Below are 230,686 nucleotides of genomic sequence, written 5' to 3' on the forward strand. Positions count from 1 at the left end.
TGTGGAAGAACTTTGTAATGTGCAGGCAACTATTGAACTCGGAAGTGATGGTGGATTCTTAACGTATGAATTGCCTAATGATTTAGACGTTCATACAGCAGAAAAAGCACAGATACTTTTAGAAGGATTGGTTGTTTCGCTTAAGACGATCGAACTTGATTACGGAAAGTATATCCGTTTAATAGAAAAAGTGCAGGAGGTGTAACGTATGTTAAGATTAGATCTTCAGTTTTTCGCATCTAAGAAAGGTGTAGGTAGTACAAAGAACGGTCGTGACTCTCAGTCAAAACGTCTTGGTGCTAAACGCGCAGATGGTCAAACGGTTACAGGTGGTTCAATTCTTTACCGTCAACGCGGTACAAAAATTTATCCAGGTGTTAACGTTGGTCGTGGTGGCGATGACACTTTATACGCGAAAGTTGACGGCGTAGTACGCTTCGAGCGTCTTGGCCGTGACCGCAAACAAGTGAGCGTATATCCTGTTGCTCAAGAAGCATAAGAACTCACGGAAAACTCTAACCTGAGTGCAGGTTAGAGTTTTTCTATATTAAGGAGTATCTAAATGAATAAAAAATGGACAATTATAGATGCATTGCGCCATTCAAGACATGATTGGCTCAATCGTATGCAGATGGTGAAAGGAAACCTTTCCCTTGGAAAAGTGGAAGAAATTCATAGTCTCATCGATCGTTTTGTCCAAGAAGCGAGACAAGAATCCAATCTGATGGGGCTATCAATGCCTTTATTTTCAGAGTGGATTTTAACATATAATTGGAAACAGCAGCCGTGCTTATTGGAGTACGAAGTATTAGGGAATTTACATAACTTATCTCACTTAGATGAGACTGTATGTACATGGACGAATCAATTTTTCTCAATGCTTCAGCATAGTTTAGACGTATATGTTGAAAATTATGTTTGTATCACAATTGAATGTGACGCGGAGAATGCTCGTTTCTTTTTTGATTTTCGTGGTAAGCTAACGAGTGTAGAAGAACTACAGAATTGGCTTGCGAACCAAAACAATAAATGGTATTCCATTTCTTATACAGTAAGAGACGAAGAAGTCTCAGTTATATTACAACCAATTGAAAAAAGTGTGGTGAAATAATGTTTGTAGATCAGGTCAAGATATATGTAAAAGGCGGCGACGGTGGTAACGGAATGGTTGCGTATCGTCGTGAGAAGTATGTTCCAAAAGGTGGCCCAGCAGGTGGCGACGGTGGTAAAGGTGCAGATGTTGTTTTCGTTGTTGAAGAAGGCTTACGTACATTAATGGATTTCCGCTACCAACGTCATTTCAAAGCTGATCGTGGTCAGCACGGAATGAGTAAAGGGCAGCACGGTCGTAAAGCTGAAGATTTAATCGTTAAAGTTCCACCTGGAACGGTAGTAAAAGATGAAAAAACAGGCCAAATTCTTGCGGATTTAGTAACACATGGACAATCAGCTGTTATTGCAAGAGGTGGCCGTGGTGGTCGTGGTAACTCACGTTTTGCTACTCCAACGAACCCAGCGCCAGAAATCGCTGAGAACGGGGAACCAGGTCAAGAGCGTGATGTCATTCTAGAACTTAAAGTACTAGCAGACGTTGGACTTGTTGGATTCCCAAGTGTAGGTAAATCTACATTATTATCTGTCGTATCATCAGCACGTCCGAAAATTGCAGAGTATCACTTCACAACAATCGTTCCAAATCTTGGTGTTGTTGAAACTGGTGATAACCGCAGCTTCGTTATGGCTGACCTTCCTGGACTAATTGAAGGCGCACATGCTGGCGTCGGACTTGGTCATCAATTCCTGCGTCATATTGAGCGTACACGTGTAATCGTGCATGTAATTGATATGTCTGGTTTAGAAGGCCGTGATCCATATGAAGATTACGTAACGATTAATAATGAATTAAAAGAATACAATCTTCGCCTAACGGAGCGTCCACAAGTTGTTGTTGCAAACAAAATGGATATGCCAGATGCAGAAGAAAACTTACAAGCATTTAAAGAGAAAGTGGGAGACGAAGTAAAAATCTTCCCAATCTCAGCTGTAACGAAACAAGGTGTTCGTGATTTACTATTTGAAGTAGCGAACTTATTAGAAACAACACCTGAATTCCCAATACATGAAGTAGCGGATGAGTCTGATACAAGTGTAATGTACAAACTTGAGACTGAAGGTGTTAAATTTGACATTACACGTGAAAGTGATGGCACGTTTGTTATCTCTGGTTATGATATCGAGAAAACATTCAAGATGACAGACTTCTCACGTGATGAATCTGTACGTCGTTTCGCTCGCCAAATGCGCGGAATGGGTATTGATGAAGCGCTTCGTGCACGTGGCGCAAAAGACGGAGATATTGTAAAAATTCTTGAATATGAATTTGAATTTATCGACTAAGACTGCCGAAATACGGCAGTCTTTTTTTATCTCACTTTAATGGGCAGTAAGACCCCTATCTCAAAATGTAGCGAAAGCAAAGAAGTTAGGTGGAGGGAAGAAAAACCCCCCACTGATTAAAGGTTCACTTTATATCGTAAAAGTCTGATTTATACAGGAAAAAATCCCCACTAATTAAATTTTCAATTTATAATAGAAAAAGAAGTGGTTTTATAAGAACTTTTTATGGGGAGAAAGTGAACATGTATAAAATATTAATCGTAGAAGATGATGAGAAAATCGCGGGGATATTAGAGGAACATTTAGAAAGGTATGGCTATCAGTCATTTAGAGCGAGTGATTTACGGCATATAAAAGATGAGTTTGTAAAAGTAAATCCACATCTCGTGTTACTTGATATTAATTTACCGTATTTTGATGGTTTCTATTGGTGTCGTCAAATCCGCACTGTATCGAATGCACCAATTATTTTTGTTTCTGCAAGAACGGGGGAAATGGATCAAGTAATGGCAATTGAAAATGGCGGAGATGATTACATTACGAAGCCATTCCATTTAGACATTGTAATGGCTAAGGTGAAAAGTGCACTTCGTCGTGGGTATGGTGAGTATGCTTCTGCGGCAGAAAGCGATTGTTTAGGTGTAAATGGACTGTTGTTATTCCCATCTCAGCACGTTGTTGAGTGGCAAGGACAACAAACAGAACTGACAAAAAATGAATTTTACTTATTAGAGTGTTTAATGAAACAAGCAAATCAATATGTAACGCGCGAAGAATTGTTAGAAGCCCTCTGGGATGAGGTAGCTTTTGTTGATGATAATACATTAACCGTAAATGTAAAACGTGTAAGGAAGAAACTAGAGGAGCTCGGCATTAAAAATGCAATTGTAACGAAACGTGGATACGGTTATGCGCTTCTTACAGAGTGGGGAGAAGGACATGAAGGTTAAAGATTACCTTATGGACCGCTTTTCTTTAATTCTTTCTTACATTATTAGCCTCTGTTTATTTGGGCTCGTTTTGCAGTTGCAAAGTCTTTTAGAAAAGCGATCTATTGATTGGAATACATGGTTATACGGACTTTTATTAGGGATAGTTGTGTTTACTGTATACCTTATTTACGATTACCGAAAACGGAGTGTATTTTTAAGGAGGATCGAAAAATATGTTACTAGCGGAAATACATTACATGATTCCTTACTTATTGATACTTCTTATACGGCAGAGCAAGAGATGGTCGTTGAATCGTTTACGCTATTAAGACAGCAATATATGAATGAAGTTCATAAACAACATGCAAAAGAACAACAGCAAATGATATTTATGAACCAATGGATTCATCAAATGAAAACACCGGTATCTGTTATTGAGTTGCTATTACAGAAGTTTGGTAAAGAGCATCGTGAAGCAAGAGCGACAGTTGAAAGTATTCGTGAAGAAAATAATCGCATACTAAATGGTTTAGATTTAGCGTTACATATGGCAAGGCTAGAGCAGTTTGCGAAAGATTATAAAGTAGAAGTAGTAAATGTGATAGATATTATTAGAGGTATTATTAATGAAAATAGAAAGTCCTTCATTCAATCGTCTGTATTTCCGAAAGTGATGTTTGAGGAAGATACTTGTATGGTTGCCTCTGATAGAAAATGGCTTAGTATTGCTATAGGACAAATTGTTGTAAATGCAATTAAGTATACAAAAATTTCGGAAGCAGAGAAAAAGGAAATTCACTTTCAAATTGAAGAGAAAGATCAAAAGGTGTTATTACATATTAAGGACAATGGAATCGGTATTCCAGAGCAAGATGTAAAGCGTATATTTGATCCATTCTTTACAGGGGTAAATGGCCGGAAAACGAGAGAAGCGACTGGAATGGGTTTATATATTACGAAGGAAATTTGTGATAATTTACATCACGGTATGTATGTGCAATCGGCTGAAGGGGAAGGGACAACATTCACGTTCCAATTTGCAAAAGATGAAGAATATCATACATTAATGAGAAAAATGACAAAACTGTAAGATAACAAAACGTTTTGTAAGGGAAATCACTCGTTTCTTTTTCTTATTTTTCTTATAGTAAATGTAAGAAGAAAACACATAGGGGGATTAGAAATGAGTGTTCTTGAAGTAAAAGGATTAACGAAGGTGTACCAATCAAAAGGTTCAGTAGCGACGACTGCTTTAAACGATATAAATTTTAAAATAGAAGAAGGCGAATTTGTAGGGATTATGGGTCCTTCAGGGAGCGGGAAAACAACGCTTTTAAATTTATTAGCAACAATTGATAAGCAAACTTCAGGTCATGTGCTTGTAAATGGGGAAGAAATTAATCAAATGCGTGCTGCAAAATTAGCGGAGTTTCGCCGTACACATTTAGGATTCATTTTCCAAGATTTTAACTTACTTGATACGTTATCGATTAAAGAAAATATCATTTTACCACTTGTAATGGCGAAGAAATCTGTAAATGAAATCGATGCAAAAGTGCTTGAGATTGCAAAGTTTTTAAATATCGAGGGCATTTTAAATAAAAAGGTATATGAAGTATCAGGTGGCCAACAACAACGTGCAGCAGCTGCGAGAGCGATCATTCATGAACCGACGTTAATTTTAGCAGATGAGCCAACTGGAAACTTAGATTCTAAGTCGGCAAAATCATTAATGAGCGCGTTGCAAGACTTACATGAACAAAAGAAAGTGACAATTGCAATGGTAACGCATGATCCAGTAGCGGCGAGTTATTGCGAACGTATTCTTTTCATACGTGATGGAGAGATTTTCTCAGAAATACATAAGGGAAGAACGAAACAAGCCTTTTTCCAAGAAATTCTGGACGTACTTGCGATGCTAGGAGGGGAATATCATGAACTTTCGCCAGCTCGCGCTTAATAATGTAAAAGGAAATTGGCGTAATTATAAAGCGTTTCTTATAAGTAGTTGTTTATCGATAGTCGTATTTTTCATGTATGCTTCCTTCATTTATCATCCAGATGTTGTAGGCGGTAATATTAGTATGAGGGAGATGATTTCAAAAGGGTTAGAATCGATGAATTATATTGTAGTCATCTTCTCAGCACTCTTTATTTTATATGCAAATTCAACGTTTTTACGAGCAAGGAAAAAAGAGTTTGGTCTATTAACATTAATAGGCGGAACAAAATCTCAGCTTGGCCGAATGATTATATTAGAGCAACTTATGTTAGGTAGTATTGCAATTGTAGTAGGTATTGGACTTGGTATGCTTTGTTCCAAATTATTCTTCCAAGCATTAAGCGTAATATTGAAAATAGATAAAACACTTCCACTCGTATGGAATAGTAAAGCGGTTTTGATTACAGCGGGTGTATACTTTATTTTATTTTTAATCTTATCATTGTTTAGCGTTTGGACAGTAGGACGCTTGCAAATTATTGATTTATTAAGAGAAGCAAGAAAGCAAAAAGTAGAGCCTTTTGCATTTACATGGTTATGTGTAGCCGGTATAGGATGTATTATTGCTGCATATGTTCTTTGTTTCCAAGTAACCATTATGAATTTTATTATATATTTCTTACCAATTGTAGGATTGACCATTGGCGGAACGTATTTACTATTTACACAAGGAAGTACAGTTGTATTAAAAGCATTGCAAAAACGAAAACAATCTTTTTATACATACCCAAATATGTTCGTACTTAGCAATCTTATTTATAAAATGAAGGATAATGCTCGTTTTTTATTTGTAATTTCTATCATTACGGCGGTAGTATCTTCAGCAGTTGGTACGCTTTATGTATATTTTGAAAATATGAGTGCGAAAACGATAGAGCTTACGCCACATGCTATTTCATATGAGGAAAAGGGATTAAATACGCATAGCCTTATTAATGAAGAAAAAGTACAAGAGATTGTAAAAAGAAATGGGTTTGAAGATGCACGAAAAGTAACCTATGTAAAACTACCTGCAACACAGAAAATAATGTTGTTTAACAGTGAACGTGAAGTACCAATGGCGATTATTTCAGAAAAAGAATATAACGCGGAAGTGCGTAAACAAAAGAAAGAGCAAATTACAGAGGTTCATAATGCACCAGGTAGCGCGACGATGGTTATGGTTGATGCAGCAAATGAACTTATGAAAATAGATCGTACGAAACCGTATGAATTTAAGATTAACGGACAAAAGCAGTCTGTTCAATTAAACGAGCCAACGTCATATTCTGTTTTTAACGATAGCGAATATCTTATTGTGAATGATCAAGATTTTGAGAAATACGCAAAGCTCGTACCAGATGAAGAAAAGACGAAATATTACGGTTATTATATCGAGGATTGGAAAAATACAGAAAATCTTGTATTAGATTTGAAAAATGAAATTGCACCAGAAAAGCAAGGAGAATTGAGAAATTCAGTGTTTGCGTATAAGGATATAAGAGAAGGTGGAGCAATTACAATGTTCATCGGTTTCTTCGTAGCAGTACTATTCTTCTTCTTCGCTTGTAGTATGACATACTTTAAATGGTTTAACGATAAAGAGCAAGATCGTATTCAATTTAAATCGTTAAAGAGAATCGGTATGACAGATAAAGAAATTCGTAAAATTGCAATTCGACAAATGGGCGTTATCTTCTTTATCCCAATTGTAATTGGTGCCATTCATAGTGGATTTGCTCTTCATACGTTAGGAAAAATGCTTTATCTCGATTTATGGAAATCAGGTGCGCTTGTAATTGGAGCATACATTTTAGCTTCTGCGATTTACTTTATGATCGCGCAAAGAGGATATTTAAAACACGTGCAAAGCTAGAGAAACCTCTAGCTTTTTGCCTATGTAGTAAGTTACAGGAGGACGATAGATGAATATTCGGCAACTAGCGCTGCAAAATATAAAAGGAAATTGGCGTAATTATAAAGTGTTTTTCTTAAGTAGTTGTTTTGCAATATTTGCGTCTTTTGCATACATGTCTGTCATTGTACATCCGTATATGCAGGAGACGATGTGGTATCAAAACGTACGCTGGGGACTTATCATATGTAATGTTATTATCATTTCTTTTTTCGTCATATTTATTTTGTACTCTACTTCTATTTTCATAGAGGCACGTAAGAAAGAATTAGGATTATATATGTTAATGGGAGCGACGAAATCTAACGTAATTGGCGTAATTATGACCGAGCAAATGTTGATCGGAGTATTTGCTAATATTTTTGGCATTGGGCTTGGCATGATCTTTTTAAAGCTCTTCTTTATGGTGTTTAGTATGTTACTGGGGCTTCCGAAAGAACTCCCTGTCATATTTGACGTAAGGGCGATTGGTGTAACATTTATTACATATATGGTCGTTTTTATTTTGTTATCTTTTATAAGTGCTTTACGTATATGGAATATAAAAATCATTCGGTTATTGAAAGAATTTCGAGCAGATAAAAAAGAGAAGAAAACATCAATGTGGCTTTGTATATTCGGTTTTATTTGTTTAGGGATAGGATATGCGTTAGCGTTGCAAGCGACGATGCCAACGATAGCGTTATACTTTTTCCCTGTGTCTATACTTGTTTTTTTCGGAACATACTTTTCTTTTACACACGGTACAATCCAATTGTTAGAAATGATTAAACGAAATAAAAAGATTATGTATACATATCCGTATTTATTTATAGTGAATCAATTATCACATCGAATGAAGGAAAATGGTCGCTTTTTCTTTATGCTTTCTATGGCAACGACATTTGTAGTTACAGCAACAGGTACGGTGTTCTTATATTTTTCTGGTATGCAAGATATGTGGCGTGGCGGGGGCGTGCACTCATTTTCTTACATAGAAAAAGGTGCTTCTTCTCATGAAGTCTTTGCGGAGGGCACGGTTGAACAATTATTGCACCAATATGGATATGATGATTTTCAACTTATGAGTTTTGTTGGAGTGTATGCATCTTTTCAGTCCAATAAAGGAGAAACAGAAGTAGCGCCGCTTATAAAGGAAAGTGAGTACAATCAAGAGGCGCGAAAACAAAAACAGAAAACGTATCATCCTAAAAAAGGAACAGTTACACTTGTTTATTATAATAAATACAATAATTCGAATGTATATAATCAAAAAGAGATTCAATTGCAAGTAATGAATCAACCATATCAATTCGGATTTAACGGTCAGAAAGAAGGGGTTCAATTTAACCATCATCCTTCGCACATTAATGGTCTGTTCTTCGTTATGAATGATGAAGATTTTGACAGTATAGCAAATAAGGTTCCGGATTCTGAAAAAATGATATATCGAGGCTACACATTACCCAATATCGAAAATACGAAAAAATTAAATGAAGCTTTACGGAAACATATAAAACAAGATGATAATAACGCATTTCGAAGTAATATGGAGTTATATGTGAATATGAAAGAGTTCGGCGATATTACTCTATTTGTAGGCTCATTCATTAGTATATTATTCTTTCTTACTTCATGTAGTATTGTATATTTTAAATGGTTTCATAATATTTCATCAGATAGAAAGCAGTACGAAGCGCTATCTAAGCTTGGAATGACGAAAGAAGAAGTGTGGAAGATTTCTCGCTGGCAATTGTGTATGCTATTTTTTGCACCAATTATAGTAGGGAGTATGCATAGTGCAGTTGCGTTATATACGTTTCATAATACGGTCTTTATGGACGGATCATTAAGAAAAGTAGGCGTATTTATTTTGTTCTACATTGCTGCATGCATTATTTATTTCTTCTTCGCCCAAAGAGAATATAGGAAACATTTAGACTAGCAAATGCTAGTCTTTTTTTAATATTCGAAATTTGCATAGAAGAATATAAAAAAGTATGGTATAACAGTAAGAAAACGAAAAAGAGGGGAAAAGACGATGATTCGAGTAGGATATTTAGGACCAGAAGCAACATTTACAAATATGGCGGTGAGTCGTTTTTTTCCGGAAGCAGAGCATGTACCGTATCGAACGATTCCAGATTGTATGGATGCAGCTGCAAATGGAAATGTAGATTATGCAGTGGTACCACTAGAAAATGCCATAGAAGGTTCAGTGAATATAACGATTGATTATCTTGTACATGAGCAACCACTTTCTATTGTAGGAGAAATTACAGTGCCCATTCAGCAACATTTACTTGTACATCCGCAGTATGCAGAAGTGTGGGAAGAAGTATATGCAGTGCATTCTCATCCACACGCTATTGCGCAATGTCATAAGTTTTTAAATGAAGAATTAAAAGGGATAACTGCTCGAGATATGACATCAACAAGTGCTGCAGCGCAATATGTGAAAGAACATCCTGAAGAAAAAATTGCGGCTATTGCAAATGAAGCGGCTGCAGAAAAATACGGATTAACGATCGTAAGACGAAGTATTCATACACATAAAAATAATCATACACGTTTCCTAGTGCTCCATAAGAAAAAGAAAGCAATACTCTCAAATAATGGAGAAAACCGCGGAGAGAAAACGACGCTTATGATAACGTTACCTGCTGATTATGCAGGGGCACTATATCAAGTGTTATCAGCTTTCGCATGGAGAAAATTAAACTTATCTAAAATCGAATCGCGCCCGATGAAAACAGGACTTGGAAATTACTTTTTCTTAATCGATGTCGATAAAGCATACGATGACGTATTATTGCCAGGCGTAACGATGGAACTTGAAGCACTTGGTTTTTCTGTTACGGTGCTGGGGAGTTATTCTTCTTATTGGTTGTAAGAGATGATTCTTTGATAATGAATAATTGGTTTTAGTGAATTCAAAAATGTCACCTTGTACCTAATAGATTATAAAGAAAAGGAGGATGCCATATTAAATATATCATCCTCCTTTTCTTACAGGCCTAAAAAAATCTAAAATGTAATATCCAATTTCGATAAGTAGTGGGTTAAATAGTAGTGTGGGATCAGAGGTAGAGCAGAATATCAGTCATAGAGGAAATTTAGAGAGGTCTTCTTGTTTTTTACTTATATAGATTGATTTAATTCGTAAAATAGCTCTACACTCTAATAACATGTACACTTATAAAAGTACTTTGATTAAGTTAGAATGCTAATGAGGGTGGTGGAAACATGAATGTCAGCTTATCAGCAACTGGATTTTGGAGGATGAAAGATTTAGAAAAGGAATATCCCGGAGATTTGTATTTAAATGAGGATGATGGGGGAATAGTATTATATATTCGTATACCTAATAAAGGACTTATTATGAGTTTTTTGGAACTGCCTCTTAAAATTCCCTTTATTACTGGAACTACTATAAATGGTGCTCAAATTACTCTTGTTGATTGTGTAAGAATAAGTACTGAGAGTAGGATAGGTTCAGAAGAGGTATTTGGATATCAAGCGACATTTATGCTTGATGGTGCAACTTTCAATCAAGAAGAAAAAATTAATTTTACACAAATGAAAATTGAAATACCAGGAATAATTCAATGGGGAGATACTTCAAACTATGTAAGGCCAGATTTAGATGATAAACATACACTTATAGGTTTAGAGATTGCAGAACCTATTAAAATATATGAGTGTGAAGAGTACAGCTTACTTTATTACTTGGATTTTAGCTCTCCATTTCAACTGATGAAAGAGGAGATAAATTTAAAACAAATTCCATATCTTATAATTGAATCTAGAACCGTCCAAACATTAGATTGGTTTATGGGGATAGCCAACCAAATGAAAAGGTTAATAGAAATAGCTATAGGAAAACCATTAGGTTTTGATTCTTTGATTGTAGAATCACCGGAAATTTATTATGAATTTGAAGGTAGAAAGAAACATAATAAACCATTAAAAGTTATACATGCATTTAAACAAAATATCAGTAGAGAAAGCAGCTCTAAACAGATGTTAAAGCATGATTATTTATTTAACTTAAGGGAGCTTGGACAAGCAAATTTTCCGCAATGGCAAGAAATATCGACTATTATGGAACCAATAATAGAACTGTATATTGATAGTCTATATAATGAAAATTTATCAATGAGTCGACATTTTTTGAATGTGGTACAGGCCTTAGAAACCTATCATTCTCGTAGAATTGCATATTCTCTTGATGCCTTTGAGATAAGGGTAGCTAAATTACTCGAAATCAGACCTGAACCCTTTCGAGAACAAGATAATAATTTCTTATTAGGTGGTAGTTACAAATTTGTTACATTAAGAAGTCGATTGGCTGATTTATTATTAGCGGACTTCAGTTTTTTCTTTCATACAGGAGACTTTAAACTGATGGATTTTCCTCAGTTAATTGCTAGTACAAGAAATTACTATACTCACTATGATCAAAAATTAGAAGAAAAGGCCCTTAAAGGTGATGATTTAATAAATGCTTATCATGTCCTCCAAAACATCTTGGAATTCTATTTACTTAAAGAATTTGGATTTGAAGAAGGCTTTATCCACGAAAGAATAAGAAAAAGAATACAGCCCATAGTAATTAGTAATGAAATAAAGAAAGCTGATAAAAATAAAAGCTATAAATAACTTATGAAAATTTGAATAATTACTATGGTTTCATTGGTATTACAATTATGCTTAGTAGTAACTATAGAAATTATATTGAATTTTATAAAATACTTTTTTGGATTTCTGTTAAATGGAATTTTGAACTCTACACAACAATACAAGTTTCGGTACTGTTAACAAATAATTAGAAATTTATAATAGAAAAAGCTGAATAAAATTATGTCTGTAATGACAACGCTAGTAGGGGAAATATAATTAAACTTTTTCGAAATACATTTAGTACGAATATGTGAGTTGAAAATTAAACAGTATTCGTTTGCATATGCAATAAAAATAAAAAGACCGACACATATTAAGACTAGTATGCGTTAGTCTTTTTATTTTTGAATTTTTACTTTGATAATATCTATAAGTGGGATTCTTTATTTTAACTTCGCAAGACGCTCTTCTAATTGACCACGCCAAACGTCAGCTAGTGCTGGAACAGCAAGAATCTTTTCGATGCCATCTCTATCTTTTCTATTATGAAAATAAATTTCGTTAGAGAACAAGACAGAAACATTGCTCGGTTGACGCTCTAGTAATGTGATTTTTGAATCTTTACGTACAGTACCTTCCTGAAGAACGCGGCATAGGTAGCCAGTAAATCCAGTTGCTACAATGCGCGGCAGTATGCCAGGAATGCCGAGGCGTTTTGAAATCGTACTACAAGGTACTCTTGCTTGTGTCACCTGAATGATTGCTTCACCTAATTTGTATGTATCTCCGATGCATACATCACGTTCTAACATATTTGTTACGGTAATGTTTTCGCCAAATGCAGAAGCGGGGAGTGTTGTTTGGAATTCCTCTTCCCATAGTGCGTAATGCTCGTGTGGATACACGCAAACGGCGCGATCAGGTCCACCATGGTGTTTTAAATCCGCTACGTCATCACCAAGGAAGCCATCTTTTGAGAGAAAAGCTTCTTCGGTAAGTTCTTTACATATACCAGTAATCATTTCTTTATCTTCGCTATATTTCATTTGTTTCGGTTTGCCAATGCTAAAGTGAACGAGTTCAATTCCCATATTTGATCTCCTTTACGATTGATTACAATATTATAGCATTAAAAAAGCACAGAGAATGATAAAAACTCTGTGCTTTACATTAATAAACGAGAAAACCAGCTTTATCTAGTGCCTCGCAAGCTGCATCTAACTTTTCTTTTGAATCTGCCTCAATAGTATGTAAGTGAATACCGTCTGTTAATTGCGAAAGATAGGACGCATTTGTGTTTTCGATTTTTTGTAAATATTGCTCTACATCAAAGCGATTGCTTACCATGATGGATGCTGTTAAGTCACCGTATACAGGATGCTCAACTTTTACATCTTTAATTGTAACGCCGTGGTCAACAAGCATTGTAAGTTCTTGACGTACTTCTGCTGGCTTATGTTGGCATACAATTACGCGTTCGAAAGCTTGTTGTTTCTCTTGTGGTTTTAAATATAAATAGCCTTGAGCAGTTGCAATGATCGGTTCGTTTCGTGCTTTAAGCAAGGAAATATCTTGCACGATAACTTGTCTACTTACATTCGTTTTTTTCGATAGCTCATTCCCGGATAACGGTTCATTTGCAGCGAGAAGCCACTGAAGGATAAGCTGTCGTCTTTCTTCACCTAAAATCTTTTTTTGTTCATTTTGTTTCATTATGATTTAACACCTCTATAAAATTGATTTCCAATTGTGTGTAGTGCATGAATAGTAGTATCAATTTGATCTTTCGTTGTTTGTTGTCCGAAAGAGAAGCGGACGTATTGTTTTGCCTCTTCATACGTTTTTCCAATTGCAAGCATTGTTTTCGAAGGTTCTTGTTTACCAACTTGGCAAGCACTTCCGGTAGAAATGGCAATACCGCGGCGATTACATTCTAGCATTGTATATTGACCTTCTATTCCTTTTATTGTAACCCCAATAATATGTGGTAAACAAGAAGTAGAATGACCTTCTACTTCAATTTCTAGAGGAAGTGCTTGTAATCGCTCTAAAAAGTAGGATCGTAACTCTTTAAAACGTAAACTTTTTTCCTGTTGATTTTTCAATATATTCTCAGCAGCTGTTAAAAAAGCTGCGATGCCAGGAACGTTCACTGTACCTGGACGAAATCCTTTTTCGTGAGAAGTCCCCGGAAATATTTGTGTCCAGCGAACTTGCGGATTGATATAGCAAGCGCCGACACCTTTTGGTCCGTATATTTTATGTGCTGAAACAGAAAGACTATCAATCCCCATCTCAAAAACATGAATAGGAAGTTTACCAAAGGTTTGTACACAATCTGAATGAAATAAAACGTTATATTTTTTTAAAAGTGCCCCAATCTCTGCGATATTTTGAACGGTTCCGATTTCAGAGTTTCCGTGCTGTATACTTGCTAGAACAGTATCTTCTGTAATAGCTGCTTCTAAATCTATTAAATGAATGAGTCCATTTTTATCAACAGGAATTTCAGTAATTGTATACCCTTTTGATTGTAAGGATTGAAAATAACTTCGAATGGATGCATGTTCCATAGGTGTAGTAATAATATGCTTCTTATTTTGGGCATTGAGAAGGGACTGAATCGCAAGGTAGTTCGATTCTGACCCACCGCTCGTGAAGAATACTCCTTGCTCCTTTCCGCCAATCATTTCGGCAAATGTTTTTCTACAAACTTGTAATAAAGAAGAGGCCGTTCCTCCAATATCGTGTAAACTTTGTTCATTTCCGAAGTATTGCGATGCTGCTTTCATATATGTTTGTAATGCTTCCGCGCTCATAGGTGTAGTAGCTGCATAATCAAGATATATCATCATGTAAGTTCCTCTCTCTAGTAAGAGTTACATTTCTTTTATTTTTTAAATGGTAGTGAAAATAAGAATTATAAAAAAACTCTTGTCATTATTTTAAAACTATGTAAATATAGGTGTCAAGACAGTTGAAAAGTGTAAAGTAGGAGGCAACAATTATGCCAAGTGCAGATGTCTTAATTATTGGAAGTGGCGTTGCGGCACTTCGTGTTGCAAAAGAGATTTGTCACGAAAAGAATGTGATTATTATCACAAAGGAAACGAATCGTAATAATAATACATATTTAGCGCAAGGTGGAATTGCCGCAGCGATAGCTACATATGACAATCCAAATGATCATTTTGAAGATACGTTAGTAGCAGGATGTCATTATAACAATGAAGATGCGGTTCGTTATTTAGTTGAAGAAGGGCCGAATGAAATGAATCATCTCATTGAAAATGGAATGAAATTTGATGGAGATGAAACGGGCCCTCACCTTGGAAAAGAAGGTGCACATCGGAAGCGTCGTATTTTACATGCAGGTGGCGATGCAACAGGAAAGAATTTATTAGAGCATTTCATTCAAGAAGTAGTTCCGTACGTTACGGTAGTGGAACAGGAAATGGTGCTTGATTTTATTATAGAAAACGAAAAATGTGCTGGAGTTTTAACGCGAGATAGTGAAGGGAAGTTGAAGCGTTACGATGCAGATTATACGGTGTTAGCCTCAGGCGGGATTGGTGGTTTATATGCCTTTACTTCTAATGACAAAACAATTACGGGTGATGGACTTGCGATGGTGTACCGCGCGGGTGGGGAGCTTGTAGATTTAGAATTTGTACAATTCCATCCAACGATGTTATATGCGGGCGGGCGATGCTGTGGCCTCGTCTCTGAAGCGGTCCGCGGTGAAGGGGCTGTCCTTATAAATGGAAAAGGGCAGCGTTTTATGATGGATATACACCCAGACCACGATCTCGCTCCGCGTGATGTAGTGGCAAGAGCGATTCATGAACAGCTTTTGTCGGGTGAAAAAGTGTATTTGAACATTGAGTCTATCCAAAATTTTGAAGAACGTTTTCCAACTGTATCATCATTGTGTAAAAAGAATGGTGTTCATATAAATGAAAAACGCATTCCGGTCGTACCTGGTGCTCATTTTCATATGGGCGGCGTGAAAACAAACTGTGATGGAGAGACGTCCATTCCACATTTATATGCGGTTGGTGAAGTAGCTTGTAACGGTGTTCATGGAGCCAATAGATTAGCGAGTAATTCATTATTAGAAGGTCTTGTGTTTGGAAAAAGAATAGGACAACATATTTTAACGAAAGCGACAAAAGACAGATTGAACAACTTTGCTGAGAAGGAAAAGAAGTTTATCGTTCTGAATCATTTGCCGACGAAAGAAGAAATACAAGAATGTATGATGAAATACGTTGGGATTGTGCGAACAGAACAAAGTTTATCTTATGCAAAGAGATGGCTTAGTAAATACGGTGTTCGAAATATGATATTGCAACATGATGCTCTTACAAATGAAGAGATAACGATTGTGAATATGTTAACAGTTTGTGAGCTTATCGTCGTATCAGCTTTGCAAAGAGAAGAAAGCATTGGTGGCCATTATCGAAGTGATTATCCACATAGAAATAGCGTGAAAAAAGAAATCGTTCGAGTGAAAAGAAAACTACAACTTGTGTAATGAGGGGAAGAGGGGCTTTATGAATACGATAAAGGTTAAAGAAGCATTAAATCGATTTTTTCTAGAAGATATAGGAGAAAGAGATGTAACATCTCAGCTTATTTTTCCAGATAATTTACTTTCAAAAGGAACGTTTCTTGCAAAGGATACAGGGGTCTTTGCGGGACGTTTAGTCATTGAAGAAGGGTTTAAATTAATTGATGAGAGAATTGAAGTGGAGCTTCATAAAAAAGATGGAGATCTTGTAGAAAAAGGCGAAATAATTGCAACTGTCCAAGGACCAATCGCATCGTTATTAACGGCAGAGCGCGTTATATTAAACATTATCCAGCGTATGAGCGGGATAGCGACAATGACATACGAGGCTGTTCGTGCCTTAGATAGCAGCCATACACGCATTTGTGATACGCGAAAAACGATGCCAGGGCTACGCATGTTTGATAAGTATGCAGTCGTGTGCGGAGGCGGATTTAATCACCGCTTCGGCCTATATGACGGTGTCATGATCAAAGATAATCATATTGCTTTTGCTGGTTCTATTACGAAAGCTGTTACATCGGTGAAAGAAAAAGTAGGGCATATGGTGAAAGTAGAAGTGGAAACAGAAACAGAGGAGCAAGTGAGAGAAGCTGTAGCTGCTGGTGCAGATATTATTATGTTTGATAACCGTACACCAGATGAGATTCGGGAGTTTTCAAAGATTGTACCAAGTGCCATCGTTACGGAAGCATCAGGAGGCATTACAATTGAAGATTTATCGAAATACGGAAAAACAGGGGTAGATTATATTTCACTTGGATCGTTAACACATTCAGTGAAAGCACTTGATATTAGTTTCAATATTGAGGCGTAAGGAAAGTGGCTTAGAGGGGGAGAAAGGAATATGAGTATTTTAGAAAAAGTACAACCGATTGAAACGATGTTACCAGAGCGTTATTACACGATGTCAACAGAAGATATGGAAAAGCGGGTTCGTGAAATTAAAGAAAAAATGGGGGAAACACTATTTATTCCAGGCCATCATTACCAAAAAGATGAAGTGGTACAATTTTCTGATGCAGCAGGAGATTCACTTCAGCTTGCGCAAGTTGCAGCGAGCAATAAAAAGGCGAAATATATTGTATTTTGCGGTGTACACTTTATGGCAGAAACAGCAGATATGTTAACGACAGATGATCAAATCGTTATCTTACCAGATATGCGTGCAGGTTGTTCGATGGCAGATATGGCAGATATTGAACAAACAGAAAGAGCGTGGAAAGAGCTCACAAAATTATTTGGAGATACGATGATTCCGTTAACGTATGTAAACTCTACAGCTGCAATTAAAGCGTTTTGCGGTCGTAATGGCGGAGCGACAGTAACTTCTTCTAATGCAAAACAAATGGTATCTTGGGCGTTTACACAAAAAGAGCGTCTCGTCTTTTTACCGGACCAACATTTAGGAAGAAATACAGCGTACGACTTAGGTATCCCGTTAGATAAAATGGCAGTATGGGATCCGTATACAGATTCATTAGAGTACGAGGGAGATATAGAAGAAATTCAAGTGATTTTATGGAAAGGACATTGTTCTGTTCATCAAAATTTTACAGTGAAAAACATTGAGAACGTACGGAAAAATCAGCCGGACATGAACATTATTGTACATCCAGAATGTTGCTACGAAGTTGTAGCTGCTTCGGATTATGCAGGTTCAACGAAATACATTATTGATATGATTGAAGCGGCTCCATCCGGAAGTAAATGGGCGATTGGTACAGAAATGAATTTAGTGAACCGAATTATTCAACAACATCCAGATAAAGAAATTGTTTCACTTAATCCGTTTATGTGTCCGTGTTTAACGATGAACCGAATTGACCTACCGCACTTATTATGGGCACTTGAAACGATAGAAAAAGGAGAAGAAATTAACGTTATTAGCGTAGATAAACAAGTGACTGAAGAGGCAGTTCTTGCATTAAATCGTATGTTAGAGCGTGTGTAAAGCAGCGGATTCCCGTTGCTTTTTTTCGTACATATAATCATAACGAGAACAAAATGGGCATACATTGTTTTGAAGAAATCATTGCGATTATCTTATACTTATTCCGCTTCTAATGATATTGAAAATCGAAGAAGTGATACAAGTGAAAAGAGGTTAACGTTATTTAGAAAGGGTTACTTCATGAGATTTGTTACTTATAGATAAGTTATACAGGAGGGGGAAAATTTGAAAATTCATATCGTGCAAAAAGGGGATACCCTTTGGAAAATTGCGAAAAAGTACGGAGTGGATTTTGATACGTTGAAAAAAACAAATACACAACTTAGCAATCCAGATTTAATTATGCCAGGTATGAAAATTAAAGTACCATCAAACAGTGTACACGTAAAACAGCATGCTGGAGCAGGTTCAGCACCTCCAAAACAATACGTAAAAGAAGTGCAACAAAAAGAATTTGCAGCAACGCCAACGCCGCTTGGAATAGAAGACGAGGAAGAAGTTACGTATCAATCAGCACCAATTACACAAGAGCCTGCCATGCAACAAACACAAAAAGAAGTGCAAGTAAAACCACAGAAGGAAATGCAAGTGAAACCACAGAAGGAAATGCAAGTGAAACCACAAAAAGAAGTACAGGTAAAACCACAGAAGGAAATACAAGTGAAGCCGCAAAAAGAAATACAGGTGAAACCGCAAAAAGAGGTGCAAAAAGAACAGCCAATTCAAAAGGAAAAACCAGTTGAAAAACCGTCTGTTATTCAAAAACCACCTGTTATAGAAAAACAAAAACCAGCGGAAAAAGAAAATACGAAGTTTTCGGTAAATGTGTTACCGCAACCGCCGCAACCACCAATAAAAACGAAAAAAGAATATAAAATTTCAGATGTAATTAAAAAGGGAAGCGAGTTAATTGCTCCTCAAATTAATAAAATGAAACCTAATAACATCATTTCTCCGCAAACGAAAAAAGATAATATAGTGTCACCGCAAGTAAAGAAAGAAAATGTAGGAAACATAGTGTCACCGCAAGTAAAGAAAGAAAATGTAGGGAATATAGTATCACCGCAAGTGAAGAAAGAAAATGTAGGAAATATAGTATCACCACAAGTAAAGAAAGAAAATGTAGGAAATATAGTATCACCGCAAGTAAAGAAAGAAAATATAGGAAACATAGTGTCACCGCAAGTAAAGAAAGAAAATATAGGAAACATAGTGTCACCGCAAGTGAAGAAAGAAAATGTAGGAAATATAGTGTCACCAAATGTATCGAAAGAAAATGTAGTTATTCCGCAAGTAATACCGCCAAATATTCAAGTGCCAAACATAATGCCAATGTTGGATAATAATCAACCACCAAATATAATGCCAATCATGGATAACAATCAACCACCAAATATAATGCCAATCATGGATAACAATCAACCACCAAATATAATGCCAATCATGGATAATAACCCAATACCAAACATAATGCCGATCATGGATAACAACCAAATGCCGAACATGATGCCGATCATGGATAACAACCAAATGCCAAATATGATGCCAATCATGGATAACAATCAAATGCCGAATATGATGCCGATCATGGATAACAATCAAATGCCAAATATGATGCCGATCATGGATAATAATCAACCACCGAATGTGATGCCGCCGAATCCGTATTATCAACAACAAAATCCATACTATGGTATGCCGTATCAGCAAGGAGCGCCGTTTGGACCACAGTATACGTCTATGCCAAATCCAAATATGATGCCGATGGATAATAATATGCCGCCGCTTGTGCAAGGAGAGGAAGATTGTGGATGCGGTGGAGAGAGTAGGCTATATAGTCCACAACCTGGAGGGCCGCAATACGCGAATCCTTTATATTATCAACCAACTCAATCAGCATATGCACCACAGCCAGGAACGATGTATTATCAACCAGATCCACCAAATGTATTTGGGGAGCCAGTTTCAGAAGAAGAGGATGAAGAAGAAGTTTAAAAAAAGGTGGGATGATTATTCCCACCTTTTTTGTATGTAAAGTCGTTCTGAAAACGGAAGAGCTATATCAAATGTTAGAAAGTTCCCAGTGAAATATTAACAGTGTAAAAACCTGCTCTGTTACTCATCATAAGAGGGAGCTTTTCAGAAGAGAAGCTCATTCTAACAGAGGGGGTTTTTCTATTGAATACGAAAGTAAAAGTGATTGCTGCTTCTTTGTTAGTTACTAGTGCATTAGCTGCATGTGGTACACCAAAAAACAATGCAATGGATGGACGTAACTACAATTACGAGCGTACATCTTATAATGATACTCACCAGTATCGTGATAATGTGACGCGTAACGATCGTTATACAGACTATGTAACATATAGAAATGGTCGTAACGATACAGGATACAACTATTACCGTGATGTAAATTACAACGGTCAAATTGCTAATCCGCATCCAACACGTAATATTACAATGAACAATTCATACATTAACAATGATGGTAAAACTGCAGAAAGAATTACGAATCGTGTGAAACGTATGAATAACGTGGACCGCGTGTCTACAGTTGTATATGGAAACGATGTAGCGATTGCAGTAAAACCACGTAATACAGTGACAAATGAAACGGCGATGGCGAACGAAATTCGTCAAGCTGTTGCAAATGAAGTTGGAAACAGAAACGTATATGTTTCTGTAAGAAATGACATGTTTACTCGTGTCGATGCAATGAGTACACGCTTACGTAACGGTACAGTTACAAACGACTTTAATCGTGACATAGTAAATATGTTCCGAGATATTCGTTACGGTTTAACTGGTACAGTGCGATAGCAAAACAAAAGAGGAAGGGTAGCCCTTCCTCTTTATTCATCGTCGTCTTGTAAACGACGCTTTTTTATAAAATAACTAACGGAGTAAGATACTAAAAAGCATATGAAGAGAATACTGCCTGTTAAAATAGCTTCAAAGAGAGGTCTTTCTGGACTGAAAATGATATAAATAATAGCCATAACGATTCCTACAATAAGAGAGCGTAAAACAAGTTTGTAATAAGGAGTTAACTTTATTTCTTTTTCACTTTCTTCCACATCAATTGAAACGCTTAACTGTAAATAACTAAGCACAATACTCGTAAGAATAAATAATAGCCATAATGGAGATTTCGTCATTTGATCTAGTCCTTCAGTGAATCCGATATAGCCTAAAATTCCAATTATACCAAGTGATTGAAAAAGAAAGGCAATACGTATATTTTTTAATGTTTGCAGAATGAGACGTTCATCTTTTATTTTTTTCACAATATCCATCTCCTGTTTATGATGATTTTGCTGTTATATTAATTGTAACATATATATTGCATTTATCAATTTATAATTTACATATAATTTGTTTGGATGAAAGAGGAAATAAAATATTTTTATAAACATGTTGCACTTATACTTTATTAATGTTATATTAGCAAAGCGATGAGCTAATTTACGTAAGACGAGAGATATGCTTAAGTGCTAAACACGCGAATGTGGTCGCCTGGTCTCTCGCCGTAAACGCATCAAGACGCCTGCTTTGCAGGCGTCTTTCATTTTATATAAAACAAATGCTAGTGCAGATAAGGATAAAACTTTATCTGCATTTTTTTATTTTTGAGAGAAATGTAATACGGTCATTTATATGGATAAAACCCCCATTTCCGGAAAAACTACTAATGAAAGTATGATCTTGCCTAAAAGAGGTGAACGGAAATGAAATGGATACTGATTGCGATGCAAGCTTTCGTTATGATGTTTTGTTTCGTTTATGGAACGAGTGCGAAGGCGGAAGGGCCAGTACCAGAAGTAACAGAGAAAGACCCTCAAGTTACAATTTTATTAGAGCGAATGTATGTTGATGGAGAAGTAAGTGAGGAAATCTTTACAGAAAAAGTAGCAAACTTAGAAAAGTTTTTACAGCAGTATAAAGAATGGCAGCTCGTTGATCGTGATGATGTACAAATCGTATTACAAAAGAAAGTTGACGATATTTCTCCGTTATTAAAAACGAGCGGTTATTTTGGAGTGTCAGAGGAAGGGATATTACAAATTTTCAAAGGTGTACCGAAAAGCGATAATGCGATTCATTCCTTCTTTCAAATTGATATGAAAAAGCTCGAGAGTTATGAGCGTGCGAAATTGAAACGTGGTATTCGTATTAAATCAAAAGAAGGTTTTGTGAAGACGATTGAAAAAATGAAACAATATGCAGTGCAAAATAAGAAAAAAAGCAGCTCATGGTGAGCTGCTTTTTTTCTTATTTATTTTTATCTAAAATTTGTTTTGCGATTTCATCGATTAGCATATCTTTTCCGATTGGATTGAAAGCTTTCGTAGGAAAATAACAGAAGTTTCAAATAGAGAACATTTGTTGGGGCAGTCTCGCTTTTCTATCATTAAATATGTTAAAATGGAATACATGATTTAAGAGGGAGAGATCGTATTTTGTTTGAATATGTTACAGGTTACGTGGAGTATGTAGGACCGGAATATGTCGTAATTGATCATAATGGAATTGGTTATCAAATTTTCACACCGAATCCGTATGTATTTCAAAGAAGTAAGCAAGAAATCCGTGTCTATACATATCATTATGTGAGAGAAGATATTATGGCGCTTTACGGGTTTAAAACACGTGAAGAGCGTTTATTATTTACAAAGTTGTTAGGTGTGTCTGGTATTGGACCAAAAGGCGCTCTTGCAATTTTAGCTTCTGGTCAAACAGGACAGGTCGTTCAAGCGATTGAACATGAAGACGAGAAGTTTTTAGTGAAGTTCCCGGGCGTCGGAAAGAAAACAGCACGCCAAATGATTTTAGATTTAAAAGGAAAACTAGCAGACGTTGTACCAGATGCATTTGTTGATTTATTCTCAGACGAAGAACGTTTTGATGAGAAGAAAGGTTCGTCAGCTGAGCTTGATGAGGCGCTGGAAGCTCTGCGCGCACTTGGATACGCAGAACGAGAAGTTTCTCGCGTTGTACCAGAGTTATTAAAAGAATCATTGACGACGGATCAGTATATTAAAAAGGCACTTAGTCTTTTACTAAATGGTAAGAGGTGAGTATAATGGACGAACGTCTCCTTTCAGGGGAATCTGCATATGAAGATGCGGATTTAGAATATTCATTACGGCCACAGACGCTCCGTCAGTATATTGGCCAAGATAAAGCGAAACATAATTTAGAAGTGTTTATTGAAGCGGCGAAAATGCGTGAAGAAACGTTAGATCACGTGCTTTTATATGGACCACCAGGTCTTGGTAAAACGACGCTTGCGAATATTATTGCCAATGAAATGGGCGTAAATGTTAGAACAACTTCAGGACCGGCAATTGAAAGACCAGGTGATTTAGCAGCTGTATTAACATCGCTTCAACCAGGGGATGTATTATTTATTGATGAAATTCATCGTTTGCATAGATCAATTGAAGAAGTACTATATCCTGCGATGGAAGATTTTTGCCTTGATATTGTAATTGGAAAAGGACCTTCAGCACGGTCTGTACGTTTAGATTTACCGCCATTTACATTAGTTGGAGCAACGACGCGTGCAGGTGCGTTATCAGCGCCGCTTCGTGACCGTTTCGGTGTGCTTTCAAGATTAGAGTATTATACAGTAGATCAGCTTTCTGAGATTGTTGAACGTACAGCAGAAGTATTCGAAGTTGAAATTGACTCGTTAGCCGCACTAGAAATTGCAAGACGTGCTCGTGGTACACCTCGTATTGCAAATCGTTTATTACGACGTGTACGAGATTTTGCACAAGTTCGTGGTAACGGAACGGTTACGATGGAAATTACACAAATGGCATTAGAATTGCTGCAAGTAGATAAATTAGGTCTAGATCATATTGACCATAAATTATTGCTTGGTATTATTGAGAAGTTCCGTGGTGGTCCAGTTGGATTAGAAACGGTTTCGGCAACGATTGGAGAAGAATCTCATACGATTGAAGATGTGTATGAGCCGTATTTATTACAAATTGGCTTTTTACAACGAACGCCAAGGGGTCGAATTGTAACGCCACTTGCATATGAGCATTTCGGAATGGAGATGCCAAAAGTATGACGGAGATGCCAAAATTGCTTATTACAGCAGGGATCTTACTTATCGTTGTTGGCTTAGCTTGGAAGTTCATTGGAAGACTTCCAGGCGATATTTTTGTGAAAAAAGGAAACGTTACCTTTTATTTTCCTATCATTACATGTATTGTGTTAAGTATTGTATTATCTTTTATTATGTATATAATAAATCGATTCAAATAAGAAATAGGTGGATATAGTTATGGATATTAATCTGTTTGATTTTCATTTACCAGAAGAACTTATTGCACAAGTCCCATTAGAAGAGCGTGAAACATCAAGATTAATGGTGTTAGACCGTGAAACAGGCGATATTGAGCATAAACATTTTACGGACATTCTTTCTTACTTACATGAGGGGGATTGCTTAGTTTTAAATGAAACGAAAGTAATGCCTGCTCGTCTGCACGGTGTGAAAGAAGATACAGGCGCACACATTGAAGTACTTCTTTTAAAACAAGAAGAAGGCGATAAGTGGGAGACGCTTGTTAAGCCAGCGAAACGTGTAAAAGAAGGAACTGTTATCTCTTTTGGCGAAGGAAAATTAAAAGCAACTTGCACAGGAACTGCAGATCAAGGTGGACGTCAGCTTGAATTTTCATATGACGGCATCTTCTATGAAATTTTAGATGAACTTGGAGAAATGCCACTTCCTCCATATATTAAAGAGACGCTAGAAGATCGCGATCGCTATCAAACAGTATATGCGAAAGAAATCGGTTCAGCAGCAGCGCCGACAGCAGGACTTCACTTTACAGAAGAGTTACTGGAGAAGTTAAAACAAAAAGGCGTTGAGTTAGCTTTCATTACACTTCACGTAGGGCTTGGAACATTTAGACCAGTTTCTGCTGATACGATTGAAGAACACCATATGCACGCAGAATATTACCATATGTCTGAAGAGACGGCGGCATTATTAAACCGTGTAAAAGAGAATGGTGGACGTATTATTACGGTAGGTACGACTTCAACTCGTACGTTAGAAACAATTGCGACAGATCATGACGGCAAGCTTTGTGCTGCTTCTGGTTGGACAGACATTTTCATGTACCCAGGTTATGAATTTAAAGCAATTGATGGTTTAATTACAAACTTCCATTTACCGAAATCAACATTAATTATGCTTGTAAGTGCATTTGCAAACAGAGATAATGTACTTCATGCTTATAATGAAGCAGTAAAAGAAAAATATCGTTTCTTTAGCTTTGGTGATGCAATGTTCGTTGCCTCTCACGCTAAAATGGGAAACAAATAAAAGGAGTAAATTATGACAGCAATTCGTTATGAATTTATTAAAACTTGTAAACAAACAGGTGCCCGTTTAGGACGTGTACATACGCCGCACGGTTCATTTGATACACCAACATTTATGCCAGTTGGTACACTTGCAACAGTTAAGACAATGTCACCAGAAGAATTAAAAGCAATGGATTCTGGCATTATTTTAAGTAATACGTATCATTTATGGTTACGTCCAGGTCACGAAATCATTCGTGAAGCAGGCGGTTTGCATAAATTTATGAACTGGGATCGTGCAATCTTAACGGACTCTGGTGGTTTCCAAGTATTCAGTTTAAGTGACTTCCGTCGTATTGAAGAGGAAGGCGTTCACTTCCGTAATCACTTAAATGGAGATAAATTATTCTTATCACCAGAAAAAGCAATGGAAATTCAAAATGCATTAGGATCAGATATTATGATGGCATTTGATGAATGTCCTCCATTCCCAGCTACTTTTGAATATATGAAGAAGTCTGTAGAGCGTACAAGCCGCTGGGCAGAGCGTTGTTTAAAAGCGCATGAACGTCCACAAGATCAAGGTTTATTCGGTATTGTACAGGGTGGGGAGTTTGAAGAGCTTCGCCGTCAAAGTGCAAAAGACCTTGTTTCAATGGACTTCCCTGGTTACGCGGTAGGTGGTTTATCTGTAGGTGAGCCGAAAGATATTATGAACCGTGTACTTGAGTTTACAACACCACTTCTTCCAGACAATAAGCCACGTTACTTAATGGGAGTAGGTTCTCCTGACTCATTAATCGATGGTGCAATTCGTGGTATCGATATGTTTGACTGCGTACTTCCAACTCGTATCGCTCGAAATGGTACATGTATGACAAGTGAAGGCCGTCTAGTTGTCAAAAATGCGAAATTCGCAAGAGACTTCGGTCCGCTTGATCCAAACTGTGATTGCTATACATGTAAAAATTACTCTCGTGCGTACATTCGTCACTTAATGAAATGTGATGAAACGTTCGGAATTCGTTTAACGTCTTATCACAACCTTCATTTTCTGTTAAACTTAATGGAGCAGGTGAGACAAGCTATTCGTGAAGACCGTCTTGGCGATTTCCGCGAAGAATTCTTTGAACAGTATGGCTTTAATAAACCGAATGCTAAAAACTTCTAATACATAATTTAAAAGGAGGAACAAAAGATGAATCCAGGTATGATGAATATCGTTATGATCGTTGCGATGTTTGCGATTTTCTATTTCTTATTAATTCGCCCGCAACAAAAACGTCAAAAAGCAGTTGCTCAAATGCAAAGTGAGTTAAAAAAAGGTGATGCTATCGTAACAATCGGTGGCTTACACGGTACAATCGAATCAGTAGATGAGACGAAAATCGTTATTAAATCTGGTGGTTCACACTTAACTTTCGATCGTAATGCGATTCGTGAAGTTGTGAAAAACTAATGAGGAAGGCCCTGCATGAAATGTGCAGGGCTTTTTTTAGTTATTTTGTTTGGACATATTTACACCGAAAATGCCACCAAGTGTACTCGCACCCATTAATGCTAATTGGTAAAGTAACTGTGAGTTCGATAAAGTTTGAGAGAAACCTAAATAGTTAACTAGAAAAACAAGTATAGTGAATGTAAGTCCTGTTGTGAAGCCTACTAGCCAACCTTTCCCTTGTGCTTTTTTGCCGGCAGTAAACCCGGATATAAGCATAGATAAAAGTGCTAGTATAAAAATAGTAACAGCTAATGTTCCTTCATTCATATCTGTAAATTTTAATAAAAGAGCCATAATCATGCTAGTAACTGTTGCGAGAATTAATAGGATAACGATACCGAAGCCGATTGCAGTTGATAATTTTTTCGTTCCATCCATTTATACATTCCCCCTTTTTAATACAAGCATATTTTCCTTTTGCCTAAGTTAGACTATTTTCTTTTTTATAGGGGAGTCTATACGTAAAAAGGAGATGTAGAAATGGAATGGGTATCAATCATTGGCCGGACGATGCTTTTGTATATCATCATCTTAATTATTTTTCGTCTTATGGGTAAACGTGAAATTGGAGAGCTAAGTGTATTAGATTTAGTCGTATTCATTATGCTTGGTGAAATGGCAGTAGTCGCAATTGAAAATACCGATAAATCACTTTGGCACCAATTAGTTCCGATGACTTTTCTCATGTGTATACAAATTATTTTGTCAGTTATTTCGTTAAAGTATCAACGATTTCGGCATTTAATAGAAGGTGAGCCGGCTATTCTTGTAAATGCGGGAAAGATTGATGAAAAGAAGATGAGAAAGCAACGTTATAATATAGATGATTTAATGATGCAATTAAGGGAACAAGGAGTTGGAGACATCCGGGATGTAGAATACGCTATTTTAGAACCATCTGGGAAGTTATCTGTCTTTCAAAAACAAAAAGGCGGGCAGGATGTATTACAGTTTACTCTTCCTCTTATTATCGATGGCGAAATTCAATCGAATCATTTGCAAATGATTGAACATACAGATGAGTGGCTTGTTGGAAAATTAAAAAACTTAGGCTATAACGATGTAACACAAATTTTATACTGTAGCTTTCAAAATGGACAATTTTTTGTTGATTTGAAAGAAAACTAGAGGCTTACTATATGGAATAGTAAGCCTATTTACTTCAAAAATGAAAGTTTTCGAATGATAGGGAGACGACTTAACTCTTCTTTTCGAATGAGCTTGAAAATGAAGAGGAGCACAATATAAACGAGTGTTGTTAAAGCGATTTCCCATAATGTTTGTATGCCAAGTGAATGAGAGAAAACTATATACTTATGAAGGTAAAAACCGAAGGAGCCTGCGATACCGATGGCAAGTCCGCCAAAAATATAGTCTTTTGCGTAAATGGTAAATGTAATTTTCTTTAAAACAGTAGCATAATGAAGAAATGTTACCGTTACGATATTTGCTGCAATTGCAAGGGCAACCCCCATCATTTGAAACTCTGGCCTTGAAGCTAGTACGAAAATAACGATTAATTTCACGATTGCACCAATAAACGTATTCATCATGGCCGCACGTGCTAAGTTTAAAGCTTGTAAAACAGAGGTAAGTGGACTTTGAAAATAATGAAATAAAAAGCAAGGTGCAAGAAGCTGGATGAACGCTGTTGCACTATCCGATCCATACATAAGAGTTAAAACAGGAGAAGCAAATACGTATAATATAACGACTGACCACCCGCCAGTAATGAGTGAGATCCGAAGAGCTTGTTGTAAGCGGTGTTCTACTAATTTATGCTGTCTTTTTGCCATTGCCTCGCTAATAGATGGAACGAGTGCTGTCGAAAGAGCGTATGTAATAAAGGCTGGTAGTGAAAGAAGCGGGAATGCATACCCGTTTAATATACCGTATTGCTGAGTTGCGACGGAGGCAGCAACGCCGGCAATCGCTAAGCTTTGCATAACGACGATAGGTTCAAAAAAATAGGAAACGGAACCGATTAAACGACTTCCTGTAGTTGGAAGTGCAATATCCATAAGAGAATAAAATGTCCCCTTGCTTTCCTTTACAGTAGTGAAAAATCCCGAGCGTATAGATAAATGTTTTTCGCGCTGGAATAAAGTGAGTAAAAATAATAACGATGCCACTTCACCGAGAACGGCTGATAACATAGCACCAGCTGCAGCATATTCTACGCCGTAAGGTAAAAATAATTGAATACATATAGCGATAATTGTAATGCGGACAATTTGTTCTATCACTTGGGCGTAAGCGCTAGGTTTCATATTTTGTTTCCCTTGGAAATAGCCACGTAAAACAGAAGAAACAGCAATAACAGGAACGACAGGCAAAATGGCCATTAATGGATAGTACGTTCGTTCATCAGTTAATAATGTTTTTGCTAAAATAGGTGTGAGGAGCATAATTCCAATTGTTAAAATGATACTAATAACAGATGTAACAGCTAATGATACTGTTAATATTTTTTTAACTTTTTGTTTATCATTCACAGCTTCTGCTTCTGCTACAAATTTTGCGATTGCGACAGGAAGACCGATTTGTGTTAATGTAATTGCTAGAATAAATGTAGGGACGGCCATCATATAAAGGCCAACGCCTTCTTCTCCTAAAATACGTGCCATTACAATACGATTAATAAATCCTAGAATTTTGGTAATAAAGCCGGCTATCATTAAAATAAATGCGCCTTTTAAAAAGCTTTGTCTCGTCATGGTCTTCTCCTACCTTCTCAAAATCAGTGGAATGATTTACAATAATTTATATGCACGTACGAGACAAGAATGACAAGCATTTAAGAGAGTACTCTTGAAAGTAGTTATTGCTGTCCATTAGAGCGGGATTAAAAGCGACTTTTCGTGCTGAAATAAGAAGGAGATGTTATATATGTTAGATAGAGAGGCTTTGGTAGAATCATACCGCGGACAGTTACAAGTCGTTTTAGAAAGTAAAGTAGAAGAGTTCCAAATGTTCGGCTACGACCGAGTAACAGATGATGACATTTGGAAGTTTCTTAAAGTGAAAAAGTGGAAGAAGATAGACAGTGACGTTAGATTGTATGAATTAGTTAATGACGTATTAACAGTAACAGCTAATGAATATATGACGTATTTAACTGTTGAAGCATATCAAGCCCCGCTTTGGTCATTTGATGAATATGAAAATAAATAACCGACTGCAATTGGTTTGTTCTTCCTTTTGCAGTATAATGATAGGTATTGATAATGAGGAAATAATTATGTCTAAGATCATATATAAAGGAGGTAGTGAAGAGAGAAAACAAATAATGAAAGTGTAGGTAATGTGAAAAACTTACCGACACAGCTGGTGAGGAACTAGCAAAATTATAGAAAGGAAGTCTACTAACTAGGCGTATGCACACGTGTGAAGGTGAATCGTAAAAGATTTATTTGAAGTGTTAGTAGCGGAAAGAGGGTACATATGGCAAAGCGTGGTACGAGAATTGCCGCCTTTTTCCTCATCGTTTTATTAATCGGTGGAGTAATTGGTGCGGCAGGAAAAGACATAGCAAAAGGAATTAGTCTAGGACTAGACCTTCGCGGTGGTTTTGAAATTCTTTATGAAGTAAAACCAGCCAAAAAAGGTGATAAAATTGACCGAGAGGCACTTGTAAGTACAGTAGGTGCTCTTGAAAATCGTGTCAATGTACTTGGTGTAAGTGAACCGAACATTCAAATTGAAGGGCAAGACCGAATTCGTGTACAGCTTGCTGGTGTACAAGATCAGCAAAAAGCACGTGAAATGTTATCAACACAAGCGAAATTAACATTCCGTGATGTAGATGACAACCTTCTTATGGATGGAACGGATTTAAAAGGCGGCGGAGCGAAGCAAACATTTGATGAGCAAGGTCGTGCGAGTGTAGGTCTTACACTAAAAAGCGCTGAAAAATTCCGTGAAGTAACTGAAAAAATTTCAAAAATGCCACCACCAACGAATTTAATGGTAATTTGGCTTGATTTTGAAGAAGGAAAAGATTCGTACAAAGCAGAATCTGCAAAACCGAATCCGAAGTTCTTATCAGCAGCAACAGTAAACCAAGTGTTTAACCAAGCTGAAGTATCTATCGTGGGTGGAAACTTTACAGTTGAAAGCGCGAAACAACTTTCATCTTTATTAAATGCAGGTGCACTTCCTGTTGATTTAAAAGAAATGTATTCAACATCTGTTGGAGCGAAGTTTGGTCAACAAGCGTTAGAGCAAACAATTTTCGCTAGTGCGATTGGTATCGCTCTTATTTTCTTATTTATGCTTGTATTCTACCGTTTACCAGGACTTGTAGCGGTTATTATGTTAGGTTTATACATTTTCGTTACATTACTTGTCTTTAACTGGATGCATGCAGTTCTTACGTTGCCAGGTATTGCGGCGTTAGTGCTCGGGGTAGGTATCGCGGTTGATGCGAATATTATTACGTACGAGAGACTGAAAGAAGAGCTGAAAATTGGTAAGTCAATGATGTCGGCATTCCGTGCTGGTAACCATCGTTCATTAGCAACTATTTTAGATGCGAACATTACAACACTTGCAGCAGCTGGTGTATTATTCGTTTATGGTAATAGCTCTGTAAAAGGGTTCGCAACAAGTTTAATCGTAAGTATTTTAGTCGGTTTTATTACGAACGTATTCGGTACTCGTTTCTTACTAAGTTTACTTGTAAAGAGCCGTTACTTCGATAAAAAACCAGGATACTTTGGTGTGAAACAAAAGGATATTATTCCATTAACAAAAGGTGTAGTACATCCACCGACAAGATTTGATCGTATTAACTTCGTAAATGTCGGTCATAAATTCCTTATCTTCTCGCTGGTAGTTGTAATTGCAGGTGCAATTATTTTACCAATTTTCAAATTGAATCTTGGTATTGACTTTGCGAGTGGTACACGTATCGACTTGCAATCAAAACAAGCAGTTACTGTGTCTGATGTTCATAAAGATTTTAAAGAATTGAACATTGACGTGAAGGAAGAAAATATTGTACCGACTGGAGATGACAATAAAGGATTCGCAGTTCGTACATTAGGTGTTCTATCAAAAGATGAAATTGCGAAAACAAAAACATTCTTCCACGATAAATATGGTACAGATCCAAACGTAAGTACAGTTTCACCAACAATCGGGAAAGAGATTGCACGAAATGCATTTATCGCAGTATTAATTGCTTCTGCGGTTATCATTTTATACGTAAGTATTCGTTTCCGATTTACGTATGCATTATCTGCAGTACTTGCATTATTACATGATGCATTCGTTATGATTGTTATATTTAGTATTTTCCAGTTAGAGGTAGACTTAACGTTTATCGCTGCGGTATTAACAATCATTGGTTATTCTATTAATGACTCGATCGTTACATTTGATAGAAACCGTGAATTATACAAACAGAAAAAACGAGTACGTGATATAAAAGACTTAGAAGAAATCGTAAATGCAAGTATTCGTCAAACGCTTGGTCGTTCGATTAATACTGTACTAACAGTGCTATTCCCAGTAATTGCATTGCTTATCTTCGGTAGTGAGTCACTACGTAACTTCTCGTTTGCGTTACTTGTTGGATTAGTTGTAGGTACGTATTCTTCTGTTTTCGTTGCTTCTCAAATTTGGTTAATGCTTGAAAACCGTCGTTTGAAAAAGGGCAAAAACAAGAAAAAGGTTGAGAAAGTAGAATCTGAACCGCAAGTATAAAAAAGATGATGTCTCTTTATGAGGCATCTCTTTTTTCGTTTGTGGATACAATAAGATAGTGACTTTGAAATGGAAAATGGAAGAAAGTGGTGATGTTATCGCTGTTTTTGTTACAATAAAGTGAAACTTTAATCAGTGGGGGGGTTCTTCATCCCCCCCACTGATTATTAGTTGAACCAATCGGACTTTAATGGGCAGCCCGACCCCCACCTAAATTTTTTGCTTTCACTGAATTTTGAGGTAGGGGTCTTACTGCCCATTAAAGTGGGATAAAAAGATAGGTTAAGAAAAGAAGGGATTTTAATGATGGAAAAAGATGAACGTTTTAAACAGGCCGAGTTTGGTGCTATTGTCGGGATCGTTGGTAATATTATATTAGCAATCATAAAAGCGGTAATTGGTTATATTGGGAACAGTAAAGCGCTATTAGCGGATGCTGTGCATTCTGCATCAGATGTAATTGGTTCGCTAGCTGTACTGTTTGGATTACGAGCAGCAAAGCAGCCGCCCGATGAAGATCATCCGTATGGTCACGGTAAAGCGGAATCGATTTCAGCGATTATTGTTGCAGTATTATTATTTATTGTGGGAATCGAGATAGCGATTTCGTCCATAAAAGCTTTTTCACAGGAACTAGAACCGCCGAAGGGAATTACGATTTTTGCTGTTGTTCTTTCGATTATTGTGAAAGAAGGAATGTTTCAATATAAATTTCGATTAGGGAAAAGGGTAAATAGCGATGCAATTATTGCAAATGCATATGAGCACCGTTCGGATGTATTTTCTTCAATTGCAGCTTTAATCGGTATTTGTGCAGCGATTATTGGTGGTAAGTTCGGGTTAGATTGGCTTGTGTATGCCGATCCAATTGCAGGATTATTTGTTTCACTTCTTGTTGCAAAAATGGCATGGAGTATTGGGGCAGAAGCAATTCATGCAACGCTTGATCATGTTCTTCATGAGGAAGATGTTATTCCGCTTAGAGAAGCAGTACTTCAAATAGATGGTGTGAAAAAAATCGGTTCGTTATATGCAAGGGAGCATGGTCATTACGTTATTGTAGATATTAAAGTTTCTGTAGATCCATATATTACTGTAGAAGAAGGGCATCGCATTGGAAAGCGTGTGAAAGAAACGCTTATGCTGCAAGATAACGTACAAAATGTATTTGTACATATAAATCCGTATTCTCCAAATTAAACATTAGTAACATTTTAGTATACAGATATTACATCGTAGTTTGCATGATATTGTCACCCCTTAATCTGTCTTGTATAATGAACAGGTTAAGGGGTGATTTCGTGTTACAACCGAAGACGCGTTGGAAAGAAAAAGAATATAATAGCGAGCGAGTGAGTGAATTAGCAAGTAAATTACAATTATCACCACTTGTCGTTTCGTTATTCCTCGGTAGAGGACTAGATACAGAAGATAAGATTTTAGATTTTTTAAATACAGAAAATCAAGAATTTCATGATCCGTTTTTATTAGAAGGAATGGATAGAACGGTAGAACGTGTAAATAAGGCGATTCAAAATGGAGAGCAAATATTAATATTTGGTGACTACGATGCGGACGGAGTAAGTAGTACAACTGTTTTATATATTGCCTTACAAGAATTAGGTGCAGACGTAGAATTTTATATCCCAAACCGTTTTACAGAAGGTTATGGACCGAATGAAGAAGCATTTCGTTGGGCGCATAGCGCAGGATTTTCACTCATTATTACTGTCGATACTGGTATCGCAGCTGTACATGAAGCGAAGGTAGCGAAGGAACTTGGGATAGATCTAATTATTACAGATCACCATGAGCCACCACCAGAATTGCCAGAAGCACTTGCGATTATTCACCCGAAATTAGATGGCGGTGTGTATCCGTTTCACTATTTAGCTGGTGTAGGTGTTGCGTTTAAAGTTGCACATGCACTACTGGGCCGTGTACCAGAACATTTATTAGAAATTGCAGTAATTGGTACGGTAGCCGATTTAGTATCACTTCACGGTGAGAATAGATTGCTAGTGAAGCGTGGTTTAAAGCATATGCGCATGACGAAAAATATCGGACTAAAGGCGCTATTTAAAGTTGCTAACGTTTCGCAAAGTGAAATTACAGAAGAGAGTATTGGCTTCTCAATCGCGCCTCGTATTAATGCAGTTGGACGTTTAGAAGATGCTACGCCGGCTGTACATCTTTTATTATCAGAGGATCCCGAAGAAGCGAAAGAGCTGGCTGAAGAAATTGATGAGCTGAACAAACTGCGAAAAGATATTGTAAAGCAAATTACAGAAGAAGCTATCGCTGAAGTGGAAACGAATTTCCCGCCTGAAGACAATAAAGTATTAGTGCTTGCAAAAGAAGGATGGAATCCAGGTGTAATTGGAATTGTCGCTTCTAAATTAGTTGAACGTTTTTATCGTCCAACGATTGTATTATGCATTGATCCTGTAAAAGAAACTGCAAAAGGTTCAGCGCGTAGTATTGCAGGATTTGATTTGTTTGCAAACTTGTCAGATTGTAGAGAGTTATTGCCACACTTCGGAGGACATCCGATGGCAGCGGGAATGACGCTACATATGAATGATGTAGCTGAATTACGCCGCCGTTTAAATGAACAGGCAGATACAATTTTAACAGAAGAAGATTTTATTCCAATTACAGCTGTCGATGCTTTTTGCAAAGTGGAGGACGTAACACTTGCAGCAATTGAAGATATGCAAAAGTTAGCGCCATTTGGTGTTGGCAATCCAAAGCCACGTATTGCAGTGAAAGATGCGGAGCTAGAAAGTATTCGTGCAATCGGATCAGATGGTTCTCATTTAAAGATGTCTCTTCGTGATGGACAAGCAACATTGGATACAATTGGATTCGGTTTTGGTGCGTACGCGAAAGAAATTTCTCCAGTTGCAAAAGTATCTGTAATAGGAGAAGCGTCTATCAATGAATGGAATAATTTTAAGAAGCCGCAATTAATGGTACAAGATATTGCTGTAGAGGCATGGCAATTATTCGATTGGCGTAGTATGCGTAACGTAGAAGCAAATTTAGCAGAACTTCCGAAAGGGAAAATCACGATGGTGTATTTTTCTGAAGAGGTATTGAATAAATTTTCTTTAGAAGACTATAAAGAGCATATGATGCATGCATCAGAAGTGACCGAGTTAGATGATCAATACATCGTATTACTTGATTTACCAAAAGGGACAGATGAATTAAGAGAGCTATTTAAAGTAGGATTCCCGTCGCGAATTTATACACTATTTTATCAAGAGAATAATCATTTATTTAGTACTGTTCCAACGAGAGAACATTTTAAATGGTACTATTCGTTCTTGAGCCAAAAATCACCATTTTCTTTAAGACAATATGGAGAACAACTATGTCAACATAAAGGTTGGTCAAAAGATACAGTAAATTTCATGACACAGGTGTTTTTTGAGTTAGAATTTGTTACAATAAAAGATGGCGTCATTTTTATGGCAGACAAAAAACAAAAGCGTGATTTAATTGAATCGAACACATATCGTGAGAAAATGAACCACTTACAATTAGAAAAAGAATTGGTTTATAGCACATATCAGCAACTATATACATGGTTTGAAACGATTCGTAATCATAAAGAAGTAGAACAGTTAGGGTAAAGGATTTGTATTTACAAACCTTTTAGATCTGAGGAGGATTCAGAAATATGGATTTCAAGCAACATATCGCAATTGTACCGGATTATCCGAAAGAAGGTATCGTGTTTAAAGACATTACACCGTTAATGAACGACGGTAAAGCATACAAAGCAGCAACAGATGCAATCGTTGAGTATGCAAAAGAAAGAAACATTGATCTTGTAGTAGGACCAGAAGCGCGTGGTTTCATTATCGGTTGCCCAGTTTCTTATGCATTAGAAGTAGGATTTGCGCCAGTTCGTAAATTAGGAAAATTACCACGTGAAGTAATTACAGTTGACTACGGTAAAGAATATGGTAAAGATGTTTTAACAATCCATAAAGATGCAATTAAACCAGGTCAACGCGTATTAATTACAGATGACTTATTAGCTACAGGTGGAACAATTGAAGCGACAATTAAGTTAGTTGAAGAGCTAGGCGGAGTTGTAGCAGGAATTGCATTCTTAGTAGAACTTACTTACTTAGATGGTCGTAAAATGTTAGATGGTTACGATGTATTAGTATTAGAAAAATACTAATCACTATATAGGTAAAACTACGGTGATAAAAAGTACCCGTGAATCTCTTGGAGAGGAGCGGGTACTTTTGTATAATTGAACAAAAAATTATAGTGAAATGTCAGTAAAATCTTTTCCTTTTCACAATTCACAATCATTGGGTTATAATGATAGAATATAATTTATTCTATTCAATAAAGATAAAGTCAATTTTCAATAAAAGGTGATTCGATGGCAAATGAGCAGGTACTAACAGCTGAACAGGTACTCGAGAAAGCAAGTCAATATTTAGTGGATGAAGATATTGAGCTAGTAGCACGTGCCTATGAATATGCACGCGATGCGCATAGCGAACAATACAGAAAATCGGGTGAACCATACATTATTCATCCAATTCAAGTTGCAGGTATTTTAGTTGATTTACACATGGATCCAGCTACAGTATCAGCAGGTTTCTTACATGATGTAGTAGAAGATACAGAGATTACATTAGAAGATATTGAACGGGAATTTAATAAAGAAATTGCTATGCTTGTCGATGGTGTGACAAAGCTTGGAAAGATTAAATATAAATCTCATGAGCAACAACAAGCAGAAAACCATCGCAAAATGTTTATTGCAATGGCTCAAGATATTCGAGTTATTTTAATTAAACTAGCTGATCGTCTTCATAACATGCGTACATTGAAACATTTGCCTCAAGAGAAGCAGCGTCGCATTGCGAATGAAACGTTAGAAATCTTTGCACCTTTAGCACATAGACTCGGAATTAGTACTATTAAATGGGAGCTAGAGGATACGTCACTTCGCTACTTAAATCCACAGCAATATTATCGTATTGTAAATTTAATGAAGCGTAAACGTGCAGAACGTGAAGAGTATTTAGAGGAAGTAATGACTGGTATTCGTGAGAAATTAGATGAAGTTGCAATTCAACCTGAAATTTCTGGAAGACCAAAACATATTTACAGCATTTATCGTAAAATGGCACTGCAAAATAAACAGTTCAATGAAATTTACGATTTATTAGCTGTACGTGTCGTTGTAAATAGTATTAAAGATTGCTATGCAGTACTTGGAATTATTCATACGTGCTGGAAGCCGATGCCAGGTCGTTTTAAAGATTATATTGCAATGCCGAAAGCAAACCTATATCAATCTCTTCATACGACTGTAATTGGGCCGAAAGGTGATCCGCTTGAAGTACAAATTCGTACGAAAGAAATGCATGAGATCGCAGAATTCGGGATCGCGGCACACTGGGCGTATAAAGAAGGAAAAACAGCAGAAACAGCAGGTACATTAGAGAAGAAACTTACATGGTTCCGTCAAATATTAGAATGGCAAAATGAAGCTTCTAATGCAGAAGAGTTTATGGAGTCATTAAAAATTGATTTATTCTCTGACATGGTATTCGTCTTTACACCGAAAGGCGATGTAATGGAATTACCACTTGGATCTGTTCCAATTGACTTTGCATATCGTGTGCATTCAGAAATTGGAAATAAAACAATTGGTGCAAAAGTAAACGGGAAAATGGTGACGCTTGATTATAAATTAAAAACAGGTGACATCATTGAGATTTTAACATCGAAGCATTCGTATGGACCAAGTCAAGATTGGGTGAAACTTGCTCAAACATCTCATGCAAAAAACAAAATACGTCAGTTCTTTAAGAAACAACGTAGAGATGAAAATATTGAAAAAGGCCGTGAACTTGTTGAGAAAGAAGTGCGTAGCCTAGAGTATGAGATGAAAGAAGTGTTAGCTCCTGACAATTTAAAACGAGTTGCTGAAAAATTCAACTTTGCAAATGAAGAAGATATGTTTGCGGCAGTTGGATATAATGGCATCACTGCATCGCAAATTGTTACGCGACTAACGGACAAGTTCCGTAAGCAACGTGAAGAAGAAGAGATTGTTGAAGTTAAAGAAGTTCGTAAACCGATGAAAATTCGAAAATGGGACTCTGGCGTTAAAGTAAGTGGTGCAGATAATTTATTAATTCGTTTATCAAAATGCTGTAACCCAGTTCCTGGCGATGATATCGTTGGATATATTACGAAAGGCCGAGGCGTATCGATTCACCGTCGTGACTGTGTAAATGTTCATACAGAAGAAGCTATAGAACGTTTATTAGAAGTAGAGTGGGAAGGTAGCCCTGAAAAAGAAATTGAGTATAACGTTGATATTGAAATTTCAGGTTACGATCGTCGTGGTTTATTAAACGAAGTATTACAAGCTGTTACAGAGACGAAAACGTACATTTCGGCAGTTTCTGGTAGAAGTGACCGTAATAAGATGGCAACAATTAATATGTCAATCTCTATTCGTAACTTACAGCACTTGAAAAAAGTAGTAGAACGCATTAAACGTGTTCCAGAAATTTATGCAGTACGACGCATGATGCATTAATAGGGAGTGTAGAAAAGATGAGAGTTGTTTTACAACGATCAAAGGAAGCGTCTGTCACAGTAGACGGTGAGATCGTAGGACAAATTCCGTTCGGTTTAACATTACTAGTTGGCATTACGCATGAAGATACAGAAAAAGATGCAACTTACATTGCAGAAAAAATTGCGAACTTACGTATTTTTGAAGATGAGAGCGGAAAGATGAACCATTCTGTACTTGATGTAGAAGGACAAGTTCTATCCATTTCGCAATTCACATTATATGGAGATTGCCGCAAGGGAAGACGTCCAAACTTTATGGATGCAGCTAAACCTGACTATGCAGAGCGTTTATATGATTTCTTTAATGAAGAAGTACGTAAGCAAGGATTGCATGTAGAAACAGGGAAGTTCGGAGCAATGATGGATGTTTCTTTAATCAATGATGGTCCGGTGACCTTAATTGTGGAAAGTAAATAGTGTTGCTGAAGAAGAGAGGGGATGAGCCCCTCTCTTCTTTTGTGGTTTTTAATGGTATATTTTGTTAGTTATTGTTATGATAGTTAAGAAAATAAACGATATAATCGGGGGATTATGGGAGGTAAATCTTATGGAAACATTTGTACTCGTTCATGGAGCATGGGATGGCGGTTATGTTTGGACAAAACTAGCTAAACTTTTAAGGGAAGAGGGTCATAGTGTATATACTCCTACATTAACTGGACTTGGGGAACGAACACATCTTATGCAACCTAATATAGGGCTGAAAATATTTATTCAAGACATTGTTAATACTATTAAATATGAGGGTCTAAGAGATGTAATTTTAGTAGGGCATAGTTATTCTGGTATGGTAATTACAGGTGTAGCAGAAGAGATTCCCGAGTTTATTAAAGAGCTAGTATACGTGGATGCAATGCTTCCGGAAAATGGTGATTCTGTTATGGATATTTCTGGGCCGGAAATGGCCGCACATTTTATAGAAGAAGTAAAAGTATACGGGGAAGGATGGCGTGTTCTTCCTAGAAATACAATAGATGAAAAAAAATCAGCGATGTCATTGTTGGCTTTTACACAATCGGTTGAAATAAAAAACTCTAAAGCGCAACTTATACCCCATATATACGTAGAAGTAAAGGATAATCCAGAATATTGGCCAATGACGCCTATCTTTTTAGAATCAGCAAAAAAAGCAAGGGATAGAAAATGGGAAGTTTTTTCTATTGAAGTTGGTGGGCATTGGGTAATGGAAACTAATCCAGAGACGTTGGTTCGTATATTGAATCAGTGTGTAGAAGTAGTTTAATGTATGCTTTATTTCCTGTGGAAGAAAGGGAAGTGCAAGGTATATTACATGTAATGTTAGAAATGATCGTATTTGGGCTAGGTATTGCAGTGTTGTTATATTCATTTGAAGCATCATATGCTAGCGAGTGGACTGGCCAATTATTATAAATACAATACTAATGTTTATTTTGAGTCAATAGCTTTTTCGTTTATGTATAACTCTCTAATTAATATGGAACAATAAAAAGTAAAACATCCATATTGAATGTGAGGGATATACGTATGCGTATGAATGAAAAAGGGCATTCTGTTACAAATGGTGCAAATCAACTGTTTAACGTAAATTTTCATGATTTTATTTCAAAAGAGCAAAACAATACTTCGATGGAGCTTGCTTCTGAGTTTGGCATTTCTCTTCAAGATGTAAAGCGCCTAAAGAAGCAGATTGAACGCTCTTAGAGCACTTGACAATCCTACTGAACAAACGTATAGTAATTTTATATTTACATATGAATATAACCGTTGATAGAGAAGAGTAAATGAGACACACATGGAAAGAGAAGAAATGTCTTAGGCTGAAAACATTTCTACATGATGACTAATTGAATGACACTCTAGAGGTTTCAACTTGAACGGCATATACGCTTAGTAGGGATGAACGCACATTTAAGCGTTATTAAAAAAGTGGAAGCATACGTGCTTCAATTAGGGTGGCACCACGGGTATAATACTCTCGTCCCTACTGTTCAAACAGTAGAGGCGGGAGTTTTTTTATTTTTATTAAGATTAAAACAATTTGAGGAGGAACTGAATATGTCTATTCAAATCCCACGCGGAACGCAAGATATTCTTCCAGGCACTGTTGAGTTATGGCAGTATATCGAAGGGCAAGCACGCGAAATTTGCCGTCGTTACAATTATAAAGAAATTCGTACACCAATTTTTGAACACACGGAGCTATTTTTACGTGGTGTTGGTGATACGACAGATATCGTACAAAAAGAAATGTACTCATTCCAAGATCGTGGAGAGCGTAGTTTAACATTGCGTCCAGAAGGTACTGCACCTGTTGTACGTTCTTACGTTGAAAATAAAATGTTCGGTGACGCAACACAACCAACGAAATTATATTATATCGGTCAAATGTTCCGTTACGAAAGACCGCAAGCAGGTCGCTATCGTCAATTCGTCCAATTTGGTATTGAAGCAATCGGTAGTAACGACCCTGCAATTGATGCAGAAGTCATTGCACTTGCTGTAGAGTTTTACCGCGGCATGGGCTTGAAAAATATTAAAGTTGTATTAAACAGTTTAGGTGACGCAGCAAGCCGTCAAGCACACCGTGATGCATTAATCGCACACTTTGAGCCACGTATCGGCGAATTCTGTTCTGACTGTCAATCTCGTTTAGAAAAGAACCCTCTTCGTATTTTAGATTGTAAGAAGGACCGTAACCATGAATTAATGGGAACAGCACCATCTATTACAGAATACTTAAACGAAGATTCAGCAGTATACTACGAAAAAGTTCAAGAACTATTAACGATGATGGATGTTCCATTTGAAAAAGATCCGAACTTAGTACGTGGTTTAGACTACTACCAACACACTGTATTTGAAATTATGAGTGAGGCAGAAGGTTTTGGTGCTATTACTACATTAAGCGGTGGTGGACGTTACAACGGACTTGTACAAGAAATCGGTGGACCAGAAATGCCAGGTATCGGTTTTGCGATGAGTATTGAACGTTTAATTATGGCACTAAAAGCTGAAAACATTGAATTGCCAATCGAACATAGTATTGATTGTTACGTTGTGGCGCTTGGTGAAAAAGCGAAAGACCATGCTGCAAAAGTTGCGTTTGATCTTCGTAAAGCTGGATTATCAGTTGAAAAAGATTATTTAGACCGCAAAATGAAGGCACAATTTAAATCAGCAGATCGTCTAAAAGCGAAATTTGTAGCTGTATTAGGGGAAGATGAGTTAGATAAAGGTATCATCAACTTAAAAGATATGGCAACAGGCGAACAAGAAGAAGTAGCATTAGATGTATTTGCTTCATACGTAGCAGAGAAATTAATATAGGGGGAACTTACAGTGGCTGAAAGAACACATGCATGTGGAAAAGTAACAGTAGAAGCAGTTGGACAGACAGTTCAATTAAAAGGTTGGGTACAAAAACGCCGTGATTTAGGTGGATTAATCTTTATCGACTTACGTGACCGTACAGGTATTGTACAAGTTGTATTTAACCCAGAAACATCAAAAGAGGCGCTAGAAGTAGCAGAAACAATTCGTAGCGAATACGTGTTACACGTAGAAGGTACAGTTGTTGAGCGTGGTGAAGGCGCAATTAATGACAATATGGCAACTGGTCGTATTGAAGTACAAGCAACAAAGGTAAACGTATTAAACGCAGCGAAAACAACGCCAATCATTATCGCTGATGATACAGATGCATCAGAAGATGTGCGTTTAAAATATCGTTATTTAGACTTACGTCGTCCTGTAATGTTCAATACATTCAAAATGCGTCATGACGTAACAAAAACAATTCGTAATTTCTTAGATACAGAAGAGTTCTTAGAAGTAGAAACACCAATTTTAACGAAGAGCACGCCAGAAGGAGCTCGTGATTATTTAGTACCAAGTCGTGTACATGATGGTGAGTTTTATGCATTACCACAATCTCCACAGCTATTTAAACAGCTTCTTATGGTCGGCGGATTTGAGCGTTACTATCAAGTAGCACGCTGTTTCCGTGACGAAGATTTACGTGCGGACCGTCAACCAGAATTTACGCAAATCGATATCGAAGCTTCATTCTTAACACAAGAAGAAATTTTAGATATGATGGAGCGCATGATGACAAAAGTTATGAAGGATGCGAAAGGTGTAGAGATTAGTGCACCATTCCCTCGTATGACTTACGCTGATGCAATGGCTCGTTACGGTTCTGATAAGCCAGATACACGCTTTGAAATGGAACTAACAGACTTATCTGAGTTTGCAGCAGGTTGTGGATTTAAAGTGTTTACAAGTGCTGTAGAAAGCGGCGGACAAGTAAAAGCAATTAATGCAAAAGGTGCTGCGGGCAAATACTCTCGTAAAGACATCGATGCATTAACTGAATTCGTAAAAGTATACGGTGCAAAAGGTTTAGCTTGGCTTAAAGTGGAAGAAGACGGCTTAAAAGGACCGATCGCGAAATTCTTCGGTGAAGAAGATGCACACGTGTTAATGACTACATTAGAAGCTACTGCTGGTGACTTATTACTATTCGTAGCAGATAAGAAGAGCGTTGTTGCAGATAGCTTAGGTGCACTTCGTTTACGTCTAGGTAAAGAGCTTGAGTTAATTGACGAAAGTAAATTTAATTTCCTATGGGTAACGGATTGGCCACTTCTTGAGTACGATGAAGATGCAGATCGTTACTTTGCAGCTCACCACCCATTCACAATGCCATTCCGTGAAGATGTTGAGCTATTAGAAACAGCACCAGAAAAAGCACGTGCGCAAGCATATGACCTTGTATTAAACGGTTATGAGCTTGGTGGTGGATCACTTCGTATTTACGAGCGTGACGTACAAGAAAAAATGTTCAAAGCACTTGGATTCTCACAAGAAGAAGCGCAAGAGCAATTCGGATTCTTATTAGAAGCATTCGAATACGGTACTCCACCACACGGTGGTATTGCATTAGGTTTAGACCGTCTTGTTATGTTACTTGCAGGTCGTACTAACCTTCGTGATACAATTGCATTCCCAAAAACAGCAAGCGCAAGCTGCTTATTAACAGAAGCTCCAAGCCCAGTTGCAGAAGCACAGCTTGAAGAGTTAAACTTAAAATTAAGCTTAAAAGAAGAGAAGTAAGAATAGGGTCTAGATGGTTATACTAATACCATCTAGACTTTTTTTGAGAGGTTGTTTAAAAAGTCCGGTTCAGATGGCTGTCGCATCTCGTCGTTACGTATGCTAGTCCGGTGCTCGAGTAGTAACGCTACACTGCGCTCCTCCTGGCTTCAGTGCCTCGATCTGTTCGGCTCTCTGAATCCTTCTTTTTAAACGTGCATTTAGGAAGAAACAAAATCCCGGTTTACACTATGTTTTTATTTTCGAAATATGTATTTTTAGGAATTCTATAACTTTTTCTATACAAATAGTCGGAAAAACGCTAGAATACATGGTAGACCATTTTTGTAATAGGAGTGTAGAGCTGAATGTTACATCAATTTTCACGTAATGAATTAGCCTTCGGTAAAGAAGGACTTGAAATATTAAAAAATAGTACAGTCGGTATTTTAGGAATTGGCGGCGTAGGTTCTTTTGCAGCTGAAGCGTTAGCACGTTCTGGAGTTGGGCGTCTCGTATTAGTAGATAAAGATGTTGTAGATATTACAAACGTAAACCGTCAAATTCACGCTTTAGTATCTACTGTAGGACGTTCAAAAGTAGAATTAATGAAAGAGCGTATTGCAGACATTAACCCAGAGTGTGAAGTAATTGGACTAGAAATGTTTTATACAGATGAAACATATGAAGAGTTCTTTAAACACGGTTTAGACTTTGTAGTGGATGCATCTGATACGATTACGTTCAAAATTCATTTAATTAAACAATGTTTACGTCGTAAAATTAAAATTATCTCAAGTATGGGTGCAGCAAATAAAATGGACCCAACTCGTTTCCGTATTGCGGACATCTCTAAAACACATACAGATCCAATTGCGAAAGTCATTCGTACGAAGCTTCGTAAAGAGGGTATTAAAAAAGGTGTAAAAGTTGTCTTCTCTGACGAAAACCCAATCGTAATTCGTGAAGAAGTACGTAAAGAAATCGTACCAGACGAAAATGCAAAAATTCGTAAAGCGAAATTACCACCTTCATCAAACGCATTCGTACCATCTGTGGCAGGCTTAATTATGGCAAGTCACGTTGTACGTGAACGCATTAAAAACGTAGAAGTGAAACGTGTAGGGCAAGAATAAAAGAAAAGCATATATCCATTTCGGATATATGCTTTTTTATATGTGCTAAAAAAATAGGGGTATTTGCATTGCTACTAGTTCAAATGTAAGCAAGGCCAGTAAGTAATAATCATATTTGTCTGATTTATAACCTGAGGTCTTTTTTAAACTATGAATCGTAAAAAGGCCTAACGTTAGAACGAGAATACCGAGTGTTATTTTGAAGGCTACTAATGAAATGGCAATCAGCTCCTTTCAATCGTATATGTTTATAGTAACATTTAAGTAAAAAATATCCAGTTGATTCAGGGAGTTCTTTGTATAGCAGGTCTATTTATTTTGTAAATATTTGTCGGTAAATCGATATTCCTTGTCGAATAGTCGATATAATTAAAAAATCGTTGATATATTGTAAGTTACGATAGATATATTCGAAAAATCGCCGATATAATTTCATTTACCAATACGCTATCCATCGAAGAAACAAAAAAAGGATGTCACTTAGCCGGAAAATAGGGCTAGGTGACATCTTTTTTAATTCTCTGCAGAATAAATAATATCTAAATTTCCGTTTTGATCTGTCTTGAAAATGGGAGCGATCTGCTCTTCTTGTTCTTCAACTGAAACGAGTTTTCGAGCGCGGTCCATAATTCTAACGAGCATCGCATAATCTTCTTCGATTGCTTGTTGTTTTTTTGTGAGTACAGCTAATTTAGTTTCGAGCTCATCATTCGTTTTTTGCAAGGAAGTGAGCTGAGTTTGTAATACTTCATTTTCAGTTTGTAACTTTGCGAGTGAAGGATTATTGTGCTCCAAGTTTTGCAAAAACGAGATGACATTTTGCATTGTAAGTTCTTGTTTACTTGGTACAATATCTTCTGAAAACTCAGCATCGATTACGAGTTGTTTCGTTTTTGTGAACTGATCTTTTTCTATTTTAGCTTCAGAGCGCTTTAATTCTTTACGTTGTTTTTTCGCAAGCTGTACCGCATCTTCATAATTCGGTCTTACTTCAGCGTTCCATCTAAAACCGCAAGCTGCGGAAGTGCGGTTTAAAGCATCGCCGACTTCATCGAATGCTTTTATTTGTGTACTGCCGCTGCGAATATGTCGTAAAACAGTTTCTGCTAAAAGGAGATCGTCTTCTTTTGTCCATGCATCTTGACGTGTTTTCATAAGCGAAGCCTCCATAATGGTGACGTTTTCGCTTATGTTACCCTTTATTTTTCGTTTTATTCGAACTTTGTAATCTTTCATATACAGTAGAAAGTGCTTGTTCAAATTTCCCTGTCGTTTTCGGTTTATAATATTGTTTGTTTTTTATTTTATCAGGTAAGTATTGCTGCTGTACCCAACCATTTGGATGGTCGTGTGGATATAAGTAGCCAATGCCTCTTCCAAGTGCCTCTGCGCCTTTATAATGACTATCTTTTAAATGACTTGGGATGTCGCCTGTTTGCCCGTTCCGTAAATCGTGTAAGGCAGCGTCAAGTGCTTTATAAGCTGAGTTTGATTTTGGTGATAGGCAAAGCTCAATAACGGCATTTGCAAGTGGTATGCGCGCCTCTGGGAATCCAACGCGTTCAGCTGATTCTATAGCTGCTAGCGTACGCGGTCCAGCTTGCGGGCTAGCAAGTCCAATATCTTCATATGCCATAATAAGAAGACGTCTACCGATGCTTTGCAGATCACCAGCTTCAATAAGACGTGCTAAATAGTGAAGTGCTGCGTTTACATCACTTCCGCGCACTGATTTTTGAAATGCTGATAATACGTCATAATGAGCATCTCCGCCTTTATCGTGAACGAAGCTCTTTTTTTGTAAGCATTCTTCGGCGATTTCCAGCGTAATTTCCGCAGCTTTGTCATCAGTTGTAAAGCTAGATAAAACAGCTAGCTCCAGTGCATTATAAGCGGAACGCATATCTCCACCTGATGCATTTGCGAAGTGATGTAATGCTTCAGGTGTAACAGTTACATCATATTCCCCAAGACCTTTTTCTTTATCTTCAAGTGCTCGTTTTAAGCCAATTAAAAGATCATCTTCTGTTAATGCGTGTAATTCGAAGATTTGACACCGACTTCGAATAGCAGAATTAATAGCATGGAACGGATTACTCGTCGTCGCACCAATTAAGGTAAGGAGTCCACTTTCTAAATGAGGTAATAGAAAATCCTGTTTTGCTTTATCTAGACGGTGTACTTCATCTAAAATTAAAACGAGGTGTCGATGCATCTTTGCCTCTTGTACGACAACTTCCATATCTTTTTTATTGTGAGTAACAGCGTTTAATAGGCGAAAAGGGGTTCCGGTACTTCCTGCAATTGCGCTCGCGATGGATGTTTTTCCAGTGCCTGGAGGACCATATAAAATCATAGATTGAAAATGATTTGCTTGGACCATTCGCCATAAAATTTTTCCTTCACCAACTAAATGTTGTTGTCCGATAATTTCTTGAATATTTGTAGGGCGCATTCGATGTGCGAGTGGTTGTTTCATTTTTACCGTCTCCCTTAATATATAATCTCTTTCTATCGTATCATTTTTTTTAGTGGAATTTGAAATAGGATGCTGTTTTGTGGGAAAAATGAATATGAATATTTTCATTTTTCTTTCAATTGTAATAATTTCCGAGTTTTTCAATGTGATTTTATGTTATCATTTTGATACACAAGTTGAAATTTCTTATAATACTATATTATGCTATAATTTCATAGGATTTTAAATTGTGTTCTTTTATAAATAAGATATAACCAATAGAAGTGAAAATTTGAAAAGAGGTGCAAAATAGATGAAGATTTCAACGAAAGGCCGTTACGGCTTAACAATTATGATCGATCTTGCAAAAAAGTTTGGTGAAGGTCCAATTTCCTTAAAATCAATTGCGCAGGCACATGATTTATCGGAACATTACTTAGAGCAATTAATTTCACCACTTCGTAACGCGCGTCTAGTAAAGAGTACACGCGGAGCATATGGCGGGTATGTATTATCAGATCAGCCAGCTAACATTACAGCTGGGGATGTAATCCGTGTATTAGAGGGTCCGATTAGTGTTGTAGAAATGATAGAAGAAGAAGAACCAGCACAACGCCAATTATGGATGCGTGTTCGTGATGCGGTGCAAGAAGTGTTAGATAGTACAACGTTAGAAGATTTAGTACGTTATGAGGAAGAAAATCACGGGGGCTATATGTTTTACATTTAATTCCTTGTGAAACGATTTGGAAAGAAGGAGATTTAATGGAACGCATTTATTTAGATCATGCTGCGACATCTCCGACTCACCCGGAAGTGGTCGAAAAGATGATTCCATATATGACAGAAACATTCGGAAATCCGTCTAGTATTCACTTTTATGGACGTCAAACGCGCCATGCAGTAGATGAGGCGAGACGCGCATGTGCACGTAGCATTCATGCGAATCCGAATGAAATTATATTTACGAGCGGTGGTACGGAAGCTGATAATTTAGCGCTTATCGGTGTAGCGCGTGCGAACCGTCATAAAGGTAACCATATTATAACGACACAAATTGAACATCATGCAATTTTGCATACGTGTGAATTGTTAGAGCGTGAAGGATTTGAAGTGACATATTTACCTGTTGATGAAACAGGACGCGTTCAAGTTTCTGACATACAAAAGGCATTAACAGAAGAGACAATTCTTGTATCTATTATGTTTGGGAATAATGAAGTTGGGACGATGCAACCAATTGCGGAAATAGGTAAGCTGCTAAAAGAGCATCAAGCTTATTTCCATACAGATGCGGTACAAGCTTACGGTTTAGTAGAAATTGATGTGAAAGAGTTTGGTATTGATTTATTATCAATTTCGGCTCATAAAATTAACGGGCCAAAAGGTGTCGGGTTCCTATACGCTGGTGCAGACGTGAAATTTGAACCGTTATTAATAGGTGGGGAGCAAGAAAGAAAACGCCGTGCTGGTACTGAAAATGTGCCGAGCATCGTTGGGTTGCAACATGCAATTTTGCTAGCTGAAAAAACTCGTGAGCAAAAAAATGCCCAATATGAAGAGTTTAAAGATATAATGGTATCTGTCTTCAAAAATGAAGACATTACTTTCGAGGTAAACGGAAACTTAGAATATCGATTACCACATGTGCTTAATATTAGTTTTACAGGAATGAACATTGAACCGTTTCTTGTGAACTTAGACTTAGCTGGCATTGCAGTATCAAGTGGTTCGGCTTGTACAGCTGGTTCGATTGATCCATCACATGTATTAGTGGCGATGTTCGGAAAAGACTCCGATCAAATACGTTCATCCGTACGTTTTAGTTTCGGACTTGGAAATACGAAAGAGCAAGTTGAGAAAGCGGCGTACGAAACAGTGAAAATCGTGAAGCGATTAACACAAAATTAGCATGGGAGGTGACATGATGAACAAACTACCTCACGAAACACGCGTTGTCATCGGGATGTCCGGTGGCGTCGATTCATCTGTAGCGGCTCTTTTATTAAAAGAGCAAGGTTATGATGTAATCGGAATTTTTATGAAAAACTGGGATGATACAGATGAGAATGGTGTCTGCACAGCAACAGAAGATTACAATGATGTAATTGAAGTGTGTAACCAAATTGGTATTCCGTATTATGCAGTAAACTTTGAAAAACAATACTGGGATAAAGTATTTACGTACTTCTTAGATGAATACCGAGCTGGTCGTACACCAAACCCAGATGTAATGTGTAATAAAGAAATTAAATTTAAAGCATTTTTAGAGCACGCAATTGCGCTCGGTGCTGATTATGTAGCAACAGGTCATTATGCACGCGTTGCTTATATGGACGGCGAATATAAAATGCTTCGCGGCGTTGATGACAATAAAGATCAAACATATTTCCTAAATCAATTAAGCCAAGAGCAATTATCAAAAACAATGTTCCCGCTTGGTGAACTGAAGAAACCACAAATTCGTGAAATGGCGAAAGAAGCTGGTTTAGCGACAGCGGCGAAGAAAGATAGTACTGGTATTTGCTTCATTGGTGAGCGTAACTTTAAAGATTTCTTAAGTAACTATTTACCAGCACAACCAGGTGTGATGCAAACATTATCTGGTGAAGTGAAAGGAAAGCATGACGGTTTAATGTACTACACAATTGGACAACGTCATGGCCTTGGTATTGGTGGTAACGGTGATCCGTGGTTTGCTGTTGGGAAAAACTTGAAAGAAAACATTTTATATGTTGATCAAGGATTCCATAACGAACTTCTATATGGCGACGAAGTTATTGCTACAAATGTTGGCTGGGTAAGTAATAAAGCGAAAGAGAAAGAATTTAAGTGCACAGCGAAATTCCGTTATCGTCAAGAAGATAATAAAGTAACGGTTCAAATCGTTGATGAAAATACGGTTCGTATTCTTTGTGACGAGCCAATTCGTGCAATTACACCAGGACAAGCAGTTGTTTTCTATGATGGAGATGAGTGTTTAGGCGGTGCTACAATTGATGAAGTGTACCGTAGCGGTAAGAAATTGGATTATTTAGGATAAAACGAGAAGCCTCTACCGATTCGCGGTTAGAGGTTTCTTTTACATAAGGCGAATTTTCGTTCGCTTGGAAAATACATTCTTTGTTATAATTTGTTGTAGAGGTGAAGGACATGTCAAACAAACTTGAAACAGGTATTCAATATATGCAAGAAGGAAACTGGGAAGAAGCTGCTAAAAATTTCACAGAAGCAATCGAAGAAAATCCGAAAGATGCGCTTGGATATATTAATTTTGCAAACTTATTAGATGTACTAGGTGATAGTGAGAGAGCAATTTTATTTTATAAACGTGCATTAGAGTTAGATGATAAATCTGCGGCTGCTTATTATGGATTAGGAAACGTATATTACGGTCAAGAGCAATTTGCAGAGGCTAAAGCTGTATTTGAACAAGCGATGCAAGCTGGATTACAATCAACTGATGTAACGTTTATGTTAGGTATTACACATGTGCAACTTGGAAATGATCGTCTTGCACTGCCGTTTTTACAAAGAGCAACAGAATTAGATGAAAACGATGTAGAAGCTTTGTTCCAGTGCGGACTTTGCTTTGCGCGACTAGAACATATTCAAGAGGCGAAACCTTATTTTGAAAAGGTATTAGAAATGGATGAAGAGCATGCAGATGCGTATTATAATTTAGGTGTTGCCTACGTATTTGAGGAAAAAAATGAGAAGGCTCTCGCTTTATTTAAGAAAGCAACTGAAATTCAGCCAGATCACTTTTTAGCGGGTAATGGTGTTCGTTTATTAGAGCAAGAAGCTGAATAAGAAAAATGTAGTTTAATGGGTAGTTATCCCTCATCTAAATAGGTGGGGGATGTACTGCTCATTAAAGTGAAGCGAAACCGGAAAGGAGAGGAAAGATGGGAAATCAACATGCAATGGATTTGTTTGAGGAAGAGAAAAAGTTTATAAAAGCGCAAGTTCTTCATACCATTTTCCACAACGAAGAAAACCTCTATTCCGTTGTCAGTATGAAAGTCATTGAAACGAATGAAACGTACGACGAAAAAAAAGTGATGATAAACGGTCATTTTCCCCGCATGCATGAAGATGAAGTGTTTACGTTGACAGGGCATTTTAAAGACCATCCGAAGTATGGGAAACAATATTTAGTTGAAACGTTTAAGAAAGAATTGCCGCAAACAAAAGCAGGTATGGTGCAATATTTAGCGAGTGATTTATTTAAAGGGATAGGAAAGCGTACAGCTGAAAAAATTGTGGACCATCTAGGGGAACATGCTATTTCTAAAATTATGGATGATCCTGAGGCTTTAAATGGTGTTGTAAACAAGCAAAAAGCGCAAGAAATATATGAGACAATTGTTGAACATCAAGGATTAGAGAAAGTAATGAGTTTTTTAAATGGTTATGGTTTTGGAACGAAGCTTTCTATTAAGATTTACCAACAATATAAAGAGATGACATTAGAAGTGATTCGTAATAATCCATATCAACTTATTGAAGAAGTGGATGGAATTGGATTTGGAAGAGCGGATGATATAGGACGTGCGTTAGGGATATCGGGTAATCATGATGATCGTGTACGTGCGGGATGTTTTTATACGTTAGAGAATGTATCATTACAACTTGGTCACGTTTATATGAGAAAAGATCAACTTGTAAGAGAAACGATGTCACTTTTAAATAATCAAGAAGGAAGAGTGACGGAGGAAGACATTATAGGTTGTATTGAAATGATGCAAAGTGAAGGGAAAGTCATCATCGAGGAAGAACGAGTGTATTTGGCATCGTTATTCTACTCTGAAAAAGGTGTTGTAAAGTCTATTCGCAGGCTCATGAATCAGGAGGAAACACCTTCATTCCCTGAAGCAGAAGTGTTAAAGACGTTAGGTGAAATTGAAGAACAACTGAGCGTACAGTATGCACCACTTCAGCAAGAAGCAATTCAAACGGCACTTCATAAACCGATGATGTTATTGACAGGTGGACCAGGAACAGGAAAAACAACAGTTATTAAAGGAATTGTTGAAATGTATGCGTCACTTCACGGGCTATCGTTAAATCCGAATGAATACAGTGATGATAATCCATTTCCGATATTATTAACGGCTCCAACAGGAAGGGCAGCGAAGCGAATGAGTGAATCGACAGGACTTCCAGCTTGTACAATTCACCGTTTACTTGGCTGGACGCCAGAAGGGTCTTTCCAGCGTAATGAAACAGATCCGGTACAAGGGAAGTTGCTTATTATTGATGAATTTTCAATGGTTGATATTTGGCTTGCAAATCAGCTGTTTAAGTCATTGCCGACGAACATTCAAGTTATCGTTGTAGGTGATGAAGATCAATTACCATCTGTAGGACCTGGACAAGTATTGAAAGATTTATTGAATGCAGGTGCAGTTCCAACTGTAAAGCTTACTGAAATTTATCGTCAAGCGGAAGGTTCATCAGTAATTCAACTTGCTCATGCGATAAAAAATGGAACACTCCCACCAGATTTAGCGCAAAATCAAAAAGATCGTTCATTTATCGGCTGCACAGGAGCTCAAATTGTTGAGGTTGTTAAGAAGGTTTGTGAAAATGCTAAGACAAAAGGTTTTAGCGCAAGAGATGTACAAGTATTGGCCCCGATGTATCGTGGACCGGCCGGTATTAATGTACTAAACGAAGCGTTGCAAGAAGTATTTAATCCGAAAAGGGAAAAGAGTAAAGAAATTGCTTATGGTGATGTTGTATATCGAAGAGGCGATAAAGTTTTGCAACTCGTTAATCAGCCGGAGAGTCAAGTGTTTAATGGTGATATCGGAGAAATTGTTTCGGTGTTTTATGCGAAAGAAAACGTTGAGCAACAAGATATGATTATCGTTTCATTTGATGGAATTGAGGTAACATATACAAAACCAGATTTAAATCAAATTACACATGCCTATTGCTGTTCCATTCATAAATCGCAAGGTAGTGAGTTTCCGATTGTAATTATGCCGATAGTAAAAAGTTATAATCGTATGTTACGTCGTAATTTAATTTATACTGGTATTACAAGAAGTAAGAAGTTCCTTATTATTTGCGGGGAGGAAGCTGCTTTCCAGTCTGGTGTAAACCGCCTTGATGATGCAATGCGTCAAACGACTTTAGCGAGTCGATTGCAGGAATCGCAAGGAGAAGTACAGATGGTAACAGTGAATGGCGAAGAAATGGACGTGGAAAACATTTCACCGTATGATTTCATGTAAAAAGGTGAAATTATATAGTGAAACTTTCAAACGTATAACGTTGAAAGGCTCCAGCAATGTATAAATGAATGCAGTTTGGAAATAATGGCGAATAGAATCCGGGAGACTGTAAGGAGATGAACGCCATATGTTTATTTGTCCAAATTGCAAAGGAAAAGACATTGGGAAAATAGGTGTCAACCAATTTTATTGCTGGAATTGTTATATCGAATTATCGGTTTCAAAGGGGAAAATCCATACGCATCAAGTAGAAGAAGATGGTTCGTTAAGTTCTCTTGATGATTTATTTGATGAGAATGAAAGAACGATCGGATAACGAAAAGGGGGATTTACTTTGAATCTACGCAATTCATTAATCGCATTAGGTGTTGGAGCGGCAGCATATCAATATGCTCGCAAACAAGATGTCTTTTCAAAACGCAATATGAAAAAAGCACGTAAGATGATTAAATCTTATTTATAAGCGTAAAAAACTCCCTTCATCAACAAGGGAGTTTTTTTATGCATTTGTATGCAAATATAAAAGTCCAATTTCAGAGAAGAGATAAGATAGGCCGTAACATCCAACGCCAAGCATTCCGTAATGAAATAAATGCTTCGCTCTTTCTTTTCGTGAGGAACGAATAAAGAAACCTTTCCAAATACCAAACCCGATACAAATCCATTCAAGAATCATAAAAAGTGCTGATAATACGAGCATAAATAAAACCATTATGAGCCCTCCTGATTAAATTGTTTCACGCTGCGTTCTCAGGGGTGGTTGTCCTTGTTATGTATATATATGTGCGTCTTTACAAAACAGTATGGTCTGCACAAAAAGATTTTAAAACTTTTGCACATAACCTACCCTATTTATTTTCACAATAAAGGTGGAGGAGGTTTTTCGTGTGAAGAATCTTAAAATCATTTGGATATACCGTTTAGGATTATTGTTACTTGTCTTTCTTTGTTTGCTCGTCTTTTTAAAAATTAAGCCGCTATGGGCACCGATTATTTTTGTATGTAAAGTGGCCATTACACCGTTTCTTATCGCGTGTTTTATTGCGTATTTATTGCATCCTTTAATTGAAAAAATTCATAAAGAAGGGATGCCGCGCACACTCGCTATTTTGCTCATTTACATCCTTTTCTTTGGCGGAATTGGTTATGGAATTTATAAAGGAACGCCGGTTGTGATTAAGCAATTACAAGAAATCAATGAACAATTCCCGCAGTTTACAAAAATGTATGATTCTTGGATGGATGGTGTTACAGAACAAACAGCGAACTTCCCGTCATTTATTCATGAAAAGGTGAAACAAATTTTTGTTGGAGTAGAGACGAAGATACAAGCACTTTTAAATAAAGTGATGAGCACAGCTCGCGGTGTACTGGATTCGTTACTCATTATTTTCTTAATTCCGTTCATTGTATTTTACATATTAAAAGATTACGGCGAGTTTTATCATATTTTTTGGAAACTAGTTCCGAGTAAGTGGCGTAGTACGGGGCAAATGCTGGCGAAAGAAATTGATAAATCACTTGGAAGTTATATTCGAGGACAGTTATTTGTTTGTTTAGTATTAGGGGGCGTATCTGCTCTTTCCTTTTGGTTTATCGGTATGAAATATCCATTGTTACTCGGTATTATTATTGGGGTGACGGATATAATACCGTACTTTGGCCCTATTTTAGGGGCGATTCCGACATTAATGATTGCGGCAACGGTATCAACAAGTTTACTCATTAAAGCGGGGATTGCGATTGCTATTTTGCAATTCGTAGAAAGTAACATTTTATCCCCTTATATCGTTGGTAAGTCCCTTCGCATGCATCCTGTCATTATTATGCTTGCACTACTAGTTGGGGGAGAAGTGGGAGGAATTGTAGGGTTATTAATATCAGTTCCTATTTTAGCGGTTATTCGTACAGTAATCGTTCATGTAAGGCCTCTTTGGAAAAAAGAAGATATGCAATAGGAAGGCCCTCTACTTATAAGAGTAGAGGGCTATCATTATTTAGAGAGTTGTTCGTTTATTTTTTGAACGAGAGAGCTTACATCATTTGTTTGAATATGTTTTATTTTTTTCCATTCATTATCATACATAAATACAATTTGATTGCTGAAAAGTCGCTGTTTTTCTTTTAAATTAGAAATTTTCGCGAAAGCGTACTCTTCAAATAATGGGTTCTTACTTACATCTGGTCCATAAAAGAAGAGGCGTTTGTTCGTTAAAATTAACAATCCCGGCCTTGCGACGGAACGATAAATAAATATGTCTAGTGAACAGGCTACGTAAAACAATATTGTTTCATCAGTCTTTAACATATTTTTAGCTTTGCTCAATAAGGTTGTCACTATAATCGCTCCTTTATTATTAATAATTTAATTATAACAAAAATTAAATATTCGGAAAAGTACACGGGAGTAGTACAATTTAGTAATACATGCATAATATATGAAAAGGCTGTTAAGAATGAATAGTAGAATAGCTATGATTAATAAGTAATTGATATAATATAAATGATTATCTACATTGACAAACTTAAGAGAATTCTATTATATTTAGTCATATAATACATTAAATCAATGACGGAACAAGTACGTTACAGTCCATTTATAGAGAGAAGCTTCCATATGGCTGAAAGAAGCTTTAAATGAAGGGTAACAGAAAGCTAATCCTGAGAGCAGCTAATCACTGCCGTTTTGCCACGTTACGGCACCATGAGGTGATGAATTGATTCATATAGTAATCAATTCATAATTAGGGTGGTATCGCGAGTTAACTCTCGTCCCTTTTATAGGGGCGGGAGTTTTTTATATTTAAGGAGGAAAATACAATGAAACAACTAACAGGCGCACAAATTCGTCAAATGTTTTTAGACTTTTTCCAAGAAAAAGGACATGCAGTAGAACCTAGTGCATCACTAGTTCCACATGAGGATCCATCTCTTTTATGGATTAACAGTGGTGTAGCAACATTAAAAAAATATTTTGATGGACGTGTAATCCCGCAAAATCCACGTATTACAAATGCTCAAAAATCAATTCGTACAAACGATATTGAAAACGTAGGGAAAACAGCTCGTCACCATACATTCTTTGAAATGTTAGGGAACTTCTCAATCGGCGATTACTTCAAAGAAGAGGCAATTACTTGGGCTTGGGAATTCTTAACGAGCGACAAATGGATCGGATTCGATAAAGAATTATTATCCGTTACAATCCATCCAGAAGATGAAGAAGCATTCACAATTTGGAATGAGAAAATGGGTGTTCCAAAAGAGCGTATCATCCGCTTAGAAGAAAACTTCTGGGACATCGGTGAAGGACCAAGTGGACCGAATACAGAGATTTTCTATGACCGCGGAGAAGCTTACGGTAATGACTTTAGTGACCCAGAATTATATCCAGGAGGAGAAAACGAGCGTTACTTAGAAGTATGGAACCTTGTATTCTCTCAATTTAACCATAATCCAGATGGTTCATATACACCACTTCCTAAGAAAAACATCGATACAGGGATGGGTCTAGAGCGTATGACATCTATCGTTCAAGATGTACCTACAAACTTTGACACGGACTTATTCATGCCGATGATTGGTGCAACAGAAACAATCTCTGGCGAGAAATATCGTAATGGTGACTTAGAAAAAGATATGGCGTTTAAAGTAATCGCTGACCATATCCGTACAGTAACATTCGCTGTTGGTGACGGCGCTCTTCCATCTAACGAAGGCCGTGGTTATGTATTACGTCGTTTATTACGCCGTGCTGTTCGTTACTCTAAGAAATTAAACATTAACCGTCCGTTCATGTTTGAATTAGTACCGGTTGTTGGAGAAGTAATGAAAGACTTCTATCCAGAAGTACTTGAAAAGAAAGATTTCATTGCAAAAGTTGTGAAAAATGAAGAAGAGCGTTTCCACGAAACACTTCATGATGGTGAAGCAATTTTAGCTGAAGTTATTGCAAAAGCGAAAGAAGAAAAAACAACTGTTATTTCTGGAGTAGATGCGTTCCGTCTATATGACACATACGGTTTCCCAATTGAATTAACAGAAGAATATGCAGAAGAAGCTGGTATGACAGTTGATCATGAAGGCTTTGAAAATGAAATGGAAAAACAACGTGAGCGCGCACGTGCTGCTCGTCAAGACGTTGATTCTATGCAAGTTCAAGGCGGTGTCCTTGGAGAAGTGAAAGTAGCGAGCGAGTTCGTTGGTTACGGTACGGTTGCAACAGAAAGTAACGTTGTTGCACTTGTGAAAAACGGTGAATACGCAGACAGCTTGCAAGCAGGTGAAGAAGGACAATTAATGCTTGATGTAACACCATTCTATGCTGAGAGCGGCGGACAAATTGCAGACCGTGGTTACCTTCTTGCTGATGGTGTGAAAGTTCTTGTAAAAGACGTACAAAAAGCACCAAACGGCCAAAACTTGCACAAAGTTGTAGTTGAAGAAGGTACATTAACGAAAGATGCGGCTGTAAAAGCTATTATCGATACGAAAAACCGTAGTAGTGTTGTGAAGAACCATACAGCAACTCACTTACTACACCAAGCGTTAAAAGACGTACTTGGAACGCACGTTAACCAAGCGGGTTCTCTTGTAACTTCTGAACGTTTACGCTTTGACTTCTCTCACTTTGGTCAAGTACAAGCTGACGAATTAGAAAAAATTGAGCGTATCGTAAACGAGAAAATTTGGGAAAGTATTGATGTTGAGATTTCTCAAAAAGCAATCGAAGAAGCGAAAGAAATGGGCGCAATGGCATTATTCGGTGAAAAATACGGTGATGTTGTACGCGTCGTACAAGTTGGCGACTATAGCTTAGAGCTTTGCGGTGGTTGTCACGTTGATAACACAGCTTCTATCGGTATTTTCAAAATCGTTGCTGAGTCTGGTATCGGTGCAGGAACTCGTCGTATTGAAGCAGTAACTGGTAAGTCTGCTTATGAATTAATGAACGATCAAGTAGGTTTATTAAAAGAAGCAGCTGGAAAAATGAAAACAAATCCAAAAGACATTTTAACAAGAGTAGATGGTTTATTTGCTGAAGTAAAACAACTTCAAAAAGAAAACGAATCTCTTGCAGCAAAATTAAGCAATATTGAAGCTGGAAACTTAACTGATTCAGTAATGACAGTTGATGGCGTGAACGTATTAGCGGCAAAAGTAAATGTTGCAGACATGAACAACTTACGTACGATGATGGATGACCTAAAAAATAAATTACAATCTGCAGTTGTCGTATTAGCGTCTGTAAATGATGATAAAGTAAACATCTTAGCTGGCGTAACGAAAGATTTAATTAGCCAAGGATACCATGCTGGTAAACTTGTGAAAGAAGTAGCTTCTCGTTGTGGCGGTGGCGGTGGTGGCCGTCCTGATATGGCACAAGCGGGCGGTAAAAACCCAGCGCAAGTTGAGGAAGCTTTAGCATTTGTACAAGAGTACGTTAAATCTGTTTCAAAATAAAGAGATAGTAGTGTACAATGGTAGGGAGAGGAGAAGTTCTTCTCCCTATACTTACTATATAAGTGAGGTGCTTGAAATGGACGGTTTTGATAAAACAATGAAGTTTAGCATTCAAGATGAAAAACAGAGTGTCCATGTAAATGATGTACTTTTAACTGTGTATGATGCACTTCAAGAAAAAGGCTATAATCCGATTAACCAAATCGTCGGTTATTTATTAAGTGGAGACCCAGCATACATACCTCGCCATAAAGATGCGCGAAGCATCATTCGCAAGCTTGAACGTGATGAATTAATTGAAGAGCTTGTGAAGTCTTACTTGAAACATCATCGTGAGGAGTAATTTATGCGGATATTAGGTTTAGATGTAGGTACAAAAACAGTCGGAGTTGCAATTAGTGACGAAATGGGCTGGACAGCGCAAGGGCTTGAAACAATCAAGATTAACGAAGAACGAGGTCAATTTGGTTTTGACCGCATTTCTGAGTTAGTAAAACAGTATGATGTGGACAAGATAGTAGTAGGTTTACCTAAAAATATGAATGGTACAATTGGCCCGCGTGGTGAAGCATGCCAACAATTTGCAGAAAACCTACGAGAGCTGTTACAATTAGACGTTGTAATGTGGGACGAGCGTTTGTCAACGATGGCAGCGGAACGTCTACTCATTTCAGCCGATGTAAGTCGTAAGAAGCGAAAGCAAGTAATCGATAAGATGGCTGCAGTCGTAATCTTACAAGGATTTTTAGATAGTAAATAAGAGGTGACCAAAATGGAAGAACGTCAAATTACAATTGTAGACGAAAAAGGTAACGAACATTTATGTGAAATTATTTTCACTTTTGATGCTGAAAAATTTGGTAAAAAATCATACGTAATCTTCTCTCCAATCGGTGAAGTAGATGAAGATGGAGACCCAATTTATGATGCAATGGCTTATGAGCAAAATGAAGAAGAGGGCGGAGTATTACTTCCAATCGAATCTGAAGAAGAGTGGGAAATGGTACAAGAAACATTTAACACTATTGCTGATGAGCAAGAAGCTGAATAATAAGTACTGAAAAGGTGGACGGTATATCGTCCGCCTTTTTTATATGTAAAATGAAAGATTTTTTGTCGAAACTGCGTAATCCTTTGTAGTATAATGAGACGGATTGTAGAAAATAAAGTATCTGTCAAAAATGATAGGTAAATGTATTGTGATTTTTCATCGTGTTGTATAGAAAGATGTACATATGGCCTACAATTGAATAAGGAGGAAGAGTTTTGGTAGAGAATCAAGTGAAAAAGAAGCGTAGACGCATTTTTTTATTCTCGATAATTGCACTGCTTTTAGTTTGTGGTTCAGTCTATGCGTATATTTCATCCGCATTAGGACCGGTTGATAGCGGGAATAAAAAAGAGATTGAAGTAGAAATTCCAAAGGGATCATCTACTAGTAAAATTGGTGAGATTTTAGAAGGAAAAGGTGCTGTGAAAAACGGTACAGTTTTTAGTTTTTATACAAAGGCTAAATCTAAAAATTTACAAGCGGGTACATATTTATTAAATCCTTCAATGAGTGCAAAAGATGTTATTGAGCAAATGTCATCTGGTAATGTACATCGTCCAGCTCTTTATAAAGTGACGGTAAAAGAAGGGGCGCAAGTAACTGAAATTGCAGAAACGGTTGCAAACGAATTAAAGTGGAATAAAGATGATGTTGTACGTCAATTAAACGATAAAGCATTTATTCAAAAAATGCAGCAAAAGTATCCCAAGCTGTTGACGGATAAAATTTTTGATAGCAATATTAAATATCCATTAGAAGGTTATTTATATCCTGCGACGTACTCTTTCTATAAAAAGGATACGACGTTAGAAGAAATTGTCATTCCAATGCTTGAGAAAACGAATGCAATCATTGTTCAAAACGAAGCAAAAATGAAAGCGAAAAACTGGGATGTTCATCAGCTTTTAACATTGTCTTCACTTATTGAAGAAGAGGCAACAGGCTTTACAGATCGTCAAAAGATCTCTAGTGTCTTTTATAATCGTTTAGCAAAAGGTATGCCGTTGCAAACGGATCCAACGGTATTATATGCACTTGGAAAGCATAAACAACGTGTATTATACGAAGATTTAAAGATAAACTCACCGTACAATACGTACGTTGTGAAAGGATTGCCGGTGGGCCCGATTGCAAACTCTGGTAAACATTCAGTGGAAGCAGCGCTAGAGCCTGCGCAAACAGATTATTATTATTTCTTAGCTGCACCAACTGGTGAAGTGTACTATGCGAAAACATTGGAAGAGCATAATGCACTAAAGCAAAAATATATTACGAAAAAACAGTGAAATGGGGAGGGATAGCGAAAAAGGTCGCACATCCCTCTTTTTTGTGGTAAAATATATCGGGTTAAAAACTGGCAGAAGAATCGTTTTTAATATCAAAACGGGACGTACAAGCTAAGGGTAAAGCTGGCTTGTATTTTTATTGCATTCTATGTGTGAAAAGACGTCATAGAGGCACTTCTCCATGTAAATAAGGAGGACCATTATGGAGGATGCAGTTAACGAGTACCTATTATCATTTATTGATCCGAAAGATAAATTAATTCTTGAAATGGAAGACTATGCGAAAGAAAATCATGTGCCAATTATGGATCGACTTGGAATGGAATTTATGTTGCAATTTTTACGTTTAATTGGACCGAAGAGCATTTTAGAGCTAGGTACAGCAATTGGCTATTCTAGTATTCGTATGATGCAAGCTATTCCAAATTCTCGCATTGTGACAGTTGAGCGCAATCGCGATCGATATGAAAAAGCACTTGAATATATAGAACGTTCACCAGTTAAAGAGCGTATTTCCGTTATTTACGGTGATGCGTTAGAAACAGGCGAGCAAGTAGAAGAACATGGAACATTTGACGTTATTTTTATTGACGCAGCAAAAGGACAATATCGTCGCTTTTTTGACTTATATGAACCGTTATTAAATCCTGGTGGCGTAATTATTTCAGATAATGTTATGTACCATGGCCTTGTAACGACGAAAGAGAAAATTGAAAACAGACGTACACGTGGTTTAATCCGTCGTATTAAGACGTACAATGAATGGCTTATGAACCATGAAGGCTATGATACAACGATTTTCCCAATTGGTGATGGAGTAGCTGTTAGTAAAAAGAAAGGGTGACCAAGGTATGAAGAAACCAGAATTGTTAGTAACACCAAAAGCAGTGGCGGATATCGAACCTCTTGCGAAAGCAGGAGCAGATGCGGTAATGATCGGTGAGCAAAAGTTTGGTTTACGTTTAGCAGGGGAATTTTCACGTGAAGATGTGAAACAAGCTGTGAAGATTGCACATGAAAATGGTGTAAAAGTATACGTAGCAATGAACGCTATGTTCCACAACGATAAAGTAGAAGAATTAACAGACTATGTTGCATTTTTAAACGAAGTACATGTAGATGCAATTGTTTTCGGAGATCCAGCAGTATTAATGGCGGTTCGCGAAGTAGCGCCAAATATGCAATTGCACTGGAATACAGAAACAACAGCAACAAACTGGTTTACTTGTAACTACTGGGGACAAAGAGGAGCAAAACGTGCTGTATTAGCTCGCGAGCTTAGCTTAGATGAAATTGTTGAATTAAAAGAAAATGCTGAAGTAGAACTTGAAGTGCAAATTCACGGTATGACTTGTATGTTCCAATCGAAGCGTTCGTTAGTAGGAAACTACTTTGAGTATCAAGGACGTCATCTTGACATCGAAAAGAAAAAATATGAAGAGAATATGTTCTTATATGACCCAGAGCGTAACAATAAATATCCAATTTATGAAGATGAAAATGGTACTCACATTATGAGTCCAAATGATATTTGTTTCATCGATGAGTTAGAAGAGCTAATTGATGCTGAAATTGATAGCTTAAAAGTTGATGGTGTACTAAAAAGCTCTGCATACATTATTGAGGTAACGAAGAAATATCGTAAAGCAATTGATTTATGTGTAGAAGATCGTGATGCGTATTACGACGTGAAAGACGACTTATATAAAGAGATAGAAGAAATGCAACCGGTGAATCGTCCGTTAGATACAGGATTCTTCTTTAAAGAGACGGTTTACTAAACGAGGAGGGTGTAGGAAATGACTGTACAAGAAATTTCACGAGTGATCGATGGCAAACGCGTTATTGTGAAGAAACCTGAACTGTTAATCCCTGCGGGTAACTTAGAAAAATTAAAAGTAGCTATCCATTACGGGGCAGATGCTGTATATTTAGGTGGACAAGAATTTGGTCTTCGTTCGAATGCAGGTAACTTTACACTGGAAGAAATGGCAGAAGGTGTGGAATTTGCAAAGAAATATGGAGCAAAAATATATGTAACAACAAATATCTTTGCACATAATGAAAATATGGACGGGCTAGAGGAATATTTAAAAGGGATTGAAAAAGCTGGCGTAACGGGAATTATCGTTGCTGATCCGCTTATCATTGAGACTTGTAAACGTGTAGCGCCTTCTGTTGAGGTGCATTTAAGCACACAGCAATCACTATCCAACTGGAAAGCAGCACAGTATTGGAAAGAAGAAGGTTTACATCGTCTTGTATTAGCTCGTGAAGCAAGCTATGAAGAAATGAAAGAGATTAAAGAAAAAGTGGATATTGAAATTGAAGCATTCGTCCATGGTGCAATGTGTATCGCATATTCAGGAAGATGTACGCTAAGTAACCATATGACAGCGCGTGACTCTAACCGTGGTGGTTGTTGTCAATCTTGTCGCTGGGATTATGATTTAGTTCAAACAGTATCACAACATAAAGATGCAAAAGAGCTTCCTCTATTCCAAGAAGAAGATGCTCACTTTGCAATGAGTCCAAAAGACTTAAATTTAATTTTATCAATTCCGAAAATGATTGAAATTGGAATTGATAGCTTAAAAGTTGAAGGACGTATGAAATCAATCCATTACGTAGCGACTGTAGCGACAGTATACCGTAAAGTAATTGATGCATATTGTGCGGATCCTGATAACTTTGAGTTTAAACAAGAATGGTTAGATGAGCTTGATAAATGTGCAAATCGTGATACAGCTCCTGCATTCTTTGAAGGGGTTCCAGGACATCAAGAGCAAATGTTTGGAAATCATAGTAAGAAAACAACGTATGATTTCGCTGGTTTAGTGTTAGATTATAATGAAGAAACGGGCATCGTAACGATTGAGCAACGTAATCATTTCAAACCAGGACATGAAGTGGAGTTCTTTGGGCCAGAAATAGAAAACTTTACGCAAACGGTGGAGAAAATTTGGGATGAGGATGGAAATGAATTAGATGCAGCGAGACATCCGTTGCAAATCGTGAAATTCAAAGTGGATCAACCAGTGTATGTGAATAATATGATGCGCAAAAGCATACTTCAATAAGAAAGAGTGATAGTCGAATGGGGACGAATAAGCCTGTTGTAATTGGAATTGCTGGTGGTTCAGGGTCAGGTAAGACAAGTGTAACGAAAGCGATTTTTGACCATTTTAAAGGTCATTCCATTTTAATCTTAGAGCAAGATTATTATTACAAAGATCAAAGCCATTTACCAATGGAAGAGCGTTTAAAAACAAATTATGATCATCCATTAGCGTTTGATAATGATTTGTTAATTGAACATTTGCAGCAGTTGCTTGCATATAAACAAGTAGAGAAACCTGTATATGACTATACATTGCATACGCGTTCAGATGAAATTATTCCAGTTGAGCCGAAAGATGTAATCATTTTAGAAGGAATTCTTATTTTAGAAGACCCACGTCTTTGTGAGTTAATGGACATTAAGTTATTCGTTGATACAGATGCTGACCTTCGTATTTTACGCCGCATGCAGCGTGATATTAAAGAACGTGGTCGTACGATGGATTCAGTTATTGATCAATATGTAAATGTTGTACGTCCAATGCACAATCAATTTATTGAGCCTTCTAAGAAATTTGCGGATATTATTATCCCTGAAGGTGGACAAAACCACGTTGCAATTGATATTATGGTTACAAAAATTGCAACAATTCTTGAACAAAAAGTAAATTTGTAATAGCATAGTAAAAGATATACGATAGGAAGGGATTTTTTCCCTTCCTATCGAATACAATGAAACATGCAACCTCATCTATATATAGGTGAGGGCATATTTATATCAACTTTCCATACATATCTTCTTTATATAAAGAAGAATTGGGAATACGGGGTTGTATGTGACAACTCCGCTAGTACAGGCGTGCTAGAAACCTCCGCTTTACATATAAGCGGGGGAGTTTTCATATGGAACTCCTCTTTTTTTCGGGGGATTGGTATATAAAAGGAGTGGAAAATATGGCAACAGAAAAAACATACCCTATGACGCAAGAGGGTAAGCAAAAGCTAGAGAACGAACTTGAGGATTTAAAAACGGTAAAACGTAAAGAAGTTGTAGAGCGCATTAAGATTGCACGTAGCTTCGGAGATCTTTCTGAGAACTCTGAGTATGATGCAGCGAAAGATGAGCAAGCGTTCGTAGAAGGACGTATTACACAATTAGAAAACATGATTCGTAACGCAGTTATCATCACAGATAACGGTGAAGAATCTACAGTTGTTACATTAGGTAAAACAGTAACATTTAAAGAACTACCAGATGGAGATGAAGAAGCTTACACAATCGTAGGTAGCGCAGAAGCAGATCCATTTGAAGGAAGAATTTCTAACGATTCTCCAATCGCAAAAAGCTTATTAGGTAAGCAAATTGGCGAAAAGGTAGCAATCCAAACTCCAGGTGGAGAAATGCAAGTAGAGATTATCTCTGTAAAATAATTAAAAATCACTCGTGTAAAAGCGAGTGATTTTTTTATCCCGCATTAACGGGCAGTAAGACCCCCACCTCAAAAATCAGCGAAAGCAAAGAAGTTAGGTGGGGGTCGGGCTGCTTAAAGTTTCACTTTATTTGTATAAAAAATGAAACACTCCGTCCAAACTATAGTAGACGAGGTGTTTTTTTTATGAAAATAAAACAGAGAATTACAATTGTTTTAATTTGTTTTATATGTGTCATGTTTATGTTGCTTTGTCGTTTAATTCAAATACAAATTATAGATACGGAATCATTTACGGATCGTAAGATTAACTTAATTGAAAAAAGTGTTACACAACGGACGCAATCCATTACAGTAGATGATGGACGCGGCCATTTTATAGATCGTAATGGTAAGGAGATAGGTGAGAAAAAGTATCCTGTTTTAATTGTTTTTCCATTTCTACAATTAAAAAATGACATGTTGGAGAAAATTGCGCATATCATTGGTATGTCGAGACAAGAGATTGAAAGTCAAATGAAACATAAGAAAAGTGCATTTATCCTGCAAAGAGGAAATGAACCACTTCGCTTGGGACGAGAGCAGATGGAGAAGGTGAATCAATTAAATGTATTAGGCATTGTAGCAGCTGAAGTTCGTTTGCGGCAAACTAGCGTGATGAATCATTTAATTGGCAATGTGGGTGAGAATGAACGAGAATTTCAAAAACGATACGGAGAAGTTAGAAAAATTTCAAAACAAACACCGATTGGCATTTCAGGATTGCAGCAATCATTTGATGAATTTCTTTTGACCGATGGAGAGGCAAAAGTATTGTATCAAGTGGATCGGCAAGGAGAACCGATATTTGGAAAACAAGCGAAATATACATCGCCTGGAAATCCGTTTTATCCAGTGACGATTCAAACTACTTTACATAACGAGTTACAGAAAAAAGCAGAAGAAGTAGTTGAAGCAAGTGAGATTAAGAAGGGAGGAGTAGTGCTACTTGATGTAAAGAAAAATGAAATTTTAGCAATGGTTAGCAAACCATCTGTACAGGTGAAAGATGAGAGTTTATATAAAACTACACTTGAAAATCAAATGTTAACACCACACTTTCCCGGTTCTGTTTTTAAAACAATAATTGCGGCGGCAGCGATTGATCAAAATGAAAATGTTTTTAATCGCGTATTTAATTGTAATAAAGATTTATATGGTGAAGATCACCCACAAGTTAGGATGGGGACACTTAGTTTTAAAGAGAGCTTTGCTAGAAGCTGTAACAGGACATTCTCAGAGTTAGGAAATGAGCTAATACAAAAGGATAAGATGGTGTTAGAAACTTATGTAGCGGCTTTAGGAGGCGCTGAGAAGGTTGGATGGAGAGGTTCTGTATTTCATACAACTCATTTTGAGCAAATGCCAGAGGAGAAAAGTGTTACGATTTGGGGGAGTGAAGGAAATAAGAATAGTAAAAAAGCGGTAGCGCAAACAGCAATTGGACAGAAAGATGTACGTATGTCACCTCTAGCGATTGCAAATATGATGGCGACGATTGCTAGAGGGGGAGAAAAGATGGAAGTGAAAGCTGTTGAAAAAATAATGTATAAAAATGGAACGGATTTTTATACATTTGAAGACCATACATTAGGTGGAAAACAGCTTTCATATGAAACAGTGAAAACATTACAACAGTTATTAAGGAGCGTTGTAACAACGGAAAAAGGTACAGGATCAGCATTCAAGTCGTTACCACTAAGTGTCGCTGGAAAATCTGGGACAGCACAAACAGGAAAAGGAACGAAAGAGAATCGATGGTTTGCAGGTTATTTTCCATATGAAAATCCAAGGTATGCTTTAGTTGTCGTGGATATAGAAACGAATAGCGATGTAAATAAAGTTACACCTATTTTCAAATCTATCGTAGAATCAATCTATCGATTAGAGAATGAAAAGTAATCTTGCAATTTATAGTAAAATGTTTTCATTTCATGAAAATATTATTGTAAATGTTCAACCTTTCTAGATTTAATGTTACAATAGCAAGTATGAAAAACTGCATGGAGGTTTGAAGAATGGCAGGAGGATCTAGATTCCAACAGAAACAACAAAAACGTCGTCAAAACGGTGTTTTAAATATTGCAATAGCTATTGTACTAGTAGCAGTAGCTATTGTAGCATATCAATTGTTTGTTCCTGACACGAAAGAGCAAGCGTCTTCTAGCGATAAAAAGGTAGCTCAGCAAACAACGAAAGAGAATAAGTCTGAGAAAGCTAAAGGCAAAGAAGAGACGAAGAAGAATGAACAAGAGAAAACAGAGGCTAAGAAGAAAGAAGAAGAAGAGAAGCTAAAGGCTGAAGAAGAACAGAAAAAAGCTGAAGAAGAAGCGAAAGCTAACGAGAAAGTACCAGCTGAAAAAACACAGCCAAAGGCAACTGACGCTTATACGAAACCTTCTTGGAAGCCAGTAGGCACAGAGCAAGGTGCAACACCTGCGATGACGTTTAAAAAAGGTACAGCAGATTGGAATGAGATGAATCAAGCGATTTCAGCTGCAATTGACGTTCCAGTAGAGCAATTAATTATTCATCGAATCGGAAATAACGGTAAGAATAAAGCTTACGGTAACGTACAAGATAAACAAACAGGTAAAAGATATTATGTAAATATTGATTGGGTAGACAATGAAGGCTGGAAACCAGTACTTGTTCAAACTCTAAACTAAAAAAGAGAAGCTCCTAAGGAGCTTCTCTTTTTTAGTTAGCGTAATTTCTTTAATTTAAAATGAACAACCGCGCTATAATATGGTCTTTTACTTTCAGGATCCATAACCATTTGATGCGAGATGTGATGAACTTCAAGCATAAGTGCTTTATTATTATCGATTTGTTCACTGATTTTTCGTTCTAAAGAAGCTAAGTCTCCCGCTTCAAAAAATTCTACTTTATCTTCTAACATTTCAAAGGTAAATGACATGAAGACGGCCCCTCTCCTATGTAATCAACTATAGTGTAACAAAGAAAAGAAGGAAATACCATGTACATTTCAATTGACATTTTTAGAAAGAGGGAATATCATACTGATAAAACCGATAAGAAAAAGGGGAATTTTTATGGGTACAGAATTTAATGGTTTATTTGATGAGTGGGCTCATACGTACGACTCATTTGTACAAGGCGAAGATATACAATATAAAGAAGTTTTCGCCCATTATGAGGACATTCTAGAGGATGTAGTTAACAAGTCATTTGGTAACGTATTAGAATTTGGTGTCGGTACAGGTAATTTAACAAATAAATTATTACTTGCTGGCCGCACAGTTTACGGTATAGAACCGTCACGTGAAATGCGCATGATTGCAAAAGAGAAATTGCCAAAAGAGTTTTCCATTACAGAAGGTGATTTTCTTTCGTTTGAAGTCCCGAATTCCATTGATACCATAGTAAGCACCTATGCATTTCATCATTTAACAGATGATGAAAAAAATGTAGCGATTGCGAAGTATAGTCAATTGCTAAACAAAGGTGGTAAAATAGTGTTTGCTGATACGATATTTGCAGATCAAGATGCATATGATAAAACTGTTGAAGCAGCAAAACAAAGAGGTTTTCATGAGTTAGCAAATGATTTGCAAACAGAATACTATACACGTATTCCAATTATGCAGACTATTTTTGAAAACAATGGCTTCCATGTAACGTTTACGAGATTAAATCATTTCGTTTGGGTAATGGAGGCAACTAAGCAATAGAAAGAGGGATTAGATTGAGAATTGCTGTAATTGGAGCAATGGAAGAAGAAGTACGTATTTTACGTGATAAATTAGAACAAGCAGAAACAGAAACGGTTGCGGGTTGTGAATTTACGAAAGGACAATTAGCAGGACATGAAGTAATCTTGTTAAAGTCTGGTATTGGTAAAGTAAATGCAGCGATGTCAACGACAATTTTATTAGAAAGATATAAGCCTGAAAAAGTCATTAATACTGGTTCAGCTGGTGGATTCCATCATTCTCTAAATGTTGGGGATGTCGTTATTTCAACAGAAGTTCGTCACCATGATGTAGATGTAACAGCATTTAACTATGAGTATGGGCAAGTACCAGGAATGCCGCCTGGATTTAAAGCTGATGAAGCATTAGTTGCATTAGCTGAAAAATGTATGCAGGCAGAAGAAAATATTCAAGTTGTAAAAGGTATGATTGCAACAGGTGATTCATTTATGAGTGATCCGAACCGAGTTGCAGCCATTCGTGATAAATTTGAAAACCTTTATGCAGTAGAAATGGAAGCAGCAGCTGTTGCACAAGTATGCCACCAATATGAAGTTCCGTTTGTTATCATTCGTGCACTTTCTGATATTGCTGGTAAAGAATCAAATGTTTCATTTGATCAATTTTTAGATCAAGCAGCTCTTCATTCTACAAACTTTATCGTAAAAGTACTAGAAGAGTTAAAGTAATGTAACAAAAAGGCAACTGTCTCATATAAAGAAAATACATACAGTTGCCTTTTCTTTATTGGCAAATAAGGGGGAGAACACGATGAATGTATATCGTGGAGTTCATGAGTTAATTGGTCATACACCAATTGTGGAAATTACTCGTTTTTCACTTCCAGAAGGGGTCCGTTTATTTGCAAAGCTGGAATTTTATAACCCAGGCGGAAGCGTTAAGGACCGATTAGGAAGAGAATTAATCGAAGATGCGCTAGAAAAAGGGCTTGTTACAGAGGGCGGAACAATTATTGAACCGACAGCTGGAAATACTGGTATTGGACTGGCACTCGCAGCGTTACAACATGATTTACACGTTATCGTTTGTGTACCAGAGAAATTTAGCATTGAAAAACAAGAATTAATGAAAGCACTAGGCGCAACGGTTGTGCATACGCCGACTGAGCAAGGAATGACCGGTGCAATTGCAAAAGCAAAAGAGTTAGTAAATGAAATACCGAATTCATACTCTCCAAGTCAGTTCGCAAATGAGGCGAATCCTCGTGCATATTTTAAAACATTAGGACCTGAACTGTGGGACGCATTGAATGGAGAGATTAACATATTTGTTGCTGGAGCAGGAACTGGCGGTACGTTTATGGGGACTGCATCTTACTTGAAAGAAAAAAATATAGATATTAAAACAGTTATCGTAGAGCCAGAAGGATCTATTTTAAATGGTGGTAAGGCTGGTTCACATGAGACCGAAGGAATTGGACTGGAATTTATCCCGCCATTTTTGAAGACATCTTATTTTGATGAAATTCATACGATTTCTGATCGAAATGCATTTTTACGAGTGAAAGAATTAGCGCAAAAAGAAGGACTTCTTGTTGGGAGCTCTTCAGGAGCAGCATTTCATGCAAGTTTACTTGAAGCAGAGAAAGCGGCGCCAGGTACAAATATTGTAACGATTTTTCCTGATAGTAGTGAGCGCTATTTAAGTAAAGACATATACAAAGGATGGGAATAAAAAATGAGAGCAAAGACAAAGTTAATTCATGGTATTCGCATAGGAGAACCTTCAACTGGATCTGTAAATGTACCGATTTATCAAACGAGTACGTACAAACAAGAAGCAGTTGGTAAGCATCAAGGATATGAATATTCACGTACAGGAAACCCAACACGTGCAGCTTTAGAAGAAATGATTGCGGTATTAGAAAACGGCCATGCTGGTTTCGCATTTGGTTCAGGAATGGCGGCTATTACAGCTACGATTATGTTGTTCTCAAAAGGTGACCACGTTATTTTAACAGATGATGTGTATGGCGGAACGTACCGCGTGATTACGAAAGTATTAAACCGCTTCGGTATTGAGCATACATTTGTAGATACAACAAACTTAGAGGAAGTTGAAGAAGCGATTCGTCCAAATACGAAAGCGATTTATGTAGAAACACCAACGAATCCGTTACTAAAAATTACTGATATTAAAAAAATATCTACTCTTGCTAAAGAGAAAGATTTATTAACAATTATTGATAACACATTCATGACGCCATATTGGCAGTCGCCGATTTCTTTAGGAGCAGACATTGTACTTCATAGTGCAACGAAATATTTAGGAGGTCATAGTGACGTAGTTGCAGGTCTAGTAGTTGTAAATAGCCCGCAATTAGCAGAAGACCTTCACTTTGTACAAAACTCAACAGGCGGCATTCTTGGCCCGCAAGATAGTTTCTTACTACTTCGTGGTTTAAAAACATTAGGAATTCGAATGGAAGAGCATGAAACGAATTCACGTGCAATTGCTGAGTTTTTAAATAACCACCCAAAAGTAAATAAAGTATATTACCCAGGCCTTGAGTCACATCAAAACCATGAACTGGCAACAGAACAAGCAAATGGATTTGGTGCTATTATCTCATTTGATGTAGATAGCGAAGAAACATTAAATAAAGTGCTTGAGAAATTACAATACTTTACGCTGGCTGAAAGTTTAGGAGCAGTAGAAAGTTTAATTTCTATCCCCTCTCAAATGACGCATGCATCAATCCCAGCAGATCGTCGCAAAGAATTAGGAATTACAGATACATTAATTCGAATTTCTGTCGGTATTGAAGACGGAGAAGATTTAATTGAAGATTTAGCACAAGCGTTAGCGTAGTAAAGATGCACTGCTAGTATAGGCAGTGCATTTTTACTACATTATTTTGTGAAATACTTCACAAAATAGACATACACAAATAAAATGATTTCATGTATATTGAATTCATGAAGTGTTACTCACGAACAAACTTGTGAAATGTTTCACAAACAATGAAGTTCATGTAGGAAAGCAATTCTATTTTTTTACGCTAATCGGGACTAATTATGACCTATAGGGCCTTATTTAGTCCAAGATAGCAGAATAGGAGGAATTTACATGGTAGTCAAAGAGAAAATTGTAAATGAAATGCAGGAAGTAAAAGAGATGATTGATACGTTAGTGAATAACGGTCGAAAGGCTTTACAAGCATTAGAAAGTTTTACACAAGAGCAAATTGACAACATTGTTCATGAAATGGCATTAGCAGGTGTTGATCAACATATGCCACTTGCGAAGTTGGCTGTTGAAGAAACAGGTCGTGGTGTATACGAAGATAAATGTATTAAAAATATTTTTGCTACTGAATATATTTGGCATAGCATAAAGAAAGATAAAACAGTAGGGATTATTCACGAAGATCCTCATGAAGAAATAATAGAAATTGCGGAGCCTGTCGGTGTAGTAGCTGGGGTAACACCAGTAACGAATCCAACATCGACAACAATGTTTAAAGCATTAATTGCGATAAAAACGAGAAATCCAATTATTTTCGCATTTCATCCTTCCGCACAAAACTGTTCTATTGCAGCTGCGAAAACAGTATACGATGCAGCGGTGAAGGCGGGGGCACCAAAATATTGTATTCAGTGGATTGAAAAGCCTTCTGTCGAAGCAACGAAACAATTAATGAACCATGAAGGTGTTGCGCTTGTTTTGGCAACTGGAGGGGCTGGTATGGTGAAATCAGCTTATTCTACTGGAAAACCAGCGCTAGGTGTAGGTCCTGGTAATGTACCATGTTATATAGAGAAATCAGCGCATATAAAACGAGCGGTTAATGATTTGATTTTATCTAAAACATTTGATAATGGTATGATTTGCGCATCAGAACAAGCAATTATTGTAGACAAGGAAATTTATGATGATGTGAAAACAGAAATGATTGCAAATGATTGTTATTTTGTAACCGAGGAAGAGAGAAGTAAATTAGAAAAGCTTGTTATTAATGAAAATACATGTGCAGTAAATAGTGATATTGTAGGGAAATCCGCACAGTATATTGCCAAATTAGTTGGAATTACTGTACCTAAAAATACAAAAATGCTTGTAGCTGAAATACAAGGCATCGGAGCCGCATATCCACTATCTCGTGAGAAGTTAAGTCCAGTATTAGCTTGTGTAAAAGCAAATTCATTAGAAGAAGGATTTACATATTGTGAAGAAATGTTAAACCTCGGTGGTTTAGGACATTCAGCAGTTATCCATTCTGTAAATAAAGAAGTGCAAAAGCAATTTGGATTACGTATGAAAGCTTGCCGCCTTATTGTAAATGCCCCTTCATCACAAGGTGGAATCGGTGACATATATAATGGATTTATTCCATCACTTACGCTTGGCTGCGGTTCCTACGGGAAAAACTCGATTTCTCAAAACGTAACAGCGACGCATTTATTAAATATAAAAAGGTTGGCAAATAGAAAAAAGAATATGCAATGGTTCAAATTACCACCAAAAATTTATTTTGAAAAACATGCGGCAGCATATTTAGCAAATATGCCTAACATTTCACGTGCATTTATTGTAACGGATCCAGGAATGGTTGAGCACGGATATGTAGATACGGTCACGCATTATTTACGTAAACATGTAAATGATGTGAAAGTTGAAGTTTTCTTTGAGGTTGAGCCGGATCCATCAGATGAAACTGTGTTTAAAGGTGCAGAAATGATGAGAAGTTTTCAGCCAGATGTAATTATCGCACTTGGTGGTGGTTCAGCGATGGATGCCGCGAAAGGGATGTGGCTTTTCTATGAGCATCCAGAAACAACATTCTATGGAATTAAACAGAAGTTTTTAGATATAAGAAAACGAACATGTAAATATCCGGAATTAGGAAGTAAGGCGCAGTTTGTTGCCATTCCAACAACATCTGGAACAGGATCAGAAGTGACACCATTTGCGGTTATTACAGATAAGAAAAATAATATAAAGTATCCACTCGCGGATTATGAATTAACGCCAGATGTAGCAATTGTTGATCCACAATTTGTAATGACAGTACCACCACATGTAACAGCAGACACTGGCATGGACGTATTAACGCATGCAATCGAGGCGTATGTGTCTGTTTTAGCGAATGACTATACAGATGGATTAGCATTAAAGGCCATTGATCTCGTATTTAAATATTTACCAAGAGCATTTAAAGATGGAAATGATGAAGAAGCACGAGAAAAAATGCACAATGCTTCTGCAATCGCAGGAATGGCATTTGCAAATGCCTTTCTAGGTATTAATCACAGCTTAGCACATAAAATTGGACCAGAATTTCATATTCCACATGGGCGTGCGAATGCAATTCTTATGCCGCACGTAGTTCGCTATAATGCTATTAAGCCAAGAAAACACGCATTGTTCCCAAAATATGAGCACTTTGTAGCCGATGAACGCTATGCACATATTGCGAGAATGCTCGGGCTTCCAGCAAGTTCGACTGCAGAAGGTGTGGAATCACTTGTCAAAGCAATTATTGAGCTCGGAAAAAGTTTAAATATAAATATGAGTATTGCAGGACAAGGAGTTGCTAAAGACCAATTTGAAGAGGTTGTTGGATTATTGGCAGAAAGAGCTTTTGAAGATCAATGTACAACAGCTAATCCAAAATTACCTCTCATTTCAGAGCTGAAAGAAATTTATATGAAAGCATATAAAGGTGAGTAATGATTATGAAAGAGTCGCCATAAAGCGGCTCTTTTTCTTTTGGAAAACATCTCCCAGAATGGCTGTATTTACTTGTCTTTCAGTTTAATAGAATATGATACAGTGAAATGGAGGAGTGAGAATATAATGAAGGAATTACAAGAAAAGATAGAAGATTATACTCGGTTCGGACAAATTCTTCTCGCTGTAAGTACATTGTTAATGGTTGGCTTATTGATTCCGACTGGAGCAAAAGAAACGATACAATTTTTTGTTATGATGGGGAGCATCGTTATATTTTTAAGTTTATCTTTCTTTTTCTTTCAGCGTGTGAAAGTGATGCGAGACAAGTTAGAGGGAAACGAATGCGAATAATATTGATAAATAGTGCGTTACAAAAAGAAGGAATCTTTTTTGTAACGCTTTTTGTTTTTTTCTAGAAAATGTATGCGTTTTATATTGACAATGATAATCCTTATCAATTAAAGTAGAATAGTAGTTAATGATTATCATTATCAATTAGAGGTGGAAGAATGAAAAAATCTATTACGCTATTTACAGCGATTTTATCTGTTTTTTTCTTATTAATAGGTTGCAGTGCAAAAGGAGACGAAAAAGCAGCGGCAACAAAAACAGAAAAAGGAAAAGAGAAAATAGAAGTTACCGACCTGTCAGGAAGAAAGGTAACATTCGATAAAGTGCCAGAGAGTTTTGCAACATTAAGTATGGGAGACATGAATATTATTCATGCTTTAGGCGGAAAAATAGTGGGTCGTCCGGATGCAAAAATAACTCTTCCAGAGGATATAAAGAAAGTACAAGTAATCGGGAATGCACATCAGCCGAATTTTGAGCAAATTGCTAGCTTAAAGCCCGATGTACTTATTGCTAATAATGGGTTCCAAAAGAATGTTCCAACGGTTGAAGGGCAAGGAACGAAAGTAATGATTTCTTCTGCGAATTCTGTACAAGATATTCAAAAGAATATTGAACTATACGGAACGATAATGAAGAAAGAAGATAAAGCGAAAGAACTTAACCAAAAAATTACGAATCAAATGAAGACATATGAGAAAAAGAGTGATGTGAAAGCATTGCTAGTGTATGGAGCACCTGGTACTTATTTAGCAGCATTACCAACCTCTTTATCAGGTGATATTTTAGAAAAAACAGGTGGGAAAAATATTGCAGCTGATTTTCCAGAAATGAAGGAATATCCGCAATATGCACAGCTAAGTGTAGAACGCATTATTGAAGCGAATCCTGATGTAATTTATTTAATTACACATGGAGATCCAAATAGCGTTAAAAAAGCATTTGAAGGCGAAATGATGAAAAATGAAGCGTGGAAAAATTTAGATGCAGTAAAACAAAATCGCGTAGTTATTTTGCCACCAGACTTATTTGGATCAAATCCTGGAACAAAAGTTACAGAAGCGATGGACTTTATGTATAAAAGTATACAAGATGTAAGGAAATGATAAGTATGGAAAGTAGTGAAGTAGTAAGGGAAAAGGAACATCCTTTTGCGAAAAAAAGAGGGGGAATAGCAGTTACTTTAGTTGTATTAACGGTTTTATGTCTTTTTTACGGTCTTTTCGCAGGAAGCCTATCCTTTTCTTTACGAGATATTGTAACAGGGATACAAGATGAGGGTTCGACAGTTCATCGAATTGTATGGGACCTTCGTATACCGAGAGTGCTCGTTGGATTTATAGTAGGAACATGTTTAGCTGCATCTGGTGCACTGCTGCAAGGAGTGATGAGAAATCCTCTTGCAGACCCTGGTATTATCGGGGTGTCATCTGGAGCAGGCCTTGTCGCAATTGTAATTATGATTTTATTCCCTCAGCATATGGCGTTTTTACCACTTGGTGCGTTTTTAGGAGCTTTCATAACGGCGATGATCATTTATGCTTTATCATGGCAAAAAGGGGCACCACCTTCAAGAATTGTCTTAGTAGGTGTGTCAATTAATGCATTAATAGGTGCAGCGACGTCAGCATTAATGTTATTACATAGTGACAAAGTACAATCCGTGTTACCGTGGTTAGCGGGTGGTATTGGCGGTGTAAGTTGGGCACATTTAAACATGATTATTTATTATGCAATATTCGCTATTATATTGGCCTTCTTCGGTATCAAGCATATTCGAGTATTAATGCTTGGAGATGAAATGGCGAAATTATTAGGTCATAACGTGGAGAGAAGCCGTTTTTATTTAATAGTAGTAAGCACATTATTAGCTGGAATAGCAGTTAGTGTTTCTGGTCTTATTGGATTTGTCGGCCTTGTTGTACCACATATGTTACGTTTATTAGTTGGAAATGACTATAAATATTTACTGCCATTATCATGCCTTGGTGGAGGGATATTACTTGTTTTCGCGGATGCGATAGCTCGAAGTTGGTTTGATCCAATTGAATTGCCTGTCGGTATTTTATTATCCTTCTTAGGCGGTCCGTTCTTCTTATATTTAATTCATAGAGGGGGGAAACAGCGTGATTTCCGTTAATAAAGTGTTTTACGCACATTCTGAAAGATTTCAAATGCAAAATATGAATGTACATATTAAAGCTGGAGAGGTCGTTAGTTTAATTGGACCGAATGGATCTGGGAAATCTACTTTGCTTCGTTTAATAGCAAGACTACTTAAACAAAGCGAAGGGGATATCGTTTTAGATGGAAAAAGTATTCATACGATGAAAAGTGCCGATGTAGCGAAGCAATTAGCGATGTTACCACAAATGCATGATCATCAATTAGATTTAACAGTGAAAGAATTAATTGAATTTGGAAGAGGCCCTCATAAATCATGGAGAGATCGCTTAAATAAAGAAGATGAAGAAATTGTTGATTGGGCATTGTCTGTTACAAATCTTGAAGGGTATGAATATCGTCTTTTACAATCTTTATCAGGAGGGGAAAGACAACGTGCTTGGATTGCAATGACGCTAGCACAACGTACGAACGTCTTATTATTAGATGAGCCAACAACTTTTTTAGATATCGTTCATCAGTTGGAAGTAATGGAACTTGTGAAACGATTAAACGAGGAATTTGGCATGACAATTATAATGGTTTTACATGATATTAACCAAGCGGCTCAATATAGTGATCGTTTACTCGTATTAAAGCGAGGGAAGCTTCAGTATGACGGTATACCAGAAGAAGTGTTATGTCATGAAATGTTTCAACATGTATTTGGCATAGATGTAGATATTTTTCAAGGAAGCGACAAGCCATTTTTTACACCGAAGCGAATTTCTAAAAAAGGAGGAGCAAGATGCGAACAGAAGAACGTATTACCACTGAGTTAGTAAGGGAATTTGTTATGGCAGCTCACGGAGATTTAGAAAAAGTACAAGAACTGTTGGCTGAATCGCCAAGTTTACTTCATGCCTCTTACAATTGGGGCGGATCAGATTGGGAAAGTGCGTTAGGAGCAGCGGCACATGTAGGGCGTAAAGATATTGCTCTTTATTTATTAGAAAAGGGTGCTCGAATGGATATTTTCGCGGCCGCTATGCTTGGAGAATTAGAAGTTGTACAAGCTATTTTAGTAGCACAACCAGAAGCATTACGTGCATCTGGCCCTCATGGTATTTCTCTTCTTCAACATGCACGAATGGGTGGAGAAAAAGCACAGCGTGTATTTGACTACTTAATGGTGCTTTCTTAATGATCGCTAAAGTTCTTATGTGCGGTAAACTTTTCACTTTCATATAATTGGAAAGTTTACCGCCCGTTAGAACGGGATAAGTATCTAGTATATTTGAAAAGCCTACACCCCCCTCAATTGTAGTTTTCTTTATGCTAGTTATGATATGGATGCAGTAGACAATATTTGTCTACTGCCTTTTTTAAATTATTTAGAGATTGAATATTCTGTATTTCGCCTTTGGTTCCTTTATAATAGATAGTAACATTAAGTATATATCCAAAACATGATCGTGTAGGTAAGTACAAATTCGTGGGAAGGAGTGCAGAAATGTTTCATACAGATCGTTTACAAATTCGTAAATATACAATGGATGATTTACAGTTCTACGCTTCATTATGGGGAAATGAGAAGGTAATGCGCTATATTGGAAATGGGACGTTAAAAACATATATGCAGTGTAAAAAAAGTTTGGAAGAGTGGGTGATTCCTAGCTATAAAAACGGTCTCGGTTTATTTGTATTGATTGAAAAGGAAACGGGAATACGAATTGGTCATGCAGGATTAGTAAAGCAGCAAATAGATGGAAAAGAGGAAATTGAAATTGGTTATTGGTTATTACCTCGGTATTGGGGAAAAGGGTATGCGAAAGAAGCAGCGGCAGCATTTCGAGATTATGGCTTCCAAGCGTTACGAATGAATAAATTAATTTCTCTTATTAATCCGGATCACCCCGCCTCAATCTTTGTTGCTAGAAAAACGGGGCTTAGTTATGAGAAAACAACTTCATTTCATGGGATGGATGTTCTCGTTTATTCCATTAGGCGCATTGAATGAAAAAAGGTTAATTGCATCTTTTGAAGAATGGTATATAAAAATAAAGGGGGGATTACATGTACATTTATCATAATGGACTTATTATTCGTGAGGGAACGAATGGTGTACCTGCATATGCAATTAAAACTTTATTCGAAGATGCCGGTTGGAGCAATGATAATATCCCTTCTTGGCAAATTGAAAAATTCACGATAGCATTTGAAAATTCAACATGGGCATTCACAATTTGGGATGAAGAAGAGATGATTGCGATGGTTAGAGTCATTTCTGATGGAATCATGGTCGCCAACATAGTAAATTTAGTTGTGAAATGTGAATATAGAGGGAAGGGATTAGGTAAGAAACTTGTTGCTCTTTGTTTGCAAAAATTGCCACATGGTGACTGGTTTGCGCATACTTCTGCGAGTAATTTTGATTTTTATAGAAGTTGTGGTTTTGAGGTGAGAGAATTATCGAGAAATGGAACATGTGCGTACTATGGATACCAAGCTGCAAAAAGAGATGGGCATCGGTAAAGGAGCGAAAAGTAAGGAAATAGTACAGCTATAAGTATTTTTCGTTCTTTTTATAATAGAAAATGAATTGAGACTCATTTTATGATAAAATGAAAGAAAATTCTGTTTATTATTAGGGGGATAAAAATGAGTATAAAAGTTGGGGATGTATTTAAATATGAAAGAAGATTTACTGAGGAAGAGGTTTTTGAATTTGCAAATATTACAGGGGATAAAGGCAGGCATCATATGGAATATGATGAAAATGGACGTTTAATGGTTCATGGTTTATTGACTGCTAGTATTGGAACGAAAGTAGGCGAAGAATTACATTACATAGCAAGAGAATTAGTAAGTGAGTTTATTAGACCAGTTTTTACAGGAGATACGATCACTTGTGAATTAACTTTAACAAATATTGAACAAATGGAAGGATACAAAAAGGTTTCAATCGAGTCAGTTTATCGCAATCAACACGAAAAGACTGTACTAGTTGGGACAAGCTATGGAGTTATAAGAGGATAAAAAGAAGCCTGATTTACAGGCTTCTTTTTGTTTAATAAACACGTTTTCGATTTTCTGCATGACTAGAGATGAGTAATAATGCAGTTTCTTCTCCTATATTACGAACGATATGAGGAACACATGCATTCCAGGAGAAAGAATCTCCTTCTTCTACAATTGCAACATCTTCTCCATGTTGAACTTCTAGTTTTCCACGTAATACAAGGTGACATTCTTCCCCTTCATGGGCATTTGGTGTGTTTTCTTTCGGAAACCCAGCAGGAATTTCTACGAGATTTAGGCGAAGGCCACCTTGCTCTGCAACATGCTCAATTCTTTGTTCATCTTTTCCGTATACACTATATTTACGTTCTACCTTTTTGACAACTTTCAATCGATCTTTTTGTTCTAACAATAAATAGGGAAGAGGAACGTTTAAAAAATTGGAGATCGTTTCTAAAGTTGAGATAGATGGTGATGTTTTATTATTTTCAACCTGACTCATAAACCCTTTAGAAAGACCTGTTCCTTCACAAATTTGCGCGATTGTTATGCCTCTACGCTGACGAATTTCACGTATTGCAGAACCAATATTCATAAAATCAAGCTCCTTTTTATAAACAACTATTTGTATCATAGCAAAAAAAATATATATTTTCCCAGTGAAAATGAATTGACGAATAAAAAAAATTAGTGTATGTTTTGTAATGTGAATAAAAGTTTTGTATAAGAAAACTATAAAGGAGAGAAAGAAATGAATCAACATATTGGTAACTTAATTATTCGTATCGTGTTAGGGGTAACGTTCTTTATGCACGGTTTAACAAAATTCCAATCAGGGATTGACAATATTGCAGGGTGGTTCACAAGCATTGGTTTACCAGGAGGACTTGCATACGGTGTAGCAACAGTTGAATTAGTTGGCGGTCTATTATTAATTCTAGGTTTAGGTGTAAGATATATTGGATTATTATTTGCACTAGTTATGGTTGGAGCAATTGTAAAAGTAAAATGGTCAGCTGGTTTATTAGGAGATGGAAAAAATCCTGGCTTCGAATTAGAGCTTGCATTGTTAGCAATGGGTGCTTACTTATTTGTTGCGAAAGTGGATGGTTTTGTAGATAATTTCTTAAAAGAGAAAATGTCAAAGAAGAACTAATTTAAATGGGAGGCTAACAAGATGAGTTTTCAACTTCATCCCGATACAACACTTGATGTTGTTCATTTATATGTATCAAATATAAAGAAATCACTAGAGTTTTATACAGAAGTACTAAGTATGAAAATACTAAAAGAAGATGAAATGGTCGTTACATTTGGGAATGAAAATAACGAACCACTCCTGATCATTGAAGAAAAGAAAGAAGCCTTACCAAAGCAAAGAGGGAGAACGGGTTTATATCATTACGCAATTTTATTACCGAGCAGACAGGATTTAGCGAATATCCTTCGTCATCTTGTAGAAATGGTATATCCACTGCACGGCGGAGCTGACCATTACTTTAGTGAGGCCCTTTATTTAGCTGATCCAGATGGAAACGGGATTGAAATTTATCATGATCGTCAAAAAGAAGTTTGGCGTGATGAGAATGGAGAGCTACCATTTGTTAGTAACCCGTTAGCTGGTGAAGAATTATTGCAGCAAGGAAGTACATGGAACGGATTTCCAGATGGTACTGTGATGGGACATATTCATTTCCATGTAGCTGATTTGGAAGAAGCGAAACGTTTCTATGTGGATGGTCTTGGTTTTGAAGTAACGATCCCAGCTCGTAATGGGGCGCTCTTTGTATCGGCAGGTGGCTACCATCACCATATCGGTTTAAATACGTGGCAAGGTGAAGGAATACTACCGCAAATGCCAAATTCCGTTGGCTTGAAATATTTCACAATTGTATTAGCAAATGAAAAACAAAAAGAGCAAGTATGTGAAAGCTTAAAAAATATTGGCAAGATTGCTACGTACAAAGATGGAATATTACAAGTAGAGGATCCATTTGGACATTGTATCCATTTCAAAATAAAAGGAGAAGCCTAATAAAGGCTTCTCCTTTTTACTTTCTTATAATGGCTTTTTCATTTTGGACAAATAGCTCATCAAATTGCTTCGCAAGCTCAAAATCGAGTTTCGTTAAACCTTTTGCATTCCAAGATGACAAAGTAATAATGACTGCTTTATACTGGATAAGGATAAATGGGTGGTGATTATGTTCTTCTGATAGTTTGGCGGCTTCAGAGACAAATTCGACTCCTTTTAAGTAGTCGGAAAACATATATTTTCTTTCAATCCATTTTTCATCTTTTACTACCCATTTATCTAACTTCAATAATTCCTCTTGAACTTCTTCTTCAGTTAATCGTAGCATCATTTTTCACATCCTTTACTGGAAGTAGCGTAAGACCATTGTTAATAAGACGTGTCACAGCTTCATCAGTTGTGAAAGTAGAAAGTTGTTGTAATAATGCTTCTGATGTTTCATGCCCTTTGTTATGTTCTAAAAGCAATTCTAATATTTCAAGGCGAAGTAACCATTCTTTCGGATACAATTTATTTAATACCTCTTGAATTGCTACTAATTGCTCGATATGCGCGTCGTGTAAAATACCTTCATTTCGAATGTCACGAACGGTTTGATACATACGTTCAAGTTCATTCAGTACAAGTGGAGCAGGTATTTTTTGAACTTCTTCATCCGTTGGGAAAAATGCTGCAGCATCTGCGGCACCTGGGAATACCGAAGTAATTGTTGAACCAACAGCCATATCAAATGCGCCCCATGAAGCATCAAATAAAACGCGGTCGTTATAAGTAACTGTGCAACTGATAAAGGAAATAAGCGCAATTTTTTTATCGTTTTTTACAATATCAGTCACTGTTCCTTTTACATGAATACCACTTGCAAAAGTAAACTCAGCAACATTTCCAATTGTAATTCCTAATGATTGTAATTGTTCATCTGTACAATTTTCTAATGCAATATTTTCAGTGAGTAATCCAATTGGTGTTCCAAACCCGTCACTGTGTACAGACGTAGAATGATTCGCTAGCTGTTTATTGTGAATTGCTAATGCTGTTGGCGAACTCGTTCGCATGTAGATCAATTCACCTGCATCGTTTTCAATTGTCTCGGTAAATGTGCCTGTAATTTGTAATCCGCTATTTAATTCAGCAGTTGCATGATTTTCAGAGCGAATTGCTTTTTCTAATCCTTCTTTACCACCTGTTTTAAAGGCCATCGTTTCAGAGAATTTCTCAAGTGCTTCTGTTAATTCTTCAAATGATTCGCAAACAAATAGTTGTGGTTGCATTTTTGTTACGTCATAAGTTGTACTTGTACATGCCTCTATAGAGAATGGAACCTTTTCTACAGCGTCTGTTAAGCAATGTTTGCTTTCGCCAACAGAAGAAAGGAGACCAGCACCATATATTTTTGGAGCATCTATATTTCCGATTAATCCATATTCTACTGTCCACCAGAAAAGACGTGAAATTTGTTCCGCTTCTGATAAGCCAGAAACTAACTTTTGTTTTTCAAGTACATTATTCTCAGCAGCTGTAACTTCATCAGGAGTAGAAGTAGGGCTTTCTTTTACAATTGTTAATGTACGAACAGCTTCGAATGCATCATGTTCTTCTTTTGTTGAGAAAGCTTTTGCACCAATTTGTCCAAATCGTTTCACATATTTTGCATATGTAGGATCAAGTAAAATAGGTGCGTGTCCTGCTGCTTCGTGTACAATATCTGGAGCTGGTGTATACTCGATATTCTCTACCTTGCGAATATCTGTTGCGATTGGTAATAATCCGTGTCCTTGAAAATCGAAGAAGGCTACGCCAGGAATAAGCCCGTCAATCGTTACAGCACCCCAGCCGCTTGGTGCTAAACACTCATTCATTTCTTCTACCTTTGGAATTGCATCTATATTAATACCAGATGATTGTAATCCGTTCACATAGGCTGGATGAGCAACGTCTTTTAAGAAACTATGATTTTGTCTCATAATGTAACGCCACACAGCGTGATTCACCGGTGTATATTGATCATAATGCTGTGTGGATACGAATGGTTTTAAATGCGATGGAATTTCTGTTTTCTTTGTCATTTAGACATCCTCCTTTTTTTAAATAAAATTAAGTATCGGTTTCGTATAGCTTGTATCACCCCCTTTCAAAATTGTAAGCGCTTATAAAATTTTATCATAAGATTCGGAATTATTTAACATTTGTTTCTGTGAGAAATAGAAAAAGCCCCTATCGGAAAATCCGATAGGGGCGAAAGAATCGCGGTACCACCCTATTTGTAAGTGAAAATATACTTACATCTCAATTAATGATAACGGAAAAACTCCGTCTTTTCCTTCATGCCTATAAGCACTACGAAAAAGAAGCTCCAGAATTGTAATTCATACTTATATATGTGCTAATTTCCACCGACCATTAGCTCTCTGTAACAGGGATATAAGATACTACTGCGATTCTTTCAACGCGTATATTATGAAATTATGTAAAAGGATGGACGCAAAAAAGTCCCTATCGGAAAATCCGATAGGGACGATAAAAATCGCGGTACCACCCTATTTGTAAACAAGTAATTGTTTACCACTCACTTTAAGATAACGGAAAGATCCGTCTTTCTCTTCATGCATAAAAAGCATTACGGGAAAGAAGCTCCAGAATTGTAATTCACGCTTGTATATGTACTGATTTGCACCAACCATCAGTTCTCTGAGACAGGGATATAAGTCGCTACTAGTATTCCTTCAAAGCCGATATATAATTCGTTCAACTAAACTATGTTTTGTATTATAAAACTATATTAAAAAAATTGTCAACAATAATTTTTTATTTCACATCTAAATCAACATTTAAATTAGATGTATTTCCAGCTGCATCAGTTGCTACAATATGAATTGTATTCTTTCCTTCTTGTAATTGACTACGATCGAAATAAATGCTGTAATTTTTCTCCCAAGGATTTAGGAACACACTTTCCCATACACCATTTCCGTTGATTTCATATTGCATTCTCACTGGAATACCAGGTGCTACCCAACCAGATTCTGTCATCCAATCTAGCAGGATATCATCCACTTTTCCTGTAATTACAAGGTTTTCTTGGTCAACTTCGTATGTTAACTTAGGTGCAGTTCGATCAAGAAATACAGCAGCTGTTTGTTTCGTTTCCCCACCAGAATTAGAGGCAACTGCTTCGATTTGGTATAGACCGTCAGCTAACGGAGTACCATCTGTTTTTGTACCATTCCATTTGAAAGGTTTGTATCCAGCTGTTTCATTTTTAGCTTGATGGATAATCCCTTGGTACGTTACACGTTCTTTTGTAACTAAATTTGCATGCAATGTTACATCATCTACAGGTGCAACTAAATAGTAGTTGATGAGATTATCGTCTAATATTTGGTCACCATTTGGACTAAAAGTAGAATTAATAATTTCGAGTCCATCTATACGTTTGTAATCTTTAGGATCGATACTAAATGTAAATGGAATGCGAGTTTCTTCATTCTTACCTTGTTCTTTTACATACACATTTCCAGTATATACACCTTGGGGTAGCGAACTATCGACAGTGATAGTAAATGGTTTTTCGGTACTACTATTCGGCTGTATGCTAATCGATGAAGGTACAGAAGTTTTTACTTTTGTTTTTGTGTTTGCATCTAGCAATTCCACACGAGTTGAAAAACTTTTCTTTTTACTAGATAGATTTTGTAACGTAATATTTTGCGTCAGTTTTACTTTACCACTGTTTGGCTTAATAAGACCGAAGCTCACATTGTTAGGTTTGACTAATACATCTGTTTGAGCTGCTTTCGGGATGTTAATTAAACCAGATCCTTGCGCCATGACAGGATATGTATTTTCATTTACATCTTTTAAAGTTTTTGCTGTATTGGCAAGAGATGCTTTCAATTGTTCTGGCGTCCAATCAGGGTGCATTTGACGTAATAAAGCAACAGCTCCAGCTACTTGAGGGGCAGCCATACTGGTTCCGTTGTGAGACTCATAGCCACCTCTAGGTACAGTACTCGTAATTTGTACTCCTGGTGCAACGATATCTGGTTTTATAAGCCAACTACCTTGTGATGGTCCTCTAGAACTAAAGTTACCAATTAATTCAGTTGGAACTGGTTGTCCAATTTTTATATTTTTCTTGCGCTTTGTAATTAAGTTTTTTAGCTCTTCACCATTTGAATTTGATAATTGCATAACTGGAAGAGCTAGATTTTCTCGTGCAAAGTATTCAGGCATAATATTGATTTCTTTTTCGTTAGAAATTAATAGTACACCAATTGCACCAGCTTGTTTCGCTTGTTCAGCTTTTACTAACGTACTTGAAGTACCTTGTAAAACAAGTGCAAACTTTCCTTTCACATCTTGTTTTGCATAATCGCTTGGATTACCATAGCCAACATATACAAGTGGAGAATCATTACCTATTGGGAAATCCGATCTTGATAACGGTAATCCTTGATATGTTTTGGTAGAACCAGCTACTTGGAATGTTGGAAACGGGATAGAAACTGTAGATGCTCCAACTGATATAACACTACTTGCATTGGCGGGGGCATCAACAGACCACGGTTTTGGGCCATCATTTCCATTTGAAACGACTGCAGTAACCCCAAGCTTTGCTGCACGTTCTAACGTTAAAGTTACAGGTTGATCAGGTACATTTAAATCTTGTCCAAGAGACAGATTTAACACATCAGCACCATCTTGAATTGCTCGTTCAATACCTTGAATAATATCGTCTGTTGTACCAGTTCCACCGTCATTCATGACACGATAGGCTAAAATAGAAGCGTTTGGAGCAACGCCCTTAATTTTTCCATTACCAGCAATAATTCCTGCTACATGAGTACCATGTACGTTACCATCCATAGGATCATTATCTTCATCGACTGTGTCATATCCACCAATATAATTTGCTTTTAAGTCAGGATGTGTATAGTCTACGCCAGAATCGATAATTGCTACTTTCATCCCTTTTCCATCAAGAGGTTTGCCAGATGGGTCTTTTAAATTCCACGCTTCAGTTGCACCAATTGTCGGTCCGCCGATGTTTGGTGCTTCTTCATTAGTAGTACTTTTTGATGTTTCATGTAGTTTATATGTTAAGTTCGGATAGACTGCTTTTACTTCAGGTAAAGAAGCAAGAGCAGTAATTTGATCTCCAGGAACTGAAATAGAGAATCCGGAAAATAACGTATTATACACTTCTTTAATTTTTGCACCAGGTGCTTTTTCTTTTATTTTCTTAGTCGTATCTTCTTGTGCTTTTTTTAGCTCGGCATGATAAGACTGTGCATGATTACTTTGTAAATCTGGAGCATGCTGAATATTACCTTGTGCTGCGAGAGGTGCATGTTGCAATTCTACAATGACTGAAATTTCTTTTGCAGTTTTTGTTTCAACATTTTGCGCAATTTTATTTTCTCCCCACTGTTCAATCGTTGTTTTTAGTTGTGGACTAAATTGCTTCTCCTTTTGCAGTGATTCAGCATGTGCGCTTAAAGCTCCAAAACTGGAAAAGACGAGCGCCATACTTAATAGTGTAGATGTAGTTTTTTTCATTGAAACTCCCCCTAATAAAAAGTGCTAATATTCCGAAAAATAATCTTGCAAATTTATCCGACTTTAATGGGCAGTAAGACCCCCACCTCAAAATGCAGCGAAAGCAAAGAAGTTAGGTGGGGGCCGGGCTGCCCATAAAAGTCCGATTGGTTCAACTAATAATCAGTGGGGGATGAAGAAAACCCCCACTGATTAAAGTTTCACTTTATCCCGAATTACATAATCGGATGTTAGCTAAACTATATTTTCGACATAATTCATACCAATCCTCTATGAATTTGAAATTTCTTGGGAAATTTTTTCTGATTATGTCGAATAGGTATTTTTTACATATTGTAGGTGGACATTGAGGAATGCTAGGAAGGAAATGGAGGGGTGTTATGAAAAAGGTTATAGTAAGTGCCATCGTAGTATTATTTATATTTTTAAGTTCAATTACTATTATTAAAGCAGAAAATAGTGGTGTGAAAATTGCTTTTGTTCGTCATCATGACCTTTGGATTAAAATTGATGGAAAGGAAAAACAAATAACAAAAGGTGAATACATAATAGGGCCGAAATGGTCTCATGATGGAGAATGGATTGCCTATGTTAAAGGGAAGAAACAAAACACCTTGGAATTGTACCGACTGGAAGATGGAAAAAAAGTTAGGCCATTGCAATCTGAAGTATCAAATTATCAATGGTCACCGAAAGAGAATACAATTGCATTTGTATTTGCGAATACGTTAAATACGTTTGATGTTCAAAAAAAGAATGTGGATTTTGAAAATGTATCGGCAGGTGTAGGAGATTATGCATGGTATCCTGATGGAAAGAAGTTTTTTGTATCCTCTGAAGCACACTTACTTCCAACAGGATGGACAGGAGCACAGCTATATGAAGTGCAAAAAGATGCCCATATGAACCCTCATAAAATGAAACATTTGTATGCATTGCCAAATGAACATGATGATTTCCTAGCGCTAGTTGCAAGTGGCTTTAAGTGGTCACCAGATCAAAAGTGGATTTCATTTTTAGCAGTACCGACAGCTTCATGGTCAGCTGATAGTAATACGCTTTGCTTAGTTCGTGCAGATGGCAGTCGGTTTGAAAAAGTAGATCAAATGTTATTAAACGCACAATGGTTTCAATGGTCACCATCAAAAAATATATTAGCTTATATTGAAGGGAGCGGAAGAGTTGCGTTAGAGAATAAACATTTAAAAGTAAAAGAACTGCCGGCACTTCAGCAAAATACTTTTACGCCGAAAGGATATGTCGATTGGGATTTTGCATGGAAGAACGATAACATAATTATCGTCTCTCGAGCAAAAGAGGGAGGATTTGAAACATTGCCAGAAAAAAGGCCACTACCATCTTTATATGAGGTTGATAGTACAAGCAATGTACAGCATCGAATCACAAAGCCACCTCATAAGCAGGGTGATTATCATCCAATCTTTATGAAGAAGAGCAATCAATTAATATGGATACGTTCAGACCGTAAGAAAGCAGATGTATGGCTTGCTCATAGAGATGGAAAGCATGAAATGAAGTGGATTGAAAATATAGATGTACCAGAGTGGTATTATGAGAAATGGAATTGGGGAAATGTTATCTCGGTAAAAGAAGAATAAAAAATGTGCCTAAAAGATAATTTTAGGCACATTTTTTATTGGTTATTTATGCGTTTTATTTGGCTTTTTTTTCGCTGGGTTGCCGTTTCCCTGACGCTTTCTGTTCTGTTCATCTTTTGCTTGTTTTTCATGCAGTGTATCTAAAAAATCATTCGAGTTACTCATTTTTCTATCGCTCCTTTCATTTCGTCCTAATTACTATAACCATTTAGGAGGATAATCATGAGATGAAAGTTAAGCACTTAGTTTTCTTCGATAGTATACGTAAAATATACCATACGTAATAAATAGCATAAATAAAATTTGTAATTCTACATTTTCTTTTAAAATAGTTGCGATAGAAGATGGTAAGTAAGGTGATGTATCGCTCGTTCCTGCACCTAACCATTTGTTTAAGAGGTTAATGGTACAAAACATAAAAACACCAGACCAGCTTGCAATAATTGCTTTCTGTTTAATTTTTGTTTCCCGTTCATCATCTGTAATCCAAGGATTAGCAGTTTTATCACTGCTGAAAAATCCGTTTATATATCCCCATATAATCATGCCAATTAAGATGGTTATCCATTTCATATGTATGCTTCTCCTCTCCCCCTGTAAAAAGTATTTGATATATACAATTGTAATGTTTTCCAATTATTTATGTCAAATATTTTTTACATATCGGTTTTGTATATAGCAGGAATAAAGGATCAAATAGGGAAGAAATATGTGAGAGAATTTCATAGTGAGAGGAGGATGGGCATGAAATTCGTCTTTGTTCGGCACGGTGAAGGAGAACATACAAAAGATTTGCCGGCAAGTTTACAAATGTTGAATCCATCATTAACAGATGAGGGAAGGAATCAAGCTAAATTACTTCAATGCAATGTACCCTTGCAAGAAACGGATATATTAATCGCTAGCCCTACACTTAGAACTTTGCAAACGGCGGCGATATGGAGTGAGAAGGTAGCTTGTCAAAAAATTGTCCATCCATATGTATCCCCGCGTATTTTTCCTTATCGAGAAGGAGCGAAAACATTACCATGTGATCACATAGTAGATCAGGGAATAATAACAAATTCATTTCCACATTTTTCGATAGAGAAAAACACAAATCAGCAGTTATGGACGGAAGGTATAAATACTATTTCAGAACATAGCTTTCAGCAAATAGTAGATGAATTTCTTCTTTTATGTTATGAGCTCGGTGCGGAAAGAGTTTGCATTGTATCTCACGACGGGACAATTACAGCATATAGGAAATATTTACAGAAGGTCGTTTTAACTAGAGCTGATTTTTTGCAAGAAACGGGTATATATGAAATGGATGTATCCCTTAAAAGTTGGATTGAGGAGATCTAATGATAGGATGGAGGGTGTATGTTGAATGTTGAATGTTGCACTAGTAGTTGGCTTTAATTCGGATTTAGAGGCGCAATCAATCAGAGCATCACTTGAATATTTTGGGGCGAAAGTTATAACGTACTGGATCGGTAGACCGAAAGAGTTCGTCGATATTCTTTCTGGAAACGGTTTATATAATGATATCGATTATGTTGTCTTTTGCTTCCATGGTGAGGAAGGAAAATTTGTCATGGAAGAGTTAGGTGAAGATATATATGAACAAGATGAACCGCGGGGATACTTTGGTGCAGCAGAAATTTATAAATATGCAAAATTGCATAATGTAAATATTGTAAATAGTGGGTGTACGTTAGGGGAGCGAAAATTAGCAGAATCTTTCTTACGTAGTGGCGCAAAATCGTATATTGGATCAATAGATTATGTAGATGGGAATGCAGCACTTATGTTTACAATACGCTTATTTTACGGGCTTATTAACCATGAAAAAACGTTAGGAGAGGCTTTTGAAGAAGCACGGTTAATTGATAAAGAGACACATACATTTCAATTATATAAGTAGTGTGAAACACGTTTATTCTATATTCGAATAAACGTGTTTCACATTTAACTCACATTTTTTTTACATTTTCTTCAATGAAAACCATTATCACTTATGGTATGATATGTTCAAGTTTTTACAGGTAATAAAAGTTACTATATAAACGTTAGTTTTTAATGTTTTATACACATGTCACGGATTATTCATAATTAACGTTTGAAAAATAAGTAACTAATGTTATTATATTATCTGTAACTAACTTAATTACAACTTTAGGAGGAAGATATGGTTATTCAATTTTTAAGAGAAAACAAAGCAGTTTCTTTTGTGTTAGCGGTAATTCGAGTGTATCTTGGTTACACATGGTTAATGGCTGGAATCGGTAAACTACAAGGAAAAGGATTCGATGCAACTGGTTATTTACAAGGTGCAATTGAAAAATCTAAAGGAGCACAACAGGCTGTTCAATCTTGGTGGGCATCATTTTTACAAGATTTCGCAATTCCAAACGTTGATCTATTTAATACACTTGTAACGTGGGGAGAAATTTTAGTCGGAATTGGTTTAATTGTAGGCTGTTTAACAAAAACAGCGGTCTTTTTCGGTCTTGTAATGAACTTTTCCTATATGTTTAGTGGGTCAATTGGTGTGAATCCTGAAATGGTTATTTTATCAATGTTCGTTCTAGTTTCTGGTATGAATGCTGGTAAATTTGGAATAGATGGTTTCGTTATTCCGAAAGTATTAGGTTCAAAAACTCAAAAACGCCAAAAGCAAGCTGCTTAATATATGAAAGCGGGTATCTCAAAATGAGATACCCGCTTATTTTTCAGCTATTATAGGGTTTTTGTCAAAGAAGTCTTTCACATACCCTACAAACTCCTGTGGTTCCTGACGAAATGGTGCGTGATAACCTTTTTCGATAATATGGAAAGTACTATTTTTTAAAAATTGATGATACGTTTCTCCCTCTTTCCAAGAAACGCTACTATCATTTCTTCCCCATATAATTAAGGTTGGCTGTTTTATTTCATCTGCATTAATTTGAAGACGTCTCGGCCATAATTTCATTTTATTGTAATGCTCTTCATCATTACGTTTAAATTTCACTTTGCTCTCATCATAATCTGTAATAGCAGAAACGGTATTTAAATCAGTCGACAACTGTGGTCTTGGTGATCCTTGTTTATTAACGAGTGTATGAGGACCGCCTGTAGCATCAGTTAAAATAAGGTGGGTAACGGCTTCTGGATATAAATATGTTAAATTAAGAGAAATTTCTCCACCCATTGAGTGGCCCAGTATTGCAAACGAATCGTAACCTAGTTTTTTCATTAATTTATAATACAAATTTGCATGGGTTGGGAAAGAATAATAAAAATCCATTGGCTTTGATGAGCGTCCGAAGCCTAAAGCATCTACAGAAATAATTGTATGATTTTTTGCTAAGTCTGAGTAAATCTTTTGAAAACCATCTGATGATCCCCCAAATCCATGGATCATAAGTAAAGGTGGTTTTTCATTACCAATCTTTTTGAAGTAAATGGTTTGACCATCTATTTCTATCATTTTTTCCTCGGTAGCTAGTTTTGCTGTAAGTGTATTTTTAACTTGTTTTACTTGTTCTACTGGTTTTTCTGCTGCACTACATCCTACTAATAGTGTAAGAGTAAGACAACCTACCATAAAATAGCTAAATCGCCTCAATTAGGTGTCCCCTTTCTAACATAACGCTGTATCTATCATAGCAAATAGCATATTACGATTTCCAGGAAGTTGGCTACCATTTTTGATCATAAGAGGTGAAAGGAGCGTTTCTTGGAAATTTTCTGTTTGAAGCAATTTGCGAAATGAAAATTGTGAATGTGGGACATCAATCCTTACTGTGCCATTCCAACATTCACATATCTTTTGTAGTAATTGAATAGCATCTTCTTCTCGTTTGGCGATAAGTGGATTGATACATAATATATTACCTTTTTGTATGCATAAGGAAAAAGCTTCTATACAGTTATGTCTCTCAATTTTAAAAGAGTGACTTGTTCTTGGTAATAGTAATGAATACAGTAAAGAACGATCGGCACCAGTTGTACTTTGATCGAGAGAAATAAGCGATATAATGTCTTTTTCTTTTAATTGTTGCGTATGAGTAATATGTGTTTTAGTAGTTTGTTTCTCAAAACGATGAATCGTCGTTACTGTTTGAAATCCGCATGATGTATAAAGAGGCTCACCAGCTTTTGTTGCAATAAGTGCAATTGGTTGTTTTGGGTGAGTGTGTGCTAAGCAATGATTTAGCAATGTTCGCCCGATGCCCTGGCCTTGAAAATCAGGATGGACGATTAACATGCCAATAGTAGAAAAACTATCTTTAAAAGGAAATACTCCTCCAGTTGCAATCAGCTTATTGTCATGCATATAACCGATAAGTGTGCCAAGAGAAAAGTACATTTCAAATTGTTTTTTCATAAATGTTTTCTCTTGTAACCATCCAACAGCTTTACAAAGGTCGAGTAGATCGAAAATAAAAGATTCATCTAGCTGTATTGTTTTCATAAATGCTCACCACATTTCTATTAATTTTTATAAAAGTAGATGGAAAATGTTAAATAAGAGATTTACGTTAAATGAAATCCAACTTGTTTATATTTTGATTGTAAAGGTGAAGATGGTTGATATAAAAAGACAAACTTATACAAATTATAACTGATATTTACATAAGTTAACAAAAAATTTACATATAACTAATTTTCTCTTAATAGTCTTCTATTAAATTTGATAGTGGGAAATGAATAACCTAATTAGGGGGACAAGACAGTGAAAAAGTTTGTGAAAAAAGCATGGCCATTTGCAGTTGTGGCATCATTAGCAGTTACTTCGGTAGCAACATGGAATTTTACACGTTCTAATGAAGTGAGTGCAGATGAGAACGGAAGCAATGCAAAGATTAAAAATGTCATTGTGTTAATTGGAGATGGTATGGGCCCTTCATATATGACAGCTCACCGTTATATGAAAGATAATCCAAAAACTTTTGAGATGGAATCTACAGAGTTTGATAAGCATCTTGTAGGAACACAAAAGACATATCCAGAAGATGAACATGAAAATATCACAGACTCTGCATCTGCAGCAACAGCTATGTCAGCAGGAATTAAAACATATAATGCGGCAATTGCAGTTGATAATGATAAAGCAGAAGTGAAAACTGTTCTTGAACAAGCGAAAGAAAAGGGGAAATCGACAGGACTCGTTGCTACTTCTGAAATTACACATGCTACACCAGCTGCTTTCGGTGCGCATGACATTAGTCGTAAAAATATGGACGCAATTGCAAATGATTATTTTGATGAGAAAATCAAAGGGAAGCATAAAGTAGATGTTATGCTTGGCGGCGGCGTAAAAAACTTTGTTAGAAAAGATCGCAATCTTACAGAAGAGTTTAAGAAATCTGGTTATAGCTACGTAACAGATCGAGATCAATTGTTAAATGATAAAAATGATCAAATCCTTGGTTTATTTGCACCAGGCGGTTTAGATAAAATGATTGATCGCACTGATAAAACACCTTCATTAGAAGAAATGACAAATGCAGCAATTGAGCGTTTGAACAAAAATAAAAAAGGTTTCTTCTTAATGGTTGAAGGAAGTCAAATTGACTGGGCAGGACATGATAATGATATCGTTGGCGCAATGAGTGAAATGGAAGACTTTGAAAAAGCATTTAAAGCAGCGATTGAGTTTGCGAAAAAAGATAAAAATACGTTAGTCGTTGCAACGGCAGACCACGCTACTGGTGGATTATCTTTAGGTGCAAATGGTGAGTATAACTTTAAAGTAGATCCAATTAAAGCTGCAAAACGCACACCAGACTTTATGGCAAATGAGATTGCAAACGGTGCAAATGTAGAAGAAACATTGAAAAAGTATATTGATTTACAATTAACACCGGAAGAAATTAAAGCGGTAAATGATATTGCTCCTTCAAAAGATGTAACAAAGATTGATAATGCGATTGAAGATATTTTCAATAAGCGTTCGGTTACAGGATGGACAACAGGTGGACATACAGGTGAAGATGTAAACGTATATGCATTTGGCCCTGGTAAATACTTGTTCTCTGGCGTTCAAGAGAATACAAATATCGCTAAGCGTGTCTTTGATATTGTTGGCGGTGGCGACCCGAATAAAGGAAGACGCTAATTATAAACGAAAGTGAGGCGAAATGCCTCACTTTTCTTTTTAGGAGATGGGAAGATGAGAGCTTTTTTCATAGGGATAGTATCCTTTCTAATAGGTGTATTATTGCTAGTTGGATGTCAATCCAAAGAGAATCAGATAGAACAAAAAGCTACTACTACAAAAGCTGAAGGAAAGGTACAAATAACGAAAGAAGAAGAGAAAACGATTCAAGGTGTGATAGAGAAATTTGTACGGACGACAAATGAAAAAAATCTTACTGAACATATGGAGTTATTTTCAAAGAACATGCCTAGTGCTGAAGACTTAAAAACGCAAAAAGAAGCAGCTTTTCAAAAGGGAAATAAAAAAATTGAATTGGAACATATAGACATAAAAGCTAGTAAAGCAGGATATGTTGTTGTTGAAACAAAAGAAAAGGAAATAGAAGGAGAGGTCACTATTCAGAAGAAAGTACAGTATGCACTTGGAAAAGAAGAGGATGGCTGGAAAATTGAAGAGGTTCGCACGATAGAGAAGAAATAAAGTGAAACTTTCCGTAAATAGCGCAAAAAAGGTTCTCATTGGCGAGAACCTTTTTTTATAGTGGTAACATAATTTGATCTGAGCATGCCTCGATATCATCAATATCTTGGCGAATGGTTGCCATTTTATTATCAAGATCTTCAGCTTTCATTGCGGCATCATGTAGTTCATCTTTTAAATACTCAGGTATTTTCCCTTCATATTTATAATAAAGTTTATGTTCTAAACTTGCCCAAAAGTCCATTGCGAGCGTACGTAACTGAATTTCTGCAAAGACTTCTTTTGTACCAGAATTCAGTGATAAAGGATATTTAATAATCATGTGTAAACTTTTATATCCATTTTGTTTTGGATTAGCGATATAATCTTTTACCTCTATGATTTCCATATCTTCACGCTTTTGAATAACTTCTTTCAAATGATAGATATCTTCTACGAAGCAACATGTAATACGAATGCCGATGATGTCTTGTAAATGCGTTTGCGCATTTTCAACTGTCGGTAATAAATTTTTACGTTCAAGCTTTTTAATAATACTTTCAGGTTGTTTTAATCTTGTTTTTATATGTTCAAACGGGTTGTAATCCTCTAAAAATTGGGCTTCCCGGTTCATAATTTCAAATTTAGTTTTTAACTCTTCTAAAGCAAATGTATATGGTAGTACAAAAGCTTTCCAGTAGTTAACTGTTGATTGATTATATTCCATTTATATACACACCTTTTCCTATTTACAAGTGAGGTTGTTATTATACTAAACACCAAATCATGTAGGCGCAAGCAGCAAATGATGAGATCATAAAACGATATTTAGTTTTCATACTTTCAACTCCTTTCAAATAAAATTTTATATAAATAAACGTGATTGTTAATAAGTTCACTATGTACAATTTCTATAGTAATAGATTCGTGTGAATTTCGTATGAACTAATTGTTTCAGCTTTTTGTCTTTTTTTGCAATTGACAAATAGAATGAAGTTATATAATATTTAAATCGTAATCATTACGTTTTAGTTTGCGATCTTTAAAAGAAAGGAGAATTACATATGCGTGTAAATATTACATTAGCTTGTACAGAGTGCGGTGATCGTAATTATATTTCTAAAAAAAATAAACGAAACAATCCAGAGCGCATCGAACTAAAAAAATATTGTCCACGATTAAAGCGAGTAACGTTACATCGTGAAACGAAGTAGAAGACTAGAGATATCTCTAGTCTTTTTTCGTTTATCCCGCTATTTGCCGGACAGTAAGACTCTTACCTCAAAATTCAGCGAAAGCAAAGAAGGTAGGTGGGGGTCTTACTGCCAGTAAAATCCCGATTGGTGAGGGCTGATTAAAGTTTCACTTTATATTTCTTTTGTTTGTTATAATTACCTTAAATTGTAATAAAGGGAGCGGTATGATGAATCAAAAAGATAAAGAAAGAAAAGAGCAAGTGGCTCATATTATTGACATTCCAGATGATTATAGGCTTGTTGTAGATGATCAAGAAGGTGTGGATGACCCATATCATCTATTATGGTGGGAACATAAAGGGGATGGGGAGAGAACAATACAGATTACGTTGAATAGACATACTGGTAATTTAATTGACTTTAGGATAGAGGATGAAAAAGCTTTTTCGAGCGGTAAGGAAGCGATAGAAGAGAATAAAGCAAGAGAGGTTGCAAATACATTCTTAAAAAAATATACAAAAGAAGGATATGAATTTTATACATATGTAACTGTTAAGGATGATTGGCGCGGTTGGAAAGAAGTAAATTATATGCAAGAAGTGAATGGCTATCCATTGCCGAATACGGGGTGTGTTGTGCTAGTACATCCATTAGGTGATGTGATGCATTTTCATTATAATGGACAAAAAGCTATCGAGAAAAAACCGTTATGGCCAAGTGATATTGTTGAGGAGAACGTCGTCTTAGAAAATTTGAAGGCTAGACAAGATATGAGACTTGCATTTGTAGATTTAACACACTCCTCATGTGAGTATGAAAATGGAGAAGAAGTAAAAGGGTACCATCTTGTATATGAACCAGATCCAAGTCATGCGTTTATTGATGCGCATACTGGGGAGAAACTTTGGAGTAAATAAACTTTTAAATAGGGAAAAAAGGTCTTCGAGAGAAGACCTTTTTTTAGAAAGAACGATTATTCTTCGTATGTATCAATTTTATATAACCACTTCTGTACACTAGCAGGCGGTCCTTCTGTTCTCCACTTTATTGTACACATTCCACAAGAACAGTGAACTTTTCCTTTTGCAAAAATACCGGCAATTTCAGGAGTATATCCCCATGCGTGTTTTGCAATATTCATTTTTCGACGCATTGTACGTTGACGTTGGTGTCTTGTATAAGCACGTGTTCTTTCAAATTTCATATTTGTAATCCCTCCTTGTAGTACAAGTAGCTTGCAAGAGCGTACAAGGAGTTCATCTCTTACAAGCTACTCAGGTACAAGAGGGAAATGAAATATTTCATATTTCACTCTCCAATCTTTTGTTTAAGTATACGTAGTGAAGCTTTATGAAACAACTATTATGCTTAAAAACATATGGGAATGATATCGTACAGACACAAACAACCTCACGCCCACATACACTTAGTAAAGACCACTATTTTGGCGGAGGTGAAAGGTTTGAGTCTATTCGCCGCAATTGGATATATGGTTCGAGAAGTGTTTGTTTTTGTTTCTTATGTGAAGAACAATGCGTTTCCGCAGCCGTTATCATCAGACGATGAGAGAAAGTACTTAGAGTTAATGGAGCAAGGTGATGCTCAAGCGAGGAATCTGTTAATTGAACATAATTTACGGCTTGTAGCTCATATCGTTAAAAAATTTGAAAACACAGGGGAAGATGCAGAAGATTTAATTTCAATTGGTACAATCGGGCTCATTAAAGCAATCGAGAGCTATTCAGCAGGAAAAGGCACAAAACTTGCGACATATGCAGCACGCTGTATTGAAAATGAAATTTTGATGCATTTACGTGTACTAAAGAAAACGAAAAAGGACGTTTCACTTCATGACCCAATCGGGCAAGATAAAGAGGGGAATGAAATATCGCTTATTGATATATTAAAATCAGAGTCTGAAGATGTAATTGATATGATCCAGCTGAGTATGGAGTTAGAAAAGATTAAAGAGTATATCGATATTTTAGACGAACGAGAGAAAGAAGTTATCGTGAAGCGTTTTGGACTGGGGCTTGATAAGGAGAAAACACAACGAGAGATTGCAAAGGCGCTTGGTATTTCCAGAAGCTACGTATCAAGAATTGAAAAGCGCGCTTTAATGAAAATGTTCCATGAATTTGTAAGAGCAGAGAAAGAGAAAAAAGCAAAAGAATAATGTACATTGCAAGCAGCCGTATTTTAAAATGGGCTGCTTTTCTTTTTGTAAATAAGGAAAGAAAAAGAGTTGTGTTCAGAAGAAATCCATGTTCACTGTTGAAAATGACGGATTCTATCTGTAATATTAGAAGGTGCTAAACAATTTAAGAATAATACCATACTTAGCTTTCTGCATCTATACTGAAACAGTTCTATATGATATGTGGGAATAAGAACCAATTTTACATATGATATAGGAGGAAAAGAAGGGAAAGCTAAAGTTATAGACTAATTAGGAGGTTCCGCAATTTGCGACGTACATTATATCGACTTATGATCGAACTTACAAATGGTCGTTTTACTTCTTATATATTACGTAAATTTGCACAATCTCGTTTAAGCTCTATCATTATTCCATCGTATGCGAAAGTGTTTCAAATTAATCAAGATGAGATGGAAAAGGGTTTGAAGGAATATAGAACATTGCATGAATTATTTACGCGTAAGCTAAAAGAAGGAAAGCGTAGTATTGATACAGCTGCATCGAGTATTGTTAGTCCTGTTGATGGTGTTTTTGCTGATCACGGTCCTATTGAGGAGACAAAAACATTTGATATTAAAGGCAAGCGTTATTCGATTGTGGATATGCTAGGTAATGAAGAACGTGCACAGCGATATGCAGGTGGTACATACATGGTTATTTATTTAAGCCCAAGTCATTATCATCGTATTCATAGTCCGCTTTCTGGTTCTGTGACTGAAAGATTTGTACTCGGTAGAAAATCATATCCGGTAAATGCAGCTGGTATGGAATACGGGAAAGAACCATTGTCAAAAAATTATCGTTCTGTTACAGAAGTGAATAGTGACGGTGAACATATGGCGCTTGTAAAAGTAGGAGCTATGTTTGTAAATAGTATTGAGCTGCTGCATGAAAGAGACACTGTTCAAAAAGGTGAAGAAATGGCATACTTTACATTCGGCTCAACGGTTGTGTTATTGTTTGAAAAAGATATGATAGAAGTAGCGCAAGAATTGAAGAGTGGACAAGAACTTCGCCTTGGTGAAAAAATTGCTACTCGATTGGCTCATAAGTAAAAAAGATTTTATAACTGTAAGCAAGATTTATGGACAAAGATGCGTAATGATGAAATTCCCTAGATGGGAGTACTTGTTTATTCGAGAGCCATCGCAGGATGGCTCTTTTTACAAGTTAGTTACTTAAAATTTCACTTTATATGTAATCAAGACGATTTGACGAGCTTGTCCTCTAATGAGCGTCTAATAATTTCTTGTTTTATAAGTAAAATGAAGTCGGGATTTAATTTTAGTTCTTTTGCTTTATAATAAGACTCAGTGAGTAACTCAGTAGATAACTGTTCCATATGTTTTGTTTTCAAGGTGAGTCACCTCCTAATAATATAAGGATTGATTCGTTGTTGCATTTAATGTACCAAAAAAATATGACAGTCACAAACGAGTGGTTATCCACATACCTAGGTGGATAAAATGTGTATAGATTGTTAGTAAATTCCAAATTAACTGAAAAATTAATGTGGAAAATGTGTACAATTTTATCCACAGGCCATATATCGAAATATGTTGTCGAAAAATTTTTATGAAAACTCCTCAAAGAGGTGAAAGAAATTGAAACTATTTTTACCAAATGAATATGTGAAAAATGTATATCATGTTCAACCAGAAGATTTGAAAAAACGTGGAATTAAAGGTGTTATTACTGATTTAGATAACACTTTAATTGAATGGGATCGTCCAAATGCAACGCCACAACTTGAAGAATGGTTTTTGAAAATGAAAGAGCAAGGCATTCAAGTAACGGTCGTTTCAAATAATAATGAGCAACGAGTGAAAGACTTTGCTGATCCATTAGGCATTCCATTTATTCATAGTGCACGTAAGCCATTTGTCCGTGCGTTTAAGCGTGCGATACAAGACATGCAGTTGCAGCCAGATGAAGTTGTAGTAATTGGAGATCAATTACTAACGGATGTGCTAGGTGGAAACCGAGTTGGACTTCATACAATTTTAGTTGTACCAGTAGCACAAACGGACGGATTAGTAACGCGCTTTAATCGAAAAATTGAACGAAGAATCATGAGAAACATGAAGAAAAAAGGTTTAATTAACTGGGAGGAATAAAGTTTGACTGAAACAATTAAATGTATTGGTTGCGGTGTAGAAATTCAAACAGAAGATAAAAATGAAGTGGGATATGCTCCTGCCTCATCTTTAGAAAAAGAACAAGTCATTTGTCAACGTTGTTTTCGATTGAAACATTATAACGAAATTCAAGATGTATCATTAACAGATGATGATTTCCTACGTATTCTAAACGGTATTGGAAAATCAGATGCGTTAGTAGTTAAGATTGTAGATATTTTTGATTTTAATGGTAGCTGGTTACCTGGCTTACATCGTTTCGTGGGAAATAATAAAGTATTACTTGTTGGGAATAAAGCTGATTTAATTCCTAAGTCAGTAAAACATGATAAAGTAAAGCATTGGATGCGCTATAGTGCAAAGCAGCTAGGATTAAAGCCAGAAGATGTCTTTTTAATTAGTGCAGCAAAGGGACAAGGGATTGCTGAGCTGGCAGATGCGATTGAGTATTACCGCGGCGGAAAAGATGTTTACGTTGTTGGATGTACAAATGTAGGGAAATCAACATTTATTAATCGTATGATTAAAGAATTTAGTGATGAGACTGAAAATGTAATTACAACATCTCATTTCCCAGGAACAACGCTTGATTTAATTGATATCCCGTTAGACGAAGAATCTTCTTTATATGATACGCCAGGTATTATTAACCACCATCAAATGGCTCATTATGTTGGAAAACAAAGCTTAAAGCTTATTACACCAACAAAAGAAATTAAGCCGATGGTATTCCAATTAAATGAAGAACAAACATTGTTCTTTAGCGGACTGGCACGTTTTGATTACGTAAGTGGCGGTCGTCGCGCATTTACTTGTCACTTCTCAAATCGTTTAACAATCCATCGTACGAAGCTTGAGAAAGCAGATGAATTGTATAAAAATCATGCAGGGGATTTACTAAGCCCGCCAACACCAGAAGAATTAGAAAATATGCCAGAGCTAGTGAAATACGAGTTTAATATTCGTGAACCAAAAACGGATGTTGTATTCTCTGGATTAGGATGGGTTACTGTGAACGAACCGGGAGCAAAAATTGTTGCACACGTACCAAAAGGAGTAAGTGTTTCATTGCGTAAATCTTTAATTTAATATGGAGAGGGATTTATGAAACAATTATATGGTGTAATCGGAAATCCAATTGGACATTCATTATCACCCGTTATGCATAACGATGCATTTGAACACTTGAATATGGATGCCCATTATCATGCCTTTCTTGTTAAAGAGGAAGTGCTAGGGGAAGCAGTAAGAGGTTTAAAAGCGTTAGGTATTTCAGGATTTAATGTAACAACTCCGCACAAAGTTGCGATTATGGATTATTTGGATGAGATTGACCCGCTAGCAAAACAAATTGGTGCAGTAAATACGGTGGTTCATAAGGATGGGAAATTGATTGGCTACAATACAGATGGAATTGGTTTTGTCCGAGCACTGCAATCCATTAGTAGTGAACCACTTCAAGAGAAACGTATTTTATTACTTGGCGCAGGCGGTGCTAGTCGAGCTATTTATTTTTCACTTGCTGATGTAGGTGTGAAAGAGATTGATGTAGCGAATCGTACGGTAGATAAGGCGAAGGAACTTATTACTGCATGTAAGGCTACTGTCCATTCTGTTGCTTTATCGCTAGAGAAAGCAACAGAAGAACAAGGGAATTATGATATTATCATTCAGACGACAACAATAGGTATGCATCCACGCGTCGAACATACGCCGTTACAAATTTCTTCGTTGAATAAGGGAACGATTGTATCAGATATAATTTATAATCCATTTGAAACGAAAATTTTATGTGAGGCGAAAGAGCAAGGTGCAATGATTCAAAATGGTATTGATATGTTTGTTTATCAAGGAGCGCTTGCATTTGAAATGTGGACAGGGCGTACGCCAAATATCGAACGAATGAAACAATTAGTTATAAGAAAGCTTGGAGGCTAACATATATGTTAACAGGAAAACAAAAAAGATTTTTACGTGCACAGGCACATCATTTAACACCAATTTTTCAAGTAGGAAAAGGCGGAGTAAATGAAAATATGATTAAACAAATCGCAGATACTTTAGAAGCTCGTGAGCTATTTAAAGTAAGTGTGCTACAAAACTGTGAATTCGATCGCCGTGAAGTTGCAGAAGAACTTGCAAAAGGTGCACGTGCTGAAATCGTTCAAGTAATTGGAAGCACAATCGTTTTATACAAAGAGTCAAGAGAAAATAAACAAATTAAGCTTCCTCGATAAAAAGATTAGCATGCGCTATTTTTATCGTTGATGCGTAATGATGTAGAGAGCGAAACCAATTGAACTTTTATTAATAGCAACTCTCTTCTGTTAGGAATGAAGAGAGTTGCTGTACGTAAAAGGAAGGGGCGTTTCTTTTGAGGAAAATTGGCATCATTGGCGGTACATTTGATCCGCCACATTATGGACATTTGCTCATTGCAAATGAAGTATATCATGCTTTGAATTTAGAAGAAGTATGGTTCTTACCGAACCAAATTCCGCCGCATAAACAAGGGCGGAATATTACAAGTGTAGAAAGTCGTTTGCAAATGTTAGAGCTTGCGACTGAGGAAGAGGAACATTTTTCTATTTGTTTAGAAGAGCTAAGCAGGAAGGGCCCATCTTATACGTATGACACTATGCTACAATTGACGAAGAAGCATCCGGATGTGCAGTTTCATTTTATTATTGGTGGAGATATGGTTGAGTATTTGCCGAAGTGGTATAACATTGAAATGTTACTTGATCTTGTAACGTTTGTTGGGGTTGCAAGACCTGGGTATACATTGCATACACCTTATCCTATCACTACTGTGGAAATTCCGGAGTTTGCTGTTTCTTCATCTTTATTACGTGAGAGATATAAAGAGAAGAAAACATGTAAATATTTACTTCCTGAAAAAGTACAGGTATATATCGAGAGGAATGGGTTGTATGAATCGTGAGAAAGCACTTCATATTGTGAAACAACAAATGCATGAAAAACGTTATATACACACAATTGGTGTAATGGAAACAGCAATTGAACTTGCTAAGTTATACGGTGTGGATGAAAAAAAAGCTGAAGTTGCAGCTATATTTCATGATTATGCGAAGTGTAGAGCGATTTCAGAGATGGAAGAGATCATTAAAAGTGAAGATTTGCCGAAAGATTTACTTTGTTATAACAAAGAGTTATGGCATGCACCTGTTGGGGCATACTTAGTAGAAAAAGAAGTAGGTATTACAGATCCTGAAATCCTGCAAGCTATTACATATCATACAAGTGGTCATGAGAAAATGACGATGTTAGATAAAGTAATTTATGTAGCTGATTACATTGAGCCTGGGCGAAAGTTTCCAGGGGTGGAGGAAGCTCGTAAACTCGCATATACGGATATAGATCAAGCTTTATTATTTGCGCTAAAGAGAACAATTCAATTTTTAATGGAAAAAGATCAAACGATTTATCCATTAACATTCCAAACATACAATGCAGTTATCAAGGAGGAAATGAGTAAATGAAAGATAAAGATTTATTAGTATTAGCAGCAAAAGCAGCTGATGATAAGAGAGCGGAAGATATGGTTGTCCTAAATATGCAAGGTATTTCACCAATTGCAGATTATTTCATTATTTGTCACGGTAACTCAGATAAGCAAGTGCAAGCAATTGCGCGTGAAATTAAAGCGAAAGCACACGAGTTCCAAATCGACGTACAACGTATGGAAGGTTTTGACGAAGCTCGCTGGGTATTAGTTGACCTTGGAGATGTAGTTGCTCATGTATTCCATAAAGATGAGCGTAATCACTATAATTTAGAGCGTCTATGGGGCGATGTGCCACGTGAAGATATTACAGAAGAGTTAGGCCAATGAACTACGAGCAATTTGCGTTGCTGTACGATGAACTAATGAATGATGTCCCCTATGATAAATGGGTGGAATTCACAGAGGAAAGCTTACAGCAAGCGGATGTGAAAGAGGCGAAGATTCTTGATGTAGCATGCGGTACTGGTAATGTAGCGCTTCCGCTTGTACAAAAGGGTTACGATGTAATCGGTGTCGATCTTTCGGAAGAAATGTTAGCAGTCGCACAGCAAAAACTAGGCGAGGCAGGATATTTTATTCCTTTTTACCAACAAGACATGCGAGAGCTTGATGTTCCAGGTGAGTTTGACTGTGTAACGATCTTTTGTGATTCATTAAACTATGTATTGCAAGAAGATGGAGTGCAAGAAACATTCCGAAGAGTGTTTCATCATTTACGTCAAGATGGTTTGTTTTTATTTGATGTACATTCTTTATATAAAATACATCATGTATTTCAAAATGAAACATACACAGTGAATGGAGAAGAAATATCTCTTATTTGGAATTGCTTCCCTGGTGAAGATTCAAACAGTGTAGAACATGATTTAACATTCTTTGTTCAAGACCCAGAAGAAGATGTGTACCATCGTTTTGACGAATGTCACGTACAACGTGCATATCCGGTTGAAGAGTTAACGAAATGGCTTGAAGAAGCTGGTTTTACAGTGCTTCGTGTAACTGGTGACTTTGAGCGACTTGAAGTTACAGAACAAACAGAGCGTATTTTCTTCATGGCGAAGAAAAACGGATAAAACAAAAGCAACCGAGAAGGTTGCTTTTGTTTTGTAAAGAAGCTGTAATTTTAGTTCTAGGATAATAAGAAGATGATATAAGTAAAGTGTAAAAATGCTAGTTTAAGTGAAAGTGTAATGTAAAAAATTAAGTATTTATAAAAAGGATTTGGAATGACGATGACGTATTTATTATGTGTGTTTATTGAATTGCTGATCAACGCATTTTAAATCTTCATCAAATTTCTCGTGTGTCCGCTCGATTAATTTATGAAACATATCCCCAACATGTTCTTCTAAAACCCGAATGCCTTCTCCTGTAACGCCGCCTTTCACACATACTTTTTCTTGTAAAGTAGGCAATGTGAAAATCCCTTTTTCGAGTAGTTTCCCCATTCCGACGACCATTTCACTTACTAAAGTAGTGGCTTCCTCATGTGTAATATTTGTTTTATCTACAGCAGCATTAATGAAACATTGTAATAAATAACTAAAGAATGCAGGGCCGCAGCTTGCTATATCAGATGAAACGCGCGTTATATCTTCTTCTATTACAAGGGGAGTAGAAATGTTTTTGAATAAGCGAAATAGTTTTTGTTGCCATTCTTCAGAGCAGTTACTTCCAAATGTAAATAGTGATGCGCCGGATAGGGCGCGGTTTGTAATGCTCGGAATAATACGAGCAACATGGCAAGGTACAAGTGTCTCTAATTGTGATGGAGATATTGGACTTGTGATAGAAACTAAGCACTTTTCATCAGAAAAATGTTCAGCGTATTTTTGTAAGATTGGGTATATATCTATCGGCTTTACACAAATAAAAATAAGATGTGATCGTTCGATTGCCTCATCAATAGTTTTGGCTATATGAACAGAAGGGTATTTTTCCTTTATATGATATGCTTTGGCGGGCGTTCGATTAATGATCGTAAGGCACGAAGGTTTGACAGCACGGGTTTCTAAAAATGCATCGATTAGTATATTCCCCATGTTTCCTGTCCCTATAATTCCTATGTTCAATGTTTCATCCCTCCTTCGTAACAGCTTTCTCCTAAACAATATGAATGATGTTATAAATTTATGATTAGAGGTGAAAAATGATGTGGGATTTTCCAAAGAAATGGTTAGGATTAGCAGCTATTATTGGAACTGTGCTTTTTCTTATTTTCTGGAAAACGAACGAGCATACAGAGCGATCAGCTATTGCAACGGATGTTCAAGCGAAAGATATGGAGAAGAAAAGTAAACCGAAAATATCGGATACAAAGCAGCAGAAAAAAATAATTGTAATTGATATGAAAGGGGCTGTTGTTAAAGAAGGGGTGTATGAAATGAAAGAAGGGGACCGGGTCAAGGATGCCATTGAAAAAGCAGGTGGTTTTTTGCCTGAGGCAGATAGGATGAAGGTAAATTTAGCGCAAATGGTACAAGACCAAATGCTTCTTTATGTACCGAATAAAAACGAACAAGTGCAAGAAATAGCTGCTGTTTCAAAGGGAGAGGGAAAAGTTCAAATAAATGCAGCTTCTAAAGAACAACTTGAAAAAATTACAGGTATTGGTTCTCGGAAAGCAGAAAGTATTTTGAAATATCGAGAGGAACATGGTCCGTTTCAAAAAATAGAAGATTTGTTAGAGATTGATGGGATTGGTGTGAAGTCTTTGGAGAAAATAAAAGATCAAATTATTATTCCGTAAAAGATTGACGAAGTTTTTCTTCATTCGCTACACTACAAGTAGACAAAAAAGTAGGTGAAGAATATGGAACGAATTTCATGGGATCAATATTTTATGACGCAAAGCCATTTGTTATCTTTACGTAGTACATGTACAAGGCTTGCAGTAGGAGCGACAATTGTTCGTGATAAACGAATTATTGCTGGTGGATATAATGGTTCAATTAAAGGTGGCGTACATTGTATAGATGATGGATGCTACGTTATTGATAATCATTGTGTTCGTACAATTCATGCAGAAATGAATGCTTTATTACAGTGTGCAAAATTTGGCGTGAAAACGGAGGAAGCGGAAATTTATGTTACGCATTTTCCTTGTTTACAATGTTGTAAGGCGATTATTCAAAGTGGTATTACAGCAGTTTATTATGCACAGGATTATAAAAATCATCCGTATGCTGTAGAGTTATTTGAAAAAGCGAATGTAACGGTGAAACACGTTCCACTAGAATATGATATTGCAGCATTAGAGGATCAAAAGCGTCATATGGAGTTAAAAGAACTATTTGCATCTTTAGAAAAAGAGAACTTATCAATGGAAGAATTACAGCATGTATTCACGAAAGCAAAAATGATGCTATAAGGAGTGAGTATGAGTTGCAAGGACAATGGGGCTATGTTGCAATCTCATTTATAATAGGGATTGCAATTGCCTTCTCTTCTTCAGTTGTATGGCTGACTTGTTGTCTCGTTCTAAATGTTTTCTTTTGTTTGTATCGTACTCCGCGTAAAACTTTCTTTTATTGTATGGTAGCGTGTTTAAGTGGCGCTATGTACACCACGTATGTTCAAGGGCAAAACAAGCCTCTGGGAGAGTCCTACGAAGCTACAAGAGGAGTGATACATAATACACCTCTTATTAACGGAGATCGCCTCTCATTTCAAGTTGAAGATCAGAATAAAAATATAGTGCAGTTAAGTTACAAAATGAAATCAGCCTTGGAAAAGAAACAAATGCGACAATTACATGCAGGAGTATCATGTGTATTCGAAGGTGAGAGGAAAGAACCGCAAATAGCTCGGAATTTCCATGGGTTTAATTATCGTGATTATTTATATAAGCAAAATATTCATTTCATATTGGACGCTACATATATTTCTGAATGCCATAAAACATCGTTGTCACTCGTGCAATGGATTCTTCTCTTGAGGCAACAAGCAATCTCAGAAGTTGCAGAAATGTTTCCAGAGCAATCAGGCGCTTTTATGAATGCGTTAGTATTTGGTGATAGACAACAAATGACATTTGAAGTTGAAGAGCAATATCAACAATTCGGTCTCGTGCATTTATTGGCGATTTCAGGATCGCATATCGTATTGTTAATGGTAATCGTGTATTTTATTTTGCTAAGAAGTGGTGTGACAAGGGAGGTAGCAACGGTATGTCTTATCTTCTGTATTCCTCTGTATATGATTTTAGCAGGAGCGTCACCATCTGTTATAAGAGCTTCTATAACAGGAGTTTTTATGTTAATTGCTTTTATGTGTTCTATTCGTTTATCTAGCTTAGATGCTTTAAGTATAACAGCTATATGTATGCTTATATTTGATCCATATCTCGTGTTTAATATTGGCTTTCAGTTTTCTTTCGTCGGTAGTTTTGCTTTACTTTTATCTGCCCCGCTTTTACTAGAGAGTGGTAATGGAGTAATTCGAAATTCTATTTATATTTCTTTCATTTCACAGCTCGTTAGTACTCCGATTTTGTTATATCACTTCGGTTATTTTTCTCCATATAGTATTTTCTTAAATATCCTATACGTTCCGTTTTTATCTCTCGTTGTATTGCCGTGCAGTATTGTTATTTTGATATGTATACCGGTCATCCCGTTTCTTGCAAAAAGGCTTGCGAATGTACTATCAATAGGTTTGAATCTTTCTAATGATTTTTTAAGTTATTGTGAAAACTTACCATTTACCCGTCTTAATTTCGGACAAACGTCTATACTTCTTGTGGTCTTATATTGCGTGAGTATTATTAGTATATTGATGGTTTGGGAAAGGCGAATGGCGAAGGGAATTCTGTTTATATCTGCAGGCGTATTTCTTTTTATCAGTACATGCCATTATGTATATCCGTATTTTCGAGAAAGTGGGAGTGTTACCTTTCTCGATGTTGGACAGGGAGATGCAATATTAATTCGCCTTCCGTATGATCAAGAGATTTACCTTATTGATACTGGTGGAACAATTCGGCCAAACAAGGAAGAATGGCAACGGAAAAAGCATGAATTTTCTGTCGGAAATGATATTTTGATTCCTTATTTACAAAAGGAAGGTATTAAAAAGATCGATAAATTAATTATAACGCATGGAGATGCGGATCATATAGGTGCTGCGCAACAGTTATTATCAAATATAACCGTAAAAGAAGTTGTATTTGGTCGAAAGGAACAAGATGCGGAATTAGAAAAAATAGTAAAGAAACAGGCTTTAGAAAAGAAAGTGAAAATAAGAGAAGTGAGAGAAGGAGAAAGTTGGAGCATAAATGGAGCGGAATTTTTCGTATTAGCGCCAACAGGAAAGGAGAGCAGTGAAAATAACGCTTCAATTGTAATGTTGGCAAAATTAGGAGGACTAACGTGGTTGTTTACAGGTGATTTAGAAGAAGAAGGCGAGAAGTTTTTAGTAGCTACGTATCCAGAGTTGCGAGCGGATGTTTTAAAGGTTGCTCATCATGGAAGTAATACGTCATCTACAACGCCTTTTCTGAGCGTCGTACAGCCTAATATAGCGGTTATTTCTGTCGGTGAGCGTAATAGGTATGGGCACCCTCATAAGGACGTTATAGAGCGTTTTGAGAAGAGGGGGATTGAAATATGGCGTACGGATAAGCAAGGGGCTATCTCCTATGTTTTTAAAGGGGAAAACGGAACCTTTCGCAGCAAAATCACATATGATGAAACACATAATAGATAAAAAAGACTGCCAGTAAGCAGCAGTCTTTAAGAACCGATAAATTTAATAACAGTTGCAATGATGAAAAGTGTTGCGAAAAAACCAAATGAGACGATAAATCCTACCCCTGAATCAATAGCGTCATTGCGTTTACTTTGAACGTTTTGTTCAAAATCATTCATTTAGAATCCCTCCCCAACATTCCACTTTAGTATAAAATATTGTCAGAAAAAAATCTACAATTTCCATATGAAGAGAAATATAGCGTTTTTACTACTTTTAGATCATGAAGTAATGTGAATTTTTGTTTCCAAGCATGTTAACAGTTGGCACTTATACTCGAATTTTTATTGCGAATAATAAAGGGAAGGTGATTACCGCACACCAATAAGAAACCCGGGGCTTATTGCGTGGCGTTTAATATAAATAAAGGGACGGGTTATATTGCCTGTTCCTTTGTACTTGTAAAACAAAAGCTAGGGCATTAGTATAAATATATATTGCCAAGTTAGGGAGTAGGAAAAAGTATGAGTGATATACATAAAAAGATTAAAAAGAAGCAGTTTGCTCCGTTATATTTACTATATGGAACAGAAGCGTTTTTTATAAATGAAACGATAAAGCTTATTACAACAGAAGCGCTTGAAGAGGAAGATCGCGAGTTTAATGTTGTGACATATGATTTAGAAGAAGCATATTTAGAAGATGTGGTTGAGGATGCACGTACACTTCCTTTTTTCGGAGAACGTAAAGTGTTATTAATAAAATCACCACTCTTTTTAACTTCACAAAAAGAAAAGTTAGAACAAAATATAAAAATTTTAGAAGAATATATTGGGGAACCTTCTCCCTTTTCTATTCTTGTTTTTGTTGCGCCTTACGAAAAGCTGGATGAACGAAAAAAAATTACAAAACTATTAAAGAAAACAGCGGATGTAGTAGAAGCGAATGCAATGCAAGTGCAGGATGTTCAGAAGTGGATTGTTGCTCGGGCAGATGAAGTGCATGTGCATATTGATCATGCGGCTGTTAGTTTGTTGTTAGAGCTTGTGGGAAGTAATGTAACGATGTTGGCGAAGGAAATGGACAAGTTAACGTTATATGTCGGTATGGGCGGAGATATTACACCGAAACTCGTTGCAGAGCTTGTGCCAAAATCAGTTGAACAAAATGTGTTTGCTTTGACAGAAAAAGTGGTGAAAAAAGATATCGCGGGTGCGATGCAAATTTTGGATGGATTATTTACGCAGCAGGAGGAACCTATTAAATTGCTTGCGTTATTAGTAAGTCAATTCCGTTTACTGCATCAAGTGAAAGAGTTACAGCAGCGTGGTTACGGTCAAAATCAAATCGCGTCTCATATTGGTGTGCATCCATATCGTGTAAAATTAGCGATGAATCAAACGAAGTTTTTCTCTTTTGAAGAATTAAAAAAAGTGATAATGGAATTAGCGGAAGCTGATTATAGTATGAAAACGGGAAAAATGGATAAGAAACTTGTGCTCGAGTTTTTCTTAATGCGGTTAAATCATATGTGATGAAACAAAAAAAGTTCACGTGCTAAGAGCGTGAACTTTTTTGTATATAAAAAAACGATCCGAATGGATCGTTTTTTAAACGCCTTACGCGTTTACTTGTTTCGCTAAGCGAGATTTTTGACGAGCTGCAGCGTTTTGGTGGATAAGACCTTTACGAGCTGCTTTGTCAAGTTTTTTAGAAGCAGTTTTGAAAGCTTCTTTAGCATTTTCAAGATCGTTATTAGTAACTAAAGCTTCTACAGTTTTAACAGCAGAACGCATGTCAGACTTGATAGAAGCGTTATGTGCACGACGCTCTTCGCTAAGTTTAGCGCGTTTGATAGCAGATTTGATGTTTGCCATACTTTTCACCTCCCTGGTGCAATCGAATGACTCGATTCTTAACATAGAACAAGTGATATTCTATCAAACGGTGAAGAGAATTGCAATAGTATATCTATGAAATTTCACGTAAAGGAAAGAATGACCTTATATAACTTTGGGAAATCTAACGATATTTACTATGAATGACGGAGGAGATACGATGAAAGAACCATTAGATTTAAGTAAATATAGTGTTAGAACGGACCTTGCTGTAGAGGCGCATCAAATGCTGCAAGAGCGTCAAGAAGAGCAAAAAGGGATAGAAGGCGTTATTGTAAAAGAGAGGGAAGAAGAAGGTATTACCGTTACAAAAGTTACAATTGATGAAGCTGCCTCTGACTCGATGGGTAAAAAACCTGGAAATTATTTAACGCTTGAAGTACAAGGTATACGTCAACAAGATACGGAGCTGCAACAAAAAGTAGAGCGTATTTTTGCAAAAGAATTTTCTTATTTCTTAGAAGAGGTTGGCGTTACGAAAGAAGCGAGTTGTTTAATTGTTGGTCTTGGAAATTGGAATGTAACGCCGGATGCGCTTGGACCGATAGTTGTAGAAAATGTATTGGTAACGAGACATTTGTTTCAATTGCAGCCTGAAAGTGTAGAAGAAGGGTTTAGGCCTGTTAGTGCAATTCGGCCGGGGGTAATGGGGATTACAGGGATTGAAACGAGCGATGTTATTTATGGAATCATTGAGAAGACAAAACCAGACTTTGTCATTGCAATTGATGCATTAGCTGCTCGTTCTATTGAAAGGGTAAATAGTACGATACAAATTTCTGATACAGGAATTCATCCTGGGTCGGGTGTTGGGAATAAACGTAAGGAACTCAGTAAAGAAACATTAGGTATTCCTGTTATCGCAATTGGTGTTCCGACTGTGGTGGATGCCGTTTCGATTACAAGCGATACAATTGATTTTATTTTGAAACATTTTGGCCGGGAGATGAAAGAAGGAAATAAACCTTCCCGATCTTTGTTGCCGGCTGGTTTTACATTTGGAGAAAAGAAAAAATTAACAGAAGAGGATATGCCGGATGAAAAGAGCCGGAATATGTTTTTAGGTGCTGTAGGTACACTGGGAGATGAAGAGAAGAGAAAATTAATTTATGAAGTGTTATCTCCTCTTGGTCATAATTTAATGGTGACTCCGAAAGAAGTAGATGCCTTCATAGAGGATATGGCAAATGTAATAGCAAGTGGTTTAAATGCAGCGCTGCATCATCAAATTGACCAAGATAATACAGGAGCATATACACATTGATGGGAAGTGACGATAATCATGTAAGTCGCTTTTCGCTTTTATGTATATGTAGTGTGGCTATATGCTTACTTATGGTAATAGCAGGGGTGGCACTTGCAAATCATGGGTTGAAAAGTATGAAAGGTTATCAGCAAATGTCGTATGAACAAATCGCTCATATGACAGGAACAAAAGGTGAGGCCACTGAATCAGAAACTTTGGAGAGTTCGTTTTCCGCTACTGAAAAACAAAAACAATTAGAAAGCTTAAAAAGTTTTAATATTGTAGAAGGAATGGGTATGGCGATAGCAAGCGTTGCCTATGAAATAACAAAGTTTGGAACAGATATAGTTGTTGGGAAAGTAAAAGGGTTTTTTAGTTAAGAGTCAAACGGAGGACGGTTGTTTTACAGGTTTGTAAGACAGCCGTTCTTTAATTTGAAAAAGGTTTGTCTCTTATGGTTTGTTCGCATAAGATATAAATAGAATGATTTGTATCGTAAGCAGCACGAGTTTTCATTGAATCTTTGCTGCTCTATTGATATAATCAGTGCTAGTGTATATTGGCGAGACTATTAGGAGTTGAGAACATAGATGAACAAAGAAGAAAGAGCAAAAAGACAGTCCAAAATTCGTAATTTCTCTATCATTGCTCATATTGACCACGGAAAGTCAACGTTAGCAGACCGTATTTTAGAGAAAACAAACGCGTTAACACAACGTGAAATGAAAGCTCAGTTGCTTGACTCTATGGATTTAGAGCGTGAGCGTGGTATTACAATTAAATTAAACGCAGTACAATTAAACTATAAAGCAAAAGACGGCGAAGAATATATTCTGCACTTAATTGATACACCAGGACACGTCGACTTTACGTACGAAGTATCTCGTAGTTTAGCGGCTTGTGAAGGTGCAATTCTTGTAGTAGATGCAGCGCAAGGTATTGAAGCGCAAACGTTAGCGAACGTATACTTAGCGCTTGATAACAATTTAGAAATTTTACCGGTTATTAATAAAATCGACTTACCAAGTGCAGACCCAGAGCGTGTACGCCAAGAGGTGGAAGATGTAATTGGGTTAGATGCATCAGAAGCTGTACTTGCTTCTGCAAAAGCTGGGATTGGTATCGAAGAGATTCTAGAACAAATCGTTGAAAAAGTGCCAGCACCAACAGGTGATTCAGAAGAACCGTTACAATGTATGATCTTTGACTCTTTATATGATCCATACCGCGGTGTAATTGCGTATATCCGTGTTGTAAATGGAACGGTAAAAGTTGGCGATAAAGTACGTATGATGGCAACTGGAAAAGAATTTGAAGTAACAGAAGTAGGTGTGTTTACACCGAAAACTACGCAACGTGATGAGTTAACAGTAGGTGATGTAGGTTTCTTAGCGGCATCGATTAAAAATGTTGGTGACACACGCGTTGGTGATACGATTACACATGCGAAACGTCCAGCAGCTGAGCCATTACCTGGTTACCGTAAATTAAATCCAATGGTATTCTGTGGTCTGTACCCGATTGACTCTGCACGTTACAACGACTTACGTGATGCGCTAGAGAAATTAGAATTAAACGATTCTGCTCTTGAGTTTGAGCCAGAAACATCTCAAGCGCTAGGATTTGGTTTCCGTTGTGGATTCTTAGGACTTCTTCATATGGAAATCATTCAAGAGCGTATTGAACGTGAATTTAAAATTGATTTAATTACAACAGCGCCAAGTGTTATTTATAAAGTATTCTTAACGAATGGTGAAGACATGATTGTCGATAACCCGTCTAATATGCCGGATCCACAGACAATTGATCGTGTTGAAGAGCCATTTGTTAAAGCGGCAATTATGGTTCCGAATGACTATGTTGGAGCTGTAATGGAAATTTGCCAAGGTAAACGCGGAACGTTTATTGATATGCAATATTTAGATGAAACGCGTGTTACATTGACATATGAAATCCCATTATCAGAAATCGTATATGACTTCTTCGATCAGTTGAAATCAAATACGAAAGGATATGCATCATTTGATTATGAGTTAATTGGTTACAAACCATCTAAACTTGTGAAAATGGATATTCTTTTAAATTCTGAGCAAGTCGATGCTCTATCATTTATCGTACACCGTGATTCAGCGTATGACCGTGGTAAAGTAATCGTAGAAAAATTAAAAGAATTAATTCCAAGACAGCAGTTCGAAGTGCCAATTCAAGCGACGATCGGAAACAAAGTTGTAGCGCGTTCTACAATTAAGGCGATGCGTAAAAACGTACTTGCGAAATGTTACGGTGGTGACATTTCTCGTAAGCGTAAACTTCTTGATAAGCAAAAAGAAGGTAAAAAACGTATGAAGTCTGTTGGTTCTGTAGAAGTACCGCAAGAAGCATTCATGGCTGTACTGAAAATGGATGACAACTAATAGTTGGAATGAAAAAAGAAGTCGTTTATGCGACTTCTTTTTTACGTATAATTACTTTTTAGACATCTGAGTAGCTCTCATTTACAATAGTGAGAGAGCTTTTTAGTTCATATAGAGTTAGGAGTTTGTTAATGTCCGAAAATATTCGAAAAGATATTCAAGAAAAAATACAAAATGGCAATTTTAATTGTGAAAAGGAATTGACGCTTTCTATTATTAGTGGAAAGTGGAAAGTTGTAATATTATGGCATCTTGGTGTGGAAGGGCCTCATCGTTTTAGTGAATTACAACGATTATTTCCGAGCATTTCTCATAAAGTTTTGTCAAACCAATTAAAAGAGTTAATGGAAGATGGGATTGTTGATCGAACAGTATACCCAGAAATTCCTCCGCGAGTGGAATATTATATGACGGAATTAGGCATGTCGCTTTTACCAATCGTTGAAATGATGTATGATTGGGGAAAAATGCGAATGGAACAAATTCGTAATACGTTAGAGAAGTAAAAGAAGCCTCCCGAGCGCGGAGGTTTTCTTTTTAGAAAGGTAGGAGTTATTTTTGGTGCAAGCTGCATATATTCATATTCCGTTTTGTCAGCATATTTGTCACTATTGTGATTTTAATAAAGTGTTTATTGAACGCCAGCCGGTCGATCAATATTTAGAGTATTTAGAGAAAGAAATAATAAATACAGTTCAAAAGGTACCGTTTGATAGTATGAAAACGATTTTTGTTGGCGGGGGAACTCCGACAGCATTAAATATGGAACAGACAAAGAAATTATTAGATATTATAAATCGTCGTTTACGTCCGTTTGCCCCGAATTGTGAATTAACATTTGAAGCGAATCCAGGTGATTTGCCGAAAGAGAAATTAAATGTATTGCTAGAAGGTGGAGTGAACCGAATTAGTTTTGGGGTGCAAACATTTCGAGATGAATTGCTTGAGAAAATTGGACGTAAGCATACGAGAGAAGATGCGTTTGTAGCAATTAGAGAAGCGCAGGAAATAGGCTTTAAAAATATAAATGTAGATATTATTTATGCTCTGCCAGGACAGACGATAGAAGATGTAAAAGAAACATTAGACATTGCTTTTACGCTTGGTGTACAACATTTCTCGGCATATTCATTAATTGTGGAACCGAAAACAGTATTTTATAACTTAATGAATAAAGGGAAATTAAGACTTCCAGGTGAAGACCATGAAGCGAAAATGTACGAAATGGTAATGGATGAAATGGAGAAACATGGCTATACCCAGTATGAAATTAGTAATTTTTCAAAAGGTAATAATGAAAGTAGACATAATCTCACATACTGGAATAATGAAGAGTATTATGGATTTGGAGCTGGAGCGCATAGTTATGTAAATGGAGAACGTATCCAAAATGTAGGGCCGCTCAAGCAATATTTCAATAAGATCGATGAAACCGGATTTCCGTATTTAGATGTTCATGTGGTGACGGAGAAAGAAAAAATGGAAGAAGAGTTGTTCTTAGGACTCCGAAAAACAAAAGGTGTATCTAAAATAGCGTTTCAAAAGAAATTTAATATGGAAATGGATCAAGTTTTCGCGAAGCAGTTACAAAACAACCAAGAACAAGGATTGCTTGAAGAGAGCGATGGATATGTTCGTTTAACGCGAAAAGGAAAATTATTAGGGAATGAAGTATTCCAATCATTTTTGATTGACTAATTAAATGTTCCATTAACGTGAAAAAGTTTCATTATTTCGTGACGTTTCCGTTGACAATTGAATGTCAATTTTGGTAAGTTATTAATAGATTTAGCACTCGAAGACAAAGAGTGCTAACAGAGGTGATGATGAGATGCTTACGGAACGTCAGCTCTTAATTTTACAAACAATTATTGATGACTTTATTGGATCAGCGCAACCTGTTGGGTCAAGGACGTTGGCTAAAAAAGATGAAATTACATTTAGTTCAGCTACTATACGAAATGAAATGGCTGATTTAGAGGAACTAGGATTTATTGAGAAAACGCATAGTTCTTCTGGACGTGTTCCTTCTGAAAAAGGATATCGATTTTATGTAGACCATCTTTTAGCGCCGCAAAATTTACCGAACGATGAAATTGTACAAATTAAAGATTTATTTGCTGAAAGAATTTTTGAAGCGGAAAAGATTGCACAACAATCAGCTCAAATTTTATCAGAGCTTACAAATTATACGGCCATTGTTCTTGGACCGAAGTTAAGCACAAATAAACTTAAAAACGTACAAATTGTTCCGCTTGATCGTCAAACTGCAGTCGCTATTATTGTAACGGATACAGGGCATGTACAAAGCAAAACGATTACCGTTCCGGAATCTGTTGATTTATCAGATTTAGAAAAAATGGTTAATATTTTAAATGAAAAGCTATCGGGCGTACCAATGTCGGAACTCCATAATAAAATCTTTAAGGAGATTGTTACGGTATTGCGTGGGTATGTTCATAATTACGATAGTGCAATAAAAATATTGGATGGTACATTTCAAGTTCCGTTATCGGAAAAGATATACTTTGGAGGGAAGGCAAATATGCTTTCGCAACCAGAGTTTCATGACATTCAAAAAGTTAGATCTTTACTTACCATGATTGATAACGAAGCTGAGTTTTATGATATTTTGCGTCATAAACAAGTTGGTATTCAAGTGAAAATTGGTAGGGAAAACTCTTCAACGGCTATGGAGGATTGCAGTTTAATTTCTGCAACATATTCAATCGGAGAAGAACAGGTTGGAACAATTGCAATTTTAGGTCCAACGAGAATGCAATACTCTCGTGTAATTAGTTTGTTGCAGTTATTTACAAGGCAAATTACAGATGGACTAAAAAAATAAAAAATAAAGAATAAAGAAGAATACATTCGCTCAAGTGATAAGCAATACATCACTGTGTGTAATATATAACTATACTTAGGTAATCATGCTATGCATGATACCTAATACCTTTTAAGGAGGTGAAAATTGTGGAAGAGCGTAACGAACAAGTTGTAGAAGAAGTGAAAGAAGAAGTAAAAGAAGCACAAGTTGAAGAAGCCGTAACATCTGAAGACAGCGAAGAATCTGTTGAAGAAAAAAGTGAGGCTGCTCTTTTACAAGAAAAAGTAGATGAATTGCAAGCGAAACTGACGGAAACGGAAGGCCGTATGCTACGTCTACAAGCTGATTTTGAAAATTATAAGCGTCGTGTTCAAATGGATAAACAGGCTGCTGAAAAATATAGAGCACAAAGTCTTGTTTCAGATATTTTGCCAGCTCTTGATAATTTTGAAAGAGCGATGCAAGTGGAAGCAAATGATGAGCAAATGAAGTCCTTATTACAAGGGATGGAAATGGTATATCGTCAATTGTTAGAAGCGATGACAAAAGAAGGTGTAGAAGCGATTGAAGCTGTTGGTAAACAGTTTGATCCTCATGAACACCAAGCTGTTATGCAAGTAGAAGACAGCGAATTTGAATCAAATGCGGTTGTGGAAGAATTCCAAAAAGGTTATAAATTAAAAGACCGTGTAATTCGCCCATCGATGGTAAAAGTAAATCAATAATTTACATAAAAGTAGGAGGATTCGCCATGAGTAAAATTATCGGTATTGACTTAGGTACAACAAACTCTTGTGTAGCTGTTATGGAAGGTGGAGAACCAAAGGTTATCCCAAATCCAGAAGGAAACCGTACAACACCTTCTGTTGTAGCTTTCAAAAATGAAGAACGTCAAGTTGGGGAAGTAGCAAAGCGTCAAGCAATTACAAACCCAAATACAATCATGTCTGTTAAACGTCATATGGGTACAGACTACAAAGTAGAAATCGAGGGTAAAGAATATACACCTCAAGAAATTTCTGCAATCATTTTACAAAACTTAAAAGCTTCTGCTGAAGCATATTTAGGTGAAACAGTAACGAAAGCTGTTATTACAGTACCTGCATACTTCAACGATGCAGAGCGTCAAGCAACGAAAGATGCTGGTCGTATCGCTGGTTTAGAAGTTGAACGTATCATTAACGAACCAACAGCAGCAGCGCTTGCTTACGGTTTAGAAAAACAAGATGAAGAGCAAAAAATCTTAGTATATGACTTAGGTGGCGGTACATTTGACGTATCTATCCTTGAGTTAGCAGATGGAACATTTGAAGTTATTTCAACTGCTGGTGACAACCGTCTTGGTGGAGATGACTTTGACCAAGTTATCATCGATCACTTAGTAGCTGAGTTCAAAAAAGAAAATAACATTGATTTAAGCCAAGATAAAATGGCACTTCAACGTTTGAAAGATGCAGCTGAAAAAGCGAAAAAAGATCTTTCAGGTGTAACACAAACACAAATTTCATTGCCATTCATTAGTGCTGGAGCTGCTGGTCCATTACACTTAGAATTAACATTAACAAGAGCGAAATTCGAAGAGCTTTCAGCAAACCTTGTTGAAAGAACATTAGAACCAACTCGTCGTGCTTTAAAAGATGCTGGTCTATCTGCAAGTGAATTAGATCGCGTTATCCTTGTAGGTGGTTCTACTCGTATCCCAGCTGTACAAGAAGCTATTAAACGTGAAACTGGTAAAGAACCATATAAAGGTGTAAACCCGGATGAAGTTGTAGCATTAGGTGCTGCAGTTCAAGGTGGCGTACTTACTGGTGATGTAGAAGGCGTACTATTATTAGATGTAACTCCACTTTCTTTAGGTATTGAAACTATGGGTGGTGTGTTCACGAAACTAATCGAGCGTAACACTACAATTCCAACAAGTAAATCACAAGTATTCTCAACAGCTGCTGATAACCAACCAGCAGTAGACATTCACGTATTACAAGGTGAGCGTCCAATGTCAGCTGACAACAAAACGTTAGGACGTTTCCAATTAACGGATATCCCACCAGCACCACGTGGTATTCCACAAATCGAAGTAACATTCGATATTGATGCGAACGGTATCGTTAACGTACGTGCAAAAGATTTAGGAACAAGCAAAGAACAAGCTATTACAATCCAATCTTCTTCAGGTCTTTCTGATGAAGAAGTAGATCGTATGGTAAAAGAAGCAGAAGCAAACGCTGACGCTGACCAAAAACGTAAGGAAGAAGTTGAACTTCGTAACGAAGCTGACCAACTTGTATTCCAAACAGATAAAGTTGTAAAAGATTTAGAAGGTAAAGTAGATGCAGCTGAAGTTGCAAAAGCAACAGAAGCGAAAGAAGCATTACAAGCTGCGATTGAGAAGAACGAGCTTGAGGAAATCCGTGCGAAAAAAGACGCTTTACAAGAAATCGTACAACAACTAACTGTTAAACTATATGAGCAAGCTCAAGCAGCTGCAGGGCAAGCAGAAGGTGCACAAGGAGCACAAGATGCTGGCGCGAAGAAAGACAATGTAGTAGACGCTGAGTTTGAAGAAGTAAAAGAAGACAAGTAATTCAACTGTAAACATAATAAGTAAGATGACAAAAAGTCAAAGTCAAGCGTGCCTTGGCTTTGGCTTTTTTCACGAATGAGAAGGAATGTGTGAGGGTCTTAAGTTTTTTACTTTGCATACTGTAAGTGAGGAAACTTTGTTGCAAAGCACTTTCTTTCGGTGTTAAAATTACGTTTATGTGAAAGATTCGGGGGTTGTAAATTTATGAGTAAACGAGATTATTATGAGGTCCTTGGACTTAGCAAGGGTGCTTCAAAAGATGAAATAAAAAAAGCGTATCGTCGTTTGGCTAAAAAATACCATCCAGACGTAAGTAAAGAAGAAAATGCAATTGAAAAGTTTAAAGAAGTGCAAGAAGCATACGAAGTATTAAGCGACGATCAAAAGCGTGCGCAATATGATCAATTTGGTCATGCTGGTGCTAATCAAGGCTTCGGTGGCTTTGGCGGCGGAGGAGACTTCGGCGGTGGCTTCGGTTTTGAAGATATCTTTAGTTCATTCTTTGGCGGCGGTGGCGGCAGACGTCGTGATCCAAACGCTCCGCGTCAAGGTGCTGACTTACAATATCAAGTTACTTTAGATTTTGAAGAAGCTATTTTTGGTAAAGAGTTAAATGTTGAGATTCCAGTAGAAGATCCATGTGATACTTGTAAAGGTAGCGGGGCAAAACCAGGAACTTCAAAAGAAACATGTAAACATTGCTCAGGATCAGGGCAAGTAAGTGTAGAACAAAATACACCATTTGGTCGTATCGTAAACCGTCAAGCTTGCGGTCATTGTTCAGGAACTGGGCAAATCATTAAAGAAAAATGTACGACATGCCACGGTTCTGGTAAAGTTCGTAAACGTAAAAAAATCAATGTGAAAATTCCAGCAGGTATCGATAATGGTCAACAAATCCGCGTATCTGGAAAAGGGGAAGCGGGCGTAAATGGCGGCCCAGCAGGAGATTTATATGTTGTTGTTCATGTAAGAAATCATGAATTCTTTGAGCGCGAAGGAGATCACATTATTTGCGAAATGCCATTAACATTTGCGCAAATGGCACTTGGTGATGAAGTAGAAGTTCCTACTGTTCATGGTAAAGTGAAGCTGAAAATTCCAGCAGGAACACAAACAGGAACAGAATTCCGCCTAAAAGGAAAGGGTGCTCCGAACGTACGTGGATACGGTCAAGGAGATCAATATGTAGTCGTTCGTGTTGTTGTACCGACGAAATTAACTTCACAGCAAAAAGATTTATTGCGTGAATTTGCAGGACAAGAAGAGCAGGATGATAGTTTATTCGGAAAGCTTAAACGTGCTTTCAAAGGGGAATAATGGAAATAAAAATTGGAGTTGGTAAATTGTGAAATGGTCAGAAATTAGTATTCATACAACAGAAGAAGCAGTAGAAGCTGTCTCTCATATTTTACATGAAGCTGGTGCTAGTGGAGTTGCGATTGAGGATCCAGCAGAGTTGACGAAAGAGCGCGAGCAACAATATGGTGAAATTTATGCATTGAACCCAGATGAGTATCCGGCGGAAGGTGTATTAATAAAAGCATATTTCCCGCAAACGGATTCTTTACATGAAACAATTGCAGGTGTAAAATCATCTATTGATGTGCTTCCATCTTACGACATCGAAATTGGTACTGGAAATATTACCGTTAACGAAGTCAATGAAGAAGATTGGGCTACTGCTTGGAAAAAATATTACCATCCAGTACAAATTTCTGATACATTCACAATTGTGCCGACTTGGGAAGAATATACACCATCTTCTCCGGAAGAAAAAATTATTGAATTAGATCCAGGTATGGCATTTGGAACGGGAACTCATCCGACAACAACGATGTGTATCCGTGCTTTAGAAAAAACAGTACAGCAAGGTGATACGATCATTGATGTAGGAACAGGTTCTGGTGTACTGAGTATTGCAGCAGCGAAATTAGGTGCGTCTTCTGTTCAAGCATATGATTTAGATCCGGTTGCGGTTGAAAGTGCAGAAATGAATGTACGTTTAAATAAAACAGATGATATTGTATCTGTTGGACAAAATAGTCTTTTAGAAGGTATTGAAGGTCCTGTTGATTTAATCGTAGCTAACTTATTAGCAGAAATTATTCTATTATTCCCTGAAGATGCAGCGAGAGTTGTGAAGTCAGGCGGATTATTTATTACATCGGGCATTATTGCTGCGAAGGAAAAAGTAATTTCTGAAGCGTTAGAAAAAGCTGGATTTACAATTGAAGAAGTGTTACGAATGGAAGATTGGGTAGCAATTATTGCACGAAATGCGTAATATAGATTTTAGTCTATAATGAAAAGGGGAGTCTCTCACTATAAGGTGAGGGACTTGCCGTTTGTTATATGAAAAATGATAACGTTTCGTTCTTTTCGTAAGTATTGGCTTACGAAAGGAACGAAACTCTACTAAGGTGATTATATGCAACGTTATTTTGTAGAAGAGAAATATGTAAATGAGACAAGTATTCGCATTGTAGGTGATGACGTCCATCATATCGCAAGAGTAATGCGTATGTCAGCTGGAGATCACATTTATTGCTGTGTAAACGGAAAAACAGCCGTATGTTCAATTGATGAAATTACCAGTGAATTTATTAATACGGCTATTGTAGAATGGGTAGAGGCGTCAAGTGAACTTCCTGTTTTCGTGACGATTGCAAGTGGACTGCCGAAAGGAGACAAGCTAGAGTTAATTTTTCAAAAAGGAACTGAGCTTGGGGCAGCTGCATTCTTACCATTTCAAGCATCTCGCTCTATCGTAAAATGGGATGCAAAAAAAGCTGATAAAAAAGTTGAGCGTTTAAGAAAAATTGTGAAAGAAGCTGCGGAACAATCACATAGAAGTGAAATTCCAGAAGTACACGCCCCAGCATCGTTTAAACAATTGCTGTCAATGAGTGGTGAGTATGATGTTTGCCTTGTTGCTTACGAAGAGGAAGCGAAACAAGGAGAGAAATCTAATTTTGCGAAAGCTTTAACGATGATGAAACCAGGTCAAAAGTTATTGATTGTATTTGGCCCAGAAGGCGGTTTGGCTGAGGAAGAGATTACAGCGCTTCGTGAACATAAATTTGTACCATGTAGTTTAGGACCAAGAATTTTAAGAACAGAAACGGCGCCGTTATATGCGTTAAGTGCTGCTTCGTATCATTTTGAATTGATGGGGTGATGATCAATGTCAACTGTTGCGTTCCATACGTTAGGTTGTAAAGTAAACCACTATGAAACAGAAGCCATTTGGCAATTGTTTAAACAAGGTGGATATGAAAGAACTGAATATGAAAAAAAAGCTGATGTATATGTTATTAATACATGTACAGTAACGAATACGGGGGATAAGAAAAGTCGTCAAGTTATTAGACGTGCTGTTCGTCAAAACCCAGATGCGGTTATTTGTGTAACAGGATGTTATGCACAAACATCTCCAGCGGAAATTATGGCGATTCCAGGTGTAGATATTGTAGTTGGTACACAAGATCGTGAAAAGATGTTAGGATACATCGAAGAATTCCGTAAAGAGCGTCAGCCAATTAATGCTGTGCGTAACATTATGAAAACACGTGTATATGAAGAACTTGATGTACCTTACTTCACGGACCGTACACGTGCATCTTTAAAAATACAAGAAGGTTGTAATAACTTCTGTACATTCTGTATTATTCCTTGGGCGCGTGGTTTAATGCGCTCTCGCGATGGGAAAGAAGTTATTAAACAAGCGCAGCAATTAGTAGATGCAGGCTATAAGGAAATCGTATTAACAGGTATTCATACAGGTGGATACGGTGAAGATATTAAAGATTATAACTTAGCTGGATTACTTCGTGATATGGAAGCGGAAGTAGACGGATTAAAACGTCTTCGTATTTCTTCTATTGAAGCGAGTCAGATTTCAGATGAAGTAATTGAAGTGTTAGATAAGTCTGAAGTAGTTGTACGTCACTTACACATTCCGTTGCAATCTGGATCTAATACTGTATTAAAGCGTATGCGTCGTAAGTATACGATGGAATTTTTCCAAGAGCGCTTAGATCGTTTGAAAGAAGCGTTACCAGGTCTTGCGATTACATCAGACGTAATCGTTGGTTTCCCAGGTGAAACAGAAGAAGAATTCATGGAAACATACAATTTCATTAAAGAGAATCGCTTCTCTGAGTTGCACGTATTCCCGTATTCAAAACGTACAGGAACACCTGCAGCGCGTATGGAAGATCAAGTTCCTGAAGATGTGAAGAATGATCGTGTTCACCGTTTAATTGAACTATCTAATCAATTAGCGAAAGAGTATGCATCACAGTTTGAAGGAGAAGTACTTGAAATTATTCCAGAAGAACAATTTAAAGAGGGCGACCGTGAAGGCCTATATGTAGGTTATACAGATAACTACTTGAAAATTGTATTTGAAGGATCAGAAGAATTAATCGGTAAACTAGTGAAAGTAAAAATCACAAAAGCTGGTTATCCATATAACGAAGCGCAATTTGTTCGTGTCCTTGAAGATGATGTGAAAAAGGAATCAGCAAGCGCATAAAGTGAAACTTTAATGAGCGTGGGATTCATTCCCCGCTCATTATTAGCCCGGACCAATCGGGATAAAAAAGCATGCAAACGGAAACGATTTGCATGCTTTCTTTTTTAGTGGAGAAGTTAAGTACTGAAAATGTATGAAATGAGTAGTTGTTTCGTACGTTCCTGCATGAAAAAAGGTGTAATGATAAAAATATAGTTGCCTTCAGGGGAAAGGATAACAGCTATCTGCATAGTTTTTGAAAAAGGAAGAGCATCTATTCTTCTTTTATTCTGCCAAATAGTTGACCTGAAGTGATAAAATGTATTATAATCGTAAAAGACATGCTGAAGAAGTGTTTCTTTTTGCATGCTGGAGTTAGTATGTAAGTGTGATGTTTCGGAGGGAGGGAAAGAGAATGTCAAAAACAGTCGTTCGTAAAAACGAGTCTTTGGAGGATGCACTTCGCCGTTTTAAAAGATCGGTTTCTAAAACTGGTACACTTGCTGAAGCAAGAAAGCGCGAGTTTTATGAAAAACCAAGTGTAAAACGTAAGAAGAAATCTGAAGCGGCAAGAAAGCGTAAATTCTAAGAGAGGGTGTAAGTTATGAGTCTTCTCGGTCGTTTAAACGATGATATGAAACAAGCGATGAAGAATAAACAAAAAGAAAAATTAACCGTCATTCGTATGGTTAAGGCTGCTTTACAAAATGAAGGTATTAAACTACAGCATACTCTTACTGAAGAAGAGGAACTAACAGTTTTAGCTCGTGAAGTAAAACAGCATAAGGACTCCCTCCTTGAATTTAAAAAAGCTGGTCGTGAAGACCTTGTTAATAAACTGCAAAGTGAAATTCAGATTTTAAGCGCATATTTGCCGGAGCAATTAACGGAAGAAGAGCTAGTTGATATAATCAAGCAAGTTATTTCTGAAGTTGGTGCGACTTCTAAAGCGGATATGGGCAAGGTGATGACTGCTGTTATGCCGAAAGTAAAAGGTAAAACAGATGGATCGCTTGTGAATAAGCTGGTTATCCAGCTATTAGCATAAAAAAACGTCTCATTTCTTATGAGACGTTTTTTTATGCTTTTTTTCAGTTTGGACGTGATATTACAAGCTCTTTTTTCATACATATGGGATGAGAGGGGGTCTTTTGGGATGAAAAAATTAGAACAAATGAAGAATTGGTTAACGAAGCAAATAGACCTACCAGTGGATGTGCTAATGGATCTACCTCGGATCACGCTTGTTGGGCAAGTGCATATCTATATAGAAAATCATCGAGGTTTATTAGTATTTTCAGATAAAGAAGTAAGATTGTTGTTAAAGCATGGTCAGTTATTAATTAAGGGGCAGTCCTTTGTTATTAAAACAATCCTTCCGGAAGAACTTTTGCTTGAAGGGATAATTGAGCAAGTGACGTTTTTAGAAGACGAACAGAAAGAGAAGTAAGGGAAACTTCCGTATGTGAAGTTTTTCTTCTTTATTCTAATGATTTGCCCCTACTATTTAGTTTATCCCGCTTTCATGGGCAGTAAGCCTACGCCTCAAAATTCAGCGAAAGCAAAGAAGTTAGGTGGGGGTCGGGCTGTCCATTAAAGTCCGATTGGTGAGGGCTGATTAAAGTCTCACTTTATCCCGCTATTTATGGAAAATAAAACTCTTTATTTCATTTTCGTACGAGCTATTTTGCTAATTAAAGTGAAAAGTAGTGTGTCTACTTTTGGAAAGGTAGTGAAGGTAGTAGATGAAAAATAAATGGTTTATAAAGTGGCTTGGATATGTAAAGGTACGAATTGAAGGTAGAGGAGCGGAACGGTTCGTTAATGAATGTGTGCGTAGGAAATTATTAGTTTGGGACGTTAAGAAAATTGCCGATGAAACGTTAGTCTTCTGTATGCTATTACGAGATGTGAAAAAAATAAAGCCGATTTATAGAAAAAATGAGTGTAAACTATATTTTATTGGGCGTTACGGTTTTCCTTTTTGGAATAAACGTCTAATTAAAAATAGTGGATTCTTAATTGGTTTTTTAATTTTCTTCTTTGGCATGATTGCATTATCGAATATGGTTTGGAAAATTGAAATTACAGGAGCGAAACCTGAAACAGAATATATATTGATGAAAGAATTGGACAAAATGGGTATTAAAAAAGGAAAATTACAATTCCAAATGCCTAGTGTAGAAGATGTACAACGTCATTTGACGGACAATATTAATGCGATTACTTGGGCAGGACTAGAAGTAAGGGGAACGACGTACCATTTTAAAATTGTTGAAAAAAATGAGCCGAAAAAAGAAAAAGAACAAAGGCCGCAAAATTTAGTGGCAAAAAAAGAAGCGATTGTTACAAAAACATTTGTTGAAGTTGGAAAACCAGTCGTTTTAAAAAATGATCATGTAGAAAAAGGTCAGCTTCTCGTATCAGGGATATACGGTAATGAGGAGAGTCCAACGATTGTTTCGGCGAAAGGTATTGTATATGGAGAAACGTGGTACACATCTGAGGTGAATGTACCACTCAAGACGCAATTTCAAGTATATACTGGTAATACGTATAATGAGCATTACCTTACATTTGGGAGTACAAAAATAAAAATATGGGGATTTCAGCATGATAAGTATAAACGTTCTCGTACGGAAAATGTAAAACATGATGTGAAATTATTTGGTTTTACACTGCCGATTGCATATGAAAAAGATGTAGTGCGAGAAGAGGAAGAGGCGAACCGAGAATATACAGAAAAACAGGCAATGAAAGTAGCGAAAGAAATGGCTGAAAAAGAACTAAAGAAAAAATTGGATGAACATGCTATGATTGTAAGTGATAAGATTTTGAGTAAAGAGGTTGAGGCGGATCAACTAAAAGTCACTTTGCATTATACTGTGATTGAAAATATTGCAGAGCCACAACCAATATCCGAATCCGATATTCAAGGAGACTGAGTAATGGCAGAACAATTAGTAGAAATGAACCAACAATTGGAAAATACTAACGAAGCAATCGCTCTTTTTGGAGTCAATGATGCTCATTTGAAAGTAATTGAACGGGAACTGAATGTATCAATCGTAACTAGAGGTGAAACTGTTCGTGCATCTGGAGCAGTTGAAACTGTGACACTCGTAGAAAAAATCTTACAACAACTACTTGTTGTTATTCGAAAAGGTGTGTCAATTACAGAAAGAGATGTTGCGTATGCAATTCAGCTCGCACAACAAGGGAAAATTGCTCAATTTGAAGAGTTATATGAAGAAGAAATCTTTAAAACGGCAAAAGGTAAATCCATTCGTGTAAAAACGATGGGACAAAGAAGATATATTCATGCAATGAAGAAAAATGATATTGTATTTGGAATAGGACCTGCCGGGACTGGGAAAACATACTTAGCTGTAGTAATGGCTGTAAGAGCTTTAAAGCAAGGGTATGTAAAGAAAATCATTTTAACAAGACCGGCTGTAGAAGCTGGAGAAAGTTTAGGATTTTTACCAGGTGATTTGAAAGAGAAGGTAGATCCGTACTTACGTCCATTGTATGATGCTCTGCACGATATTCTTGGACAAGAATATACGCAGCGTATGATGGAGAGAGGTGTAATTGAAATCGCGCCTCTTGCTTATATGAGAGGACGTACGCTCGATGATTCATTTGTTATTTTAGATGAAGCGCAAAATACAACGGGTGCACAAATAAAAATGTTTTTAACAAGATTAGGTTTTAGTTCTAAAATGGTTATTACGGGGGATCCCTCACAAGTAGACTTACCAAAAGGGGTAAAATCAGGGCTTACGCTAGCTGCTAACATTTTATCTGGTGTATCAGGTCTTTCATTCATTACGTTAGAACAAACGGACGTTGTAAGGCATCCACTGGTACAACGTATTATTGAGGCATATGATAAAATGGAATGATCCTATTTGTCAGGATCATTTCTTTTTGTATTAAGGTTGGCGAACGGCATATTTTTTACTATCATAAAAGATAAGAGAAATAAACTATAGGTACTGGTGTATAAAATTGTTACCTAAAAGTATCGTTGGCTAGAAGAAATGAAAGCTATAAATAGTTTCACTTTATTTCTAGAGAGGAGAAGGTATTGAAATCATGTTAAGATCTCAAGAAATTTCTAAGTGGTTTCGTAATTTACAACATTCGAAAAAACTAAGTTGGATTTCTTACGTTTTATTAGGGGCAGTGCTATTTTTTGCACTTATGAATAATGTGAAACCAGAGCAATTAGATGTTGATATGTATTCTATTGCGAAAAAAACAATTCATTCTCCTATTAAAATTGAAGATAAGGTTATAACGGAAAGAAAAAAACAAGAGGCCGCTCAAAAAGTCGGGGATCAATATACATATAGAAGTGAATATAAACAAAATAGAGTAGATATTGTAAATGATGTTTTTGCTAAGGTGAATGAAGTAATTCAGGAGATGAAAGCTGCTGGACCTGAAGAGCAAAAAAAGATGACCGATGCGAATAAATTAGAAAAGTTGAAGAAGAAGTTGCCATCTAATTTAACGAAGGAATTATCGGATGAGAATTTATTATACTTTATTAATGCAGAACCGGATCAATTAGAATTAGCAAAGAATGCGGCTTTAACGTCTGTTAGCGTTATCATGGGTGGAAATATTAAAATGTCCGAAGAAATGGCAGCGAAAGAGCGATTTGTTAATGAAATGAAAAGCCTGAATGTGAATAGCGGATTGAAAGAAGCTGTGAATGCACTAGGATCATATGCGATTACAGCAAATTATTTCTATGATCCTGCTGTAACGAAAGAGAAGAAGAAAGCAGAAGAAGATTTAGTTCCACCTGTTTATATTCTTCAAGGACAAGTTATTGTTAGAGAAGGTGAAACAATTTCAAGTGATATGTATAATCAGTTGAAATTAGTCGGTTTATTAGAGAAGGGTAATAGTTTTCAGCCTTATGTTGGATTAGCTGTGCTCATTGGTGTGTTACTATACTTTATGCATAAGCAGTTTGAAGTATTTTTACAGCGGAAAAGAGAAGACAAACCGTACATTTTAGCGTATATTACAATTTTGTCTATCACGATTGTTTTAATGAAAATTATTAGTTTGTTTCAAAAGCTTGAATATGCAGGAATTGCGTATGTTGTCCCAGTTGCGATGGGAACGATACTTGTAAAACTAATGATTGGCGATCGATTTGTATTTTTAACAAGTATGATTTTTTCTGTGTGCGGAAGTATTATGTTTAATGAAGGAGTAACAAGTACACTAAATTATAGTGTGGGTATTTATGTGTTATTAAGTTCATTATCAGTGAGTATTTTCTTAAGAGAAAAAAATCGTCGTACGATGATTTTACAAGCTGGTATACTCGTATCTATCTTAAATGTAGTCGTCTTGGCGGCGTTATTATTATTACGTAATGGGAATTTTTCACCTCTTGAAATTGGTACGCAATTATTAATGGCTTCCCTTTCAGGAATTATCTCATCCGTTTTGGCTATGGGGATATTACCATATTTAGAAAGTGGACTTGGAATTGTATCGAGTATGAAGCTTATGGAATTATCAAGTCCGAATCATCCGCTTTTGCGTAGAATTTTATTAGAAGCGCCAGGAACATATCATCACAGTGTAATGGTAGCGAATCTCTCTGAGGCAGCTTGTGAAGCAGTTGGAGCAAATGGTGTATTAGCGCGTGTAGGGGCGTATTATCATGATGTAGGAAAAACAGTACAACCGCAATTCTTTATTGAAAACCAGATGGGAATTGAGAATCCACATGATAAATTAGATCCTGTGACGAGTAAAGATATTATCATTGCTCATGTAACCGATGGAGTAAAGATGCTCGAAGAATACCATATTCCGCAAGAAATTATTGATATTGCTGGGCAACACCATGGTACAACGCTTCTTAAATATTTTTATTATAAGGCGATTAAAGAAGATAAAGAAAAATATACAGAAGAGATGTTCCGATATCCGGGATCAAAAGCAACTTCTAAAGAATCGGCAATCGTTGGTATTGCGGATAGTGTTGAGGCGGCGGTACGTTCTATGAATCACCCAACGCCAGAGCAAATTAATAATTTAGTACAAAGTATTATTAAAGATCGCCTGCAAGATGGGCAATTTAGTGAATGTGATTTGACATTTAAGGAACTACAAATCGTTGGAAAAACGTTATGTGAAACGTTAAATGGTATTTTCCATTCGCGTATTACATATCCGGAACCACCGGAAGAAAAGGAGAAAGAATGAGTTTATTAATTGATTTCATTGATGAAACAGAAGAAGTGAAAGAAGAATATGTGAATTTAATTCGTGAGATATTAGGAAAAGCAGCTCAAATGGAAAAAATAGAGGATGGTGCGGAGTTATCAGTGACATTTGTAGATAACGAACGCATTCGCGAGATTAATCGTGATTACCGAGATAAAGATCAGCCTACTGATGTCATTTCCTTTGCCATGGAAGAAATGGGAGAAGGGGAAATGGAAATTGTGGGCGCAGAAATGCCGCGTATGTTAGGTGACCTTATTATTTCTATTCCGAGAGCGAAAGAACAAGCTGAAGAGTATGGACATTCTTTTGATCGTGAACTTGGCTTTTTAGCGTTACATGGCTTTTTACATTTGCTTGGTTATGACCACATGACAGAAGAGGATGAAAAAGAAATGTTTGGAAGACAAAAAGAAATTTTAGAAGCATTTGGATTAGGACGATGAAAAAAGGAAAACTTATAGATAGTTTTGGATATGCTATAGCAGGTGTATTCTTTTGTCTTCGTCATGAACGAAATATGAAAATTCATTATGTAGCCGCAGTCATTGTTATATGCTGCGGCTTTTATTTCCATATTACGAAAGTAGAGTGGATGATATTACTTATTGTAATAGGAATTGTAATGAGCTTAGAGATGGTAAATACGGCTGTGGAAAAAACAGTAGATTTAGCGACTGCTGATATACATCCGTTTGCGAAAGTCGCAAAGGATGTCGCAGCAGGAGCGGTTTTATTGTTTGCGATAATAGCCGTTATAATTGGTGCTATTATCTTTTTACCGTATGTGGTATAGTTGCATTCCAAAGCTTTTATTAAGCTTTGAAGGTGCCGTAAAGGCCTTTAATAAGAGAGTGTATCTATTCACAGCTGGGAACAGGAAGGATGCGGGAATATGAATAGTAAACAATTAATTCAAGAAGCAATCGAAGCGCGTAAACAAGCGTACGTACCATATTCTAAATTTCAAGTAGGTGCAGCATTATTAACGCGCGATGGAAAAGTATATCGTGGATGTAATGTTGAGAATGCATCATATGGTTTATGTAACTGTGCAGAAAGAACAGCTTTATTTAAGGCGGTTTCTGAAGGAGATAAAGAGTTTGTAGCTATCGCAATTGTGGCGGATACGAAGCGTCCAGTACCTCCTTGTGGAGCATGTCGACAAGTTATGGTAGAATTATGTAAACAGGATACGAAAGTATACCTATCAAATTTACATGGTGACGTTCAAGAGACAACAGTCGGAGAATTGTTACCAGGAGCATTTTTAGCGGAGGATTTACATGAATAGAAAAGGTTATAAATCAGGTTTTGTCTCTATTATTGGCAGACCGAATGTTGGGAAATCTACATTTTTAAATCGTATTATTGGTCAAAAAATTGCTATTATGAGTGACAAGCCACAAACAACTCGTAATAAAATTCAAGGCGTATATACAGAAAATGATTCACAAGTAATTTTCATTGATACACCAGGAATACATAAACCTAAACATAAACTAGGCGACTTCATGGTGAAGATGGCGCAAACGACATTAAAAGAAGTTGATATCGTTCTGTTTATGGTGAATGCTGTCGAAGGCTTTGGTCGTGGTGAAGAATTCATCATCGAGAAGTTAAAAGAAACGAAACAACCAGTATTTTTAGTTATTAATAAAATTGACCAAGTTCACCCAGAACAATTATTAGAGCTAATTGATCAATATCGCAAATTACATGACTTTGCAGAAATCGTACCAATTTCTGCATTAGACGGTAATAATGTGGAAGCTCTAATTGGAACAATTAAAAAGTATTTACCGGAAGGACCACAATACTACCCGGATAATCAAGTAACGGATCATCCGGAGAGATTTATTATTGCAGAGCTTATTCGTGAAAAAGTACTACATTTAACACGTGAAGAAGTGCCGCATTCTGTGGCTGTTGTTATCGATGCAATTCAAAAACGCGAAGGCGGGGCAGTTTATATCAATGCAACGATTGTTGTTGAACGTCCGTCGCAAAAAGGGATTATTATCGGAAAACAAGGGAAGATGTTAAAAGAAGTCGGTAAGCGAGCTCGTTTTGATATTGAAGCATTACTTGGTTCTAAAGTATTTTTAGAAGTATGGGTAAAAGTGCAAAAAGATTGGCGAAATAAAATGTCTCAGCTTCGTGACCTTGGTTTCCGCGAAGACGAGTATTAAAATAGAGTAAAGCTGTAATCAGCGGATGTTTTGTTCATCCGCTGATTATTGGTTTTTATGAGTTTTGATAAATTAGGAAAAATTTTTCTCACATGAAAATGGACAAAATGGGTCAATTTAATAACAACAAAGGAAATTGGTTTATAGGCTACGCTTATTGAGAAAGGTGGATTCTTATGCTAGATTTTACCTGGAAGTTTTTCTCCAAAACAGGAAGCATTGAGACGTATTTGCTTTTGAAAGAAATGGAAAAAGACGTAAACGATGAGATGGATCAACATGAAGAGGAGCTAGCGCATCTAGACTCTCCAATTTCTTGACCCGTTTTGTTCAAACCTTGGATGGTGACGAACATGTTTCAAAAAGTTGAGGGCATCGTTATCCGTACGACAGATTACGGAGAAACGAACAAGATTGTTACAATATTCTCAAGAGAATTGGGTAAGGTAAGTGCAATGGCAAGAGGAGCGAAAAAACCGAAAAGCCGGTTAGCATCTGTTTCGCAACTTATGACACATGGTCATTTTCTTATTCAAATGGGATCTGGACTTGGAACTTTGCAACAAGGCGAGATTATTTCAACTATGAAAGAAATTCGCGAGGATATATTTTTAACTGCTTATGCATCATTTATTGTTGAGTTAACTGATAAAGCAACAGAAGATAAAAAACATAATCCATATTTATTTGAAATGTTATATCAAACGTTGCATTATATGTGTGAGGGTGTTGATCCAGAAGTATTATCATTAATTTATCAAACGAAAATGCTTCCGGTATTAGGGATGCGCCCGTACTTTGATACATGTGCGATTTGTCATCAAGAAACAGATTTTGTCGCCTTCTCTGTTAGGGAGGGCGGTTTTCTGTGCTCACGTCATGCTGAGCAAGATCAGTATCATATACCAGTGGGGGAAGCCGTTCATAAATTATTGCGTCTTTTCTACCACTTCGATTTACATAGACTTGGCAATGTATCAGTGAAGGATAGTACAAAAAAACAAATGCGTTTAGTATTGAATACATATTATGATGAATATTGCGGGATTTATTTGAAATCAAGACGTTTCTTAGAACAACTTGATAAGTTTCAAATATAATTTGGGGCCGTATACGGTCCTTTTTACATCCTTTCTTTTTCGAATAGCATATTTAGTATATAATATTTAAGAGATAGTATAACTTTTTTCGTTGTGCATTAAAGGTGGTGATTATCATAGAGCTGAATAAACGGCAAGAACATATCATTCAGATTGTAAAAGATCACGGTCCTATTACAGGGGAGTCAATTGCTGCGCAATTGGGATTAACACGTGCAACGCTAAGACCAGACTTAGCAATTTTAACGATGGCTGGTTATTTAGAAGCACGTCCACGCGTAGGTTATTTTTATACGGGTAAAACTGGGGGGCAGTTATTATCTGAAGCTGTTAAGAAAATTAAAGTACAAGATTATCAATCTAGACCGGTTGTAATTGATAAAAATGTATCGGTATACGATGCGATTTGTACTATGTTTTTAGAGGATGTAGGTACATTATTCGTTGTAGATCAATCGACTCTATTAGTAGGCGTTGTATCTCGTAAAGATTTATTACGAGCTAGCTTAGGGAAGCAGGATTTAACCTCACTTCCGGTTAATATTATCATGACAAGGATGCCAAACATTGCGATGTGTCGTAGAGAAGATTCTTTATATGATATTGCGATGGAATTAATAGAAAGACAGATTGATGCGATGCCAGTTGTAAAAGATACGAAACAAGGTTTAGAAGTGGTTGGACGAATTACAAAAACAAATATTACACGTGCGTTTGTAAACTTAGTAAATAACGAATAAGTGTAATTTGTTTAAAGTGAGGTAATGTAATGGATAATAAAATCGTATATGTCGTATCTGACTCTGTAGGAGAAACGGCTGATTTGGTTGTTCGAGCAGCAATGGGGCAATTCCCATTTGCTCCTGATATTAGACGTGTGCCGTATGTAGAAGATACAGGGACATTAAAAGAAGTGATTTCGATTGCTAAGAGCAATCAAGCACTTATTTGTTTTACGTTAGTAAAGCCTGACATGCGCCAATATTTAGTGACAGAGGCTGCAAAAGAAGGTGTAGAGGCATATGATATTATTGGCCCTCTAATCGATCAAATTGAAGAAATTACCGGGCAAGTGCCTAGATATGAGCCTGGTGTTGTTCGTAGGTTAGATGAAGAATACTTTAAAAAGATTGAAGCGATTGAGTTTGCTGTGAAGTATGATGATGGTAGAGATGCACGTGGTATTTTAAAAGCAGATATCGTGTTAATAGGTATTTCGCGCACATCAAAAACACCACTTTCTCAATATTTAGCTCACAACAAACGTTTGAAAGTTGCCAACGTACCACTAGTACCAGAAGTAGATCCGCCTGAAGAATTATATCAAGTGGCTAAAGAAAAATGCTTCGGTTTGAAAATTACGCCAGAGAAGTTAAATCATATTCGAAAAGAGCGATTGAAATCACTTGGACTAAGTGACGGAGCAACATATGCCAATATTAATCGTATTAAAGAAGAGATTGATCACTTTGAGAATGTAGTTAGTAAAATAAATTGTCAAGTAATTGATGTATCGAACAAAGCGATTGAAGAAACAGCTAACATTATTGTGAATGCAGTGCAAAACCAAAAAATGTTTTAGCACATTTACCAAAGGTGAATGTGCTTTTTTCGCTCGTGAGAAACACAGTGCCTACTGATTTCGTAATAGATGATAGTGAAGTGGTTATACTTATATTCTTCTGTCTTTTTATTATGTTAAAAGTAGGGTTTCGCTATCCTGAAATAGAAGATGAAAAAATAAAGGGATATGTAGCGTAGTTGAAGAAAATATATTATAATAAAAAATTGTGATAAAAACCTATATTTTACGTTTAGACTTTAATTTTTCAGAATAAACTAGGGATAGGATTTAAGAAATGACATGTAATTACGTTAAATCGACAAAATCTATACAAGAAAACGCACATTATGGAAGGATTCGCAGAAGGGATGTAGAATACAGAAATATGCAAAACATCAATATGGTATGAGTTGATGCAGATGCATATACTGTGAAGGCTGACAATTGTGCGAGTTGGAACGAAATTTCATGTCAAAATTTTGTTTGTCACATCGTATGCTCATCGTTTAAGGAAGTAGCGAGGGAATTTGGATCTATGTAGATACTGAATAAGCAAAAGTTGATTTCTTTATATGTATCAACATGCAAAAAACAGATCTCGTGATCACATAGGATATGGTGCTTGCTAGTCTTCTTGTGAAAAAGTGCATATGTATTGTCTCCATGAGGTACATTTGTAATAGATGAGCAAATGGATACAATTTTATATAGTAGGTACGTATCTGCGAAGTTACGCAGAAAAGGGTCTGCAAAATCGCTTGATAACGTGATCGACAACATTTTTTAATAAGTTTAGAAAAAATATTGTCGAATTATAAAGGAATTTTTTAATTTATATCGAATACAAAATACGACACGGAGATGGAGTTATGGGGAACAGAATTCCTGAAGAAGTTGTTGAACAAATTCGGACATCATCCGATATTGTCGAAGTGATTGGTGAATACGTTCAACTTAGAAAACAGGGACGTAACTATTTCGGCCTTTGTCCGTTTCATGGTGAGAATTCTCCTTCATTCTCTGTTTCATCTGACAAGCAAATTTTTCATTGCTTCGGATGTGGAGAAGGTGGAAATGTATTTTCCTTTCTAATGAAAATGGAAGGACTGGCTTTTACCGAAGCTGTTCAAAAGTTAGGTGAAAGAAATGGAATTGCGGTTGCAGAGTATACATCAGGGCAAGGACAACAAGAAGACATATCTGATGACACTGTCATCATGCAACAGGCTCATGAACTTTTAAAAAAGTATTATCATCATTTATTAGTAAATACAGAAGAAGGAAATGAAGCACTTTCGTATTTGTTAAAACGTGGTATTACAAAAGAGATGATTGAGAAGTTTGAAATTGGTTATGCGTCACCTGCTTGGGATGCAGCAACGAAAATTTTACAAAAAAGAGGTTTATCGTTGTCTAGTATGGAACAAGCTGGTCTTCTCATAAGAAGCGAGAAGGATGGTAGTCATTATGATCGCTTCCGTGGAAGAGTTATGTTTCCAATCTATACGTTACAAGGTAAAGTGATAGCGTTTAGTGGAAGGGCGTTAGGAGATGACACTCCGAAATATTTAAATAGCCCAGAAACACCAATTTTTCACAAAAGTAAATTGTTGTATAACTTCCATCAAGCAAGGCCGTTTATTAGAAAACGTGGGCAAGTGGTCCTTTTTGAAGGGTATGCCGACGTACTAGCTGCGGTAAAAAGTGGTGTGGAAGAAGCTGTTGCGACAATGGGAACAGCTTTAACTGAAGAACAAGCAAAACTTCTGCGACGTAACGTTGAAACTGTTGTTCTTTGCTATGATGGTGATAAAGCAGGGCGAGAAGCGACGATGAAAGCAGGGCAATTATTGTTGCAAGTTGGTTGCCAAGTGAAAGTTACATCCTTGCCAGATAAGCTTGATCCTGATGAATATGTGCAACAATATGGGACAACTGCTTTTGAAAATCTTGTGAAATCAAGTATAAGTTTTGTTGGTTTTAAAATAAATCATTTGCGTTTAGGGAAAAATTTGCAAGATGAGTCGGGCAAAGAAGAGTATGTGAAAAGTGTTTTAAAAGAGTTATCGTTGTTACAGGATGCGATGCAGGCAGAATCATATTTGAAGTCATTATCGCAAGAATTTTCGTATTCAATGGAAACACTTTTGAATCAATTGCACCAATATCGCAAAGAACAAAAGGTACAACAAAAACAAGTAAAGCAGGTTTCTAAACCGTCTCAAATTGTTCAAGCAAAACCGAAGTTAACAGGTTTTGAAAGGGCTGAAAGAGAAATTATTTACCATATGTTGCAAAGTCCAGAAGTGGCCGTTCGTATGGAATCCCACATAGAAGATTTTCATACAGAAGAACATAAAGGGATTTTATATGAACTATACGCATATTATGAAAAGGGAAATGAACCTTCAGTCGGAACATTTTTAAGTTGGCTCTCTGATGAAAAGTTGAAAAATATTATTACTGATATTTCGACGGATGAATTTATTAATCCAGAATACACAGAAGAAGTGTTACAAGGCCATTTGGAGACGCTTAGACGTCATCAAGAAAAACTTGAAAAGATGGAAATCATCTTCAAGATAAAACAAATGGAAAAGACAGATCCTGTAGAGGCTGCTAAATATTATGTAGCATATTTACAAAATCAAAAAGCGAGAAAATAGCTTTTTTGATAAATTTTTAGTATAATGAATGTTTGTATCTCGCGTAAGGAGGGGAACAGATGGCTGACAAACCAGCTCGTTCTAAACAAATTGAAACTGAAATGACCCTTGAGCAAGTGAAAGAACAACTCACTGAGCTCGGAAAAAAACGTGGCGTTCTTACATATGAAGAGATTGCAGAACGCATGAATGGATTTGAAATTGAATCCGATCAAATGGATGAATACTATGAATATTTAGGTGAACAAGGGATCGACTTAGTTGGCGACAATGACAACGACGAAGGCCCTAATAATCGCCAAATAGCAAAATCGGAAGAAGAATTCGACCTCAATGATTTAAGCGTACCACCAGGGGTTAAAATCAACGATCCTGTTCGTATGTATTTAAAAGAAATTGGTCGTGTAGATTTACTATCTGCAGAAGAAGAAATTCGACTTGCAACGCGTATTGAAGAAGGCGATGAAGAAGCGAAACGTCGTCTTGCAGAAGCAAACTTACGTCTTGTAGTAAGTATTGCAAAGCGCTACGTGGGCCGTGGTATGCTTTTCTTAGACTTAATTCAAGAAGGGAATATGGGTCTAATTAAAGCGGTTGAAAAGTTCGATTATCGTAAAGGTTTCAAATTTAGTACGTATGCAACTTGGTGGATTCGCCAAGCAATTACACGTGCGATTGCAGACCAAGCAAGAACAATTCGTATCCCAGTTCATATGGTTGAAACGATTAATAAGTTAATTCGTGTACAACGTCAATTATTACAAGATTTAGGACGTGAACCATCTCCTGAAGAGATTGGTGAAGAAATGGATCTTGCTCCAGAAAAAGTACGTGAAATCTTAAAAATTGCACAGGAGCCAGTTTCTCTTGAAACACCGATTGGTGAAGAAGATGACTCCCATTTAGGTGATTTCATTGAAGACCAAGAAGCAACATCGCCTGCGGACCATGCAGCGTATGAATTGCTAAAAGAACAATTAGAAGATGTGTTAGATACACTAACAGATCGTGAAGAAAATGTTCTACGTCTTCGTTTTGGTTTAGATGATGGACGAACTCGTACGCTTGAAGAAGTTGGGAAAGTATTCGGCGTAACGAGAGAACGTATCCGTCAAATTGAAGCAAAAGCACTACGTAAATTGAGACATCCAAGCCGTAGTAAGCGCCTTAAGGATTTCTTAGAATAGGCTACCTTTAAGTTTACTTCACTTTTGTGAAGTAAACTTTTTTATTTTGTTAATTTTTGTTAAACTTTAGCTGTCAGCAACGATTACAATTTCTTGTAATTTATTTTACAGAATTGTCTTTTGATTTGCAAATGCTCATTTTTCGATTTTTCGATTAATTTTGTTTATTCTATACAAAAATATATGTAGAAAAGTGAAAAATATGATGAGAAACGTTAATAATTATCGAAATAATAAGCGATATAACAATAAAAAACAATAAACTGAATTTATGGAATATTTTTAACGATTAGTAGTTTACTCTTTTCTGATAGAGCGTTTTCAAGTACAATGGAAATGACTGAATCATCTAACTATTTAGGGGTATAGAGGGGGGAGAAGAGATATGAAACGTAATCCGCTGATTCCGTTCGCTCTTATTGCAGCATTGGGTATTATCGTTATGTTTGTATTTTCATTTCAGGGGCTAAATAAATCTAAAGAGTTAGCTGATGCAAAAAATGGCGGGAAACCAGCACAAACAGCATCCAAGCCAGAGGATATTGTGAAGCAAAGCTGTACGAGCTGCCACGGTGATCAGTTACAAGGGGCGGTAGGACCTAATTTACAAAAAATTGGTGGGAAACTTTCAAAGGATGAAATTAAAGAAATTCTTTCGAAAGGAAAAGGCAATATGCCTGCCAATATAGTTCCAGCTGATCAAGCCGCTAAAGTAGCTGATTGGTTATCAAAGAAAAAATAAAGTTCCGTATGACAAGCCTTTTGCTTAAGCAAAAGGCTTGTTTTTCTATATTTTCTAAAATACGATGAATGATAGAGAAGTGAATTGTTGTTATAGGCTTGCAACAACTACTATAAATTCATTATCATGGAGACAGACTGACAAGAGAAGGAGTAATGGAAATACATGAATGAAGTAAAGCTTTCAAAACGATTAGAAGAAGTTGTGCGTGAAATACCAGTAGGATCTACAGTTGCTGATATTGGATCGGATCATGCTTATTTACCGTGTTATACAATTATAAATAATATTGCTACTAAAGCAGTTGCTGGAGAGGTTGTAGATGGACCATTTCGCTCTGCGCAGGCAACTGTAGCTGAAAGTGGCTTACAAGATAAAGTAGATGTGCGTAAAGGGAATGGATTAGCTGTTATCGCGCCAGGAGAAGTAGATGTAATTACGGTTGCCGGAATGGGCGGAGCGTTAATTCGTGATATTTTAGAAAGTGGTAAAGAAAAATTAGAAGGTGTAACACGTTTAATTTTACAGCCGAATATTGCAGCGCATCACATTCGTGAATGGTTTATTGAGAATGGATGGGAGCTTATCCATGAAAAAATCGTAAAAGAAGATGGGAAAATTTACGAGATTTTAGTAGGGGAGCGAGGAAATATCACGGTTCCTTACTCTGAAAATAAACAGGCTGAATTATTTATGGGACCATTTTTAATGAAAGAAAAAAGTGAAGCTTTCGTTGAAAAGTGGGAAGGAGAATTAAAAAACTTCCAAAATATTTTAAAACAGTTAGAACGTGCGGCTGATTCTGAAGAAACAAAAGCGAAGCGTGCGGAAGTAGAAGCGAAAATGAAAATGATAGGGGAGGTTTTATCATGAGTAAAATTCCAAATGGCCATGAAATTATTTCGTTATTTGAAAGTATGTATCCGAAGCATTTGGCGATGGAAGGAGATAAGATTGGGCTGCAGATTGGAGCGCTTAATAAACCCGTGCAGCACGTATTAATTGCGTTAGATGTAACGGAAGAAGTTGTGGATGAAGCAATTCAATTAGGAGCGAATGTCATTATTGCGCATCACCCTTTAATTTTTAACCCGCTAAAAGCGATCCATACAGATAAGGCGTATGGGAAAATTATTGAAAAGTGTATTAAAAATGATATTGCAATCTATGCAGCACATACAAATGTGGATGTTGCTAAGGGCGGGGTAAATGATTTACTTGCTGAGGCGTTAGGATTGCAAAATACAGAAGTTTTGGCACCGACATATGCAGAAGAAATGAAAAAAATTGTTGTGTTTGTGCCTGAAACTCATGCAGAAGAAGTACGAAAAGCATTAGGAGACACAGGTGCTGGTCATATCGGCAATTATAGTCACTGTACGTTTAATAGCGAGGGTACAGGTACCTTTGTACCTCAAGAGGGGACAAATCCTTATATCGGGGAAACTGGACAGTTAGAGCGCGTAGAAGAAGTGCGAATCGAAACGATTATTCCAGCTTCACTACAACGAAAAGTGATTAAAGCAATGGTAACAGCACATCCATATGAAGAAGTAGCCTATGATGTGTATCCACTTGATAACAAAGGTGAAACGTTAGGGCTTGGAAAAATAGGGTATTTACAAGAAGAAATGACACTTGGACAGTTTGCAGAACATGTAAAGCAATCGTTAGATGTAAAGGGTGCGCGAGTTGTTGGGAAATTAGATGATAGAGTGCGCAAAGTAGCTGTACTTGGTGGCGATGGTAACAAATATATCAATCAAGCTAAATTTAAAGGTGCGGATGTATATGTAACAGGTGACATGTATTATCACGTGGCTCATGATGCGATGATGCTCGGTTTAAATATCGTCGACCCAGGACATAACGTTGAAAAGGTAATGAAGCAAGGTGTACAAAAGCAATTACAAGAAAAAGCAGATGCAAAGAAACTGAATGTACATATTCATGCTTCGCAATTACATACAGATCCATTTACATTTGTATAAGAAAAATAAAAACCGTTGCTCATATAGGCAACGGTTTTTATTATTGTTCTTTTTTCACTTTTACACGAGGTAATATTTTTTGTAACGGTACTTTTCGAACTCTTTCCCATGTAGCAGGATTCATTGGGTCATATTGCTCTAAGAAAGCGATAACCTCTTTTGTAATTGGTGTTGGAGTAGAAGCGCCTGCTGTAACAGCTACGTTCTCGACACCTTGTAGCCATTCTAATTTGATTTCACTTACGTCTGCAACGCGGTATGCTTTCGTACCAGCGATTTCTTGTGATACTTGTGCTAAACGGTTTGAGTTATTACTTTTCGGATCACCGACAACAATTGTTAAGTCTGCAACATCAGCTTGTTTGGCAACCGCTTCTTGGCGAACTTGAGTTGCTAAACAAATTTCCTTATGGAATTCTGCTGTTGGGAATTTCTTCTGAATGTCCTCCATTAAATGTTGAACATCCCATTGACTCATCGTTGTTTGATTTGTAACTAAAATTTTATCCGTTGGAATTTCTAATGTCTTTAAATCATCGGCTCTTTCGATAAGATGAACGATATCAGGTGCGATACCAACTGCGCCTTCTGGTTCTGGATGATTTTTTTTGCCGATATAAATGACATGGTAACCTTCAGCTTTCTTTGCTTCAATAAGGTCATGTGTTTTTGTAACATCTGGGCAAGTGGCATCAATTGTTGTTAAACCTTTTTCTTTTGCACGTTGTTTAACTTCTGGAGAAACACCGTGTGCAGTGAAAATAACAGTACCAGAATCGATTTTATCCAAAATGTCTAATCGACTTGGACCATCTAATGTGATGATGCCATCTTCTTCGAATGCATCTGTTACATGTTTGTTGTGAACAATCATACCTAAAATATAAATAGGTCTTGGTAATGATGTATCTAATGCGGCGTTACGTGCAATAACCATCGCGTCCACAACACCGTAGCAATAACCACGAGGGGAAATTTTAACAATTTTCATATGAGTAATCCTCTCCTTCTAAACAAGGGATACTTTTGTGCATAGTCTTTTACATTATAAAGGAGGAGTGGATAGAAAACAAAGGATTGTTACACATATAGTTTTGGTTTTGTTGCTATTTTTTGAACAGGCTCCTCTCGTACTTCTTTTTCTATGACTGGCTCAATCACCATTTTTTTTCTTTTTCTTTTTTTGGATGGAGGATGTGGAGTTGCTACCTCAACCTTTTCTGTTACGTCTTCAGTTTGATCTTCGGTTGGATTTTCTTCCGTACTTTTTCCAGAGGTGAGAATTTTAACAATGCTTGGTAGGTTACGCATAATGGGACCGTACTGTTCGACGACAGGGCTTACAGATTGAACGACTTGTGATACTTTTTCGATATTATTTATCATAGTAGTTGGATTCGAAATTAAATTCGAAAAAAAACTACCGATGCCGCTACTTGATGTGGCTGTAGTTGCTGCACCGCCGCGCGTGTCATTTGATTCATACATTTGAGGAGGGATCATTTGCTCGGGATGCTGCTGCATGTATGGTTGATATTGCTGTTGATATTGCTGCGGGTATTGGTGTTGGTATTGTTGCTGATATTGCTGTCGATATTGAGGTGGCGGTTGCTGGTGCATCATTGGCGGTCCTTCTATTTGTCGATAAGGCGGAACCATTTGCATGTAAGGTTCGGTTGGGTCGTGTTTTTTAAAGAGTTTAGCAAGAAAACCTTTCTTTTTTTGTGCCATCGGTGGTAGTTGTGGAATTGGATATGGTGTATAAGGTTGCTGCCCTGGATTCGGATACATTTGTCTCATGGGGGATTTTGGAAACATGTGAGAAATCCTCCTTTCTTCAGTTAGGTATATACACATACAATATGCAATAAGAGGGAAGAAGGTTAGTTTTTGAAGTAAAAACCTAAACTAAAGATGGATTTTACTTGTAGATTTCGATATAATGTAGACTTGACTGATTTGTGCGCGCAGTAGAAATTTAGAAAGAAGGTGTAACTTATGACACAACAAACTTTTACACAGTATGATTTTAAACCATTTTTAATAGATGCAGTTCGTGAACTACGCTTTACAGAGCCGACAGGAATTCAACAGAAAATTTTCCCGGTCGTGAAAAAAGGTGTAAGTGTAATTGGACAATCCCAAACAGGTTCTGGGAAAACACATGCATACTTACTTCCTACATTGAACAGAATTAACCCAGGTCGTGAAGAAGTACAACTTGTTATTACAGCGCCTACTCGTGAGTTAGCACAACAAATTTACGAAGAAATCGTGAAATTAACAAAGTTCTGTGCGGAAGATCAAATGATTACAGCACGTTGTTTAATTGGTGGAACTGATAAACAACGATCAATTGAGAAGTTGAAAAAACAACCTCATATTGTAGTTGGAACGCCAGGACGTATTAAAGACTTAGTAGAAGAACAAGCACTGTTTGTTCATAAAGCAAATACGATTATTGTCGATGAAGCAGACTTAATGCTTGATATGGGATTCATTCATGATGTAGACAAGATTGCAGCACGCATGCCTAAAAACTTGCAAATGTTAGTTTTCTCTGCAACAATTCCTCAAAAACTAAAACCGTTTCTGAAGAAATACATGGAGAATCCAGAGCATATTCATATCAATCCAAAACAAGTTGCGGCTGGAAATATTGAGCATTATTTAGTGCCTTCTAAACATCGTAACAAAATCGATTTAGTGAAAAGAATGTTACTACAATTTAAACCGTATTTAGCAGTTGTTTTCACGAATACGAAGAAAATGGCAGATCAAGTTGCTGACGGATTAACGGAACGCGGCTTAAAAGTTGGACGAATTCACGGAGATTTATCACCTCGTGATCGTAAAAAAATGATGAAACAAATTCGTGACCTTGAATTCCAATATATTGTTGCAACTGATTTAGCAGCACGTGGTATTGATATTGAAGGAATTAGTCATGTTATTAATTATGAACTTCCATCAGATTTAGATTTCTTCGTTCACCGTGTTGGAAGAACAGCACGCGCAGGCTATTCAGGTATTGCAGTGACGATTTATGATCCAGCAAACGAAGAAGCGTTAGATAGTTTAGAAAAACAACGTCATATCGAGTTTAAACATGTAGATTTACGCGGAGATGAGTGGGTGGATTTAGGTGAACGTCGTCGTCGTAAGAGCCGTAAAAAACCAAATGATGAACTTGATGTTATGGCAACGAAAGTTGTTAAAAAACCGAAAAAAGTAAAACCAAACTATAAACGTAAACTTGCAACAGAACGTGACAAAGTGAAAAGAAAATATAGCAATAAAAAAAGATAAGGGATTTCCCTTATCTTTTTTTATCCCGCTATTTACGGGGATAATAATCAGTGGAGAATGGAAAAAAACAATTCACTACATATTTCTACAAATTATGCTATCATTATATCTATTGTATATTGAAGAGGTGATTGTATGTTAAAGATTGGATCTCATGTTTCTATGAGTGGTAAGAAAATGTTATTAGCAGCAAGTGAAGAGGCTGTTTCATACGGTGCAACGACGTTTATGATTTATACAGGTGCACCGCAAAATACAAGAAGAAAACCAATTGAAGAATTGAACATAGAAGCAGGAAGAAAACATATGGAACAAAACGGTATCGAAGAGATTATCGTACATGCGCCATATATTATTAATGTTGGAAATACAACGAAGCCAGAAACATTCCAATTAGGTGTAGATTTCCTTCGTATGGAAATTGAGAGAACATCAGCATTAGGTGTGGCGAAACAAATCGTTCTTCACCCAGGTGCGCACGTTGGTGCAGGGGCAGACGCTGGTATTCAACAAATTATTAAAGGACTGAATGAAGTATTAACGCCAGATCAGACGGTGAACATTGCGTTAGAAACGATGGCAGGAAAAGGAACAGAATGCGGCCGTAGCTTTGAAGAAATTGCAAAAATTATTGATGGTGTAAAATATAATGAAAAACTATCCGTATGCTTTGATACATGCCATACGCACGATGCAGGATATGACATTGTAAATGACTTTGATGGTGTATTAAACGAATTTGATAAGATTGTTGGTATCGATCGTTTACAAGTACTTCATATTAATGATAGTAAAAATGTACGCGGCGCAGGAAAAGACCGTCATGAAAATATCGGTTTCGGTCATATTGGCTATAAAGCGTTGCATCATATTGTGCATCATCCGCAGTTAACGCACGTACCAAAAATTCTGGAAACGCCATATGTAGGTGAAGATAAAAAAGATAAGAAGCCACCGTATAAATTAGAAATCGAAATGCTGAAAAATGGTACTTTTGATGAAGGACTTCTTGAGAAAATTAAAGCGCAATAAGCAATAAGGAGGGGAATATCCCCTCCTTATTTTAGTAGTTGCTGAAATAAAGTATTTACTTGTTGGGCAGTAGCGGGCGAGGTTACTTGAGCTATTTGTTTTAAGAGCGCTAGTCGTTCGTCATTATCGTAAATGTTAATATTCTTTCCTTTCATAAGTCCAACAATTTGATCAGCTTGTGCAGTCGTAATTGGAACGTCATATTCTTTACTATATTTCAATAATTCCTTTGTAGAAATATGATTTAATTTTTTATTTACAAGTTGTTTAATGAGGTTCATCGAGTTATCCTCCTTCACACGTTCTTCTATCGAAATATATGAGTACGTAGCTTGTACATATTCGTATAGAGTTTCTTTTTTCATGAGAAAAAGAAGCGTATGTTATAATATAAGGACAAAACTATAGAAAAAGAGTATAGGGAGGACTTATGGAGCAAAAGCAACATCGAAAAGAAAGTGTTATCCATCTTATTTATCGTTTAGTTATGATTATTTTTGGGGCAGCATGCGCAGCGGTAGCAATTGAATTATTTTTAATGCCAAATAAAATTATTGACGGTGGAATTATTGGTATTTCTCTTATATTAGATTATCTTACTCCTAATATTTGGTGGTTAAGTTTTTCTACTTTGGTCGTTATTCTCAATATCCCATTTATGTATTCGGGTTATAAGCAAATCGGAAAAACGTTCATGCTATCTTCGGCGTTCGGTATTGTAGCTTTAGCGTTTATTGAATCAACGTTACATGCTGTGCCGCCATTTACAACAGAGCCAATTTTAGCTACAGTGTTTGGTGGTCTTATTTTAGGTCTTGGTGTAGGGCTCGTTATTCGTCATGGTGGATCAATGGACGGAACAGAAATTATGGGTATTTTATTAACGAAGAAATTACCTTTCTCCGTTGGCGAATTTGTAATGTTTGTGAACTTATTTATTTTTGCATGGGCAGCATTTGTATTTGGTGTTGAACAAGCGATGTATTCTGTTATGACGTACTACATTGCATTCAAAACAATTGATACAGTCATTCAAGGTTTAGATGAAACGAAAGCTGTTTTAATTGTATCAGATCAATATGAGGAAGTATCAAATGCGATTTTACATCGTCTTGGTCGTGGAACTACAAAGCTTGTAGCGAAAGGCGGTTACACGGATAAAGAAAAAGAAGTGATTTATGCAGTTGTAACACGTCTAGAAGTGACAAAGCTAAAATCAATTGTGTATGAAATTGATGCGAATGCGTTTGTTACGATTATGAGTACACAAGAGACAAATGGTGGTAAGTTTAAATCAGCCATTCACTAAAAAATTATTTATAATATCTTTTGAAAGCAGAGAATTTTTCTCTGCTTTTTGTTATAATAGTAAGGTTTCTTGAAAAAGTAGATATATTTTAGGCAGATTGGTTTACAACTATAATAAGCTGTACTATAATTCAAATAGATATAAATCGGAATCATTCTGAATTAAAATAGGTGAGATGCTATGAATAATATATTAGAAATAGAAGGATTGTCATTTCGATATGAAGATCGAAATGTGTTAGAAGATATAAATTTGCAAGTTCCGAAGGGAGCTTTTTTAGGTTTAGTTGGGCCAAATGGTTCAGGGAAATCAACTTTGCTAAAATGTTTATTAGGCGTTTTAAAGCCAAAACAGGGAAGCATTCGTTTGTTTGGTGTTGATAGTAAGAAGTTTAAAGAATGGAACAAAGTTGGTTATGTGTCGCAAAAGGCAAATAGCTTTAATTCTGGTTTTCCGGCAACTGTGTTTGAAGTTGTGTCAATGGGACTCGTTTCGAAAAAAGGGTTGTTTCGCTTTTTTACGAAAAACGATAAGAAAAAGGTAGAAAAAGCGATTGCTGATGTAGGAATGAGTGAGTTTCAAGGACGTAATATTGGAGAACTTTCTGGTGGACAACAACAGCGCGTATTTATTGCTCGTGCGCTCGTTAGTGATCCTGAATTACTTATTTTGGACGAGCCCACTGTTGGAATCGATGTGAAGAATGTAGAAAGTTTTTATGAGATATTAGAGGATTTAAACAAAAGGCTAGGAATTACATTAATTCTCGTTACGCATGATATGGGAGCTGTTACCGAGAAGGTAACACATGTTGCATGCTTAAACCAACATTTACATTTCCATGGAAATGTAGAAAAGTTCCGAGAGTTAGAAGATGCAGAAATGTCCGTCTTATATGGACATCATGTTCATCGTTTAGAACACGAGCATGAGCATCACGGGAGGATATAATGATACAAGATTTTTTACAATATGACTTTTTACGTAACTCTTTATATGCAGGGATTTTAATAGGACTTGTTGCGCCACTTATCGGTGTATTTGTTGTCATTCGTCGTATGTCGCTTATTGCAGATGCGTTAAGTCACGTGACATTATCGGGTATTGCTGCAAGTTTATTACTAGAAAAAACAATTTTCACAGGAGGATTTTTAAATCCGTTATATATGGGTATGATTTTTTCTATGGGTGGGGCGTTACTTATTGAAAAACTACGTACTGTATATAAACATTATCAAGAATTAGCAATTCCAATTATTCTTTCAGCAGGAATGGGGATTGGCGTTATTTTTATTTCACTTGCAAATGGATTTAACACAGATTTATTTAGTTATTTATTTGGTAGTGTAAGTGCTGTAACAAGTACGGATTTAATAATCATTGGCATTGTAGCAATTGTTGTTATTGTAACGATTACTTTATTATACAAAGAGCTATTTTTACTATCGTTCGATGAGGAATACGCTGTATCAACCGGTTTGAGTGCAAAGTGGATTCACTTTATTTTCATTATATTGGTTGCGCTTGTCATTGCGGTATCAATGCGTGTAGTAGGGGTTCTTCTCGTATCATCATTAATGACGTTACCAGTTGCAGCAAGTATTCGTATTGCGAATGGATTTAAACAAACAATTTTCTTCTCCATTTTATTTGGTGAAATTGCAGTAATTGGTGGAATGTTTGCTTCGTATCAACTTGATTTAGCACCAGGTGGTACAATTGTTATGATAGCGGTTCTTATTTTAATTGGTGCGATTTTATGGAAAAAGAAAAAAACTGCATAAAGTAGGGATAGATATGAATCTAACAGAAGCTTTACGCCTAATGAAAGATAAAGGATACAAACATACTGGGAAAAGGGAAGAAATGCTCAGGTTATTTGCAGCTCACAATCGTTATTTAACGGCGAAAGACGTTTTAGAGCATATGAAGGATGATTATCCAGGTCTTAGTTTTGACACGATTTATCGTAACTTAACGGTGTTTGCTGAAATCGGTGTTTTAGAACAAACGGAATTAAACGGTGAAAAACATTTTCGTTTTACATGTTCTATTATGGAACATCATCATCATTTTATTTGTTTAGATTGTGGAGGGACGAAAGAGATTACTTCTTGCCCGATGGATTTTATGAATAAAGATTTTAACGGTTATGAAGTAACTGGTCATAAGTTTGAAATATATGGCCGTTGTCCAAAATGTGCAAAGTAAAAGCTCGTCAGTTCTATAACTGACGAGCTTTTTTACGTAGAAAAGAAGGTTGCTCACAAATGTTGTGGGCAACCTTCTTTTTATTTTATTGTTCTTGTGTTTCTTTTTCTTTTTCTCGTTCAGCAGCCATTTCAGCAGCAATTACGTCGATTTCTTTTTTCAGTTCTTCTACCATTATTTCTTCTGGTACTTTACGAACGACTTGCCCTTTACGGAATAATAGTCCTTCTCCGCGCGCGCCGGCAATACCGATATCAGCTTCACGAGCTTCACCAGGACCATTTACAGCGCAGCCAAGTACTGCAACTTTAATTGGTACTTGTAGTGTAGAAATATACTCTTCCACTTCGTTAGCGATACTAATTAAATCAATTTCAATACGACCGCAAGTTGGACAAGAAATAAGTGTTGCTGCATTAGATGCAAGGCCGAATGACTTTAATAGTTCACGCGCAACTTTTACTTCTTCAACTGGGTCAGCACTTAATGAAATACGTAGTGTATTTCCGATGCCTTTACTTAAGATTGCTCCAAGACCAGCGGCACTTTTTACAGTTCCGGCAAATAACGTTCCAGATTCTGTGATACCTAAATGTAGTGGATAATCAAAAGCACGTGCAGCTTTTTCGTATGCTTCAATTGCCAAGTTAACATCAGAGGCTTTCATAGATACGATAATATCATGGAAATCTAAGTCCTCTAAAATTTTAATGTGATGTAGGGCGCTCTCAACCATACCATCTGCAGTTGGGTATCCGTACTTTTCCAAAATGTGACGCTCTAATGAACCTGCGTTTACACCGATACGGATTGGAATACCACGTTCTTTTGCTGCATTTACAACAGCTTCTACTTTATGGCGACGACCAATGTTACCTGGATTGATACGTACTTTATCAATGCCGCCTTCAATTGCTTTTAAAGCAAGGCGATAATCAAAATGAATATCAGCAACAAGTGGAATGTTGATTTGTTTTTTAATATCAGCAATAGCATTTGCTGCGCGTTCGTCTGGAACAGCAACACGCACGACTTGACAGCCAGCTTCTTCTAAACGTTTAATTTCAGCAACTGTTGCTTCAACATCATGTGTTTTTGTTGTTGTCATACTTTGTATAATTAATTCATTATTACCGCCAATTGTTAAATTACCGACTTTAACTGGACGTGTTTTTGTACGATGAGTCATTTCATTCACGAATAGATCGCTCTCCTTATAAAAGAAGTTTCTTATTTAGTCCCTTATATCAATGATAGTATACGTGATACAGGGCTATAGAAACCGAAGTGCTCGGTTTCACTTTTACTATTGTATCAGCGCCTTTATGTAATTGACAAGGATTAAGTGATTGCTTATTGATATAACGGGAATTTATAAGACTTTCCAAGTTGTATTTTTGTAGCAGGTGTATTTTTATTTAATTGTTTAAAATCATCAATTACTTTTTCGATAGAAGGAATTTTTTTCTTATTGATCGCTTCTGTAATGGAAAGAACCGTATCACCTGTTTTGACTTCAATTGTTTTATAAGTGACATCTGTTTCTTTTTCCGCTTTGTTTTCTTTTTTTTGTTTTGTATTTGTACTTTCTTGTTTTATCGTTTCGGCCGCATTTGTCTTTTTATATGAACTTAACATCGGCAAAGTGCCAATCTTTATATCGTAATAAAATATATAACCAAGAACAAGCACAAATAAGAATATACCTAATCTCTTCATATTCTTCACTCCTTTGCTAGGAATATATGCTTGTCCAAAAAAAAAATGCCTATTTAGACATTTTTTTCGTTCGGTTTTGGAATTTCTTTAATTGTTAAGTATAGAACAATTAAAACAACTGCGATATAAATGAATGTTGAACCAGGTACAACGATTTTGAATAAATCCATAATCATAAAGAAGATTGTTGGAATTGTGTAGCTGTAAGCAGTTAACGTCCATACTTGCTTATAAGATAATTTACGTTGACCACTCATAGCAGAACCGATAAACGCAAGTAAAGTAATTCCTAAGAAAGTAATGAACAATTGGAATAGATATACTAACACGCCGATAACAGCTAGTAAAATTGGATAAATACTATCGAATACTGAAATGAAATCTTGCAAATCTTTTTTCTCAAGAGATGTGCCTAATAAATCATTGTAGGAGTATGTTTGCGTCTGGCCATTTCCTATAGAAACTACTTTATCTTTTAAAATAAATAAACCAGTTTTATTTTGATACTTTTCGATATCTGTTGTATTTGGATCAAATACGAAAAGAGCATCTCCCTCTTCTTTTTGAATAGGTTGTTCAATATCAGCTTTTAGTTCACCATTTTCGATTTTAAAATCAGGTAAATCTTTTTCAATTGCTTGATTTACCATAGTAACACTATCTTGGATAAAGCTACCGTAAAAGAATGTTCTTGGAATAGTAGTGATTAGACAAAGTAGCATAATATACAAAATGGTTTTTCCGATTTTTTGAAAACGGAATAGCGCCATATCTTTAGGCGAATATACGCTTTTGACTAATTGGGTAAATATGGACATAGATTCACTTCCTTTATGTATGTATAAAATCATTGTAACGTAGGAATCTAGGGAATCTCAAGATATATTATATTTACATATAGTAGAGACAACTAAATTTCTTTTTATTAATTTTCTTCTTTTAAATGAGAAAAATACAATTGACACTTTTCTTTTCTATATGGTAAATTTATCTTACATTTCTTAAAGGATATATCCGATAGGAATTCCTTTATTTGATGTATTGTTACATACATAATTGTGGACCCTTAGCTCAGCTGGTTAGAGCAGACGGCTCATAACCGTCCGGTCGTAGGTTCGAGTCCTACAGGGTCCATATCCATTTCACGTGTTTATTATGTCAGTAGGAAGCTTCCTTGTAGAAGGGGGCTTTTTTTATGAAATATATGAGCATTTTAATTGAAAAGAAGTGGGAATTTTGCTACTTTAATGATAGCAAGACAATGTGATTTATTTGTTTGCACCCTATGGCAATTAGGGTAGAATGTAGTTGTATGTCACTTAAGTGGCAATACATAAACTGGGAGGAATATAACAATGGCAAAACACGAATTACCAAATTTACCTTATGCGTATGATGCTTTAGAGCCTCACTTTGACAAAGAAACAATGAACATCCATCATACAAAACACCATAACACGTACATCACAAACTTAAACGCTGCTTTAGAAGGTCATGCAGAATTAGCTGACAAAAGCGTAGAAGAATTAGTTGCAAACTTAAACGAAGTACCAGAAGCAATTCGTACAGCAGTACGTAACAATGGTGGCGGACATGCTAACCACACATTCTTCTGGACGATCTTATCTCCAAACGGCGGTGGACAACCAGTAGGCGAACTTGCAACTGCAATTGAAGCGAAATTCGGTAGCTTCGATGCATTCAAAGAAGAATTCGCAAAAGCTGGCGCAACTCGCTTCGGTTCTGGTTGGGCTTGGTTAGTAGTAAATAATGGTGAGTTAGAAGTAACAAGCACGCCAAACCAAGATTCTCCTCTAACTGAAGGTAAAACTCCAGTTATCGGTTTAGATGTTTGGGAACATGCTTACTACTTAAATTATCAAAACCGTCGTCCAGACTACATCGGTGCATTCTGGAACGTTGTAGATTGGAACGCTGCTGAAAAACGTTACCAAGAAGCAAAATAATTGTAATAACGATAGAAAAAGCTAGGAGAATGCTCCTAGCTTTTTTCTATGCTTTCCTTTTACATAATTGGGCTTGTCTTTGGAAGACTAGAACATGAAGTAAAGGAGAGTTGTGTATGAAGTGGAAACATATAATTGGTGATGTTGAAGTGAATCGGGATTTAGTGTTATTACTCCTTATTGGAGGTTTATACACGCTCGCAATTTCTTTATCGAATACGTTTGTTAACATTTATTTATGGAAACAAACACAAAATTATGTGAATCTCGGCTTGTATAATTTGGCCAGCGTTGTATTGCAGCCCCTCACATTTCTTATAGGTGGGAAATTAGCGAAGCGTATTGATCGCTCGATCTTGTTACGAATAGGCGTAGGCACGTTAGCAATTTTTTTTATCGTTGTTTTAGTAGCGGGAAAAAGCGCTTCTCACTATATTTTATTAATGGGGGCTCTTTTAGGAGTCGGATATGGTTTTTACTGGCTCGCGTTTAATTTATTAACATTTGAGATTACAGAACCAGAAACAAGAGATTTCTTTAACGGGTTTCTTGGGCTTCTTACATCCTTCTCTGGCATGATTGGACCGATAGCAGCTGGATACACAATTTCACGTATGGAAAAGTGGAGTGGTTATACGGTCGTATTCTTCCTCTCGTTACTGTTATTTGCAATTGCTGTCGTTTTAAGCTTTTTTGTATCTAAGAGAGAATGTGAAGGTCGTTATGAGGTTACACAAGTTTTGAAAGAGCGACGGATTGATAAAAATTGGGGGAGAATTACACGTGCTCATTTTTTCCAAGGATTGAGAGAGGGAACATTCATTTTTGTTATTTCAGTATACGTGTACTTAGCAACCGATAGTGAGCTTGCATTAGGGAAATATAGCTTAGTAAATTCTGCTGTATCATTTGTATGTTACTATTTAGTTGCTCGTATGTTAAAGAAAGAGTGGCGAAAAAAAGCAATTTTACTTGGAGGCATTATTTTATATGCTGTCGTATTTTTAGTTATATTCAATGTTACATACACAAAATTACTTATTTATGCAGCATGCATTGCGATTGCATACCCTATTTTACTCGTTCCATATGGATCGATGACATATGATGTAATTGGTAGAGCGAAAAATGCGAGAGAGTGGCGTGTAGAGTATGTTGTTGTCCGAGAATTATGGTTAAATGCTGGGAGAATTTGTTCAGTTTTAAGTTTTTTATGTGCTGTATTATTCTTTCCGCCTGAAAAGAGTTTACCTTTCTTACTATGTATTTTAGGTGCTGGACATTTTCTTATTTATTTTGCAGTTAAAAATGTCAAATATGATGAAGGAAATGCAGGGAACACAAGTGTTGTAGCACAAGGAACCACGCAGAATCAAACAGAACCAGAAGGTTAACTTATCGTTTGTTTTATGCTAGAATAGAAAAAGATGTAAGACAGCAGTGAGGACACCTGTATGAAGGTGTCCCTTTCAAATTACATAGCTGTTGGTAGAGGGGGTTTGTATGGGTAAGAAGCAGAAACAACAAAAGAAAAAGACTCACGTTCCTTTTCGGTTAAACGTGCTGTTTTTCTGCGTGTTTTTAATGTTCTCCGCGGTTATTGTAAGGCTTGGATATGTACAAATTGTTCGCGGTGAGGAATATAAGAATGAAGTGGAGAGGAAAGAAAACTCGACGATAAGTAATCCTGTACCACGTGGGAAAATATTTGACCGTTATGGGCGACCTGTAGTAGATAATGCAGCTGTACGTACGATTACATTTACAAAAATGAAAGGATCAACTGCAGAGGCTCGCTTAGAAACAGCGAAAAAATTAGCAGATTTGATTGAAGTACCGACAGATAAATTAACAGATCGCGATAAAAAAGATTATTGGCTTGCTATTCATAAAGAAGAAGCGCAAGAAAAAATTACGAAAAAGGATCGTCAAGAGTTTAAAGATAAAAAAATTGACGATAAAGAATTAGATGAGCGTCAACGAAATCGCGTGACGGAAGAAGAAGTGAATCAATTATCTGCAAAAGATTTAGAAGTGCTAGCGATTAAAAGCAAAATGGACGGCGGATATGCGATGACGCCACAAGTCATTAAAAAGGATGCTACAGATGAGGAATATGCGATTATTAGTGAAAATTTAGCGCAATTGCCGGGAGTAGATACAAGTGTCGATTGGGAACGAAAATATGCATATGATGGCGATTTGTTCCGAAGTGTACTTGGAGGTGTAACAACTTCTGACGAAGGTTTACCGAGAGAAAGACTAGATTACTATCTTGTTCGTGATTATAATCGAAATGACCGCGTAGGGAAAAGCTATCTTGAGCAGCAATATGAAGATAGTTTGCACGGTAATAAAGCGGAAGTGAGAAATATTACGGATAAAAACGGTAATATTTTAGAAACGATTAATGTATCAAAAGGGCAAAGTGGTAACAATCTGAATTTAACAATTGATATGGAATTACAAAAGCGTGTAGAAGAAATTATCACGAAAAATTTATTGAGATATAAAGGGGGACAACCTCTTTTAGATCGCGCATTCGTTGTAATGATGAATCCAAAAAATGGTGAAGTTTTATCTATGGCAGGGAAACAGTTAGTAGAAGAAAATGGCGAGACGAAAGTGCAAGATTTCGCATTAGGAACGATGACAAGTTCTTATCCGATGGGATCAACTGTAAAAGGTGCGACAGTACTTACTGGGTATCAGACAGGTGCCATTCAACCAGGTTCAGTTCAACTTGATGAACCAATCAGATTAAAGGGAACGCCACAAAAATCTTCTTGGAAGACGATGGGATACATTAATGATTTAACAGCATTAAAAATGTCTTCTAACGTATATATGTTTAAAACAGCGATGAATATCGCAGGTGTTCAATATGTAAGAGGTGGTACGTTAGATATACCACAAAAAGCATTTGATACGATGCGTTATTATTTCGGACAGTTTGGACTTGGTGTAAAAACAGGTATCGATTTACCAAATGAATCTGCGGGTCAAACAGGTAGAGGAAATCAGCCAGGTTTCTTATTAGATTTATCAATTGGGCAGTATGACACGTACACACCACTTCAATTAGCACAGTATGTTTCAACAATTGCAAATGGTGGTTACCGTATGCAGCCGCAAGTTGTAAAAGAAATTCGTCAACCGGAAGCGAAACAAGGCGAAGTTGGAAAAGTCGTTCACTCAATGGAACCGAAAGTACTAAACCGTATTGATATGCCTGAATCACAAATTAAACGTGTTCAGGAAGGATTTAGACAAGTATTTAATGAGTCTGGTGGTACAGCTGCGAAATACTTTACAGGCGCATCATATAAAGCTGCTGGTAAAACAGGTACAGCTCAAACTGTGTATGGCGGAGATAAAGAGATTGGTAGAAAAGCAAACGGTGAGCGTAAAGAAACATATAACTTAACATTAGTAGGTTATGCGCCACTTGAAGACCCTGAAGTAGCATTTTCTGTTGTTGTACCTTGGGTAGATGATAAATCAGGTATTAACGGTTATATTAGTCGTGACATTATGGACGCGTACTTTGATTTGAAAAAGGTAGAAAATGGCGAAGCTACACAAGAGGAAATAGATAAGAAAAATAAAAAGCAAGATGATGAATAAAAAAGTTGTAAAAAAAGCACACTATCTGAAAAGATAGTGTGCTTTTTTTTATGGTTCATGCATACGTTTTAATAAAGTGGACAAGCAGATTATATCGGAATTTTAAGGGACCTCGCAAATAATACGTATGCATTCACTATGGGAGTTATGGACCAATCCTTAGTGAAGATGAACGGTGGCTACAGATTAATAATTTACCTAATGTTGATTCTTGTGGAACTTTACAAAACTTTTACAAACAATTAAAACCGAATTAATAGTTTAGCAGTATTCTTATATCTGTAATCCTGTTATTTCCGGTTACTTCTAGGAGGAAGAACACGTGAAATGGATAAGTGCATCGATTAAAGTTTTCATACTGTCGACATGTTTCTTTTATGTTGGCACGTCTACTGCATTTGCTGTGAATGAAATGGGAGAAGTGAGAGTTGATGGATCCTCAACGGTTTTTCCTATTATAGAAGCAGTAGCGGAGGAATATACAAAGGTGCATCCGAACGTGAAAATTTCCATCAGTGTTTCTGGAACAGGAGGAGGATTTAATCGTTTCAGTAAAGGAGAAGTAGATATAAATAATGCTTCGAGAGTAATGAAACAAGTGGAAGAAAATGAAATGAAGAAAAACTCCATTCAGTTTACACCGTTTGAAGTCGCTTATGATGGTCTTACAATCATTGTGAATCGTCAAAATACTTGGGTAGACAATATGACGGTAGACGAGTTACGTCTATTATGGAGTGAAGATGAAAGTGAAAAGCGATGGTCACAAATTCATTCATCATGGCCACGTGAACAGGTAAAGTTTTATGCGCCAGGTGTAGACTCTGGTACGTATGATTATTTTCAAAATGTCATCTTACAAAAAAGTCGCATTGTAAAAAAAGTCTCTTTGTCTGAAGATGATCAAGTTATTATGCAAGGGGTAATGAATGATAAAAATGCCATTGGTTTTGTAGGATATGCTTATTATATGGCCAATCGAGATAAGGTGAGAGCAATAAAAGTGAATGGTGTACTTCCGACGAAAGATACCATCCAATCAGGTGAGTATAAGCCGTTATCTAGGTCGCTATTTGCTTATGTGAATCATGCATCTATCCGAAATAAAATGAATGTAGCAAATTATATTGAGTTTATGATTCAGCATGTGGGTAATCTTGCTGAAGAGGTTGGATATGTAAAATTACCAAAAGAAAAATACAATGAACAGCTGCGGATGTTAACAGAAATAAAAAGGTAATGTCAGGGTGGAAAGGGGTTTTCATCTTTGGCTTATAATGACAAAAGTCAAATTACATTTTCTGTACAACATTTGATTGAAAGAAATACAAAACATAGAAAAAAAACGCAGCGAATCAATCGAATCGTTCCATTATTACTAAAAATAATTGCTAGCGTGTCTATTGCGACGACACTTGGAATTATTTTTACGCTTTCTAATGAAACAATAATGTTTTTTAAAAAAATATCATTGCTCTCCTTTTTGACAGAGAAAGAATGGTTACCTTTTTTTGAAAATCCTAAATTCGGTATATTACCACTTATATGTGGAACGGTACTTGTAACAGCAATCGCTATGTGCGTAGCAGTTCCTATCGGTTTAGCGTGTGCCGTATTTTTAAGTGAATATGCTTCAAACAGTGTAAGAAAAGTATTAAAACCGATGTTAGAACTATTAGCAGGTATCCCGACAATTGTATATGGCTTTTTTGCATTAACAGTTGTTACACCGCTTTTACAACGGATTATACCTGATTTACAGTTTTTTAATGCGATTAGTCCAGGTGTTGTGATTGGCGTTATGATGATACCTACAATTGCCTCTCTCTCTGAAGACGCAATGAGAGCTGTAGCGAAAGGAACGAAAGAAGCTTCGTTAGCACTTGGAGCAACTCGGTTTGAGATGGTAAAACAAGTCGTGTTTCCTTCGGCTTTTACAGGGATTATGGCAGCGATTATATTAGCTGCTTCCAGAGCAATCGGTGAAACGATGATTGTTGTAATTGCAGCGGGATCCACGCCGAACGTATCGCTCGATCCGACACACTCTATTCAAACGTTAACGGCTTATATTGTGCAAGTGAGTTTAGGTGATGCTCCGCATGGAACAATTACTTATTACAGCATGTACGCTGTAGGCGCAACGTTATTCTTATTTACTTTTATCATGAACATCATTTCTCAGTTTATTATGCGCCGTTTTAGGAGGGTGACATAATATGCGAATGTTGAATCATAAAAAAATACAAGAAAATATGGCATCACGTTTTTTAAAAGATCGAGTTTACAAAACGTTATTTTATATAGCTATTTTGTTTTCAATAGTAATACTGCTTATTTTGCTTTTTCAAATTTTTGAAAAAGGTATAAGTTATCTTTCGTTAGAGTTCTTTACAAACTTCGCTTCGCGTAATCCGAAAGAAGCTGGGATCGCTGCGGCATTGTCAGGAACAATATTGTTTATGAGTATTGTTATACCAGTCTCCTTTATATTTGGAGTCGGAACTGCTCTTTATTTAGAACAATATGCGAAAGAATCTATATTTAAAAAGGTAATAGAAATTAATAATCAAACGTTAGCAGGAGTACCTTCCGTTGTATTTGGATTACTCGGCTTAACTATTTTTGTATATGCTCTTCATTTAGGTGAGAGTATCATTGCGGCGGCACTGACGATGAGTTTACTCGTCTTACCTACAGTTGTTGTAGCAAGTCAAGAAGCGATACGATCAGTACCAAGCTCATTATTAGAAGCTTCTTACGGATTAGGTGCTACGAAGTGGCAAACGATGTATCGAATTGTATTGCCATATGCTTTCCCAGGAATTATAACGGGTTGTACGTTAGCGATATCAAGATCGATTGGAGAAGCGGCACCGTTATTAGTTATTGGGGCACTTGCATTTGCAAATTATGTTCCGTTTAGTATGTTTGATAGATTTACAGTTTTACCAATTCAAATTTTTAATTGGATGAGTAGACCGCAAGAAGAATTTCAGTATGTAGCAGCTGCTGGGATGATTGTTTTGTTAGGTTTATTGCTCTTGATCAATATATTTGTCCTATGGTTACGAAATCGAAAATAAGTTGGAAATGGATGAAAGGGGAATTCAAATGGTAGCAACAGTAGTAAATGTACAGGTGAAAAACGAGGAGAAAATTGAGACTGCGCCAAAGAAAGTAGTATTTGATACGAAAAACTTAAATTTATGGTACGGAGAAGACCATGCCTTAAAAGATATTAACTTAAGCATTCATGAGAATGAAGTTACGGCAATTATCGGGCCAAGTGGTTGTGGTAAATCAACGTACTTAAAAACATTAAATCGTATGGTAGAGTTAGTACCAATCGTGCGAACTACAGGCGTAATTGAATATAGAGAGCGCAATATATTTGATAAATCATACCCAGTTGAAGAATTACGAACACATGTAGGAATGGTGTTCCAAAAACCAAATCCATTTCCAAAATCTATTTATGAAAATGTAGCATACGGCCCGAAAATTCATGGTATTAGCGACAAGAAAACGTTAGATGAAATTGTTGAAAAAAGTTTACGTGGAGCAGCGATTTGGGATGAGTTAAAAGATCGTTTGCATGATAATGCATACGGTTTATCTGGTGGACAGCAACAGCGTCTATGTATCGCACGTTGTTTAGCGATTGAACCAGACGTTATTTTAATGGATGAGCCAACATCGGCACTAGATCCAATTTCAACATTAAAAGTAGAAGAATTAATTCAAGAGTTAAAGAAAGATTTTAGTATCGTTATCGTAACGCATAACATGCAACAAGCTGCGCGTATTTCAGATAAAACTGCTTTCTTCTTAAGTGGAGAAGTTGTGGAGTATACAGATACAAATAAATTATTTACGACACCTTCAGATAAGCGTACAGAAGATTATATTACAGGCCGATTCGGTTGATGTCGCTAGCAAGGCTAAGAGCAAATACCCTCTTAACAGAGGGTATTTCTTATTTTTACCTCATTTAAATTAGAGAAGTAATACTTCTCCTATCTTAAGGCTTATATAAGTAGGCTAGGTAGGAGAGTTATATATATTGGCACATAATATTGAGGGGGAAGAAACAATGGTACGAGAACAATTTCAATGTGATTTAAAAACGTTACAGCAAAAGGTGATTGAGCTTGGTGAACTAGCGAGAGAAGCTTTATTGCTTGCTATGGAAGGGCTTCATAAAAAGGATGTAGAGAAAGCGTTAGAGGTAATAGATGGTGATTATCGTATGGATAATTTAGAAGAGGAAATAAATGATCTTGCGCTTATGCTCATTACGAAGCAGCAACCTGTAGCAAGTGATTTAAGAAGGATTTTCATTTCAATTAAAACAGCGACAGATTTAGAACGTATTGCAGATCATGCTGTTAATATTGCGAAATCAACCATTCGTCTCGGGGAAAAAGACGTGTCTGTTAGTTTGCACAATCTTGATGAGATGTTTGCGATTGCAAATAAGATGTTACAGTTAGCGCTAGATGCATATGAGCAAGAAAATTTAACTTTTGCGAAGCAAATTGCCGAAATGGATGATTCTGTTGATGAAATATATGGGAAAGCGATTCGTGAATTTATATCTTCAGTTCCAGAACAACCAGAAGCAATTACACAAATTACACAATTATCCTTTGTAGCGAGATATATCGAACGTGTAGCAGACCATATTACAAATATTGCTGAAAATGTTTTTTATTTAGTAAAGGGAAAGCATTACTTATTAAATGAATAAAGAAAAAAGCAGGTGAAACATCACCTGCTTTTTTTAGTCAAAACATGACAAAAAAAGCTCGTTGTTTCCTTTAGTTTATGATGATAAGATGTATCATAATATAATGGAAAAAATAGGGCGTATATGTTATTCGCTTATTAAGTAATATTTTAAAAGTTAATAGTAAGCGCTTTCTTCAGTTGTTGGAAGGTGAATGTATATAAGGGGAACTTTACTGCCTGTCGGCCCGATTGGTCAAGGCTAATAATTAGTAGGGGATGAAGAACCCCCCACTAATGAAATTTTTATACTGCTAGTTAATGATGGGTAGATAATATACATATCGTATATGAAGATACTGAACATTATATAAGTGGAGGCTGAAGTATATGAAGGGGGTTATTTTAGCTGGAGGAAAAGGACGACGCCTTAGACCATTAACATGTAATACTCCAAAGCCGATGTTGCCATTATTAGAAAAGCCAGTTTTAGAATACAATATTGAATTATTGCGTCAGCATGGTATACGTGAGATTGCAATTACTGTTCAGTATATGAGTAGGGCTATTAAGCAATATTTTGGTGACGGTAGCAAATGGGGCGTTAACTTGTACTACTTTGAAGACTCTCCACCGCTTGGAACTGCAGGTAGTATTAAACAAGCGGAAAAATTTTTGGATGAACCGTTTGTTGTCATAAGTGGGGATGCGTTAACTGATTTTCAATTATCAGAAGGAATTACGTTTCATGAACAAAAGAAAAGAATGGTAACTATGTTTGTAAAGGAAGTAGAAAATCCACTCTCATTTGGTTTAGTTGTAATGAACAAAGAACAAGAGGTTACACGATACATAGAAAAACCGAGTTGGAATGAAGTAGTCTCTAATATTGTGAATACAGGTATATATATTATGGAGCCAGAAATTTTTTCTTACATACCGCCCCGAGAATTTTTTGATTTTAGTCAAGATGTGTTTCCGTTATTGGCAAATAAGAACGCATTATTTGCATATTTGTCAGAAGGTTACTGGTTAGATATCGGTACATTTGATCAATATCGACAAGCACAATTTGATTTGTTAACGAAAAAATTGCAAGTACCTATTCCATATACGGAAGTATTACCGATGGTATGGATGGGAGAAGGGGTAACGATTGGAAAAGGAACGAAAATTCACGGTCCTTCTTTTATTGGTGAAGGAGCAAGAATTGGTGCTGGATCTGTAATTGAGCCATACTCTATTATCGGGAAAAATAGTGTTGTTTCAAGTTATTCTCATCTTCAAAAGAGTATTATTTTTGCAAATGCGCACATTGGGAAATATTGTGAGTTACTAGAAACGACAATAGGAGAACATACAATGGTGGAAGATGACGTTACATTATTTCAAAAAAGCATTGTAGCGGACCATTGTCATATAGGGAAAAGTACGGTAATTAAGCAAAAGGGAAAACTATGGCCATATAAGGCGATTGATAGTCATTCGGTAGTAGGATCGGCTGGTGTTCAAGAAAGTGAGAAGAGTGCAGGATGGTTGCAAAAAAGCCGCATTGTAGGAAGAGGTAATGTGGAGATTACGCCTCAATTTATTGTAAAGGTTGCGATGGCGTACGGATCTCTTTTTGCCAAAGGGGAAAGTATATTAATCGGGAGTCAAGAACATATAGAAACGACTTCTTATAAAAATCTTTTTCTTCATGCAATTCATGGTATTGGGATTCATACGATGGAATGCAAAGAAATGAACGAATCACTTTTTCAGTACAGCATTCAAGATTTGCAATGTGCGGGCGGGGTTTTCATTCAAGCGGAAAAAGAAAAAGAGATTGTTATAAAGTTGTATGGTAAGGATGGGGCACAGTTAACGTATAAGCAGCAAAAAGCGATAGAACAAGTGTATATGTCTGAGTCGTTTTATTACGTATGTGAGAAGGAAATGGGGCGGAATAAGCTAGTACACGTTTCTTTACATAATTATATAGAGGCTGTATTAGAGCGTATTGATATTGAGAAAATAAAAAAACAGAAGTTTCATCTTCTTATTAATAAGAGAAATGATATGTTACAACATTTGCTTATGCTCTTTTTGCAAAGGCTCGGATGCACAGTTACGTGGATTTATGCGGGCGAACAAAAGGATCATGTGAAAGCTTTGATGAAATCAAGTAAAGCAAATATGGCGCTTATGTTTTCAGAGCAAGGAAATTATTTCGAGTTATATGATAATCATAGTAATATTTACCAAGGGACGGATTTTGAAGAGATTGATATTCCAGATTTATTACTGGAATCGGCAGGAAATATTTACCCAATGTCTTTGAAATTAGGAGAATGTTATCTTCTATTTTATACGCAGGATGAAAAAAAATCGTTTCAAGCGAGATGGAAGCGAGATATTTTATATCGAATTGGAAAATTATTCGAGTTAATAGCATTGCAGGGAAAAACCTTTCTCAGCATAGTAGAGCAATCACCGCCGCTTTATTTACTTTGTGATGAAGTTGTATGTTCATGGAATGAAAAAGGGAAAGTGATGAGGAAATTATTGGCTGATATCGAAAGGAAGGAAGAAGGCATATTTGAAGGAGTACAGTTCAAATATACCGAAAAAGAGTGGTCTTATATCGTTTCTGACACAAAACAACCGAAATTTTTAGTGTATTCACATGCTAGAAACCCAGTAATAGCAAGGGAAAACATGAAAAATCTTATAGAAAAAATTAGACAATATCAAAAGGTGTAGAATTTTTATTTTAAAAGTGGTATTATAGTATAGTCTGATTTAAGTTATTAGTACTGGAGGGAAATAAGAATGCGTGTGAATATTACTCTAGCATGTACAGAATGCGGAGATCGTAACTATATCTCAAAGAAAAACAAACGTAACAACGCTGAGCGTATCGAGCTTAAAAAGTATTGCAAGCGTGACAAGAAGTCTACGTTACACCGTGAAACAAAGTAAGCAGTAGGAATATTTTCCTACTGTTTCTTTTTTTATTCGATTCCTCTCTTAAAAGTGATACACTATCATCGTAGAGCAAAGTATCACTGTGAGGGGGGAAATGTGTGAGAGAAGAGAAACTACGTTTACGTAAACAAATAATAGAGCACATGAATTCTTTATCAAAAGAACGGTATACAACTTTATCAGAGCAAATAGCATTTTCGTTGTATGAGCAAAAAGAGTGGGCTGAAGCTAAAACAATTGGAATCACTCTCTCAATGGAAAATGAAGTGAATACATATCCTATTATCGAAAAAGCTTGGGAAGAAGGAAAGAAAGTTGTCGTTCCGAAGTGTAATAAAGAAGCAAGAACAATGTCCTTTAGGAAAATTAGCAATTTTGATCAGTTAGAAACAGTGTATATGAATTTACGTGAGCCAATTCCAGCGCTTACGGAAGAAGTGAATGCAGATGAAATTGACCTTCAAATTGTACCAGGTGTAGCTTATACAGAGCGAGGAGAACGGATTGGATATGGTGGTGGCTATTATGATCGTTATCTCATGCATTATAAAGGGAAAACGCTATCATTAGCTTATAGTTTTCAAATGGTAGACCATATTCCAATAGAGCCGTTTGATAAAAATGTAGAAAAAATTATTACAGAAAAAGGAACAATGGTTAAAAATGGGCTTGTATAGACAAATAAAAATTGACGAGACTTTTTCTTCTTGATTATAATAAAATATGTGAACGTTTTCTTATTATAATTTTTTATAGTAAGTGAGCATAGAGGGTGATGAAATGGTATCTATATATGATATTCAGCAATTGCTAAAGAAATTTGGTACGATTATTTATACGGGAGATCGAATTGCAGATTTACAATTAATGCAAGATGAATTGCGTGAATTAAATCAATCACAGCTAATCGATCCACAAGACTATCAAACAGCTTTATTTTTATTGAAGCAAGAAATTCAAAAAGAGCTAAATAAGAATTAGATAAAGGTAGGTAAGCAACATGGAAGAGAAATGGTTAGTTGGTGTTGACCTTGGTGGTACAACGATTAAATTAGCATTTATTAATGTATACGGTGAAATTTTACATAAGTGGGAAATCCCTACGAATACAAATGAGCAAGGAAAACATATTACACTTGATGTAGCGAAAGCTATTGATAAAAAGTTAGAAGAGTTAGGCGAATTAAAAAGTAAGTTAATCGGTATTGGTATGGGAGCTCCTGGCCCTGTACACGTGGCGTCTGGAATGATTTATGAAGCGGTTAACTTAGGATGGAAGAACTATCCGTTAAAAGATTTATTAGAAGTAGAAACAGGATTACCTGTTGTGATTGATAATGATGCGAACTTAGCAGCGCTTGGTGAAATGTGGAAAGGTGCTGGTGAAGGAGCAAAAGATTTAATTTGTATGACGCTTGGCACTGGTGTTGGCGGCGGTGTAATTGCCAATGGAGAGATTGTACACGGCGTAAGCGGTGCTGCTGGTGAAATCGGACACATTACAGTCGTTACAGAGAATGCTTTCCCGTGTAATTGCGGGAAGTCTGGTTGCCTAGAAACTGTAGCATCTGCAACAGGTATTGTGCGTGTTGCTATGCAAAAAATACAAGAGACTGATAAAGAAAGTATTCTACGTTCTATGTTAGCAGAAGAAGGACGTATCACATCAAAAGACGTATTTGAAGCACATGGACAAGGTGATGAACTAGCAGGCGAAGTAGTAGAAAAGGTAGCTTCTTATTTAGGATTAGCTGTAGCAAACCTTTCTAGCACGTTGAACCCAGAGAAAATCGTTATTGGCGGAGGTGTTTCTAAAGCTGGAGATGCACTATTAGAACCAATTCAACGCTATTTTGAGCAATATGCTTTCTCACGTGCTGTAAAGAGCACGAAGTTAGCTATTGCAACACTTGGTAATGATGCAGGTGTTATCGGAGGAGCTTGGCTTGTAAAAAAGCACAAATACGAAGCGAAGATGATATAAGTTGTGAAGTATGAAAAGAGGAAGGGGAAACCCTTCCTCTTTTTGTGCGAAATCTTGATGAAGACGAGCATGTAAATGAATTAAGCTGCTGGTGGGTACCCGTTATATAGAACAGTCATGATTGTAAACCATCCGAAAACGAGTACAGTTGCAATTGCAAAGCCGCCCGCGAGAAAATTCTTTTCGCGAAGTGTTCTAAGCGTAGCAAATACAGCTAACAGAGTGACAAGCGTAAAAATAATAACAAGGCCCATACAATATCCTCCTCTGTCTACCCATTCCTTAATATGAGTTTTTGGAATATTTACTCTTTTATATTGTACATGTTTTAAAAATGATTGTCGAGATAGCATCCTTTCTTTTCCTAAGAGAAAAAAATGTTGTATCATGGAAAGTAAGTTTAATAATTGGAGGAGATTTTCATATGAAATGGATACAAATGCCGTTAGGCCCATTACAAACAAATGCTTATATTTTAACGAATGAGCAAAATGAGTGTATTATCTTTGATCCTGGTCACGAAGGAGAGAAGCTCGTTACATATTTACAAGAAGAACAATTAAAGCCATTGGCTGTTTTATTAACACATGCTCACTTTGATCATATTGGTGCTGTTGATGCGGTAAGAGACGCTTTTCATATTCCTGTGTACGTACATAAAGAAGAAAAAGATTGGTTAGGCGATGCAACTGTAAATGGTTCTCAAATCTTTATGATGAATCGCAGCATTACAGCAAAACCAGCAGATCATATTATTGATGCAGAAGGTGCATTAGCAATTGGTTCATTTAACTTTGAAATTTTTGAGACACCAGGACATTCTCCAGGCAGTATTTCTTATTACTGTAAAGAGGCGAATGCTGTATTTTCTGGAGATGTATTGTTCCAAATGAGTATTGGAAGAACAGATTTACCTGGTGGAAGTTTTGCAGAATTGATTGGAAGTATTGAAGAGAAATTATTTGTATTACCTGATGAAACAGCGGTGTTATGTGGACATGGTCCAGAAACAAGCATTGGTTTTGAAAAAGAAAATAATCCATTTTTACAGTAAGGAGCTAGTATGGAGATGGAGCTCATTTTAAAAGAATGGATGGAAAAAGAAAAGGATTATTCAATTTCATACAGTACATATATGAACCTCGCATTATACGCAGAGGATCATGGATATTATATGAAAGAACGTGAAAAAATAGGAAGACAAGGGGATTTTTTTACGAGTAGCAACGTATCCTCTGTGTTTGCAAAAACCTTTGCTAAGTTTTTTATTCGTCTTGTTGAAAATGGTGAAGTTGCTCCACATATTTGTGAGATTGGTGGGGGGACAGGAAGGTTTGCCTATGATGTTTTACAAGAATGGAAGCAATTATCACCGGAAACCTTTATTGATTTAAACTATTCGATAATTGAAATGAGCCCTTTTCATAGAAAATTGCAGCAAAAAACTCTTTGTTCGTTTTCTAATGTGTCATATTATACGTCGCATAGTGAAATGGGAGAATCGTTCGAGGGGATTCTTTTTTCGAATGAGTTATTTGATGCATTTCCTGTTGAAGTAATTGAGAAGAGAAATGGAATATTGTATGAAGTACGTGTTACGTACACAGAGGAAGGGAAACTTGCAGAAGTATGTAGGCCGTTACATAAAAGAATTGGTCGATACTTATTGAAATATAATATTCATCTTGCTGAAGGCCAGCGTTTTGAAGTGCCAATTGCGATGGAAGAATATATAAAAGAAATTGCGAAATGGTTTCAACGAGGTGTATGTATTACAGTTGATTATGGATATACAAAAGAAGAATGGATGCATCCTGCACATCAAGAAGGTAGTTTACGAGGATATTACGAGCATAAGTTAATTCGTAATCCTTTAGCGCATCCAGGTGAAATGGATCTTACTACTCATATTCATTGGGACGAACTGAAAGAAATGTTTAGCCTGCAAGGTATGAATATGGTATGGCATAAGAAACAATCTGAGTTTTTGTTAGCAGCAGGAATACTAGAGCTACTTACGAATCATCAAGATAGGGATCCTTTTTCTGAAATTCAAAAACAAAATCGTGCAGTTCATTCTATGATTTTGAGTGGAGGATTAGGGAGTGCATGTGATGTTGTTATACATACGAAACATATGCAACAGTTACACTTGGATCGGTATTTGAAAATATAAAAAAACAAGACACAGCATAGTTCTGTGTCTTGTTTTTTAATACGACTTATGTAGCATCATATATTTCCTCTCATGATATATATTTATATTAAAGATATGAGATAAAAAATATAAAATACGTCCTTTTTCTCTGTCTATGAGTCCCTAACCCAATAATACGCGAACGAGTTGAATAATTGTCTCGTTTTCTACTTTGTAATAAATTTCCAATCCTTTTCTTTCACTTGAAACGATTTTAGCACTTTTTAACTTTGCTAAATGCTGTGAAATTGTAGATTGTGGCATGTTTAAGCCAGTGTACATTGTAGAAACGTTGCTTGGACCACGTTCAATTAATCCTTTTACAATACATAAGCGAACAGGATGAGCAAGTACTTTCAATAATTCTGCATTGCTTTCATATAGTTCTATTTCTTTTTGAAAGGTTTCTAACATGTTCTTTTCCACCTCCGTGTGAGCTGTTATACCATATTATACATACCAAAAAATTAAAGAAAAGGAAACAGTTGTTGCAGAAAAACATTCCTAAAGTAAAGAAATTGTAAGAAAAGAGACCCTGATGTAAATAAAGTAGATAATTTAGCACGGTTTTGTAAAATGACATTTTTGGGTGAAAATTTCGATGCGTTTTAAAAATTGAAAGATATAGATATATTTGTAACACAATTTTATCATGATTTTCTTATTCTTTCAAATGAATATACAAAATTTTTAAAATAATATGACAAAGGAATTGTAATGTTATATATAGAATATAAAACAGGTTAAAAGAAAAGAAGCTGAATGTAGTCAGCTTCTTTATGGTGAAAATGAAATGTTTGAATATAGCTGATAAATCTTAGAATTACCAAGACGTTAGTTATGTATTCTAGATTTCATCTTTCATCAATTTTAAAAATCTGTGGTTCCATATATTTTCATAAAAATCAATTGTCTCTTTTGCGGACATAAATGGATTATTTAACGTAGAGGTTGCTTTCTGGAACATGAAGTTTTCGTACCCTAGTCCATGGGCAAATTTAATCGTGGTATCCATACAGTACTCTGTTTGGGCACCACAAAATTCAATACGATGTACAGATAATTGATCTAAAATCTCTTTCAAGTTTGTGTTATAAAAAGAATTGGCATGTGTTTTTCTTACAAAAAAATCTTGTTTTTGAACATCTAAATCTGAATGAATAGCCCAAAGTTCTTTTTCAGGTACTAAATCTTCATCACAATGTTGAACGAAAAGAATTGGTTTATTTGATTTTCTGTATGAAGAAATTCTTTTATTTACTTTTGTAAGTAAATTTTGTAAATTAAATAAATGCTCCCCACTATAACATACTCCATTTTGTAAATCGATAACGATTAAAACATCTGCACATGTATCCATTATTTTTGCCCCTTTTTTACTTCTTAATATATCAATTAATTCATTACTTGGAAACAGATAGTGATCTATCATTTTTTTATGAATTATACGAAGGGTTGAAAAATATACTTATCAGCGTAAAAAAGAAGATATGATAACTTAATTTCATATCTTCTCTGCTCTCTATGCATTTACAGGTTCTTCTACATAAGAAAGGGCATTTTCAAAATCGGATATTAAATCGTCAACATTTTCAAGACCGACGGATAGCCGAAGTAATGAATTTGAAATCCCTCTTTCATCACGAGCTTCTTGCGATAGTGCTGCATGTGACATTTTAGCTGGGTAGGAAAGGATCGATTCGACAGCCCCTAAACTAACCGCAAAGACAGGTAATTTTACTTTTGATAAAAATTGGCGAAGCGCGTCTTCTGATTGTAAAGTGAAAGATAGGACAGCTCCTGCTGATGTAGCTTGAGATTGTTGAATGTTAAATCCAAGATGTGTTTGTAATCCTGGATAATAGACATTTTGAACTTTAGCGTGCTCTTGTAAATAGTGTGCAATTTTATTGGCATTAGCAGCTGAATGCTCAAGACGTACATGCAATGTTTTTAGACCACGAAGTACGAGAGAACAATCTTGCGGGCCTAGAATAGCGCCGAATGAATTTTGTAAAAAGCCAAGTTTTTGAGCGAGATCGGTATCTTTTACAACTGCTAATCCGGCAGTAACATCACTATGACCGGCAATGAATTTTGTGGCACTATGAAGAACGACATCAGCGCCAAGGTCAAGTGGTTTCTGGAATAGTGGTGTCAAAAATGTATTATCAACAAAAGTAAGGGCGCCAATAGATTTTGCAAGTTTAGAAACAGCACGAATATCTGTCACTTTTAAAAGTGGATTGGAAGGTGTTTCTACATAAAAGAGTTTTGTATTTGGCTTAATGTTTTGTTTTATTTCTTCTAAATTGGTCATATCAACAAATGTATGTGAAACACCGTAACGGGAGAGAACTTCAGTTATCATTCGATAAGTCCCTCCGTATACGTCTTCTGAAATGAGTACGTGATCACCTTGTGAAAGGAGGAGGAATGCAGTAGAAATCGCTGCAATTCCTGATGCGAAGGCAAATCCTTTTGTTCCGCCTTCTAATAAAGCAATGATGTCTTCAAGAGCTTCACGAGTTGGATTGCCTGACCTGCTATAGTCATATTTCCCGAACGTATCTACATCAAATTGGTGAAATGTTGATGTGTTATAGATGGGAACGTTAACAGCTCCTGTTTGCGAGTCATGTTTATATTGGTTGTGCAGTAAGAGTGTATCTATAGAATAACTCATATTCTTACACCTTCTTTTACAAGTTTAATGGCTTGCTGTAAATCTTGAATTAAATCGTTACTATTTTCAATACCAACGGAAAATCGAAGAAGACGATTACATACACCGTTTGCTGTTCTAATTTCTTCAGGAATATCAGCGTGTGTTTGCGTTGCTGGATATGTCATTAAACTTTCAACACCACCGAGACTTTCGGCAAATGTAATTAAGGATAAAGATTGTAAGAATGGATTAATCCATGTTTCATCTTTCAGACGAAATGAGATCATGCCGCCTCTTCCAGGATAAAATACATCTGTCACCCCATCCTCATCATTTAAATAAGCAACAACTGCTTTTGCATTTTCTTCATGTTGTCTCATGCGAAGCGCTAACGTTTTCATACCACGAATTAATAGCCATGAGTCAAATGGACTTAAGACTGCACCAGAGGCATTATGATAATGAGCGATTTCCTCACAAAGTTCCTTTCCTTTTGCAACGACAAGTCCGCTTAGTACATCGTTATGACCACCTAAATATTTCGTTGCACTATGAAGTACGATATCGGCACCTTCTGTTAATGGCTGCTGTATATAAGGTGTGTAGAATGTGTTGTCTACAATAAGAAGTAGTCCGTGTCTTTTCGCTACAGTTGCAACAGCGGCAATATCGGTAACTTGCATTAATGGATTAGTTGGAGTTTCTATGAAAATAGCCTTCGTTTTCGTTGTGATGGCTTGCTCAATTTGTTTAATAGATTGTGTATTTACGTATCTACATCGAACGTTCCACTTTTTTTCGTGCTCAGAAAATAATCGATAAGTGCCACCGTATAAATCTTCGGAAACAATAAGTTCGTCTCCAGAGCGGAATAGGGAAAGGACAAGAAGAACGGCTGCCATCCCTGAACTACAGGCATAACCTTGTTCGCCGCATTCTAAGTCTGCGATTGCCTGTTCTAATAGGCCGCGCGTTGGATTTCCAGTTCGTGAATAATCAAATCCAGTAGATTTACCAATTCCTTCGTGACGATAAGCAGTTGAAAAATAAACAGGTGGATTAACAGTTCCTGTTGTAGTTTCACTCCGGTTTCCGATTTGCGCTAATTTTGTTTCGATAGTTGACATGTGAAAATTCCTCCTTTTTAAATTGAACCATTAGTTGAATATAAAATAAAAAAAGCCTTCTAAGAAGAAGGCTTTCGGTTTGAATAGAGTCTTCTTCTCATCTGTCAAATCTTTCACAATTTGCTGGAATTAGCACCTTATTAACAAATGTTAATGGTTGCTGAGGCGTCATAGGGCCAGTCCCTCTACCTCTCTAGATAAGAATGTTCGTATGAAATTTTATTATGGTTTTAACTTTACAACAAAAGATAATTGAATTGCAACTTTATTTTAAATAATTTTTATTTTTCCGCAAGTGTCATTGACTTTTGTATTTGTGCGTGCTAAATTTATAAAAAAATTAACAAACATTGTTAAAAGGGGAACGCATTTCCTTTTAGCTACATAAATAAAATAATAAAGACAAACTCTTATTGAGAGCGGTGGAGGGAAAGGCCCTGTGAAACCCGGCAACCTTCAAACGAAATGTTTGAAACGGTGCTAATACCTGCAAAACGAATGTTTTGCATAATAAGAGGAGGATCGATTATGTCCCCCTCTTCAAAGTGAAGAGGGGGTTTTTATATTGATAGAAATGAGGGAGATTTGTGAAATTACTAGATTTATTATCAAAAGGAATTGTAATAGGTGATGGTGCGGTTGGGACGTTATTACATTCACATGGTTTACAAAGTAGTTTTGAAGAATTGAATATATCTGATCCAGATTTAATTATATCGATTCATAAGCAATATGTAGCGGCTGGGGCAGATGTGATTCAAACAAATACGTACGGAGCAAATGAAGCGAAATTACGTATGTATGGATTAGAAAATCAAGTTACTGAAATTAATAGAGCGGCAGTAAAACTGGCGAAAGCATCTGTTACAGACAGAAATGCAATTTTAGGCACAATTGGTGGTATGAAACATATCGGGGCGGTTACGACAACTGATATGGAGCGAGAATTTATGTTACTGGAACAGGCAAGTTCATTATTAGAAGAACAGGTTGATGGACTGCTATTAGAGACTTTTTATGATGAGTTTGAATTACTTCATGCTGTCCAGGTGTTACGAAAAGAAACAAATATTCCAATTGTAGCGCAATTGGCGTTACATGAGGCGGGTACGACTCAAAATGGAAATGATGTAAATGAAATATTAAAACAGCTTTTAGATTACGGTGCAAATGTTGTTGGATTGAACTGCCAACTAGGGCCACTTCATATGACGGAAGCTTTTAAAATGATATCGATTCCGAAAAATGGTTACTTGTCAGCATATCCAAATGCAGGTCTCCCAAATTATGTGGAGGGACGCTACGTATATGAGGGAAGTCCAGCTTATTTTGAAGCGATGACACCGAAATTTATTGAGCAAGGTATTCGGTTATTGGGCGGTTGTTGTGGCACGACTCCAGAACATATTGAAAGTATGAAACGTGCTACTCTAAATGTTACGCCTGTAATAGAAAAGGATACGGTTCAAAGACCGAAAGTAGTTCATACACATGAGAAACGTTCAAAAGCTCATGTCACTTTAGCAGAGAAAGCAAAAAAACAAACGACAGTAGTAGTGGAATTAGATCCACCAAAAACGTTAGATACGCAGCGGTTTTTTGAAGGCGCAAGAGCATTGAAAAGAGCTGGAGCAGATGCTATTACTCTAGCAGATAATTCGTTAGCATCGCCCCGTATCTCGAATATGGCAATGGGAGCATTATTAACGAAGCATGATATTCCGGTATTGACGCACTTAACATGTAGAGACCATAACGTCATCGGACTACAATCTCATTTACTAGGATTATCAGCGTTAGGGATGGAAGAAGTGTTAGCTTTAACTGGAGATCCAGCACGCGTTGGTGATTTTCCAGGTGCCACTTCTGTATATGATTTGTCCTCTATCGAGCTCATTAAAATGATTAAAGAAATGAACGATGGGCGTTCCGTTTTAGGGAAATCCATTGGACCGGCAACAAGGTTTTCTGTGGGCGGTGCATTTAACCCGCATGTAAGACATTTAAAAGCAGCGGTTAAGCGAATGGAACGGAAAATAGATGCTGGAGCAGAATATTTCTTAACGCAGCCAATCTATGATATCGCGTTAATTGAAGAAGTGTATGAGGCGACAAAGCATTTAGAACAACCTATTTTTATTGGGATTATGCCATTAATAAGTAAACGGAATGCAGATTTTCTTCATTTTGAGGTGCCCGGTATTACTTTACCTGAAGCAGTAAGAGAGAGAATGGATGGACATGAAACGAAAGAGGCAGCAATTGAGGAAGGGATTCGTATTTCTCAAGAATTGATCGATGCTGCGATGAAATACTTTAACGGCATTTATCTTATTACACCATTTCTAAAATATGAAATTACAGAACATCTTGTTAAATATGTGAGAGAAAAGCAAGAAGTGAAAGAAGGTATTAATTGATGAAATGTATAGAAGAAAAATTACAAAATAACATCTTAATATTAGATGGTGCAATGGGAACGATGATCCAGCAAGAGGATTTAACTGCGGAAGATTTCGGAGGAGAGGAGTACGAAGGTTGTAATGAGTATTTAGTAGAAACAAGACCAGATGTTATTTTAAAGATTCATAAAGCTTATATTAAAGCTGGAGCGGATATTATTGAAACAAATACATTTGGGGCAACCAATATTGTACTAAGTGATTATGAGTTATCTCATTTAGACGAGGAGCTAAATGAGAAGGCAGCGCGTTTAGCGAAGCAAGCAGTCGAAGAAAGCGGGAAGGAAGTATATGTTGCGGGAGCAATGGGACCGACGACGAAAGCGATTAGTGTTACTGGTGGTGTAACGTTTGAAGAATTAATTGAAGCCTATACGCGGCAGGCAAGAGGATTGTTGAAAGGAGAAGTGGATGTATTACTCGTTGAGACGAGTCAAGATATGCGTAACGTGAAGGCTGCTTATATTGGAATTCAAGCGGCTTTTGATGAACTAAATACAATTGTACCTATCATGATTTCGGGAACGATTGAACCGATGGGAACGACTCTAGCTGGGCAAACAATTGAGGCTTTTTACTTATCGGTAGAACATATGAAGCCATTATCTGTTGGATTAAACTGTGCGACTGGTCCGGAGTTTATGAGAGACCATATTCGTTCTCTATCTGATTTATCGGAGTGTTACATTTCTTGTTATCCAAATGCAGGTCTTCCTGATGAAGATGGACATTATCATGAATCTCCATCCTCGCTTGCCGAGAAAGTGAAGCGATTTGCAGAAGAAGGATGGGTTAATATCATCGGTGGTTGTTGTGGTACAACACCAGAACATATAAAAGCAATGAAATCTGCATTAACGTCTCTTAAACCTCGTGAACAGCAAGAGAGAGCGGGACATGGGGTTAGTGGATTAGAGGCACTGCAATATGATGACTCTATGAGACCGTTATTTGTTGGTGAAAGAACAAATGTTATTGGATCACGTAAATTTAAACGATTAGTAGCAGAAGGGAAATTTGAAGAGGCTGCTGAAATCGCTAGAGCGCAAGTGAAGAAAAATGCTCATATTATTGATATTTGTATGGCAGACCCGGACCGCGATGAAATAGAAGATATGGAAAACTTCTTGGCAGAAGTTACGAAAGTGTTAAAAGTACCGATTATGATTGACTCAACAGATGAACATGTGATGGAGCGAGCTCTTACTTATATTCAAGGGAAAGCTGTTATTAATTCAATTAATTTAGAAGATGGAGAAGAGCGATTTAAAAAAGTGACACCGCTTCTTCGTAAATATGGTGCTGCAATTGTAGTTGGAACAATCGATGAAGATGGAATGGCAGTAAGTGCGGAAAGAAAACTAGAAATTGCGAAAAGAAGTTATGAGTTATTGACGAAGAAATATGGTATACGCCCATCAGATATTATTTTTGATGCACTTGTATTTCCTGTAGGGACAGGTGATGAAGAGTATATTGGCTCGGCGGCTGCGACGATAGAAGGGATTCGCCTTATTAAAGAAGCATTACCAGAGTGTTTAACGATTTTAGGTGTAAGTAACATATCATTTGGTTTACCACCAGCTGGTCGCGAAGTGTTAAATTCCGTCTTTTTATATCATGCAACGAAAGCAGGGTTAGATTACGCGATTGTAAATACGGAAAAATTAGAGCGCTATGCGTCAATTCCTGATGAAGAAAAACGCCTTGCAGATGCATTGCTTTTTGAAACGACGCAAGAGACGTTAGAAAAATTTACAAACTTCTATCGCGTGGCAAAAAAGAAAGATGTTGTTGTCCAAGAAACATTAACTCTTGATGAAAGGCTCGCAAATTACATTGTAGAAGGTACGAAACAAGGTTTACACGAAGATTTAAGTCTCGCACTTACAGAAGGAAGAAAACCTTTGGATATTATTAATGGCCCACTTATGACAGGAATGGATGAGGTAGGACGATTATTTAATAATAATGAGCTTATCGTTGCTGAAGTATTGCAAAGTGCTGAAAGTATGAAAGCTGCTGTAAGTTATTTAGAGCCACATATGGAATCTAGCGATAGTGCGAAAAAAGGGAAAGTATTATTAGCAACTGTAAAAGGTGATGTGCATGATATTGGGAAAAATCTCGTTGAAATTATTTTAGCAAATAACGGATATGAGATTATTAATTTAGGAATTAATGTTCGCTCGGATCGAATTGTGCAAGAAGTACAAGAAAAGAAGCCTGATATTATAGGTCTTTCTGGTTTATTAGTAAAATCGGCTCAACAAATGGTAACGACTGCTGAAGATTTAAAAGCGGCGGATATTGATATTCCAATTGTTGTAGGCGGGGCAGCGTTAACGAGAAAGTTTACAGATAATCGCATTTCGCCATCTTATAAAGGGCTCGTATGTTATGCAAGTGATGCGATGACGGGGCTGGATATTATTAATAAGCTTCAAAAAGAAGAAGAGCGTGAGAAGATGAAGCAGGATAAAAAAGAACGTCATCTTCATATCGTAACAAAAGAAGAGAAGAAAGTAGAAATTCCAGCAGTAATTGAGCCATTACCGAAGGCTGAGGTTATCGTGCCGGATTCAACAAAACGAATTGTATTAAGAGATGTTCCTGTTTCACATCTCGCGCCATTTCTAAATAGACAAATGCTGCTTGGACATCACCTTGGCCTAAAGGGAAGTGTGAAGAAACTTTTGCGAGAGGGAGATAAAAGAGCGCATGAATTAAATGATTTAATAGATGAATTATTGCAGGAAGGACAATCTTGGTTAAAACCGAAAGCAGTGTATCAATTTTTCCCAGCGCAAAGTGACGGACAGAATATTGTAATATATGATCCAGAAGATCATACGCGTGTTATAGAACGTTTCACATTCCCAAGACAAGGAAAAGCACCATATCGTACTTTAGGTGATTATTTACGCCCAGTTGGAGATGAGATGGACTATGTTGCTTTCCTATCTGTTACGGTTGGAGAAGGTGTTCGTGACATTGCTGAAGAGTGGAAAGCGAAAGGTGATTATTTACGCAGTCATGCCATTCAATCGTTAGCGCTCGAACTAGCAGAAGGACTTGCTGAAAAGACACATATGCTTATTCGTGACCGTTGGGGTATTCCAGATTCACCAGAACTGACAATGGAAGAACGTTTTCGCACGAAATATAGAGGGATACGCGTGTCCTTCGGTTATCCAGCATGTCCAGAACTCGCGGATCAAGAAAAGCTATTTCGTCTTATTCATCCAGAAGAAATAGGCATTTCATTAACGGAAGGATTTATGATGGAGCCAGAAGCATCTGTAACGGCTATGGTATTTTCTCACCCTGAGGCAAGATATTTTAGTGTATTATAGTGTAGAAGGGGGAGACGTATGAAGAAAATAGTCTTTACAGGTGGAGGTTCGGCAGGGCATGTAACACCTAATTTAGCCATCATTCCGCATTTACAAGAACAAAATTGGGATATTTCTTATATTGGTTCTCATCAAGGAATTGAGAAAACAATTATAGAAAAGGAAGGCATTCCGTACTATAGTATTGCGAGCGGAAAGCTACGCCGTTATTTTGATTTGAAAAATATAAAAGATCCATTTCTTGTGATGAAGGGCGTTATGGAAGCGTATGTAAGGATTCGAAAACTAAAACCGGATGTGATTTTTTCAAAAGGTGGTTTCGTATCTGTACCAGTCGTAATTGGAGGATGGCTAAATAGAGTCCCTGTTTTATTACATGAATCTGATATGACGCCAGGACTAGCAAACAAAATTGCGCTCCGTTTCGCTTCGAAAATATTTGTTACATTTGAAGAAGCTGCGAAACATTTGCCGAAAGAAAAAGTAATCTATACAGGTTCTCCTGTACGTGAAGAAGTGCTAAAGGGAAATCGGGAAAAAGGTTTAGCATTTTTAGGTTTTTCACGTAAAAAGCCAGTTATTACAATTATGGGAGGAAGTTTGGGCGCGAAGAAAATTAATGAAACGGTTCGAGAAGCGTTACCAGAACTTCTGAAAAAATATCAAATTGTTCACCTTTGCGGAAAAGGTAATCTTGATGAAAGTTTACAAAATAAAGAAGGATATAGACAATTTGAATATGTACATGGAGAACTGCCAGACATATTAGCGATAACAGATTTTGTTATTTCACGTGCGGGCTCTAATGCCATTTTTGAGTTTTTAACATTGCAAAAGCCGATGGTTTTAATTCCACTATCGAAATTTGCAAGTCGTGGAGATCAAATACTAAATGCAGAGTCTTTTGAAAGACAAGGATATGCTTCCGTATTGTATGAAGAAGATGTGACTGTGAAATCTCTTATAAAGCATGTCGAAGAATTAAATCAAAATAATGAAATGTATAAAACAGCTCTAAAAAAATATAATGGAAAAGAAGCAATTCAAACAATTATTCAACATATTTCAGAGGCATGATGAAACAATCATGCCTCTTTTAATAGGGTGAAAGATTCCAAGAAACGGTGTTTTTATGTTACAATAGCAAATGGATTAGTAGGGAAATTCCAATTAAAGAAGCGTGAAAATACGAATGGATTAGGAGTGACTGTGTTGGAGCTAAGTCTCTATGAAAATACTGCACTTATTATATGCTTTGTGTTGTACGTTGGTAGTGTTATTGTTTATATTTCAAGGAAGTTTTCGCAAGAAAGAGAGCTTGAAAAATCAGAAATAACAGCTGAACTAGAAATGTTAGCTGATGAAAGTTATAAAAAACAAAAAATAAAAGAAGACCATGAGGCATCCCATCATTTAAACGCAAATAAGTTTTAAAGATGGGGATTTTTTTTGAAGTTATTCTTTATTATATTTATAGCAAATAACGCTAAAATGGAGTTTCCCCCTTATATAATGAAGGAGTGTATATAAATGAATTTTTATATCGCCTCAGGATTCCAAAATAAACACCTTGTACGTTCTATAGCAAATGAACTGAAACATGCAGGATGGCACCATACATATGATTGGACAAGAAATGAAAGAGCAGTGAATCAAGAACAATTAAGAGAAATTGGTCAGGCAGAAAAGAATGCTATTAAAGAAGCGGATGTATTTTTACTTATATTAGATGGTGGAAACGGCAGCCACACAGAGTTTGGAATGGCGATTGCGCTAGAGAAAAATATATATGTATATCATGAAGGAAATCTGCTCCAAACAACGTTCTATCATTTGCCAGAAATAAATATTTTTGAAGGAGATGCAGCAGAATTTGCATCTTATGTTATGAATCATGTGAAATAATAGTAACTGTCTACAAGGTTATAAAAGTGATCTTTTGGGTACAGTGATGATAAGAAATGTATATAAAGGAGTACATAATATGAAATTAGAAAATGGATGGGAAACGAGTTTTTTAGAAGTCGTACAAAATAGTGAATTCAAGAAAGATGCGCAGCTTAACCAATTACTTTTTGCAGATAGTGAAGAAGTAGAAGAGCTTGTTGATGATTATGGTTATGAAGAAATCATTGATCGCGAACATGATGATGAATTAGCGCATATTTTAGGAGAAGAACTTTTTAGTGAGATGGAACGACACGTATTTTTATCTTCACAGCCAGAAGAAAAACTTATTTCATTTGTAAATGGATTAGGTTTTCATGTGTTAGATTGGATCGTTCTTCTTGAAACAGAATTTAGCATTGATAGTGCAAACTTTACGTCAGACGCCGTGAAAACGTTAGAAAAGCGTTTTAGACAATTTCCATACATAGAGGACAAGACAATTTTTGATATGACATTTGGAGAAGCAATGGATGCATTAGAGTCCATTACGGGATTACAACTGAAGGAAAAGATGAACGTATAATGTAAAAAAGAACGTGAGGCTAATCACGTTCTTTTTTTACATTATAATAATTTTATCATCTAGTTTTGTTTGTCCGCTAAGAAGTGCGTTTAAATATTCCACTTTTCTTATACAGGCCTGTATATGTCTTTCAACCTCTTGTAACTCTGCTTGGTGATGCGTTTCAATAGGATGAATTTGTACGCTGAATTTTTCAAATTGACTACTATATGTTATTTCTGCATAGCCGCTCATAATATCGGTTTCGTTATGAAATAAAAATTGCTTCGTTTTGTCACAGAATGATACATTCTGAAAGCCATATACTTTTAATGCTTCAATTACTTTTTTTATCATTTTTGTATTCATTTTTTTAACCCTCTTTACGAAGTTCTACTTATACATTATAACATAAAAAATTACATAGAAAGCGCTTCCAAGTGTATTTTATTATAAACTTTACGTTTCAATCACAAAAATGAAACAAAGAAAAAATAATTGTAAAGAAGGAAGGACTCTTTTATTGTTTCGTCATATATATATAGAAATAGTGCAATGAAAGGAAATTTTCCGAGGTGGAGATCGTATTTCCAATTTGAGCGCAGTAAAAGAGGTGAAGATCTTGAACTTTGATATTGTAGGACAAAAAGCATATATAAAAGATGGACCGCATCGGAACCGAATTGGAATTGTAAAGAAAAACGAGACAAAATTAGAATCGCAGTTTGCTATTGTAATTGGAGAACAAATCATTGATGTAGAGCTAAAGGATATCGTGTTAGTTGGAGTAGACGTAGGACAATTTCATAAATGGTGCGAACAAAATGGTTATTTGTGAAAAGGACGGGCTGTGAGATAATGAAATATATGTGAGGAAAGAGAATATGTTATTGTATTCTCTTTTTCTATGTGTAAGGAGACTGAGATGAAGTATACAGAACGAGATTTTACATTGGAGTTAAAAGAGAACATTCAATGCATGGAGAAGGAAATAGAGAGAATAGCATTTAAACTTTTTAAAGATTATTCACATTTGTACATAGAAAAAAACATGGAATTATTTATAGAACTCATCAGAGATAAAGAAAATCCTTTTGAAACAGGATATTCTTCATCCATTTCGATAGCTGTATTAGATGAAGAAGGAAAGATGATTGAATTTTATACAGTTCCTATCTGGGAATGTTGTAGTTATTTTTTAGGAGTACCACTTCAAATAAGGTTTTGGGGAAGTGAGTTAAGTGGTGAACTTGTTGATGAATCTTATTGTGAGATAGAGGAGGAGTTAAAGGAGCGGTTGGAAGAATTTTTACAGTTTGCAGGTGAGGAATAATAGTTAGTCTGTAGTTTATAATTAATAGTTATTAAAAAAATGAAAAACGGTGTGATTTCTTTATATCTATACATAGTGTTTGAAACAATATGTTATGCCTTATGTATAAAAGATAAAGAGGAAGATGAAAAGAAATAAAAAGGGACGCTAACAGTTTTGTTAGCGTCCTTTTTATTATGAAGCAATTTCACCAGTTTTTGTATCATCTTGATTGTACGTATCTTGATCTAATTCACCAAGCCATTTACTAGAAATAAGACCTGCTGTCATAGAACCACTTACGTTAAGAGCTGTACGCCCCATATCGATTAATGGTTCAACTGAGATAACAAGAGCGACAATACCGATTGGTAAGTTCATTGTAGATAGTACGATTAACGCTGCGAATGTTGCACCGCCACCAACACCGGCAACACCGAATGAGCTAATCGCAACGACAGCGATTAAAGTTAAAATAAATTGTGGTTGTAATGGATCGATTCCTACAGTTGGAGCGACCATCATTGCAAGCATCGCTGGATAAATACCTGCGCAACCGTTTTGTCCGATAGATACTCCAAATGATGCTGCGAAGTTTGCAATCCCTTCAGAAATACCAAGCTTTTCTTTTTGTGCTTCAATATTTAATGGCATTGCGCCAGCACTAGAGCGAGATGTGAATGCAAATGTTAATACAGGGAACACCTTTTTCAAATATTGAATTGGATTTAAACCAGATAGAGCAATTAATAATAAGTGGATAACGAACATTACGATAAGTGCTACGTAAGACGCTAACACGAAGTTACCAAGTTTTAAAATAGCATTTATGTCGCTACCAGCAACTGTTTTTGCCATAAGAGCTAATACGCCGTATGGAGTAAGACGTAAAATTAATGTTACCATACGCATTACAATTGCATATACAGCATCAAGCATTTTCTTAAATAGCTCTGCTTGTTCTGGATATTTTCGTTTTACACCTATAAAGGCGATGCCGATAAAGGCTGCAAATATTACAACAGAAATTGTTGATGTTGGACGAGCGCCTGTTAAATCAAGAAATGGATTTGTAGGCAATAGTTCTAATAATTTATCTGGAATTGTTGTTTTTTCAATAGAAGTAAATCTTTCTTCAACTAGCTTCAGACGAGCAGATTCTGCATCACCTTGTTGCAGACCAGTTGCAGATACATCAAATCCTGCACTTGCAGCGATACCGACAGCTGCAGCAATTCCTGTAGTAAGAATTAAAATTCCGATAATAAGACCACTAATTTTACCAAGGTTTTTCGTTAACTGTAATTTTGTAAATGCTGAAATAATAGATACTAAAATAAGTGGCATAACGATCATTTGAAGTAACTTCACATAACCGTTACCGATTAAGCCAAACCAAGTATTTGATTCAATAATTACTTTAGAAGTTGGCTCATAAATAAATTGTAATATAAGACCGAAGATAATTCCGACTCCTAAAGCGGTAAATACGCGTTTATTAAAAGATACATGCTTACGTTGCATATAATATAATACGCCAACTAAAATGAGCATGACTGCAACGTTAATTCCGACAAGCAGTGTATTCATGTTGATTCCCCCTAATTCCAATCTGTTATATAGAATATAAGTCAATAAAACCTATAAGTCAACTGGGGAATTCCGGAATTAAAAAAAAGATGGCAAAATGCCATCTTTTAATGTCCAGCGCCAGGCACAAGTAAAAACGTCGTGTAGTATGTAAATCCTATGAAGAAAACAGTTAAATATGCCCCGAATACGTATATATACATACGCTCTGTTAATTTTAAATAGCTTAAAAGTACGAAGAAGCCTGTTTGTCCTAAAAATAGTAGTGCAGTCGAATGCATATCTCCTACGTAAAACATAACCGAGAAAATTCCAGTCCAAAAGCCGAGAACGCGAAACATGCGCTCCATGCCATCTCCCTCCTTTTCTAAAAAAAGTAAACCTCACTTCATTATAGTTTATTTTTCTTACTATTGTAAATATTCGTTCATATAAAAAGAAGCCAATTATAATCGGCTTCTTTTTATATGAGAGATTAAATTGTTAGTTTATAATTACAAGATTTACATCCATCTAGTAAACTATCGTTTCGTGTTAATTCCGTGTTAGGGAATAGGATTTCAAAAATCCCTTTCATCATATCTCCGTGCATATTACAAATTTCAGTTGGGTGATGGACAGCAACTTCTTTAAATGGACAATTGTGTACATCATAGAAAATTTTCGTTCCATCTGTACTTAATTCAAATGCAGGTGATAAGCCAGCTGTCGAAAAGGCTTCTTTTGCAATTTGAATTTTTTGTTCAACTGTTAAGGCATCTTCACTCACATTTAAACGCTGCATATGTTGTTGCATTAATTCGGCCCCGAATTGTTTCCCTGTTTCGTAGAGCGCTTTTTCACCAGCAGCACCAAGGCTAAGTAAAGAATTAAACGCGATTCTTGCTAACAATTGATAGTCACGGAATGGGAATTGTAATTGGATAACATCTTCAGATAATACATATAATCTGCTTGGTCGTCCGCCTTTTCCAGTTTTCTTCGTTTCAGATTTCAGCATATGAACATCTTCTAATTTAGATAAATGTAAACGCGCTACGTTTGGATGAATGTCAAACTCATCTGCAATTTCTTGTACAGTTACGTAACTATGTTTTTGAGAAATATATTTATAAATGTAATAACGAGTTGGGTCAGCTAAAACACCTGTAATTTTTAAAGCTTGTTCCATGAGGATCTCCACCTTTATCACTTTATCCAAGATAATAACATTATAATACAGATAAACATGGGTATAGGTAATTTTAGACAATAATTCGGAAATTGTTCATAATTTCACAAACATATTTTTCCTTTTTCATCTAGTGAAAATGCAAAAATACCGATTTTTCAAATGGATTTCTTCATGCTATATACATAGTGGGGAGGGAAAAATGATGAATGGAATTGAAAGCTTTGCGAATATGATTTTAAAAGAAGCGTGCAGGGTACAAGCGTCGGACTTACATATTGTGCCCCGGCAGAAGGATGTAGTGGTTCAACTGCGCATAGGAAAGGATTTAATGACGAAACAATACATTGAAAAGGAATTTGGAGAAAAACTTGTTTCACACTTTAAATTTTTAGCATCCATGGATATAGGAGAGAGGCGGAAACCACAAAACGGTTCATTATATATACAAATAGATGGACAAGAAGTGTATTTACGCCTTTCCACGCTTCCAACCGTATATCAAGAAAGTCTCGTTATTCGTCTTCATTTACAAGCGTCTATTCAGCCGTTATCTCATCTTTCGTTATTTCCAAGTACAGCGAAGAAACTACTTTCTTTTTTACATTATTCCCATGGATTACTCGTCTTTACGGGACCGACTGGTTCAGGAAAGACAACAACAATGTATGCATTATTAGAAGTAATTAGAAAAAAGAAAACACGTCGCATCGTTACGCTGGAAGATCCAGTTGAAAAAAGAAATGACGATGTATTACAAATTCAAATAAATGAAAAAGCAGGTATCACATATGAGGCTGGACTAAAGGCTATTTTGCGTCATGATCCAGATGTTATTTTAGTGGGTGAAATTCGTGATGAAGAAACAGCAAAAATCGCTATAAGAGCAAGTTTGACTGGCCATTTAGTAATGACGACACTGCATACGAATGATGCGAAAGGAGCAATACTTCGGTTCATGGATTTTGGTATAACGAGGCAAGAGATTGAACAATCTTTATTGGCTATAGCTGCACAGCGACTTGTTGAATTGAAGTGTCCGTTTTGCAAAAGAAAGTGCTCAACTGTATGTAAATCAATGAGGCAAGTAAGGCAAGCGAGTATTTATGAGTTGTTATATGGATATGAGTTAAAACAAGCGATTAAAGAAGCAAACGGGGAATGTGTCACGTACAAGCATGAGACATTAGAGTCTTCGCTGCGAAAAGGATACGCTTTAGGATTTTTAGAAGAGGATGTTTATGTTTAAGAAAATATGGAGTTTAAGTGATCAAGTAATATTACTGAAACGATTAGGAGAACTATTAGAAAAAGGATACTCTCTTTTGCAGGCATTAGAATTTTTACGGTTTCAATTACCTTTAGAAAAGAAAGTACAATTGCAGCACATGATTGATGGATTAAAAAATGGAAAAAGTCTACACGATTCTTTTCATCAATTAAAGTTTCATCAGGAGATGTTAAGCTATTTATTTTATGCCGAGCAACATGGTGATATTTCTTTTGCGTTGCAACAAGGGAGTGCACTTCTTTATAAAAAGGATAAGTATAGGAAAGATATGATGAAAATAATGCAGTATCCTATGTTTTTGGCGTTCTTTTTAATAATCATGATTTTGATTTTTAACCGCATTTTATTACCACAGGTTGACATGGTATATAGTTCATTTGGTTCTACAGCACCGTTATTCACAGAACAAATATTAAATACAATTAAGCTACTACCCTATCTTATTTTTAGCACTATTTTTATTGTTATGGTGGGTTGTAGTGTATATATATTGTACTTTCGGAAACTCCCGCATATGAAGCGAGTAAAAATTATACTTCGTATCCCCCTCGTAAAAACATTTCTTATTTTAAAGCATTCGCATTATTTCGCTACTCAATTGAGCGGCTTATTACACGGAGGACTATCAGTACTTGAGGCTCTAACAATAATGATGGAGCAAAAGTATCAGCCGTTCTTTCAGTATGAAGCGGGCCGAGTTAAACACCAATTAATTGCGGGAGAACCGTTGCAATCTATTATTGCTAAAAGCGGATATTATGAGGAAGAACTTTCTTATATTATTACACATGGACAAGCAAACGGTAATTTGGCGATTGAATTAGGTGACTATAGTGATCTAATTATGGAAAAGATTGAGCAAAAAATTAAACGTATGTTAGTGATTATTCAACCGATTTTATTTACGTGTATTGGAGCAATAGTTGTTCTTATGTATTTAGCGATGATTATGCCAATGTTTCAAATGATGAATTCTATATAGGAGGCATTTACATGCAGAATGAGGAAGGGTTTACCCTTTTAGAAATGTTATTAGTTATGGTCGTCATCACTGTATTATTACTATTAATTATTCCGAATGTAGTTACGCAGCGCTCATCCGTCGAAGGAAAAGGATGTAAAGCCTATGTGAAATCTATAGAAGCGCAAATACAAGTATATCAACTACAACATAATAAAATTCCCTCGCTAAAAGAGCTAATTGATGGGAAATATATTACAAAGGATGAGTGTCCGAATGGTGAAGCTATTCATATTTCCAATGATGGCACGGTAACAAGTGGGAAACTGTGAAGCAAAAAGGTTTTACACTTTTAGAAATGCTACTCGTTTTATTTGCCATTTCTGTATTAAGTATGGTCACGTATTTTCATGTACATTCATTATATGAAAAACAAAAAATTGAACAATTTTTAAGACAGTTTTCAAATGATATTTTGTATATGCAACAATTAGCGATAAACCGTCAAAAACACTATACATTACGATGGCATAAAGATAGACATATGTATTATATAGGGGAATCGAGTACGGATCTTTCTATCATTAAAAGAGAATATGATAGCGATATACAATTGGATTTGAATACTTTTCCAAATCCGATGACATATAATCCGAGTGGAAATATTAATAGAGGTGGCACGATTTTACTTTCGTATCGAAGTTATAAATATGAGATTGTATTCCAGCTTGGAAGAGGGAGATTTACGTATCGTGAAATGTCAAAAAGGGTCAGTGATGGCTGAAATGCTTGTAGCATTAAGTATAGTAATGATGATGGTATCTTTACTACTTCCGCAAACAGTATTGATTATGCAAGAACGAAAAAACATACAAATTCGTTATAAGGCATTTGTATTATTAAAAAAAGAAGCAGCTTTATATATGTATGAGAATGAGGCAAAACAACAGAAAGAAAAAGTCATAAACGGAAATGTATATTACACATATTGGGGAGGAAATGAAGTTTGTGCGATGTGGAAAGATGTGAAAGGAAAAATGATGGAACAATGCTTTTATGCGGGAGAAAAAATGAATTAGAAGTTGGATTTACATTAATAGAAATGATCGTATGTTTTTTTCTGTTATCACTGTTCTTTTTACTCTTACCACGTTTAAACTTTATTGGAATAGAAAACAAGCAATCAAAAGGGTTAAATAATTGGGAATGGGATGTGTTTGTAGGACAAGTACAGTTAGAGTTTCGTGAAGTATCATTTGTGGAAAAAATAGTTCCTGAAAATAGAGAGAGTATGTTGCGCTTCCGTCTTCGCACTGGAGATGAAGTGACGTATGAAAAATTGAATAATCACCTTATAAGAAAAGTGAACATGCGCGGAAGAGAAGTTATATTACAAAATGTTGAAATGGTTTCGTATGAAGTAACACCTCATTTGCTCTTTATCAATGTGAAAGATAGGAGTGGGAAAATATATGAAGGTGTAGCTATTAGGTATAGTGAAATGGAAATAAATACATGAGAAAACAAGATGGGTTTACGATGCCAGGAACAATTATTTTTCTTGTATTATTAACTTCGTTCTTTATATACGAAACGAATATGTTGCTTATAGATAAAAAATTTTATATTGAAATAGAGCAAAAGTTTGTACTGGAGGAAATACTAAATCGATCTATTACAAATATAAAAAAAGACTTACAGCAAAAAGAAAAGGAAGGTACTTTTTTCTTTTCATATGAAAAGGGTGAAGCGAGTGGAGATTACGTATTTGAAAACGACGTTATTCTCGTTTCATTGCAGTGCAAAATCAAACAAGAAATTTTCTATAAAGTAAGCTTTCGGTATAGAAAAAAGGATGAGAAAATATTTGATTGGATAGAAGGATAGTATGTAAAATATATGGATAAAAAACCATGATTTCTCATTTGAAAATAGGCTGTTTTTTAAAAGGAAATGGATAAATAAAACAATTAAAAGTTTAAATTTTCTCAAAAAAGAGAAAGGTAGAAAGAATATGATATATTCATGCTATCCAATCATTATTTTTAGGGAGAATAGGGAAATGACAAACAACAATCAAATAGGTGAAAATAAGGAACAAACTATTTTTGATCATAAAGGAAATGCAATTATGACAGAAGATAGGGAAATACAAATTATTTCAAAATTCGAAGAACCTCTTATTGTCGTGTTAGGAAATGTATTAAGTGATGAAGAGTGCGATAAATTAATTGAATTGTCTAAAAATAAATTAGCACGTTCTAAAGTTGGTTCATCACGTGATGTAAATGATATTCGAACGAGTAGTGGTGCATTTTTAGATGATAATGAACTTACTGCGAAGATTGAAAAACGAATTTCATCTATCATGAATGTTCCTGTTTCGCATGGAGAAGGATTGCACATTTTAAATTATGAAGTGGATCAACAATATAAAGCACACTATGATTATTTTGCGGAACATAGTAGATCAGCTGCTAACAATCGTATTAGTACGCTTGTCATGTACTTAAATGATGTAGAAGAAGGCGGAGAAACTTTCTTTCCGAAATTAAATCTTTCTGTGCATCCTAGAAAGGGAATGGCAGTATACTTTGAGTATTTCTATCAAGATCAATCACTAAATGAGCTTACGTTACACGGAGGGGCACCTGTAACGAAAGGCGAGAAATGGATTGCAACGCAGTGGGTGAGAAGAGGTACTTATAGATAAGGCGAGTATGTTACGTTTTGTTCTTCAGTGTATAAGAAGAACAAAACGTTTTTTATTAAATAAAGTAGCATCTTTCGTTATAATAACAAGTAATACATGACGATTGAGAGGAACGAAAATGAAATCTATATACATAACCGGCTATATGGGAGCTGGGAAAACAACAATTGGAAAAGCATTAAGTAAAGAACTTCATATGGATGTTATAGATACAGATCAAAAAATTGAAGAGAAGCAAGAGAAGGAGATTCGTGATATTTTTGCCGAAGAAGGTGAAATGGCTTTTCGGGAATATGAAAGTGAGATGTTACGTTCACTACCTGTTGAAAATGTAATCATTACAACTGGCGGCGGAATCATTGAGCGAGAGGAAAACCGAAAGTGGATGAAGGAAAATGGAACTGTCGTGTATTTATATTGTGATCCACATGTAATTGCAGAAAGGCTTCGTGAAGATACGACACGGCCACTATTTCAGAAGAAAGATATAGATGCATTTGTAATGAAATTCGAATTGCGCCGAGCTTATTATGAAGAGGCCCATATCCATATTGATACGACGAATAAGTCTGTAAAGCAAATTATGGATGAATTAAAAGAAAAGATTAATGAATAAAAAAGTGGACATACTAATCAAGTAGAGGTGATGATAATATGTCTACTAATGATTATGTTCGCTTTGTGACACAGCAGTTTGTGTCGTATATGGATGCTCCAAAAGAAGATCGTAAACAAAAGAAAGAACAACGCCGTGCTGAAAAAGAGCCATTTATGAATAAGTGGTTTGGTGTTATGCCGCTAAGTGCTGCTTTGTTTTATCAAAACGTAAAAAATAAAAGAAAAAAATCAAGTTAAAGATTTCGTAATATGTGTAGCAAAATGAAAATCCCCTAGTAGCATCATACTACTAGGGGATTTTCATTTACTGCATAGACTCTTTTTCTTCTGTAACGGCATGTATTTTATTGTTGACCCAGACAAATCCAATTCCGATACAAATGGAAATGCCCCATCCAACAGCGGTCATAATTGCTCTCATTTCACCGTAGCCATCTACACCGAAAACAGAGATGAAATAAATTTTTAAGAAGCTTTTTAATATGAATTGTAGACCGAAAAAGAGCGTTAAATATTGCAATGCTGGATAGATACGACTATCACGATACAGTTCACGACTTTTATCACGGTCATGGCCTTGCAGTGCAGCAATATCTGCTGCGAAATATAACATAAGTGGTTTTTTTATAAAAATTGTACATATAACGATAATACCGAGTACGATGTGATAATACGCATCGTTCCACAACATTCGTTCAGCTGATCCAGATAATAGATCTACCGTTGTATTAGAAATGAGTGTAATTAAAATAAAGAACCCTGTTACGTTAAACTGTTTTTCTTTTTTAAAGGTATACAGTGTATAAATAATCCCCGGAACAGAGGAAAGTAACATTGCGTAATAAGGATCGATATAAGGTTTTGCAAATTTCCAAATGAGGAATGGGATTACGAGATAAAAGACAAGATCTAATATAGCTTTTTTATTTTGATTCATATACAGCCTCCTTAAGTCATACATATATTTTATAATATAATTTCTGAAAATTGTATAAGGTTTAGTGGAAAAAGAAAAAGTATATGATTAGTAGATTGAAAAAAATACCCCTAGCGTAGTAAGTTTTTTTAGTATATAATAAAGGAAACGCTTTCATTTTTTGTTTTGTTCACAAAATGGACGGAAAATCACATATTTACTATCGATATGTTGCTTTATAATGAAACTAATTAAATATACATGCATACAATATTGTGAAATAAATAACATAAATAATTTATATAAATGTAAACGTTATCAAAAGAGAGAGGTGGAGGCAATGAGTAAATTTTTCTTCAATCATAATCCAGCAACAGTAGAGGATGGAAGGCTTGTTGAATATGCTGAAATTATTTATGGAGAAGGCGGCCGTTCTGTATTAGAAAATTTAATGGTGAAGGCATCTATCAGATTGCGTGATCGTTATCCGAATAAATCTGACGAGCAGATTTCGAACCTAGTAAATAAAGGCATCCATGATATGTTTCAAAAATATGTGAGTGAGTAAGAGTAGCCATTGGCTACTCTTATTTTTTTGTATAAGGATGGTGTCTCTAGCTGAAAATAAGGGTGTATTTTGAAAGATATAAATTGTTAAAAATTGTCAAATGATAAGCGGAACTAAAAAATAGGAAGGGGTAATATAATGTTAAGAAGTTTTATTATAATTTTGGCATTTTTAGGTTTGAACTTTTCTTCCGTAGTATTTGTAGAGGCTAAAAGTAACATGACCTCACATGAGGATAATAGTACTTTTCGCTATAAACATAATTATAAAAAATTATATAAGTTCCTAAATATCCCTAAAGAAGAATATAGTAAGTCTATACAGAATGGCAAGTCATTAGGTGAAATTGCCGTAGAACAAGGGATTCATGAAAAAGAATTGATTGTTTTTTTGAAAAAGGAAGTATTAAAGCAATTACACCAACAATGGAAAACTGGAAAACTTAATACACGTACATACAAAGGAATAAAAGGACATGTAGATGACTTTGTTAAGGATGATATACATTTTAAATATAAAGAATTTAAAAGAAACTCATCTGGTTAAACCGAAAAATCATTGATGTAGGAATGTTTCTACACCAATGATTTTTCATTTTTCTTTGAATTATACTAATCAGACTGCATTGTATATAATCGATAATATTCCTTTTCTAAGATCATGAGTTCATCACGGATACTTGTTTCAATGATCTCTGCTTGTTTAAAAACTATAATTCGGTCTGCAATTTTTGTTGAAGCCATCCTATGAGAAATATATATTGTTATTTTATTTTTAGTTATTTCTTCAAATTTCTTAACTCGGAGAGCGTACCTTGTATTTATGAACAATCATGGATGCCTTTAATCATGAAATCATTAGTTATGTCATCAGCGAATCATAAACACCGATATTAGTGATGAAGACATTAAAATAAGCAATGAGAGGCCGAAAAGTAAAAGATATCCTTCTTCACTTGATATTTATACAGCGAAAAAATTTCAAGCGTATACCAAAGAAAACGACATTATCACCAGCATGTCCCGGAGAGGAAATTGTCATGATAATGCCGTCATGTAAAGCTTCTTTGGTCATTTGAAAAGTGAAGTTTCTACTCGCAAGAGATAATAAAAGTATCCAATATAACTGTGCGAAAGAGTGTGCTAGAATAAATTTATTACTACAATTGTGTGCGAATTAAAGAAAAATTAAACCACCTATCCTCTAAAGAATTTAGGGAATAGATGGTTTAGGTATTTTGATATATGTTCCGTTTTCGGGGGCCACTTCAAAAATGAAGGGGCTTTTTAAGTTAGAAAATGATTCGCGGTAACATAAAAGAGTCCACCGTTAATAATTTGTACTGTAATGCGGGGTTCATATTGTTCTTGCAGTGCTTGTTTTTCAATTTCATAGCTTTCAGGAAGTTCATCACTTTCTTCATAAAAACGATTTAAAAGGTCCAAATCGTGATTCCAGCGCACTCTTGCTTCTTTCGCCCACGTATGGTCATCTTCTGCAATAATATTTTTTAAAGCATCCTCTATGCGTTGTAAACCACTTTGCGGTTTAATAATAGGCGAGAGCGTAAAACAAAAGTCAGGTATTTTCGGTGTAAGTTTAATTTTAGTTAATGTTTCATGAAAGTTTGCAATCATTGTGCCAGAAATAAGATGAATGCCAATCGAATGAAGAATATCTTTTTTTCGATCACATTGATAGGAAACTTTTATATTTACACCGAGCCACGGATGGAGCGGTGTATGCGTTGCTCCGCTATGCCGTACTTCTTCATATAAACGTATGTAAGAACCTAATTCTTTTGTCGTTTGAAAAATTTGATGCAGGCGTGGGGAACCGTAGTGGATAAGCTCGCCATCGTTTTCTTCATTTTCTGGATTTGTAATAAGAGTAAGGCGCATCGGATTCGGTACGCCCCCTGTTTTTTCAAGATAGTGCCAATAAAAAGGGCGATTCATTAATAATTTATCCATTTCAATTGTTAACTGCACATCTAATAAATGAGGAGAACGTTCTAAAATTTCACAGTTATTCGCCTCAAAAAAATTGTATAAGTAATTATGAATTTCATGTTGCTGCATAGCCTTGCACCTCAGCTTCATTTCGTTTCGCAAAGTCGATAATAGATGTTAAGTTTTCCATCTTAATTCGGATTTCTCCTTCGCTTTTTGATTGCGCAAATATTTCTTGAATGTGTGCGTCGATGTTTTTCATATTAATTCTCGTTAAAATTTCATCAAGTTCACCGATCACACGCTCAAATAAATTAATTTTTTCATATAACAGTTTCAAAATATGTTCTTCCACAGTGTGTTTTGTAGCTAAGTTATAAATATGAACATCATTCTTTTGACCAAGGCGGTGAATACGTCCGATTCTTTGTTCAAGGCGCATTGGGTTCCATGGTAAATCGTAATTGATCATATGGCTACAAAATTGTAAGTTAATTCCTTCACCACCAGCTTCCGTTGCGATTAGCACTTGCGCATGATTTTGGAAAAGTTCCTTCATCCAATCTTTCTTTCCCCGTTTAAATCCGCCGCGGAATGGGACAGAAGAAATACCGTGCTGTTGTAAAAACCATTGTAAGTACATTTGTGACGCTCGGTATTCTGTGAAAATGACGACTTTATCGTCAATTTCTTTTATAAGCTCTAGCGCTTTATTTGCTTTTGAGTTAAAAGGAATACGGTTAATTTTGTCCATTAGCACATCAATATGCGGATCTTTTACGTAATTCTCATTTTCCTTCTGTCGTTTTTCTACATGTTTTTTTAATGAATAGTAAACGGCCTCGCGACTACTACACGCTTCCCGTTTTAAAGTTAATGATGAGAAAGCAGATGTGAAGGCGTCTTGTCCTCGCCAATTTTCGATATCATTATATAGAGCTTGCTCTTCTTCATTAAACTCAACAAAAATTGTACGTACATGTCTCTTTGGCCAATCAATCCCGGTATTATGACGCCGATTTCGGACCATTACTTTGTTAATAAGAGCTTTTAAATCTTCATCAGATTCGGCTGAACGATTTTTTGAAGCATAATATTCTTCAAAATTGGATTGATTGCCTAAGTGTCCTGGTTTTAATAAAGAAACGAGGTTGAAAATTTCATCAATCTTATTTTGGACAGGAGTAGCGGTTAATAATAAACAAAATTTCTTTTTTAATCGCTGTGCAAATTCATAGTTTTTTGTTTTATTATTTTTCAGTTTATGTGCTTCATCGATAATAATAAGGTCATATTCTAAGTTCAAAACGATATCACGATGTGGTGAACGTTTTGCAGTATCAATTGATGATACAATCACATCGGCTTGTTCCCACGAGTAGCTTTTCTTTTGAGCTACAGCTGGAATAAAAAACTTTGTATTTAATTCGTATGCCCATTGTGATACGAGAGAGGCTGGAACGAGTATAAGTACTTTTTTCACAAGGCCGCGGACCATATATTCTTTTAAAATAAGTCCAGCTTCAATCGTTTTTCCAAGTCCTACTTCATCTGCTAGAATCGCTTTACCATTCATTTGTTCAATAACATTTTGAGCAACTTCTAATTGATGAGGAAGTGGTGTGAAATGGGATAAATGTTTCGGTGCTTGTAATCCATCAAAAGTAGGAACAAGTAATGATTTTTCTGTTTCATAAGCTAAATGATATAAATCCCAGTTTGTCCAAGGACCATCTTCATCAATTCTATTTAAAAAATTGTTTTGCCACGTTCGATCTATGGAAATATCGACATTCATTACGACTCTCCCACCTTTTATAAACTAAAGTAATTATGAAAAAATCTTTAATATATAAGCCTTGTAAAAAGGCGCTATTACACTTACTGAAAGGTAAACAATAAGTAAAGATAAAGGACTAAATCTTAAAAACTGTATGTAATAAGATTAAGCGTAAAAAATTCTAAATTATTTTTTATGCTAGAATATTGATGAAATATAGCGAATAATGTTAGGATAATGGTGTGAAATGTGTGGAATCTTTCGTATTTTATCCAAGAAAGTGATTTTTTATTTACGCTTTCATAAAAAAATATAATGAGATTCCGTATATCCTATCTTTTCAGAGTGAAAATGTTTAGATAAGGGAAACAACTTTTATTGATTTGTCAGAGCATAAGGGGGAGAGAGCATGATTACATTACAACGTACACCGTTATTTGATGTATACGCGAAGTATGGTGGGAAAACAATCGACTTCGGTGGTTGGGAGTTACCAGTTCAATTTTCAAGCATTAAAGAAGAACATGAAGCTGTACGTACAGCGGCAGGTTTGTTCGATGTGTCTCATATGGGAGAAGTTGAGGTAAAAGGTGTAGATAGTTTAGCATTTTTACAACGTGTTGTTACAAATGACGTATCTACCTTAAAGGTAGGGGGCGCACAATATACAGCTATGTGCTACGAAAATGGTGGTACAGTAGATGATTTATTAATCTACAAACGTGGTGAAGAAGACTATTTATTAGTTATCAACGCATCAAATATCGAGAAAGATTACGAATGGTTAGCTAGCCATGTAATTGGCGATGCGACAGTAGTCAATGTTTCTAGTGAAGTTGCACAGCTTGCAATTCAAGGACCAAAAGCAGAAGGCATTTTACAAAAAGTTGTGTCAGAAGATTTGAAAGAAATTAAGTTCTTTAAATTTAAAAACGATATTCTTGTAGATGGAATTCCAGCACTTGTATCTCGTACAGGTTATACAGGTGAAGATGGATTTGAAATTTACTGTAAGAGTGAAGATGCTGCAAAACTTTGGGAGAAACTTCTTGAAGTTGGAGCAGAAGAGGGCTTAAAACCATGTGGTTTAGGTGCTCGTGATACACTTCGTTTCGAAGCAACATTACCACTTTACGGTCAAGAATTATCAAAAGATATTACACCGGTTGAAGCTGGAATTGGCTTTGCGGTAAAACCAAATAAAGAAGCAGACTTCTTTGGGAAAGCGACTTTAAAAGAGCAAAAAGAAAACGGTGCGCCTCGTAAGTTAGTCGGCATCGAAGTAATCGAACGTGGAATTCCTCGTACGCATTACCCTGTATTTATTGGAGAAGAAAAAATCGGGGAAGTAACGAGTGGTACACAATCTCCAACGTTAAAGAAAAGCATTGGTTTAGCACTAATTGATGTAAAATACGCAGCAGTTGATACAGAAGTAGAAATTGAAATTCGTAATAAACGCGTCAAAGCAGTAGTTGTTCCAACACCATTTTATAAACGTTCAAAGTAACGGGGAGAGGGGTAGATTTCATGTTGCATCGTTATCTTCCAATGACAGAAGAAGACAAAAAAGAAATGTTACAAACGATCGGCGTTCAAACGATCGATGAGTTATTCTCTGATATTCCAGAGAGTGTTCGTTTTAAAGGGGATTTAAAAATTAAAGAAGCAAAATCAGAGCCAGAGCTTTTAAAAGAGTTATCTCAAATGGCTAGTAAAAATGCTAACTTAAAAGAGTACGCTTCTTTCTTAGGAGCAGGCGTATACGACCATTACGCTCCAGTAATCGTAGATCATGTTATCTCTCGCTCAGAATTTTATACAGCTTACACGCCATACCAACCGGAAATTTCACAAGGGGAATTACAAGCAATTTTTGAATTCCAAACAATGATTTGTGAATTAACAGGAATGGATGTAGCAAACTCTTCTATGTACGACGGAGGTACAGCTTTAGCTGAAGCGGCAATGCTAGCAGCTGGCCATACTCGTAAAAAGAAAATTCTTGTATCTAGCGCAGTTCATCCAGAATCAAGGGCTGTACTTGAAACATATGCAAAAGGTCAACACCTTGAAGTTGTTGAAATTAATCATAAAGATGGTGTAACAGATTTAGACGTATTACAAAGTGAAGTAGATGATACAGTTGCTTGTGTAATCGTTCAATATCCAAACTTCTTCGGACAAGTTGAAAAATTAGCTGAGATTGAAAAAATCGTTCATCAACAAAAATCATTATTTATCGTTTCTTCAAATCCATTATCATTAGGCGCATTAACACCACCAGGAAAATTTGGTGCTGATATTGTCATCGGTGATGCACAACCATTTGGTATCCCAACGCAGTTTGGTGGACCACACTGTGGTTACTTTGCAACGACGAAAGCATTCATGCGTAAAATTCCAGGACGTCTTGTCGGACAAACTGTAGATTCAGATGGTAAACGTGGATTTGTATTAACGTTACAAGCACGTGAACAGCATATTCGCCGTGACAAAGCGACATCTAACATTTGTTCCAACCAAGCGTTAAATGCATTAGCAGCATCAGTTGCAATGACGGCACTTGGTAAACAAGGTGTGAAAGAAATGGCACGTCAAAACATTTCTAAAGCACAATATGCAAAACGTCAATTTGAAGCGAAAGGCTTCACAGTTACATTTGCTGGACCATTCTTCAATGAGTTCGTTGTAGATTGCAAGCGCCCAGTGAAAGAAGTAAACGATGCATTATTACAAAAGAATATTATCGGCGGTTACGACTTAGGCCGTGATTATAAAGAGCATGAGAACCATATGCTTGTAGCAGTAACTGAGCTTCGTACAAAAGAGGAAATTGACACACTTGTAAACGAAATGGGGGCTATCCAATGAAGAACCAAGACCAAGCACTTATCTTTGAAGTAAGTAAAGAAGGACGCATAGGATATAGCCTACCAAAATTAGATGTAGAAGAAGTGAAACTAGAAGATGTATTTGAGAGCGATTATATTCGAGTAGAAGATGCAGAGCTACCAGAAGTATCTGAACTTGATATTATGCGCCACTATACAGCACTTTCAAACCGTAACCACGGTGTTGATTCTGGTTTCTATCCACTTGGATCTTGTACGATGAAATATAATCCGAAAATTAATGAGAGTGTAGCTCGTTTCGCAGGATTTGCAAATATTCATCCGTTGCAAGATGAAAAGACAGTACAAGGTGCAATGGAATTAATGTACGATTTACAAGAGCATTTAATTGAAATTACAGGTATGGATACTGTTACATTACAACCAGCAGCTGGTGCACACGGAGAATGGACAGGCTTAATGTTAATTCGTGCATACCATGAAGCAAATGGTGACTTTAACCGTACGAAAGTAATTGTTCCTGACTCTGCTCACGGAACGAATCCAGCATCTGCAACTGTAGCTGGTTTTGAAACAATTACGGTAAAATCAAATGAACATGGTCTTGTTGACTTAGAAGACTTAAAACGTGTTGTAAATGAAGAAACAGCAGCACTTATGTTAACAAACCCTAATACATTAGGTTTATTCGAAGAAAATATTTTAGAAATGGCAGAAATCGTCCATAACGCAGGCGGTAAATTATACTATGATGGTGCAAACTTAAATGCAGTATTAAGCCAAGCGCGCCCAGGAGATATGGGATTTGACGTTGTGCATTTAAACCTTCATAAAACATTTACAGGTCCTCACGGCGGCGGTGGCCCAGGTTCTGGTCCAGTAGGTGTGAAAGCTGATTTAATTCCGTACTTACCAAAACCAATTTTAGAGAAAACGGAAGATGGCTATCGCTTTAACTATGATCGTCCAGAGGCAATTGGGCGCGTAAAACCATTCTACGGTAACTTCGGAATTAACGTTCGTGCATACACATACATTCGTTCTATGGGTCCAGATGGCTTGCGTGCAGTAACGGAGTATGCGGTATTAAATGCGAACTATATGATGAGAAGATTAGCACCATTCTATGATCTTCCATTCGATAGACATTGTAAGCATGAGTTTGTATTATCAGGTCGTCGTCAAAAGAAACTTGGTGTACGTACATTAGATATCGCAAAACGTCTGCTTGATTTCGGTTACCATCCACCAACAATTTACTTCCCATTAAATGTGGAAGAATGTATTATGATTGAGCCGACAGAAACAGAATCAAAAGAAACATTAGACGGTTTCATTGATAAGATGATTCAAATCGCTAAAGAAGTAGAAGAAAATCCAGAAGTTGTACAAGAAGCACCTCATACAACAGTCATTAAACGTTTAGACGAAACGATGGCTGCACGTAAACCAGTTTTACGTTATGAAAAGCCAGCTCCTGTACAAGTTTGATTAGAATAACAAAAAAGAACTCGCTGCGGCGGGTTCTTTTTTGTATGGAGAATTTGTGCAGAAGTGGTGCAGAAAATGTTAAAAATTTATATTTTTTGTTTCATAATGGTGTAAAGAAGCAGTTTTATAGGTGATTTTGTTGAAAAAGTCAGTTTGATAAAAGTATTTATTTTTGTTAGAATTTTATTGAAATTAAGAAGATGTGATGAGGCAAAAATTACTCATTTTTATGTATATGTGAAAAAACGAGCAAGACGGGGGTGAAAGTGTGGGATATCGATGTTATAGAATGGTATACCATTTAGAAAATGGAGAAACAATTAAAGATGTAAAAGAATTTTGCTATCGAGACCAAGGAAAAGTGTTAGAAAGAGTAGCGCATCGTGTAATGGATAATAGAGAAGTGACGGCAATTGATAAGCAAGGAACGATCATTTCAATAGCATGTGAGGACATTGTAAAGGTGGAACTTGATTACATAACAGAAAGTTAACCTTGAGTCATATCGAATTATTCGATAAAATATACTGTTGAATGGTGAAGTGAGAAGAGAGGAGTTTATCATGGGTAGTACAAGACACTTTTATATGTTTATCTTAGCGTTTGTTCTTGTTGTGGCATTAACGATTTATTTAATTGTTGATAGCACTTGGTACAACACAGTTCATCCGGCGTTCCTTCTGTTTATGTATGTAGGAATTGCGGTAGTGAGTTTCGGAATGAGAGATGAGATGTTAGATCGCTTTGAAAAGTGATACATATACGAAAGACCAACAGGAAAATGTTGGTCTTTTTTTCTTGCCAAAAATAGGATGGTGTGTATATACTGTATATATAAGGTATATACAGTATATACACACTGGAGGAAAACATGAATATTATTATTTCGAATTCTTCCCAAGACCCTATTTATGTACAAATAAGAAAACAATTAAGCCAGCTTATTTTAAATGGTGGTTTAAAGGGTGGAGACCAATTACCGTCTATTCGTAGCTTAGCGAAGGAATTGCAAATTAGTGTAATTACAACGAAGCGTGCGTACGAGGAGCTTGAGAAAGAAGGATATATAGAAACTGTTGCTGGGAAGGGGACTTATGTTTCACGTAAAAATAATGAACTATTAAAAGAACAGCGGCTTCGCCTATTGGAAAGTAAAGCGGAAGAGATTGTGAATGAAAGTAAAGCGTTACAGCTTTCACTTGAAGATTTACAGCAGATGATAGCGTGTTTATATGAGGGGGAATAAAGGGTGTTAGAGCTAAAAAACGTATGTAAAAGTTATGAAGATTTTGCAGTGAAAAATATAAGTTTTACATTACCACGCGGATATATTATGGGATTTGTCGGACCGAATGGAGCCGGGAAAAGTACGACGATTAAAATGATTATGAATTTAATTAGAAAAGATAGTGGAGATATAAAAATTTTTGGCAAGGACAATAAGAAAGCCGAAAAGGAAATAAAACAAAATATCGGCTTTGTATATGATGAAAATCATTATTACGAAGATTTAACGTGTGAACAAATGAAGCGTATTATTGCACCGTTATATAAAAAATGGGATGAAGAGCAGTATCAATCGTATATGCATAGATTGCAAGTTCCAAAGTATAAAAAAATTAAAGAACTATCAAAAGGGATGAAAATGAAATTTGCGATTGCCATCGCGCTCTCGCACCACGCAGAATTTATCATCATGGATGAACCAACAGCAGGATTAGATCCAGTTGTTCGAAGTGAATTACTTGATATGTTGCAAGAAATTGTAATGGAAGATGAAGTATCCGTATTATTCTCAACGCACATTACAACAGATTTAGAGCGCATTGCAGATTATATTACGTTTATCAACGATGGAGAAATTATATTTACTGGTGAAAAAGAAGACTTAATGGAGAACTACGTAATCGTAAAAGGAAGTAATGATTTATTAGATCGAGAAGGAAAAGAACTGTTTGTTGGATTACGAAAAAATAAATTTGGTTTCGAAGGTTTAGCGAAGGATAAACAAGCAATTATAGACTGGTTTGGAAATGAGGTTGTACTAGAAAAGCCTACATTAGATGATATTATCGTTTACACGGCGAAAGGGAGAGGTGCCTATGCGTCAGCTCGTATATAAAGATTTGTTCTTTTTTCGGGGGATATGGCCAGTGTATCTTATTATACCCTTTATATTCTTTTTATTTGAACCCGGTGAGGGAATGCTGTTTCCTATGAGTTGTTTATTTATAACTCTTTCCTCAGTTATTATATTAATCATAATAGATGAACGGAATACAAGTGACATTATGATTAATAGTTTACCGCTAAGTAGAAAGGGTATCATAATTGCTAGATATATTTCCTGTGCAATATTCATTGTAGGGGGCATGATTTCTACTATGCTAGTTGTTTTTCTTATAAGGTGTATCGCTGTTATTGGTGATATCGGTGCATACTATCCTAAGCTTTATATTGAGATTTCATGGTATGAAGTAATAAATGGAATTGTTTATGCCGTATTTTGGATGGTCACTTTTTTCCCTATTTATTATGTTACAAAATCAAAGGCGGTAATAAGTATAATAGCAGCAGCTTCAATAATAGTTAGCGGGATACTTTGGATATTTATTAGTGATGGACTGAAAGAAGTAGCACCTTCATTCCTTGATTGGATTATGAATCCTCTGCATATTGGTATATTTATAGTTGGATTCATTGCATTAGTCAGTATTTATATCGCTTCTATGTTTCTTACAATTAAAATTTATGAAGCACGTGATTTGTAGAGAGGGGAATTCATATGCAACAGTTGATTTTGAAGGAGCTTTTTTTACAGAAGAAGATGTTTCCTTTCTATTTTTTAATCCCTATTTTATCTATTTTTAAGAATTCCGTCGACCCGATGGGGATTGCAATCGGATTATTTATAACATGTAGTACGATTATATATATTTCTTTTTATTATGACGAGAAAAGTAAAGCAGAAAAAGTATTAGTGAGTTTGCCTATAACGAGACAAGAGATAGTTATAGCTAAATATATTTCAAGCACAGTATTTATTATGGGTGGTTTGAGTGTAACTTTTATAGTCATAATATTAAAAAATATTTTGTTGGACGGGGATATAGTTATGCCTGGATATGCAGTGTTTTCAGCAATAGTAGCAACTTTGATTTATTGTGTAGTAACGATACCTGCTAATTACATTGGAGGATATAAAGCTATTACTGTCTTGAATTTAATTATGCTTTTTCCTTTAATGGGTATGATTGGTCTTATGTGCAATGTTTTTGGTGATAAAATAATTATGTTAAAAGTACTTCAATCTGAAGATGCTACGCTAGCAATGGGTGTTCTTGGAATCGGAGTGTTAGTAAGCATATTCATATCAATGATTCTCTCAATGAAAATGTTTCAGGAGGTAGAGTTATAGAAGGGACATTTTCATATTAGGAGGTGTAATACATGATCAAGCAACTAGTTTTAAAAGATATGATGTTGCAAAGAAAGTTAGGGTTTGTTTATCTTATATGTTTCTTGTTCCTACTCATTGTTGATTTTCGCAGTGATAGTTTTTTGATGACATTTAGCATGTTTGTACCTGCTCTTGGCATAATACTCTCAATGAGTTATGAGGGGAAAAATAAAAGTGAAACGATAGTAAATAGTTTACCGTTTGAGCGTAAAGATATTGTAATAGGGAAATACATATTTGTAAGTGTTTTAGTTGCTCTAGGTGGATGTTTCTCACTAGTGGTTGGTTTCATACAGTTACAAAATGAACATATGACTGGATTTATGCTGTGGGGACAAATTCTCGGTGGTATAACAGGTGGGGTTGTTTGTAGCATAATTGTACTTCCGATTGAATTCTCAGTAGGATATAGCAGTGCCAAACAAATTGCTCCGTTCGCCGGACTTGCATTGGGGTATTTAAGTGGACTGATTGTCAGTAACGTCTGGTTAGATGTAGAGAATGTTTGGAACACGAGTCTAGTCGTAAATGTTTGTTTTATAGTAGGACTCATTCTTTTGTATATTATGTCCATGTTGCTTTCAATTAGCTTATATAATGAGCGTGATCTATGAGGGGAGGAGTAATCGTGAGGCAACTCATAATAAAGGATTTTATCATGCAATGGAAGCATTTAATATGGTACTTAATATATCCTCTTTTCTTGTATATGACATTAACAGATATTAAAAGCTTTTACGTAATTATGTCAGCTATAATTCCAGTTATAGCAATTTTAAAAACATTTAATGATGATAAAAAATATGATGGTGAAGTAATGTTAAATAGTTTACCGCTAGCAAAAAAAGAAATTGTAGTAGCTAAATACATAATGGCACTTATTGTTTTTATTATAAGTATGATAGTGTCTAGTCCTTTAGTAATCAATCAGTTTGAGGGTGGAACTTTTGAATTTATAACGAAAACATTAGTTACGATTACTGGCTTTGTTTTTATATATTTAAGTCTTGTCTTACCGATATCGTTTTGGTTAGGATATAAAAAATCTATTTTTATTACGCTTTTTATACTAATGGCACCGATTGTTATTGTAGAAATGTTCTTTCAAGTTAACATAGAACAAATTCATTTACATAATGGAGTATTGTTAATTTGTTCTATTTGTATGTTGCTTTTATCTGTACTTGCTTCAGTAAAGCTATATGAAAAAAGAGAATTTTAAAAGGTGCCCTATAAAAGGCACCTTCTTCAATAACGACAATAGGAAAGTAAAAGTTTATAAACAGAGAGATTACTCGGTACAACATCTTTCGGAGTATGTAATATAAAGCTGAAAACGATAACGAGAATGAGAAAGAGGAAAAATAAAAATAGGATCTGCTTATGTACGGAATTTTGCATATTATTCACTCCTTTTTTAGGTAGTATGTCCAAAAGAAAGGAGTGTATGAAACATTTTAGGAGGGGAGAATGATGAACAAAAGAAAATGGTTATATAGAATAGGGGTATTTTTCGTTTCAATCGGTCTCATATTAGCAAATGTTTATTCAGATATACCACCGTTATTTCCTAGTTTGCATAAAGGGGTTGGTATAAGTATTGTCATAGTTGGTCTATTTTGTCTTATCACATCAAACTTCTACAGAAAGTCTGAATGAATATAAAAAAGGACAGTTACTCTTTTTCAGAAGAACTGTCCTTTTTGAATAACTTATTCCATAGCTTGGCGATACTCCATATAATGACAAGTGCAATGGAGGCAATAATGGACCAAACGATTGATATTATTTCAAGTGTCATGTTAGCAAGGAATGTGAGAATGGATACTATTTTATGAAACAATGATTCTATTATGTGAAAACTGATTTTTGACACTCCCACGGCTAAAGCCGCAAGCTGACTAACGTCAGTGGGATTCTTGCTACCAAAGGCGACGTCTATTTCTAGTATCGCTGACGTGCAAGATTGCGGTGTGCCATCACCACTCCGTATCCAGTGCATCTAGCAGATACGGCACTCGTTCTATTACCAAACGAGTCAGATTGTGAGTTCTCAAATGTGTTTTAGCGTCTTTTACTTGACGACTCAATACATTTTACGGAGCAGAAGAATTTGTTACTCCAACCTCATATGTATTCTGTTTTCAGAGAACAAGATTGTTTTAGAGACTTTTACTTGTCTGTTATGAAAATTATACCATTTCAAATACTTGATGTACAGAACATACTTTCGGTATTTTATCTGTACATCGCATTTGACCTCACTATCATCCCACCCCTAAAGGGGGTACTATCGCACCGTAGTGGGCTTTCCTATTCGGAAAATCTGTAATAGAACGACGATACTAAGCGTGATCCATGCTAACAGTTGCTTCCCTTTTTCTTTCCACATGACATTCACCTCACGTTAGCTTAATAGTTTTAAGCCAACAGCGCCGCATAGAATGCAGCTTAAGAAAGCAAGACGACGCCAATCCGCTGATTCGCGGAAAATAAGGATGCCTAGAAGTGCACTTCCGGCAGTTCCGATTCCAGTCCAAATCGCGTAAGCAGTTCCCATCGGTAATGTGTTCATCGCTAGGGATAAGAAGAAGAAGCTTACGCCGAAGTTAGCGATTAAAATAACTTTTGGTGCCCAGCCTTTCTTTTCAGTGGCTACTTTCATAAAGAGTACACCAATAATTTCACAAATACCAGCTAGAATTAAAAATACCCAAGCCATTTTATGCGGCCTCCTTCGCTTCTTTTTCTTCTGTTACTCGTTTTAAACCAATTACGCCGAAGAAGATTAAACCAATTAATAATACTTTTACGATAGAGAATGGCTCTCCGAAAACGAAAATTTCTGTAAGAACGATTCCACCAGCTCCAATTCCAGTGAAGACTGCGTATACAGTACCAACAGGTAAATCTTTATAAGCTCTAAATAATAAGACGAAACTAATTGTAATTAATAACGCGACACCAGCCCATTCAAGTGGAGCCTCCGCGTGTTTTAATCCAATTACCCAAAAGATTTCAATAATACCAGCTAAGATTACATAAATCCATGCCATATGTCATTTCTCCTTCCTACCAGTCGTTAGGTAAAGGGCTTAAAAACGACGCATTGCAAAGGAGCAATCCGTCAGTTTGAAAGTCCACGCCAAAATACTTTCCAAGAAGCGTCTAAACGTGTCTCAAAACGATTTAAACCTGCGTATAGTAGTTCAACCATAAGACCGTCAAGTAAGCATAGAAAAGCCTCTAAGGCGTCTTTTACTTCAATGTTATGCAACTCATCTTGTTCGCTTGCTCTTTTAAATACAGGGAATAAAAGTTTTCCGACGTTTTCAATGTGTACATTTGCTTTATTAATAATTTGTTCGCGAAATGCATCAGGCGGAAAATAAGAAGTGCGTAACCAAAACATTGATTCTTCACTTTCACCAAATCGTTTTGCATAGCCCTTTAGTAGCTGTAAGAGCAATTCTTCAGTAGACGAATTGGAAAACTTTTCGATATCGCCTGTGAAGCTCTGTAAGTCTTTTTGAAGAGCGGATTCTAAGCATATAAAATATAGCTCTTCTTTTCCTTTAAAGTGTGCGTAAATTGATGGTTTTTTAATCCCGACTTCTTGAGCAATATTTGCTAATGAAGTTCCTTCGTAGCCGTAGCGTGCGAAATGAGAAAGTGCTACAGCTTTAATGCGGTTTGCTGTCATTTTCATCCCCTACCTACCGTTCGTTAGGTTCATTATATGCAAGTAAAAATATAAAGTCAATAGGTGAAGAGCTGAAAAAGAGCGCTATAGGTAACGCTCTTATTAGACAGTATCTCGTTCAATTAAATGGAATGAAAGCTCTTTTGCGTTCCCGATAATTTGCTCGCTTTGGATTTGTTTATGGAATAAAGAAAACGCATGTGAGCCCATTTCGAGACCGGGATGTTCAATTGTTGAAATTTCTAACGCCTTTGAAATTTCATGATTATCAAATCCGAGGATAGCAAGGTCTTCGGGTATTCGAAGACCTTGCTTGCGAGCCTCTGTTAATAAACCAGCTGCAACTTGATCGTTCGCTGTAAAAATAGCAGTTGGACGATTTTTCATGTTTAAAATACGATGGAGTATTTGTGCACCGTCTTGCATTGTATAGCATTGATGAAAAATCCATTCGGGATGTAACGTTTTGCCTTCGTTACGAAGTGTATCAGCAAACGCTTTTTCACGTTCCATGGAATTTACACTTGTTTTTCTTGCTAAACAAATCCCGATTTTTTCATGGCCTTTATTGAGTAAATAGGCGGTGCCGAGACGGAAGCCTTCATAATGATCTACGTAGACAGATGAAATGAGGGGGTGCTTCATTTTTTCGCATGAAATAATAGGAGCAAATTTTGCGAAAGGTTCAATTTGTTCCCATGAACTCGTTCGAGAGCAAATAATCATCCCGTCGAATTGTTTCATTTTCATCATTTCAAGAACACGAATTTCTTCGATACTATCGTAATTCGTTTGACATAAATTAATGTGATATCCAGCTGCTAACGCTTCGTTGCCGATACCTTCAATAATGGTACTGAAGTATGGAAGGTTAATGAAAGGGAGCATAACACCGATTGTATATGTTTTTCCCTTTATTAAATGAATAGCATTTATATTTTTCGCATAGTTCAATTCTTCAACAGCATCTAGAACACGCTTACGTTTTTCTTCTTTTACGTAAGGGTGATTATTTAGGACGCGGGAAACAGTTGATATGGATACACCAGCGGTTTTTGCAATTTGTTTTATATTGGCCATATGTATCACCTCTCTCCTTATTATAAAGGGAAAATAATAAGAATGAAAAAATCTTGACCTGAAAAGCTTTTCACAAACTATGTTATAAATATGACTTCTGTTATTCGCGTAACCTTTTTATTCGGGCGTGAGAATGATAGGGGTCTTTTTTGCGTTTATAAAAGAAGTTTTGTCAAAATGTGTGAGAATAACGTGGAAAGTTTTCAAATGAAAAACTAGCTGAATCATTCAGCTAGTTTTTGTATGTTATTATTTCTTTTTAATTTTTCCAGTCCACGTTTTGAATCCACCTTGTAATTGGTAGAAATCTTTGTAGCCTTGTTTCTTTAAGTATTGAGCCGCACGACCAGTACGGAATCCGCTTTGGCAGTATAAGTAAACTGGTTGATCTTTACGAAGTTCTTTATGACGAAGGCGAATTTGTGATAACGGAATGTTACGTGCGCCTAAAATATGCCCTGCAGTATATTCGTCTGCTTCGCGAATATCGATAAGCTGTGCTTTACGGTAGCCAGCGCGAAACTCTTCTTCTGAAAGTGTTGTAATTAATTTCTTCTGATAGAAATACATCCATACAGTGTAACCGATGAACGCTACGATTACGGCTAATAAAATAATCCAAGTTGTTGACACGATTCTATCGCTCCCTTTTTTCTTATCCTACTTTCAATATTATAATGCCCATATGTATTTATGCAACAGATTCATTTGTATATAAGAAGAAATTTCGTATTCTTTCACAAATTTTGTCGAATTTGGTAGACTAGAGAATGTGAAAAATAATTGGTTATATGAGGTGCAGGATGGGAAAAGAAAAATGGTGTTATATTAACTCTGGTCAATGTTCACCGGCATTTAATATGGCGTTAGATGAATGTTTATTAAATTGGCAAAGTGAAAAGAAAATGCCACCAACTATTCGCTTTTATGAATGGGAAGTACCAACATTAACAGTCGGATATTTCCAGCGTGTTGAAAAAGATATTAATATGGATGTAGTTAACGAAAAGAAATATGGATTCGTTCGTCGTCAAACAGGCGGCAGGGGTGTACTACATGATAAAGAATTAACGTACAGTGTTATTGTGTCTGAAGATCATCCAAATATGCCAAAAACAGTTACAGAAGCGTATCGTGTTATTTCGCAAGGTTTATTAGATGGTTTTAAAGCATTAGGGTTAGAAGCGTATTATGCAGTTCCAAAAACAGAAGCAGATCGTGAAAATTTGAAAAATCCACGCTCAGGCGTATGTTTTGATGCACCGTCTTGGTATGAAATTGTAGTAGAAGGAAGAAAAATCGCAGGTAGTGCGCAAACACGTCAAAAAGGTGTTATTTTACAGCACGGGTCGATTCCATTAGAAATAGATTTAGATGAGTTATATGATCTGTTTTTATTCCCGAATGAACGTGTGAAAGAACGCATGAAGAGTATGTTCTCATCTAAGGCGGTAGCAATTAATGAATTAACAGACCGTACGTTTACAATCGAGCAGTTAATTAAAGCGTTTGAGGTTGGGTTTGAAAAAGGATTAGATGTAGAGCTTGTTCCGTATGAATTAACAGAAGAACAATTACATGAAGTGCAAACGTTAGCAAAAGAAAAGTATGAAAGTAAAGAATGGAATTATAAAAAATAAGAGGTGGCAATTGCCGCCTCTTATTTTTTTATAGTAAATTAAGTACTTTTTCTACTTTGATTCCTTTATCTTGTAAAGAACGAAGGCGATTGACAACGTCCATAATTTCTTTGTCAAATGTAACGCTAATACCTTGGCTTTGTAGTTCTTCTTTTAAGCCTTCAATAGAATCATCTATGTCGATGCCAAGCTCGTAATCTTGACAAACTTCAATTGTCTTTTTCACGAGTTTCACATAATTTTCTTGTAGTTTTGAATTTGTTTCAGTCAAAGCAGGTTGCTTCGGTTTTGCAGGCGCGACCGGTGCTGTCTCTTGCTTTGTAACCGGAGTTGGTACTTCTCGTTTCACAGGTGCTGGAGTAGATAATTCTACAGCTGCTTCTACACTTACTGGCTTCGGTGTCGGTGCCGGAGTAGGCTTAGGTGTTGGTGCTGTAGCAGGTGTTTCCACACGTGTAACAGTCTTTGGAGCAGGTGTAACTGCTTTTGGAGCTTCTACAATTACTTCTTTTTTCGGAGTAGCTTCTACAACTGTTTCTTCTTGTTCAGCAGCCTCTTTATTTTCTTTACTCCACATAACGCGTTCTATTTCTAGAGAAACATTATTTTTGTTCATCGCTGTTAATGTAACTTTACCAACTTCAGCGTTTCCAGTGAAATCAACAATTTTATAAATAACACTCTTGTTCCAATCCACGTTTCCGCTCAAAAATAATTCTTCGTTACATTTCGGCGTTAAGCCCTCGATTTTAATTTCTGCGTTTACACCGTTTTCACTATATACCATAATTAGCGAAGCACTTACATCTTCGTCTGCTAACATTAGTTCACGTACCATTTTGCCGGTGCGTACTTGCGTTTTCTTCTTAACTGACATCTAATTTCTCCTCTCAAAAATTCAGTAATAATAAAAAATCGTATAACGAAAAATAATTGCTCACGAAGATTTATGATACCGATAATAAAAGCATCACGTCAACAATTAACTTTAATTATTTTGCATTTTTCTTATTTTCTTTATGAAATTTTTCAATTTGTAAAATTAGACAGAAGAAAAACAGCCTTTTGAAGGGCTGTTAAAACGTGGAAAACTTTAATGCGTGTTAATTTTTCATCGTTTCCCATACTAACGAGAGGAGGGAAGCATATGAAACCATTTATGCCAAAACTCGTTTACTTTGAACCGAAGGCACTGGAATATCCACTTGGAAAAGAGCTGTATGAGAAGTTTACGAAGATGGGACTAGAGATTCGTGAAACGACATCCCATAATCAAATTAGAAATTTGCCGGGTGAAAATGATTTGCAAAAGTATCGTAATGCAAAGGCAACGCTTGTCGTTGGGGTGAGGAAGACATTAAAGTTTGATACGTCAAAGCCGTCAGCTGAATATGCAATTCCGCTCGCAACAGGATGTATGGGACATTGTCATTATTGTTACTTGCAAACGACACTTGGGAGTAAGCCTTACGTTCGCGTGTATGTGAATCTTGATGAAATATTTGAGAAGGCACAGCAATATATGGATGAAAGAGCACCTGAAATAACAAGGTTTGAAGCTGCTTGTACATCAGATATCGTTGGGATCGATCATTTAACACATGCATTAAAGCGCGCGATCGAATTCATTGGAGAAAGTGAGCATGGGCGTTTACGTTTCGTTACGAAATATTCGCACGTTGATCATTTGTTAGATGCAAAACATAACGGGAAAACTCGTTTCAGGTTTAGTATTAATTCACGGTATGTAATTAAAAATTTTGAGCCAGGGACGTCACCGTTTGAAGAACGAATTGAAGCGGCTCGTAAAGTAGCAGGCGCGGGTTATCCGCTTGGTTTTATAGTTGCGCCGCTTTATATGCATGAAGGATGGGAAGAAGGATATCGTGAACTATTTGAGCGACTGTATAATGCATTAAAAGATTTGTCGATACCGAATTTAACATTTGAATTAATTCAACATCGCTTTACAAAACCTGCAAAAAAGGTCATACAAGAGCGTTATCCGAATACAAAGCTTGAAATGGATGAAGAGAAGCGAAAATATAAATGGGGACGGTACGGCATTGGGAAATACGTATATAAAAAAGATGACGCAGCAGTATTAGAAGAAACAATAAGAGGTTATATACATGAGTTTTTTCCTGATGCAGAAATACAATACTTCACTTAAGAGGAGTCTGTATGCAAATACAGATTCTTTTTGTTTTATATATTTAGGCTTGTTTTCAACTTGTCACGTTATTCTTTCTGGTGTATCATTTTATTGATTGCTTCGTACGGAATGAGCAAAATGAAATTGGATGGAGGAAACCGATGCCTACCCCTAGTATGGAAGATTATATTGAACAAATTTATTTGTTGATTGATGAAAAGGGTTATGCCCGCGTATCTGATATTGCTGAAGCGCTTAGTGTACATCCATCCTCTGTAACAAAAATGGTGCAAAAATTAGACAAAGATGAATATCTAATTTATGAAAAATATAGAGGGCTTGTATTAACATCAAAAGGTAAAAAAATCGGAGAACGTCTCGTATATCGTCATGAATTGTTAGAGCAATTTATGCGTATTATCGGTGTGGATGAAAGTAAGATTTACAATGATGTAGAAGGAATTGAACATCATTTAAGCTGGGAAGCAATTGATCGCATTGGTGATTTAGTGCAATACTTTGAACAAGATGAGGTTCGAGTGGAAACACTTCGTGGCGTTCAAAAAGCAAATGAAGAGAAAAGTAATTAAGGGGAACGTAAGTCGTTTCCTTTTTTATTTCAATCGAAAAGGATGGGAGAATTATGAAAGCAATTATTTTTGATTTTGATGGATTAATTGTGGACACAGAAACAATATGGTTTCACTCTTTCAGAGACGCCGTTCGTGAGTACGGTGGGGAGTTACCTTTAGAAGAATTTGCAAAGTGTATTGGAACGACAGATGATGTACTGTATGCATATTTAAATGAGCAATTAAAAGAGAAGTTTAACAAGCATGCATTAAAAGAAAAAGTGAAAATTTTACATAAAGAAAAAATGAAAACACCAGAAGCTCGTGACGGGGTAAAAGAATACTTACAAGAAGCGAAAGAAATGGGATTAAAAATCGCGTTAGCATCTAGTTCATCTAGAGAATGGGTGATTCCTTTTTTAGAAGAGCTACAAATTCGAGATTATTTTGAAGTTATTAAAACGAGAGAAGATGTTGAAAAGGTAAAACCAGATCCAGCACTTTATCAAATTGCGATAGAAGATTTAGGGATTGATCCGTCTGAGGCTGTTGTATTTGAAGACTCGTTAAACGGATTGAAAGCAGCGATTGCAGCAGGGTTAACGTGCGTCGTTGTACCTAATGATGTGACACGTAATTTACCATTTGCAAATCATCATCTTCGAATTGAAAGTATGAAAGATAAAAGCTTGAAAGAAGTACTGCAAAATATAAAGAAAGACCGTATTTCCTAAAAGGAAGCACGGTCTTTCTTTTTGTTTTTTTTACCTTCAATGACAGTTAAATGAGATTGTTTTCTTTTTCGCTTTAAAGAAGAAAGATTCCCTTTTTTCCCTTTGTCATTAGAAGCGTTTGATTTAAAGAAAGAATTGCTTAGGGGTGCTACGTTTTGTTTCCCGTGTTTGCGGCTCGATTGTTTTGCAGCACGCTTATATGAGCTTTGCGAATTTGCTGAACCGCTAGAGTTTGTAAACATTTTGTAGAGTAAATAAAAGATACCAACGACAGCCAACATGATACCAATATTTCTTAACACTCCCATTGGATCTGTAATGACAGATGAAACAAGGCCGAATATTGCTAATCCGATAATAAGCACAAATATAGCGAAAGTAAACGAACGACCGTTCATAAGGAACACCTCCTAAAAACATATATTAAAATTAGTATATTAACGATGAGGAAAGGAGTTGAACACCATTTTTAAATAATTATTGTTTGTTTTCTAAACGTAATAATTCTTCAAACGATGCAATGGCTACTTCCACTTGATCATCTGTTGGTTCTTTCGTTGTTAATAGTTGTAGCCATAATCCGGGATATCCAAGTATGCGTAATACTGGAATATCGCGTAATCGATTTGTAAATTGTAACACTTCAAAAGAAATACCGAGAACGACTGGAATTAATAAAATTCGGTTTACCACTCTGGCCCAAAGTGGATCTGTAGGGACAAGGAAATAAACAAACATTCCAATAATGACTGTAAATATAATGAAGCTACTGCCACAACGATAATGAAGGCGAGTTTGTTTTTGAACATTTTCTACAGTCAATGAAAGATTATTCTCATAGGCATTAATGACTTTATGCTCCGCACCATGGTACTGAAATACCCGCTTAATGAGTGGCGTTAAAGAAATAAAGTATATATAGCTCAATAATAGCATGAGCTTAATGACACTTTCGACAATGATTTGCCCTGTATGAGATGGGAAAATCGGTCTCGTTAATTCAGCTAGTAATGCAGGAACTGCTGTGAAAATGACTTTACCAAATATGAAAGATAAAACGCCAACTGCTGCAACTCCTAATACCATCGTTAACTTCGATTGTTCTTCTTTTTTATTTGCAATTTGTTCATCTTCTTCTGGGTGAACATCAAATCGTTCTGAAGCAAAGTTTAAATGTTTTGCCCCGTTCGCGCTTGCATCCACAATAGCGGCAATCCCTCGTAAAAATGGAATTTTTTTCAGGATAGATAATGCTTTATTACGAACGCGTGGTAATCGATAAAATTCAATCGATTTATCTTTACGACGAACCGCTGTAACAGTATATTCTCTACCGCCAAACATAACTCCTTCTATGACTGCTTGCCCGCCATATATTTGTTTTGACTCTTCTGCCATGTTAACACCAACCTGTATTTGTTTCTCTCTTATGTAGAAAAAGAGGCAATTGTCATACTGGGTTCTGTCGTTTTGAAATAAGACAATCACCGAGTTTCCTTTATTTTATCGACAAATACAAGTAGATGACAAGGAAAAATGTTACGAGAGTCGGACATTTCTTATTCTTTTTATAGACAAATTTCGCAGTATTTAAACATGGTTCAAAATAGTTTCGGGCATACTATTGAGCGGAGGTGTCGATGTGAGTCAAGAACAATTAGGAACAAGGAATTTTGTACAAATTGGTTTATTCGGTGGACTGTTTTGGGGAGGGATATGGTATTTCCTTCATATATTTTCATTTACAGAAGCGGGACCGAACTATTTATTATTACCATTTGCCTTTGGAAGTTGGAAAGAAGGGGTATGGGGAAATGTGTCAGGAATTGTTTGTATGGGACTACTTTCGATTTTAATTGCCTTTTTGTATAAAGCGTTTTTGGCAAAGTTTGAAGGAGTTCTTCCAGGGATGATTTATGGTCTATTTTGGTGGGCGTTACTATTTTTCGGAGTGGGGTTAATAGCGCCTGCTATTAAAAGTGCACTCCATTTACCGAAAGAAACAATTGTGACGACGATATGCATTTTTATATTGTATGGTGTGTTTATAGCGTACTCTGTTTCCTATGCAGTAAATACAAATAAAGCTGGGCGAGAAGGAGAAGAGAAGACAAACTATTCAAATAAGTAACTCCTATGTTAAAATGTTATATAGATATTTAATATTAAGGAGTTTTAAACATATGAAAAAGGTACTCCTCGTAAACGGTCCTAACCTAAATCGCCTCGGTGTCAGGGAGGTAAATGTATATGGAAAGGGCACGCTAGCGACACTTGAAGCAGATATGAAGCAAGAAGCAGAAACAATGGGAGTGGAGTTAGAATGTTTCCAATCGAATCATGAAGGTGCGATTATCGATCGTATTCATGAGGCGGAAGATATATATGAAGGGATCATTTTAAATCCTGGAGCATTTACGCATTATAGCTATGCGATTCGAGATGCAATTGCAAGCATTTCGATTCCTGTTATTGAAGTACATATTTCTAACATTCATCAGCGTGAGTCGTTCCGTCACGAATCTGTGACGGCAGCTGTTTGTGCGGGACAAATTGTTGGATTTGGTTTTTATGGCTATAAGTTAGCGTTATTTGCATTAATGGAGAAATTGAGGGAGGCATAAAGTAATGGAGAAAATCGAAAGATTAAGAAGTGCATTTGATGAGGCTGGTATTGACGGTATTTTGTTAACAAATGAACATAGTCGTAGATATATGGCTAACTTCACAGGAACAGCTGGTGTTGTACTCATTTCGAAAAATCGCGCTCAATTTATTACAGATTTCCGTTACGTAGAGCAGGCTACTAAACAAGCGGTTGGATACGAAATTGTACAGCATGCAGGATTAATTATTGATGAAGTTGCAAAGCAAGTGAAAGAATTAGGAATTCAAAAGCTTGGCTTTGAGCAAGATACTCTTACATATAGTTCTTATTCAGCTCATAAAGAAGCGATTGATGCTGAATTTGTCCCAACTTCTGGGCTTGTAGAAAAGTTACGCTTGATAAAGACTGATTCAGAGATTAAGATATTAAAGGAAGCTGCACAGATTGCAGATGCTGCCTTTGAACATATTCTATCATTCATTCGCCCGGGAGTATCTGAAATTGAAGTGTCAAATGAACTTGAATTTTTCATGAGAAAACAAGGAGCAACATCTTCTTCGTTTGATATTATCGTTGCTTCAGGTCTTCGTTCGGCATTACCGCACGGCGTGGCATCTGAAAAAGTGATAGAAACAGGAGATTTCGTTACATTAGACTTCGGCGCTTATTACAAAGGATATTGCTCTGATATTACTCGTACGATTGCAGTTGGTGAACCATCTGATAAATTGAAAGAAATTTATAATATCGTTTTAGAAGCACAATTACGTGGTGTGAACGGTATTAAAGCTGGTTTAACTGGCCGTGAAGCGGATGCGTTAACGCGTGATTACATAACGGAAAAAGGATACGGTGAATACTTCGGACATTCTACTGGTCATGGAATCGGTCTTGAAATCCATGAAGCACCAGGTTTAGCATTCCGTTCTGATACAGTGCTTGAACCAGGTATGGCTGTAACAGTAGAGCCAGGTATTTATATTCCAGGTATTGGCGGCGTACGTATTGAAGATGATATCATTGTGACAAGTGAAGGTAATGAAGTAATTACGAAATCACCAAAAGAACTTATTATTTTGTAATACACAGGAGGATTTTTTTACATGATTTCAGTAAACGATTTTCGTACAGGTTTAACAATTGCAGTGGATAATGGCCTTTGGCAAGTACTTGATTTCCAACACGTAAAGCCAGGTAAAGGTGCTGCATTCGTTCGTTCTAAACTACGTAACCTTCGCACAGGTTCTGTTCAAGAGAAAACATTCCGTGCTGGTGAGAAAGTGGAAAAAGCACACATCGAAAACCGTCGTATGCAATACTTATACGCAAGCGGTGAGTCTCACGTATTTATGGATAACGGAACTTATGAGCAAATCGAACTTGGTGAAAAACAAATCGAGCGCGAGCTTAAATTCCTAAAAGAAAACATGGAAGTATCTATTATGACTTACCAAGGCGAAGTACTTGGTGTTGAACTTCCAAACACAGTTGAATTACAAGTTACAGAAACAGAGCCAGGTATTAAAGGTGATACTGCTTCTAACGTAACAAAACCAGCTACATTAGAAACTGGCCTTGTTGTACAAGTACCAATCTTCATTAACGAAGGCGAAACACTTATCATCAACACTGGTGAAGGTAAATACGTTTCTCGTGCATAGTAGAAAAGCACTCGTGATTATCACGAGTGCTTTTTTTATAGAAAATAGGGCAAATAATAAATAGTAGTTATTATAAAACTGAAAGCTGTAAGACTAGCAGCACCTGTTGTGTAAGGACCCCATGTCATTTGAAAAGGTTTTACCGTACCTGTTTTATATATAGTGTGATCAATGTTGTTATTTTGATTTATATTTAAAGCAATGAGCCAAATTGCCCCGAATATTGCTAAACTACCAAGAAAAAAGGCCTCCATGAATGACCAGCCGACCAATGATGAAAAAAGATAAATAAGAGCTACTTCTACTACGACTGTTAAACTAATTTTTAATCTCTTCATATTTTTCCTCCTCACCCTGTAATTCCAACCAGTTTAAAAAATTTTTACGTGACACGACATGTAGAGAGCAAGGTGACTTTACTTCTTTCTCTAGCGTAGCGTGTTCATCTGGAAACTTGTTTTCCACATGCAATGAAATATAAGGGAGTTTTTCTTGTGCTTTTAACGAGCGAATATTATTCGTTTTAGCACCAGCAAATACGTAGGAAAGTTGTAAGTCTAAAAAAGCAATCTTAAAAATTTCTTTTTTAGCAGCCTCATTATATCCTTTTCCCCAGTACGGATAGCCGAGCCAACTACCAATGTGAGATTGTTTCTTCTCGTAATTAATATGTTTAAGTGTGGTGAGACCAATTATTTCATTCTCTTCATTTACAATCACTCTCGATAAAGACTTCTTTTGGCGTTCTTCTTCTATGGCGAAAAGAAGGAATGCTTTCGTGTCTTCGATTGTTTCTACTTTTATTCCTAATGCGTTTTTTACATGTGGATCACTTGATAGCTTGAAAATCACATTTGCATACCGGAAATCGAGTGGTAATAAAGTAACTCGTTGCATCATTTTCCCTCCTTTTCAATAAATATACCATAAAATACCATAATTATTAAGAATGTTCAAATTATTATAGGCGGTAGATAAAAATTATGTTTTTAATTCTGAAATAGACAACCTCTGCATATGGTTGTACAAATATATTCTTTTTTGGAGTGCAGCACTAGTAACCGTTATGGGAGAGGGTGGGAGAATGAAACAGTGGCTAGCGGCAATGGAAACATCCGTGCTTGTTATGGGAGCACTTCGATTATTTTCAGGTAGTGCGGAAATATTTGCTGCTTTGCTTATGCTTTATGTGAATGATGCAAAGAAAGCATTGTTTATAAATAGTATGTTGGCGTTTGTTGGACCGACCGTATTAATTTTAACAATGACAATAGGTATAGCGAGTGTGGCAAGCGAGATTTCTTTCTTGAAACTCTTTTTTTTAACGCTTGGAATTGGCTGCATTTTTATCGCGTTGTTGAAATAAGTAAGTCGAGTATAGTGGGGCGAAGCTGATGAAAGAAGTATTAGAAGTTTTACCGAAAACGATGAAGCAGTTAGTGGAAAGTTGTAAGCAGTACGATGCTCTAGAGGAAATCCGTGTTCGAATTGGAAGACCGCTAGAGTGTATTGCTCATGGTGAAGTGTTTTTTTATGACTATGTCGTTACAGCAGATGATGCTATTTACTTATTGAATAAGTTAAGTCACTTCTCAATTTATACGATGGAAGAAGAATTAAAGCGTGGGTATGTGACACTTCGAGGTGGGCATAGAATAGGCCTAGCAGGAAAAGTCATTACAGAAAAAAGCACAGTGAAAATGATTCGAGATGTCTCTTCTTTTAATATTCGTATTGCTCGTCAAAAAATAGGCATTGCTGAACCACTTTTACCGTATTTGTATGAATCACGATGGTTAAACACGATGGTAATTGGCCCGCCACAAACGGGAAAAACAACACTTTTAAGAGATGTAGCGCGTTGCATGAGTCAAGGTGTAAGTACTTCGGAAATTCCTTCTTGTAAAGTCGGGATTGTTGATGAACGGTCAGAAATTGCTGGCTGTGTGAAAGGCATCCCGCAATATGACTTTGGCACACGAGTAGATGTGTTAGATGCATGTCCAAAAGCTGAAGGAATGATGATGATGATCCGTTCTATGAGCCCAGATATATTAATTGTGGATGAAATTGGCCGTAAAGAAGATAGTGAAGCAATTATGGAGGCTGTACATGCAGGGGTTCAGCTTTTTATAAGTGCACATGGATTTTCCTATGATGATGTTGTGAAACGCCCATCATTAAAGGCAGTGCTAGAGCTCGGCATTTTTGATAGGTTTGTGGAATTGTCAAAAGCAAGAGGGCCAGGAACAGTTATGCAAGTGAAAGATAAATATGGAAAACCGGTATTACCTCATAGAAAGGCTGAGGGCGTATGGTGAAAATATTTGGTGCAGTGTTAATCGTTGCGGTCAGCACCTTTTTCGGGTTTTCATACGCCAAAAGATACAGTGAGAGACCGAGGCAACTTAGATTATTAAAAGCGGCACTGCAATCATTAGAGGCAGAAATTATGTATGGGCATACACCGTTGTCTGAAGCCGCTGAGCGATTAGTGAAACAAATGCCGAAGCCGTTAAATTGGATATTTCAAAGTTTCGCTAGCAGGCTAGAAAGTGGAGAACAAACAGTTAGAGAAGCTTGGATAGATAGTTTGAAAGAAAATTGGAAGCTAACAGCATTTCAACAAACGGAGTATGAGATTTTGCGGCAATTTGGTGAAACGCTCGGACAACATGATTGTGAATCACAACAAAAACATATTCGCTTATGTATTACACATTTAGAGAGAGAAGAAGAAGAAGCGAAAGCATTACAACTGCAATATGAAAAGATGATTAAGAGCTTAGGAGTACTAGCGGGGCTACTTATCGTAATTTTACTGCTATAGGGGGGAGAAAGGCGATGTCCATTGATGTTGGATTAATATTTCAAATCGCCGGAATCGGCATTGTTTTAGCTTTCATTCATACTGTACTAAAAGAATTAAAGCGTGAGGATATTGCAAATTGGGTTATCCTCGTCGGTTTTGTCGTTATTTTATTTCATGTCGCATTTTTAATTAATACACTATTCGACAAGATTAAAAGTGTCTTTCTCTTCCAGTAAAGGGGGCGGTTCGAATCGAAATTATACAAATTGTCGGATTAGGCCTCGTTGCTACGTTTTTAGCAGCTGTATTGAATCAGCATAAATCTAGCATTACGTCATTATTTATTGTGTTCGTAGGTAGCGTAATGTTCCTTCTTTTAATTGATCAAATTCACGCTATTTTACAAATGATTGAGAGAGTAGCGAGTGAAGCGAAAGTTAGCAACGTATATGTAGAAACGTTGCTAAAAATTATTGGGATTGCTTATATCGCTGAGTTTGGAGCGCAAATTACAAAGGATGCAGGGCAGGGGGCAATCGCTTCGAAAATTGAATTAGCTGGAAAGATTTTAATTCTCGTTATGGCGATCCCTATTTTGACGGTTGTAATTGAAACTATTCTCGGATTTTTACCGACGGGATAAGGGGGAGTGAATGTTGAGGGGGTTTGGAGCTAAGCTGCTATTTGCTTGCTTCCTTTTCTTTTCTTTACCGGTTGTTGTACAAGCTTCTCCTGTAGAGACAAACGTCGTTGATCAACAATTGGATAAGCTCGGAATTGAAGATGTGAAGCAATTTTGGGACGGGCTTGTTACAAAATATGGAGGTTACTTACCAGAGAGTCAAAAAGGTAGCTTTATGGAGTTTGTAAAGGGAGAAAAAGAAATTTCTATAAAAGAGTGGATGCTAGGTTTATTAAAGTACTTATTTCACGAGCTTGTTGCAAATGGGAAACTACTTGGAACGCTCATTATGCTCACAATTTTTAGTGCATTATTGCAATCACTGCAATCGGCATTTTCAAAGAGTAGCGTAAGTAAAATTGCCGATGCGGTTGTATATATGGTACTGATTATTTTCGCTTTAAATAGCTTTTATGTCGTTATGACATATGCAAGAGAAACGATACAAACAATGGTAGATTTCATATTAGCGTTATTGCCTATCTTGCTTGCACTCATAGCGACAGGCGGTGGTGTTGTATCCGTATCGTTTTTTCATCCGATTATCATCTTCTTAATGAATACGAGTGGACTTTTGATGAATTATATCGTTCTACCACTTTTATTACTTGCAACGATATTAAGTATTGTAAGTACGATGAGTGATCAATATAAAGTTACGAAATTGTCCAAGCTTCTGCAAAACGTTAGCGTCGGGATTATCGGTATCTTTTTAACGATTTTTTTAGGCGTATTATCTGTACAAGGAACAGCGACAGCTGTTGCTGATGGAATTGCTGTGAAAACAGCTAAATTTGTAACAGGAAACTTTATTCCCGTAGTAGGAAGAATGTTTACAGAGGCGGCGGATACAGTTATTAGTGCGTCGGGATTATTAAAAAACACAGTCGGAATTATCGGACTCGTCATTCTATGTTTAATTGTCGCTTTTCCAGCGATTCAAATTTTTTGCATAGCATTTATTTATAAGTTCGCAGCAGCAGTATTGCAACCAGTTGGCGGCGGAGCAATTATTCAATGTTTAGATATCATTGGACGGAGCATTATTTATGTATTTGCTTGCTTAGCTATCGTATCGTTTATGTTCTTTTTAAGTATCACAATTATTATTGCTGCGGGGAATATTACACTTATGATGCGGTAGGAGGTGAAGAGTATGCAATTTGTTACAGAGTGGATTCGAAATATTATCGTTTTTTTGCTCTTAGCGACAATGCTTCATCTTATTCTTCCAAATTCTAATTTGCAAAAGTACGTTAAATTCGTTGTAAGTCTATTATTAGTTGTTTTAATTTTAACGCCTCTATTTAAACTATTGCAAACAGATGTAAATGAAGTAATCGCAAATTTTAATGAAGAGAAGTACGTAGCAGAAGGATCCGTAAAAAATTCAATAGATTCGAAGAAAAAAGAAATACAAGCTCTAACACGTGCATATAGTTTAGAAGAGATGGCTACCAAAATGAAAAAAGAAGTAGGAAAAGAGTTTGAGAAACAGTATGGTATGTCAGTCTCTGAAATACAAATAGTCGCAGCGGAAAGCACAGCGGAAGTAAAGTCAGCGAAAGATATTCAATCTGTTGTTGTGACGTTGAAAGAAAAAGAGCGTAGTAAAAATGATGCAATCGAAACAGTAAAACCAGTTGAAATTAACACGAAAGAACCACCGAAAAAAGTAGAGGAAACGAATGGAGAAATGAAAGACTTCTTTTCAAGCAGGTGGCAACTAGAGAATAAACAAATCCAAGTTCAAATGGAAGGGAGGACAGGTAGAGTAAATGGACAATAAAGATAAAAATTCGAAGTTCTCATTTTTTCGAAACTTATTGAATGGAGATGAAAAAGAAAGTAATGAGAAGGGAAAAAAGGTAACACCTAAGTTCTTACTTGTCCTACTCATACTTGGAATGTTGCTTATGTTTTCTAGTAGTTTTTTTTCAAGTAAAAAAGAAGAAGTACCTGTATTTAAAGAACAAAAAACTCAAAACCAAGAAAAAGACGTACCAACTTTTGGACAAAAAAATAATGATAATATGTCAAATGTAGAAAAATATGAAAAAGCGTATGAGCAAGAATTAAAAGCAGCCTTAGAAGAAATAGCAGGAGTAAAAGATGTAACGATTAATGTGAATTTGGACTCATCAGAGGAAAAAATATTAGAAAAAAATACAGTGAAACGTTCACAAACAACAGGTGAAACAGATAAAACAGGTGGCAAGAGGGAAGTAGAAGATGAGTCTCTTGATGAAAAGACAGTCATTATACGTGAAGGGGATAAAGAAACTCCCGTTGTTTTACGAACAGAGAAACCGAAAGTGCGAGGTGTTCTTGTTGTAGCAAAGGGAGTGGATAATATACAAGTTAAAGCGATGGTAAAAGAAGCTGTCATACGGCTGCTAGATGTACCAGCCCATCGCGTTTCAGTATCACCGAAAAATTGATAGGGAGGAAATAAAGTGTTAAAAAAACAAACGGTTTGGCTATTAACGATGTTGAGTTTAGTTGTTGTACTATCTGTGTATTACGTAACAACTCCAGAAAAAATGAATACAGCATCGCCGACAACAGGTGAAAAGATTGGACAAGAAAAACAAGGTACTGATAAAGCAGTAACAAATGAAGCACCTAAAGAAACGCCAAAAAAAGAGAATACAAGCAAGGAAACATCAAATAAAGAAACAAACAAAGAAACAGATAAAAAAGAGAGTGCTACAAAAGAAACAAGTAAAAAAGAAGCTAACGTAACAGTTCAATCAAGTGATGAGAATTTTACAGCGTTACGTATGCAAATGGAAGATCAGCGAAGTGAACAAAAAGCAAAATTACAAGAAGTGATGAGTTCAACAAAAGCTTCAGCAACAGAAAAAAATAAAGCGAAAGAAAATTTTGATGCCATTACGACAATGGAAACGAAGCAAGAATTACTTGAGACAGTAATTAAATCTCAAGGTGGATATAAGGATGCCCTTGTAAGAGCTGATGGAACTGACATTAAAGTGACTGTAAAAGCAGCAAAACATTCACAAAAAGAAGCGAATAAAATTATACAACTTGTAAGAAGTGAAGGCGGATCAAAAGATGTAGGTGTAAAATTTGATCCACCAACAAAATAAAACGAATAATCCGCGGGGAAATCCTCCGCGGATTATTCGTTTTTAAGACTCGGATTGTTTGAAAATAGTTAGATAAAGTGAAACTTTAATCATTGGGGTAAAAATAATAATAGAAAAAAACTATCATTTTCGATAGCTTTTTTCTGTTTCGTCTTTGTAATTGTTTTTACTATGTTCAACTCGGAACGGAGAAATACGCTGTGAGTAAAAGATTAGTGGTTCATGGTAGCGGTGATTACTTTTTCCAGATTTGACGTGGATGAAGAGAACGAATGCCCAGACCATTACGGCAGGTAAGAAGAGAATGAGCCATATCATATGTCCACACCTCGATACAATATATTTTCTACACTTTGAACATACTATTCTTATATGAAGGAATGATGAACGACGTGTAAACAAAAAAATAATATTTGGTAAAAATACGTTATTGACTATAGATGTGGCGAAGAGTAGAGAGGGAGTAGGGGGTTACTGTGTACAGTTTTGAATAAGTAGTGGATGTTTTTTAGGAAGTGGTCTTGCCAATTTCATGTGAAACTTGGTATTATTACTAGGTATTAAATTTTTATTGGGATAACATTTTTACAGGAATTTCGATTTATTATAAAGAAATATAAATTGGAATGTTTAAAAAATTTATCGTAAGATGGAAATAGTAACTATTTCTATTAGTAAATGAAATGCAGGATCTAATAGAGTGCATCGTATTTTTACAGTCAATCTAGTTTTTAGTGACGAGAAATCTGTAAAAACGGGACAAACAAGAGTATGGGAGTGGATTTTACATGTTTAAAATTCAAGAAGTTCGTGAATTAATTAAATTAATTGATAGCTCTAATATTGATGAATTTGAATACAAAAAAGATGGTACGACAATCAAAATGAAAAAGCGTGGTAATGAAGTTGTTGCGGTGCAAGCACCTGTAGCAAAACAAGCCGTGCAACCAGTAGCACCTGTTGAAGTTGAAACAACAGTAGCGGCAGCGCAAGTGGAAGTGCCAAAACAAGAAGAGAAAAAAGCTGTTCAGAATGAAAACCTACATAAAATTACATCACCAATGGTAGGTACATTCTATTCTTCTTCTTCTCCTGATACGCCTCCATATGTAAGTGTAGGGGATAGAGTATCGAAAGATTCTATCGTATGTATTGTCGAGGCTATGAAGTTATTTAACGAAATCGATGCAGATGTAGATGGAGAAATTGTTGAGATTCTTGTTAATAACGGACAGCTTGTTGAGTATGGACAACCGCTATTTCTTGTAAAAGCGTAATAAGGGAGTCTTTGTGATGATAAAAAAAGTATTAATAGCCAATCGTGGGGAAATTGCTGTACGAATTATTCGTGCTTGTAAAGAAATGGATATTGAAACAGTCGCAATTTATTCAGAAGCAGATAAAGAGTCACTTCACGTACAAATTGCTGATGAGGCGTATTGTGTAGGACCAACGATTTCGAAAGAAAGCTATTTAAATTTGACGAACATTATTAGTGTTGCGAAGTTAACAGGCTGCGATGCAATTCATCCGGGATACGGATTTTTAGCAGAGAATGCAGATTTTGCAGAATTATGCCGTGAGTGTAACTTAATTTTTATCGGTCCAAGTCCAGAAGCTATTTCAAAGATGGGCACAAAAGACGTTGCTCGTGATACAATGAAAGAAGCAGGGGTTCCGATTGTACCAGGTTCACAAGGAATTATTAAAAATACCGAAGAAGCGATCGAACTTGCGAATCAAATTGGATATCCTGTTATTATTAAAGCGACTGCAGGTGGCGGCGGAAAAGGTATTCGTGTTGCGCGCCATGAAGAAGAGCTTGTAAAAGGAATTCAAATTACACAGCAAGAAGCTAGTACCGCTTTTGGGAACCCTGGTGTATACTTAGAAAAGTACGTTGAAGATTTCCGCCATGTTGAGATTCAAATAATGGCAGATACACACGGAAATGCCATTCATTTAGGAGAGCGTGATTGTACAATTCAGCGCCGCTTGCAAAAACTACTAGAAGAAAGTCCATCACCAGCACTTGATGAAAATGTGCGTAAGCAGATGGGTGAGGCGGCAGTTAAAGCGGCGGTAGCGGTTGATTATACAGGTGCTGGTACGGTTGAGTTTATTTATGAATATAAAACGAAAAGCTTTTATTTCATGGAGATGAATACGAGAATCCAAGTTGAGCATCCAGTTACTGAAATGGTAACAGGGGTAGACTTAATTAAAGAACAAATTCTTGTTGCTTCTGGAGAAAAGTTATCGTTACAGCAAGAAGAAGTACAATTTAATGGTTGGGCAATTGAATGCCGAATTAATGCGGAAAACCCTGCCAAAAAATTTATGCCATCTCCAGGTAAAGTAGAAATGTACTTACCACCAGGCGGATTTGGTATTCGCGTCGATTCAGCTGTATATCCGGGATATTCAATCCCACCTTTCTATGATTCGATGGTTGCTAAATTAATTGTTCACGGAAAAACACGTGAAGAGGCAATTGCAAAAATGAAGCGTGCACTCAGTGAGTTTGTCGTTGAAGGCGTACATACAACAATCCCGTTCCATTTGCAATTGTTAGATCATCCTGATTTTGTAAAAGGTGAGTTTAATACGAAATTTTTGGAAGAGCATGAACTTGTGACGCAGTGATACATTAAAGGAGGTTTTTTTCATGGCTGAACATATGTTAGATATGGGTCAAGAT

250 protein-coding genes, 1 tRNA gene, 6 pseudogenes, 2 riboswitches and 4 other annotated features (2 of these 263 cut by a window edge) are annotated in these 230,686 nt (G+C 36.3%); of the genes and pseudogenes, 200 read left to right on the forward strand and 57 right to left on the reverse strand.

Annotated features, from left to right (window positions below; all coding sequences use genetic code 11):
• The 11 genes from LMD38_RS04790 to LMD38_RS04840 form a co-directional block, all read left to right on the forward strand.
• Window positions 1–205, forward strand: partial view of a ribosomal-processing cysteine protease Prp gene (locus LMD38_RS04790; RefSeq protein WP_001993153.1) — the 3' portion only. The gene continues 140 nt to the left of window position 1, outside the view; only the last 205 of its 345 coding nucleotides appear in the window; its start codon lies beyond the left edge, outside the window; its stop codon occupies window positions 203–205.
• Between the two features lie 3 nt (window positions 206–208).
• Window positions 209–499: a 50S ribosomal protein L27 gene (gene rpmA, locus LMD38_RS04795; protein WP_000944958.1), complete on the forward strand. Its 291-nt coding sequence runs from the start codon at window positions 209–211 to the stop codon at window positions 497–499.
• A gap of 63 nt (window positions 500–562) precedes the next feature.
• A complete protein-coding gene (locus tag LMD38_RS04800) occupies window positions 563–1,111 on the forward strand; it encodes a sporulation initiation phosphotransferase B (protein WP_001037006.1) in 549 nt (182 codons plus the stop codon).
• Window positions 1,111–2,397, forward strand: coding sequence for a GTPase ObgE (obgE, locus tag LMD38_RS04805; RefSeq protein ID WP_000497114.1), 1,287 nt, complete (start codon window positions 1,111–1,113; stop codon window positions 2,395–2,397). The genes LMD38_RS04800 and obgE overlap by 1 nt, the downstream gene beginning before the upstream one ends.
• Window positions 2,398–2,639: 242 nt before the next feature.
• Complete coding sequence (locus LMD38_RS04810) at window positions 2,640–3,347, forward strand: response regulator transcription factor (RefSeq protein ID WP_000276717.1); 708 nt, start codon at window positions 2,640–2,642, stop codon at window positions 3,345–3,347.
• Window positions 3,337–4,419 carry a HAMP domain-containing histidine kinase gene (locus tag LMD38_RS04815; protein WP_062821251.1) on the forward strand — a complete coding sequence of 361 codons (1,083 nt, stop codon included), beginning with the start codon at window positions 3,337–3,339 and terminating at the stop codon, window positions 4,417–4,419. Before LMD38_RS04810 ends, LMD38_RS04815 begins: the two co-directional genes overlap by 11 nt.
• Window positions 4,420–4,512: 93 nt before the next feature.
• Complete coding sequence (locus tag LMD38_RS04820) at window positions 4,513–5,289, forward strand: ABC transporter ATP-binding protein (protein ID WP_000114533.1); 777 nt, start codon at window positions 4,513–4,515, stop codon at window positions 5,287–5,289.
• Window positions 5,264–7,186, forward strand: a complete 1,923-nt coding sequence (locus LMD38_RS04825) for an ABC transporter permease (RefSeq protein WP_016718543.1) — start codon at window positions 5,264–5,266, stop codon at window positions 7,184–7,186. The genes LMD38_RS04820 and LMD38_RS04825 overlap by 26 nt, the downstream gene beginning before the upstream one ends.
• A gap of 49 nt (window positions 7,187–7,235) precedes the next feature.
• Window positions 7,236–9,149, forward strand: a complete 1,914-nt coding sequence (locus LMD38_RS04830; protein WP_016718542.1) for an ABC transporter permease — start codon at window positions 7,236–7,238, stop codon at window positions 9,147–9,149.
• Window positions 9,150–9,245: 96 nt separating this feature from the next.
• A complete protein-coding gene (gene pheA, locus LMD38_RS04835; RefSeq protein ID WP_000621719.1) occupies window positions 9,246–10,097 on the forward strand; it encodes a prephenate dehydratase in 852 nt (283 codons plus the stop codon).
• Window positions 10,098–10,450: 353 nt separating this feature from the next.
• Window positions 10,451–11,866, forward strand: coding sequence for an ApeA N-terminal domain 1-containing protein (locus LMD38_RS04840; protein ID WP_061184108.1), 1,416 nt, complete (start codon window positions 10,451–10,453; stop codon window positions 11,864–11,866).
• 404 nt (window positions 11,867–12,270) lie between these two features.
• On the opposite strand, the gene LMD38_RS04845 is transcribed toward LMD38_RS04840, so the two are convergent.
• The 3 genes from LMD38_RS04845 to LMD38_RS04855 all read right to left on the reverse strand — a co-directional run bounded on the left by LMD38_RS04845 (window position 12,271) and on the right by LMD38_RS04855 (window position 14,682).
• The gene (locus LMD38_RS04845; RefSeq protein WP_061184107.1) at window positions 12,271–12,918 is read right to left on the reverse strand and encodes an MOSC domain-containing protein; all 648 of its coding nucleotides are present in this window, start codon (window positions 12,916–12,918) and stop codon (window positions 12,271–12,273) included.
• 79 nt (window positions 12,919–12,997) lie between these two features.
• Complete coding sequence (locus LMD38_RS04850; RefSeq protein WP_000812272.1) at window positions 12,998–13,540, reverse strand: transcription repressor NadR; 543 nt, start codon at window positions 13,538–13,540, stop codon at window positions 12,998–13,000.
• On the reverse strand, window positions 13,540–14,682 hold the full coding sequence (locus LMD38_RS04855; protein WP_062821252.1) for an IscS subfamily cysteine desulfurase: 1,143 nt from the start codon (window positions 14,680–14,682) through the stop codon (window positions 13,540–13,542). The genes LMD38_RS04850 and LMD38_RS04855 overlap by 1 nt, the downstream gene beginning before the upstream one ends.
• Window positions 14,683–14,834: 152 nt before the next feature.
• On the opposite strand from LMD38_RS04855, the gene nadB reads away from it, so the two are divergent.
• The 5 genes and pseudogenes from nadB to LMD38_RS04880 all read left to right on the forward strand — a co-directional run bounded on the left by nadB (window position 14,835) and on the right by LMD38_RS04880 (window position 21,174).
• Window positions 14,835–16,364 (forward strand): L-aspartate oxidase, encoded by a 1,530-nt coding sequence (nadB, locus tag LMD38_RS04860; protein ID WP_061184105.1) that lies wholly within the window; start codon window positions 14,835–14,837, stop codon window positions 16,362–16,364.
• A gap of 19 nt (window positions 16,365–16,383) precedes the next feature.
• Window positions 16,384–17,217 carry a carboxylating nicotinate-nucleotide diphosphorylase gene (gene nadC / locus LMD38_RS04865; protein WP_016718538.1) on the forward strand — a complete coding sequence of 278 codons (834 nt, stop codon included), beginning with the start codon at window positions 16,384–16,386 and terminating at the stop codon, window positions 17,215–17,217.
• 30 nt (window positions 17,218–17,247) lie between these two features.
• Entirely contained in the window at window positions 17,248–18,354 is a 1,107-nt protein-coding gene (gene nadA / locus LMD38_RS04870) for a quinolinate synthase NadA (RefSeq protein WP_061184104.1), read from the forward strand.
• Between the two features lie 225 nt (window positions 18,355–18,579).
• A pseudogene (gene safA, locus LMD38_RS28795) lies at window positions 18,580–18,736 on the forward strand (SafA/ExsA family spore coat assembly protein); the annotation flags it as partial.
• Window positions 18,737–20,532: 1,796 nt separating this feature from the next.
• Window positions 20,533–21,174, forward strand: a complete 642-nt coding sequence (locus LMD38_RS04880; RefSeq protein ID WP_001093542.1) for a YhcN/YlaJ family sporulation lipoprotein — start codon at window positions 20,533–20,535, stop codon at window positions 21,172–21,174.
• A gap of 32 nt (window positions 21,175–21,206) precedes the next feature.
• Here the strand turns inward: LMD38_RS04880 and LMD38_RS04885 are convergent, their stop codons facing one another.
• Window positions 21,207–21,650, reverse strand: coding sequence for a branched-chain amino acid ABC transporter substrate-binding protein (locus LMD38_RS04885; protein WP_073529878.1), 444 nt, complete (start codon window positions 21,648–21,650; stop codon window positions 21,207–21,209).
• A gap of 432 nt (window positions 21,651–22,082) precedes the next feature.
• Here LMD38_RS04885 and LMD38_RS04890 point away from each other — a divergent pair, with 432 nt between their 5' ends.
• From LMD38_RS04890 to yajC, 7 genes are all read left to right on the forward strand, one after another.
• Window positions 22,083–22,613: a BofC C-terminal domain-containing protein gene (locus LMD38_RS04890; protein ID WP_000871195.1), complete on the forward strand. Its 531-nt coding sequence runs from the start codon at window positions 22,083–22,085 to the stop codon at window positions 22,611–22,613.
• A gap of 201 nt (window positions 22,614–22,814) precedes the next feature.
• A complete protein-coding gene (gene ruvA, locus LMD38_RS04895; protein ID WP_000464508.1) occupies window positions 22,815–23,432 on the forward strand; it encodes a Holliday junction DNA helicase RuvA in 618 nt (205 codons plus the stop codon).
• 5 nt (window positions 23,433–23,437) lie between these two features.
• On the forward strand, window positions 23,438–24,439 hold the full coding sequence (ruvB, locus tag LMD38_RS04900; protein ID WP_000344461.1) for a Holliday junction branch migration DNA helicase RuvB: 1,002 nt from the start codon (window positions 23,438–23,440) through the stop codon (window positions 24,437–24,439).
• Window positions 24,436–24,636 carry a DUF2905 domain-containing protein gene (locus LMD38_RS04905; RefSeq protein ID WP_000138162.1) on the forward strand — a complete coding sequence of 67 codons (201 nt, stop codon included), beginning with the start codon at window positions 24,436–24,438 and terminating at the stop codon, window positions 24,634–24,636. Before ruvB ends, LMD38_RS04905 begins: the two co-directional genes overlap by 4 nt.
• Window positions 24,637–24,655: 19 nt before the next feature.
• Window positions 24,656–25,708: a tRNA preQ1(34) S-adenosylmethionine ribosyltransferase-isomerase QueA gene (queA, locus tag LMD38_RS04910; RefSeq protein ID WP_000354028.1), complete on the forward strand. Its 1,053-nt coding sequence runs from the start codon at window positions 24,656–24,658 to the stop codon at window positions 25,706–25,708.
• A 12-nt stretch (window positions 25,709–25,720) separates the two neighbouring features.
• Window positions 25,721–26,860 (forward strand): tRNA guanosine(34) transglycosylase Tgt, encoded by a 1,140-nt coding sequence (gene tgt / locus LMD38_RS04915; protein WP_000125362.1) that lies wholly within the window; start codon window positions 25,721–25,723, stop codon window positions 26,858–26,860.
• A gap of 27 nt (window positions 26,861–26,887) precedes the next feature.
• Window positions 26,888–27,148 carry a preprotein translocase subunit YajC gene (gene yajC, locus LMD38_RS04920; RefSeq protein WP_001068066.1) on the forward strand — a complete coding sequence of 87 codons (261 nt, stop codon included), beginning with the start codon at window positions 26,888–26,890 and terminating at the stop codon, window positions 27,146–27,148.
• Between the two features lie 36 nt (window positions 27,149–27,184).
• Here yajC and LMD38_RS04925 read toward each other — a convergent pair whose 3' ends face one another.
• The gene (locus LMD38_RS04925) at window positions 27,185–27,568 is read right to left on the reverse strand and encodes a TIGR04086 family membrane protein (RefSeq protein WP_014893502.1); all 384 of its coding nucleotides are present in this window, start codon (window positions 27,566–27,568) and stop codon (window positions 27,185–27,187) included.
• A gap of 102 nt (window positions 27,569–27,670) precedes the next feature.
• On the opposite strand from LMD38_RS04925, the gene LMD38_RS04930 reads away from it, so the two are divergent.
• A complete protein-coding gene (locus LMD38_RS04930) occupies window positions 27,671–28,318 on the forward strand; it encodes a DUF421 domain-containing protein (RefSeq protein ID WP_000455384.1) in 648 nt (215 codons plus the stop codon).
• Window positions 28,319–28,347: 29 nt separating this feature from the next.
• Here LMD38_RS04930 and spoVB read toward each other — a convergent pair whose 3' ends face one another.
• Window positions 28,348–29,907: a stage V sporulation protein B gene (gene spoVB / locus LMD38_RS04935; protein ID WP_016718529.1), complete on the reverse strand. Its 1,560-nt coding sequence runs from the start codon at window positions 29,905–29,907 to the stop codon at window positions 28,348–28,350.
• A 172-nt stretch (window positions 29,908–30,079) separates the two neighbouring features.
• Between spoVB and LMD38_RS04940 the strand changes: the two genes are divergently transcribed.
• From LMD38_RS04940 to LMD38_RS05000, 13 genes and pseudogenes are all read left to right on the forward strand, one after another.
• Window positions 30,080–30,364: a post-transcriptional regulator gene (locus LMD38_RS04940; RefSeq protein ID WP_000886980.1), complete on the forward strand. Its 285-nt coding sequence runs from the start codon at window positions 30,080–30,082 to the stop codon at window positions 30,362–30,364.
• 270 nt (window positions 30,365–30,634) lie between these two features.
• Window positions 30,635–32,899, forward strand: a complete 2,265-nt coding sequence (gene secDF / locus LMD38_RS04945) for a protein translocase subunit SecDF (protein ID WP_016718528.1) — start codon at window positions 30,635–30,637, stop codon at window positions 32,897–32,899.
• Window positions 32,900–33,205: 306 nt separating this feature from the next.
• Entirely contained in the window at window positions 33,206–34,099 is an 894-nt protein-coding gene (locus LMD38_RS04950) for a cation diffusion facilitator family transporter (protein WP_062821304.1), read from the forward strand.
• 101 nt (window positions 34,100–34,200) lie between these two features.
• Window positions 34,201–36,540 carry a single-stranded-DNA-specific exonuclease RecJ gene (gene recJ / locus LMD38_RS04955; RefSeq protein WP_061184102.1) on the forward strand — a complete coding sequence of 780 codons (2,340 nt, stop codon included), beginning with the start codon at window positions 34,201–34,203 and terminating at the stop codon, window positions 36,538–36,540.
• Window positions 36,541–36,587: 47 nt separating this feature from the next.
• Window positions 36,588–37,100 (forward strand): adenine phosphoribosyltransferase, encoded by a 513-nt coding sequence (locus tag LMD38_RS04960; RefSeq protein ID WP_000346219.1) that lies wholly within the window; start codon window positions 36,588–36,590, stop codon window positions 37,098–37,100.
• 210 nt (window positions 37,101–37,310) lie between these two features.
• Window positions 37,311–39,494, forward strand: coding sequence for a GTP diphosphokinase (gene relA / locus LMD38_RS04965; protein ID WP_001262814.1), 2,184 nt, complete (start codon window positions 37,311–37,313; stop codon window positions 39,492–39,494).
• Window positions 39,495–39,511: 17 nt separating this feature from the next.
• Window positions 39,512–39,952 carry a D-tyrosyl-tRNA(Tyr) deacylase gene (locus tag LMD38_RS04970; protein WP_001266956.1) on the forward strand — a complete coding sequence of 147 codons (441 nt, stop codon included), beginning with the start codon at window positions 39,512–39,514 and terminating at the stop codon, window positions 39,950–39,952.
• 130 nt (window positions 39,953–40,082) lie between these two features.
• Window positions 40,083–40,778 carry an alpha/beta fold hydrolase gene (locus tag LMD38_RS04975; protein ID WP_061184101.1) on the forward strand — a complete coding sequence of 232 codons (696 nt, stop codon included), beginning with the start codon at window positions 40,083–40,085 and terminating at the stop codon, window positions 40,776–40,778.
• Window positions 40,779–40,792: 14 nt separating this feature from the next.
• Window positions 40,793–40,959: pseudogene (locus tag LMD38_RS04980) on the forward strand (YrdB family protein); the annotation flags it as partial.
• Window positions 40,960–41,041: 82 nt separating this feature from the next.
• Complete coding sequence (locus tag LMD38_RS04985; RefSeq protein WP_001242605.1) at window positions 41,042–41,218, forward strand: hypothetical protein; 177 nt, start codon at window positions 41,042–41,044, stop codon at window positions 41,216–41,218.
• Between the two features lie 54 nt (window positions 41,219–41,272).
• Window positions 41,273–41,503 (forward strand) — a binding site (T-box leader).
• Window positions 41,504–41,572: 69 nt separating this feature from the next.
• Window positions 41,573–42,844 (forward strand): histidine--tRNA ligase, encoded by a 1,272-nt coding sequence (hisS, locus tag LMD38_RS04990; RefSeq protein WP_000027087.1) that lies wholly within the window; start codon window positions 41,573–41,575, stop codon window positions 42,842–42,844.
• Between the two features lie 12 nt (window positions 42,845–42,856).
• A complete protein-coding gene (aspS, locus tag LMD38_RS04995; protein ID WP_062821253.1) occupies window positions 42,857–44,632 on the forward strand; it encodes an aspartate--tRNA ligase in 1,776 nt (591 codons plus the stop codon).
• A gap of 347 nt (window positions 44,633–44,979) precedes the next feature.
• Window positions 44,980–45,747, forward strand: coding sequence for a tRNA threonylcarbamoyladenosine dehydratase (locus tag LMD38_RS05000; protein WP_000903177.1), 768 nt, complete (start codon window positions 44,980–44,982; stop codon window positions 45,745–45,747).
• A 513-nt stretch (window positions 45,748–46,260) separates the two neighbouring features.
• Here the strand turns inward: LMD38_RS05000 and LMD38_RS05005 are convergent.
• The gene (locus tag LMD38_RS05005; RefSeq protein WP_000857700.1) at window positions 46,261–46,902 is read right to left on the reverse strand and encodes an RsfA family transcriptional regulator; all 642 of its coding nucleotides are present in this window, start codon (window positions 46,900–46,902) and stop codon (window positions 46,261–46,263) included.
• A 37-nt stretch (window positions 46,903–46,939) separates the two neighbouring features.
• Window positions 46,940–48,226 (reverse strand): replication-associated recombination protein A, encoded by a 1,287-nt coding sequence (locus tag LMD38_RS05010; protein ID WP_000812933.1) that lies wholly within the window; start codon window positions 48,224–48,226, stop codon window positions 46,940–46,942.
• Window positions 48,227–48,518: 292 nt separating this feature from the next.
• On the opposite strand from LMD38_RS05010, the gene cymR reads away from it, so the two are divergent.
• The 7 genes from cymR (at window position 48,519) to LMD38_RS05045 (ending at window position 54,913) form a co-directional block, all read left to right on the forward strand.
• Entirely contained in the window at window positions 48,519–48,935 is a 417-nt protein-coding gene (gene cymR / locus LMD38_RS05015) for a cysteine metabolism transcriptional regulator CymR (protein ID WP_000704116.1), read from the forward strand.
• A gap of 35 nt (window positions 48,936–48,970) precedes the next feature.
• Complete coding sequence (locus LMD38_RS05020; RefSeq protein ID WP_062821255.1) at window positions 48,971–50,116, forward strand: cysteine desulfurase family protein; 1,146 nt, start codon at window positions 48,971–48,973, stop codon at window positions 50,114–50,116.
• Window positions 50,117–50,132: 16 nt separating this feature from the next.
• Window positions 50,133–51,248: a tRNA 2-thiouridine(34) synthase MnmA gene (gene mnmA, locus LMD38_RS05025; RefSeq protein ID WP_001038008.1), complete on the forward strand. Its 1,116-nt coding sequence runs from the start codon at window positions 50,133–50,135 to the stop codon at window positions 51,246–51,248.
• Window positions 51,249–51,358: 110 nt separating this feature from the next.
• Entirely contained in the window at window positions 51,359–52,018 is a 660-nt protein-coding gene (locus LMD38_RS05030) for a tetratricopeptide repeat protein (RefSeq protein WP_062821256.1), read from the forward strand.
• 95 nt (window positions 52,019–52,113) lie between these two features.
• The gene (gene recD2, locus LMD38_RS05035; RefSeq protein WP_062821257.1) at window positions 52,114–54,450 is read left to right on the forward strand and encodes an SF1B family DNA helicase RecD2; all 2,337 of its coding nucleotides are present in this window, start codon (window positions 52,114–52,116) and stop codon (window positions 54,448–54,450) included.
• Between the two features lie 127 nt (window positions 54,451–54,577).
• Entirely contained in the window at window positions 54,578–54,766 is a 189-nt protein-coding gene (locus tag LMD38_RS05040) for a hypothetical protein (RefSeq protein ID WP_000469281.1), read from the forward strand.
• Window positions 54,767–54,784: 18 nt separating this feature from the next.
• Window positions 54,785–54,913 (forward strand): YrzQ family protein, encoded by a 129-nt coding sequence (locus LMD38_RS05045; RefSeq protein WP_001053553.1) that lies wholly within the window; start codon window positions 54,785–54,787, stop codon window positions 54,911–54,913.
• Between the two features lie 36 nt (window positions 54,914–54,949).
• Here LMD38_RS05045 and LMD38_RS05050 read toward each other — a convergent pair whose 3' ends face one another.
• Window positions 54,950–55,162, reverse strand: a complete 213-nt coding sequence (locus LMD38_RS05050) for a hypothetical protein (protein ID WP_000242550.1) — start codon at window positions 55,160–55,162, stop codon at window positions 54,950–54,952.
• A gap of 175 nt (window positions 55,163–55,337) precedes the next feature.
• On the opposite strand from LMD38_RS05050, the gene LMD38_RS05055 reads away from it, so the two are divergent.
• Entirely contained in the window at window positions 55,338–56,408 is a 1,071-nt protein-coding gene (locus LMD38_RS05055; protein WP_000793116.1) for an AI-2E family transporter, read from the forward strand.
• Window positions 56,409–56,443: 35 nt separating this feature from the next.
• On the opposite strand, the gene LMD38_RS05060 is transcribed toward LMD38_RS05055, so the two are convergent.
• Window positions 56,444–56,788, reverse strand: coding sequence for a PH domain-containing protein (locus LMD38_RS05060; RefSeq protein ID WP_000209593.1), 345 nt, complete (start codon window positions 56,786–56,788; stop codon window positions 56,444–56,446).
• 222 nt (window positions 56,789–57,010) lie between these two features.
• Window positions 57,011–57,230 (forward strand) — a binding site (T-box leader).
• 40 nt (window positions 57,231–57,270) lie between these two features.
• Between LMD38_RS05060 and alaS the strand changes: the two genes are divergently transcribed.
• The 12 genes from alaS (at window position 57,271) to LMD38_RS05120 (ending at window position 69,448) form a co-directional block, all read left to right on the forward strand.
• The gene (alaS, locus tag LMD38_RS05065) at window positions 57,271–59,913 is read left to right on the forward strand and encodes an alanine--tRNA ligase (protein WP_000811832.1); all 2,643 of its coding nucleotides are present in this window, start codon (window positions 57,271–57,273) and stop codon (window positions 59,911–59,913) included.
• A gap of 76 nt (window positions 59,914–59,989) precedes the next feature.
• On the forward strand, window positions 59,990–60,256 hold the full coding sequence (locus LMD38_RS05070) for an IreB family regulatory phosphoprotein (RefSeq protein ID WP_000348590.1): 267 nt from the start codon (window positions 59,990–59,992) through the stop codon (window positions 60,254–60,256).
• 3 nt (window positions 60,257–60,259) lie between these two features.
• Window positions 60,260–60,673 (forward strand): Holliday junction resolvase RuvX, encoded by a 414-nt coding sequence (ruvX, locus tag LMD38_RS05075; RefSeq protein WP_001221197.1) that lies wholly within the window; start codon window positions 60,260–60,262, stop codon window positions 60,671–60,673.
• Between the two features lie 12 nt (window positions 60,674–60,685).
• Entirely contained in the window at window positions 60,686–60,964 is a 279-nt protein-coding gene (locus LMD38_RS05080; protein ID WP_000392731.1) for a DUF1292 domain-containing protein, read from the forward strand.
• A 215-nt stretch (window positions 60,965–61,179) separates the two neighbouring features.
• Window positions 61,180–62,250, forward strand: a complete 1,071-nt coding sequence (gene mltG, locus LMD38_RS05085) for an endolytic transglycosylase MltG (protein ID WP_000230089.1) — start codon at window positions 61,180–61,182, stop codon at window positions 62,248–62,250.
• Between the two features lie 202 nt (window positions 62,251–62,452).
• The gene (locus LMD38_RS05090) at window positions 62,453–63,094 is read left to right on the forward strand and encodes an O-methyltransferase (protein ID WP_000389089.1); all 642 of its coding nucleotides are present in this window, start codon (window positions 62,453–62,455) and stop codon (window positions 63,092–63,094) included.
• Window positions 63,095–63,101: 7 nt separating this feature from the next.
• Window positions 63,102–64,031 (forward strand): peptidase U32 family protein, encoded by a 930-nt coding sequence (locus tag LMD38_RS05095; RefSeq protein ID WP_000742781.1) that lies wholly within the window; start codon window positions 63,102–63,104, stop codon window positions 64,029–64,031.
• An 18-nt stretch (window positions 64,032–64,049) separates the two neighbouring features.
• Window positions 64,050–65,330 (forward strand): peptidase U32 family protein, encoded by a 1,281-nt coding sequence (locus LMD38_RS05100; RefSeq protein ID WP_000217969.1) that lies wholly within the window; start codon window positions 64,050–64,052, stop codon window positions 65,328–65,330.
• A 17-nt stretch (window positions 65,331–65,347) separates the two neighbouring features.
• Window positions 65,348–65,986 carry a uridine kinase gene (udk, locus tag LMD38_RS05105; protein WP_000537087.1) on the forward strand — a complete coding sequence of 213 codons (639 nt, stop codon included), beginning with the start codon at window positions 65,348–65,350 and terminating at the stop codon, window positions 65,984–65,986.
• 278 nt (window positions 65,987–66,264) lie between these two features.
• Entirely contained in the window at window positions 66,265–66,741 is a 477-nt protein-coding gene (gene greA, locus LMD38_RS05110) for a transcription elongation factor GreA (RefSeq protein ID WP_000179963.1), read from the forward strand.
• Window positions 66,742–66,926: 185 nt separating this feature from the next.
• Window positions 66,927–68,681 carry a peptidoglycan D,D-transpeptidase FtsI family protein gene (locus LMD38_RS05115; RefSeq protein ID WP_062821258.1) on the forward strand — a complete coding sequence of 585 codons (1,755 nt, stop codon included), beginning with the start codon at window positions 66,927–66,929 and terminating at the stop codon, window positions 68,679–68,681.
• Window positions 68,682–68,797: 116 nt separating this feature from the next.
• Window positions 68,798–69,448 (forward strand): YrrS family protein, encoded by a 651-nt coding sequence (locus tag LMD38_RS05120; protein ID WP_000897107.1) that lies wholly within the window; start codon window positions 68,798–68,800, stop codon window positions 69,446–69,448.
• Window positions 69,449–69,483: 35 nt separating this feature from the next.
• On the opposite strand, the gene LMD38_RS05125 is transcribed toward LMD38_RS05120, so the two are convergent.
• Window positions 69,484–69,699 (reverse strand): YrzA family protein, encoded by a 216-nt coding sequence (locus tag LMD38_RS05125; RefSeq protein ID WP_000010984.1) that lies wholly within the window; start codon window positions 69,697–69,699, stop codon window positions 69,484–69,486.
• A gap of 136 nt (window positions 69,700–69,835) precedes the next feature.
• Between LMD38_RS05125 and LMD38_RS05130 the strand changes: the two genes are divergently transcribed.
• The 13 genes from LMD38_RS05130 (at window position 69,836) to LMD38_RS05190 (ending at window position 81,685) form a co-directional block, all read left to right on the forward strand.
• Window positions 69,836–70,474, forward strand: coding sequence for a class I SAM-dependent methyltransferase (locus LMD38_RS05130; protein ID WP_000536318.1), 639 nt, complete (start codon window positions 69,836–69,838; stop codon window positions 70,472–70,474).
• A gap of 14 nt (window positions 70,475–70,488) precedes the next feature.
• Window positions 70,489–71,184 (forward strand): 5'-methylthioadenosine/S-adenosylhomocysteine nucleosidase, encoded by a 696-nt coding sequence (gene mtnN, locus LMD38_RS05135; RefSeq protein ID WP_001217039.1) that lies wholly within the window; start codon window positions 70,489–70,491, stop codon window positions 71,182–71,184.
• Window positions 71,185–71,266: 82 nt separating this feature from the next.
• Window positions 71,267–72,190: an O-acetylserine dependent cystathionine beta-synthase gene (locus LMD38_RS05140; RefSeq protein ID WP_001103854.1), complete on the forward strand. Its 924-nt coding sequence runs from the start codon at window positions 71,267–71,269 to the stop codon at window positions 72,188–72,190.
• Window positions 72,191–72,193: 3 nt separating this feature from the next.
• Window positions 72,194–73,327 carry a bifunctional cystathionine gamma-lyase/homocysteine desulfhydrase gene (locus LMD38_RS05145; RefSeq protein ID WP_001201908.1) on the forward strand — a complete coding sequence of 378 codons (1,134 nt, stop codon included), beginning with the start codon at window positions 72,194–72,196 and terminating at the stop codon, window positions 73,325–73,327.
• 258 nt (window positions 73,328–73,585) lie between these two features.
• Window positions 73,586–76,189, forward strand: coding sequence for a bifunctional acetaldehyde-CoA/alcohol dehydrogenase (adhE, locus tag LMD38_RS05150; RefSeq protein WP_227585274.1), 2,604 nt, complete (start codon window positions 73,586–73,588; stop codon window positions 76,187–76,189).
• A gap of 126 nt (window positions 76,190–76,315) precedes the next feature.
• On the forward strand, window positions 76,316–76,543 hold the full coding sequence (locus LMD38_RS05155; protein ID WP_000661450.1) for a YrhC family protein: 228 nt from the start codon (window positions 76,316–76,318) through the stop codon (window positions 76,541–76,543).
• Between the two features lie 158 nt (window positions 76,544–76,701).
• Window positions 76,702–77,649: a helical backbone metal receptor gene (locus LMD38_RS05160; RefSeq protein WP_000748489.1), complete on the forward strand. Its 948-nt coding sequence runs from the start codon at window positions 76,702–76,704 to the stop codon at window positions 77,647–77,649.
• Window positions 77,650–77,654: 5 nt separating this feature from the next.
• Window positions 77,655–78,683, forward strand: a complete 1,029-nt coding sequence (locus LMD38_RS05165) for a FecCD family ABC transporter permease (RefSeq protein WP_016718516.1) — start codon at window positions 77,655–77,657, stop codon at window positions 78,681–78,683.
• The gene (locus LMD38_RS05170; protein ID WP_000626536.1) at window positions 78,670–79,488 is read left to right on the forward strand and encodes an ABC transporter ATP-binding protein; all 819 of its coding nucleotides are present in this window, start codon (window positions 78,670–78,672) and stop codon (window positions 79,486–79,488) included. Before LMD38_RS05165 ends, LMD38_RS05170 begins: the two co-directional genes overlap by 14 nt.
• Window positions 79,455–79,850 (forward strand): ankyrin repeat domain-containing protein, encoded by a 396-nt coding sequence (locus LMD38_RS05175; protein WP_001258459.1) that lies wholly within the window; start codon window positions 79,455–79,457, stop codon window positions 79,848–79,850. The genes LMD38_RS05170 and LMD38_RS05175 overlap by 34 nt, the downstream gene beginning before the upstream one ends.
• A gap of 309 nt (window positions 79,851–80,159) precedes the next feature.
• Entirely contained in the window at window positions 80,160–80,666 is a 507-nt protein-coding gene (locus LMD38_RS05180) for a GNAT family N-acetyltransferase (RefSeq protein WP_061184094.1), read from the forward strand.
• Between the two features lie 56 nt (window positions 80,667–80,722).
• Window positions 80,723–81,181, forward strand: coding sequence for a GNAT family N-acetyltransferase (locus tag LMD38_RS05185; protein ID WP_000276115.1), 459 nt, complete (start codon window positions 80,723–80,725; stop codon window positions 81,179–81,181).
• A gap of 126 nt (window positions 81,182–81,307) precedes the next feature.
• Entirely contained in the window at window positions 81,308–81,685 is a 378-nt protein-coding gene (locus LMD38_RS05190) for a hotdog family protein (RefSeq protein ID WP_000025009.1), read from the forward strand.
• A gap of 31 nt (window positions 81,686–81,716) precedes the next feature.
• Here the strand turns inward: LMD38_RS05190 and LMD38_RS05195 are convergent, their stop codons facing one another.
• Window positions 81,717–82,262, reverse strand: coding sequence for a helix-turn-helix domain-containing protein (locus tag LMD38_RS05195; RefSeq protein WP_001020702.1), 546 nt, complete (start codon window positions 82,260–82,262; stop codon window positions 81,717–81,719).
• A gap of 156 nt (window positions 82,263–82,418) precedes the next feature.
• Between LMD38_RS05195 and LMD38_RS05200 the strand changes: the two genes are divergently transcribed.
• Window positions 82,419–82,823, forward strand: coding sequence for a DoxX family protein (locus tag LMD38_RS05200; protein WP_001071559.1), 405 nt, complete (start codon window positions 82,419–82,421; stop codon window positions 82,821–82,823).
• 21 nt (window positions 82,824–82,844) lie between these two features.
• On the forward strand, window positions 82,845–83,702 hold the full coding sequence (locus tag LMD38_RS05205) for a VOC family protein (protein WP_016718514.1): 858 nt from the start codon (window positions 82,845–82,847) through the stop codon (window positions 83,700–83,702).
• A 16-nt stretch (window positions 83,703–83,718) separates the two neighbouring features.
• Here LMD38_RS05205 and LMD38_RS05210 read toward each other — a convergent pair whose 3' ends face one another.
• From LMD38_RS05210 to LMD38_RS05220, 3 genes are all read right to left on the reverse strand, one after another.
• Entirely contained in the window at window positions 83,719–84,033 is a 315-nt protein-coding gene (locus LMD38_RS05210; protein ID WP_000979541.1) for a 4a-hydroxytetrahydrobiopterin dehydratase, read from the reverse strand.
• Window positions 84,014–85,768, reverse strand: a complete 1,755-nt coding sequence (locus LMD38_RS05215) for an aromatic amino acid hydroxylase (RefSeq protein WP_062821260.1) — start codon at window positions 85,766–85,768, stop codon at window positions 84,014–84,016. Before LMD38_RS05215 ends, LMD38_RS05210 begins: the two co-directional genes overlap by 20 nt.
• Window positions 85,769–85,930: 162 nt before the next feature.
• Window positions 85,931–86,158, reverse strand: a binding site (T-box leader).
• Between the two features lie 51 nt (window positions 86,159–86,209).
• Window positions 86,210–86,438 (reverse strand) — a binding site (T-box leader).
• Between the two features lie 69 nt (window positions 86,439–86,507).
• Window positions 86,508–89,261, reverse strand: a complete 2,754-nt coding sequence (locus LMD38_RS05220) for a S8 family serine peptidase (RefSeq protein WP_016718512.1) — start codon at window positions 89,259–89,261, stop codon at window positions 86,508–86,510.
• A 380-nt stretch (window positions 89,262–89,641) separates the two neighbouring features.
• Between LMD38_RS05220 and LMD38_RS05225 the strand changes: the two genes are divergently transcribed.
• A complete protein-coding gene (locus tag LMD38_RS05225; RefSeq protein WP_000756046.1) occupies window positions 89,642–90,880 on the forward strand; it encodes an eIF2A-related protein in 1,239 nt (412 codons plus the stop codon).
• Between the two features lie 42 nt (window positions 90,881–90,922).
• Here the strand turns inward: LMD38_RS05225 and LMD38_RS05230 are convergent, their stop codons facing one another.
• Both LMD38_RS05230 and LMD38_RS05235 read right to left on the reverse strand, forming a co-directional pair.
• Window positions 90,923–91,045: a DUF4023 domain-containing protein gene (locus LMD38_RS05230; RefSeq protein WP_000071861.1), complete on the reverse strand. Its 123-nt coding sequence runs from the start codon at window positions 91,043–91,045 to the stop codon at window positions 90,923–90,925.
• Window positions 91,046–91,114: 69 nt separating this feature from the next.
• The gene (locus LMD38_RS05235) at window positions 91,115–91,453 is read right to left on the reverse strand and encodes a hypothetical protein (RefSeq protein WP_014893505.1); all 339 of its coding nucleotides are present in this window, start codon (window positions 91,451–91,453) and stop codon (window positions 91,115–91,117) included.
• Between the two features lie 69 nt (window positions 91,454–91,522).
• Here LMD38_RS05235 and LMD38_RS05240 point away from each other — a divergent pair, with 69 nt between their 5' ends.
• The 3 genes from LMD38_RS05240 (at window position 91,523) to LMD38_RS05250 (ending at window position 93,554) form a co-directional block, all read left to right on the forward strand.
• Complete coding sequence (locus LMD38_RS05240; RefSeq protein ID WP_153019353.1) at window positions 91,523–92,227, forward strand: histidine phosphatase family protein; 705 nt, start codon at window positions 91,523–91,525, stop codon at window positions 92,225–92,227.
• A gap of 25 nt (window positions 92,228–92,252) precedes the next feature.
• Window positions 92,253–92,789, forward strand: coding sequence for a hypothetical protein (locus LMD38_RS05245; RefSeq protein ID WP_000935628.1), 537 nt, complete (start codon window positions 92,253–92,255; stop codon window positions 92,787–92,789).
• 264 nt (window positions 92,790–93,053) lie between these two features.
• Entirely contained in the window at window positions 93,054–93,554 is a 501-nt protein-coding gene (locus LMD38_RS05250; RefSeq protein ID WP_228920229.1) for a DoxX family protein, read from the forward strand.
• A gap of 36 nt (window positions 93,555–93,590) precedes the next feature.
• Here the strand turns inward: LMD38_RS05250 and LMD38_RS05255 are convergent, their stop codons facing one another.
• Window positions 93,591–94,475, reverse strand: coding sequence for an alpha/beta fold hydrolase (locus LMD38_RS05255; RefSeq protein WP_062821262.1), 885 nt, complete (start codon window positions 94,473–94,475; stop codon window positions 93,591–93,593).
• A gap of 15 nt (window positions 94,476–94,490) precedes the next feature.
• A complete protein-coding gene (locus tag LMD38_RS05260) occupies window positions 94,491–95,324 on the reverse strand; it encodes a GNAT family N-acetyltransferase (protein ID WP_062821263.1) in 834 nt (277 codons plus the stop codon).
• 261 nt (window positions 95,325–95,585) lie between these two features.
• Here LMD38_RS05260 and LMD38_RS05265 point away from each other — a divergent pair, with 261 nt between their 5' ends.
• Window positions 95,586–96,971, forward strand: coding sequence for an alkaline phosphatase (locus LMD38_RS05265; RefSeq protein ID WP_061184087.1), 1,386 nt, complete (start codon window positions 95,586–95,588; stop codon window positions 96,969–96,971).
• Between the two features lie 54 nt (window positions 96,972–97,025).
• A complete protein-coding gene (locus LMD38_RS05270; protein WP_016718506.1) occupies window positions 97,026–97,493 on the forward strand; it encodes a hypothetical protein in 468 nt (155 codons plus the stop codon).
• 55 nt (window positions 97,494–97,548) lie between these two features.
• On the opposite strand, the gene LMD38_RS05275 is transcribed toward LMD38_RS05270, so the two are convergent.
• Window positions 97,549–98,199, reverse strand: coding sequence for a GTP pyrophosphokinase (locus LMD38_RS05275; protein WP_000456217.1), 651 nt, complete (start codon window positions 98,197–98,199; stop codon window positions 97,549–97,551).
• 337 nt (window positions 98,200–98,536) lie between these two features.
• Here LMD38_RS05275 and rpmG (LMD38_RS05280) point away from each other — a divergent pair, with 337 nt between their 5' ends.
• Together rpmG (LMD38_RS05280) and LMD38_RS05285 are read left to right on the forward strand one after the other, a co-directional pair.
• Window positions 98,537–98,686 (forward strand): 50S ribosomal protein L33, encoded by a 150-nt coding sequence (gene rpmG, locus LMD38_RS05280; protein WP_001265617.1) that lies wholly within the window; start codon window positions 98,537–98,539, stop codon window positions 98,684–98,686.
• A gap of 209 nt (window positions 98,687–98,895) precedes the next feature.
• Window positions 98,896–99,576 (forward strand): annotated as a pseudogene (locus LMD38_RS05285) (YcdB/YcdC domain-containing protein); the annotation flags it as partial.
• A gap of 65 nt (window positions 99,577–99,641) precedes the next feature.
• On the opposite strand, the gene LMD38_RS05290 reads toward LMD38_RS05285, so the two are convergent.
• Window positions 99,642–99,872 carry a hypothetical protein gene (locus LMD38_RS05290; RefSeq protein ID WP_000667453.1) on the reverse strand — a complete coding sequence of 77 codons (231 nt, stop codon included), beginning with the start codon at window positions 99,870–99,872 and terminating at the stop codon, window positions 99,642–99,644.
• Between the two features lie 258 nt (window positions 99,873–100,130).
• Here LMD38_RS05290 and sigK point away from each other — a divergent pair, with 258 nt between their 5' ends.
• Both sigK and LMD38_RS05300 read left to right on the forward strand, forming a co-directional pair.
• Window positions 100,131–100,844, forward strand: a complete 714-nt coding sequence (sigK, locus tag LMD38_RS05295) for an RNA polymerase sporulation sigma factor SigK (protein WP_000051382.1) — start codon at window positions 100,131–100,133, stop codon at window positions 100,842–100,844.
• Between the two features lie 290 nt (window positions 100,845–101,134).
• On the forward strand, window positions 101,135–101,923 hold the full coding sequence (locus LMD38_RS05300; protein ID WP_062821266.1) for a phosphatidylserine decarboxylase: 789 nt from the start codon (window positions 101,135–101,137) through the stop codon (window positions 101,921–101,923).
• A gap of 146 nt (window positions 101,924–102,069) precedes the next feature.
• On the opposite strand, the gene sda is transcribed toward LMD38_RS05300, so the two are convergent.
• Window positions 102,070–102,225, reverse strand: a complete 156-nt coding sequence (sda, locus tag LMD38_RS05305; RefSeq protein WP_000850094.1) for a sporulation histidine kinase inhibitor Sda — start codon at window positions 102,223–102,225, stop codon at window positions 102,070–102,072.
• A 247-nt stretch (window positions 102,226–102,472) separates the two neighbouring features.
• Between sda and LMD38_RS05310 the strand changes: the two genes are divergently transcribed.
• The 8 genes from LMD38_RS05310 to LMD38_RS05345 all read left to right on the forward strand — a co-directional run bounded on the left by LMD38_RS05310 (window position 102,473) and on the right by LMD38_RS05345 (window position 107,608).
• Window positions 102,473–102,985, forward strand: coding sequence for a YqeG family HAD IIIA-type phosphatase (locus tag LMD38_RS05310; RefSeq protein ID WP_000765306.1), 513 nt, complete (start codon window positions 102,473–102,475; stop codon window positions 102,983–102,985).
• Between the two features lie 3 nt (window positions 102,986–102,988).
• Window positions 102,989–104,095: a ribosome biogenesis GTPase YqeH gene (gene yqeH, locus LMD38_RS05315; protein ID WP_000140795.1), complete on the forward strand. Its 1,107-nt coding sequence runs from the start codon at window positions 102,989–102,991 to the stop codon at window positions 104,093–104,095.
• Between the two features lie 15 nt (window positions 104,096–104,110).
• On the forward strand, window positions 104,111–104,944 hold the full coding sequence (aroE, locus tag LMD38_RS05320) for a shikimate dehydrogenase (RefSeq protein WP_000812093.1): 834 nt from the start codon (window positions 104,111–104,113) through the stop codon (window positions 104,942–104,944).
• A gap of 5 nt (window positions 104,945–104,949) precedes the next feature.
• Window positions 104,950–105,243: a ribosome assembly RNA-binding protein YhbY gene (gene yhbY, locus LMD38_RS05325; protein ID WP_000955224.1), complete on the forward strand. Its 294-nt coding sequence runs from the start codon at window positions 104,950–104,952 to the stop codon at window positions 105,241–105,243.
• Window positions 105,244–105,380: 137 nt separating this feature from the next.
• The gene (gene nadD, locus LMD38_RS05330; protein ID WP_061184083.1) at window positions 105,381–105,950 is read left to right on the forward strand and encodes a nicotinate-nucleotide adenylyltransferase; all 570 of its coding nucleotides are present in this window, start codon (window positions 105,381–105,383) and stop codon (window positions 105,948–105,950) included.
• Entirely contained in the window at window positions 105,940–106,509 is a 570-nt protein-coding gene (gene yqeK / locus LMD38_RS05335; RefSeq protein ID WP_001078362.1) for a bis(5'-nucleosyl)-tetraphosphatase (symmetrical) YqeK, read from the forward strand. Before nadD ends, yqeK begins: the two co-directional genes overlap by 11 nt.
• Window positions 106,506–106,862 (forward strand): ribosome silencing factor, encoded by a 357-nt coding sequence (gene rsfS / locus LMD38_RS05340; protein ID WP_000653200.1) that lies wholly within the window; start codon window positions 106,506–106,508, stop codon window positions 106,860–106,862. Before yqeK ends, rsfS begins: the two co-directional genes overlap by 4 nt.
• Window positions 106,859–107,608 (forward strand): class I SAM-dependent DNA methyltransferase, encoded by a 750-nt coding sequence (locus LMD38_RS05345; RefSeq protein WP_061184082.1) that lies wholly within the window; start codon window positions 106,859–106,861, stop codon window positions 107,606–107,608. Before rsfS ends, LMD38_RS05345 begins: the two co-directional genes overlap by 4 nt.
• 171 nt (window positions 107,609–107,779) lie before the next feature.
• Here the strand turns inward: LMD38_RS05345 and comER are convergent, their stop codons facing one another.
• Window positions 107,780–108,607, reverse strand: a complete 828-nt coding sequence (gene comER / locus LMD38_RS05350; protein ID WP_001020547.1) for a late competence protein ComER — start codon at window positions 108,605–108,607, stop codon at window positions 107,780–107,782.
• A gap of 77 nt (window positions 108,608–108,684) precedes the next feature.
• On the opposite strand from comER, the gene LMD38_RS05355 reads away from it, so the two are divergent.
• The 3 genes from LMD38_RS05355 to LMD38_RS05365 all read left to right on the forward strand — a co-directional run bounded on the left by LMD38_RS05355 (window position 108,685) and on the right by LMD38_RS05365 (window position 112,241).
• Window positions 108,685–109,284, forward strand: a complete 600-nt coding sequence (locus tag LMD38_RS05355; RefSeq protein WP_061184080.1) for a helix-hairpin-helix domain-containing protein — start codon at window positions 108,685–108,687, stop codon at window positions 109,282–109,284.
• A gap of 63 nt (window positions 109,285–109,347) precedes the next feature.
• A complete protein-coding gene (locus LMD38_RS05360; RefSeq protein WP_000439783.1) occupies window positions 109,348–109,905 on the forward strand; it encodes a ComE operon protein 2 in 558 nt (185 codons plus the stop codon).
• A gap of 14 nt (window positions 109,906–109,919) precedes the next feature.
• Window positions 109,920–112,241, forward strand: a complete 2,322-nt coding sequence (locus LMD38_RS05365) for a DNA internalization-related competence protein ComEC/Rec2 (protein WP_061184079.1) — start codon at window positions 109,920–109,922, stop codon at window positions 112,239–112,241.
• 26 nt (window positions 112,242–112,267) lie between these two features.
• Here LMD38_RS05365 and LMD38_RS05370 read toward each other — a convergent pair whose 3' ends face one another.
• Window positions 112,268–112,402 (reverse strand): YqzM family protein, encoded by a 135-nt coding sequence (locus LMD38_RS05370; protein ID WP_000997609.1) that lies wholly within the window; start codon window positions 112,400–112,402, stop codon window positions 112,268–112,270.
• A gap of 345 nt (window positions 112,403–112,747) precedes the next feature.
• Here LMD38_RS05370 and holA point away from each other — a divergent pair, with 345 nt between their 5' ends.
• Window positions 112,748–113,758: a DNA polymerase III subunit delta gene (gene holA, locus LMD38_RS05375; RefSeq protein WP_001279918.1), complete on the forward strand. Its 1,011-nt coding sequence runs from the start codon at window positions 112,748–112,750 to the stop codon at window positions 113,756–113,758.
• 84 nt (window positions 113,759–113,842) lie between these two features.
• Here holA and rpsT read toward each other — a convergent pair whose 3' ends face one another.
• Window positions 113,843–114,100, reverse strand: coding sequence for a 30S ribosomal protein S20 (gene rpsT, locus LMD38_RS05380; protein WP_001274011.1), 258 nt, complete (start codon window positions 114,098–114,100; stop codon window positions 113,843–113,845).
• Between the two features lie 181 nt (window positions 114,101–114,281).
• On the opposite strand from rpsT, the gene gpr reads away from it, so the two are divergent.
• The 31 genes from gpr to LMD38_RS05535 all read left to right on the forward strand — a co-directional run bounded on the left by gpr (window position 114,282) and on the right by LMD38_RS05535 (window position 145,426).
• A complete protein-coding gene (gene gpr / locus LMD38_RS05385; protein WP_000662630.1) occupies window positions 114,282–115,385 on the forward strand; it encodes a GPR endopeptidase in 1,104 nt (367 codons plus the stop codon).
• Window positions 115,385–115,747 (forward strand): YqxA family protein, encoded by a 363-nt coding sequence (locus LMD38_RS05390; protein ID WP_062821267.1) that lies wholly within the window; start codon window positions 115,385–115,387, stop codon window positions 115,745–115,747. Before gpr ends, LMD38_RS05390 begins: the two co-directional genes overlap by 1 nt.
• Before the next feature lie 210 nt (window positions 115,748–115,957).
• Window positions 115,958–117,781: an elongation factor 4 gene (gene lepA / locus LMD38_RS05395; protein ID WP_001030957.1), complete on the forward strand. Its 1,824-nt coding sequence runs from the start codon at window positions 115,958–115,960 to the stop codon at window positions 117,779–117,781.
• Between the two features lie 131 nt (window positions 117,782–117,912).
• Entirely contained in the window at window positions 117,913–118,287 is a 375-nt protein-coding gene (locus LMD38_RS05400) for a winged helix-turn-helix transcriptional regulator (protein ID WP_001293546.1), read from the forward strand.
• A gap of 52 nt (window positions 118,288–118,339) precedes the next feature.
• Complete coding sequence (gene hemW, locus LMD38_RS05405; protein WP_062821268.1) at window positions 118,340–119,479, forward strand: radical SAM family heme chaperone HemW; 1,140 nt, start codon at window positions 118,340–118,342, stop codon at window positions 119,477–119,479.
• 133 nt (window positions 119,480–119,612) lie between these two features.
• Window positions 119,613–120,629, forward strand: coding sequence for a heat-inducible transcriptional repressor HrcA (gene hrcA / locus LMD38_RS05410; protein ID WP_000954951.1), 1,017 nt, complete (start codon window positions 119,613–119,615; stop codon window positions 120,627–120,629).
• Between the two features lie 128 nt (window positions 120,630–120,757).
• Window positions 120,758–121,336 (forward strand): nucleotide exchange factor GrpE, encoded by a 579-nt coding sequence (gene grpE / locus LMD38_RS05415; protein WP_000392719.1) that lies wholly within the window; start codon window positions 120,758–120,760, stop codon window positions 121,334–121,336.
• A gap of 26 nt (window positions 121,337–121,362) precedes the next feature.
• Window positions 121,363–123,198, forward strand: coding sequence for a chaperone protein DnaK (gene dnaK / locus LMD38_RS05420; protein WP_000034690.1), 1,836 nt, complete (start codon window positions 121,363–121,365; stop codon window positions 123,196–123,198).
• A gap of 204 nt (window positions 123,199–123,402) precedes the next feature.
• Window positions 123,403–124,518 (forward strand): molecular chaperone DnaJ, encoded by a 1,116-nt coding sequence (gene dnaJ / locus LMD38_RS05425; RefSeq protein WP_000043935.1) that lies wholly within the window; start codon window positions 123,403–123,405, stop codon window positions 124,516–124,518.
• 28 nt (window positions 124,519–124,546) lie between these two features.
• Entirely contained in the window at window positions 124,547–125,485 is a 939-nt protein-coding gene (prmA, locus tag LMD38_RS05430) for a 50S ribosomal protein L11 methyltransferase (RefSeq protein WP_000872110.1), read from the forward strand.
• A 144-nt stretch (window positions 125,486–125,629) separates the two neighbouring features.
• Entirely contained in the window at window positions 125,630–126,379 is a 750-nt protein-coding gene (locus LMD38_RS05435) for a 16S rRNA (uracil(1498)-N(3))-methyltransferase (RefSeq protein WP_001190157.1), read from the forward strand.
• A gap of 6 nt (window positions 126,380–126,385) precedes the next feature.
• The gene (gene mtaB / locus LMD38_RS05440) at window positions 126,386–127,738 is read left to right on the forward strand and encodes a tRNA (N(6)-L-threonylcarbamoyladenosine(37)-C(2))-methylthiotransferase MtaB (RefSeq protein ID WP_000108677.1); all 1,353 of its coding nucleotides are present in this window, start codon (window positions 126,386–126,388) and stop codon (window positions 127,736–127,738) included.
• A 394-nt stretch (window positions 127,739–128,132) separates the two neighbouring features.
• Window positions 128,133–128,306, forward strand: coding sequence for a 30S ribosomal protein S21 (rpsU, locus tag LMD38_RS05445; protein ID WP_000048061.1), 174 nt, complete (start codon window positions 128,133–128,135; stop codon window positions 128,304–128,306).
• A gap of 15 nt (window positions 128,307–128,321) precedes the next feature.
• Complete coding sequence (locus LMD38_RS05450) at window positions 128,322–128,765, forward strand: GatB/YqeY domain-containing protein (protein ID WP_000054571.1); 444 nt, start codon at window positions 128,322–128,324, stop codon at window positions 128,763–128,765.
• A 108-nt stretch (window positions 128,766–128,873) separates the two neighbouring features.
• Window positions 128,874–129,167: a sporulation protein YqfC gene (yqfC, locus tag LMD38_RS05455; RefSeq protein ID WP_000732266.1), complete on the forward strand. Its 294-nt coding sequence runs from the start codon at window positions 128,874–128,876 to the stop codon at window positions 129,165–129,167.
• A 295-nt stretch (window positions 129,168–129,462) separates the two neighbouring features.
• On the forward strand, window positions 129,463–130,662 hold the full coding sequence (yqfD, locus tag LMD38_RS05460; RefSeq protein ID WP_016718497.1) for a sporulation protein YqfD: 1,200 nt from the start codon (window positions 129,463–129,465) through the stop codon (window positions 130,660–130,662).
• A gap of 3 nt (window positions 130,663–130,665) precedes the next feature.
• The gene (locus tag LMD38_RS05465; protein ID WP_016718496.1) at window positions 130,666–131,625 is read left to right on the forward strand and encodes a PhoH family protein; all 960 of its coding nucleotides are present in this window, start codon (window positions 130,666–130,668) and stop codon (window positions 131,623–131,625) included.
• Window positions 131,626–131,818: 193 nt separating this feature from the next.
• Window positions 131,819–133,963, forward strand: a complete 2,145-nt coding sequence (locus tag LMD38_RS05470) for an HD family phosphohydrolase (protein WP_016718495.1) — start codon at window positions 131,819–131,821, stop codon at window positions 133,961–133,963.
• The gene (ybeY, locus tag LMD38_RS05475; RefSeq protein ID WP_000054691.1) at window positions 133,960–134,430 is read left to right on the forward strand and encodes an rRNA maturation RNase YbeY; all 471 of its coding nucleotides are present in this window, start codon (window positions 133,960–133,962) and stop codon (window positions 134,428–134,430) included. The genes LMD38_RS05470 and ybeY overlap by 4 nt, the downstream gene beginning before the upstream one ends.
• Complete coding sequence (locus tag LMD38_RS05480; protein WP_000715476.1) at window positions 134,427–134,780, forward strand: diacylglycerol kinase family protein; 354 nt, start codon at window positions 134,427–134,429, stop codon at window positions 134,778–134,780. Before ybeY ends, LMD38_RS05480 begins: the two co-directional genes overlap by 4 nt.
• Before the next feature lie 99 nt (window positions 134,781–134,879).
• A complete protein-coding gene (locus tag LMD38_RS05485; RefSeq protein WP_001086296.1) occupies window positions 134,880–135,278 on the forward strand; it encodes a cytidine deaminase in 399 nt (132 codons plus the stop codon).
• Window positions 135,271–136,176, forward strand: a complete 906-nt coding sequence (era, locus tag LMD38_RS05490) for a GTPase Era (RefSeq protein WP_001080241.1) — start codon at window positions 135,271–135,273, stop codon at window positions 136,174–136,176. Before LMD38_RS05485 ends, era begins: the two co-directional genes overlap by 8 nt.
• 176 nt (window positions 136,177–136,352) lie before the next feature.
• Complete coding sequence (locus LMD38_RS05495) at window positions 136,353–136,496, forward strand: YqzL family protein (protein WP_000883924.1); 144 nt, start codon at window positions 136,353–136,355, stop codon at window positions 136,494–136,496.
• Between the two features lie 33 nt (window positions 136,497–136,529).
• The gene (gene recO / locus LMD38_RS05500; protein WP_062821269.1) at window positions 136,530–137,276 is read left to right on the forward strand and encodes a DNA repair protein RecO; all 747 of its coding nucleotides are present in this window, start codon (window positions 136,530–136,532) and stop codon (window positions 137,274–137,276) included.
• Window positions 137,277–137,383: 107 nt separating this feature from the next.
• Window positions 137,384–138,016 carry a transcriptional regulator CcpN gene (locus LMD38_RS05505; protein ID WP_000583759.1) on the forward strand — a complete coding sequence of 211 codons (633 nt, stop codon included), beginning with the start codon at window positions 137,384–137,386 and terminating at the stop codon, window positions 138,014–138,016.
• Window positions 138,017–138,045: 29 nt separating this feature from the next.
• Window positions 138,046–138,858, forward strand: a complete 813-nt coding sequence (locus tag LMD38_RS05510) for a pyruvate, water dikinase regulatory protein (RefSeq protein WP_000368943.1) — start codon at window positions 138,046–138,048, stop codon at window positions 138,856–138,858.
• Between the two features lie 851 nt (window positions 138,859–139,709).
• Window positions 139,710–141,506 (forward strand): DNA primase, encoded by a 1,797-nt coding sequence (dnaG, locus tag LMD38_RS05515; RefSeq protein WP_000528214.1) that lies wholly within the window; start codon window positions 139,710–139,712, stop codon window positions 141,504–141,506.
• Between the two features lie 59 nt (window positions 141,507–141,565).
• On the forward strand, window positions 141,566–142,693 hold the full coding sequence (gene rpoD / locus LMD38_RS05520; protein ID WP_000764060.1) for an RNA polymerase sigma factor RpoD: 1,128 nt from the start codon (window positions 141,566–141,568) through the stop codon (window positions 142,691–142,693).
• 385 nt (window positions 142,694–143,078) lie between these two features.
• On the forward strand, window positions 143,079–143,435 hold the full coding sequence (cccA, locus tag LMD38_RS05525) for a cytochrome c550 (protein WP_000828141.1): 357 nt from the start codon (window positions 143,079–143,081) through the stop codon (window positions 143,433–143,435).
• Window positions 143,436–143,600: 165 nt separating this feature from the next.
• The gene (locus LMD38_RS05530) at window positions 143,601–144,308 is read left to right on the forward strand and encodes a tRNA (adenine(22)-N(1))-methyltransferase (protein ID WP_001006540.1); all 708 of its coding nucleotides are present in this window, start codon (window positions 143,601–143,603) and stop codon (window positions 144,306–144,308) included.
• Window positions 144,305–145,426 (forward strand): Nif3-like dinuclear metal center hexameric protein, encoded by a 1,122-nt coding sequence (locus tag LMD38_RS05535; RefSeq protein WP_062821271.1) that lies wholly within the window; start codon window positions 144,305–144,307, stop codon window positions 145,424–145,426. Before LMD38_RS05530 ends, LMD38_RS05535 begins: the two co-directional genes overlap by 4 nt.
• Window positions 145,427–145,466: 40 nt before the next feature.
• On the opposite strand, the gene LMD38_RS05540 is transcribed toward LMD38_RS05535, so the two are convergent.
• Window positions 145,467–146,417, reverse strand: a complete 951-nt coding sequence (locus LMD38_RS05540; protein WP_000706669.1) for a 4-hydroxy-3-methylbut-2-enyl diphosphate reductase — start codon at window positions 146,415–146,417, stop codon at window positions 145,467–145,469.
• An 89-nt stretch (window positions 146,418–146,506) separates the two neighbouring features.
• The gene (gene vrrA, locus LMD38_RS05545) at window positions 146,507–147,244 is read right to left on the reverse strand and encodes a VrrA/YqfQ family protein (protein ID WP_062821272.1); all 738 of its coding nucleotides are present in this window, start codon (window positions 147,242–147,244) and stop codon (window positions 146,507–146,509) included.
• Window positions 147,245–147,424: 180 nt separating this feature from the next.
• On the opposite strand from vrrA, the gene LMD38_RS05550 reads away from it, so the two are divergent.
• A complete protein-coding gene (locus LMD38_RS05550; RefSeq protein WP_000194029.1) occupies window positions 147,425–148,735 on the forward strand; it encodes a DEAD/DEAH box helicase in 1,311 nt (436 codons plus the stop codon).
• Between the two features lie 135 nt (window positions 148,736–148,870).
• Window positions 148,871–149,767 (forward strand): deoxyribonuclease IV, encoded by an 897-nt coding sequence (locus LMD38_RS05555; protein ID WP_000912466.1) that lies wholly within the window; start codon window positions 148,871–148,873, stop codon window positions 149,765–149,767.
• A gap of 26 nt (window positions 149,768–149,793) precedes the next feature.
• On the opposite strand, the gene LMD38_RS05560 is transcribed toward LMD38_RS05555, so the two are convergent.
• Window positions 149,794–150,048 carry a DUF2624 domain-containing protein gene (locus tag LMD38_RS05560; RefSeq protein ID WP_001048963.1) on the reverse strand — a complete coding sequence of 85 codons (255 nt, stop codon included), beginning with the start codon at window positions 150,046–150,048 and terminating at the stop codon, window positions 149,794–149,796.
• A gap of 149 nt (window positions 150,049–150,197) precedes the next feature.
• Here LMD38_RS05560 and LMD38_RS05565 point away from each other — a divergent pair, with 149 nt between their 5' ends.
• The 4 genes from LMD38_RS05565 (at window position 150,198) to LMD38_RS05580 (ending at window position 153,287) form a co-directional block, all read left to right on the forward strand.
• A complete protein-coding gene (locus LMD38_RS05565) occupies window positions 150,198–151,076 on the forward strand; it encodes a YitT family protein (protein WP_000435958.1) in 879 nt (292 codons plus the stop codon).
• 180 nt (window positions 151,077–151,256) lie between these two features.
• The gene (locus tag LMD38_RS05570) at window positions 151,257–152,027 is read left to right on the forward strand and encodes a metal ABC transporter ATP-binding protein (protein ID WP_001059653.1); all 771 of its coding nucleotides are present in this window, start codon (window positions 151,257–151,259) and stop codon (window positions 152,025–152,027) included.
• Complete coding sequence (locus tag LMD38_RS05575) at window positions 152,027–152,860, forward strand: metal ABC transporter permease (protein ID WP_000613827.1); 834 nt, start codon at window positions 152,027–152,029, stop codon at window positions 152,858–152,860. The genes LMD38_RS05570 and LMD38_RS05575 overlap by 1 nt, the downstream gene beginning before the upstream one ends.
• A 13-nt stretch (window positions 152,861–152,873) precedes the next feature.
• Window positions 152,874–153,287 (forward strand): Fur family transcriptional regulator, encoded by a 414-nt coding sequence (locus LMD38_RS05580; protein ID WP_001054512.1) that lies wholly within the window; start codon window positions 152,874–152,876, stop codon window positions 153,285–153,287.
• Between the two features lie 85 nt (window positions 153,288–153,372).
• Here LMD38_RS05580 and ispG read toward each other — a convergent pair whose 3' ends face one another.
• From ispG to LMD38_RS05595, 3 genes are all read right to left on the reverse strand, one after another.
• Entirely contained in the window at window positions 153,373–154,476 is a 1,104-nt protein-coding gene (gene ispG / locus LMD38_RS05585) for a flavodoxin-dependent (E)-4-hydroxy-3-methylbut-2-enyl-diphosphate synthase (RefSeq protein WP_011040674.1), read from the reverse strand.
• A 164-nt stretch (window positions 154,477–154,640) separates the two neighbouring features.
• Window positions 154,641–155,006 carry a hypothetical protein gene (locus LMD38_RS05590; protein WP_000825406.1) on the reverse strand — a complete coding sequence of 122 codons (366 nt, stop codon included), beginning with the start codon at window positions 155,004–155,006 and terminating at the stop codon, window positions 154,641–154,643.
• A gap of 53 nt (window positions 155,007–155,059) precedes the next feature.
• The gene (locus LMD38_RS05595) at window positions 155,060–155,824 is read right to left on the reverse strand and encodes a DUF1189 domain-containing protein (RefSeq protein WP_061184075.1); all 765 of its coding nucleotides are present in this window, start codon (window positions 155,822–155,824) and stop codon (window positions 155,060–155,062) included.
• Between the two features lie 242 nt (window positions 155,825–156,066).
• Here LMD38_RS05595 and LMD38_RS05600 point away from each other — a divergent pair.
• The 14 genes from LMD38_RS05600 (at window position 156,067) to glcK (ending at window position 170,285) form a co-directional block, all read left to right on the forward strand.
• Window positions 156,067–156,140 (forward strand) — tRNA-Ile (locus LMD38_RS05600).
• 221 nt (window positions 156,141–156,361) lie between these two features.
• A complete protein-coding gene (gene sodA / locus LMD38_RS05605; protein WP_001052031.1) occupies window positions 156,362–156,973 on the forward strand; it encodes a superoxide dismutase [Mn] in 612 nt (203 codons plus the stop codon).
• Window positions 156,974–157,089: 116 nt separating this feature from the next.
• Complete coding sequence (locus tag LMD38_RS05610) at window positions 157,090–158,367, forward strand: MFS transporter (protein ID WP_016718490.1); 1,278 nt, start codon at window positions 157,090–157,092, stop codon at window positions 158,365–158,367.
• 109 nt (window positions 158,368–158,476) lie between these two features.
• On the forward strand, window positions 158,477–160,600 hold the full coding sequence (locus tag LMD38_RS05615; RefSeq protein ID WP_000516829.1) for a peptidoglycan D,D-transpeptidase FtsI family protein: 2,124 nt from the start codon (window positions 158,477–158,479) through the stop codon (window positions 160,598–160,600).
• Window positions 160,601–160,922: 322 nt separating this feature from the next.
• The gene (gene phoX / locus LMD38_RS05620) at window positions 160,923–161,840 is read left to right on the forward strand and encodes a phosphate ABC transporter substrate-binding protein PhoX (RefSeq protein WP_062821273.1); all 918 of its coding nucleotides are present in this window, start codon (window positions 160,923–160,925) and stop codon (window positions 161,838–161,840) included.
• A 27-nt stretch (window positions 161,841–161,867) separates the two neighbouring features.
• The gene (gene pstC / locus LMD38_RS05625; protein ID WP_062821274.1) at window positions 161,868–162,818 is read left to right on the forward strand and encodes a phosphate ABC transporter permease subunit PstC; all 951 of its coding nucleotides are present in this window, start codon (window positions 161,868–161,870) and stop codon (window positions 162,816–162,818) included.
• Between the two features lies 1 nt (window position 162,819).
• The gene (pstA, locus tag LMD38_RS05630) at window positions 162,820–163,686 is read left to right on the forward strand and encodes a phosphate ABC transporter permease PstA (RefSeq protein ID WP_062821275.1); all 867 of its coding nucleotides are present in this window, start codon (window positions 162,820–162,822) and stop codon (window positions 163,684–163,686) included.
• Between the two features lie 28 nt (window positions 163,687–163,714).
• Window positions 163,715–164,530: a phosphate ABC transporter ATP-binding protein gene (gene pstB / locus LMD38_RS05635; RefSeq protein ID WP_000226683.1), complete on the forward strand. Its 816-nt coding sequence runs from the start codon at window positions 163,715–163,717 to the stop codon at window positions 164,528–164,530.
• 166 nt (window positions 164,531–164,696) lie between these two features.
• On the forward strand, window positions 164,697–165,353 hold the full coding sequence (gene phoU, locus LMD38_RS05640) for a phosphate signaling complex protein PhoU (RefSeq protein WP_000251231.1): 657 nt from the start codon (window positions 164,697–164,699) through the stop codon (window positions 165,351–165,353).
• A gap of 368 nt (window positions 165,354–165,721) precedes the next feature.
• Window positions 165,722–168,076, forward strand: coding sequence for a sugar phosphate nucleotidyltransferase (locus LMD38_RS05645; RefSeq protein WP_062821276.1), 2,355 nt, complete (start codon window positions 165,722–165,724; stop codon window positions 168,074–168,076).
• Between the two features lie 69 nt (window positions 168,077–168,145).
• Window positions 168,146–168,295: a 50S ribosomal protein L33 gene (rpmG, locus tag LMD38_RS05650; RefSeq protein WP_001265616.1), complete on the forward strand. Its 150-nt coding sequence runs from the start codon at window positions 168,146–168,148 to the stop codon at window positions 168,293–168,295.
• 104 nt (window positions 168,296–168,399) lie between these two features.
• A complete protein-coding gene (locus LMD38_RS05655; protein ID WP_001206422.1) occupies window positions 168,400–168,978 on the forward strand; it encodes a 5-formyltetrahydrofolate cyclo-ligase in 579 nt (192 codons plus the stop codon).
• Between the two features lie 103 nt (window positions 168,979–169,081).
• Window positions 169,082–169,282, forward strand: coding sequence for a YqgQ family protein (locus tag LMD38_RS05660; RefSeq protein ID WP_000253699.1), 201 nt, complete (start codon window positions 169,082–169,084; stop codon window positions 169,280–169,282).
• Window positions 169,283–169,301: 19 nt separating this feature from the next.
• Entirely contained in the window at window positions 169,302–170,285 is a 984-nt protein-coding gene (glcK, locus tag LMD38_RS05665) for a glucokinase (protein ID WP_000391706.1), read from the forward strand.
• An 80-nt stretch (window positions 170,286–170,365) separates the two neighbouring features.
• Here the strand turns inward: glcK and LMD38_RS05670 are convergent, their stop codons facing one another.
• Window positions 170,366–170,539: a DUF2759 domain-containing protein gene (locus tag LMD38_RS05670; protein WP_000524853.1), complete on the reverse strand. Its 174-nt coding sequence runs from the start codon at window positions 170,537–170,539 to the stop codon at window positions 170,366–170,368.
• Window positions 170,540–170,709: 170 nt separating this feature from the next.
• Here LMD38_RS05670 and LMD38_RS05675 point away from each other — a divergent pair, with 170 nt between their 5' ends.
• Both LMD38_RS05675 and LMD38_RS05680 read left to right on the forward strand, forming a co-directional pair.
• The gene (locus LMD38_RS05675) at window positions 170,710–171,339 is read left to right on the forward strand and encodes an MBL fold metallo-hydrolase (protein ID WP_016718486.1); all 630 of its coding nucleotides are present in this window, start codon (window positions 170,710–170,712) and stop codon (window positions 171,337–171,339) included.
• A 9-nt stretch (window positions 171,340–171,348) separates the two neighbouring features.
• Window positions 171,349–172,461: a class I SAM-dependent methyltransferase gene (locus LMD38_RS05680; RefSeq protein ID WP_062821277.1), complete on the forward strand. Its 1,113-nt coding sequence runs from the start codon at window positions 171,349–171,351 to the stop codon at window positions 172,459–172,461.
• Window positions 172,462–172,605: 144 nt separating this feature from the next.
• Here the strand turns inward: LMD38_RS05680 and LMD38_RS05685 are convergent, their stop codons facing one another.
• From LMD38_RS05685 to metI, 4 genes are all read right to left on the reverse strand, one after another.
• A complete protein-coding gene (locus LMD38_RS05685; protein ID WP_000894375.1) occupies window positions 172,606–172,896 on the reverse strand; it encodes an ArsR/SmtB family transcription factor in 291 nt (96 codons plus the stop codon).
• A gap of 433 nt (window positions 172,897–173,329) precedes the next feature.
• Window positions 173,330–173,842 (reverse strand): cysteine hydrolase family protein, encoded by a 513-nt coding sequence (locus LMD38_RS05690; RefSeq protein ID WP_062821278.1) that lies wholly within the window; start codon window positions 173,840–173,842, stop codon window positions 173,330–173,332.
• Between the two features lie 162 nt (window positions 173,843–174,004).
• Window positions 174,005–175,168: a cystathionine beta-lyase gene (metC, locus tag LMD38_RS05695; protein WP_000122291.1), complete on the reverse strand. Its 1,164-nt coding sequence runs from the start codon at window positions 175,166–175,168 to the stop codon at window positions 174,005–174,007.
• Window positions 175,165–176,277, reverse strand: coding sequence for a cystathionine gamma-synthase/O-acetylhomoserine thiolyase (gene metI, locus LMD38_RS05700; protein ID WP_016718482.1), 1,113 nt, complete (start codon window positions 176,275–176,277; stop codon window positions 175,165–175,167). The genes metC and metI overlap by 4 nt, the downstream gene beginning before the upstream one ends.
• 94 nt (window positions 176,278–176,371) lie before the next feature.
• Window positions 176,372–176,481: riboswitch (SAM riboswitch) on the reverse strand.
• A 203-nt stretch (window positions 176,482–176,684) separates the two neighbouring features.
• Window positions 176,685–176,794, forward strand: a riboswitch (SAM riboswitch).
• Window positions 176,795–176,864: 70 nt separating this feature from the next.
• Between metI and LMD38_RS05705 the strand changes: the two genes are divergently transcribed.
• The 6 genes from LMD38_RS05705 to LMD38_RS05730 all read left to right on the forward strand — a co-directional run bounded on the left by LMD38_RS05705 (window position 176,865) and on the right by LMD38_RS05730 (window position 184,568).
• Window positions 176,865–178,697 (forward strand): bifunctional homocysteine S-methyltransferase/methylenetetrahydrofolate reductase, encoded by a 1,833-nt coding sequence (locus tag LMD38_RS05705; RefSeq protein WP_062821279.1) that lies wholly within the window; start codon window positions 176,865–176,867, stop codon window positions 178,695–178,697.
• A complete protein-coding gene (gene metH / locus LMD38_RS05710) occupies window positions 178,697–182,095 on the forward strand; it encodes a methionine synthase (protein WP_073530037.1) in 3,399 nt (1,132 codons plus the stop codon). The genes LMD38_RS05705 and metH overlap by 1 nt, the downstream gene beginning before the upstream one ends.
• A gap of 18 nt (window positions 182,096–182,113) precedes the next feature.
• Window positions 182,114–183,172 (forward strand): undecaprenyldiphospho-muramoylpentapeptide beta-N-acetylglucosaminyltransferase, encoded by a 1,059-nt coding sequence (gene murG / locus LMD38_RS05715; protein ID WP_016718480.1) that lies wholly within the window; start codon window positions 182,114–182,116, stop codon window positions 183,170–183,172.
• 63 nt (window positions 183,173–183,235) lie between these two features.
• Window positions 183,236–183,529 (forward strand): DUF3966 domain-containing protein, encoded by a 294-nt coding sequence (locus tag LMD38_RS05720; RefSeq protein ID WP_046648288.1) that lies wholly within the window; start codon window positions 183,236–183,238, stop codon window positions 183,527–183,529.
• 96 nt (window positions 183,530–183,625) lie between these two features.
• Window positions 183,626–184,000, forward strand: coding sequence for a nucleoside 2-deoxyribosyltransferase (locus LMD38_RS05725; protein WP_001012337.1), 375 nt, complete (start codon window positions 183,626–183,628; stop codon window positions 183,998–184,000).
• A 79-nt stretch (window positions 184,001–184,079) separates the two neighbouring features.
• Complete coding sequence (locus LMD38_RS05730; RefSeq protein WP_061184068.1) at window positions 184,080–184,568, forward strand: hypothetical protein; 489 nt, start codon at window positions 184,080–184,082, stop codon at window positions 184,566–184,568.
• A gap of 36 nt (window positions 184,569–184,604) precedes the next feature.
• Here LMD38_RS05730 and LMD38_RS05735 read toward each other — a convergent pair whose 3' ends face one another.
• Window positions 184,605–184,916, reverse strand: a complete 312-nt coding sequence (locus LMD38_RS05735; protein ID WP_061184067.1) for a hypothetical protein — start codon at window positions 184,914–184,916, stop codon at window positions 184,605–184,607.
• A 253-nt stretch (window positions 184,917–185,169) separates the two neighbouring features.
• Between LMD38_RS05735 and LMD38_RS05740 the strand changes: the two genes are divergently transcribed.
• Together LMD38_RS05740 and LMD38_RS05745 are read left to right on the forward strand one after the other, a co-directional pair.
• Window positions 185,170–185,385 (forward strand): DUF3912 family protein, encoded by a 216-nt coding sequence (locus LMD38_RS05740; protein ID WP_001008330.1) that lies wholly within the window; start codon window positions 185,170–185,172, stop codon window positions 185,383–185,385.
• A gap of 87 nt (window positions 185,386–185,472) precedes the next feature.
• A complete protein-coding gene (locus tag LMD38_RS05745; protein WP_062821281.1) occupies window positions 185,473–185,880 on the forward strand; it encodes a hypothetical protein in 408 nt (135 codons plus the stop codon).
• A 174-nt stretch (window positions 185,881–186,054) separates the two neighbouring features.
• Here LMD38_RS05745 and LMD38_RS05750 read toward each other — a convergent pair whose 3' ends face one another.
• The 3 genes from LMD38_RS05750 to LMD38_RS05760 form a co-directional block, all read right to left on the reverse strand.
• Window positions 186,055–187,449 (reverse strand): L-cystine transporter, encoded by a 1,395-nt coding sequence (locus LMD38_RS05750; RefSeq protein ID WP_001094339.1) that lies wholly within the window; start codon window positions 187,447–187,449, stop codon window positions 186,055–186,057.
• A 107-nt stretch (window positions 187,450–187,556) separates the two neighbouring features.
• Complete coding sequence (locus LMD38_RS05755) at window positions 187,557–187,799, reverse strand: DUF2626 domain-containing protein (protein ID WP_000440713.1); 243 nt, start codon at window positions 187,797–187,799, stop codon at window positions 187,557–187,559.
• A 125-nt stretch (window positions 187,800–187,924) separates the two neighbouring features.
• Window positions 187,925–188,620: a helix-turn-helix transcriptional regulator gene (locus LMD38_RS05760; protein WP_000434106.1), complete on the reverse strand. Its 696-nt coding sequence runs from the start codon at window positions 188,618–188,620 to the stop codon at window positions 187,925–187,927.
• A gap of 205 nt (window positions 188,621–188,825) precedes the next feature.
• Here LMD38_RS05760 and comGA point away from each other — a divergent pair, with 205 nt between their 5' ends.
• From comGA to LMD38_RS05810, 10 genes are all read left to right on the forward strand, one after another.
• Window positions 188,826–189,869 (forward strand): competence protein ComGA, encoded by a 1,044-nt coding sequence (gene comGA, locus LMD38_RS05765; protein WP_001013195.1) that lies wholly within the window; start codon window positions 188,826–188,828, stop codon window positions 189,867–189,869.
• Window positions 189,862–190,893 carry a competence type IV pilus assembly protein ComGB gene (gene comGB / locus LMD38_RS05770; RefSeq protein ID WP_016718476.1) on the forward strand — a complete coding sequence of 344 codons (1,032 nt, stop codon included), beginning with the start codon at window positions 189,862–189,864 and terminating at the stop codon, window positions 190,891–190,893. Before comGA ends, comGB begins: the two co-directional genes overlap by 8 nt.
• Before the next feature lie 11 nt (window positions 190,894–190,904).
• The gene (comGC, locus tag LMD38_RS05775) at window positions 190,905–191,204 is read left to right on the forward strand and encodes a competence type IV pilus major pilin ComGC (protein WP_001178694.1); all 300 of its coding nucleotides are present in this window, start codon (window positions 190,905–190,907) and stop codon (window positions 191,202–191,204) included.
• Window positions 191,201–191,656, forward strand: a complete 456-nt coding sequence (gene comGD / locus LMD38_RS05780) for a comG operon protein ComGD (RefSeq protein WP_000810388.1) — start codon at window positions 191,201–191,203, stop codon at window positions 191,654–191,656. The genes comGC and comGD overlap by 4 nt, the downstream gene beginning before the upstream one ends.
• Window positions 191,649–191,951, forward strand: a complete 303-nt coding sequence (gene comGE / locus LMD38_RS05785) for a competence type IV pilus minor pilin ComGE (protein ID WP_000829518.1) — start codon at window positions 191,649–191,651, stop codon at window positions 191,949–191,951. The genes comGD and comGE overlap by 8 nt, the downstream gene beginning before the upstream one ends.
• Complete coding sequence (gene comGF, locus LMD38_RS05790) at window positions 191,921–192,391, forward strand: competence type IV pilus minor pilin ComGF (protein WP_000923056.1); 471 nt, start codon at window positions 191,921–191,923, stop codon at window positions 192,389–192,391. The genes comGE and comGF overlap by 31 nt, the downstream gene beginning before the upstream one ends.
• Window positions 192,388–192,759, forward strand: a complete 372-nt coding sequence (comGG, locus tag LMD38_RS05795; RefSeq protein WP_062821301.1) for a competence type IV pilus minor pilin ComGG — start codon at window positions 192,388–192,390, stop codon at window positions 192,757–192,759. Before comGF ends, comGG begins: the two co-directional genes overlap by 4 nt.
• A 175-nt stretch (window positions 192,760–192,934) precedes the next feature.
• Entirely contained in the window at window positions 192,935–193,585 is a 651-nt protein-coding gene (locus LMD38_RS05800) for a 2OG-Fe(II) oxygenase (protein ID WP_000183848.1), read from the forward strand.
• 118 nt (window positions 193,586–193,703) lie between these two features.
• Window positions 193,704–194,201, forward strand: a complete 498-nt coding sequence (gene aroK / locus LMD38_RS05805) for a shikimate kinase AroK (RefSeq protein WP_000836625.1) — start codon at window positions 193,704–193,706, stop codon at window positions 194,199–194,201.
• Window positions 194,202–194,239: 38 nt separating this feature from the next.
• Window positions 194,240–194,440, forward strand: coding sequence for a YqzE family protein (locus LMD38_RS05810; protein WP_000106079.1), 201 nt, complete (start codon window positions 194,240–194,242; stop codon window positions 194,438–194,440).
• Between the two features lie 67 nt (window positions 194,441–194,507).
• On the opposite strand, the gene LMD38_RS05815 is transcribed toward LMD38_RS05810, so the two are convergent.
• Together LMD38_RS05815 and LMD38_RS05820 are read right to left on the reverse strand one after the other, a co-directional pair.
• Window positions 194,508–195,140: a VC0807 family protein gene (locus tag LMD38_RS05815; RefSeq protein WP_001073109.1), complete on the reverse strand. Its 633-nt coding sequence runs from the start codon at window positions 195,138–195,140 to the stop codon at window positions 194,508–194,510.
• Between the two features lie 128 nt (window positions 195,141–195,268).
• A pseudogene (locus LMD38_RS05820) lies at window positions 195,269–195,386 on the reverse strand (GTP pyrophosphokinase).
• Between the two features lie 73 nt (window positions 195,387–195,459).
• Here LMD38_RS05820 and LMD38_RS05825 point away from each other — a divergent pair.
• The 3 genes and pseudogenes from LMD38_RS05825 to LMD38_RS28800 all read left to right on the forward strand — a co-directional run.
• Window positions 195,460–195,687, forward strand: coding sequence for a hypothetical protein (locus LMD38_RS05825; protein ID WP_000032699.1), 228 nt, complete (start codon window positions 195,460–195,462; stop codon window positions 195,685–195,687).
• A gap of 138 nt (window positions 195,688–195,825) precedes the next feature.
• Window positions 195,826–196,233: a hypothetical protein gene (locus LMD38_RS05830; RefSeq protein ID WP_016718472.1), complete on the forward strand. Its 408-nt coding sequence runs from the start codon at window positions 195,826–195,828 to the stop codon at window positions 196,231–196,233.
• 462 nt (window positions 196,234–196,695) lie between these two features.
• Window positions 196,696–196,910 (forward strand): annotated as a pseudogene (locus LMD38_RS28800) (IS3 family transposase); the annotation flags it as partial.
• Window positions 196,911–196,973: 63 nt separating this feature from the next.
• Here the strand turns inward: LMD38_RS28800 and LMD38_RS05840 are convergent.
• On the reverse strand, window positions 196,974–197,768 hold the full coding sequence (locus LMD38_RS05840) for a YqhG family protein (protein WP_001183969.1): 795 nt from the start codon (window positions 197,766–197,768) through the stop codon (window positions 196,974–196,976).
• A complete protein-coding gene (locus LMD38_RS05845; protein WP_001100019.1) occupies window positions 197,755–199,437 on the reverse strand; it encodes a DEAD/DEAH box helicase in 1,683 nt (560 codons plus the stop codon). The genes LMD38_RS05840 and LMD38_RS05845 overlap by 14 nt, the downstream gene beginning before the upstream one ends.
• A 391-nt stretch (window positions 199,438–199,828) precedes the next feature.
• On the opposite strand from LMD38_RS05845, the gene gcvT reads away from it, so the two are divergent.
• From gcvT to LMD38_RS05905, 12 genes are all read left to right on the forward strand, one after another.
• Window positions 199,829–200,929: a glycine cleavage system aminomethyltransferase GcvT gene (gene gcvT / locus LMD38_RS05850; RefSeq protein WP_000631772.1), complete on the forward strand. Its 1,101-nt coding sequence runs from the start codon at window positions 199,829–199,831 to the stop codon at window positions 200,927–200,929.
• A gap of 20 nt (window positions 200,930–200,949) precedes the next feature.
• Window positions 200,950–202,293 carry an aminomethyl-transferring glycine dehydrogenase subunit 1 gene (gene gcvPA / locus LMD38_RS05855; protein WP_016718471.1) on the forward strand — a complete coding sequence of 448 codons (1,344 nt, stop codon included), beginning with the start codon at window positions 200,950–200,952 and terminating at the stop codon, window positions 202,291–202,293.
• Window positions 202,290–203,765 (forward strand): aminomethyl-transferring glycine dehydrogenase subunit 2, encoded by a 1,476-nt coding sequence (gcvPB, locus tag LMD38_RS05860; protein ID WP_000795696.1) that lies wholly within the window; start codon window positions 202,290–202,292, stop codon window positions 203,763–203,765. Before gcvPA ends, gcvPB begins: the two co-directional genes overlap by 4 nt.
• 289 nt (window positions 203,766–204,054) lie before the next feature.
• The gene (locus LMD38_RS05865) at window positions 204,055–204,258 is read left to right on the forward strand and encodes a DUF3929 family protein (protein WP_000262495.1); all 204 of its coding nucleotides are present in this window, start codon (window positions 204,055–204,057) and stop codon (window positions 204,256–204,258) included.
• 70 nt (window positions 204,259–204,328) lie between these two features.
• Window positions 204,329–204,520, forward strand: a complete 192-nt coding sequence (locus LMD38_RS05870; RefSeq protein WP_000535935.1) for a hypothetical protein — start codon at window positions 204,329–204,331, stop codon at window positions 204,518–204,520.
• 116 nt (window positions 204,521–204,636) lie between these two features.
• The gene (locus tag LMD38_RS05875; RefSeq protein WP_001021351.1) at window positions 204,637–205,011 is read left to right on the forward strand and encodes a GntR family transcriptional regulator; all 375 of its coding nucleotides are present in this window, start codon (window positions 204,637–204,639) and stop codon (window positions 205,009–205,011) included.
• A 3-nt stretch (window positions 205,012–205,014) separates the two neighbouring features.
• Window positions 205,015–205,887 carry an ABC transporter ATP-binding protein gene (locus tag LMD38_RS05880; RefSeq protein WP_000891296.1) on the forward strand — a complete coding sequence of 291 codons (873 nt, stop codon included), beginning with the start codon at window positions 205,015–205,017 and terminating at the stop codon, window positions 205,885–205,887.
• Window positions 205,868–206,536, forward strand: a complete 669-nt coding sequence (locus LMD38_RS05885) for an ABC-2 transporter permease (protein ID WP_016718470.1) — start codon at window positions 205,868–205,870, stop codon at window positions 206,534–206,536. Before LMD38_RS05880 ends, LMD38_RS05885 begins: the two co-directional genes overlap by 20 nt.
• Before the next feature lie 14 nt (window positions 206,537–206,550).
• The gene (locus tag LMD38_RS05890; RefSeq protein WP_061184060.1) at window positions 206,551–207,183 is read left to right on the forward strand and encodes an ABC-2 transporter permease; all 633 of its coding nucleotides are present in this window, start codon (window positions 206,551–206,553) and stop codon (window positions 207,181–207,183) included.
• A gap of 32 nt (window positions 207,184–207,215) precedes the next feature.
• Complete coding sequence (locus LMD38_RS05895) at window positions 207,216–207,839, forward strand: ABC-2 transporter permease (RefSeq protein ID WP_061184059.1); 624 nt, start codon at window positions 207,216–207,218, stop codon at window positions 207,837–207,839.
• A gap of 14 nt (window positions 207,840–207,853) precedes the next feature.
• Window positions 207,854–208,447, forward strand: coding sequence for an ABC-2 transporter permease (locus LMD38_RS05900; protein WP_061184058.1), 594 nt, complete (start codon window positions 207,854–207,856; stop codon window positions 208,445–208,447).
• A 248-nt stretch (window positions 208,448–208,695) separates the two neighbouring features.
• Window positions 208,696–208,884 carry a hypothetical protein gene (locus tag LMD38_RS05905; RefSeq protein WP_041184700.1) on the forward strand — a complete coding sequence of 63 codons (189 nt, stop codon included), beginning with the start codon at window positions 208,696–208,698 and terminating at the stop codon, window positions 208,882–208,884.
• Between the two features lie 16 nt (window positions 208,885–208,900).
• Here LMD38_RS05905 and LMD38_RS05910 read toward each other — a convergent pair.
• The 7 genes and pseudogenes from LMD38_RS05910 to LMD38_RS05940 form a co-directional block, all read right to left on the reverse strand.
• Window positions 208,901–209,095 (reverse strand): annotated as a pseudogene (locus tag LMD38_RS05910) (DUF3975 family protein); the annotation flags it as partial.
• 420 nt (window positions 209,096–209,515) lie between these two features.
• Window positions 209,516–209,617, reverse strand: a complete 102-nt coding sequence (locus LMD38_RS05915) for a DUF3975 family protein (RefSeq protein WP_373925870.1) — start codon at window positions 209,615–209,617, stop codon at window positions 209,516–209,518.
• A gap of 15 nt (window positions 209,618–209,632) precedes the next feature.
• The gene (locus LMD38_RS05920; protein WP_000312623.1) at window positions 209,633–209,947 is read right to left on the reverse strand and encodes a DMT family transporter; all 315 of its coding nucleotides are present in this window, start codon (window positions 209,945–209,947) and stop codon (window positions 209,633–209,635) included.
• Window position 209,948: 1 nt separating this feature from the next.
• The gene (locus LMD38_RS05925) at window positions 209,949–210,281 is read right to left on the reverse strand and encodes a DMT family transporter (RefSeq protein ID WP_000312349.1); all 333 of its coding nucleotides are present in this window, start codon (window positions 210,279–210,281) and stop codon (window positions 209,949–209,951) included.
• Between the two features lie 71 nt (window positions 210,282–210,352).
• Window positions 210,353–210,934, reverse strand: a complete 582-nt coding sequence (locus tag LMD38_RS05930) for a TetR/AcrR family transcriptional regulator (protein ID WP_003267456.1) — start codon at window positions 210,932–210,934, stop codon at window positions 210,353–210,355.
• A 96-nt stretch (window positions 210,935–211,030) separates the two neighbouring features.
• On the reverse strand, window positions 211,031–212,008 hold the full coding sequence (locus LMD38_RS05935; RefSeq protein WP_001273961.1) for a LacI family DNA-binding transcriptional regulator: 978 nt from the start codon (window positions 212,006–212,008) through the stop codon (window positions 211,031–211,033).
• 249 nt (window positions 212,009–212,257) lie between these two features.
• Window positions 212,258–212,641, reverse strand: a complete 384-nt coding sequence (locus tag LMD38_RS05940; RefSeq protein ID WP_000108655.1) for a rhodanese-like domain-containing protein — start codon at window positions 212,639–212,641, stop codon at window positions 212,258–212,260.
• A gap of 170 nt (window positions 212,642–212,811) precedes the next feature.
• On the opposite strand from LMD38_RS05940, the gene LMD38_RS05945 reads away from it, so the two are divergent.
• Window positions 212,812–213,648 (forward strand): lipoate--protein ligase family protein, encoded by an 837-nt coding sequence (locus LMD38_RS05945; RefSeq protein ID WP_000514079.1) that lies wholly within the window; start codon window positions 212,812–212,814, stop codon window positions 213,646–213,648.
• 28 nt (window positions 213,649–213,676) lie between these two features.
• On the opposite strand, the gene LMD38_RS05950 is transcribed toward LMD38_RS05945, so the two are convergent.
• Window positions 213,677–214,525, reverse strand: coding sequence for a hypothetical protein (locus LMD38_RS05950; RefSeq protein WP_000111937.1), 849 nt, complete (start codon window positions 214,523–214,525; stop codon window positions 213,677–213,679).
• A 270-nt stretch (window positions 214,526–214,795) separates the two neighbouring features.
• On the opposite strand from LMD38_RS05950, the gene splB reads away from it, so the two are divergent.
• The 3 genes from splB (at window position 214,796) to LMD38_RS05965 (ending at window position 217,109) form a co-directional block, all read left to right on the forward strand.
• Entirely contained in the window at window positions 214,796–215,821 is a 1,026-nt protein-coding gene (gene splB / locus LMD38_RS05955; protein WP_000802119.1) for a spore photoproduct lyase, read from the forward strand.
• Between the two features lie 143 nt (window positions 215,822–215,964).
• Window positions 215,965–216,393 (forward strand): transcriptional regulator MntR, encoded by a 429-nt coding sequence (mntR, locus tag LMD38_RS05960; protein ID WP_001143076.1) that lies wholly within the window; start codon window positions 215,965–215,967, stop codon window positions 216,391–216,393.
• Between the two features lie 53 nt (window positions 216,394–216,446).
• Window positions 216,447–217,109: an HAD family hydrolase gene (locus LMD38_RS05965; protein WP_000643921.1), complete on the forward strand. Its 663-nt coding sequence runs from the start codon at window positions 216,447–216,449 to the stop codon at window positions 217,107–217,109.
• Here the strand turns inward: LMD38_RS05965 and LMD38_RS05970 are convergent.
• Both LMD38_RS05970 and LMD38_RS05975 read right to left on the reverse strand, forming a co-directional pair.
• Complete coding sequence (locus tag LMD38_RS05970; protein ID WP_001014446.1) at window positions 217,106–217,507, reverse strand: SA1362 family protein; 402 nt, start codon at window positions 217,505–217,507, stop codon at window positions 217,106–217,108. The two genes, LMD38_RS05965 and LMD38_RS05970, sit on opposite strands and share 4 nt — an antisense overlap.
• 79 nt (window positions 217,508–217,586) lie before the next feature.
• Entirely contained in the window at window positions 217,587–218,507 is a 921-nt protein-coding gene (locus LMD38_RS05975; protein WP_000807112.1) for a DUF1385 domain-containing protein, read from the reverse strand.
• Between the two features lie 244 nt (window positions 218,508–218,751).
• On the opposite strand from LMD38_RS05975, the gene LMD38_RS05980 reads away from it, so the two are divergent.
• From LMD38_RS05980 to efp, 4 genes are read left to right on the forward strand one after another with little or no spacing between them, the layout of a single operon-like run.
• On the forward strand, window positions 218,752–219,240 hold the full coding sequence (locus tag LMD38_RS05980) for a YqhR family membrane protein (RefSeq protein ID WP_000076899.1): 489 nt from the start codon (window positions 218,752–218,754) through the stop codon (window positions 219,238–219,240).
• Between the two features lie 52 nt (window positions 219,241–219,292).
• Window positions 219,293–219,733, forward strand: coding sequence for a type II 3-dehydroquinate dehydratase (gene aroQ, locus LMD38_RS05985; RefSeq protein WP_000757087.1), 441 nt, complete (start codon window positions 219,293–219,295; stop codon window positions 219,731–219,733).
• Between the two features lie 4 nt (window positions 219,734–219,737).
• Entirely contained in the window at window positions 219,738–220,799 is a 1,062-nt protein-coding gene (gene pepQ, locus LMD38_RS05990) for a Xaa-Pro dipeptidase (protein WP_000411052.1), read from the forward strand.
• A 21-nt stretch (window positions 220,800–220,820) separates the two neighbouring features.
• Window positions 220,821–221,378 (forward strand): elongation factor P, encoded by a 558-nt coding sequence (efp, locus tag LMD38_RS05995; RefSeq protein ID WP_000626512.1) that lies wholly within the window; start codon window positions 220,821–220,823, stop codon window positions 221,376–221,378.
• A gap of 35 nt (window positions 221,379–221,413) precedes the next feature.
• On the opposite strand, the gene LMD38_RS06000 is transcribed toward efp, so the two are convergent.
• Both LMD38_RS06000 and LMD38_RS06005 read right to left on the reverse strand, forming a co-directional pair.
• Complete coding sequence (locus LMD38_RS06000) at window positions 221,414–221,716, reverse strand: hypothetical protein (RefSeq protein WP_016718464.1); 303 nt, start codon at window positions 221,714–221,716, stop codon at window positions 221,414–221,416.
• Window positions 221,697–222,275, reverse strand: coding sequence for a GNAT family N-acetyltransferase (locus LMD38_RS06005; protein WP_016718463.1), 579 nt, complete (start codon window positions 222,273–222,275; stop codon window positions 221,697–221,699). The genes LMD38_RS06000 and LMD38_RS06005 overlap by 20 nt, the downstream gene beginning before the upstream one ends.
• A gap of 187 nt (window positions 222,276–222,462) precedes the next feature.
• Here LMD38_RS06005 and LMD38_RS06010 point away from each other — a divergent pair, with 187 nt between their 5' ends.
• Genes LMD38_RS06010 through LMD38_RS06050 form a run of 9 tightly spaced genes read left to right on the forward strand, consistent with a single transcriptional unit; the run spans window position 222,463 to window position 227,985 of the window.
• Window positions 222,463–222,744, forward strand: a complete 282-nt coding sequence (locus LMD38_RS06010; RefSeq protein WP_000816052.1) for a YqhV family protein — start codon at window positions 222,463–222,465, stop codon at window positions 222,742–222,744.
• A 28-nt stretch (window positions 222,745–222,772) separates the two neighbouring features.
• Window positions 222,773–223,699, forward strand: coding sequence for a stage III sporulation protein AA (gene spoIIIAA, locus LMD38_RS06015; protein ID WP_016718462.1), 927 nt, complete (start codon window positions 222,773–222,775; stop codon window positions 223,697–223,699).
• Entirely contained in the window at window positions 223,693–224,208 is a 516-nt protein-coding gene (gene spoIIIAB / locus LMD38_RS06020; RefSeq protein WP_062821987.1) for a stage III sporulation protein SpoIIIAB, read from the forward strand. The genes spoIIIAA and spoIIIAB overlap by 7 nt, the downstream gene beginning before the upstream one ends.
• Before the next feature lie 14 nt (window positions 224,209–224,222).
• Window positions 224,223–224,426 carry a stage III sporulation protein AC gene (gene spoIIIAC, locus LMD38_RS06025; RefSeq protein ID WP_000020914.1) on the forward strand — a complete coding sequence of 68 codons (204 nt, stop codon included), beginning with the start codon at window positions 224,223–224,225 and terminating at the stop codon, window positions 224,424–224,426.
• 23 nt (window positions 224,427–224,449) lie between these two features.
• A complete protein-coding gene (gene spoIIIAD / locus LMD38_RS06030) occupies window positions 224,450–224,833 on the forward strand; it encodes a stage III sporulation protein AD (protein WP_077317075.1) in 384 nt (127 codons plus the stop codon).
• A gap of 10 nt (window positions 224,834–224,843) precedes the next feature.
• Window positions 224,844–226,016, forward strand: a complete 1,173-nt coding sequence (spoIIIAE, locus tag LMD38_RS06035; RefSeq protein ID WP_000943695.1) for a stage III sporulation protein AE — start codon at window positions 224,844–224,846, stop codon at window positions 226,014–226,016.
• A 12-nt stretch (window positions 226,017–226,028) separates the two neighbouring features.
• Window positions 226,029–226,661 carry a stage III sporulation protein AF gene (gene spoIIIAF / locus LMD38_RS06040; protein WP_001161050.1) on the forward strand — a complete coding sequence of 211 codons (633 nt, stop codon included), beginning with the start codon at window positions 226,029–226,031 and terminating at the stop codon, window positions 226,659–226,661.
• Entirely contained in the window at window positions 226,651–227,313 is a 663-nt protein-coding gene (spoIIIAG, locus tag LMD38_RS06045) for a stage III sporulation protein AG (protein WP_000368876.1), read from the forward strand. The genes spoIIIAF and spoIIIAG overlap by 11 nt, the downstream gene beginning before the upstream one ends.
• A gap of 15 nt (window positions 227,314–227,328) precedes the next feature.
• Window positions 227,329–227,985 (forward strand): SpoIIIAH-like family protein, encoded by a 657-nt coding sequence (locus LMD38_RS06050; protein ID WP_000914730.1) that lies wholly within the window; start codon window positions 227,329–227,331, stop codon window positions 227,983–227,985.
• A gap of 123 nt (window positions 227,986–228,108) precedes the next feature.
• Here the strand turns inward: LMD38_RS06050 and LMD38_RS06055 are convergent, their stop codons facing one another.
• Window positions 228,109–228,303 carry a hypothetical protein gene (locus LMD38_RS06055; protein WP_033678013.1) on the reverse strand — a complete coding sequence of 65 codons (195 nt, stop codon included), beginning with the start codon at window positions 228,301–228,303 and terminating at the stop codon, window positions 228,109–228,111.
• A gap of 470 nt (window positions 228,304–228,773) precedes the next feature.
• Between LMD38_RS06055 and accB the strand changes: the two genes are divergently transcribed.
• The 3 genes in view from accB to LMD38_RS06070 are tightly spaced (at most 22 nt apart) and all read left to right on the forward strand, a layout consistent with a single transcriptional unit that may run on beyond the window.
• Entirely contained in the window at window positions 228,774–229,262 is a 489-nt protein-coding gene (gene accB, locus LMD38_RS06060; protein ID WP_000472870.1) for an acetyl-CoA carboxylase biotin carboxyl carrier protein, read from the forward strand.
• 16 nt (window positions 229,263–229,278) lie between these two features.
• On the forward strand, window positions 229,279–230,631 hold the full coding sequence (accC, locus tag LMD38_RS06065; RefSeq protein ID WP_000592876.1) for an acetyl-CoA carboxylase biotin carboxylase subunit: 1,353 nt from the start codon (window positions 229,279–229,281) through the stop codon (window positions 230,629–230,631).
• A gap of 22 nt (window positions 230,632–230,653) precedes the next feature.
• Window positions 230,654–230,686: the beginning of an Asp23/Gls24 family envelope stress response protein gene (locus LMD38_RS06070; protein ID WP_000807630.1), read on the forward strand. It continues 360 nt past the right edge of the window; the window shows 33 of its 393 coding nt (coding positions 1–33); the start codon lies at window positions 230,654–230,656; its stop codon lies beyond the right edge, outside the window.

It is taken from the genome of Bacillus pacificus, from assembly GCF_020861345.1.
Taxonomy (GTDB): Bacteria; Bacillota; Bacilli; order Bacillales; family Bacillaceae_G; genus Bacillus_A; species Bacillus_A pacificus.

Coding starts and splice junctions, on each gene's coding strand:
- rpmA (WP_000944958.1), top strand. CDS start 209: ATGTTAAGATTAGATCTTCAGTTTTTCGCATCTAAGAAAGGTGTAGGT.
- LMD38_RS04800 (WP_001037006.1), top strand. CDS start 563: ATGAATAAAAAATGGACAATTATAGATGCATTGCGCCATTCAAGACAT.
- obgE (WP_000497114.1), top strand. CDS start 1,111: ATGTTTGTAGATCAGGTCAAGATATATGTAAAAGGCGGCGACGGTGGT.
- LMD38_RS04810 (WP_000276717.1), top strand. CDS start 2,640: ATGTATAAAATATTAATCGTAGAAGATGATGAGAAAATCGCGGGGATA.
- LMD38_RS04815 (WP_062821251.1), top strand. CDS start 3,337: ATGAAGGTTAAAGATTACCTTATGGACCGCTTTTCTTTAATTCTTTCT.
- LMD38_RS04820 (WP_000114533.1), top strand. CDS start 4,513: ATGAGTGTTCTTGAAGTAAAAGGATTAACGAAGGTGTACCAATCAAAA.
- LMD38_RS04825 (WP_016718543.1), top strand. CDS start 5,264: ATGAACTTTCGCCAGCTCGCGCTTAATAATGTAAAAGGAAATTGGCGT.
- LMD38_RS04830 (WP_016718542.1), top strand. CDS start 7,236: ATGAATATTCGGCAACTAGCGCTGCAAAATATAAAAGGAAATTGGCGT.
- pheA (WP_000621719.1), top strand. CDS start 9,246: ATGATTCGAGTAGGATATTTAGGACCAGAAGCAACATTTACAAATATG.
- LMD38_RS04840 (WP_061184108.1), top strand. CDS start 10,451: ATGAATGTCAGCTTATCAGCAACTGGATTTTGGAGGATGAAAGATTTA.
- LMD38_RS04845 (WP_061184107.1), bottom strand. CDS start 12,918: ATGGGAATTGAACTCGTTCACTTTAGCATTGGCAAACCGAAACAAATG.
- LMD38_RS04850 (WP_000812272.1), bottom strand. CDS start 13,540: ATGAAACAAAATGAACAAAAAAAGATTTTAGGTGAAGAAAGACGACAG.
- LMD38_RS04855 (WP_062821252.1), bottom strand. CDS start 14,682: ATGATGATATATCTTGATTATGCAGCTACTACACCTATGAGCGCGGAA.
- nadB (WP_061184105.1), top strand. CDS start 14,835: ATGCCAAGTGCAGATGTCTTAATTATTGGAAGTGGCGTTGCGGCACTT.
- nadC (WP_016718538.1), top strand. CDS start 16,384: ATGAATACGATAAAGGTTAAAGAAGCATTAAATCGATTTTTTCTAGAA.
- nadA (WP_061184104.1), top strand. CDS start 17,248: ATGAGTATTTTAGAAAAAGTACAACCGATTGAAACGATGTTACCAGAG.
- LMD38_RS04885 (WP_073529878.1), bottom strand. CDS start 21,650: ATGGATATTGTGAAAAAAATAAAAGATGAACGTCTCATTCTGCAAACA.
- LMD38_RS04890 (WP_000871195.1), top strand. CDS start 22,083: ATGAAATGGATACTGATTGCGATGCAAGCTTTCGTTATGATGTTTTGT.
- ruvB (WP_000344461.1), top strand. CDS start 23,438: ATGGACGAACGTCTCCTTTCAGGGGAATCTGCATATGAAGATGCGGAT.
- LMD38_RS04905 (WP_000138162.1), top strand. CDS start 24,436: ATGACGGAGATGCCAAAATTGCTTATTACAGCAGGGATCTTACTTATC.
- queA (WP_000354028.1), top strand. CDS start 24,656: ATGGATATTAATCTGTTTGATTTTCATTTACCAGAAGAACTTATTGCA.
- tgt (WP_000125362.1), top strand. CDS start 25,721: ATGACAGCAATTCGTTATGAATTTATTAAAACTTGTAAACAAACAGGT.
- yajC (WP_001068066.1), top strand. CDS start 26,888: ATGAATCCAGGTATGATGAATATCGTTATGATCGTTGCGATGTTTGCG.
- LMD38_RS04925 (WP_014893502.1), bottom strand. CDS start 27,568: ATGGATGGAACGAAAAAATTATCAACTGCAATCGGCTTCGGTATCGTT.
- LMD38_RS04930 (WP_000455384.1), top strand. CDS start 27,671: ATGGAATGGGTATCAATCATTGGCCGGACGATGCTTTTGTATATCATC.
- spoVB (WP_016718529.1), bottom strand. CDS start 29,907: ATGACGAGACAAAGCTTTTTAAAAGGCGCATTTATTTTAATGATAGCC.
- LMD38_RS04940 (WP_000886980.1), top strand. CDS start 30,080: ATGTTAGATAGAGAGGCTTTGGTAGAATCATACCGCGGACAGTTACAA.
- secDF (WP_016718528.1), top strand. CDS start 30,635: ATGGCAAAGCGTGGTACGAGAATTGCCGCCTTTTTCCTCATCGTTTTA.
- LMD38_RS04950 (WP_062821304.1), top strand. CDS start 33,206: ATGGAAAAAGATGAACGTTTTAAACAGGCCGAGTTTGGTGCTATTGTC.
- LMD38_RS04960 (WP_000346219.1), top strand. CDS start 36,588: ATGGATTTCAAGCAACATATCGCAATTGTACCGGATTATCCGAAAGAA.
- relA (WP_001262814.1), top strand. CDS start 37,311: ATGGCAAATGAGCAGGTACTAACAGCTGAACAGGTACTCGAGAAAGCA.
- LMD38_RS04970 (WP_001266956.1), top strand. CDS start 39,512: ATGAGAGTTGTTTTACAACGATCAAAGGAAGCGTCTGTCACAGTAGAC.
- LMD38_RS04975 (WP_061184101.1), top strand. CDS start 40,083: ATGGAAACATTTGTACTCGTTCATGGAGCATGGGATGGCGGTTATGTT.
- LMD38_RS04985 (WP_001242605.1), top strand. CDS start 41,042: ATGCGTATGAATGAAAAAGGGCATTCTGTTACAAATGGTGCAAATCAA.
- hisS (WP_000027087.1), top strand. CDS start 41,573: ATGTCTATTCAAATCCCACGCGGAACGCAAGATATTCTTCCAGGCACT.
- LMD38_RS05000 (WP_000903177.1), top strand. CDS start 44,980: ATGTTACATCAATTTTCACGTAATGAATTAGCCTTCGGTAAAGAAGGA.
- LMD38_RS05005 (WP_000857700.1), bottom strand. CDS start 46,902: ATGAAAACACGTCAAGATGCATGGACAAAAGAAGACGATCTCCTTTTA.
- LMD38_RS05010 (WP_000812933.1), bottom strand. CDS start 48,226: ATGAAACAACCACTCGCACATCGAATGCGCCCTACAAATATTCAAGAA.
- cymR (WP_000704116.1), top strand. CDS start 48,519: ATGAAGATTTCAACGAAAGGCCGTTACGGCTTAACAATTATGATCGAT.
- LMD38_RS05020 (WP_062821255.1), top strand. CDS start 48,971: ATGGAACGCATTTATTTAGATCATGCTGCGACATCTCCGACTCACCCG.
- mnmA (WP_001038008.1), top strand. CDS start 50,133: ATGAACAAACTACCTCACGAAACACGCGTTGTCATCGGGATGTCCGGT.
- LMD38_RS05030 (WP_062821256.1), top strand. CDS start 51,359: ATGTCAAACAAACTTGAAACAGGTATTCAATATATGCAAGAAGGAAAC.
- recD2 (WP_062821257.1), top strand. CDS start 52,114: ATGGGAAATCAACATGCAATGGATTTGTTTGAGGAAGAGAAAAAGTTT.
- LMD38_RS05040 (WP_000469281.1), top strand. CDS start 54,578: ATGTTTATTTGTCCAAATTGCAAAGGAAAAGACATTGGGAAAATAGGT.
- LMD38_RS05050 (WP_000242550.1), bottom strand. CDS start 55,162: ATGGTTTTATTTATGCTCGTATTATCAGCACTTTTTATGATTCTTGAA.
- alaS (WP_000811832.1), top strand. CDS start 57,271: ATGAAACAACTAACAGGCGCACAAATTCGTCAAATGTTTTTAGACTTT.
- LMD38_RS05070 (WP_000348590.1), top strand. CDS start 59,990: ATGGACGGTTTTGATAAAACAATGAAGTTTAGCATTCAAGATGAAAAA.
- ruvX (WP_001221197.1), top strand. CDS start 60,260: ATGCGGATATTAGGTTTAGATGTAGGTACAAAAACAGTCGGAGTTGCA.
- LMD38_RS05080 (WP_000392731.1), top strand. CDS start 60,686: ATGGAAGAACGTCAAATTACAATTGTAGACGAAAAAGGTAACGAACAT.
- LMD38_RS05090 (WP_000389089.1), top strand. CDS start 62,453: ATGGAGGATGCAGTTAACGAGTACCTATTATCATTTATTGATCCGAAA.
- LMD38_RS05095 (WP_000742781.1), top strand. CDS start 63,102: ATGAAGAAACCAGAATTGTTAGTAACACCAAAAGCAGTGGCGGATATC.
- LMD38_RS05100 (WP_000217969.1), top strand. CDS start 64,050: ATGACTGTACAAGAAATTTCACGAGTGATCGATGGCAAACGCGTTATT.
- udk (WP_000537087.1), top strand. CDS start 65,348: ATGGGGACGAATAAGCCTGTTGTAATTGGAATTGCTGGTGGTTCAGGG.
- greA (WP_000179963.1), top strand. CDS start 66,265: ATGGCAACAGAAAAAACATACCCTATGACGCAAGAGGGTAAGCAAAAG.
- LMD38_RS05115 (WP_062821258.1), top strand. CDS start 66,927: ATGAAAATAAAACAGAGAATTACAATTGTTTTAATTTGTTTTATATGT.
- LMD38_RS05120 (WP_000897107.1), top strand. CDS start 68,798: ATGGCAGGAGGATCTAGATTCCAACAGAAACAACAAAAACGTCGTCAA.
- LMD38_RS05125 (WP_000010984.1), bottom strand. CDS start 69,699: ATGTCATTTACCTTTGAAATGTTAGAAGATAAAGTAGAATTTTTTGAA.
- LMD38_RS05130 (WP_000536318.1), top strand. CDS start 69,836: ATGGGTACAGAATTTAATGGTTTATTTGATGAGTGGGCTCATACGTAC.
- LMD38_RS05140 (WP_001103854.1), top strand. CDS start 71,267: ATGAATGTATATCGTGGAGTTCATGAGTTAATTGGTCATACACCAATT.
- LMD38_RS05145 (WP_001201908.1), top strand. CDS start 72,194: ATGAGAGCAAAGACAAAGTTAATTCATGGTATTCGCATAGGAGAACCT.
- adhE (WP_227585274.1), top strand. CDS start 73,586: ATGGTAGTCAAAGAGAAAATTGTAAATGAAATGCAGGAAGTAAAAGAG.
- LMD38_RS05155 (WP_000661450.1), top strand. CDS start 76,316: ATGAAGGAATTACAAGAAAAGATAGAAGATTATACTCGGTTCGGACAA.
- LMD38_RS05160 (WP_000748489.1), top strand. CDS start 76,702: ATGAAAAAATCTATTACGCTATTTACAGCGATTTTATCTGTTTTTTTC.
- LMD38_RS05165 (WP_016718516.1), top strand. CDS start 77,655: ATGGAAAGTAGTGAAGTAGTAAGGGAAAAGGAACATCCTTTTGCGAAA.
- LMD38_RS05175 (WP_001258459.1), top strand. CDS start 79,455: ATGCGAACAGAAGAACGTATTACCACTGAGTTAGTAAGGGAATTTGTT.
- LMD38_RS05180 (WP_061184094.1), top strand. CDS start 80,160: ATGTTTCATACAGATCGTTTACAAATTCGTAAATATACAATGGATGAT.
- LMD38_RS05185 (WP_000276115.1), top strand. CDS start 80,723: ATGTACATTTATCATAATGGACTTATTATTCGTGAGGGAACGAATGGT.
- LMD38_RS05190 (WP_000025009.1), top strand. CDS start 81,308: ATGAGTATAAAAGTTGGGGATGTATTTAAATATGAAAGAAGATTTACT.
- LMD38_RS05195 (WP_001020702.1), bottom strand. CDS start 82,262: ATGAATATTGGTTCTGCAATACGTGAAATTCGTCAGCGTAGAGGCATA.
- LMD38_RS05200 (WP_001071559.1), top strand. CDS start 82,419: ATGAATCAACATATTGGTAACTTAATTATTCGTATCGTGTTAGGGGTA.
- LMD38_RS05205 (WP_016718514.1), top strand. CDS start 82,845: ATGAGTTTTCAACTTCATCCCGATACAACACTTGATGTTGTTCATTTA.
- LMD38_RS05210 (WP_000979541.1), bottom strand. CDS start 84,033: ATGATGCTACGATTAACTGAAGAAGAAGTTCAAGAGGAATTATTGAAG.
- LMD38_RS05215 (WP_062821260.1), bottom strand. CDS start 85,768: ATGACAAAGAAAACAGAAATTCCATCGCATTTAAAACCATTCGTATCC.
- LMD38_RS05220 (WP_016718512.1), bottom strand. CDS start 89,261: ATGAAAAAAACTACATCTACACTATTAAGTATGGCGCTCGTCTTTTCC.
- LMD38_RS05225 (WP_000756046.1), top strand. CDS start 89,642: ATGAAAAAGGTTATAGTAAGTGCCATCGTAGTATTATTTATATTTTTA.
- LMD38_RS05230 (WP_000071861.1), bottom strand. CDS start 91,045: ATGAGTAACTCGAATGATTTTTTAGATACACTGCATGAAAAACAAGCA.
- LMD38_RS05235 (WP_014893505.1), bottom strand. CDS start 91,453: ATGAAATGGATAACCATCTTAATTGGCATGATTATATGGGGATATATA.
- LMD38_RS05240 (WP_153019353.1), top strand. CDS start 91,523: ATGTCAAATATTTTTTACATATCGGTTTTGTATATAGCAGGAATAAAG.
- LMD38_RS05245 (WP_000935628.1), top strand. CDS start 92,253: ATGTTGAATGTTGCACTAGTAGTTGGCTTTAATTCGGATTTAGAGGCG.
- LMD38_RS05250 (WP_228920229.1), top strand. CDS start 93,054: ATGGTTATTCAATTTTTAAGAGAAAACAAAGCAGTTTCTTTTGTGTTA.
- LMD38_RS05260 (WP_062821263.1), bottom strand. CDS start 95,324: ATGAAAACAATACAGCTAGATGAATCTTTTATTTTCGATCTACTCGAC.
- LMD38_RS05270 (WP_016718506.1), top strand. CDS start 97,026: ATGAGAGCTTTTTTCATAGGGATAGTATCCTTTCTAATAGGTGTATTA.
- LMD38_RS05275 (WP_000456217.1), bottom strand. CDS start 98,199: ATGGAATATAATCAATCAACAGTTAACTACTGGAAAGCTTTTGTACTA.
- rpmG (WP_001265617.1), top strand. CDS start 98,537: ATGCGTGTAAATATTACATTAGCTTGTACAGAGTGCGGTGATCGTAAT.
- LMD38_RS05290 (WP_000667453.1), bottom strand. CDS start 99,872: ATGAAATTTGAAAGAACACGTGCTTATACAAGACACCAACGTCAACGT.
- aroE (WP_000812093.1), top strand. CDS start 104,111: ATGAAACAATTATATGGTGTAATCGGAAATCCAATTGGACATTCATTA.
- yhbY (WP_000955224.1), top strand. CDS start 104,950: ATGTTAACAGGAAAACAAAAAAGATTTTTACGTGCACAGGCACATCAT.
- yqeK (WP_001078362.1), top strand. CDS start 105,940: ATGAATCGTGAGAAAGCACTTCATATTGTGAAACAACAAATGCATGAA.
- rsfS (WP_000653200.1), top strand. CDS start 106,506: ATGAAAGATAAAGATTTATTAGTATTAGCAGCAAAAGCAGCTGATGAT.
- LMD38_RS05345 (WP_061184082.1), top strand. CDS start 106,859: ATGAACTACGAGCAATTTGCGTTGCTGTACGATGAACTAATGAATGAT.
- LMD38_RS05355 (WP_061184080.1), top strand. CDS start 108,685: ATGATGTGGGATTTTCCAAAGAAATGGTTAGGATTAGCAGCTATTATT.
- LMD38_RS05360 (WP_000439783.1), top strand. CDS start 109,348: ATGGAACGAATTTCATGGGATCAATATTTTATGACGCAAAGCCATTTG.
- LMD38_RS05370 (WP_000997609.1), bottom strand. CDS start 112,402: ATGAATGATTTTGAACAAAACGTTCAAAGTAAACGCAATGACGCTATT.
- holA (WP_001279918.1), top strand. CDS start 112,748: ATGAGTGATATACATAAAAAGATTAAAAAGAAGCAGTTTGCTCCGTTA.
- rpsT (WP_001274011.1), bottom strand. CDS start 114,100: ATGGCAAACATCAAATCTGCTATCAAACGCGCTAAACTTAGCGAAGAG.
- gpr (WP_000662630.1), top strand. CDS start 114,282: ATGAAAGAACCATTAGATTTAAGTAAATATAGTGTTAGAACGGACCTT.
- LMD38_RS05390 (WP_062821267.1), top strand. CDS start 115,385: ATGGGAAGTGACGATAATCATGTAAGTCGCTTTTCGCTTTTATGTATA.
- lepA (WP_001030957.1), top strand. CDS start 115,958: ATGAACAAAGAAGAAAGAGCAAAAAGACAGTCCAAAATTCGTAATTTC.
- LMD38_RS05400 (WP_001293546.1), top strand. CDS start 117,913: ATGTCCGAAAATATTCGAAAAGATATTCAAGAAAAAATACAAAATGGC.
- hrcA (WP_000954951.1), top strand. CDS start 119,613: ATGCTTACGGAACGTCAGCTCTTAATTTTACAAACAATTATTGATGAC.
- dnaK (WP_000034690.1), top strand. CDS start 121,363: ATGAGTAAAATTATCGGTATTGACTTAGGTACAACAAACTCTTGTGTA.
- dnaJ (WP_000043935.1), top strand. CDS start 123,403: ATGAGTAAACGAGATTATTATGAGGTCCTTGGACTTAGCAAGGGTGCT.
- LMD38_RS05435 (WP_001190157.1), top strand. CDS start 125,630: ATGCAACGTTATTTTGTAGAAGAGAAATATGTAAATGAGACAAGTATT.
- mtaB (WP_000108677.1), top strand. CDS start 126,386: ATGTCAACTGTTGCGTTCCATACGTTAGGTTGTAAAGTAAACCACTAT.
- rpsU (WP_000048061.1), top strand. CDS start 128,133: ATGTCAAAAACAGTCGTTCGTAAAAACGAGTCTTTGGAGGATGCACTT.
- LMD38_RS05450 (WP_000054571.1), top strand. CDS start 128,322: ATGAGTCTTCTCGGTCGTTTAAACGATGATATGAAACAAGCGATGAAG.
- yqfC (WP_000732266.1), top strand. CDS start 128,874: ATGAAAAAATTAGAACAAATGAAGAATTGGTTAACGAAGCAAATAGAC.
- yqfD (WP_016718497.1), top strand. CDS start 129,463: ATGAAAAATAAATGGTTTATAAAGTGGCTTGGATATGTAAAGGTACGA.
- LMD38_RS05465 (WP_016718496.1), top strand. CDS start 130,666: ATGGCAGAACAATTAGTAGAAATGAACCAACAATTGGAAAATACTAAC.
- LMD38_RS05470 (WP_016718495.1), top strand. CDS start 131,819: ATGTTAAGATCTCAAGAAATTTCTAAGTGGTTTCGTAATTTACAACAT.
- ybeY (WP_000054691.1), top strand. CDS start 133,960: ATGAGTTTATTAATTGATTTCATTGATGAAACAGAAGAAGTGAAAGAA.
- LMD38_RS05480 (WP_000715476.1), top strand. CDS start 134,427: ATGAAAAAAGGAAAACTTATAGATAGTTTTGGATATGCTATAGCAGGT.
- LMD38_RS05485 (WP_001086296.1), top strand. CDS start 134,880: ATGAATAGTAAACAATTAATTCAAGAAGCAATCGAAGCGCGTAAACAA.
- era (WP_001080241.1), top strand. CDS start 135,271: ATGAATAGAAAAGGTTATAAATCAGGTTTTGTCTCTATTATTGGCAGA.
- LMD38_RS05495 (WP_000883924.1), top strand. CDS start 136,353: ATGCTAGATTTTACCTGGAAGTTTTTCTCCAAAACAGGAAGCATTGAG.
- recO (WP_062821269.1), top strand. CDS start 136,530: ATGTTTCAAAAAGTTGAGGGCATCGTTATCCGTACGACAGATTACGGA.
- LMD38_RS05510 (WP_000368943.1), top strand. CDS start 138,046: ATGGATAATAAAATCGTATATGTCGTATCTGACTCTGTAGGAGAAACG.
- dnaG (WP_000528214.1), top strand. CDS start 139,710: ATGGGGAACAGAATTCCTGAAGAAGTTGTTGAACAAATTCGGACATCA.
- rpoD (WP_000764060.1), top strand. CDS start 141,566: ATGGCTGACAAACCAGCTCGTTCTAAACAAATTGAAACTGAAATGACC.
- cccA (WP_000828141.1), top strand. CDS start 143,079: ATGAAACGTAATCCGCTGATTCCGTTCGCTCTTATTGCAGCATTGGGT.
- LMD38_RS05530 (WP_001006540.1), top strand. CDS start 143,601: ATGAATGAAGTAAAGCTTTCAAAACGATTAGAAGAAGTTGTGCGTGAA.
- LMD38_RS05535 (WP_062821271.1), top strand. CDS start 144,305: ATGAGTAAAATTCCAAATGGCCATGAAATTATTTCGTTATTTGAAAGT.
- LMD38_RS05540 (WP_000706669.1), bottom strand. CDS start 146,417: ATGAAAATTGTTAAAATTTCCCCTCGTGGTTATTGCTACGGTGTTGTG.
- vrrA (WP_062821272.1), bottom strand. CDS start 147,244: ATGTTTCCAAAATCCCCCATGAGACAAATGTATCCGAATCCAGGGCAG.
- LMD38_RS05550 (WP_000194029.1), top strand. CDS start 147,425: ATGACACAACAAACTTTTACACAGTATGATTTTAAACCATTTTTAATA.
- LMD38_RS05555 (WP_000912466.1), top strand. CDS start 148,871: ATGTTAAAGATTGGATCTCATGTTTCTATGAGTGGTAAGAAAATGTTA.
- LMD38_RS05560 (WP_001048963.1), bottom strand. CDS start 150,048: ATGAACCTCATTAAACAACTTGTAAATAAAAAATTAAATCATATTTCT.
- LMD38_RS05565 (WP_000435958.1), top strand. CDS start 150,198: ATGGAGCAAAAGCAACATCGAAAAGAAAGTGTTATCCATCTTATTTAT.
- LMD38_RS05570 (WP_001059653.1), top strand. CDS start 151,257: ATGAATAATATATTAGAAATAGAAGGATTGTCATTTCGATATGAAGAT.
- LMD38_RS05575 (WP_000613827.1), top strand. CDS start 152,027: ATGATACAAGATTTTTTACAATATGACTTTTTACGTAACTCTTTATAT.
- LMD38_RS05580 (WP_001054512.1), top strand. CDS start 152,874: ATGAATCTAACAGAAGCTTTACGCCTAATGAAAGATAAAGGATACAAA.
- ispG (WP_011040674.1), bottom strand. CDS start 154,476: ATGACTCATCGTACAAAAACACGTCCAGTTAAAGTCGGTAATTTAACA.
- LMD38_RS05590 (WP_000825406.1), bottom strand. CDS start 155,006: ATGAAGAGATTAGGTATATTCTTATTTGTGCTTGTTCTTGGTTATATA.
- LMD38_RS05595 (WP_061184075.1), bottom strand. CDS start 155,824: ATGTCCATATTTACCCAATTAGTCAAAAGCGTATATTCGCCTAAAGAT.
- sodA (WP_001052031.1), top strand. CDS start 156,362: ATGGCAAAACACGAATTACCAAATTTACCTTATGCGTATGATGCTTTA.
- LMD38_RS05610 (WP_016718490.1), top strand. CDS start 157,090: ATGAAGTGGAAACATATAATTGGTGATGTTGAAGTGAATCGGGATTTA.
- LMD38_RS05615 (WP_000516829.1), top strand. CDS start 158,477: ATGGGTAAGAAGCAGAAACAACAAAAGAAAAAGACTCACGTTCCTTTT.
- pstA (WP_062821275.1), top strand. CDS start 162,820: ATGCGAATGTTGAATCATAAAAAAATACAAGAAAATATGGCATCACGT.
- pstB (WP_000226683.1), top strand. CDS start 163,715: ATGGTAGCAACAGTAGTAAATGTACAGGTGAAAAACGAGGAGAAAATT.
- phoU (WP_000251231.1), top strand. CDS start 164,697: ATGGTACGAGAACAATTTCAATGTGATTTAAAAACGTTACAGCAAAAG.
- LMD38_RS05645 (WP_062821276.1), top strand. CDS start 165,722: ATGAAGGGGGTTATTTTAGCTGGAGGAAAAGGACGACGCCTTAGACCA.
- rpmG (WP_001265616.1), top strand. CDS start 168,146: ATGCGTGTGAATATTACTCTAGCATGTACAGAATGCGGAGATCGTAAC.
- LMD38_RS05660 (WP_000253699.1), top strand. CDS start 169,082: ATGGTATCTATATATGATATTCAGCAATTGCTAAAGAAATTTGGTACG.
- glcK (WP_000391706.1), top strand. CDS start 169,302: ATGGAAGAGAAATGGTTAGTTGGTGTTGACCTTGGTGGTACAACGATT.
- LMD38_RS05670 (WP_000524853.1), bottom strand. CDS start 170,539: ATGGGCCTTGTTATTATTTTTACGCTTGTCACTCTGTTAGCTGTATTT.
- LMD38_RS05675 (WP_016718486.1), top strand. CDS start 170,710: ATGAAATGGATACAAATGCCGTTAGGCCCATTACAAACAAATGCTTAT.
- LMD38_RS05680 (WP_062821277.1), top strand. CDS start 171,349: ATGGAGATGGAGCTCATTTTAAAAGAATGGATGGAAAAAGAAAAGGAT.
- LMD38_RS05685 (WP_000894375.1), bottom strand. CDS start 172,896: ATGTTAGAAACCTTTCAAAAAGAAATAGAACTATATGAAAGCAATGCA.
- LMD38_RS05690 (WP_062821278.1), bottom strand. CDS start 173,842: ATGGATACATGTGCAGATGTTTTAATCGTTATCGATTTACAAAATGGA.
- metC (WP_000122291.1), bottom strand. CDS start 175,168: ATGAGTTATTCTATAGATACACTCTTACTGCACAACCAATATAAACAT.
- metI (WP_016718482.1), bottom strand. CDS start 176,277: ATGTCAACTATCGAAACAAAATTAGCGCAAATCGGAAACCGGAGTGAA.
- metH (WP_073530037.1), top strand. CDS start 178,697: ATGAAATGTATAGAAGAAAAATTACAAAATAACATCTTAATATTAGAT.
- murG (WP_016718480.1), top strand. CDS start 182,114: ATGAAGAAAATAGTCTTTACAGGTGGAGGTTCGGCAGGGCATGTAACA.
- LMD38_RS05725 (WP_001012337.1), top strand. CDS start 183,626: ATGAATTTTTATATCGCCTCAGGATTCCAAAATAAACACCTTGTACGT.
- LMD38_RS05730 (WP_061184068.1), top strand. CDS start 184,080: ATGAAATTAGAAAATGGATGGGAAACGAGTTTTTTAGAAGTCGTACAA.
- LMD38_RS05735 (WP_061184067.1), bottom strand. CDS start 184,916: ATGAATACAAAAATGATAAAAAAAGTAATTGAAGCATTAAAAGTATAT.
- LMD38_RS05745 (WP_062821281.1), top strand. CDS start 185,473: ATGAAGTATACAGAACGAGATTTTACATTGGAGTTAAAAGAGAACATT.
- LMD38_RS05750 (WP_001094339.1), bottom strand. CDS start 187,449: ATGAATACACTGCTTGTCGGAATTAACGTTGCAGTCATGCTCATTTTA.
- LMD38_RS05755 (WP_000440713.1), bottom strand. CDS start 187,799: ATGGAGCGCATGTTTCGCGTTCTCGGCTTTTGGACTGGAATTTTCTCG.
- LMD38_RS05760 (WP_000434106.1), bottom strand. CDS start 188,620: ATGGAACAAGCTTTAAAAATTACAGGTGTTTTAGCTGACCCAACTCGT.
- comGA (WP_001013195.1), top strand. CDS start 188,826: ATGAATGGAATTGAAAGCTTTGCGAATATGATTTTAAAAGAAGCGTGC.
- comGB (WP_016718476.1), top strand. CDS start 189,862: ATGTTTAAGAAAATATGGAGTTTAAGTGATCAAGTAATATTACTGAAA.
- comGC (WP_001178694.1), top strand. CDS start 190,905: ATGCAGAATGAGGAAGGGTTTACCCTTTTAGAAATGTTATTAGTTATG.
- comGE (WP_000829518.1), top strand. CDS start 191,649: ATGGCTGAAATGCTTGTAGCATTAAGTATAGTAATGATGATGGTATCT.
- comGF (WP_000923056.1), top strand. CDS start 191,921: ATGCTTTTATGCGGGAGAAAAAATGAATTAGAAGTTGGATTTACATTA.
- comGG (WP_062821301.1), top strand. CDS start 192,388: ATGAGAAAACAAGATGGGTTTACGATGCCAGGAACAATTATTTTTCTT.
- LMD38_RS05800 (WP_000183848.1), top strand. CDS start 192,935: ATGACAAACAACAATCAAATAGGTGAAAATAAGGAACAAACTATTTTT.
- aroK (WP_000836625.1), top strand. CDS start 193,704: ATGAAATCTATATACATAACCGGCTATATGGGAGCTGGGAAAACAACA.
- LMD38_RS05810 (WP_000106079.1), top strand. CDS start 194,240: ATGTCTACTAATGATTATGTTCGCTTTGTGACACAGCAGTTTGTGTCG.
- LMD38_RS05815 (WP_001073109.1), bottom strand. CDS start 195,140: ATGAATCAAAATAAAAAAGCTATATTAGATCTTGTCTTTTATCTCGTA.
- LMD38_RS05825 (WP_000032699.1), top strand. CDS start 195,460: ATGAGTAAATTTTTCTTCAATCATAATCCAGCAACAGTAGAGGATGGA.
- LMD38_RS05830 (WP_016718472.1), top strand. CDS start 195,826: ATGTTAAGAAGTTTTATTATAATTTTGGCATTTTTAGGTTTGAACTTT.
- LMD38_RS05840 (WP_001183969.1), bottom strand. CDS start 197,768: ATGCAGCAACATGAAATTCATAATTACTTATACAATTTTTTTGAGGCG.
- LMD38_RS05845 (WP_001100019.1), bottom strand. CDS start 199,437: ATGAATGTCGATATTTCCATAGATCGAACGTGGCAAAACAATTTTTTA.
- gcvT (WP_000631772.1), top strand. CDS start 199,829: ATGATTACATTACAACGTACACCGTTATTTGATGTATACGCGAAGTAT.
- gcvPA (WP_016718471.1), top strand. CDS start 200,950: ATGTTGCATCGTTATCTTCCAATGACAGAAGAAGACAAAAAAGAAATG.
- gcvPB (WP_000795696.1), top strand. CDS start 202,290: ATGAAGAACCAAGACCAAGCACTTATCTTTGAAGTAAGTAAAGAAGGA.
- LMD38_RS05865 (WP_000262495.1), top strand. CDS start 204,055: ATGGTATACCATTTAGAAAATGGAGAAACAATTAAAGATGTAAAAGAA.
- LMD38_RS05870 (WP_000535935.1), top strand. CDS start 204,329: ATGGGTAGTACAAGACACTTTTATATGTTTATCTTAGCGTTTGTTCTT.
- LMD38_RS05875 (WP_001021351.1), top strand. CDS start 204,637: ATGAATATTATTATTTCGAATTCTTCCCAAGACCCTATTTATGTACAA.
- LMD38_RS05885 (WP_016718470.1), top strand. CDS start 205,868: ATGCGTCAGCTCGTATATAAAGATTTGTTCTTTTTTCGGGGGATATGG.
- LMD38_RS05890 (WP_061184060.1), top strand. CDS start 206,551: ATGCAACAGTTGATTTTGAAGGAGCTTTTTTTACAGAAGAAGATGTTT.
- LMD38_RS05895 (WP_061184059.1), top strand. CDS start 207,216: ATGATCAAGCAACTAGTTTTAAAAGATATGATGTTGCAAAGAAAGTTA.
- LMD38_RS05905 (WP_041184700.1), top strand. CDS start 208,696: ATGATGAACAAAAGAAAATGGTTATATAGAATAGGGGTATTTTTCGTT.
- LMD38_RS05915 (WP_373925870.1), bottom strand. CDS start 209,617: ATGTGGAAAGAAAAAGGGAAGCAACTGTTAGCATGGATCACGCTTAGT.
- LMD38_RS05920 (WP_000312623.1), bottom strand. CDS start 209,947: ATGGCTTGGGTATTTTTAATTCTAGCTGGTATTTGTGAAATTATTGGT.
- LMD38_RS05925 (WP_000312349.1), bottom strand. CDS start 210,281: ATGGCATGGATTTATGTAATCTTAGCTGGTATTATTGAAATCTTTTGG.
- LMD38_RS05930 (WP_003267456.1), bottom strand. CDS start 210,934: ATGAAAATGACAGCAAACCGCATTAAAGCTGTAGCACTTTCTCATTTC.
- LMD38_RS05935 (WP_001273961.1), bottom strand. CDS start 212,008: ATGGCCAATATAAAACAAATTGCAAAAACCGCTGGTGTATCCATATCA.
- LMD38_RS05945 (WP_000514079.1), top strand. CDS start 212,812: ATGGGAAAAGAAAAATGGTGTTATATTAACTCTGGTCAATGTTCACCG.
- LMD38_RS05950 (WP_000111937.1), bottom strand. CDS start 214,525: ATGTCAGTTAAGAAGAAAACGCAAGTACGCACCGGCAAAATGGTACGT.
- splB (WP_000802119.1), top strand. CDS start 214,796: ATGAAACCATTTATGCCAAAACTCGTTTACTTTGAACCGAAGGCACTG.
- mntR (WP_001143076.1), top strand. CDS start 215,965: ATGCCTACCCCTAGTATGGAAGATTATATTGAACAAATTTATTTGTTG.
- LMD38_RS05965 (WP_000643921.1), top strand. CDS start 216,447: ATGAAAGCAATTATTTTTGATTTTGATGGATTAATTGTGGACACAGAA.
- LMD38_RS05970 (WP_001014446.1), bottom strand. CDS start 217,507: ATGAACGGTCGTTCGTTTACTTTCGCTATATTTGTGCTTATTATCGGA.
- LMD38_RS05975 (WP_000807112.1), bottom strand. CDS start 218,507: ATGGCAGAAGAGTCAAAACAAATATATGGCGGGCAAGCAGTCATAGAA.
- aroQ (WP_000757087.1), top strand. CDS start 219,293: ATGAAAAAGGTACTCCTCGTAAACGGTCCTAACCTAAATCGCCTCGGT.
- pepQ (WP_000411052.1), top strand. CDS start 219,738: ATGGAGAAAATCGAAAGATTAAGAAGTGCATTTGATGAGGCTGGTATT.
- efp (WP_000626512.1), top strand. CDS start 220,821: ATGATTTCAGTAAACGATTTTCGTACAGGTTTAACAATTGCAGTGGAT.
- LMD38_RS06000 (WP_016718464.1), bottom strand. CDS start 221,716: ATGAAGAGATTAAAAATTAGTTTAACAGTCGTAGTAGAAGTAGCTCTT.
- LMD38_RS06005 (WP_016718463.1), bottom strand. CDS start 222,275: ATGCAACGAGTTACTTTATTACCACTCGATTTCCGGTATGCAAATGTG.
- LMD38_RS06010 (WP_000816052.1), top strand. CDS start 222,463: ATGAAACAGTGGCTAGCGGCAATGGAAACATCCGTGCTTGTTATGGGA.
- spoIIIAA (WP_016718462.1), top strand. CDS start 222,773: ATGAAAGAAGTATTAGAAGTTTTACCGAAAACGATGAAGCAGTTAGTG.
- spoIIIAB (WP_062821987.1), top strand. CDS start 223,693: ATGGTGAAAATATTTGGTGCAGTGTTAATCGTTGCGGTCAGCACCTTT.
- spoIIIAC (WP_000020914.1), top strand. CDS start 224,223: ATGTCCATTGATGTTGGATTAATATTTCAAATCGCCGGAATCGGCATT.
- spoIIIAE (WP_000943695.1), top strand. CDS start 224,844: ATGTTGAGGGGGTTTGGAGCTAAGCTGCTATTTGCTTGCTTCCTTTTC.
- spoIIIAF (WP_001161050.1), top strand. CDS start 226,029: ATGCAATTTGTTACAGAGTGGATTCGAAATATTATCGTTTTTTTGCTC.
- spoIIIAG (WP_000368876.1), top strand. CDS start 226,651: ATGGACAATAAAGATAAAAATTCGAAGTTCTCATTTTTTCGAAACTTA.
- LMD38_RS06055 (WP_033678013.1), bottom strand. CDS start 228,303: ATGATATGGCTCATTCTCTTCTTACCTGCCGTAATGGTCTGGGCATTC.
- accB (WP_000472870.1), top strand. CDS start 228,774: ATGTTTAAAATTCAAGAAGTTCGTGAATTAATTAAATTAATTGATAGC.
- accC (WP_000592876.1), top strand. CDS start 229,279: ATGATAAAAAAAGTATTAATAGCCAATCGTGGGGAAATTGCTGTACGA.